General features: G+C 72.0%; 208 protein-coding genes, 8 tRNA genes and 3 pseudogenes (2 of these 219 cut by a window edge). 84 read left to right on the top strand and 135 right to left on the bottom strand.

All coding sequences use genetic code 11. From position 1 onward, the window contains the following. Positions 1-25 carry the 3' end of an elongation factor G-like protein EF-G2 gene (locus ACF08N_RS25230; protein WP_392326951.1) on the top strand. The gene continues 2,186 nt to the left of window position 1, outside the view, so only the last 25 of its 2,211 coding nucleotides appear in the window; the start codon falls outside the window, past its left edge; the stop codon is at positions 23-25. A 156-nt stretch (positions 26-181) separates the two neighbouring features. Next, a complete protein-coding gene (locus tag ACF08N_RS25235) occupies positions 182-1,849 on the top strand; it encodes a hypothetical protein (protein ID WP_392326952.1) in 1,668 nt (555 codons plus the stop codon). 31 nt (positions 1,850-1,880) lie between these two features. Here ACF08N_RS25235 and ACF08N_RS25240 read toward each other — a convergent pair whose 3' ends face one another. The 4 genes from ACF08N_RS25240 to ACF08N_RS25255 all read right to left on the bottom strand — a co-directional run bounded on the left by ACF08N_RS25240 (position 1,881) and on the right by ACF08N_RS25255 (position 6,406). Beyond that, a complete protein-coding gene (locus tag ACF08N_RS25240) occupies positions 1,881-2,438 on the bottom strand; it encodes an HIT family protein (protein ID WP_392326953.1) in 558 nt (185 codons plus the stop codon). A 71-nt stretch (positions 2,439-2,509) separates the two neighbouring features. After that, entirely contained in the window at positions 2,510-4,486 is a 1,977-nt protein-coding gene (gene thrS, locus ACF08N_RS25245; RefSeq protein ID WP_392326954.1) for a threonine--tRNA ligase, read from the bottom strand. Positions 4,487-4,592: 106 nt separating this feature from the next. Next, positions 4,593-5,840, bottom strand: coding sequence for a hypothetical protein (locus ACF08N_RS25250; protein ID WP_392326955.1), 1,248 nt, complete (start codon positions 5,838-5,840; stop codon positions 4,593-4,595). Further along, positions 5,840-6,406: a DUF4365 domain-containing protein gene (locus ACF08N_RS25255; protein WP_392326956.1), complete on the bottom strand. Its 567-nt coding sequence runs from the start codon at positions 6,404-6,406 to the stop codon at positions 5,840-5,842. Before ACF08N_RS25255 ends, ACF08N_RS25250 begins: the two co-directional genes overlap by 1 nt. Before the next feature lie 121 nt (positions 6,407-6,527). Between ACF08N_RS25255 and ACF08N_RS25260 the strand changes: the two genes are divergently transcribed. Further along, a complete protein-coding gene (locus tag ACF08N_RS25260; protein WP_392326957.1) occupies positions 6,528-7,253 on the top strand; it encodes a 3'-5' exonuclease in 726 nt (241 codons plus the stop codon). Positions 7,254-7,315: 62 nt separating this feature from the next. Here ACF08N_RS25260 and ACF08N_RS25265 read toward each other — a convergent pair. Next, positions 7,316-7,387: transfer RNA gene (locus ACF08N_RS25265), tRNA-Val, on the bottom strand. Between the two features lie 39 nt (positions 7,388-7,426). Then, positions 7,427-7,873, bottom strand: coding sequence for an SRPBCC family protein (locus tag ACF08N_RS25270; protein ID WP_392326958.1), 447 nt, complete (start codon positions 7,871-7,873; stop codon positions 7,427-7,429). Positions 7,874-7,976: 103 nt separating this feature from the next. Between ACF08N_RS25270 and ACF08N_RS25275 the strand changes: the two genes are divergently transcribed. After that, the gene (locus ACF08N_RS25275) at positions 7,977-10,478 is read left to right on the top strand and encodes an SCO7613 C-terminal domain-containing membrane protein (RefSeq protein WP_392326959.1); all 2,502 of its coding nucleotides are present in this window, start codon (positions 7,977-7,979) and stop codon (positions 10,476-10,478) included. 48 nt (positions 10,479-10,526) lie between these two features. Here ACF08N_RS25275 and ACF08N_RS25280 read toward each other — a convergent pair. Together ACF08N_RS25280 and ACF08N_RS25285 are read right to left on the bottom strand one after the other, a co-directional pair. Next, positions 10,527-10,598 (bottom strand) — tRNA-Val (locus ACF08N_RS25280). A gap of 54 nt (positions 10,599-10,652) precedes the next feature. Continuing rightward, positions 10,653-11,138 (bottom strand): TIGR02611 family protein, encoded by a 486-nt coding sequence (locus ACF08N_RS25285; protein WP_392326960.1) that lies wholly within the window; start codon positions 11,136-11,138, stop codon positions 10,653-10,655. A 190-nt stretch (positions 11,139-11,328) separates the two neighbouring features. Here ACF08N_RS25285 and ACF08N_RS25290 point away from each other — a divergent pair, with 190 nt between their 5' ends. Continuing rightward, complete coding sequence (locus ACF08N_RS25290; RefSeq protein ID WP_003959770.1) at positions 11,329-11,742, top strand: SsgA family sporulation/cell division regulator; 414 nt, start codon at positions 11,329-11,331, stop codon at positions 11,740-11,742. A gap of 191 nt (positions 11,743-11,933) precedes the next feature. Continuing rightward, the gene (locus ACF08N_RS25295) at positions 11,934-12,491 is read left to right on the top strand and encodes a CGNR zinc finger domain-containing protein (RefSeq protein ID WP_392326961.1); all 558 of its coding nucleotides are present in this window, start codon (positions 11,934-11,936) and stop codon (positions 12,489-12,491) included. 18 nt (positions 12,492-12,509) lie between these two features. Here the strand turns inward: ACF08N_RS25295 and ACF08N_RS25300 are convergent, their stop codons facing one another. Together ACF08N_RS25300 and ACF08N_RS25305 are read right to left on the bottom strand one after the other, a co-directional pair. Continuing rightward, positions 12,510-12,677 (bottom strand): hypothetical protein, encoded by a 168-nt coding sequence (locus ACF08N_RS25300; RefSeq protein WP_392327168.1) that lies wholly within the window; start codon positions 12,675-12,677, stop codon positions 12,510-12,512. Positions 12,678-12,794: 117 nt separating this feature from the next. After that, positions 12,795-13,217 carry a hypothetical protein gene (locus ACF08N_RS25305; RefSeq protein WP_392326962.1) on the bottom strand — a complete coding sequence of 141 codons (423 nt, stop codon included), beginning with the start codon at positions 13,215-13,217 and terminating at the stop codon, positions 12,795-12,797. 165 nt (positions 13,218-13,382) lie between these two features. Between ACF08N_RS25305 and ACF08N_RS25310 the strand changes: the two genes are divergently transcribed. Continuing rightward, positions 13,383-13,907, top strand: coding sequence for a DsbA family protein (locus tag ACF08N_RS25310; protein ID WP_392326963.1), 525 nt, complete (start codon positions 13,383-13,385; stop codon positions 13,905-13,907). A 7-nt stretch (positions 13,908-13,914) separates the two neighbouring features. On the opposite strand, the gene ACF08N_RS25315 is transcribed toward ACF08N_RS25310, so the two are convergent. From ACF08N_RS25315 to ACF08N_RS25325, 3 genes are read right to left on the bottom strand one after another with little or no spacing between them, the layout of a single operon-like run. After that, a complete protein-coding gene (locus ACF08N_RS25315) occupies positions 13,915-14,754 on the bottom strand; it encodes a GNAT family N-acetyltransferase (protein WP_392326964.1) in 840 nt (279 codons plus the stop codon). Positions 14,755-14,813: 59 nt separating this feature from the next. Next, positions 14,814-15,644, bottom strand: coding sequence for an aminotransferase class IV (locus ACF08N_RS25320; protein WP_392326965.1), 831 nt, complete (start codon positions 15,642-15,644; stop codon positions 14,814-14,816). Then, the gene (locus ACF08N_RS25325; protein ID WP_392326966.1) at positions 15,641-16,699 is read right to left on the bottom strand and encodes a chorismate-binding protein; all 1,059 of its coding nucleotides are present in this window, start codon (positions 16,697-16,699) and stop codon (positions 15,641-15,643) included. The genes ACF08N_RS25320 and ACF08N_RS25325 overlap by 4 nt, the downstream gene beginning before the upstream one ends. Before the next feature lie 179 nt (positions 16,700-16,878). On the opposite strand from ACF08N_RS25325, the gene ACF08N_RS25330 reads away from it, so the two are divergent. The 5 genes from ACF08N_RS25330 to ACF08N_RS25350 all read left to right on the top strand — a co-directional run bounded on the left by ACF08N_RS25330 (position 16,879) and on the right by ACF08N_RS25350 (position 17,360). Further along, positions 16,879-16,951: transfer RNA gene (locus ACF08N_RS25330), tRNA-Gly, on the top strand. Between the two features lie 36 nt (positions 16,952-16,987). Further along, positions 16,988-17,061 (top strand) — tRNA-Cys (locus ACF08N_RS25335). Between the two features lies 1 nt (position 17,062). Further along, positions 17,063-17,134: transfer RNA gene (locus ACF08N_RS25340), tRNA-Val, on the top strand. 19 nt (positions 17,135-17,153) lie between these two features. Continuing rightward, positions 17,154-17,225: transfer RNA gene (locus tag ACF08N_RS25345), tRNA-Val, on the top strand. A gap of 60 nt (positions 17,226-17,285) precedes the next feature. Next, positions 17,286-17,360: transfer RNA gene (locus ACF08N_RS25350), tRNA-Val, on the top strand. Between the two features lie 153 nt (positions 17,361-17,513). On the opposite strand, the gene ACF08N_RS25355 is transcribed toward ACF08N_RS25350, so the two are convergent. The 5 genes from ACF08N_RS25355 to ACF08N_RS25375 form a co-directional block, all read right to left on the bottom strand. After that, positions 17,514-18,875, bottom strand: coding sequence for an OFA family MFS transporter (locus ACF08N_RS25355; protein WP_392326967.1), 1,362 nt, complete (start codon positions 18,873-18,875; stop codon positions 17,514-17,516). A gap of 249 nt (positions 18,876-19,124) precedes the next feature. Next, positions 19,125-19,418, bottom strand: coding sequence for a zf-TFIIB domain-containing protein (locus tag ACF08N_RS25360; RefSeq protein ID WP_392326968.1), 294 nt, complete (start codon positions 19,416-19,418; stop codon positions 19,125-19,127). A 64-nt stretch (positions 19,419-19,482) separates the two neighbouring features. Beyond that, the gene (locus ACF08N_RS25365; RefSeq protein ID WP_392326969.1) at positions 19,483-20,493 is read right to left on the bottom strand and encodes a phosphotransferase family protein; all 1,011 of its coding nucleotides are present in this window, start codon (positions 20,491-20,493) and stop codon (positions 19,483-19,485) included. A gap of 422 nt (positions 20,494-20,915) precedes the next feature. Continuing rightward, on the bottom strand, positions 20,916-21,098 hold the full coding sequence (locus ACF08N_RS25370) for a hypothetical protein (protein WP_392326970.1): 183 nt from the start codon (positions 21,096-21,098) through the stop codon (positions 20,916-20,918). A 158-nt stretch (positions 21,099-21,256) separates the two neighbouring features. Then, positions 21,257-21,550, bottom strand: coding sequence for a hypothetical protein (locus ACF08N_RS25375; RefSeq protein ID WP_392326971.1), 294 nt, complete (start codon positions 21,548-21,550; stop codon positions 21,257-21,259). A gap of 230 nt (positions 21,551-21,780) precedes the next feature. Here ACF08N_RS25375 and ACF08N_RS25380 point away from each other — a divergent pair, with 230 nt between their 5' ends. Next, positions 21,781-23,007: a serine/threonine-protein kinase gene (locus ACF08N_RS25380; protein WP_392326972.1), complete on the top strand. Its 1,227-nt coding sequence runs from the start codon at positions 21,781-21,783 to the stop codon at positions 23,005-23,007. Between the two features lies 1 nt (position 23,008). Here ACF08N_RS25380 and ACF08N_RS25385 read toward each other — a convergent pair whose 3' ends face one another. The 9 genes from ACF08N_RS25385 to ACF08N_RS25425 all read right to left on the bottom strand — a co-directional run bounded on the left by ACF08N_RS25385 (position 23,009) and on the right by ACF08N_RS25425 (position 35,721). After that, positions 23,009-23,827 carry a TrmH family RNA methyltransferase gene (locus tag ACF08N_RS25385; protein ID WP_392326973.1) on the bottom strand — a complete coding sequence of 273 codons (819 nt, stop codon included), beginning with the start codon at positions 23,825-23,827 and terminating at the stop codon, positions 23,009-23,011. A 64-nt stretch (positions 23,828-23,891) separates the two neighbouring features. Beyond that, on the bottom strand, positions 23,892-25,121 hold the full coding sequence (gene cobA, locus ACF08N_RS25390; RefSeq protein WP_392326974.1) for a uroporphyrinogen-III C-methyltransferase: 1,230 nt from the start codon (positions 25,119-25,121) through the stop codon (positions 23,892-23,894). A gap of 218 nt (positions 25,122-25,339) precedes the next feature. Further along, positions 25,340-29,275, bottom strand: coding sequence for a nicotinate-nucleotide--dimethylbenzimidazole phosphoribosyltransferase (gene cobT / locus ACF08N_RS25395; protein WP_392326975.1), 3,936 nt, complete (start codon positions 29,273-29,275; stop codon positions 25,340-25,342). 561 nt (positions 29,276-29,836) lie between these two features. Further along, entirely contained in the window at positions 29,837-31,069 is a 1,233-nt protein-coding gene (cbiE, locus tag ACF08N_RS25400) for a precorrin-6y C5,15-methyltransferase (decarboxylating) subunit CbiE (protein ID WP_392326976.1), read from the bottom strand. 145 nt (positions 31,070-31,214) lie between these two features. Then, complete coding sequence (locus ACF08N_RS25405) at positions 31,215-31,844, bottom strand: GNAT family N-acetyltransferase (protein WP_392326977.1); 630 nt, start codon at positions 31,842-31,844, stop codon at positions 31,215-31,217. Between the two features lie 174 nt (positions 31,845-32,018). Further along, the gene (locus ACF08N_RS25410; protein ID WP_392326978.1) at positions 32,019-32,879 is read right to left on the bottom strand and encodes a MetQ/NlpA family ABC transporter substrate-binding protein; all 861 of its coding nucleotides are present in this window, start codon (positions 32,877-32,879) and stop codon (positions 32,019-32,021) included. A gap of 76 nt (positions 32,880-32,955) precedes the next feature. Further along, positions 32,956-33,627: a methionine ABC transporter permease gene (locus tag ACF08N_RS25415; RefSeq protein ID WP_392326979.1), complete on the bottom strand. Its 672-nt coding sequence runs from the start codon at positions 33,625-33,627 to the stop codon at positions 32,956-32,958. Beyond that, the gene (locus ACF08N_RS25420) at positions 33,624-34,685 is read right to left on the bottom strand and encodes a methionine ABC transporter ATP-binding protein (protein WP_392326980.1); all 1,062 of its coding nucleotides are present in this window, start codon (positions 34,683-34,685) and stop codon (positions 33,624-33,626) included. Before ACF08N_RS25420 ends, ACF08N_RS25415 begins: the two co-directional genes overlap by 4 nt. 388 nt (positions 34,686-35,073) lie before the next feature. After that, the gene (locus ACF08N_RS25425; protein WP_392326981.1) at positions 35,074-35,721 is read right to left on the bottom strand and encodes an HAD family hydrolase; all 648 of its coding nucleotides are present in this window, start codon (positions 35,719-35,721) and stop codon (positions 35,074-35,076) included. A gap of 75 nt (positions 35,722-35,796) precedes the next feature. Between ACF08N_RS25425 and ACF08N_RS25430 the strand changes: the two genes are divergently transcribed. Continuing rightward, a complete protein-coding gene (locus tag ACF08N_RS25430) occupies positions 35,797-36,156 on the top strand; it encodes a hypothetical protein (RefSeq protein ID WP_392326982.1) in 360 nt (119 codons plus the stop codon). Positions 36,157-36,158: 2 nt separating this feature from the next. Beyond that, a complete protein-coding gene (locus ACF08N_RS25435) occupies positions 36,159-36,590 on the top strand; it encodes a hypothetical protein (protein ID WP_392326983.1) in 432 nt (143 codons plus the stop codon). Here ACF08N_RS25435 and ACF08N_RS25440 read toward each other — a convergent pair. The 3 genes from ACF08N_RS25440 to ACF08N_RS25450 form a co-directional block, all read right to left on the bottom strand. Next, positions 36,587-37,090 (bottom strand): GNAT family N-acetyltransferase, encoded by a 504-nt coding sequence (locus ACF08N_RS25440; RefSeq protein WP_392326984.1) that lies wholly within the window; start codon positions 37,088-37,090, stop codon positions 36,587-36,589. The two genes, ACF08N_RS25435 and ACF08N_RS25440, sit on opposite strands and share 4 nt — an antisense overlap. A gap of 36 nt (positions 37,091-37,126) precedes the next feature. Further along, positions 37,127-37,672, bottom strand: a complete 546-nt coding sequence (locus ACF08N_RS25445; RefSeq protein ID WP_392326985.1) for a sigma-70 family RNA polymerase sigma factor — start codon at positions 37,670-37,672, stop codon at positions 37,127-37,129. Positions 37,673-37,921: 249 nt separating this feature from the next. Then, on the bottom strand, positions 37,922-39,073 hold the full coding sequence (locus ACF08N_RS25450) for a glycerophosphodiester phosphodiesterase (RefSeq protein ID WP_392326986.1): 1,152 nt from the start codon (positions 39,071-39,073) through the stop codon (positions 37,922-37,924). Between the two features lie 238 nt (positions 39,074-39,311). On the opposite strand from ACF08N_RS25450, the gene ACF08N_RS25455 reads away from it, so the two are divergent. Next, positions 39,312-39,983 (top strand): lysophospholipid acyltransferase family protein, encoded by a 672-nt coding sequence (locus ACF08N_RS25455; RefSeq protein ID WP_392326987.1) that lies wholly within the window; start codon positions 39,312-39,314, stop codon positions 39,981-39,983. A 102-nt stretch (positions 39,984-40,085) separates the two neighbouring features. On the opposite strand, the gene ACF08N_RS25460 is transcribed toward ACF08N_RS25455, so the two are convergent. Genes ACF08N_RS25460 through ACF08N_RS25470 form a run of 3 tightly spaced genes read right to left on the bottom strand, consistent with a single transcriptional unit; the run spans position 40,086 to position 43,554 of the window. Beyond that, complete coding sequence (locus ACF08N_RS25460) at positions 40,086-41,630, bottom strand: MFS transporter (protein WP_392326988.1); 1,545 nt, start codon at positions 41,628-41,630, stop codon at positions 40,086-40,088. Next, complete coding sequence (locus tag ACF08N_RS25465) at positions 41,627-42,178, bottom strand: TetR/AcrR family transcriptional regulator (RefSeq protein WP_392326989.1); 552 nt, start codon at positions 42,176-42,178, stop codon at positions 41,627-41,629. The genes ACF08N_RS25460 and ACF08N_RS25465 overlap by 4 nt, the downstream gene beginning before the upstream one ends. A 38-nt stretch (positions 42,179-42,216) precedes the next feature. Next, complete coding sequence (locus ACF08N_RS25470) at positions 42,217-43,554, bottom strand: BTAD domain-containing putative transcriptional regulator (RefSeq protein ID WP_392326990.1); 1,338 nt, start codon at positions 43,552-43,554, stop codon at positions 42,217-42,219. A gap of 107 nt (positions 43,555-43,661) precedes the next feature. Here ACF08N_RS25470 and ACF08N_RS25475 point away from each other — a divergent pair, with 107 nt between their 5' ends. Then, positions 43,662-44,180, top strand: a complete 519-nt coding sequence (locus tag ACF08N_RS25475) for a hypothetical protein (RefSeq protein WP_392326991.1) — start codon at positions 43,662-43,664, stop codon at positions 44,178-44,180. 165 nt (positions 44,181-44,345) lie between these two features. On the opposite strand, the gene argH is transcribed toward ACF08N_RS25475, so the two are convergent. Beyond that, positions 44,346-45,779 carry an argininosuccinate lyase gene (gene argH, locus ACF08N_RS25480; RefSeq protein ID WP_392326992.1) on the bottom strand — a complete coding sequence of 478 codons (1,434 nt, stop codon included), beginning with the start codon at positions 45,777-45,779 and terminating at the stop codon, positions 44,346-44,348. Positions 45,780-45,869: 90 nt separating this feature from the next. Then, positions 45,870-47,063 (bottom strand): argininosuccinate synthase, encoded by a 1,194-nt coding sequence (locus tag ACF08N_RS25485; protein ID WP_392326993.1) that lies wholly within the window; start codon positions 47,061-47,063, stop codon positions 45,870-45,872. 518 nt (positions 47,064-47,581) lie between these two features. On the opposite strand from ACF08N_RS25485, the gene ACF08N_RS25490 reads away from it, so the two are divergent. Beyond that, positions 47,582-48,169, top strand: a complete 588-nt coding sequence (locus ACF08N_RS25490) for a pyridoxamine 5'-phosphate oxidase family protein (RefSeq protein ID WP_392326994.1) — start codon at positions 47,582-47,584, stop codon at positions 48,167-48,169. 60 nt (positions 48,170-48,229) lie between these two features. On the opposite strand, the gene ACF08N_RS25495 is transcribed toward ACF08N_RS25490, so the two are convergent. From ACF08N_RS25495 to argC, 5 genes are all read right to left on the bottom strand, one after another. Continuing rightward, complete coding sequence (locus tag ACF08N_RS25495; RefSeq protein ID WP_392326995.1) at positions 48,230-48,775, bottom strand: arginine repressor; 546 nt, start codon at positions 48,773-48,775, stop codon at positions 48,230-48,232. Between the two features lie 7 nt (positions 48,776-48,782). Further along, positions 48,783-49,979 (bottom strand): acetylornithine transaminase, encoded by a 1,197-nt coding sequence (locus ACF08N_RS25500; RefSeq protein WP_392326996.1) that lies wholly within the window; start codon positions 49,977-49,979, stop codon positions 48,783-48,785. Between the two features lies 1 nt (position 49,980). Beyond that, positions 49,981-50,880: an acetylglutamate kinase gene (argB, locus tag ACF08N_RS25505; RefSeq protein WP_392326997.1), complete on the bottom strand. Its 900-nt coding sequence runs from the start codon at positions 50,878-50,880 to the stop codon at positions 49,981-49,983. Beyond that, entirely contained in the window at positions 50,877-52,028 is a 1,152-nt protein-coding gene (argJ, locus tag ACF08N_RS25510) for a bifunctional glutamate N-acetyltransferase/amino-acid acetyltransferase ArgJ (RefSeq protein ID WP_392326998.1), read from the bottom strand. Before argJ ends, argB begins: the two co-directional genes overlap by 4 nt. A gap of 210 nt (positions 52,029-52,238) precedes the next feature. Then, positions 52,239-53,267: an N-acetyl-gamma-glutamyl-phosphate reductase gene (argC, locus tag ACF08N_RS25515; RefSeq protein ID WP_392326999.1), complete on the bottom strand. Its 1,029-nt coding sequence runs from the start codon at positions 53,265-53,267 to the stop codon at positions 52,239-52,241. 244 nt (positions 53,268-53,511) lie between these two features. On the opposite strand from argC, the gene ACF08N_RS25520 reads away from it, so the two are divergent. From ACF08N_RS25520 to ACF08N_RS25535, 4 genes are all read left to right on the top strand, one after another. Then, the gene (locus ACF08N_RS25520; protein ID WP_392327000.1) at positions 53,512-54,735 is read left to right on the top strand and encodes a beta-ketoacyl-[acyl-carrier-protein] synthase family protein; all 1,224 of its coding nucleotides are present in this window, start codon (positions 53,512-53,514) and stop codon (positions 54,733-54,735) included. Between the two features lie 142 nt (positions 54,736-54,877). Next, entirely contained in the window at positions 54,878-55,231 is a 354-nt protein-coding gene (locus ACF08N_RS25525; RefSeq protein WP_392327001.1) for a YciI family protein, read from the top strand. Then, positions 55,228-56,475 carry an RNA polymerase sigma factor gene (locus ACF08N_RS25530; RefSeq protein ID WP_392327002.1) on the top strand — a complete coding sequence of 416 codons (1,248 nt, stop codon included), beginning with the start codon at positions 55,228-55,230 and terminating at the stop codon, positions 56,473-56,475. Before ACF08N_RS25525 ends, ACF08N_RS25530 begins: the two co-directional genes overlap by 4 nt. Before the next feature lie 56 nt (positions 56,476-56,531). Further along, positions 56,532-56,939 (top strand): PPOX class F420-dependent oxidoreductase, encoded by a 408-nt coding sequence (locus ACF08N_RS25535; RefSeq protein WP_392327003.1) that lies wholly within the window; start codon positions 56,532-56,534, stop codon positions 56,937-56,939. A 16-nt stretch (positions 56,940-56,955) separates the two neighbouring features. Here the strand turns inward: ACF08N_RS25535 and ACF08N_RS25540 are convergent, their stop codons facing one another. The 4 genes and pseudogenes from ACF08N_RS25540 to ACF08N_RS25555 form a co-directional block, all read right to left on the bottom strand. After that, positions 56,956-57,531 (bottom strand): histidine phosphatase family protein, encoded by a 576-nt coding sequence (locus ACF08N_RS25540; RefSeq protein WP_392327004.1) that lies wholly within the window; start codon positions 57,529-57,531, stop codon positions 56,956-56,958. 40 nt (positions 57,532-57,571) lie between these two features. Further along, a pseudogene (locus ACF08N_RS25545) lies at positions 57,572-57,868 on the bottom strand (GNAT family N-acetyltransferase); the annotation flags it as partial. Positions 57,869-58,033: 165 nt separating this feature from the next. Further along, a pseudogene (locus ACF08N_RS25550) lies at positions 58,034-58,168 on the bottom strand (GNAT family N-acetyltransferase); the annotation flags it as partial. 58 nt (positions 58,169-58,226) lie between these two features. Then, entirely contained in the window at positions 58,227-59,663 is a 1,437-nt protein-coding gene (locus tag ACF08N_RS25555; protein WP_392327005.1) for a PLP-dependent aminotransferase family protein, read from the bottom strand. Between ACF08N_RS25555 and ACF08N_RS25560 the strand changes: the two genes are divergently transcribed. Both ACF08N_RS25560 and ACF08N_RS25565 read left to right on the top strand, forming a co-directional pair. After that, positions 59,662-60,558: a DMT family transporter gene (locus tag ACF08N_RS25560; protein WP_392327006.1), complete on the top strand. Its 897-nt coding sequence runs from the start codon at positions 59,662-59,664 to the stop codon at positions 60,556-60,558. The two genes, ACF08N_RS25555 and ACF08N_RS25560, sit on opposite strands and share 2 nt — an antisense overlap. A 90-nt stretch (positions 60,559-60,648) precedes the next feature. Next, positions 60,649-60,840, top strand: coding sequence for a DUF1918 domain-containing protein (locus ACF08N_RS25565; RefSeq protein WP_392327007.1), 192 nt, complete (start codon positions 60,649-60,651; stop codon positions 60,838-60,840). Positions 60,841-60,874: 34 nt separating this feature from the next. Here ACF08N_RS25565 and ACF08N_RS25570 read toward each other — a convergent pair whose 3' ends face one another. Next, on the bottom strand, positions 60,875-62,164 hold the full coding sequence (locus ACF08N_RS25570; protein ID WP_392327008.1) for a glycoside hydrolase family 10 protein: 1,290 nt from the start codon (positions 62,162-62,164) through the stop codon (positions 60,875-60,877). A 172-nt stretch (positions 62,165-62,336) separates the two neighbouring features. On the opposite strand from ACF08N_RS25570, the gene ACF08N_RS25575 reads away from it, so the two are divergent. Both ACF08N_RS25575 and ACF08N_RS25580 read left to right on the top strand, forming a co-directional pair. Next, positions 62,337-63,197, top strand: a complete 861-nt coding sequence (locus ACF08N_RS25575) for a 3-hydroxybutyryl-CoA dehydrogenase (protein WP_392327009.1) — start codon at positions 62,337-62,339, stop codon at positions 63,195-63,197. A 173-nt stretch (positions 63,198-63,370) separates the two neighbouring features. Beyond that, positions 63,371-63,628 (top strand): hypothetical protein, encoded by a 258-nt coding sequence (locus ACF08N_RS25580; protein WP_392327010.1) that lies wholly within the window; start codon positions 63,371-63,373, stop codon positions 63,626-63,628. A 39-nt stretch (positions 63,629-63,667) separates the two neighbouring features. On the opposite strand, the gene ACF08N_RS25585 is transcribed toward ACF08N_RS25580, so the two are convergent. From ACF08N_RS25585 to infC, 10 genes are all read right to left on the bottom strand, one after another. Further along, complete coding sequence (locus ACF08N_RS25585) at positions 63,668-64,198, bottom strand: NUDIX hydrolase (protein WP_392327011.1); 531 nt, start codon at positions 64,196-64,198, stop codon at positions 63,668-63,670. 51 nt (positions 64,199-64,249) lie between these two features. Continuing rightward, positions 64,250-65,590, bottom strand: a complete 1,341-nt coding sequence (locus tag ACF08N_RS25590; RefSeq protein WP_392327012.1) for a transcriptional regulator — start codon at positions 65,588-65,590, stop codon at positions 64,250-64,252. Between the two features lie 485 nt (positions 65,591-66,075). Beyond that, positions 66,076-67,155, bottom strand: coding sequence for a PP2C family protein-serine/threonine phosphatase (locus tag ACF08N_RS25595; protein ID WP_392327013.1), 1,080 nt, complete (start codon positions 67,153-67,155; stop codon positions 66,076-66,078). Between the two features lie 296 nt (positions 67,156-67,451). Further along, positions 67,452-69,980, bottom strand: coding sequence for a phenylalanine--tRNA ligase subunit beta (gene pheT / locus ACF08N_RS25600; protein ID WP_392327014.1), 2,529 nt, complete (start codon positions 69,978-69,980; stop codon positions 67,452-67,454). Then, positions 69,980-71,101, bottom strand: a complete 1,122-nt coding sequence (pheS, locus tag ACF08N_RS25605; protein WP_392327015.1) for a phenylalanine--tRNA ligase subunit alpha — start codon at positions 71,099-71,101, stop codon at positions 69,980-69,982. Before pheS ends, pheT begins: the two co-directional genes overlap by 1 nt. A gap of 136 nt (positions 71,102-71,237) precedes the next feature. Beyond that, on the bottom strand, positions 71,238-72,371 hold the full coding sequence (locus ACF08N_RS25610; protein WP_392327016.1) for an ATP-binding protein: 1,134 nt from the start codon (positions 72,369-72,371) through the stop codon (positions 71,238-71,240). Positions 72,372-72,467: 96 nt separating this feature from the next. Beyond that, positions 72,468-73,316, bottom strand: coding sequence for a TrmH family RNA methyltransferase (locus ACF08N_RS25615; RefSeq protein ID WP_392327017.1), 849 nt, complete (start codon positions 73,314-73,316; stop codon positions 72,468-72,470). A gap of 134 nt (positions 73,317-73,450) precedes the next feature. Beyond that, the gene (gene rplT, locus ACF08N_RS25620) at positions 73,451-73,834 is read right to left on the bottom strand and encodes a 50S ribosomal protein L20 (RefSeq protein ID WP_019325184.1); all 384 of its coding nucleotides are present in this window, start codon (positions 73,832-73,834) and stop codon (positions 73,451-73,453) included. A 103-nt stretch (positions 73,835-73,937) separates the two neighbouring features. Beyond that, positions 73,938-74,132 carry a 50S ribosomal protein L35 gene (rpmI, locus tag ACF08N_RS25625; protein WP_215182940.1) on the bottom strand — a complete coding sequence of 65 codons (195 nt, stop codon included), beginning with the start codon at positions 74,130-74,132 and terminating at the stop codon, positions 73,938-73,940. 121 nt (positions 74,133-74,253) lie between these two features. Then, complete coding sequence (infC, locus tag ACF08N_RS25630) at positions 74,254-74,901, bottom strand: translation initiation factor IF-3 (RefSeq protein WP_392327018.1); 648 nt, start codon at positions 74,899-74,901, stop codon at positions 74,254-74,256. 352 nt (positions 74,902-75,253) lie between these two features. Here infC and ACF08N_RS25635 point away from each other — a divergent pair, with 352 nt between their 5' ends. Further along, complete coding sequence (locus tag ACF08N_RS25635; RefSeq protein ID WP_392327019.1) at positions 75,254-75,631, top strand: DUF1844 domain-containing protein; 378 nt, start codon at positions 75,254-75,256, stop codon at positions 75,629-75,631. Positions 75,632-75,644: 13 nt separating this feature from the next. Here ACF08N_RS25635 and ACF08N_RS25640 read toward each other — a convergent pair whose 3' ends face one another. From ACF08N_RS25640 to ACF08N_RS25650, 3 genes are all read right to left on the bottom strand, one after another. Continuing rightward, positions 75,645-76,379: an SseB family protein gene (locus tag ACF08N_RS25640; RefSeq protein WP_392327020.1), complete on the bottom strand. Its 735-nt coding sequence runs from the start codon at positions 76,377-76,379 to the stop codon at positions 75,645-75,647. Between the two features lie 128 nt (positions 76,380-76,507). Beyond that, a complete protein-coding gene (gene mycP / locus ACF08N_RS25645; protein WP_392327021.1) occupies positions 76,508-77,725 on the bottom strand; it encodes a type VII secretion-associated serine protease mycosin in 1,218 nt (405 codons plus the stop codon). After that, positions 77,722-78,576, bottom strand: a complete 855-nt coding sequence (locus tag ACF08N_RS25650) for a hypothetical protein (protein WP_392327159.1) — start codon at positions 78,574-78,576, stop codon at positions 77,722-77,724. The genes mycP and ACF08N_RS25650 overlap by 4 nt, the downstream gene beginning before the upstream one ends. Before the next feature lie 879 nt (positions 78,577-79,455). Here ACF08N_RS25650 and ACF08N_RS25655 point away from each other — a divergent pair. Then, complete coding sequence (locus ACF08N_RS25655) at positions 79,456-80,658, top strand: amino acid deaminase/aldolase (protein WP_392327022.1); 1,203 nt, start codon at positions 79,456-79,458, stop codon at positions 80,656-80,658. A gap of 29 nt (positions 80,659-80,687) precedes the next feature. Here ACF08N_RS25655 and ACF08N_RS25660 read toward each other — a convergent pair whose 3' ends face one another. Together ACF08N_RS25660 and ACF08N_RS25665 are read right to left on the bottom strand one after the other, a co-directional pair. After that, positions 80,688-81,323, bottom strand: a complete 636-nt coding sequence (locus tag ACF08N_RS25660) for an NAD(P)-dependent oxidoreductase (protein WP_392327160.1) — start codon at positions 81,321-81,323, stop codon at positions 80,688-80,690. Then, positions 81,320-82,309 (bottom strand): EamA family transporter, encoded by a 990-nt coding sequence (locus ACF08N_RS25665; RefSeq protein ID WP_392327023.1) that lies wholly within the window; start codon positions 82,307-82,309, stop codon positions 81,320-81,322. The genes ACF08N_RS25660 and ACF08N_RS25665 overlap by 4 nt, the downstream gene beginning before the upstream one ends. A 60-nt stretch (positions 82,310-82,369) precedes the next feature. Here ACF08N_RS25665 and ACF08N_RS25670 point away from each other — a divergent pair, with 60 nt between their 5' ends. After that, the gene (locus tag ACF08N_RS25670; protein WP_392327024.1) at positions 82,370-83,164 is read left to right on the top strand and encodes a MarR family transcriptional regulator; all 795 of its coding nucleotides are present in this window, start codon (positions 82,370-82,372) and stop codon (positions 83,162-83,164) included. A gap of 107 nt (positions 83,165-83,271) precedes the next feature. Here the strand turns inward: ACF08N_RS25670 and ACF08N_RS25675 are convergent, their stop codons facing one another. From ACF08N_RS25675 to ACF08N_RS25690, 4 genes are read right to left on the bottom strand one after another with little or no spacing between them, the layout of a single operon-like run. Continuing rightward, positions 83,272-84,342, bottom strand: a complete 1,071-nt coding sequence (locus tag ACF08N_RS25675) for a DUF2510 domain-containing protein (RefSeq protein WP_392327025.1) — start codon at positions 84,340-84,342, stop codon at positions 83,272-83,274. A 31-nt stretch (positions 84,343-84,373) separates the two neighbouring features. Continuing rightward, positions 84,374-85,159, bottom strand: a complete 786-nt coding sequence (locus tag ACF08N_RS25680) for a 3-oxoacyl-ACP reductase (RefSeq protein ID WP_392327026.1) — start codon at positions 85,157-85,159, stop codon at positions 84,374-84,376. 6 nt (positions 85,160-85,165) lie between these two features. Then, entirely contained in the window at positions 85,166-86,530 is a 1,365-nt protein-coding gene (locus ACF08N_RS25685; protein ID WP_392327027.1) for an aldehyde dehydrogenase family protein, read from the bottom strand. An 8-nt stretch (positions 86,531-86,538) separates the two neighbouring features. Then, on the bottom strand, positions 86,539-87,909 hold the full coding sequence (locus ACF08N_RS25690; protein ID WP_392327028.1) for a glutamine synthetase family protein: 1,371 nt from the start codon (positions 87,907-87,909) through the stop codon (positions 86,539-86,541). A gap of 78 nt (positions 87,910-87,987) precedes the next feature. Here ACF08N_RS25690 and ACF08N_RS25695 point away from each other — a divergent pair, with 78 nt between their 5' ends. The 3 genes from ACF08N_RS25695 (at position 87,988) to ACF08N_RS25705 (ending at position 91,034) form a co-directional block, all read left to right on the top strand. After that, positions 87,988-88,728: a FadR/GntR family transcriptional regulator gene (locus ACF08N_RS25695; protein ID WP_392327029.1), complete on the top strand. Its 741-nt coding sequence runs from the start codon at positions 87,988-87,990 to the stop codon at positions 88,726-88,728. A 135-nt stretch (positions 88,729-88,863) separates the two neighbouring features. Then, positions 88,864-90,330 (top strand): ethanolamine permease, encoded by a 1,467-nt coding sequence (eat, locus tag ACF08N_RS25700; RefSeq protein ID WP_392327030.1) that lies wholly within the window; start codon positions 88,864-88,866, stop codon positions 90,328-90,330. 5 nt (positions 90,331-90,335) lie between these two features. Beyond that, positions 90,336-91,034 carry a gamma-glutamyl-gamma-aminobutyrate hydrolase family protein gene (locus tag ACF08N_RS25705; protein ID WP_392327161.1) on the top strand — a complete coding sequence of 233 codons (699 nt, stop codon included), beginning with the start codon at positions 90,336-90,338 and terminating at the stop codon, positions 91,032-91,034. 336 nt (positions 91,035-91,370) lie between these two features. Here the strand turns inward: ACF08N_RS25705 and ACF08N_RS25710 are convergent, their stop codons facing one another. After that, complete coding sequence (locus tag ACF08N_RS25710) at positions 91,371-92,297, bottom strand: LysR family transcriptional regulator (protein WP_392327031.1); 927 nt, start codon at positions 92,295-92,297, stop codon at positions 91,371-91,373. 70 nt (positions 92,298-92,367) lie between these two features. Here ACF08N_RS25710 and ACF08N_RS25715 point away from each other — a divergent pair, with 70 nt between their 5' ends. Beyond that, the gene (locus ACF08N_RS25715; protein ID WP_392327032.1) at positions 92,368-93,498 is read left to right on the top strand and encodes a TDT family transporter; all 1,131 of its coding nucleotides are present in this window, start codon (positions 92,368-92,370) and stop codon (positions 93,496-93,498) included. On the opposite strand, the gene ACF08N_RS25720 is transcribed toward ACF08N_RS25715, so the two are convergent. The 4 genes from ACF08N_RS25720 to ACF08N_RS25735 all read right to left on the bottom strand — a co-directional run bounded on the left by ACF08N_RS25720 (position 93,449) and on the right by ACF08N_RS25735 (position 98,755). Next, positions 93,449-94,183 (bottom strand): helical backbone metal receptor, encoded by a 735-nt coding sequence (locus ACF08N_RS25720; protein WP_392327033.1) that lies wholly within the window; start codon positions 94,181-94,183, stop codon positions 93,449-93,451. The genes ACF08N_RS25715 and ACF08N_RS25720 overlap by 50 nt on opposite strands. A gap of 2 nt (positions 94,184-94,185) precedes the next feature. Continuing rightward, positions 94,186-94,779 (bottom strand): helix-turn-helix domain-containing protein, encoded by a 594-nt coding sequence (locus tag ACF08N_RS25725; RefSeq protein ID WP_392327034.1) that lies wholly within the window; start codon positions 94,777-94,779, stop codon positions 94,186-94,188. Between the two features lie 186 nt (positions 94,780-94,965). Continuing rightward, on the bottom strand, positions 94,966-97,587 hold the full coding sequence (locus tag ACF08N_RS25730) for an ABC transporter permease/substrate binding protein (protein ID WP_392327035.1): 2,622 nt from the start codon (positions 97,585-97,587) through the stop codon (positions 94,966-94,968). Further along, the gene (locus tag ACF08N_RS25735) at positions 97,580-98,755 is read right to left on the bottom strand and encodes a glycine betaine/L-proline ABC transporter ATP-binding protein (RefSeq protein WP_392327036.1); all 1,176 of its coding nucleotides are present in this window, start codon (positions 98,753-98,755) and stop codon (positions 97,580-97,582) included. The genes ACF08N_RS25730 and ACF08N_RS25735 overlap by 8 nt, the downstream gene beginning before the upstream one ends. Before the next feature lie 405 nt (positions 98,756-99,160). Between ACF08N_RS25735 and ACF08N_RS25740 the strand changes: the two genes are divergently transcribed. Both ACF08N_RS25740 and ACF08N_RS25745 read left to right on the top strand, forming a co-directional pair. Further along, positions 99,161-100,066, top strand: coding sequence for a 5'-3' exonuclease H3TH domain-containing protein (locus ACF08N_RS25740; RefSeq protein ID WP_392327162.1), 906 nt, complete (start codon positions 99,161-99,163; stop codon positions 100,064-100,066). Between the two features lie 66 nt (positions 100,067-100,132). Next, entirely contained in the window at positions 100,133-100,975 is an 843-nt protein-coding gene (locus tag ACF08N_RS25745; protein WP_392327037.1) for a siderophore-interacting protein, read from the top strand. Between the two features lie 179 nt (positions 100,976-101,154). On the opposite strand, the gene ACF08N_RS25750 is transcribed toward ACF08N_RS25745, so the two are convergent. Further along, positions 101,155-101,784, bottom strand: coding sequence for a MerR family transcriptional regulator (locus ACF08N_RS25750; RefSeq protein ID WP_392327038.1), 630 nt, complete (start codon positions 101,782-101,784; stop codon positions 101,155-101,157). Between the two features lie 103 nt (positions 101,785-101,887). Here ACF08N_RS25750 and ACF08N_RS25755 point away from each other — a divergent pair, with 103 nt between their 5' ends. Genes ACF08N_RS25755 through ACF08N_RS25770 form a run of 4 tightly spaced genes read left to right on the top strand, consistent with a single transcriptional unit; the run spans position 101,888 to position 104,770 of the window. Further along, a complete protein-coding gene (locus tag ACF08N_RS25755; protein ID WP_392327039.1) occupies positions 101,888-102,868 on the top strand; it encodes a hypothetical protein in 981 nt (326 codons plus the stop codon). After that, a complete protein-coding gene (locus ACF08N_RS25760) occupies positions 102,865-103,326 on the top strand; it encodes an ABA4-like family protein (RefSeq protein WP_392327040.1) in 462 nt (153 codons plus the stop codon). The genes ACF08N_RS25755 and ACF08N_RS25760 overlap by 4 nt, the downstream gene beginning before the upstream one ends. Before the next feature lie 40 nt (positions 103,327-103,366). After that, positions 103,367-104,335: an ADP-ribosylglycohydrolase family protein gene (locus ACF08N_RS25765; protein WP_392327041.1), complete on the top strand. Its 969-nt coding sequence runs from the start codon at positions 103,367-103,369 to the stop codon at positions 104,333-104,335. A gap of 39 nt (positions 104,336-104,374) precedes the next feature. Beyond that, positions 104,375-104,770 (top strand): nuclear transport factor 2 family protein, encoded by a 396-nt coding sequence (locus tag ACF08N_RS25770; RefSeq protein ID WP_392327042.1) that lies wholly within the window; start codon positions 104,375-104,377, stop codon positions 104,768-104,770. A gap of 45 nt (positions 104,771-104,815) precedes the next feature. Here ACF08N_RS25770 and ACF08N_RS25775 read toward each other — a convergent pair whose 3' ends face one another. From ACF08N_RS25775 to ACF08N_RS25825, 11 genes are all read right to left on the bottom strand, one after another. Beyond that, complete coding sequence (locus ACF08N_RS25775; protein ID WP_392327163.1) at positions 104,816-107,647, bottom strand: DEAD/DEAH box helicase; 2,832 nt, start codon at positions 107,645-107,647, stop codon at positions 104,816-104,818. Between the two features lie 161 nt (positions 107,648-107,808). Further along, positions 107,809-108,762: a twin-arginine translocase subunit TatC gene (gene tatC, locus ACF08N_RS25780; RefSeq protein ID WP_392327043.1), complete on the bottom strand. Its 954-nt coding sequence runs from the start codon at positions 108,760-108,762 to the stop codon at positions 107,809-107,811. 48 nt (positions 108,763-108,810) lie between these two features. Then, the gene (gene tatA, locus ACF08N_RS25785; protein WP_392327044.1) at positions 108,811-109,098 is read right to left on the bottom strand and encodes a Sec-independent protein translocase subunit TatA; all 288 of its coding nucleotides are present in this window, start codon (positions 109,096-109,098) and stop codon (positions 108,811-108,813) included. A 240-nt stretch (positions 109,099-109,338) separates the two neighbouring features. Continuing rightward, entirely contained in the window at positions 109,339-109,536 is a 198-nt protein-coding gene (locus ACF08N_RS25790; protein ID WP_392327045.1) for a hypothetical protein, read from the bottom strand. Between the two features lie 20 nt (positions 109,537-109,556). Continuing rightward, a complete protein-coding gene (locus ACF08N_RS25795) occupies positions 109,557-109,811 on the bottom strand; it encodes a hypothetical protein (RefSeq protein WP_392327046.1) in 255 nt (84 codons plus the stop codon). Next, the gene (locus ACF08N_RS25800) at positions 109,808-110,845 is read right to left on the bottom strand and encodes a helix-turn-helix transcriptional regulator (protein ID WP_392327047.1); all 1,038 of its coding nucleotides are present in this window, start codon (positions 110,843-110,845) and stop codon (positions 109,808-109,810) included. Before ACF08N_RS25800 ends, ACF08N_RS25795 begins: the two co-directional genes overlap by 4 nt. A 16-nt stretch (positions 110,846-110,861) precedes the next feature. Then, complete coding sequence (locus tag ACF08N_RS25805) at positions 110,862-111,821, bottom strand: helix-turn-helix transcriptional regulator (RefSeq protein ID WP_392327048.1); 960 nt, start codon at positions 111,819-111,821, stop codon at positions 110,862-110,864. Between the two features lie 135 nt (positions 111,822-111,956). After that, positions 111,957-112,331 (bottom strand): FKBP-type peptidyl-prolyl cis-trans isomerase, encoded by a 375-nt coding sequence (locus tag ACF08N_RS25810; RefSeq protein ID WP_392327049.1) that lies wholly within the window; start codon positions 112,329-112,331, stop codon positions 111,957-111,959. Positions 112,332-112,375: 44 nt separating this feature from the next. Continuing rightward, positions 112,376-113,329: an FKBP-type peptidyl-prolyl cis-trans isomerase gene (locus ACF08N_RS25815; protein ID WP_392327050.1), complete on the bottom strand. Its 954-nt coding sequence runs from the start codon at positions 113,327-113,329 to the stop codon at positions 112,376-112,378. Positions 113,330-113,446: 117 nt separating this feature from the next. Continuing rightward, on the bottom strand, positions 113,447-114,808 hold the full coding sequence (pafA, locus tag ACF08N_RS25820; RefSeq protein WP_307716319.1) for a Pup--protein ligase: 1,362 nt from the start codon (positions 114,806-114,808) through the stop codon (positions 113,447-113,449). A 9-nt stretch (positions 114,809-114,817) separates the two neighbouring features. Continuing rightward, a complete protein-coding gene (locus ACF08N_RS25825; protein ID WP_392327051.1) occupies positions 114,818-116,089 on the bottom strand; it encodes an MFS transporter in 1,272 nt (423 codons plus the stop codon). 144 nt (positions 116,090-116,233) lie between these two features. Here ACF08N_RS25825 and ACF08N_RS25830 point away from each other — a divergent pair, with 144 nt between their 5' ends. Beyond that, the gene (locus ACF08N_RS25830) at positions 116,234-117,331 is read left to right on the top strand and encodes a LacI family DNA-binding transcriptional regulator (RefSeq protein WP_392327052.1); all 1,098 of its coding nucleotides are present in this window, start codon (positions 116,234-116,236) and stop codon (positions 117,329-117,331) included. Between the two features lie 469 nt (positions 117,332-117,800). Here the strand turns inward: ACF08N_RS25830 and prcA are convergent, their stop codons facing one another. The 6 genes and pseudogenes from prcA to arc form a co-directional block, all read right to left on the bottom strand. Beyond that, positions 117,801-118,565, bottom strand: a complete 765-nt coding sequence (prcA, locus tag ACF08N_RS25835) for a proteasome subunit alpha (RefSeq protein WP_392327053.1) — start codon at positions 118,563-118,565, stop codon at positions 117,801-117,803. Positions 118,566-118,604: 39 nt separating this feature from the next. Further along, positions 118,605-119,420 carry a proteasome subunit beta gene (gene prcB, locus ACF08N_RS25840; RefSeq protein WP_392327164.1) on the bottom strand — a complete coding sequence of 272 codons (816 nt, stop codon included), beginning with the start codon at positions 119,418-119,420 and terminating at the stop codon, positions 118,605-118,607. Then, positions 119,402-119,482, bottom strand: a pseudogene (locus ACF08N_RS25845) (recombination endonuclease VII); the annotation flags it as partial. The gene prcB and the pseudogene ACF08N_RS25845, both read right to left, overlap by 19 nt. A gap of 116 nt (positions 119,483-119,598) precedes the next feature. Then, positions 119,599-119,817, bottom strand: coding sequence for a ubiquitin-like protein Pup (locus ACF08N_RS25850; RefSeq protein WP_100106333.1), 219 nt, complete (start codon positions 119,815-119,817; stop codon positions 119,599-119,601). Between the two features lie 149 nt (positions 119,818-119,966). Next, on the bottom strand, positions 119,967-121,478 hold the full coding sequence (gene dop, locus ACF08N_RS25855) for a depupylase/deamidase Dop (protein ID WP_392327054.1): 1,512 nt from the start codon (positions 121,476-121,478) through the stop codon (positions 119,967-119,969). A gap of 256 nt (positions 121,479-121,734) precedes the next feature. Continuing rightward, positions 121,735-123,501: a proteasome ATPase gene (arc, locus tag ACF08N_RS25860; protein ID WP_392327055.1), complete on the bottom strand. Its 1,767-nt coding sequence runs from the start codon at positions 123,499-123,501 to the stop codon at positions 121,735-121,737. A 263-nt stretch (positions 123,502-123,764) separates the two neighbouring features. Between arc and ACF08N_RS25865 the strand changes: the two genes are divergently transcribed. Next, positions 123,765-124,076 carry a ferredoxin gene (locus tag ACF08N_RS25865; RefSeq protein WP_392327056.1) on the top strand — a complete coding sequence of 104 codons (312 nt, stop codon included), beginning with the start codon at positions 123,765-123,767 and terminating at the stop codon, positions 124,074-124,076. A gap of 4 nt (positions 124,077-124,080) precedes the next feature. On the opposite strand, the gene ACF08N_RS25870 is transcribed toward ACF08N_RS25865, so the two are convergent. From ACF08N_RS25870 to ACF08N_RS25880, 3 genes are all read right to left on the bottom strand, one after another. Continuing rightward, positions 124,081-124,656 (bottom strand): hypothetical protein, encoded by a 576-nt coding sequence (locus ACF08N_RS25870; protein WP_392327057.1) that lies wholly within the window; start codon positions 124,654-124,656, stop codon positions 124,081-124,083. A gap of 198 nt (positions 124,657-124,854) precedes the next feature. Beyond that, on the bottom strand, positions 124,855-125,742 hold the full coding sequence (locus ACF08N_RS25875) for a tRNA (adenine-N1)-methyltransferase (protein WP_177151017.1): 888 nt from the start codon (positions 125,740-125,742) through the stop codon (positions 124,855-124,857). A gap of 457 nt (positions 125,743-126,199) precedes the next feature. After that, entirely contained in the window at positions 126,200-127,453 is a 1,254-nt protein-coding gene (locus tag ACF08N_RS25880) for a site-2 protease family protein (RefSeq protein ID WP_392327058.1), read from the bottom strand. 240 nt (positions 127,454-127,693) lie between these two features. On the opposite strand from ACF08N_RS25880, the gene ACF08N_RS25885 reads away from it, so the two are divergent. Both ACF08N_RS25885 and ACF08N_RS25890 read left to right on the top strand, forming a co-directional pair. Then, the gene (locus tag ACF08N_RS25885; protein WP_392327165.1) at positions 127,694-128,542 is read left to right on the top strand and encodes a RecB family exonuclease; all 849 of its coding nucleotides are present in this window, start codon (positions 127,694-127,696) and stop codon (positions 128,540-128,542) included. A 13-nt stretch (positions 128,543-128,555) separates the two neighbouring features. Then, positions 128,556-129,227: a response regulator gene (locus tag ACF08N_RS25890; protein ID WP_392327059.1), complete on the top strand. Its 672-nt coding sequence runs from the start codon at positions 128,556-128,558 to the stop codon at positions 129,225-129,227. 96 nt (positions 129,228-129,323) lie between these two features. On the opposite strand, the gene ACF08N_RS25895 is transcribed toward ACF08N_RS25890, so the two are convergent. The 3 genes from ACF08N_RS25895 to metH form a co-directional block, all read right to left on the bottom strand. Continuing rightward, positions 129,324-130,925, bottom strand: a complete 1,602-nt coding sequence (locus tag ACF08N_RS25895) for an ABC transporter substrate-binding protein (protein WP_392327060.1) — start codon at positions 130,923-130,925, stop codon at positions 129,324-129,326. Between the two features lie 508 nt (positions 130,926-131,433). Beyond that, positions 131,434-132,135 (bottom strand): HAD family hydrolase, encoded by a 702-nt coding sequence (locus tag ACF08N_RS25900; protein ID WP_392327061.1) that lies wholly within the window; start codon positions 132,133-132,135, stop codon positions 131,434-131,436. A 108-nt stretch (positions 132,136-132,243) separates the two neighbouring features. Continuing rightward, positions 132,244-135,756, bottom strand: coding sequence for a methionine synthase (gene metH, locus ACF08N_RS25905; protein WP_392327062.1), 3,513 nt, complete (start codon positions 135,754-135,756; stop codon positions 132,244-132,246). Positions 135,757-135,998: 242 nt separating this feature from the next. Between metH and ACF08N_RS25910 the strand changes: the two genes are divergently transcribed. The 4 genes from ACF08N_RS25910 to ACF08N_RS25925 all read left to right on the top strand — a co-directional run bounded on the left by ACF08N_RS25910 (position 135,999) and on the right by ACF08N_RS25925 (position 141,004). Then, positions 135,999-136,763, top strand: coding sequence for an IclR family transcriptional regulator (locus ACF08N_RS25910; protein WP_392327063.1), 765 nt, complete (start codon positions 135,999-136,001; stop codon positions 136,761-136,763). A 232-nt stretch (positions 136,764-136,995) separates the two neighbouring features. Further along, complete coding sequence (locus tag ACF08N_RS25915; RefSeq protein WP_392327064.1) at positions 136,996-137,787, top strand: MIP/aquaporin family protein; 792 nt, start codon at positions 136,996-136,998, stop codon at positions 137,785-137,787. A gap of 52 nt (positions 137,788-137,839) precedes the next feature. Next, the gene (gene glpK, locus ACF08N_RS25920) at positions 137,840-139,366 is read left to right on the top strand and encodes a glycerol kinase GlpK (protein ID WP_392327065.1); all 1,527 of its coding nucleotides are present in this window, start codon (positions 137,840-137,842) and stop codon (positions 139,364-139,366) included. Between the two features lie 12 nt (positions 139,367-139,378). Beyond that, positions 139,379-141,004 (top strand): FAD-dependent oxidoreductase, encoded by a 1,626-nt coding sequence (locus ACF08N_RS25925; RefSeq protein ID WP_392327066.1) that lies wholly within the window; start codon positions 139,379-139,381, stop codon positions 141,002-141,004. A gap of 50 nt (positions 141,005-141,054) precedes the next feature. Here ACF08N_RS25925 and ACF08N_RS25930 read toward each other — a convergent pair whose 3' ends face one another. Further along, positions 141,055-142,425, bottom strand: a complete 1,371-nt coding sequence (locus ACF08N_RS25930; protein ID WP_392327067.1) for an MFS transporter — start codon at positions 142,423-142,425, stop codon at positions 141,055-141,057. A 162-nt stretch (positions 142,426-142,587) separates the two neighbouring features. On the opposite strand from ACF08N_RS25930, the gene ACF08N_RS25935 reads away from it, so the two are divergent. Beyond that, on the top strand, positions 142,588-143,259 hold the full coding sequence (locus ACF08N_RS25935) for a FadR/GntR family transcriptional regulator (RefSeq protein WP_392327068.1): 672 nt from the start codon (positions 142,588-142,590) through the stop codon (positions 143,257-143,259). A gap of 166 nt (positions 143,260-143,425) precedes the next feature. Here the strand turns inward: ACF08N_RS25935 and ACF08N_RS25940 are convergent, their stop codons facing one another. The 5 genes from ACF08N_RS25940 to ACF08N_RS25960 form a co-directional block, all read right to left on the bottom strand. After that, positions 143,426-144,460: an ABC transporter permease gene (locus tag ACF08N_RS25940; RefSeq protein WP_392327069.1), complete on the bottom strand. Its 1,035-nt coding sequence runs from the start codon at positions 144,458-144,460 to the stop codon at positions 143,426-143,428. Continuing rightward, entirely contained in the window at positions 144,457-145,971 is a 1,515-nt protein-coding gene (locus ACF08N_RS25945) for a sugar ABC transporter ATP-binding protein (RefSeq protein ID WP_392327070.1), read from the bottom strand. Before ACF08N_RS25945 ends, ACF08N_RS25940 begins: the two co-directional genes overlap by 4 nt. Positions 145,972-145,973: 2 nt before the next feature. Further along, entirely contained in the window at positions 145,974-147,005 is a 1,032-nt protein-coding gene (locus tag ACF08N_RS25950; protein ID WP_392327071.1) for a sugar ABC transporter substrate-binding protein, read from the bottom strand. 312 nt (positions 147,006-147,317) lie between these two features. Beyond that, the gene (locus tag ACF08N_RS25955) at positions 147,318-148,109 is read right to left on the bottom strand and encodes an SDR family NAD(P)-dependent oxidoreductase (protein ID WP_392327072.1); all 792 of its coding nucleotides are present in this window, start codon (positions 148,107-148,109) and stop codon (positions 147,318-147,320) included. Beyond that, positions 148,106-149,425, bottom strand: a complete 1,320-nt coding sequence (locus tag ACF08N_RS25960; protein ID WP_392327073.1) for an enolase C-terminal domain-like protein — start codon at positions 149,423-149,425, stop codon at positions 148,106-148,108. The genes ACF08N_RS25955 and ACF08N_RS25960 overlap by 4 nt, the downstream gene beginning before the upstream one ends. 257 nt (positions 149,426-149,682) lie before the next feature. Between ACF08N_RS25960 and ACF08N_RS25965 the strand changes: the two genes are divergently transcribed. Further along, the gene (locus ACF08N_RS25965) at positions 149,683-150,762 is read left to right on the top strand and encodes a PAC2 family protein (protein WP_392327074.1); all 1,080 of its coding nucleotides are present in this window, start codon (positions 149,683-149,685) and stop codon (positions 150,760-150,762) included. A 60-nt stretch (positions 150,763-150,822) separates the two neighbouring features. On the opposite strand, the gene ACF08N_RS25970 is transcribed toward ACF08N_RS25965, so the two are convergent. From ACF08N_RS25970 to ACF08N_RS25995, 6 genes are all read right to left on the bottom strand, one after another. Next, a complete protein-coding gene (locus tag ACF08N_RS25970; RefSeq protein ID WP_392327075.1) occupies positions 150,823-151,797 on the bottom strand; it encodes a superoxide dismutase in 975 nt (324 codons plus the stop codon). Positions 151,798-151,945: 148 nt separating this feature from the next. Continuing rightward, a complete protein-coding gene (gene mshC, locus ACF08N_RS25975; RefSeq protein ID WP_392327076.1) occupies positions 151,946-153,175 on the bottom strand; it encodes a cysteine--1-D-myo-inosityl 2-amino-2-deoxy-alpha-D-glucopyranoside ligase in 1,230 nt (409 codons plus the stop codon). 103 nt (positions 153,176-153,278) lie between these two features. Next, entirely contained in the window at positions 153,279-154,106 is an 828-nt protein-coding gene (locus ACF08N_RS25980) for an SCO1664 family protein (protein ID WP_392327077.1), read from the bottom strand. Then, complete coding sequence (locus tag ACF08N_RS25985) at positions 154,070-154,660, bottom strand: DUF3090 domain-containing protein (protein ID WP_392327078.1); 591 nt, start codon at positions 154,658-154,660, stop codon at positions 154,070-154,072. Before ACF08N_RS25985 ends, ACF08N_RS25980 begins: the two co-directional genes overlap by 37 nt. Positions 154,661-154,728: 68 nt before the next feature. Then, positions 154,729-155,433, bottom strand: a complete 705-nt coding sequence (locus tag ACF08N_RS25990; protein WP_392327079.1) for a histidine phosphatase family protein — start codon at positions 155,431-155,433, stop codon at positions 154,729-154,731. 213 nt (positions 155,434-155,646) lie between these two features. Further along, positions 155,647-156,270 carry a hypothetical protein gene (locus tag ACF08N_RS25995; protein WP_392327080.1) on the bottom strand — a complete coding sequence of 208 codons (624 nt, stop codon included), beginning with the start codon at positions 156,268-156,270 and terminating at the stop codon, positions 155,647-155,649. Between the two features lie 324 nt (positions 156,271-156,594). Between ACF08N_RS25995 and corA the strand changes: the two genes are divergently transcribed. Continuing rightward, positions 156,595-157,578 (top strand): magnesium/cobalt transporter CorA, encoded by a 984-nt coding sequence (gene corA / locus ACF08N_RS26000; protein ID WP_392327081.1) that lies wholly within the window; start codon positions 156,595-156,597, stop codon positions 157,576-157,578. A gap of 20 nt (positions 157,579-157,598) precedes the next feature. On the opposite strand, the gene ACF08N_RS26005 is transcribed toward corA, so the two are convergent. Further along, positions 157,599-158,384, bottom strand: a complete 786-nt coding sequence (locus ACF08N_RS26005; RefSeq protein WP_392327082.1) for a ferritin-like domain-containing protein — start codon at positions 158,382-158,384, stop codon at positions 157,599-157,601. A 233-nt stretch (positions 158,385-158,617) separates the two neighbouring features. Next, on the bottom strand, positions 158,618-159,667 hold the full coding sequence (locus ACF08N_RS26010; protein ID WP_392327083.1) for an LLM class F420-dependent oxidoreductase: 1,050 nt from the start codon (positions 159,665-159,667) through the stop codon (positions 158,618-158,620). Between the two features lie 130 nt (positions 159,668-159,797). On the opposite strand from ACF08N_RS26010, the gene ACF08N_RS26015 reads away from it, so the two are divergent. Both ACF08N_RS26015 and ACF08N_RS26020 read left to right on the top strand, forming a co-directional pair. After that, positions 159,798-160,781, top strand: a complete 984-nt coding sequence (locus tag ACF08N_RS26015; protein WP_392327084.1) for an aldo/keto reductase — start codon at positions 159,798-159,800, stop codon at positions 160,779-160,781. Then, positions 160,778-162,922 carry a helix-hairpin-helix domain-containing protein gene (locus ACF08N_RS26020; RefSeq protein WP_392327085.1) on the top strand — a complete coding sequence of 715 codons (2,145 nt, stop codon included), beginning with the start codon at positions 160,778-160,780 and terminating at the stop codon, positions 162,920-162,922. The genes ACF08N_RS26015 and ACF08N_RS26020 overlap by 4 nt, the downstream gene beginning before the upstream one ends. 148 nt (positions 162,923-163,070) lie before the next feature. Here the strand turns inward: ACF08N_RS26020 and ACF08N_RS26025 are convergent, their stop codons facing one another. Further along, positions 163,071-163,730: a hypothetical protein gene (locus tag ACF08N_RS26025; protein ID WP_392327086.1), complete on the bottom strand. Its 660-nt coding sequence runs from the start codon at positions 163,728-163,730 to the stop codon at positions 163,071-163,073. Between the two features lie 47 nt (positions 163,731-163,777). Between ACF08N_RS26025 and ACF08N_RS26030 the strand changes: the two genes are divergently transcribed. Next, positions 163,778-163,966 carry a DUF5703 family protein gene (locus ACF08N_RS26030; RefSeq protein ID WP_392327087.1) on the top strand — a complete coding sequence of 63 codons (189 nt, stop codon included), beginning with the start codon at positions 163,778-163,780 and terminating at the stop codon, positions 163,964-163,966. Positions 163,967-164,078: 112 nt separating this feature from the next. Here ACF08N_RS26030 and ACF08N_RS26035 read toward each other — a convergent pair whose 3' ends face one another. From ACF08N_RS26035 to ACF08N_RS26045, 3 genes are all read right to left on the bottom strand, one after another. Continuing rightward, positions 164,079-164,903: a chaplin gene (locus ACF08N_RS26035; protein WP_392327088.1), complete on the bottom strand. Its 825-nt coding sequence runs from the start codon at positions 164,901-164,903 to the stop codon at positions 164,079-164,081. A 144-nt stretch (positions 164,904-165,047) separates the two neighbouring features. After that, complete coding sequence (chpH, locus tag ACF08N_RS26040) at positions 165,048-165,281, bottom strand: chaplin ChpH (protein ID WP_392327089.1); 234 nt, start codon at positions 165,279-165,281, stop codon at positions 165,048-165,050. Between the two features lie 178 nt (positions 165,282-165,459). Further along, positions 165,460-166,785 (bottom strand): M20/M25/M40 family metallo-hydrolase, encoded by a 1,326-nt coding sequence (locus tag ACF08N_RS26045; protein ID WP_392327090.1) that lies wholly within the window; start codon positions 166,783-166,785, stop codon positions 165,460-165,462. A 185-nt stretch (positions 166,786-166,970) separates the two neighbouring features. Here ACF08N_RS26045 and ACF08N_RS26050 point away from each other — a divergent pair. From ACF08N_RS26050 to phsA, 3 genes are all read left to right on the top strand, one after another. Continuing rightward, positions 166,971-167,058: transfer RNA gene (locus ACF08N_RS26050), tRNA-Leu, on the top strand. A 106-nt stretch (positions 167,059-167,164) separates the two neighbouring features. Continuing rightward, on the top strand, positions 167,165-168,088 hold the full coding sequence (locus tag ACF08N_RS26055; protein WP_392327091.1) for a pseudouridine synthase: 924 nt from the start codon (positions 167,165-167,167) through the stop codon (positions 168,086-168,088). Positions 168,089-168,289: 201 nt separating this feature from the next. Continuing rightward, positions 168,290-170,170 carry an O-aminophenol oxidase PhsA gene (phsA, locus tag ACF08N_RS26060; RefSeq protein ID WP_392327092.1) on the top strand — a complete coding sequence of 627 codons (1,881 nt, stop codon included), beginning with the start codon at positions 168,290-168,292 and terminating at the stop codon, positions 170,168-170,170. Between the two features lie 66 nt (positions 170,171-170,236). Here the strand turns inward: phsA and ACF08N_RS26065 are convergent, their stop codons facing one another. Next, positions 170,237-171,700, bottom strand: coding sequence for an amino acid permease (locus tag ACF08N_RS26065; RefSeq protein WP_392327093.1), 1,464 nt, complete (start codon positions 171,698-171,700; stop codon positions 170,237-170,239). Positions 171,701-171,913: 213 nt separating this feature from the next. Continuing rightward, on the bottom strand, positions 171,914-172,615 hold the full coding sequence (locus ACF08N_RS26070; RefSeq protein WP_392327094.1) for a FadR/GntR family transcriptional regulator: 702 nt from the start codon (positions 172,613-172,615) through the stop codon (positions 171,914-171,916). A 158-nt stretch (positions 172,616-172,773) separates the two neighbouring features. Here ACF08N_RS26070 and ACF08N_RS26075 point away from each other — a divergent pair, with 158 nt between their 5' ends. Further along, positions 172,774-173,283, top strand: a complete 510-nt coding sequence (locus tag ACF08N_RS26075) for a gluconokinase (RefSeq protein WP_392327095.1) — start codon at positions 172,774-172,776, stop codon at positions 173,281-173,283. Positions 173,284-173,350: 67 nt separating this feature from the next. After that, positions 173,351-174,748: a GntP family permease gene (locus tag ACF08N_RS26080; protein ID WP_392327096.1), complete on the top strand. Its 1,398-nt coding sequence runs from the start codon at positions 173,351-173,353 to the stop codon at positions 174,746-174,748. On the opposite strand, the gene ACF08N_RS26085 is transcribed toward ACF08N_RS26080, so the two are convergent. Both ACF08N_RS26085 and ACF08N_RS26090 read right to left on the bottom strand, forming a co-directional pair. Further along, positions 174,734-175,396 carry a cytochrome b/b6 domain-containing protein gene (locus ACF08N_RS26085; protein ID WP_392327097.1) on the bottom strand — a complete coding sequence of 221 codons (663 nt, stop codon included), beginning with the start codon at positions 175,394-175,396 and terminating at the stop codon, positions 174,734-174,736. The genes ACF08N_RS26080 and ACF08N_RS26085 overlap by 15 nt on opposite strands. Beyond that, on the bottom strand, positions 175,338-176,003 hold the full coding sequence (locus ACF08N_RS26090; RefSeq protein ID WP_392327166.1) for a molybdopterin-dependent oxidoreductase: 666 nt from the start codon (positions 176,001-176,003) through the stop codon (positions 175,338-175,340). The genes ACF08N_RS26085 and ACF08N_RS26090 overlap by 59 nt, the downstream gene beginning before the upstream one ends. Positions 176,004-176,477: 474 nt before the next feature. On the opposite strand from ACF08N_RS26090, the gene ACF08N_RS26095 reads away from it, so the two are divergent. The 8 genes from ACF08N_RS26095 (at position 176,478) to ACF08N_RS26130 (ending at position 186,395) form a co-directional block, all read left to right on the top strand. After that, positions 176,478-178,580, top strand: coding sequence for a M14 family metallopeptidase (locus ACF08N_RS26095; RefSeq protein WP_392327098.1), 2,103 nt, complete (start codon positions 176,478-176,480; stop codon positions 178,578-178,580). Further along, entirely contained in the window at positions 178,580-182,053 is a 3,474-nt protein-coding gene (locus ACF08N_RS26100; RefSeq protein ID WP_392327099.1) for a S8 family serine peptidase, read from the top strand. Before ACF08N_RS26095 ends, ACF08N_RS26100 begins: the two co-directional genes overlap by 1 nt. Positions 182,054-182,114: 61 nt before the next feature. Beyond that, the gene (locus tag ACF08N_RS26105) at positions 182,115-182,645 is read left to right on the top strand and encodes an NUDIX hydrolase (RefSeq protein ID WP_392327100.1); all 531 of its coding nucleotides are present in this window, start codon (positions 182,115-182,117) and stop codon (positions 182,643-182,645) included. Positions 182,646-182,654: 9 nt separating this feature from the next. Next, the gene (locus tag ACF08N_RS26110) at positions 182,655-183,056 is read left to right on the top strand and encodes a YidH family protein (RefSeq protein ID WP_392327101.1); all 402 of its coding nucleotides are present in this window, start codon (positions 182,655-182,657) and stop codon (positions 183,054-183,056) included. Then, positions 183,053-183,349, top strand: a complete 297-nt coding sequence (locus ACF08N_RS26115) for a DUF202 domain-containing protein (protein WP_392327102.1) — start codon at positions 183,053-183,055, stop codon at positions 183,347-183,349. The genes ACF08N_RS26110 and ACF08N_RS26115 overlap by 4 nt, the downstream gene beginning before the upstream one ends. A 137-nt stretch (positions 183,350-183,486) precedes the next feature. Continuing rightward, a complete protein-coding gene (locus ACF08N_RS26120) occupies positions 183,487-183,783 on the top strand; it encodes a hypothetical protein (RefSeq protein WP_392327103.1) in 297 nt (98 codons plus the stop codon). Between the two features lie 370 nt (positions 183,784-184,153). Beyond that, positions 184,154-185,173, top strand: a complete 1,020-nt coding sequence (locus ACF08N_RS26125; protein ID WP_392327104.1) for a phosphotransferase family protein — start codon at positions 184,154-184,156, stop codon at positions 185,171-185,173. Between the two features lie 7 nt (positions 185,174-185,180). Continuing rightward, positions 185,181-186,395 (top strand): acyl-CoA dehydrogenase family protein, encoded by a 1,215-nt coding sequence (locus ACF08N_RS26130; RefSeq protein WP_392327105.1) that lies wholly within the window; start codon positions 185,181-185,183, stop codon positions 186,393-186,395. Between the two features lie 518 nt (positions 186,396-186,913). Here the strand turns inward: ACF08N_RS26130 and ACF08N_RS26135 are convergent. From ACF08N_RS26135 to ACF08N_RS26145, 3 genes are all read right to left on the bottom strand, one after another. Continuing rightward, positions 186,914-187,507 carry a TetR/AcrR family transcriptional regulator gene (locus ACF08N_RS26135; protein WP_392327106.1) on the bottom strand — a complete coding sequence of 198 codons (594 nt, stop codon included), beginning with the start codon at positions 187,505-187,507 and terminating at the stop codon, positions 186,914-186,916. Between the two features lie 73 nt (positions 187,508-187,580). Beyond that, positions 187,581-189,233: an AMP-binding protein gene (locus ACF08N_RS26140; protein WP_392327107.1), complete on the bottom strand. Its 1,653-nt coding sequence runs from the start codon at positions 189,231-189,233 to the stop codon at positions 187,581-187,583. Then, complete coding sequence (locus ACF08N_RS26145; protein ID WP_392327108.1) at positions 189,230-189,994, bottom strand: SDR family oxidoreductase; 765 nt, start codon at positions 189,992-189,994, stop codon at positions 189,230-189,232. Before ACF08N_RS26145 ends, ACF08N_RS26140 begins: the two co-directional genes overlap by 4 nt. A gap of 163 nt (positions 189,995-190,157) precedes the next feature. Here ACF08N_RS26145 and ACF08N_RS26150 point away from each other — a divergent pair, with 163 nt between their 5' ends. The 5 genes from ACF08N_RS26150 (at position 190,158) to ACF08N_RS26170 (ending at position 196,129) form a co-directional block, all read left to right on the top strand. Next, complete coding sequence (locus ACF08N_RS26150; RefSeq protein WP_392327109.1) at positions 190,158-191,399, top strand: exo-beta-N-acetylmuramidase NamZ domain-containing protein; 1,242 nt, start codon at positions 190,158-190,160, stop codon at positions 191,397-191,399. 87 nt (positions 191,400-191,486) lie between these two features. After that, a complete protein-coding gene (locus ACF08N_RS26155; RefSeq protein WP_392327110.1) occupies positions 191,487-192,803 on the top strand; it encodes an erythromycin esterase family protein in 1,317 nt (438 codons plus the stop codon). Positions 192,804-192,876: 73 nt separating this feature from the next. Further along, positions 192,877-194,169, top strand: a complete 1,293-nt coding sequence (locus tag ACF08N_RS26160) for a serine-threonine protein kinase (protein ID WP_392327111.1) — start codon at positions 192,877-192,879, stop codon at positions 194,167-194,169. Positions 194,170-194,283: 114 nt separating this feature from the next. Beyond that, the gene (locus tag ACF08N_RS26165; RefSeq protein ID WP_392327112.1) at positions 194,284-194,895 is read left to right on the top strand and encodes a hypothetical protein; all 612 of its coding nucleotides are present in this window, start codon (positions 194,284-194,286) and stop codon (positions 194,893-194,895) included. 160 nt (positions 194,896-195,055) lie between these two features. Continuing rightward, positions 195,056-196,129 (top strand): RNA ligase (ATP), encoded by a 1,074-nt coding sequence (locus tag ACF08N_RS26170; RefSeq protein ID WP_392327113.1) that lies wholly within the window; start codon positions 195,056-195,058, stop codon positions 196,127-196,129. 144 nt (positions 196,130-196,273) lie between these two features. Here ACF08N_RS26170 and soxR read toward each other — a convergent pair whose 3' ends face one another. Further along, on the bottom strand, positions 196,274-196,753 hold the full coding sequence (gene soxR, locus ACF08N_RS26175) for a redox-sensitive transcriptional activator SoxR (RefSeq protein WP_392327114.1): 480 nt from the start codon (positions 196,751-196,753) through the stop codon (positions 196,274-196,276). A gap of 102 nt (positions 196,754-196,855) precedes the next feature. Between soxR and ACF08N_RS26180 the strand changes: the two genes are divergently transcribed. Next, complete coding sequence (locus ACF08N_RS26180; RefSeq protein WP_392327115.1) at positions 196,856-197,317, top strand: MaoC family dehydratase; 462 nt, start codon at positions 196,856-196,858, stop codon at positions 197,315-197,317. On the opposite strand, the gene ACF08N_RS26185 is transcribed toward ACF08N_RS26180, so the two are convergent. From ACF08N_RS26185 to ACF08N_RS26195, 3 genes are all read right to left on the bottom strand, one after another. Next, positions 197,305-197,931 carry a TetR/AcrR family transcriptional regulator gene (locus tag ACF08N_RS26185; protein ID WP_392327116.1) on the bottom strand — a complete coding sequence of 209 codons (627 nt, stop codon included), beginning with the start codon at positions 197,929-197,931 and terminating at the stop codon, positions 197,305-197,307. The two genes, ACF08N_RS26180 and ACF08N_RS26185, sit on opposite strands and share 13 nt — an antisense overlap. Positions 197,932-197,985: 54 nt before the next feature. Further along, positions 197,986-198,273 (bottom strand): YiaA/YiaB family inner membrane protein, encoded by a 288-nt coding sequence (locus ACF08N_RS26190; protein WP_392327117.1) that lies wholly within the window; start codon positions 198,271-198,273, stop codon positions 197,986-197,988. 82 nt (positions 198,274-198,355) lie between these two features. Beyond that, on the bottom strand, positions 198,356-199,507 hold the full coding sequence (locus tag ACF08N_RS26195) for an acyl-CoA dehydrogenase family protein (protein WP_392327118.1): 1,152 nt from the start codon (positions 199,505-199,507) through the stop codon (positions 198,356-198,358). 64 nt (positions 199,508-199,571) lie between these two features. On the opposite strand from ACF08N_RS26195, the gene ACF08N_RS26200 reads away from it, so the two are divergent. The 3 genes from ACF08N_RS26200 to ACF08N_RS26210 are packed head-to-tail and all read left to right on the top strand — an operon-like array spanning position 199,572 to position 201,963. Further along, a complete protein-coding gene (locus ACF08N_RS26200; RefSeq protein ID WP_392327119.1) occupies positions 199,572-200,246 on the top strand; it encodes a TetR/AcrR family transcriptional regulator in 675 nt (224 codons plus the stop codon). Further along, complete coding sequence (locus tag ACF08N_RS26205; protein ID WP_392327120.1) at positions 200,243-200,941, top strand: ArsR/SmtB family transcription factor; 699 nt, start codon at positions 200,243-200,245, stop codon at positions 200,939-200,941. The genes ACF08N_RS26200 and ACF08N_RS26205 overlap by 4 nt, the downstream gene beginning before the upstream one ends. 32 nt (positions 200,942-200,973) lie before the next feature. Next, on the top strand, positions 200,974-201,963 hold the full coding sequence (locus ACF08N_RS26210; protein WP_392327121.1) for a DMT family transporter: 990 nt from the start codon (positions 200,974-200,976) through the stop codon (positions 201,961-201,963). Here the strand turns inward: ACF08N_RS26210 and ACF08N_RS26215 are convergent. The 9 genes from ACF08N_RS26215 to ACF08N_RS26255 all read right to left on the bottom strand — a co-directional run bounded on the left by ACF08N_RS26215 (position 201,884) and on the right by ACF08N_RS26255 (position 214,220). Next, positions 201,884-203,251, bottom strand: coding sequence for an MFS transporter (locus tag ACF08N_RS26215; protein ID WP_392327122.1), 1,368 nt, complete (start codon positions 203,249-203,251; stop codon positions 201,884-201,886). The two genes, ACF08N_RS26210 and ACF08N_RS26215, sit on opposite strands and share 80 nt — an antisense overlap. 325 nt (positions 203,252-203,576) lie before the next feature. Next, positions 203,577-204,656: a zinc-binding dehydrogenase gene (locus ACF08N_RS26220; RefSeq protein ID WP_392327123.1), complete on the bottom strand. Its 1,080-nt coding sequence runs from the start codon at positions 204,654-204,656 to the stop codon at positions 203,577-203,579. Positions 204,657-204,672: 16 nt separating this feature from the next. Next, on the bottom strand, positions 204,673-206,067 hold the full coding sequence (locus ACF08N_RS26225) for an aldehyde dehydrogenase family protein (protein WP_392327124.1): 1,395 nt from the start codon (positions 206,065-206,067) through the stop codon (positions 204,673-204,675). Positions 206,068-206,250: 183 nt separating this feature from the next. Then, positions 206,251-206,964, bottom strand: coding sequence for a class F sortase (locus ACF08N_RS26230; protein ID WP_392327167.1), 714 nt, complete (start codon positions 206,962-206,964; stop codon positions 206,251-206,253). A 64-nt stretch (positions 206,965-207,028) separates the two neighbouring features. Then, positions 207,029-207,760, bottom strand: coding sequence for a hypothetical protein (locus ACF08N_RS26235; RefSeq protein ID WP_392327125.1), 732 nt, complete (start codon positions 207,758-207,760; stop codon positions 207,029-207,031). Positions 207,761-208,445: 685 nt separating this feature from the next. Beyond that, the gene (locus tag ACF08N_RS26240; RefSeq protein WP_392327126.1) at positions 208,446-209,681 is read right to left on the bottom strand and encodes an MFS transporter; all 1,236 of its coding nucleotides are present in this window, start codon (positions 209,679-209,681) and stop codon (positions 208,446-208,448) included. A gap of 1 nt (position 209,682) precedes the next feature. Next, entirely contained in the window at positions 209,683-211,107 is a 1,425-nt protein-coding gene (locus tag ACF08N_RS26245) for a CitMHS family transporter (RefSeq protein WP_392327127.1), read from the bottom strand. 120 nt (positions 211,108-211,227) lie between these two features. After that, entirely contained in the window at positions 211,228-213,483 is a 2,256-nt protein-coding gene (locus tag ACF08N_RS26250) for a molybdopterin oxidoreductase family protein (protein ID WP_392327128.1), read from the bottom strand. Between the two features lie 95 nt (positions 213,484-213,578). Further along, positions 213,579-214,220 carry a TetR family transcriptional regulator gene (locus ACF08N_RS26255; protein WP_392327129.1) on the bottom strand — a complete coding sequence of 214 codons (642 nt, stop codon included), beginning with the start codon at positions 214,218-214,220 and terminating at the stop codon, positions 213,579-213,581. 98 nt (positions 214,221-214,318) lie between these two features. On the opposite strand from ACF08N_RS26255, the gene hmgA reads away from it, so the two are divergent. From hmgA to ACF08N_RS26280, 5 genes are all read left to right on the top strand, one after another. Further along, complete coding sequence (hmgA, locus tag ACF08N_RS26260; protein ID WP_392327130.1) at positions 214,319-215,671, top strand: homogentisate 1,2-dioxygenase; 1,353 nt, start codon at positions 214,319-214,321, stop codon at positions 215,669-215,671. A gap of 24 nt (positions 215,672-215,695) precedes the next feature. Then, positions 215,696-216,448 carry a GntR family transcriptional regulator gene (locus tag ACF08N_RS26265; protein ID WP_392327131.1) on the top strand — a complete coding sequence of 251 codons (753 nt, stop codon included), beginning with the start codon at positions 215,696-215,698 and terminating at the stop codon, positions 216,446-216,448. Positions 216,449-216,615: 167 nt separating this feature from the next. Further along, on the top strand, positions 216,616-217,179 hold the full coding sequence (locus tag ACF08N_RS26270) for an RNA-guided endonuclease InsQ/TnpB family protein (protein ID WP_392327132.1): 564 nt from the start codon (positions 216,616-216,618) through the stop codon (positions 217,177-217,179). Positions 217,180-217,305: 126 nt separating this feature from the next. Continuing rightward, entirely contained in the window at positions 217,306-218,532 is a 1,227-nt protein-coding gene (locus ACF08N_RS26275; protein WP_392327133.1) for a type ISP restriction/modification enzyme, read from the top strand. A 136-nt stretch (positions 218,533-218,668) separates the two neighbouring features. After that, positions 218,669-219,865, top strand: a complete 1,197-nt coding sequence (locus ACF08N_RS26280; RefSeq protein ID WP_392327134.1) for a CaiB/BaiF CoA transferase family protein — start codon at positions 218,669-218,671, stop codon at positions 219,863-219,865. 36 nt (positions 219,866-219,901) lie between these two features. Here ACF08N_RS26280 and ACF08N_RS26285 read toward each other — a convergent pair whose 3' ends face one another. Beyond that, positions 219,902-220,165: a hypothetical protein gene (locus ACF08N_RS26285; RefSeq protein WP_392327135.1), complete on the bottom strand. Its 264-nt coding sequence runs from the start codon at positions 220,163-220,165 to the stop codon at positions 219,902-219,904. A gap of 293 nt (positions 220,166-220,458) precedes the next feature. On the opposite strand from ACF08N_RS26285, the gene ACF08N_RS26290 reads away from it, so the two are divergent. Continuing rightward, a complete protein-coding gene (locus ACF08N_RS26290) occupies positions 220,459-221,436 on the top strand; it encodes a serine/threonine-protein kinase (RefSeq protein ID WP_392327136.1) in 978 nt (325 codons plus the stop codon). Between the two features lie 169 nt (positions 221,437-221,605). Here the strand turns inward: ACF08N_RS26290 and ACF08N_RS26295 are convergent, their stop codons facing one another. Next, entirely contained in the window at positions 221,606-222,415 is an 810-nt protein-coding gene (locus ACF08N_RS26295; RefSeq protein WP_392327137.1) for an SGNH/GDSL hydrolase family protein, read from the bottom strand. A 166-nt stretch (positions 222,416-222,581) separates the two neighbouring features. Here ACF08N_RS26295 and ACF08N_RS26300 point away from each other — a divergent pair, with 166 nt between their 5' ends. Beyond that, entirely contained in the window at positions 222,582-223,676 is a 1,095-nt protein-coding gene (locus ACF08N_RS26300; RefSeq protein WP_392327138.1) for a DUF5925 domain-containing protein, read from the top strand. Positions 223,677-223,810: 134 nt separating this feature from the next. Here ACF08N_RS26300 and ACF08N_RS26305 read toward each other — a convergent pair whose 3' ends face one another. After that, positions 223,811-224,191: a GntR family transcriptional regulator gene (locus ACF08N_RS26305; protein WP_392327139.1), complete on the bottom strand. Its 381-nt coding sequence runs from the start codon at positions 224,189-224,191 to the stop codon at positions 223,811-223,813. Between the two features lie 71 nt (positions 224,192-224,262). On the opposite strand from ACF08N_RS26305, the gene ACF08N_RS26310 reads away from it, so the two are divergent. Both ACF08N_RS26310 and ACF08N_RS26315 read left to right on the top strand, forming a co-directional pair. Then, a complete protein-coding gene (locus ACF08N_RS26310) occupies positions 224,263-225,192 on the top strand; it encodes a GNAT family N-acetyltransferase (protein ID WP_392327140.1) in 930 nt (309 codons plus the stop codon). Beyond that, positions 225,173-225,655: a DUF402 domain-containing protein gene (locus ACF08N_RS26315; protein ID WP_392327141.1), complete on the top strand. Its 483-nt coding sequence runs from the start codon at positions 225,173-225,175 to the stop codon at positions 225,653-225,655. The genes ACF08N_RS26310 and ACF08N_RS26315 overlap by 20 nt, the downstream gene beginning before the upstream one ends. Here the strand turns inward: ACF08N_RS26315 and ACF08N_RS26320 are convergent. Continuing rightward, positions 225,636-225,855: the 3' end of a methyltransferase domain-containing protein gene (locus ACF08N_RS26320; protein WP_392327142.1), read on the bottom strand. 878 nt of this gene lie beyond the right edge of the window; 220 of the gene's 1,098 nt are visible here — the last part of the coding sequence; its start codon lies beyond the right edge, outside the window; it ends in the stop codon at positions 225,636-225,638. The genes ACF08N_RS26315 and ACF08N_RS26320 overlap by 20 nt on opposite strands.

Below are 225,855 nucleotides of genomic sequence, written 5' to 3' on the forward strand. Positions count from 1 at the left end.
GGAGGCGACGGCGAAGGCCTCCTGAGCAGGTGGCCGTCCGCCGGCGCACACCGCCGGCGGACGGCCCCTTGCGATGTCCACTGCCGCGACCGCCCGCCCCCCGATACGCTGAGGTGCCCAGCTCACCAGGTGTGCGGGGTGCGGTAGTTGGGAACAGGCCGCAGTGCGGACGCTTGCGGCGATGGGGGCGGTAGTGACAGACGGATTCGATTTCACACCCGGGGCCCAGGTCCCGCTCATGGGGTCGGCCGGGCAGACCGCGGCGACCCATGCGCTCGCCTCGGCGGCGTACCGCGACAGCCCGGTCGCCGACCTCCTCAAGGCGAACAGCGAGTGGCACAAGTCCGAGGTGAAGCCGGGCAAGTTCTCGCTCTTCGAGCCGAACCTCGGTGAGGCGTTCTCCCGCGCGGTGCAGGTGCGGATGCTCGGCGGCGCCCGCAAAGCGCTGATCCAGTCCTTCGGCACGGAGCCCCAGACCGTGGTGGAGCACTGCCTGGCCGCCACCCGCATCCGCAAGGAGCGGGACGCCAAGCTCACCGCCGTCATGGCGCTGTGCGGACTACTCTTCCTGCCCGGACTGCTGCTGTGGATGGGCGTGTTCCAGCTGCGCCGCACCCTCGCCGGCGCCGCCAACAAGCGCGCCGGAGCGCTCGGCACCCTCCTGCTCGTGGGCATCGGCGCCCTGGCCGTGATCCTTCTGCTGCGGCTGCCGTTCGCCGGATTCTGGGGCTACTACATCCGCGGCATGATCGTCGCCCCGGTCGTCGGCTGGATGCTCGCGAAAAGGATCTGCGAGGCCACCGCGAAGGACATGCGCGCACGGTGGGACAGCCTCCTCTCAGGAGGCGGCGGCATCGGCGCCAAGGTCCCCGAGGCCGTCCCGGGCAACCCCGACGAGACGGCCCGTGAGCAGCTGCGCCAGGGCCTGCAGAAGCTGACCGCCGAGCAGCACTCCAACGTCGTCTTCTACGCGGGCCCCAAGGGAATACTGGGCATGGGCACCCGCTGGGGCAGCTGGCAGATGGCCGAGGAGCTCGTCTCGAAGGAGCCGGGCAAGGAGATCAACCAGTTCCGCAGCTGGGACGTCATAAGGGCCATCCACGACAAGCTCAAGCTGCTGGAGCGCGGCCCTCTGAACTCCGGCGGCTTCCCGACCCCGTCCGTCCGCCACTGGATCGTCTCCCCGGTCGGCGAGAACGCCGCGGCGGTCGCCCGGCCCGAGGGCCAGGACGTGGAGACCTTCCAGATCAAGGGCCACGAGATACAGCGCATCTGCAACCACCAGCAGTTCGGCGGCGGCAACCGGCACTACCTGGGTGTGCAGTTCACGCTGTGGGACGGCCAGTTGGTCATCACCATGATGATCACGGTCACCGTGCTCCACGAGACCCTGCGCGTGGAGGTCACCGGGCACGCGCTCGGCCCGGTGCACTCCTTGTTCACCACCAAGCCCGAGCCCAAGACGGTCACCGTCAGCAAGACGGTCAAGTTCTGGGAGACGGTCGACCGTGTGCTGCCGCTGGTGGAGGCGCCCGAGGTCGTACGCCTCTCGGTGCGCGCCCCCTTCACCTGGTTCCCGCCGCTGCTCGACTTCCTCGGCGGCAAGCTGGTGCTGCCGGAGCCGTTCGGCCTGCGCCACGCCTGGGCGGAGAAGCCCTGGCGGCACCGGTTCATGGCGGACGACGCGATGCGCGCGGCGACTCCGGTGCTGCGCGTGGCGCACGCCGCCGCGATGAAGGTCCTGGCCGACAACGGCGTCAGCACCGACCGGTTCGACAACCGCTCCATGGTCGTCAGCGGGTTCGTCCAGGACCCGACTCCGCGGAACGCGGACCTCTACGACGCGTGAGGCCCCTGAGGCTCCTGGGACTCCGGGAGCCTCAGAGGGGCCAGGAGGCCGCGAGCATCGTGCGGGTGTCGGCGAGGAGCTGCGGAAGCACCTTGGTCGATCCGATGACGGGCATGAAATTGGTGTCACCGCCCCACCGGGGCACGATGTGCTGGTGCAGATGGGCGGCGATACCGGCACCGGCGGCGCTGCCCTGGTTGAGGCCGATGTTGAAGCCGTGGGCGCCGGAGGCGGCCCGCAGGGCGGTCATGGCCTGCTTGGTCAGCCGCGCGAGCTCGACGGTCTCGGCGTCGTCCAGCTCGGTGTAGTCGGCGACGTGGCGGTAGGGGACGACCATGAGGTGGCCGCCGTTGTACGGGTAGAGGTTGAGCACGGCGTAGACCTTCTCGCCGCGGGCGATGATCAGGCCGTCCTCGTCGGACTTCGACGGGATCGCGCAGAACGGGCAGCCGTCGTCGGCCCCCGGGCCGGTCGGCTTGTTCTCGCCCTGGATGTACGCCATGCGGTGAGGCGTCCACAGGCGCTGGAACGAGTCAGGCGTCCCGACTCCGATCTGCTGCTCCGGCTCAGTCGTCATGCGTGCCAGCATATTCGCCGCTGACGGCGGCATGCGGCGAGGGGCGGCCCCTTCCGGGACCGCCCCTCGGGTGCCTTCGCGGGTCAGACCTGGACCCGTCGTTCCACCACGTCGAGGAGCTTGGCCAGGGCCTCCTCGCGCGGGATGCCGTTCTCCTGGGAGCCGTCGCGGTAGCGGAAGGAGACCGTGCCGGCGTTCATGTCCTCGTCACCGACGATGATCATGAACGGAACCTTCTGCTTCTGCTGGTTGCGGATCTTCTTCTGCATCCGGTCGGAGGACGCGTCGACCTCGACCCGCAGCCCCTTCTTCCTCGCGTCCGCGGCGAACTGCTGCAGGTACTCGACGTGCGCGTCGCCGATCGGGATGCCGACGGCCTGCACGGGGGCCAGCCACGGCGGCATCGCACCCGCGTAGTGCTCCAGCAGCACCGCGAAGAAGCGCTCGATCGAGCCGAACAGGGCACGGTGGATCATGACCGGGCGCTGCTTGGTGCCGTCCGGGCCGGTGTACTCGAGGTCGAAGCGCTCCGGCAGGTTGAAGTCGAGCTGCACGGTCGACATCTGCCAGGTCCGGCCGATCGCGTCCTTGGCCTGGACGGAGATCTTCGGGCCGTAGAAGGCGGCGCCGCCCGGATCCGGGACCAGCGGCAGCCCCTGCTTCTCGGCCACCTGCCGCAGCGTCTCGGTGGCCTCCTCCCAGACCTCGTCGCTGCCGACGAACTTCTCCGGGTCCTTGGTCGACAGCTCCAGGTAGAAGTCGGTCAGACCGTAGTCGCGCAGCAGGTTGAGCACGAAGGTGAGCGTCGAGTCGAGCTCGTCCGCCATCTGCTCCTTGGTGCAGTAGATGTGCGCGTCGTCCTGGGTGAAGCCGCGGGCCCGGGTCAGGCCGTGCACGACGCCGGACTTCTCGTACCGGTACACGGTCCCGAACTCGAAGAGGCGCAGCGGCAGTTCACGGTAGGACCGGCCGCGCGCGTCGAAGATCAGGTTGTGCATCGGGCAGTTCATGGGCTTGAGGTAGTAGTCCACGCCCTCGTCGAGCTGCATGGGCGGGTACATGCCCTCGGCGTACCAGTCGAGGTGGCCCGAGGTCTCGAAGAGCTTCCCCTTGGTGGCGTGCGGGGTGTAGACGAACTCGTAGCCCTCCTCCTCGTGCCGCTTGCGCGAGTAGTCCTCCATGACCCGGCGGATAATGCCGCCCTTGGGGTGGAAGACCGCGAGGCCGGAGCCGATCTGGTCCGGGATGGAGAAGAGGTCCAGCTCGTTGCCCAGCTTGCGGTGGTCGCGCTTCTCGGCCTCGGCGAGGAAGTCGAGGTGCGCCTTCAGCTCGTCCTTGGACGGCCACGCGGTGCCGTAGATGCGCTGGAGCATCGGGTTCTTCTCGCTGCCGCGCCAGTACGCGGCGGCGTTGCGCATCAGCTTGAACGCCGGGATGGTGCGCGTGGTGGGCAGGTGGGGACCGCGGCAGAGGTCCTTCCAGCACAGGTCGCCCGTCTTGGCGTCCAGGTTGTCGTAGATGGTCAGCTCGCCGGCACCCACCTCGACATCCGCGCCGTCGTCGTGCGAGGCGGAGCCCTTGAGGCCGATCAGCTCCAGCTTGTACGGCTCGTCGGCGAGCTCCTCGCGGGCGGCCTCGTCGGTCACCACACGCCGCGAGAAGCGCTGGCCGCGCTTCTGGATCTCCTGCATCTTCTTCTCGATGGCCTTGAGATCCTCGGGGGTGAACGGCTTCTCGACGTCGAAGTCGTAGTAGAAGCCGTCCTTGACCGGCGGGCCGATGCCGAGCTTGGCCTCGGGGAACAGCTCCTGCACGGCCTGGGCCATGACGTGCGCGGTGGAGTGGCGCAGGATGTTCAGGCCGTCCTCGGAGGAGATCTCGACGGGCTCGACCTCCTCGCCGTCCTTGATCTCGTACGCGAGGTCCTTCAGCTCCCCGGCGACGCGGGCGGCGACGACGGTGCGCTCGCCGGCGAAGAGGTCGGCGGCCGTAGTGCCCGTCGTCACCACGCGCTCTTCCCGCTCGGAATCGCGTTGGATGATCACACGGACGTCTGACACCGGTCTCTCCTGACTGAAGGCGGACGCGCGGCCTGGTACAGCACGCGCACCAGGAATCGTACCGAGCCGGAGGGACCACTCGCGAAACGGTTACCGGGGCCCGCCGTCACTCCTCCTCGTCGCCCGGCTCCCCGAAGAAGTCCAGGTTCTCCTGGAGCGACTTCATCAGCCGGTCCCGCTCCGCGTCGTCGACCGGCACCGGGGTCACCCCGGAGGCGTCGGTCAGCCGCCGGAAGCCGCCCCGGCTCTCCAGCCGGCCCGCCACCCGGATCGGCAGCCCGACCAGATGGGCGTGCCCCACCGTGCGGTACGCGTCCTCGTCCAGCGCCACCCGGACATGCGGCACCTCGGCCCCGGCCAGCACCCGCAGCCGTACGGTGCCCGGGCCCCGCGGTCCCGAGCGGCGCATCCGGACGACGGTGCCGGTGATCCGCACGGGCACGGACGGCTCGTCCTGGAGGTAGCGGGCGCCGGCCTCGCGCAGGGCCGGCAGGTCCCCCGCCGAGAACTCCACCGGCTCCATGCGGGCGGCGCACCCCTCGGGCACTCCGGCGGCCGGGGACCAGGCGAGTGCGATGCGGGCCCCCTCCGAGCCGCGTACGAGCGCGACGACAGCCTCGGTCAGCTCGCGGCTGACGCCTGCCTGCACCGCCGCGTCGAACGCTTCCATGCCACCGGCGGCCCGCTGGTAGTCGATCGCCTCGCGGGTCGCCTGGAGCGCGTGGGAGAGCCGCACGGCGACCGTGCGGCCGGTCTGCACGGGCACGAAGGCGGTGAGCGAACGGCCACCGGGCGCGGGGCCGACGAGTACGCCTTCGAGGGATGCGTGCGCCTGCCTGCGGTGGCGGGCGCCGTAGTAACCGGCCCGGCCGCGCACGGCGAGGGCGCCGGCCAGCAGCATCATGCGGGCGGCCGAGCGCAGCTGCTCCTGCGCGGTCCACGAGGCGGTGCCCGACGGCCCCTGCGGTATGTCGCGCCACCAGCGGATCTCGTCGCTGGGGACGGTGAGTCCGACCAGGACGTCACGCGCGGAGGGCGCGGCGCTGCGGGCGAGCGCGGTGAGGGCTTCGCCGAGAAGGTCCTCGCAGTCGGGAAAGGCGCGGCTCTCGGGCACGAGCAGGCTGGTGCCGCCGGCCGCGGGCCCGGGCGGGGTCCAGCGCGCGTAGCGCCCGGCGGCCCCGCCGCGGCGGCGCCAGCCGTGCCGGTCGAGGAGGGCACCGAGGACGGCGGGGTCGATCTGCGCGGGGTCCGGTTCCGCGGGGGCGCCCCAGGGGCCGGGCGGTTCGGCGGGGGGGCGGGGGTGACTGCCGGGCTGCGGGGCTCGGTGGAGGTGCTCGTCGAAGGGCCGGTGCATCAGGGTCTTCCTCCCGCCCCGACGCGCGCCATGATCTCGCAGAGCGCGCGGTCGTCGAAGATCCGCGTGGTGGGGATCCGCACGGTGGTCCGGCGCCTGCCCGTCACCGGGTGGCCGGCCAGATTGGTCCAGTAGCAGCAGTGCCTGAGGTCGAGCCGGTCGTGACTGGCGCGCAGCCATTCGTCCTGGGTGCGGGGGACGAGCATGACGACAAGGATCTTGTGCACCGAGACCGGTGTGCGGGCGAGCTTCACCAGATGGTCGTTGTCGAGGGTGAAGGAGAACGCGGGTCCCGGTGGGTGGGGCGGGATCTGGTAGGTGCATTTGAGCTGGACCTTGATGGTCACCTCGTCGTCGACCGTGTGCCGGGCCGAGCTGTGGCTGACGTGCCAGTCGATGCCGTTGTCCGGGAACGGCTGGGACAGCGAGCAGCCGGCGGCGGCGGCGACCGCGTGCAGATAGCCCACCTGGAGCGTCTCCATGCAGGCGGTGGTGGCGAGCGCTCCGCGCAGCGGAACGGTCCGCTGGGGCAGCAGCCCTCCCGATTCGGGCTGGGCGAGCGCCATGGCAATTTCCTTCCCCGTCACCTGTGTTGTCACCGCGCGGCGTACGGCGCAAACAGCCCGGGTATCACCGAATCGGGCAGGTCCCTTCGCCATCTGCCAAGCACGTGCGAGGAGTTCGGGGATGACGCACTGGTTCGACGGCCCGCTGGCCGCATTTGACACGGAGACAACCGGAGTGGACGTCGAGGCGGACCGGATCGTGTCGGCCGCGGTCGTCGTCCAGGACACGCCCGGCGGACGGCCGCGCATCACACGGTGGTTGGTGAATCCGGGGATTCCGGTGCCGCCCGCCGCCACCGAGGTGCACGGCCTGACGGACGATCACCTCCAGCGGAACGGCCGCTGGCCGGCGCCGGTGATGGAGGAGATAGCGAGGTCGCTTGCCGAGCAGTGCGCGGCCTCCCGTCCGCTGGTGGTGATGAACGCACCGTTCGATCTCACCCTGCTGGACCGGGAGTTGCGCCGTCACCGGGCCTCGTCGCTGGCGCGCTACCTGGAGAACGTACCGCTGTGCGTGCTGGATCCGCGGGTGCTGGACAAGCACCTCGACCGCTACCGCAAGGGCCGGCGGACACTCACCGATCTGTGCGCGCAGTACGACGTGGCGCTGGACGGGGCGCATGACGCCGCCGCCGACGCGCTGGCGGCGATGGAGGTCGTACGGGCGGTGGGGCGGCGTTACGCGTCACGTCTCGAGCGGTTGTCCGCGGCGGAGCTGCACACGTTGCAGGCCGTGTGGCATGCGGCGCAGGCGCGGGGACTCCAGGCGTGGTTCGCGCGCAGCGGCGTCCCGGAGCCGGTCGATCCGGCGTGGCCGCTGCGCCCGGAACTGCCCGCGGCAGCGTGACGGCTCGGCGCGGCACGAACGCGTGAGGCCGGTCCGTCTGCTGACGGACCGGCCTCTCCCGGTGGGCGATACTGGGTTCGAACCAGTGACCTCTTCGGTGTGAACGAAGCGCTCTCCCACTGAGCTAATCGCCCGGGAACGCACTGAACCATACAGGGCGTCGCGCCCTTGGTTCAAACCGCTTCCAGGTAGGCGGCCAGTCCGCGCCGCCCACCGCGCATCATCAGCGCGTGGTTGGCCCTGAAGACCGGGCGGCACGGCACCGCCAGCCGTCTCATCAGCGGCTTGCGTACCTCCACGTCCTGCTCGAACAGGGCCCGTGTGCCGCCGCGGTGCGCCGTCACGGTCCAGCGGGACCAGCCGGCGAGGTCCCCGTCCAGCGCGATCTCCAGCACACCGGTCCCGGGATCGTGGCGGCGCGCGTGCGCGGTGACGCGCAGGTCGTACGGGAGGAAGGAGCGGAAGAGCGCGGTGCCGGTCTCCTCACCGGTGGCGTCGACCGCGCGCACCTGCGGCCACCACCGCGGGTACTCCTCGGCCCGCTCCAGCACCCGGTAGACGGCCTCGGGGGCGGCGGGCAGGTCCCAGACGCTGCGGAAGCGGTAGCGGCACCAGTCCATGGCCCCAGTCTGCTCCCGTGCCGCCCGGACATGTGCGTACTCAGCGCGGATCTGAGTATCCGCGCCCATGGCAAGGCGTGTGGTGCGCACCACACTTCCGGCCATGGAGAACGTTCCGACGCCCGCCGAGGAGCTGGCGATCCTCGACAGCGAGCTGCGCCGACTGGATGCCCGCAGGGCCCAGTTGCTGGCCCGGCGCGCCTGGCTGCTTGCCGCACTGCGGCCGCCCGCAAGCACGTCCGCGACGCCGCCCTTCCCGCCGCAGGGTGCCTGGCCGGCGGGTCCGAAGCCGCACGCCGAGGCGTCGCCGCCGAGCGTGCAGAACGTGTTGCTGACGCTCGGGGGCATCCTGCTGGCCGTCGCGGCGATCGCCTTCACGCTGGTCAGCTGGGGCCACCTCGGCATCGGCGGGCGCAGCGCGGTCCTCGGCGCGGTCACGCTGGCGGCTCTGGGCACACCGGTGGTCCTGCTGCGCCGCGGTCTCGTCTCGACGGCCGAGTCGGTGGGCGTTCTGGGTCTGGTGCTGATGGTGCTGGACGCGTACGCGGTGCACCGCGTGGCCCTGGCGGACACCGACGGACTGGCGTACGCGGCCGGGGTGTCGGCCGTGCTGGCCGGGCTCTGGTGCGCGTACGGCCTGGCCCTGCCGCGGCTGCGCACCCCGCTGCCGACGGCGGTGCTCACGGCGCAGTTGCCGCTGCCGCTGTGGGCGCTGGCCGGCGATGCGGCCGCGCCCCCGATGGAGTGGGCGCTGCTGCTGACCGCGGTGCTTGACGTGGCGGTGGCGCTGTGGACACGACCGGCGGCAGTCCGCGGCTTCGCCTGGGTGACCGCCTCGGTCACGGGCGGCCTGGCGATGCTGACCGGTCTGTGGCTGTCACTGGCCGCCGGTTCGCCGGAGGGTGCGGCCGGTCCGGCGGCGCTGCTGCTCGCGGCGTCGGCGGTGGCGCTGTTCGCGGCGTGGCGCTCGCCGGCCGCCGCGGTGGGCGCGTCGGTGGTCGCGGGTCTGGCGGCGGTCGCGGCGGTCGGCGGTGTGATCCGTACGGCGGTCCCGCAGGGGTGGGCGGTGCTCGGGTACCTGCTGTGCGCGACGGCGCTTCTCGCGGTCGTCCGCACGCCTCTCCCGGGCCGCGTGCGGCAGGGGCTGGCCTGGGCGGCGGGCGCGACGCAGGCGGCGGCCGCGGTGACGACCCTCCCGGCGGTGCTGGTGTCCCTCGCGGGCCCCGCCACGCAGCTGTCGGACATCTGGTCGGGGGCCCCGGCGGGGACACGGGAGGCGCTGGACCTGAACGTCCCGCTGTCCGTCCTCCCGGCGACTCCGCTGGTGCTCGCGGTCCTCGCGGCGACGGCGGCGCTGGTGACGCGCGGTCTTCCGGCCGGTCCGGGCGACGGCACGCAGGCCGCCCCGGACCATGACGAAACCGGTGCCCCTCCGGCGGCCGCCGCCCCCGGCAGCTCGCTGCGCACCTGGGCCCGTCCCGCGGCAGCCTGCGGTTCCCTGGTCCTGGCCTGGGCGGCGCTGCTGGTCCTGCCGGTAGCCCTCGACTCGCCGTACCACCTCGCGGTCGGCTGGCAGCTGATCCTCGCCGTGTCGCCGGCGGTGTTCGGCACCGTGCGGACCGCGCGGGGCGGCCGGCGGTACGCCCCGCTCGCCCGCACCGCCCTGATATGCGGTCTGGCCGCCTCGGCGAGCGTCGCTCTGCTCTCGCTGGCGACGCGTCCGACGACGTTCGTGGTGCTGGGCGTGCTGCCGACGGTGCTTGTGGCGGCGGCGTTCCGGGCGCGCGGCGCGGCGCAGCAGGTGGTCGCCTGCGCGGCGACCGTATTCGCCGCCTGCCTCACCGCTGCCGTCGCGGCCGCCGCCGAACTGCCGCCGCACCACGCGGCCCTCGCGCTGCTGCTCGTCCCCGCCACGGCAGCCCTGGCGGGCGCGCGCCTGGGCCGCCACCCGGTGGCCCTGCCGGTGGAGGCGACCGCGGCCTGCACCGGTCCCGTCGCGGTCCTGCTCGCCACCGGGCACCTGCCCACGCTGGCCCTGGTACTGGCCCTGTGCGGTGTGATCGCCGCGGGCACGGCGGTGCGCGCGGAGCGCCGCCCGGCCGCCGGGTACCTCGCCGCGGTGCTGTTCGTGCTCGCCACCTGGGTACGGCTCTTCGCCTCCGACGTCGCCTCGCCCGAGGCGTACACGCTGCCCGTCACGGTCCCGGCGCTCGTGATCGGCGCGCTGCGCCGCCGGCGGGACCCACAGGCGTCGTCGTGGACGGCGTACGGTCCCGGCCTCGCGGCGACCCTCGCGCCGAGCCTGTTCGCGGCCTGGGGCGACGAGCACTGGCTGCGGCCGCTGCTGCTGGGCGTCGCGGCGCTGGCGGTGACGCTCGCGGGAGCGCGGCTGCGGCTCCAGGCCCTGCTCGTGCTGGGCGGCACGGTGCTGGCGCTGGACGCCCTCCACGAACTGACTCCGTACGTGGTCCAGGTCGTCGGTGCGCTCCCCCGCTGGCTGCCCCCGGCGGTGGCAGGTCTGCTGCTGCTCGCGGTGGGCGCCACCTACGAGCAGCGCCTGAGGGACGCCCGCAGGCTCAGGGAGAGCCTCGGCCGGATGCGCTGAACGCCGAAGGCCCCGGAGACTGAATGTCTCCGGGGCCTTCGGTCCGGGTGGGCGATACTGGGTTCGAACCAGTGACCTCTTCGGTGTGAACGAAGCGCTCTCCCACTGAGCTAATCGCCCGGGCGCACCGCAAACATTACCCCATGTCAGCGGGTGCGCTGGACCGCTTCTGGATCACTCGTCGATGTTCCAGGGCATCGCGAGCCCGAACTTCCAGAGGTAGATGCCGACGAGCACGGCGATGATCACCAGGCCGACCGTGGTGAGGATGATGTTCCGCCGCCGGACCTTGGGGTCGAGTGCGCGCTGGGCGGCTTCGGTGACCTTGCGCTTGGTCCAGCGCAGCACCAGCTGGGCCCAGACGAACTCGGTCGCCCAGATAGCCATACCGCCGAAGATCACGACCCAGCCCGGTCCCGGCAGCACGAGCATCGCCACGCCCGCGCCGACGACCGCGAGGCCGACGATGAAGACGCCGACCTGCCAGCTGATGTGCAGCGTCCTGGACCGCTTGATGAAGTGCGGCGCCCGCGAGCCGAGCTCCCGCTCCTCCTCCGCCTCCTGGCCCGGCTGCGCCGCGCCCGCCGTCACGTCCCCCGTCGCGGAGCCGGAGGCCGCCGCCGCGACCGCCTCGTCCCGCTCGTCACTCTGCGCATTCATGACGCCCAACTTACCCGATCGAACGCCGTCACCGGATTGGCCGTATAACACAAAGTAATGCACGGCCGTACGAGCGACGCGAGGGATCACAAAACGGTCAGAGGGGTTTACAACGGCACCGTAGGTGGCATGTCGATTTCGCCGACGTGCGAATCCCCGAGCGCACACTGAGCGAAAGGCCCTGGCGCTTATGAACACCACGGTCAGCTGCGAGCTGCACCTGCGCCTCGTTGTATCGAGCGAGTCATCACTGCCTGTACCCGCGGGCCTGCGGTATGACACGGCCGATCCTTACGCCGTGCACGCCACCTTCCACACCGGAGCCGAAGAGACGGTCGAGTGGGTCTTCGCCCGCGACCTTCTCGCAGAGGGGCTCCACCGCCCCACCGGGACGGGCGACGTACGGGTCTGGCCGTCGCGCAGCCACGGTCAGGGCGTCGTCTGCATCGCCCTGAGTTCCCCGGAGGGCGAAGCCCTGCTCGAGGCCCCGGCGCGGGCCCTGGAGTCGTTCCTCAAGCGGACGGACGCCGCGGTGCCACCGGGCACCGAGCACCGGCATTTCGACCTCGACACCGAGCTCTCGCACATCCTGGCCGAAAGCTGAGCCAGGCGAAAAGCCGCCCGGCGCCGTCCGTCTCGGGGAGACGGCGCCGCGCGGAAAACCCCTGGAGCCGGCACCGGCGCCGTCGTCACGGAATCCATCGTGGCGACGGCGCCGCTGCGCTCCCGGCACGAACCGCTAGAGTCGGCGCAATTCGGCGGGCACCGGCCCGCTTGCCGGCCAGGGAGCGAATCGTGCTGATCCCCCACGACACCCGTATCGCCCTCGACACCGTCGTCGATCTGGTGAACACCGCACCGGAGGGCGACCAGGAGGACGGACTCGCGGACGTCGCGGCGCTCGACGAGTTCGTCCGGAGCCACCACGTCAGCGACGTGGGCCGGCTGGGGCCCAGGGACCTCAAGGCGATGCAGGACGTGCGGGACCGGTTCGCGGAGATCTTCGCGGCACCGGACAGCCGTACCTCGGCGGAACTGATCAACCAGCTGGTGGCTGCGGCCGGCACGACCCCGCAGCTCACCGATCACGACGGCTACGACTGGCACGTGCACTACTTCGCGCCGGGCGCCTCGGTGGCGGACCATCTCGCGGCCGACTGCGGGATGGCGCTGGCGTTCATCGTGGTCGCGGGCGAGCAGGAGCGGCTGCGGCGCTGCGAGGCGCCGGACTGCGGGCGCGCCTTCGTCGACCTCTCGCGCAACCGCTCACGGCGCTACTGCGACAGCCGCACCTGCGGGAACCGGCTGCATGTCGCGGCCTACCGGGCCCGCCGCAAGGAAGCCGCCGGCTGACGGGGGCGGGCGGCGGTCTCACAGCAGGAACAGATCGTGCACCGCGCCCATCAGCAACAGCACGCCGATCACCCCGAGGAAGATCATCAGGGGCGGCTGGGAGAGCGCGAACAGACAGCCGCGCGGCTCTGGGGTCGGTGCGGGGGCCTGGCCCCGTGAGGTATCGAGCATCTCGGGGCCGATCATGACGCAGCGCGCCCCGGGGTGATCGACCAACACACCCCCAGGGCGGGGTAGTTCATCACATCCCGTGGAGCCGCGCGGCCGGATCCGGCGGTTTCACTCCCGGCGGCGAGACACCCCCTAGATGCCGTGCTTCTTCAGGATCGCCTCGATGTCGCTGAAGTCGTCGGCCGCGGTCGCCTTCGGCTGCGGCCGCTGGGCGCTGCCGACAGCGGGCGCGGACGCGCCGGACTCGGCCGCTGAGCGCTGTGCCGCGGCGGCCGCCTTGCGCTCCCGGCGGGTGCCCGAGGAGCGCCGTTCGACGGCGCGGGTGGTCATGAACAGCAGCCAGGCGACGCCGAGCAGGCCGAAGCCGAGCCAGGCCGACGGGCTGAAGGCCGTGTCCACGACCCACTGCACGGCTCCGGTCAGCACCAGGCCGACGGGGACCAGGGAGTACGCGGCGATACGGGTCGCGGCGAGGAAACGCCTGCGGTACGCCGTGATCGCGGCGATGCCCAGGCCCGCCGCGGACACCGCGGAACAAATGGTCTCGGCAAGCATCCGGTCCTCCAGGCATCGGCGGCACGAGGTGTTACGTCCCTTCCATCCTGCACCGTCCCCCTGACCCCGGGCCATGCCCGGCGGCGACCTCAGGGGGATCTCCGGGGCGGTCTCCTCCTGTGGTCCCGGTTGGGTGCGCCGGGGCCCGGCTGGAAGACTGGCCCCATGAGCGACTCCACCACCGCCCGTCCCGTCGTCCTCGACGTCTGGTGCGAGCTCCAGTGCCCTGACTGCCACGCCGCCCTGGAGGACCTGCGGGCCCTGCGCGCGCGGTTCGGCGACCGGCTGGAACTGCGGCTGCGCCACTTCCCCCTCGACAAGCACCGCCACGCCTTCACCGCCGCGCAGGCCGCGGAGGAGGCGGCCGAGCAGGGCAAGGGCTGGCCCTATGTGGAGGCCGTGCTGGCGCGCACCGAGGACCTGGCGGCGAAGGGCGAGCCCGTGCTGCTGGAGGTGGCGCGCGAACTGGGCCTGGACGCCGAGGAGTTCGACACCGCCCTGATCGACGGCCGGCACATCCTGATCGTCGACGCGGACCAGGCCGAGGGCAAGGCGATCGGGGTGACGGGCACGCCGACGTATGTCATCGGGGGCGAGCGCCTCGACGGCGGGAAGAGCCAGGAGGGGCTGCGCGCCCGGATCGAGGAGATCGCCGAGCGGCTGCTCGCCGAGCGGACGGACACTCCGTAGCCCGTGGCTAGAGGAGCTGCTTGACGAAGGTGTGGTGGGTGGTCCGGTAGCCGAGCGATGTGTAGAGGCTCAGCGCCGTGGTGTTGCCGGCGAAGACGTGCAGACCGATCAGCGTGTCACCGGCGGCGTGGGCGATGCGTTCGGCGAGCAGCATCAGGGCGCGGCCGTACCCCCTGCCGCGGTGCCCCTCGGCCACCTCGACGTCGAAGACGTACGCACCCTGCTCCCCCGGGCGCACCTCGCGCTGCGCGACCCACACGTGTCCCACCGTCGTGTCCCCGGCGACCAGGCACCACAACGCGGCGCCGGGCGTCGCGAGGCCCTCGGGCAGGAGGATGCGATGGAGGGTCCGGGAGCGGGTGAGGGCCTCGTCGCGCGGCACGCCCCTGCTGATCCAGTCCTCGGCGAAGTGCGCGATCGCCCCGGAGAGCCACGCGTCGAACTCGGCCTCGCGCATGGGCCGCCCCTCGACCGGACCGGGCAGCGCGGGCGGGCTGTCCGGCAGCTCCTTGAGCATGGTGCGGCCGCGCTCGGTGTAGCCGAGTGCGGTGGCGAGGCGCAGCGCGGCGGTGGCGTCGGCCGGGACGGAGGTGCGGACCTCGGTGCAGCCCCAGCCGCGCAGCACCTCCTCGGCGGCGAGCGCGGCGACCGTGCCGCGGCCGCGCCGGCGGTCCGCTTCGTCGATGGTCAGGGAGCGTACGTAGCCGACCGAGGGGCCGGCTCCGGGGTCCGTCGCCAGCAGGACGGAACCGACGGGCCGGCCGTTCACACAGACGTCGTACGCCCGCGAGGCGGCGCCGGACCCGTCGCGCTGAATCGGCCCGGTGGGCCGCAGGGTTGTGGTCATCGGGGACTTTCTACCTGCCCCGCGGCCGTCCGACACCAAGTTTTCCGACGGGCCTGCTCCTACAGGGACTTGGGGTCCGGGTCGGCCGCCGCGCGCTCCTCGAAGACGCGCATGGCCTTCGTCGTCACGGGGCCCGGGCCCCGGCCGATCTCCCGGCCGTCGATGCGGACGACGGCCTGCACGTCGCGCAGGGTGGAGGTGAGGAAGGCCTCCTCGGCCCGGTCGAGCACGTCGAGCGGGAGGTCGGTCTCCTTGGCCCCCGTCCACTCCACGGTCAGGGCGCGTGTGATGCCCGCGAGGCAGCCGGAGGAGACGGGCGGGGTGTGCAGTTCGCCGTCGAGGACGACGAAGACGTTGGAGCCGGTGCCCTCGCACAGCTGACCGACCGTGTTGGCGAACAGCGCCTCGGAGGCGCCCTGCTGGTGCGCCCTCGCCAGCGCGACGACGTTCTCGGCGTACGACGTGGTCTTCAGTCCCGTCAGGGCGCCGCGCTCGTTGCGCGTCCACGGGACGGTGATCACGGCGGTGGTGTCGGGCCTGCGGCTGGTCTCGCCGAGGGCGACGACCAGGGTGGGGCCGGCGTCGCCGCGGTCGGAGCCGAGCGGTGAGAGCCCGCCGGTGTAGGTGATGCGCAGGCGTCCGAGCGGCATCGGGTTGGCGTCGAGCACGGCGGCGCAGGCGCGGCGCACCTCGTCGTGGTCGGGCTCGGGCAGGCCGAGGCCCCGGGCCGAGCGCGTGAGCCGTTCCAGATGGCGGGTGAGGGCGAAGGGCTGCCCGTGGACGGCCTTCACGGTCTCGAAGATGCCGTCGCCCACGGTCATGCCGTGGTCGAGGACCGACACCCGGGCGTCCTCGGCGTCCTTGAGCTCGCCGTTGACCCAGAGCTTCATCCAGCTGTCCTTCCGCTTGCCTCGTACGCACCCGACGCTACCGCGAGCAGCCGGGACGCCTTCAGTTCGGTCTCGGCCCACTCGCGGTCGGGGTCGGAGCCCCAGGTGATCCCGGCGCCGGTGCCGAAGCACAGCGCGGGACCGCCCGGTGCCCGGCGGTCGATCCAGAACGTGCGTATGCCGACGGCGAGCTCGCCGGTGCCGCGGTCGGCGTCGACCCAGCCGATGCCTCCGCAGTACGGGCCGCGGGGCGACGTCTCCAGCGCCTCGATGATCTTCAGCGCGCTGGATTTGGGGGCGCCGGTGACCGAGCCGGGCGGGAAGGTGGCCGCCAGCAGCTCGCTCCAGCCCGCCGCCGCGGCGAGCTCGCCGCGCACGGTGGAGACGAGGTGGACCAGCCCGGGGTGCGGCTCGATGGCGCACAGTGCGGGGACGCTCACACTGCCGGTGGCGCAGACGCGGCCGAGATCGTTGCGGACGAGGTCCACGATCATCACGTTCTCCGCGTGGTCCTTCTCCAGCAGGTCCTCGGCGGTCCGGCCGGTGCCCTTGATCGGTCCCGACTCGACGGTGCGGCCGGCACGGCGCAGATAGAGCTCGGGCGACGCGGTGGCGATCTCCACCCCGTGCGCGGGGAGCCGGATCGTTCCTGCATACGGCGCGGGGTTGCCGCGGGCCAGCAGGGCGGTGAGCTCGTCGACATCGGCGGCGTCCGGGGCGGGCAGCGGCGCGGACATCACCCGGCACAGGTTCGCCTGGTACACGTCGCCGGCCGCGATGTGCTCGCGGATGCGCCGTACGCCCGCGGTGTAGGTGGCGCGGTCCAGGGACGAGGTCCAGTCCTCGGCGGCCGGGCCCCGCCACCGTCCGGGCACGGGCTCGGGCACCGGCTCGCGGCGGACATCGCCGAAGCGGGCGCAGGTCAGCCGCCCCTCGAAGTCGGCGGCGACGGCCCAGAAGCCGGAGGAGTCCAGCGCCGCGGGGTCGCTGGTGACGTCCCTGAGGTCGGTGGCGACGAGAGGGCCGAAGCGGGCCAGAGGAGCGAGGTCGTGCACGCCTGTGAGTGTATGACCGGCGGGGATCGAGCGGGGACGAGCGGGCCGGTCCGCCCCCGATGAGCTGCCGCGACGCGCACACACCTCAGCACGCTGCACAAACGCGTTTTTGTACTGGCCCAGGAATCCGCTAGAGTTCAACACGTCGCCGGGACGCGCAAGCGGAACGGAAACGACAGGCGGACGTGGCTCAGTTGGTAGAGCATCACCTTGCCAAGGTGAGGGTCGCGAGTTCGAATCTCGTCGTCCGCTCGAGAATGGGGGATCTTCCCGACCCCCCGCACTCCGGGTGGAGTGGCCGAGAGGCGAGGCAACGGCCTGCAAAGCCGTCTACACGGGTTCAAATCCCGTCTCCACCTCCATGGACGATTAGCTCAGCGGGAGAGCGCTTCCCTGACACGGAAGAGGTCACTGGTTCAATCCGAGTATCGTCCACTGATCCGCAAGGATCCCCGCGCGATTAGCTCAGCGGGAGAGCGCTTCCCTGACACGGAAGAGGTCACTGGTTCAATCCCAGTATCGCGCACGCAGAAGGCCGCGGCCGTGTGCCGCGGTTTGCAGTGTCTCGCAGCAGTGCGGGTGACCTGCGCGATTAGCTCAGCGGGAGAGCGCTTCCCTGACACGGAAGAGGTCACTGGTTCAATCCCAGTATCGCGCACCAGCCGAAGCCCCCGGCCGTCTCGACGGCCGGGGGCTTCGTCGTGCGCCCTGTGGTCGTCAGCCGGTGAAGAGCTGGGTGGCCTTGCGGATGAGTTCGTAGAGGCCGTACCCGAACGGCACGGCCACCCACAGCCAGGCCGCGGCCGCGAGTGCCCTACGACGGCTGCTGTTCACGGGCGTTCTCCTTCGCCGGATGCGGTGCGGGCTCGTGGAAGCGGGGGTGCACAGGCCGTACGAGTTCGTTGGCGACGAAGCCCACGGCCAGCAGTCCGATCATGATGCCGAGCGAGGCGGTGTAGAGGCCGGGCCCGGTGCGGCCGGCCGACTCCTGGGCGTCCGCCACCCAGTTGACGATGAGCGGGCCGAGGACACCCGCCGTCGACCAGGCCGTCAGCAGCCGGCCGTGGATCGCCCCGACCTCGTAGGTGCCGAACAGGTCCTTGAGATAGGCCGGGACGGTGGCGAAGCCGCCGCCGTAGAACGACAGGATCACCAGCGCGCAGACGACGAACAGCGGTGTGGAGTCATTGCCCAGCAGGACGATCGCGAGATACATCAGGGCACCGACGCCGAGGTAGACGCGGTAGACGTTCTTCCGGCCGATCAGGTCCGACGTGGAGGACCACAGGATCCGGCCGGTCATGTTCGCGAGCGACAGCAGGGCGACGAACCCGGCCGCCGCGGGGGCCGACACGGCCGCTCCCGTGTCCGCGAAGAAGTCCCTGATCATCGGGGCGGCCTTCTCCAGGATGCCGATCCCGGCGGTGACGTTCATGCACAGCACCACCCACAGGCACCAGAACTGCGGCGTGCGCAGGGCGTTCCGGGCGGACACCTGGGCGTTGGTCACCAGGGCCCGGGGCTGGGCGGGCGGCGGGTGGCCGGCGGGCTGCCCGCTCTCGGGAGGCACGCGGATCAGCAGGACACCGAGCGACATGAAAACGGCGTAGACGATTCCGTGCGCGAGGAAGGCGGTGGCGAGGCCGGACCGGTCGGTGCCGAACGACTCCAGCATCTGCGTGGACCACGGCGAGGCGATCAGCGCGCCGCCGCCGAAGCCCATGATGGCGATGCCGGTCGCCATGCCGGGCCGGTCCGGAAACCACTTGATCAGGGTGGAGACCGGCGAGATGTAGCCGATGCCCAGTCCGATGCCGCCGATGAAGCCGTAGCCGACGACGACCAGCCAGTAGTGGCCCGACGCGGCGCCGAGGGCGGAGACCAGGAAACCGGACGAGAAGCAGACCAGGGAGACCGCCATGGCCCAGCGGGGGCCGTTGCGTTCGACGAGGGTGCCGCCGAAGGCGGCGGAGAGGCCGAGCATCACGATGGCGAGCTGGAACGGCAGGGCGCTGGCCGTGCCGGAGAGGCCCATCGAGGACTCGAGCGCGGGTTTGAAGACGCTCCAGGCGTAGGCCTGGCCGATGGAGAGATGGATGGAGAGCGCGGCGGGCGGGACGAGCCAGCGGCTCCAGCCCGGCGGTGCGACGGTACGGGACCTGTCGAGGAAGGTCATGGGCCGCAGCGTAGGGACCGGTCATGGGCATGCCTAGGCGGCGGACGATATTCGGTCGACCGTATGCAATGGCCCTGGTCCGTCCGGCCGCGGGCCCGGGTCATGGCGTGCCGGGCCCGCGGGCGGGCTGGTGTCAGCCGTTCCGGAGGGGTCGTACGGAGAGGGTCGTGCGGAGGGGCTCGTTCCGGGGGCGCGCTCGGAAGGGGCTGCCGGGAGGGAACCGCCCGGGCCGCCGCCCGGAGCGGCCGTTCAGGACGAGAAGAGCATCCGGCCGAAGCTGCGCTGGCGGTGGTGACCGCCGTGGTGACCGCCGTGGTGCGGGGCTCCCCAGGCCGGCGCGGCGGGCGCCGGAGCGGCGGGGTACGCCTGCGGGGCCGGCGGCGGGGGCGGGGCCTGCTGCATCCACTGCGACTCCAGCCGCGTCAGCGACTCCAGCTCGCCGTAGTCCAGGAATATCCCCCGGCAGCCGCTGCACTGTTCGATCTGGACCCCGTTGCGGTCGTACGTGTGCATCGCTGCATGGCACTTGGGACACTGCATCATCTGCTCTGCCTCTCGCCGTTCGGTCGTCGTCGCCGGATGCATGCCCGGAGACGAGGACTTCACCCTACGACGAGGGTTCGCACGCCAACTCGGGCGGGAGTGTGGCGATTCGGGTACAAGTATCGATCACCGCGCTTTCGACATCGTCCGGTTGGCGGTGCTCGGCGGCGGACTTCGCGAGAGCCAGCGCGGCCGTCTGGACGGTGAGCGCCCGGGCGGGTACGTCGAGTTGGGGCCAGGGGTCGTCGCGGGACGGGACCGCGGGGCCCTGCGCCGCCGTGTAGGCGCCGAGGAAGCGCTGCCAGATCTCCGGGGGCAGCAGGCCGGCCGCGTACCAGGCGGCGGGGCGGGCCAGGTCCCAGGCGGGGTCGCCGAGACCGAGGTCGTCGACGTCGATGAGCAGCCAGGGGCCGTCGGGGGCCGGGTGGCGTACGAGCTGACCCAGATGCAGGTCGCCGTGGCAGAGGGCGCGGGGGCGGTGGTGCGGGCTCGACGCCTCTCCCCTGGCCCAGGCGGGGAGGCGCTCCCAGGCGCGCCGGACGCCGGGCGCGGCGGGGTGGTCGGCCGCGGCGTCCTCCATGCGCGCCATGGCTGCGGCGGCCTTGGCGGGGCCGCGCATGGGTGGCAACGGGCCCGGGAGGCCGGCGGTCTCGACGCGATGCAGCCGGGCGAGCAGGACGCCCGCATCCTCCCAGGGAGCGGCGTCGGGGTCGGCGGGGTCGACGGGAGCGCCGTAGGGCCAGGCGGTGACGGGACGGGTGAGCCCGGCCGGGCCCGTGCCCGGAAGGGGCAGCGGCGGCAGGAGTATCCCGGCCAGGGCGGGGTGCGCGGCGAGGGCGAGGCGGGTGCGGTGGCCGTGCGGGTCCGTGTCGGAAGCGTGAGCCTTGGCGACGGCGGGTCCGTGGCGCACGACGGTGCCGTCGGGACGGTCGGCGAGGGTCTCGCCGTCGGTGGCGGTGGCGGTGGGGACGCGGATCCGGCCGGGTTCGCAGGCGGGGCACGTGCCGTCGGGGACGGACAGGTGGGCGGCGGTGCGGGCGACGTGGGCGAGGGTACGGATGAGGGGGCTGAACACGGGAGGGAGGGTAGCGCTGGTGCTTCCCCCACCCCGCCCCTTCCCGAATCGGGGGCTCCGCCCCGGACCCGCACCCCCAGGCGGCGCCCCACGCCGGGGGCGGGCCGGGCTCGGCGCTCATCGCGCCGGGAGCTGACCGCGACCGCGGCGCGGCGCGGCACAGGCGGGCACCGGGTTCGCCGCCGCGGAGGCGGATAGGCGTGGCCCGCTGCTGCGGCAAGGTCGCCCTGATGCCGTGGGCAACAGCCCCTGGGCCCCGCCGCAAGGACGGAGTCGTACGCGGCCGGGGCCGGAAATGCGCGATGGCCGGTCAGCTCCCCAGCTGACCGGCCAAACGCTGCCGTCCGCCGCACCCCCGTCCCCACGGGGTTGTTGGCCGGATGTCCCCGACCCGGACCGCTCTTCCGGGCCCGGGGCGCTCTTCAGCGCCCCAGCATCACGCCCACGGACGACGCCTGTGTGACCACTGCGTCCCAGCCGCCGAAGACGACGACGAGCAGTGCCGCGAGGGGAAGGACCATGGCCGTCGCCACCAGCGGGTGGCGCGTGCCGGAGGCGCGGACGCCGAGCCCGGCGTATGCCTTGCGCGATGCCGTGTCCGCCATGGTCCCTCTCCTGTCGTGGTTGGCAGCGGCGGGTGTCTGACCTCGGGGGACGAGTGCTGCACCCGCCGCTTGACCTCAACATTAGGGAAACGGCAGCGCCCGGACGTCATGCCCGCGTACCGATTGCCGGGCCTCCCGGAGGATGAGCCGCCACCCGGTCATGTACTCCCCTGGGTGGAGACGCGGCCCCGGGACTTGGGGTCTTCCCGGAGGGGACGCACTGGCTCGGCGTCGTCGTCGCGCGGCACCGGCTGCTCGACCAGCGCCAAGACGCGGTTGGCCATGAAGCGTGCCGTCCGCACGACCGTGCCCGACCTGGTGACTTCGCTCACTTCCACCACGCCTCTGCGCACCGCCGTCTCCACCCGGCGGCCCGCCCGGCTTGCCACCACTTCGTACGTACGCGTCGTGTCTCCCGCGTCCACGACGATTTCCACCCGGTCACCCTTCATCGATCCAATCCCCCTTCTGCGACTGAGCGTTGAGATCACGCACGGCCTCGGGGAGACGGATCCGATCCCCCCTGACCACTCCTCAAGTTTCCCACCCGGCACTGACAATCGATCCGGGCGCGAGGGCGCGGCCTATGAGCACACCGGCGCGGCGATACGTAAGCTGTGGCACGTCAAACGGACGACCGGGCAGCGGGGTGGGGCCTCCCACCGTAGGTAGGGGACGGACAATGGCGATGATGCGGCTCCGGCGCGAGGACCCGCGTGTCGTCGGCTCGTTCAGGCTTCACCGGCGGCTCGGCGCGGGCGGCATGGGTGTCGTCTATCTGGGGTCCGACCGCCGCGGCCAGCGGGTCGCGCTGAAGGTGATCCGGCCGGATCTGGCGGAGGACCAGGAGTTCCGGTCGCGGTTCGCCCGGGAGGTCTCGGCGGCGCGACGCATCCGGGGCGGCTGTACGGCCCGGCTGGTGGCCGCCGACCTGGAGGCGGACCGCCCCTGGTTCGCCACGCAGTACGTCCCCGGGCCGTCCCTGCACGACAAGGTGGCCGAGGAGGGCCCGCTGCGGGCCGCCGACGTCGCCGCCGTCGGTGCGGCGCTCTCGGAGGGACTGGTCGCGGTCCACGAGGCCGGCGTGGTCCACCGTGACCTGAAGCCGTCGAACATCCTGCTGTCGCCCAAGGGCCCCCGGATCATCGACTTCGGTATCGCCTGGGCCACCGGCGCGAGCACGCTCACGCATGTCGGCACGGCGGTGGGCTCCCCCGGCTTCCTCGCTCCCGAGCAGGTGCGCGGCGCCGTGGTCACCCCTGCCACGGACGTGTTCGCGCTCGGGGCGACGCTGGCGTACGCGGCGATGGGTGACTCGCCCTTCGGGCACGGCAGTTCCGAGGTGATGCTGTACCGCGTGGTGCACGAGGAGCCGCAGCTGCACGGAGTGCCGGACGCCCTGGCGCCGTTGGTCGCCGCCTGTCTGGAGAAGGACCCCGAGGAGCGGCCGAGCACGCTGCAGCTGTCCATGCGGCTCAAGGAGATCGCGGCCAGGGAGGCGCAGGGCCTGCACGACGCGCGCCCGCCCGTGCAGCGGGAGCGGGTGGAGATCGACCGGCCGACCTCGCGCTACACGGAGCGCCACGACCGGATCGAGCGGATCGAGCGGACGGAGCGGACCGAGCGCCTGGAACGGCGTACGGGCGGCTCGTCGGCGCCTCGGCCGCACGCGCCGTCCCGCACGGGCGGCGGCTCACGGCCGCCGCAGGGCCGCACCTCGGGACGCGGCACGGGGCGCAGGAACGACGGGATGACGAACGGCCGGCGGACCGGCACGCGACCGGGCGTGCGCACGACGTCGGCGGGCCGGCGGCCCGCCAATCCGCGGCTGCTGCGGCAGCGGATCGTCGTCTTCTTCGTGGTGACGCTGATCGTGGCGCTGGGCATCGCCGCCGCGCAGCAGCTGTAGGTCAGGCTCCGGGGCGCCCGGTCGCCACCGCGTAGAACGCCACCGCGGCCGCCGCGCCCACGTTGAGCGAGTCGACGCCGTGCGCCATGGGGATGCGTACCCACTCGTCGGCGGCCCGCAGCGCCTTGGCGGACAGGCCCTCGCCCTCCGCCCCCAGCATGAGGGCGACCCGCTCCAGCCGGTGCGGGGCGGCGTCGTCGATGGGCGACGCCTTCTCGTCAGGGGTGAGGGCTAGCAGCTTGAACCCGGCCTCGCGGACCGCTTCGAGGCCCTTCGGCCAGGTGTCGAGGCGGGCGTAGGGGACCGAGAAGACCGCACCCATCGACACCTTCACGGACCGCCGGTAGAGCGGGTCCGCGCAGTCCGGGGAGAGGAGCACGGCGTCCATGCCGAGGGCGGCGGCGCTGCGGAATATCGCGCCGATGTTGGTGTGGTCGTTGACCGACTCCATGACGGCCACCCTGCGGGCCGTGCCCAGGAGGTCCTGGGCCGTCGGCAGGGGCTTGCGCTGCATGGAGGCGAGCGCCCCGCGGTGCACGTGGTAGCCGGTGACACGTTCGGCGAGGGCGGGGTCGACGGCGTAGACGGGCGCGGGGACCTCGTCGATGACGTCGCGCATGACGTCGACCCACTTGGCGGACAGCAGCATCGACCGCATCGCGTACCCGGCCTGCCGGGCTCTGCGGATGACCTTCTCGCCCTCGGCGATGAACAGCCCCTCGGCGGGCTCGCGCCTGCGCCGCAGTTCGACGTCGGTCAGGCCGGTGTAGTCGGCAAGGCGCGGGTCGTCGGGGTCGTCGACGGTGATGAGATCAGCCACGGGGTGATACTGCCTTCTCGGTGGTGCGGTGCCAACGGCTCGCGCGAACTTCTGTTACCGCTGGTTACTTGATCGGGGGCACACCGACGCCGACGACATCGCCGATGACGATGACGGCGGGCGGGCGCACCTCGTTCGCCCGCACGGCTTCGCCGACCGTGGCGAGGGTCGCGTCGACGCGGCGCTGGGCGGCGGTGGTGCCCTCCTGTACCAGGGCGACCGGGGTCTCGGGCGCCTTGCCGTGCGCGACGAGCGCCTCGGCGATGGCGCCGATCTTGTCGACGCCCATGAGGATCACGAGGGTGCCGGTCAGCTTGGCCAGGGACTGCCAGTCGACCAGCGACCGCGGGTCGTCGGGGGCGACATGGCCGCTGACGACGGTGAACTCGTGGGCGACGCCCCGGTGGGTGACCGGGATGCCCGCCGCCGACGGCACCGAGATGGAGCTGGAGATGCCGGGCACGACCGTGCAGGGGATGCCGGCCGCGGCGAGCGCCTGTGCTTCCTCCATGCCGCGGCCGAAGACGAACGGGTCGCCGCCCTTGAGCCGTACGACGGCCTTGCCGGCCTTCGCGTGCTCGATGAGCGCGTTGTTGATGGCCTCCTGGGCCATGAAGCGCCCGTAGGGGATCTTGGCCGCGTCGATCACCTCGACGTGCGGCGGGAGTTCGTCGAGCAGGTCACGCGGTCCGAGGCGGTCGGCGATGACGACGTCGGCGTCGGCGAGCAGGCGCCGGCCGCGCACGGTGATCAGGTCCGGGTCGCCCGGTCCGCCGCCGACGAGGGCGACGAACGGAGCCCGGGTACGGCGGTGGGGCGCGGCGATGCTGCCGTCGCGCAGGCCCTCGACGATGGCGTCCCGCACGGCTGCCGAGCGCCGCGGGTCGCGGCCGGTGAGCACGGCCACCGTGACGCCCTCGCTGCGGCCGGTGGCCGGGGTCCAGGCGGTGGCGGCCTCGGCGTCGTCGCTGCGTACGCACCAGGTCTTGGTGCGCTCGGCCTCGGCGGAGGCGCGGGCGTTGGCGTCGGGGTCGCTGGTGGCGACGAGGGCGTACCAGGCGTCGGCGATGTCCCCCTCCTCGTACCGCCGCCGCGTCCAGGTGATCTCGCCGGACTCGGCCATCGCCTCGACGGACGGGGTCGCGGAGGGCGAGATCAGGGTGACGTCGGCACCGGCCGCCACGAGGGCCGGAAGGCGGCGCTGGGCGACCTGGCCGCCGCCGATGACGACGACACGCCGCCCGGTCAGGCGGAGTCCGACGGGGTAGGCGGGGTGCTCGGCGGGCTCGGGCATGGCGGTGCGGCTCCTCGTGCGGGTGGTGCGTTTGCGGGGGCCGCTGCGGCGGTGAAGCGGCTGGTGGGGGCGCTGCTGGCACCAGGGTACGGTTCCGTGGCCCGGCACCGTACCCGGCCCCGGGCCGCGCGCCGGGCCCACGAGAGGCCCGTTCCGGCGTGCCCGGGGGCCCGGGGCCGTCCCGCGCCGATCCGCGGACCAGCACCCGGGCGGGTGCGCTACTTCTCCGTGACGCCGGCCGAGTCGAAGGTGGCGACCTCGTGCATGGCGCGTGCCGCGCTCTGGACGACGGGGAGCGCCAGCAGCGCGCCCGTGCCCTCGCCGAGGCGGAGGTCCAGGTCGATCAGCGGGCGCAGGCCCAGCTTGTTGAGCGCGGCCACGTGGCCGGGCTCGGCGCTGCGGTGTCCGGCGATGCACGCGGCCAGCGCCTCGGGGGCGACGGCCCGGGCGACCAGGGCCGCCGCGCCGGTGCTGACGCCGTCGAGAACGACCGGCGTGCGCAGCGACGCACCGCCGAGGATGAGGCCGACGAGTGCGCAGTGCTCCAGGCCGCCGACGGCCGACAGCACGCCGATGGGGTCGGCCGGGTCGGGCTGGTGGAGTTCCAGGGCGCGGCGTACGACGTCGACCTTGCGGGCGTGCATCTCGTCGTTGATGCCGGTGCCGCGGCCGGTGATCTCCGCCGGGTCCGCGCCCGTGTAGACGGCGATGAGGGCCGCGGACGCCGTGGTGTTGGCGATGCCCATCTCGCCGGTCAGCAGCGCCTTGTTCCCGGCGGCCACCAGGTCGCGGGCCGTCTCGACGCCGACCTCGATCGCGGCGAGCACCTCTTCGCGGCTCAGCGCGGGGCCGGTGGTGAAGTCGGCCGTCCCGGGCCGGACCTTGCGCGGGAGCAGGCCGGGGGTGGCGGGCAGGTCGGAGGCGACGCCCACGTCGATCACGCAGACCTCGGCGCCGACCTGGGCGGCGAAGGCGTTGCAGACCGCTCCCCCGCCGAGGAAGTTCGCGACCATCTGGCCCGTGACCTCCTGCGGCCAGGCCGTGACGCCCTGGGCGTGCACACCGTGGTCGCCCGCGAAGATCGCGACCGCGGCCGGCTCCGGGATCGGGGGCGGGCACATCCGGGACAGGCCGCTCAGCTGCGCGGAGATGATCTCCAGCATGCCGAGCGCGCCGGCCGGCTTGGTCATCCGCTTCTGGCGTTCCCATGCCTCGCCGAGCGCCTTGGCGTCGAGCGGGCGGATGTTGGTGACGGTCTCCTGGAGCAGATCGTGCGGCTCCTCCCCGGGCAGCGCACGACGGCCGTACGTCTCCTCGTGGACGACCCAGGACAGCGGGCGGCGCTTGGACCAGCCCGCCTGCATCAGCTCGGGCTCCTCGGGGAATTCGTCGACGTAGCCCACGCAGAGGTACGCGACGACTTCGAGGTGATCGGGCAGGCCGAGCGTGCGGACCATCTCGCGCTCGTCGAAGAAGGAGACCCAGCCGACGCCGAGGCCCTCGGCGCGGGCGGCGAGCCACAGGTTCTCGACGGCGAGGGCCGAGGAGTAGGGCGCCATCTGCGGCTGCGTGTGGCGGCCCAGGGTGTGGCGGCCCCCGCGGGTGGGGTCGGCGGTGACGACGATGTTCACCGGGGTGTCGAGGATGGCCTCGATCTTCAGTTCCTTGAACTGCTTGGCCCGCCCCTTGGGCAGCGACTTGGCGTACGCCTCGCGCTGGCGCTGGGCGAGTTCGTGCATCGTGCGGCGGGTCTCGGCCGAGCGGATGACCACGAAGTCCCAGGGCTGGGAGTGGCCGACGCTGGGCGCGGTGTGCGCGGCTTCGAGGACGCGGAGGAGGACCTCGTGCGGAATGGGGTCGCCGCGGAAGCCGTTGCGGATGTCGCGGCGTTCGCGCATGACCCGCAGGACGGCCTCGCGCTCGGCGTCGTCGTAGCCGGGGGCGGGGGCGGTCGCGGGAGCGGCGGGTTCGCCTTCGGGGGCGTTGTCGGTGGTGTCGGACGCGGTGTCGGCTTCGGCCACGACGACGACGGGCTCGGGCTCGACGGGCTCAGCAGCCACGGCGGGTTCGGGCTCGGCGGCGGGCTCGGGCTCGACGGCCTCAGCGGGCTCGTCGGCGGTGGGCTCAGCGGCCACGGCGGGCTCGTGGGCGACGGGCTCGGGCTCGGGCTCGGGCTGGGGCTCGGGCTCGGTCTCGACGGCCTCGGCGGGCTCGACGGCCTGGGCCACGGCGGGCTCGACGACCTCGGGCTCGGCAGCCACCGCGGGCTCGGCGTTCTCCGCAACGGGGACGTCCTCGGGCGCGGGCGCCTGCTCGGCCGCCTGCTCCGGCGTCGCCTCGACTGCGGCGGCCTCGGGGGCCGCTTCCGGGGCCGTTTCGGCCGACTCGGCCACCGGTTCGGGGGACGCCTCGGGCTCGTGTGCGGCCACCGGCTCGGGGTCGGCCGCAGCGGGCTCGGCAGCGACAGCCGGCTCCGGCCCGACGGGTTCGGCGGCCTGCGCCGCCGGCTCCTCCGCGACGGCCTCCGCCACCGGGTCGGTGCCCTCCGCCGCCACGGTGTTCCCGGCGGGCTCCTCGACGGCCTGCACGGCGTCCACCGCGGCCACGGCCTCCACGGCCTCCACGTTCTGATCGGCCTCCACGGCCTCCACGTTCTGATCGGCCTGCTCGGCCTGCTGCGGCTCCGAACCGCCGTCGCGCGGGGCGGGCACGGTGGCTTCCTGCGCGGTCGCGTTCACGGCCTCAGCGGTGGCCGCGGGCTCCTCGCCACCGGTGGCTTCCTCCGCGGGCACCGCCTCGGGGACGACCGTTTCTGCGGGCGCCGCGGGGGCGGTCTGCGCCTGGTCCTGCGGCGGCTGCGGGTCCCACGGGGCGCCGGCCTGCGGCGGGATGTCACCGAGCTGCGGCTCTGGAAGCCCTGCAGCGGGCTCCTCGCGCGGAACGTCGAGGTACTCCACTCCCGTCGCCGCGGGCTGCGCCGGGGCGGGCCGTACGACCATGGGGTGCGGCGGGGTCCCGGCGGGTCCCCGGTCGGCGAGCGAGCGCACCACGCCACTGTTGGGCTCGGGAACCGGCGGGCCCATGTGGAGGGGGCGGCGCGCGGGCGGCGGGGTCGGCGTGGCGGAGGTGGCGGCCGCGTGCATGCGTACGGCTCCGAGGTCGACGGAGCCGGAGTCCCGGCCCCCCGCCTCGTGGGCGCCCCTCTCGTGGACCGCGTGCCGCGCAGCGGCTGCCTGCTCCTGCACGGCCGCGGGCTCCTGGGGAGCGGCGGCTTCCTCGGCCGGGGCGTCGACCATGACGGCGACGGCCGACTCGGCGCCGAGCTGAGCAGCGTGGGCGGCGTGAGCTGCGGGGGCTGCGTGGGCTGCGTGGGCTGCGGGGGCTGCGGGGGCTGCGTGGGCGCCCTCGTGGGCCATCGGCGCCGGATCGGCCGGTGCCACGCCGGGCACGACGGACATGGTGCCCTGGACCTGCGCCAACGGCTCCTGCGGCTGGGCCTCCTGGGGCGCCTGCAGGGCCGGGGCGGCGTGCATGGGCGCGCCCTGAGCGTGGACCTGGTGGGCGTGGGCGTCCTGTGCGGGAACGCCCGCGGGCTGCTGGGACCCCGCCTCCTGGAACGCGGGGGCCTGCGGCATCTGCGCCTGGGAGTCGTGCGGCTGCGCCTCCTGCGCGTACACGGCGGCGTCGGCCACCGGCGCGGGGGTCACCTCGACGAACTCCGGTGCGGGCACCGTCTCCGGCGCCGGTCCCTGCCCGACGGGCTGCGGGACGCCGTGCTCGTCACCGGGCGCGGCCGGGGCGGCCGGGTACTCGTGCGTGCCGTACGCCACCGCCTGGTAGTCCACCTGGTACTCGCCGCTTCCGTGGTGCGGAGCGGCCTCCTCGGGGGCCATCGGCTGAACGGAGACGGGCGCCGCCGCGTACTGGTCGGCGGCGGGTGCTCCCTGCATCTGCGGCGCCTGCGCCGCCGGCACCTGCTGCGGGTCGCTCCAGGCTCCCTGCGCTCCCGGCATCAGCAGGAGGTCGTCCTCTTCGGAGGTGTGCTCGGAGGGTTCGAGGTAGGTGTACGCGCCGGGGGCGGGGACGCCCGGCTGCTCCACCATGCCTGCGTTCTCCGGCAGCCCCTCGCCCGGGATCTGGCCGGTGTCAGTCATGCGTTCCCCTCGCCCATCGGTTTTGCTCCTTCGCCCATCGCCCGGGACGTCCGACCGGCACACCTGACGCCCGTGAACAACAACGAGCGTGGGCGCCGCGCGGCACGATCGACCCCGGACCCCAAGCATTGTCGCCGTCGTTCGCCACCGCGGCAGCAAGATCCGCCGCGGTCCGCTGTGGGCTGCGCCACGTCGCGCGACCCCCCGGGTACCGACGTACCACAAACGGGAGCCAAAGTGACTCCCTTTTCCGGACATTGACGAACCAATGGACGAACGCCCGGCTGCGGTACAACGATCGGCCAGCCTACCCCGCACCCTCCGGGGGAGAGGGCCTGGCCCTTGGTTCGCGGAGAGCGAGCGGCCCCAGGTCCTGTCCGGTCGGTCAGGCCGGATCAGTGAGTGGGGGTCCCCCCACGCCCGCAGGGCGTAGGGGGAGGGTCTGGTGCGTGCAATCGCAAGGCGGAGGATTGAGTCGACGCGGAGCGTCGGCGAATGACGACAACGCAGCGGGCTCGCGTGCCAGGGCACGCGAGCCCGGCAAGATCGGCCGGACAGGGCCTAGGCGCGGGGCTCCTGGTGCCGGCCGCAGAGCAGGAAGACGACGGTGCGTTCGCGCTCCGTCCAGTCGGCGGTGTCCAGTTCGACGGCCTGGAGCAGCGCACATTCGACGTCGTAGCCTCCGGCCGCCAGCGCCGCACCGATCGCCTCCGCCTCGTCGCGGGTGGAGGCGTGGGTGACGATGCGCTGGGGCCTGCGGTCGGCGACCGCGGTGACGACGGGCACTCCCCCGCCCCCGATGCGGACGACGTCCGGTTCGGGCAGCCGCTCCAGCACGTGCGGGGCGCGGCCCTGGACGACCTGGAGCTGGACGCCGAGCCGCCGCGCCTCGGTCACGCTGCGGCGGCAGGCGTCCGGGTCGGCGTCGACCGCGATGACCGCGGCGCCGAAACGGGCGGCCTCGGCCGCGAGCGCGCCGCCGCCGGAGCCGATGTCCCAGACGAGGTCGCCGACGCGGGGGCCGAGGCGGGCCAGCTGGGCGGCGCGCAGTCCCGCGTACTCGCCCTCGCCGGCCTGCGGCGCCCGCGGGTCGGCGGGCGGCAGGGCCCAGCCGCGCAGCTCGGGCGGATAGCCCGGTTCGTGTCCGGCGATCCAGCCGGATCCGGTGCCGGAGGCGGCGGTGAGGCTGCCCCCGCCGCCGATGACGATGACGACGTTGGGGTCGCGCCACACGTGGTCGGCGACCTTGTCGGAGGTGAGGACGGTGACCTGTTCGCGGCTGGTGCCCAGTTCCTCGCAGATGACGAAGGTGCGGTGCACTCCGTCGAGGAGCAGGGCGAGTTCGGCGGGGCCCGCGCCCGGGGAGGTGAGGACGGCGACCTTGGTGTGGGCCCGGCACACGTTGACCGCACGGCGCAGTGTGCGGCGGTGGGCGACGACGATCTGTGCGTCGTCCCAGGGCATGCCGGCCCGGGCGAAGGCGGTGGCGACGGACGAGACGGCGGGGACGACCTCGACCTCCAGGCCGTGCTCCGGCGCGCGCAGGGTGCGCACGACGCCGAAGAACCCGGGGTCGCCGTCGGCGAGGACGACCGCGCTGCCGCGGTGGCTCGCGATACGCCGGGCGGCGAGGTCGACGCTGCCGAGGCGGATGCGTTCGGCGCGGGGAGGGACTTCGGGCAGGGCCAGGTGGTGGGCGGCGCCGGCGACCAGGGTTGCGGCCGACAGCGCGGACCTGGCCGCCTGGGTGAGCGGCGAACCGTCCCAGCCGATCACCGTGACCCGGTCGGCCATCTCGTCAGTCTCCTGGAGTTGTTGCAGGTCGGGAGTGCTTCCGCGGTGGTGCGACGCCTCATGGGGTCGCCTCGTGAGGGTACCCGGAGCGCCTCGGAGGGCGGTGAGGGTGTGCCCCGTCCGCGCCGGAGGCCGGTGCGCGGGGTCAGTTCCAGTCCGTGTAGGAGGCGTAGCCGGCTTCCGCCAGGCGGTCGGCCTCCATGTCCTCGGGGAGCAGGCTCCACACGATCAGGTCGGTGCGGATGTCGGTCCAGCCGCCGTCCTCCGTCTGGCTGCGCACTATCCAGGCGTTGCGCAGGACGCCCTCGCTGATGCAGCCGATCTTCTGGGCGACCTGCTGGGAGGCGGCGTTGTCGGCGGCCGTGCGCAGCTCCATGCGCTCGAACTTCTGGTTGCGGAAGAGCCACTGGGCGACGGCGAGGACGGATTCGGTGGCGTAGCCCTCGCCGCGCGCCCAGGGCGCGGTGACGTAGGCGACCTCGGTGGCGAGCGTGCGCCAGTTGGTGTTCTGCAGGTGGACGATGCCGACGAGCCGCTGGGTGAGGAACTCGGTGACGGCGAGCACGATGCCCCGGCCCGTGGTGCGCTCAGCAGGAGCGATCCTGCGCACCCAGTCCTCGGCGTCCCGCGTGGTGTAGGGGTGCGGCACCGACGTCCAGGCCGTGGTCAGCTCGTCGTTCATCATCTCGGTGAAAGCCGGGATGTCGGCGTCCTCGAAGGGGCGCAGCACCAACCGCTCCGTGCTGATGGACACGTCCGGGAAGGTGTGAGTCATGCACTGCTCCATGCCGGGACCGTCAAAAGGGTCGTTGCCGTGTGGGCGTCGTAGCCGTAAAGGCACAGCATGCAACATCGGCTGCCGGCTGTGCAGGGCCGGGTGCAGGTACGACGCGGCCCCGCGCACCTTGGTCGGTGCCCGGGGCCGGCGTCAAGTCGCTTCGTGTCGCCCTTACTTGGCCGCGCCGGAGGCCGCGACGACGGAGCCCTTGTACGTGTCCTCGATGTACTTCTTCACCTCGGGCGAGTTCAGGAGCTTCGCAAGCTTCTGCACGCGCGGGTCGTCCTGGTTGCCGTCCTTGACGGCGAGGAAGTTGGCGTACGGGTTGCCCTCGGCCTTCTCCAGCACCAGGGAGTCCGAGGCGGGCTCGAGGTCGGCCTCGATGGCGTAGTTGCCGTTGATCACGGCGGCGTCGACGTCGTTCAGGGCGCGGGGCAGCGTGGCCGCCTCCAGCTCCTTGAACTTCAGGCCCTTGGCGTCCTCGATGTCGGAGAGCTTGGCGTCGGTGCCGGCGCCGTCCTTGAGGGTGATCAGGCCGTTGTCGGCGAGCAGCTTGAGCGCGCGGCCCTCGTTGGTGGTGTCGTTGGGGACGGCGACAGTCTGGCCGGCCTTGATGTCCTTGATGTCCTTGACCTTCTTGGAGTAGAGGCCGAGGGGCTCGAGGTGGACGTCGACGACGGGGACGATGGTCGTCTTGTTCTTCTTGTTGAAGTCGTCCAGGTACGGCTTGTGCTGGAAGTAGTTGGCGTCGACCTGGCCCTGCTGGGTGGCGGTGTTCGGCAGGACGTAGTCCGTGAACTCCTTGACCTCCAGTGTGAGGCCCGCCTCGGCCGCGAGGTTGTCCTTGACGAAGGTCAGGATGTCGGCGTGCGGCGTCGGGGACGCGGCGACGACGAGCGCCTTGGACGCGTCGGCGGCGGCGCCGGCGTCGTTCTTGGCGCCCGGGTCGGAGGCCGTGCCGCAGGCGGTCAGGCCGAGGGCGAGGGCAGCGGTGGCGGCGGCAGCCGCGGTGAGCTTGATGTTCTTACGCACGAAAAGTGCCTCTTTCTGAGGGGTGGAACAACGCCCGGACAAGGAGTGCGGGCTGTTTTTGGGGAACGTCCGCGGGTCAGCTCGCGGCGTGTCCGCGGCGGGCCAGCAGCCGTACGACTCCGTCGCCGACGAGCTGCACGACGGTCACGATCGCGATCAGGATCACGACGGTGACGAGCATGAACTGCGTCTCGAAGCGCTGGAACCCGTAGGTGACGGCCTTGGAGCCGAGACCTTCGCCGCCGACCGCGCCGGCCATCGCCGAGTAGCCGACGAGGACGATCACGGTGGTGGTGACGGCCGCGACCAGCGAGGGCAGCGCCTGCGGGAGCAGCACCTTGCGGACGATGGTGGGGATCGAGCCGCCCATGGACTGGACGGCCTCGACGAGCCCGTGGTCGACCTCCCTGATCGCCGTCTCGACGAGCCGGGCGAAGAAGGGGATGGCGCCGACGGCGAGCGGCACGATCATCGCGGTGGGGCCGATGAAGGTGCCGACGACCAGGGTGGTGAAGGGGATCAGCGCGATCAGCAGGATGATGAACGGCAGCGAGCGGCCGATGTTCACGATCACGCCGACGATCTTGTTCACCGGGGTGTTCTGGAGCAGTCCGCCCTTGTCGGTGAGGACGAGCAGCACGCCGAGCGGGAGTCCGCCGGCGACGGTGACGAGGGTGGACCACAGCACCATGTAGAGCGTGTCGAGCGTGCCCTGGGTGAGCAGGGGCTGCATCTCGGACCAGGTCACTTCGCGACCTCCTCGACAAGTGCGGGGGCCTGGGCCGGGACGGCGGCGGCGGTGTCCAGGTCGACGACGTCGACCTGGAGGCCCTGCTCGCGCAGGAAGCCGACCGGGACGACGTTCTCCTCGTAGCGGCCGGGGAGTTCGATGCGCATCCGGCCGATCTGCTTGCCGCCGACGGTGTCCATCGCGGCGCCGAGGATCGAGATGTCGATGTTGTACGTGCGCGACAGCTGGGAGATCACCGGCTGGGTCGCGGCCTCGCCGTGGAAGGTGACGTCGACGACGGTGCGGTCGGGGCCGGAGGCGTCGCCGCTGACCGGGAACAGTTCCTGGGCCAGCTCGGAGCCGGGGGTCGCGAGCAGTTCGCTCACCGTGCCGGATTCGATGATCTTCCCCTTCTTCATCAGGGCGGCGGAGTCGCAGATGGTCTTGACGACGTCCATCTCGTGCGTGATGAGCAGCACCGTCAGTCCGAGCTGCTGGTTGAGGTCGCGCAGCAGCTGGAGGATGGACCGGGTGGTCTCGGGGTCCAGCGCGCTGGTCGCCTCGTCGGACAGCAGCACCTTGGGGTCGCCGGCGAGGGCGCGGGCGATGCCGACGCGCTGCTTCTGTCCGCCGGAGAGCTGGCCGGGGTACGCCTTGGCCTTGTCGGCGAGGCCGACGAGGTCGAGGAGTTCGAGCGCCTTGCGGGAGCGGTCGGCACCGGAGATGCCGAGGATCTCCAGGGGCAGTTCGACGTTGTCCTTGACGGTGCGCGAGGACAGCAGGTTGAAGTGCTGGAAGACCATGCCGATGCGGCTGCGGGCCTCGCGCAGCTCCTTCGACGCGCGCCGGCCCCGGCCGGCGAGTGCGGTGAGGTCCTGGCCGGCGACGGTCACGGTGCCGGAGGTGGGGCGTTCGAGGAGGTTGACGCAGCGGATGAGCGAGGACTTTCCGGCGCCGCTGCGGCCGATGACGCCGAAGACCTCGCCCTCGCGGACATGCAGGTCGACGCCGTCCAGAGCGGTGACTTCGCGGCCTCGCGATGAGTAGACCTTGGTCAGGCCCGTAGTGGTGATCACAGGGTTTCCGTCACTGTCGAGTGCGCGGCGCGGAGTCCGCCGGGCACGGGGCATTCGGTTCAGACAGTCCTCTGCGGCACGGCCTCCTCGGCTGGTGGCCGGGGGCAAGGCGTGCGCGGGGGCGGGCTCGGTCCGGGGGCGTTCTCCGTGGCTGCGGGGACGATCGGACGCGGCGCGGCTGTCGGTCTCGCTTCGGGGCGCGAGGCGCGGGCAGGGACCCTCAGAAGGCGCACATTCGACACATACAACGAGCACCGGGCGTCGTGATCGCCTCGGTCGCAAGGGTGCGGCTGCTCGTCGTGGTCATGGGGGCAAGTAAAACAGACGGTCCCGCGGACAAATCCGCGGTGTCCGCTATACGGACACCTCTGACGCGCCCCGTGGACGCTCAGGCGCCCGCGGTGATCGTCACCCCGTCCGCCGTCACCTGCACGGACACGGCCGACAGGTCGGTGACGACCACGTCGGCGTCCAGCTCGTCGGCGCGGTGTGTTGTGGTCAAGGCCACGGTGCGCATCCCCGCGGCACGGCCGGAGGCCAGTCCGGCCGGGGCGTCCTCGAAGACGACGCACCGCGCCGGGTCCGCGCCGAGCTGCCGGGCCGCGAGCAGGTACGGCTCGGGGTCGGGCTTGCCGCGGGTGATGTCGTCGGCGGCGACGGTCGTCTTGGGCCTGATGCCCACCTCGTCGAGCCGTGCCTCGGCGAGCCGCCGGGTGGCCGAGGTGACGACGGCCCACCGCTCGGGCGGCAGTTGTGCGAGGAGGGCGAGCGTGCCGGGCAGCGCGACCACCGATCCGGCGACGTCCTCGACCTCCAGGGCCTCGATGCGGGCGACCGCCTCCGGTACCAGGCCGGCGGGCAGCAGGTCGGCGGCTATCTCGGCGGCGGGGCGGCCGTGCAGCTCGACGCGGGCGAAGTCCTCCGCCGTGATTCCGTACTCGTGCGCCCACTTCGTCCAGCAGCGGTCGACCGACTCCAGGGAGGAGACGAGGGTTCCGTCGTTGTCGAACAGCAGGGCTTCGGCGTGGATCTCCATGGCCTCGACCCTAGGGGGTGTCTCGGGCCGGGGTCGCGCGCGGAGTGACCTCCGCGCCGTAATACGCTCGAGTCCATGCTCGACGCCCTGACGGTCGTGGTCGCCGTGACCGCGCTCGCCCTTGCCTCATGGTGCGGCTTCGCCGCGTACCGCGATCAGCCGACGAAGGACTGGCACTTCATCGGCATGGCCGTGGTGTCCGTCCTGGCGCTCGCCCAGCTGGTCGTCGGGATCGTGCAGCTGGCGCGGGGCGAGAAGGCCGACGAGGGCACGGCCATCTTCCTCGCGTATCTGATCGGCTCCGCGCTCGCGGTGCCCGCCGCCGGGTTCCTGTCGCTGGCGGAGCGCACCCGCTGGGGTTCGGCGACCGTGGCGGCGGGCGCCGTCGTGCTCGCCGTCCTCGAAGTACGGCTCCACGACATCTGGGGAGGCTGACGATGGCCGGGCCGACGACCCAGACGACGCGGACCAGGCTGGTGCAGGGTCCGGGGCTGCTGCTGGTGTGGCTGTACGGGGTGATGTCCGTCGGCGCCGTGTCGCGCTCCGTCTACCAGATCCTGACCGACTTCGGCAGTGCGCCGCTGGCGCATGTGCTGTCCGCCGTCGCCGCCGTGGTGTACGCGTTCATCACCTACACCCTGGTGCGCGGTGGCGAGACGGCTCGCAGGGCGGCGCTGGTGTGCTGCGCCGCCGAGCTCGCGGGCGTGCTGATCGTGGGGACCTGGACGCTGGTGGAGCCGTCGGCGTTCCCTGACTCGACGGTGTGGTCCGAGTACGGGATGGGCTACCTCTTCATCCCCGTACTGCTGCCGGTGACGGGGATGCTCTGGCTGCGCCGCGCGCGCAGTCAGAGCATCCCCGGCTCCTAGGCGCTCGCGGCGTACGCGCCCGGCGTCGGTTCCTTCTCCAGGGTGACCAGCGTCAGGCTCGGGCCGACCTGCTCGCTGGAGACGGGTACGTAGCCGCGGCTGCGGTAGAGGCGCAGGTTGCTCTCGCTGCGATGGCCGGTGAAGAGCTGGAACCGCTTGATGTCCGGGTCGCCGGCGAAGCGGGCCTCGATCGCGTCGAGCAGCCGGCCGCCGAGTCCGTGGCGCTGCATCCGCGGGTGCACGATGAGCTTCGCGATCCTGGCCGTGCCGCTCTCGTCGAGCCGGCCGCGCACGGAGGCGATCACCTCGTCGCCGAGCCTGGCCACCAGCGCGTGCCCCTGGGAGATCTCGTCCCGGAGGTCGGCGAGGGTCTGGGTCAAAGGCTCGATCCCGTAGTCGCCGTAGAGCTCGGCCTCGGTCTGGTAGCACAGGTACTGGAGCTTGAGGATGTGCTCCGCATCGTGCTCAGCCGCCGCTGAGATGGTCACGCTCATGCCCATGTGCGCATGCCTCCCGCTCACCTGTCCGCCGGTTGTCTACCGCTCCTTTCCCCGATGTTCAGGAGCTGCAACCTCTGCCGCGAGCATTCTGCGCAAACATCCCAGGCAACGGGAACGCATCGGCCCCAGACTCCCCTGTGAGATTCCCAACGTCCCTGCGATTTCCCGGTAGGTGGGGTCTTTCGGCGACAACATCGCAGTCAGCAGGCGGGGGCAGTTGCCGGGGGTCCGGGCGACGGCGGCGCGCAGTGCGCGACGGCGCTCGGACCGCAGGGCGGCACGCTCGGGCCCGCCGGACAGGTCGGCCGCGGGGCCGTCGGAGGGGTCGTGACGGTACGGCAGTTCCCGGGCGGCCGTACGGCGGGCGCGGCGGGCCTCGGCCCGGACCGCCGCCTTGACCCAGCGGGCGGCGTCCGGCGGAGGACCGTCGTCGTCCAATCGCTCCAGCAGCCGCACCCAGACGGCCTGTTCGAGATCACCGGCCTCCAGGGCGGTGCCGGGCGCCTCCGCGGTGGCCTCGGCACTGACCAGCGGGCCGAGGACGCTGACGACATGGGCGGGGGTTTCGTCGAGAACGGTCATGCCCGGCCTGACGTCCGCCCGCGTGCCTGCGGTTTCGGCGGGCGGGCGGCATCACCCGTACGGGGCGGTCAGGTGCGGACGCGTCCGCCGGGCACCGGGATCGGCCGTCAACCCCGCCGGCGTGAGGCGGGCGGGTGACCGACCGGGTACGACGGGAAGGACCCGGCGGCCCGTGACGGGCGGCCGGGTCCGCGGGGTCCGGGGCGTGGCGTGCCCCGGGACCCCGCCGGCGTGGGGGCCGACGGCGTGTCAGGCGTGGAAGTCCGCCACCGCGAGCAGGCCCGTGTCCGGGTTGTCGGTGAAGATGCCGTCGATCCCGGTCGCCAGGTACGCCTTGTACGCGCCGAAGACGTCCCCGTAGGCGTTGGGGTCGGTGCCGCGGCGGAAGTCGGCGGGCAGGAAGGTGTTCTCGTTGCGCATCGTGTACGGGTGCACGACCAGGCCCTCGGCGTGCGCGTCGCGCACGAGCGTGGTGGCCTCGGTCAGACGTCCGTTCGCGTCCTTCGGGATGACGAGGTCGAGCAACGGGCCGATGCCCTGGGCGAATCCGGCGATCCAGGCGAGCCCCTCGGGCGTGACCAGGTCGGCGACGGTGCGCGGGTCGCCCGACTCGCGGAAGTCCCACGGGCGGTCGTCCGGGGTCCACAGCAGCACGACGCGCTGCGTGCCGACGAGGCGCGCCATGCGCTCCATGCTGGTCGGCTCGAAGGACTGCAGGAACGTCGGCGAGTTCGCGCGGTGGCGCCCGTAGCGCCGCAGCAGCTTCGCGAGGCGCTCCTCCAGGCCGAGCCCGATGCCCCGGAAGTAGGTGGGGTGCTTGGTCTCCACGTGCAGCCACACGGGGCGGCCGCGGCGGCGGCCCTCGTCCTCGGCCCAGCGCAGCACCTCCTCGAACGTGGGCACGGTCCAGCGGCCGTCGTAGAGGGTGTTCTCCTGGCGGGTGCCGGGGATGCGCTCCTTGGCGCGGAGCGTCTTCAGCTCGGCGAGCGTGAAGTCCTCGGTGAACCAGCCGGTGATGCTGACGCCGTCGACGGACTTGGTGGTCTTGCGCGCGGCGAACTCGGGGTGCTGGGCGACATCCGTGGTGCCGGTGATGTCGTTCTCGTGACGGCATACGAGATGGCCGTCCTTGGTGGGCACCAGGTCCTGTTCGATGACGTGCGCGCCCATGTCGAGGGCGAACTGGTACGCGCCGATGGTGTGCTCGGGCCGGTAGCCGCTGGCACCGCGGTGCGCGATGACGGCCGGCACGGGCAGCCCACCGGATGCCGGGACGCCCCCGTCGCGCTCACCGGCCCGGGCCGCGCCGGCACCCGCGGCGACGCCGAGTGCGGCCGTACCCAGAACGGCGGCTCCCAGCACGGTCCGGCGTGCCGGACTGCTGCTCGTACCCTGTGTCATGAAACGTTCCTCCATGTGATGTCCCGCACCTGTCGAGCGTCGCCCGATCGTAGGCAACGGCCTCTTGCCTGCGGCAGACCCTGGGCGAACGCCGTGAAAACACGCGTCAACACTGCGTATCACCTTCGTGAACCCGATGTGCGATCGGGCAGGACCGCGAGTATGGTCCTCACCTGCACAGACTCACGCACCTACTGCGCCGGCCATCACCGTCCCGTCCCATGACACGGAGGACCCGTTGTCCCGCTTGACGCTCATCAAGGCAGTGCTCGGGCCGATCCTGCGCCTGATGTTCCGCCCCCGTGTCGAAGGCGCCGAGAACATTCCCGGGACCGGGCCGGTGATTCTCGCCGGGAACCACCTCACGTTCATCGACTCGATGGTGCTGCCCCTCGTGACCGACCGCCCGGTGTTCTTCATCGGCAAGGACGAGTACGTCACGGGCAAGGGCCTCAAGGGCCGCGCGATGGCGTGGTTCTTCACCGGCGTCGGCATGATCCCGGTCGACCGCGACGGCGCCAACGGCGGCGTGGCCGCGCTGATGACGGGCCGCCGGGTGCTGGAGGAGGGCAAGGTCTTCGGCATCTACCCCGAGGGCACCCGATCCCCCGACGGCCGCCTGTACCGGGGCCGTACGGGCATCGCCCGCCTGACGCTGATGACGGGCGCGCCGGTGGTCCCCTTCGCGATGATCGGCACGGACAAGCTCCAGCCGGGCGGCGCGGGCCTGCCGCGCCCGGGCCGGGTGACGGTCCGCTTCGGCGAGCCGATGGAGTTCTCGCGTTACGAGGGCATGGACCGCGACCGCTATGTGCTGCGGGCGGTCACGGACTCGGTGATGACGGAGGTCATGCGGCTGTCGGGCCAGGAGTACGTGGACATGTACGCCACGAAGGCGAAGGCGGCGTAACCCCGACGGGGCACTGCCCCCGCACTTTCGCACCTCGAACGACGGCGGGGCTGGATCTCTCCAGCCCCGCCGTCGTTCGTGGGACACCGCCCGCCGGCGCGGTCAGTGCTCGACGCCATCCGCCAGCTTCTGGCCCCGCAGCAGGAACCACGCCGCGACCGCCGTCGCCAGCAGCACCGCCGCGCCCACGCCCGCCGCCGTCCGCAGGCCGTCGACGAACGCCTCCTGCGCCGCGCCGAGCAGCGCCGCCGCCTCGCCGTGGGGCAGGCCCGCCGCCGCCTCCACCGCGCCGCCCAGTGACTCGTGCGCCGCCGACGCGGTCGCCGCCGGCACTCCCGCCGGGGTGGCGAAGCCGCTGTAGACGCCGGTCAGGACGGAGCCGAGCAGGGCGATGCCGAGCGCCGCGCCGAGTTCGTAGGCCGTCTCGGAGACCGCGGAGGCCGCGCCCGCCTGCTCCTTGGGAACGCTGGAGAGAATCACGTCCGCGGTGACGGTGAACGAGAAGCCCGCACCGGCGCCGACGACCAGCAGCGCCGCGCCCAGCAGCGGATAGCCCGTGGACTGGCCGAGGAACGTCAGCGCGGCCAGCGCCAGGCCGACGGCGGCGAGACCGCCGGCGACCACGGCCCGTACCGAGAAACGCCGGGCCACGGTGCCCGCGACGAGTCCGGTGGCCACCGCGCCGAGCGCGGCGGGCAGCTCCGCGAGGCCGGCCTCGAACGGCTGCCTGCCCTGGACCAGTTGCAGGAACTGGGACAGGAAGAACACCAGACCGGACAGGCCGAGAATGGTCAGCAGGTCCGCGAGGACCGCGCCGGAGAAGCCGCGGTGCCGGAACAGCCGCATGTCGAGCAGCGGTGCGGGCAGCGTCAGCTGCCGGCGTACGAAGCCGTACAGCGCGGCGGCACCGGTCACGGCGGCGGCACCCGCGCCCATGCTCGGACCGTGGCTCGCCACCTCCTTGATCGCGTACACGACGCCGACCATGCCGACGAGCGACAGGACGACACTGGCCAGGTCCCAGGGACCGGCCACCGCGTTCCTGGACTCGGGCAGCAGCTTGACGCCGACGAGCACGAGGACCGCCATCACGGGCAGGTTGATCAGGAAGACGGAGCCCCACCAGAAGTGCTCCAGCAGGAAACCGCCGACCACGGGTCCGACGGCGGCACCGGCGGAGGCCATGGCGCCCCAGATGCCGATGGCGAGACTGCGCTCCTTCGGGTCGTGGAAGATGTTGCGGATCAGGGCCAGCGTGGACGGCATCAGCGTGGCTCCGGCGACACCGAGCAGCGCCCGGGCCGCGATCATCATCTCGGGGCTGGTGGCGTACGCGTTGAGCACCGACACCGCGCCGAACGCGACGGCGCCGCCGAGCAGGAGCTTCTTGCGCCCGATGCGGTCGCCGAGGCTGCCCATGGAGACGAGCAGTCCGGCGATGACGAACGAGTAGACGTCGCCTATCCACAGCAGCTGGTTGCCGGTCGGTTCGAGGTCCTCGCTGAGGAACGGGGTCGCGAGGCCGAGGACGGTCGCGTCGACCGCCACCAGCAGGACGGCCAGCACCAGGACGGAGAGCGCCAGCCACCGCCCGGGGCGGTACACGGTCTCGTCCGCCCTGGTCGTGGGCCGGTAGGTGCTGCTCATGTCGTCACACTCCGTCGGGCTCCGCCGAGCAGCAGCTCGGCGGTCATGTACTGGAAGTCCTTCTTGGCGACGCGGCCGTCCATGACGGCCCACGCGCAGGAACCGATCAGCGCGTACAGCGCCTCGGTCAGCCATGCGGGCGTGAGGTCGATGCGGAACTCGCCCCGCTCCTGGCCGCGCCGGAAGAGCGCCGAGACCCGGGCGTCGAGCCGGGACCAGCCCTCGTTGACCTGGTCGCCCTCGAACAGCTGGTTCTCCGTGACCAGGAAGGCCAGCAGGTCGGCGGCCGGCTCCATCTCTGCGATCAGCCGCCGCAGCCCCTCGCTCGCGTCGCCCTCGTCGAGCCGGGCCCGGTCGAGCGCGGCCTCGAACTCCTGGATACCGAACGCCTCGAGCGCCCTGACGAGCGCGTCGCGGCCCGCGAAGTGGCGGTGCAGCGTGGCACGGCCGATGCCCGCGGCCCGGGCGACCTCGTCCATGGTGGCGGTCGACTTCCGGGAGAGCAGGGCGGCGGCGGTACGGAGTACCTGTTCACGATCCATGGCCATGAGACAAGCATAGCCTAGATGAGACATAGATGTCTCATTCAATGCATGGACGTCCCACTACCGCAGGTCTGCAGGCTGCACCACCGCCGTCGGCCGCTCTCGTCGAGGAACAGCCAGCCGCATCCGGCTGCCGGGCACGCACGGACGACGAACCGCGCCGGATCGCAGAGCAGCTCGCCCGCGCCGTGGGCCGCCGCGAGCAGCGGCAGACGCAGCCCGGCGGACGGCGAGACCCGCCACCGGCCGAGCCGGTCCTCGCCCCGCACCAGGACCGACGCGGCGGCGGCCTCCTCCACGACGGAGGCCACCGCCTTGAAGGCACGGACGTCGTCGGAATCCGTCAGACAGGCGTACAGCCGCGCCCGGAACTCACGGGCCTCCCCCAGCGCGGCCTCCGCGCCCGCGGGGTCCTCGGCCGCGCGGCGGAGCAGCCCTTTGACGACCCACTCGTCCGCCAGATCGTGGTGTCCGGCCCAGACGGCGAGGGACGTGTAGTCCCGCAGCCACTCGGAGCCGGGAAGGGGCGGGCCGCCCCAGCCCGCGTAGGTGTTGCAGAACTCCAGCGCCGGGTGCCCGCTGGTGCTCCACGGCAGCCACACACCGCCGACGCGCACCGCGTGGACGGGCACCTGGGGCCGGTCCAGGCGCGGGTCGCCGCCCAGGACGCGGTCGTGCAGCGTCCGCAGGCCGGCGCCCGGCTCGATGCCGTGCTCGTCCACGAGCACACGGCGCGCGGTGCGGTACAGCTCCAGGGCCTCCGCCCGGCGGCCGCCGCGGTACAGGGCGGTCATCTGCGCCGCGACGAGCCGCTCCCGTCCCGCGTGGAGCGCCACCAGCGGGGTCAGGTCGGCGACGACCCGGTCGTGCCGGCCGAGCGCGAGGTGCGCTTCGGCGCGGTGCTCGATCGCGGTGAGCCGCAGCTCGACAAGCCGTCCGCCCAGCCGTTCGCGCAGGAGGTCGTCGGCAACGTCGGCGAGCAGCGGGCCGCGCCACAGGGCGAGGGCCCGGTCGTAGAGCCGGATCCGGTCGGCGGGTTCGACCGCCTCGGCGGCCCGGCCGACGAGCCCCGTGAACGCGTGGACGTCGACGGTATGGGCACCGGGGTCGGCGCGATAACCGTCGCGGACGGTCTCGACCCGGATCCCGTACGGCGCGAGGGCGGCACGCAGGCGGCCGACGTAGGTATGGACCGTGCCCCGCGCGGAGGCGGGCGGCTGCCCGTGCCACAGCAGGTCGATCAGGCGGGCGGTGCTCACCGCACGGCCCGCGTCGAGCAGCAGGATCGCCAGCAGGCAGCGTTCCTGCCGGCGGGTGCCCAGCGGTATCCGCGTTCCGTCGTGGCGTGCCTCGAAGGGGCCGAGCAGCTGGAATTCCATGGCACCGGCGAGCCTAGGCGGCGGTGCGCTGGCATGGTGAGCCGGTGGTGAGCGGACCGGGCGATCCTCGTGGCCGACGGCATCGGCCACCGCATCGAGGAGTCATCATGCGACGAACGATCCTTGCCCTGACCGCACTTGCGACGGTGTCGGTGGGCGCTCCGCCGGCCTCGGCGGCTTCCGTGTCCACCGACCGGGCGGCCTGGGAGCCCGCGCCCTCCGCCCCCTGGGACGTCGCCGCCGGCGTGCGGTGCGACGTCGCCGTGCAAGGCGAGCCGATCGTGGACGAGGTGGTACGGCGCGTGACGGCCCGCCATCCGGACGGCTCGCCGAAGCAGGTCGCCTACAAGGGCGATCTCGTCGTCCGGGTCACGAACACCGTGAGCGGCGCGTTCTACGACGCCGATGTGAGCGGCTCGGCCCTGGTGGACCACCGCACGGACGGTTCCCAGTTCTGGACCGTGCGCGGTCCCGTACTGGTGGGCGTCGGCGAAGGCCGCGGCAATCTGCCACGCGGCCTGTACGTCGTGGACGGCGTGTACACCATGGACATCAGCGCGGACGGGTACAAGTCGGTGAACCTGGCGCATGGTTCGCTCACCGACATCTGCGACCGGATCGACTGAGACGGCGGTCCGATCGCAGCCGACTCCGGGCACGCCCGCGGCACCCGGCGTACGAACGACAGCGCCGCCGCCCTGTCGCGGCGCGTCGACGAGCGGTTCGGGCGGACCCGGCCGGACGTCGACGCGCTCACCGTCCGGGCGGCGGCGCTGTGGTGCTGCGGACTGTCAGTGCTTGTCCTTGGCGGAGGCCCAGGCATGCTGTATCACCAGATCGGCCTTGACCTCGTTGAGCTGGACGGCGACCGCCGAGGGGGCCGTGCCGCCGCGGCCGCTGCGGGACGCCAGTGCACCGGGCACATTCAGGACGGTGCGGACCTCGGGGGTGAGGTGGGCGGAGATCTTCGCGAACTGCTCGTCGGTCAGTCCGTCCAGCTCGATGCCGTCGGCCTCGGCGACCTTCACGCACTCTCCGGCGACCTCGTGCGCCACCCGGAACGGCACGCCCTGCTTGACGAGCCACTCGGCGATGTCCGTGGCGAGCGAGAAACCGGCCGGAGCGAGCTCCTCCATGCGCTCCCGGTTGACCGTGAGCGTCGCCATCATCCCGGTGAACGCCGGGAGCAGGACCTCGAGCTGGTCGCAGGAGTCGAAGACGGGCTCCTTGTCCTCCTGGAGGTCCCGGTTGTACGCGAGCGGCAGCGCCTTCAGGGTGGCGAGCAGGCCCGTGAGGTTGCCGATGAGGCGGCCGGACTTGCCGCGGGCGAGCTCCGCGATGTCGGGGTTCTTCTTCTGCGGCATGATCGACGACCCGGTCGAGAAGGCGTCGTGCAGGGTCACGAAGGAGAACTCCTTCGTGTTCCAGATGATGACCTCCTCCGCGATCCGGGAGAGGTTCACCCCGATCATCGCGGTGATGAAGGCGAACTCGGCGACGAAGTCCCGCGAGGCCGTGCCGTCGATCGAGTTGCCCGCGGAACCGCGCTCGAAGCCGAGGTCCTTGGCCACGGCCTCCGGGTCCAGCCCGAGGGACGAGCCGGCCAGCGCGCCGGAGCCGTACGGGGACACGGCGGTACGGGTGTCCCACTGGCGCAGCCGCTCCGCGTCCCGGGACAGGGACTGCACATGTGCGAGCACGTGGTGCGCGAAGAGGACGGGCTGGGCGTGCTGGAGGTGCGTACGGCCCGGCATGGCGACGTCCGGGTGCGCCTCGGCGAGGCCGACGAGGGCGTCCTGGAGGTCGGCGATCAGGCCGCCGATGATCCGGGCGTGGTCGCGCAGGTACATCCGGAAGAGGGTGGCGACCTGGTCGTTGCGGGACCGGCCGGCGCGGAGCTTGCCGCCGAGGTCCGGGCCGAGCCGCTCCAGGAGGCCCCGCTCGAGTGCGGTGTGCACGTCCTCGTCGGCGATGGTGCCGGTGAACTCGCCGGAGGCGACGTCCGCCTCCAGCCGGTCGAGGCCGGCGAGCATGCGCGTCAGCTCGTCCTCGGTGAGCAGGCCCGCCTTGTGCAGCACGCGTGCGTGGGCGCGGGAGCCGGCGATGTCGTACGGCGCCAGACGCCAGTCGAAGTGGACCGACGCCGACAGCTTCGCCAGCGCCTCGGCGGGGCCGTCGGCGAAGCGGCCGCCCCAGAGCCGGACGTCACCGTTGTTGCTGCTCACTGCTCAAGCTCCTTGAGAGATTCGGATGTGCCGCCGCCTCCTCCTTCCCTGCCGGAGGTCCGGGGAGGCGGTCTGTACAACGCGTGCGGGTTACGCGAGGTCCCGCCGCGCCGCGATCTTCTGCGACAGGCCGAAGATCTCGATGAAGCCCTGCGCCTTGGACTGGTCGAACGTGTCGCCCGAGTCGTAGGTGGCGAGGTTGAAGTCGTAGAGCGACGCGTCGGACCTGCGGCCGGTGACGACGGCCCGGCCGCCGTGCAGCGTCATCCGGATGTCGCCGCTGACGTGCTGGTTGGCCTCGTCGATGAAGCCGTCCAGGGCCCGCTTGAGCGGGGAGAACCACAGGCCGTCGTAGACCAGCTCGCCCCAGCGCTGCTCGACCTGCCGCTTGTACCGGGCGAGCTCGCGCTCGACGGTGACGTTCTCCAGCTCCTGGTGGGCGGTGATCAGCGCGATCGCGCCGGGGGCCTCGTAGACCTCGCGGGACTTGATGCCGACGAGCCGGTCCTCGACCATGTCGATCCGGCCGATGCCCTGGGCGCCGGCCCGCTCGTTGAGCTGCTGGACGGCCTGAAGGACGGTGACGGGCTTGCCGTCGATGGCGACCGGGGCGCCTTCCTTGAAGGTGATGACGACCTCGTCGGCGTCCCGCGGCTCCGCCGGGTTCGAGGTGTACTCGTAGATGTCCTCGATCGGCGCGTTCCAGATGTCCTCCAGGAAGCCGGTCTCGACGGCCCGCCCGAAGACGTTCTGGTCGATGGAGTACGGCGACTTCTTGGTGGTGGCGATCGGCAGCTGCTTCTCCTCGCAGAAGGCGATCGCCTTGTCCCGAGTCATGGCGTAGTCACGGACCGGGGCGATGCACTTGAGCTCGGGCGCGAGGGCGACGATGCCGGCCTCGAACCGCACCTGGTCGTTGCCCTTGCCGGTGCAGCCGTGGGCGACGGTGGTGGCACCGTGCTTCTTGGCGGCGGCGACGAGGTGCTTGACGATCGCCGGCCGGGAGAGCGCGGAGACCAGCGGGTAGCGGTCCATGTAGAGGGCGTTGGCCTTGATCGCGGGGAGGCAGTACTCCTCGGCGAACTCGTCCTTGGCGTCGGCGACCTCGGCCTCCACGGCCCCGCAGGCGAGCGCGCGCTTGCGGATGACGTCCAGGTCCTCGCCACCCTGGCCGACGTCCACGGCAACGGCGATGACCTCGGCGCCCGTCTCCTCGGCGATCCAGCCGATGGCGACGGAGGTGTCCAGGCCGCCCGAATAGGCGAGTACGACGCGCTCGGTCACGGGTTTCTCCTTACGGGGCCATTCACTGATGGGCATAACTATGCAGTGCTCCGTATGTTTTGTCAATCGCCCCAAGGAACGTGCTGGTGAGCGGGGTGCCCGGCCCCTGGAGTCCGCCATGCGCGACCTGCCGCTCGATTACCTCGCCCCCGCAGAACGCCTGCCGCGCGGTGTGCCGCTGCGCACGGCGGTCGGCACCGGCGCTTCACCGCGGGCGTGGGCCGGCCTGGACCGGCACGTGTCCGGCACACAGGTCCGTACCGGATCACGGGGAGCCGGCGTATCTGCGGCCGCTGGATACCGCTGGCGTCGGCCTGCCGCGGCCGATGACGCGGCATCAGGTGGAACGGGTGCGGACCGAGGCCGTCTCGGCGCTGCGGATGCCGAACGGCGCGTCGCGCACGCACAGCTGATGCCCCGTCGCGCGGAGAGCGCCGCGCGTCTCCTGCGGTGCCACCCTGGGTCTCAGGGTCTGACCCGCCCGGCGGGGGCGGACACCGCGCGTCGATAATTCGCCCATGGGAAAGACGCATGAGCACATAGACGGAAGGCTCCGTGCCTTCATCGAGGCCCAGCCGGTGTTCTTCACCGCGACCGCGCCGCTCGCGGGGGACGGCACGGTCAATCTCTCGCCCAAGGGCCTGAAGGGGTCGTTCGCCGTCATCGACGAACGGACCGTCGCCTACCTCGACTTCGCCGGCAGCAATGCCGAGACGATCGCCCACCTCCGGGAGAACGGCCGCATCACACTCATGTGGTGCGCCTTCGAGGGGCCGCCGAACATCGTCCGTGTGCACGGGCGCGGCGAGCCCGTCTTCCGGGACGACGAGCGCTGGGCCGGGCTGCTCGCGCACTTCCCCGGGATCGACCCGTCGCCGCACGGGCTGCGCGCCGTCATCGTCGTGACGGCCGAACTCGTCCGGGACACCTGCGGCTACGCCGTGCCGTTCATGACGTACGACGAGGACCGCGACCTGCACGGGAAGCGGTTCGCGCGGGAGGACGACGCCTCGCTGGACGCGTACTTCGCCAAGAAGGAGCACATCGCGGCCAGCATCGACGGACTGCCCGGACTCCCGCTGCCGCTGCCGCCGCTGCCCCGGTGACCAGGCACTGACCGACGCAACGGCGCGGCACCCGCCGGGCGGGTGCCGCGCCGTGTCGGTTCAGCGCTCCTTCTGCGCGAGCCGCAGCAGATGGTCCGCGAGGGCCTGGCCGCCCGCCGGGTCGCGGCTGATCAGCATCAGCGTGTCGTCCCCCGCGATCGTGCCGAGGATGTCGTGCAGCTCGGCCTGGTCGATGGCCGAGGCCAGGAACTGGGCCGCGCCCGGCGGCGTCCGCAGCACCACGAGGTTCGCCGACGCCTCCGCGGAGATCAGCAGCTCGGCGGAGAGGCGCCGCATGCGCTCCTCCTTCGCGGACTCGCCCAGCGGGGCCTGCGGGGTGCGGAAACCGCCCTCGCTGGGCACCGCGTAGATCAGCTCGCCGCCCGTGTTGCGGATTTTCACCGCGCCCAGCTCGTCCAGGTCGCGGGAGAGCGTCGCCTGCGTGACGCTCAGCCCGTTGTCCGCGAGGAGCTTGGCCAGTTGGCTCTGGGAGCGCACCGGCTGGCGGTTGAGGATGTCCACGATCCGGCGGTGGCGGGCCGTGCGGGTCTGCGGCACGGCGGGACCGCCGTGCTCGCCGTTCTCCGGGTACCGGGCCTCAGTCATCGTCGTCTCATTCTCCGGCTCGTCCTTCCCCGTTGCTCGCGTCGAGGATGCCGGGCAGCGCCTGGAGGAACGCGTCCACCTCGGCGTCGCCGATGATCAGGGGCGGCATGAGCCGTACGACATCGGGCGCGGGAGCGTTCACCAGGAAACCGGCATCCTGGGCCGCCTGCTGCACCTTCGGTGCGAGCGGCCCGGTGAGCACGATACCCAGCAGGAGGCCGCTGCCACGGACATGGGAGACGGCGGGATGCCCCAGACCCTCGATTCCGTCACGCAGCTTCTCGCCGAGCCGCTTGACGGAGTCGAGGACTCCGTCGGCCGCGAGGGTGTCGAGGACGGCGAGTCCGGCGGCGCAGGCGACGGGGTTGCCGCCGAACGTCGTGCCGTGCTGACCGGGCTTCAGGAGTTCCGCCGCCTCGCCGAAGACGACGGTCGCGCCGATGGGCAGTCCGCCGCCGAGGCCCTTGGCCAGCGTGACGATGTCGGGCTCGACGCCCTGGTGCGCCTGGTGCTCGAACCAGTGGCCGGTCCGCCCGATGCCGGTCTGGACCTCGTCGAGGACGAGGAGGGTGCCGGTGGCCCGGGTGATCTCCCGCGCCGCCTCGAGGTATCCCTTGGGCGGGACGACCACCCCGTTCTCGCCCTGGATCGGCTCGATGATCACCAGGGCGGTGTCCTCGGTGACGGCCGCGCGCAGCGCCTCGGCGTCGCCGAAGGGGACGTGGGTGACGTCCGAGGGCAGCGGCAGGAACGGCTGCTGCTTGGCGGGCTGTCCGGTGAGCGCGAGGGCGCCCATGGTCCGGCCGTGGAAGCCGCCGGTGGTGGCGACCATGTGCCCGCGCCCGGTCAGCCGCCCGATCTTGAAGGCGGCCTCGTTGGCCTCGGCGCCGGAGTTGGAGAAGTAGACCCGTCCCGGGCGGCCGAAGAGCTGGATCAGCCGTTCGGCGAGCGCGACGGGCGGCTCGGCGACGAAGAGGTTGGAAACGTGGCCGAGGGAGGCGATCTGGCGGGAGACGGCCTCGACGATCGCCGGGTGGGCGTGGCCCAGCGCGTTGACCGCGATGCCGCCGACGAAGTCGGTGTACGCGGTGCCGTCGGCGTCCCACACCGTGGCGCCCTCGCCGCGGACCAGAGACAGCTTCGGCGTGCCGTAGTTGTCCGTCATCACGCCCTGCCACCGGTGCGTGAGCTCCTGGTTGCTCATGTCAGTCCCCCTGTCCGTCCGGCACGACCATCGTGCCGATGCCCTCGTCGGTGAAGATCTCCAGCAGGATCGAGTGCTGGACCCGGCCGTCGATCACGCGGGCCGTGTTGACCCCGTTGCGCACGGCGTGCAGGCAGCCCTCCATCTTGGGGACCATGCCGCTGGAGAGGTCGGGCAGCAGCTTCTCCAGCTGGGTGGCGGTCAGCCGGCTGATGACCTCGTCGCTGTTCGGCCAGTCCTCGTACAGGCCCTCGACGTCGGTGAGGACCATCAGCGTCTCGGCGCCCAGCGCCGCGGCGAGTGCCGCGGCCGCCGTGTCGGCATTGACGTTGTAGACGTGTCCGTCGTCCTCGGAACGGGCGATCGAGGAGATCACCGGGATGCGCCCGTCGGCGAGCAGCGCCTCGATGGCGCCGGTGTCGATCGCGGTGATCTCGCCGACCCGGCCGATGTCGACGAGTTCCCCGTCGATGGTCGGCTGATGCTTGGTGGCGGTGATGGTGTGGGCGTCCTCGCCGGTGAGGCCGACGGCGAGCGGCCCGTGCTGGTTGAGCAGTCCGACCAGCTCGCGCTGCACCTGGCCGGCCAGAACCATCCGTACGACGTCCATGGCCTCGGGCGTGGTGACCCGCAGGCCGGCCTTGAACTCGCTGACCAGTCCGTGTCGGTCGAGCGCGGCGGAGATCTGCGGGCCGCCGCCGTGCACCACGACGGGCTTGAGCCCGGCGTGCCGCAGGAAGACGACGTCCTGGGCGAAGGCGGCCTTGAGCTCGTCGTCGATCATGGCGTTGCCGCCGAACTTGATGACGACGGTCTTGCCGTTGTGGCGGGTCAGCCAGGGCAGCGCCTCGATGAGGATCTGTGCCTTGGGCAGGGCGGTGTGCTTCCTCGTGGTGCTCATGAGCTGTACGCGCTGTTCTCGTGGACGTAGTCGGCGGTGAGGTCGTTGGCCCAGATGACCGCGGACTCGGTGCCGGCGGCGAGGTCCGCGGTGATGCGCACCTCCCGGTAGCGCATGTCGACCAGGTCGCGGTCCTCGCCGACGGAGCCGTTCTTGCAGACCCAGACGCCGTTGATGGCGACGTTCAGCTGGTCGGGCTCGAAGGCTGCCTTGGTGGTGCCGATGGCGGAGAGCACCCGGCCCCAGTTGGGGTCCTCGCCGTGGATGGCGCACTTGAGGAGGTTGTTCCGGGCGATGGAGCGGCCGACCTCGACGGCGTCGTCCTCGGTGGCCGCGTTGATCACCTCGATGCGGATGTCCTTGGAGGCGCCCTCGGCGTCGCCGATCAGCTGCCGGGCGAGGTCGTCGCAGACCGTGCGCACGGCGTCGGCGAACTCCTCGTACGCGGGCTGCACCCCGGACGCGCCGGAGGCGAGCAGCAGCACGGTGTCGTTGGTGGACATGCAGCCGTCGGAGTCGACCCGGTCGAACGTCTGCCGGGTCGCGTCCCGCAGCGCCCTGTCCAGGACGGCGGCGTCCAGGTCGGCGTCGGTGGTGAGAACGACGAGCATGGTGGCGAGGCCGGGGGCGAGCATGCCCGCGCCCTTGGCCATGCCGCCGACGGACCAGCCGTCCTTGGTGACGACGGCCGTCTTGTGGACGGTGTCGGTGGTCTTGATGGCGATGGCGGCCTTCTCGCCGCCGTGCTCGCTGAGCTGGGCGGCGGCCTGCTCGATGCCGGGCAGGAGCTTGTCCATGGGGAGCAGGACGCCGATGAGTCCGGTGGACGCGACGGCGACCTCGCCCGCGCCGATGCCGAGGACGTCGGCCGCCTTCTCGGCGGTGGTGTGGGTGTCCTGGAAGCCCTTGGGGCCGGTGCAGGCGTTGGCGCCGCCGGAGTTGAGGACCACGGCGGTGACCTCGCCGCCCTTGAGGACCTGCTCGGACCACAGCACCGGCGCGGCCTTGACGCGGTTGGAGGTGAAGACACCCGCGGCGGCGCGGCGCGGCCCGTTGTTCACCACGAGGGCGAGGTCCGGGTTGCCGTTGCCCTTGATCCCGGCGGCGATGCCCGCCGCCGTGAATCCCTTCGCTGCGGTCACGCTCACTGTGTTTCTCCGTTCGCTTCTCCGCCCGCGCAGCGCAGAGGCGCGGGCATCGTCGTCATCCGCGGACCGGCGGCTGCGCGCGCGTCGCTCACTGTGTTTCTCCGTTCTCCCCCAGGGCTGACGCCTGGGAGGTGCCCCCATCTCCGCCCGCGCAGCGCAGAGGCGCGGGCATCGTCGTCATCCGCGGACCGGCGGCTGCGCGCGCGTCGCTCACGGCGCAACTCCAATCGTGGAAAGACCAGTGCTCTCGGCAAACCCGAGCGCGATGTTCATGCTCTGCACCGCGCCGCCCGCGGTGCCCTTGGTGAGATTGTCGATGGCGCTGATGGCGATGATGCGTCCGGCCGCCTCGTCGTACGCGACCTGGATCTGGGCCGCGTTCGATCCGTAGACGGAGGCGGTGGCGGGCCACTGTCCCTCGGGCAGCAGGTGGACGAACGCCTCGTCCGCGAGCGCCTTCTCGTACGCGGCGCGGACGTCGGCCGCGCTCGTGCCGGGCCGCGCCTTCGCCGAGCAGGTGGCGAGGATGCCGCGGGCCATGGGGGCGAGCGTCGGGGTGAAGGAGACGGTGACCCGCTCCCCCGCGACCGCGCTCAGGTTCTGGATCATCTCGGGGGTGTGCCGGTGGCCGCCGCCGACGCCGTACGGGCTCATCGAGCCCATCACCTCTGAGCCCAGCAGGTGCGGCTTGAGGGCCTTGCCGGCGCCGGAGGTGCCGGTCGCGGCGGTGATCACGGCCTCGGGCTCGGCGAGTCCGGCGGCGTACGCCGGGAAGAGCGCGAGCGAGACGGCCGTGGGGTAGCAACCGGGCACCGCGATGCGCTTGGACCCCTCCAGCGCGGCGCGGGCGCCCGGCAGTTCGGGGAGGCCGTACGGCCAGGTCCCGGCGTGCTCGGAGCCGTAGAACGTCTCCCAGTCGGCGGAGTCCGCCAGCCGGAAGTCGGCGCCCATGTCGACGACGAGGACGTCGTCCCCGAGCTGCTCGGCGACAGCGGCGGACTGGCCGTGCGGGAGGGCGAGGAACACGACGTCGTGACCGGCGAGAACGTCGGCGGTCGTCGGCTGGAGCACCCGGCCGGCGAGCGGCAGCAGGTGCGGTTGCAGTGCGCCGAGCGGCTGTCCCGCGTTGGTGTTGCCGGTGAGGGCGCCGATCTCGACCTCGGGGTGCGCCAGCAGCAGCCGGAGCAACTCTCCGCCCGCGTACCCGCTCGCCCCTGCCACTGCTGCTCGAACCGTCATCGAACTCCTCCTCATCGATGGCATGACTATACGCAGCGATGCAGAAGTATGCAATGACTTCTCGGTCCAATAGATGTACCCCCCATCAAGCAAGTGTCGGAATCCTACAGAGCCAAGATCACCAACTCGGTCGGTCACAGCACTCCGGTCTGCCCGATGTGCTTGGCAGAGTGAACGGCACCTCGGATCCCACCCGGAGAAAGAACACACCGGGTGTTGTCACTCCACCACAAAGGAGGTTCCCATGCACCAGGGCATGAATCACGTCGCGGTCACCGGGCTGGGCGCGACCACTCCGCTCGGCGGGGACGTCGCCTCGACCTGGTCCGCGCTGCTCGCCGGCGAGTCCGGGATCAGCGCGCTCGACGACGAGTGGGCGGCCGGGCTGCCCGTACGGATCGCGGGGCGGCTCAAGGTCGAACCGGCCGAGGTCATGGAGCGCGTGCAGGCCCGCCGACTGGACCGCTGCGAGCAGATCGCCCTGATCGCGGCCCGCGAGGCATGGGCGGACGCCGGGCGCCCCGACGTCGATCCGGAACGGCTCGCGGTGGTGATCGGCACCGGCACCGGCGGGGCGCTGACCATGCTCGGGCAGGACGATGTCCTGGAGTCGTCCGGCGTACGGCGCGTGTCGCCGCACACCGTGCCGATGCTGATGGCGAACGGCCCCGCCGCCTGGGTCAGCATCGAACTGGGCGCCCGCGGCGGCGCCCACACCCCGGTCAGCGCGTGTGCCTCCGGCGCCGAGGCGATCGCCATGGGCCTGGACCTGATCCGCCTCGGCCGTGCCGATGTCGTCGTGGCCGGCGGCACGGAGGCATGCGTCCACCCGTTGCCGCTGGCCGGCTTCGCCCAGGCCAGGGCACACTCCACGCGCAACGACGAACCGGACCGCGCCTCGCGGCCCTTCGACGCCGACCGCGACGGATTCGTCATCGGCGAGGGTGCGGTCGTGGTCGTCCTGGAGCGGGCCGGATTCGCCGCCGCCAGGGCCGCCCGTACCCATGCCTCGCTCGCCGGTGCGGGCGTCACCTCCGATGCCCACCACATCACGGCCGGGCATCCGGAGGGGCAGGTCCGCGCGATGCGCAGGGCGTTGGAGTCGGCCGGAGTACCGCCCCGGGCCCTCGGTCTCGTGCACGCGCACGCCACATCGACGCCCGTGGGCGATCTGGTGGAGGCGAGGTCCGTCGAGGAGGCGGTCGGAACCCATGCGGCCGTCACCGCGACCAAATCGATGACGGGCCACCTCTTCGGCGCCGCCGGGGCGATGGGCGCGCTGGCGACGATCCTCGCGGTGCGGGACGGGATCGTCCCGCCGACGCGGAACCTGGACCGGCCGGACCCGGAGGTGAAGCTCGACGTGGTCACGGGCGGGCCTCGGCGCGTCGGCCTGGAGGCGGCGCTGACCAACGCGTTCGGATTCGGCGGCCACAACGCGTCGCTGGTGTTCACACCCGCCCCGTGAGTGCGCCGGCGAAAGGGTCCGCCCGTGCCTGCCGGGCGGCATCCGCCGAGAATTTTCCGCGAGGCATGTCGATCCTGGGCCGGCCCGTTCGTGTAGAGGGTGAGAACGCGGCAGACGCCGCGACCGCACCGAGGAGGCCACCATGCAGCAGTACCTGCTCAGCATCTACCAGCCCGACGGGAACCCGCCGCCGCCCGAGGTCCTGGACCCGATCATGCGGGACGTCGAGGCCGTGAACAGCGAGCTGAGGGAGGCCGGTGCCTGGGTGTTCTCGGGCGGGCTGCACCCGCCGGGCACGGCCACCGTCCTCAGGCTCAAGGGCGACGAGGTGCTCACCACCGACGGTCCCTACGTCGAGGGCAAGGAACACCTCGGCGGATTCACCGTCATCCAGGCGCCCGACCTCGACGCGGCGCTCGCGTGGGGCCGCAAGCTGGCCCGCGCGACCACGCTGCCGATCGAGGTGAGGCCGCTCGCGTACAGCAGCCTCGGATGACGTCCGGTCCGGCGGGGACGGGCGGCGAAGCGGCAGCCGTCGAGCGGGTCTTCCGCGAGGAGTACGGACGTGCCGTCGCCGTCCTCGTCCGGGTCTTCGGCGACATCGACATCGCCGAGGAGGCGGTCCAGGACGCGTTCACCACGGCGCTGGAGCGGTGGCCCGCCGACGGGCTGCCGCCCAGCCCGGCCGGCTGGATCATCACCACCGGCCGCAACCGGGCGATCGACCGCCTGCGGCGGGAGGCGTCCCGGGCGGACCGGCACGCCCAGGCCGCGCTGCTGCAGGCCCGCGACAGCCCGATCGAGGAGGGTCCCGTGGAGGACGACCGGCTGCGGCTGATCTTCACCTGCTGCCATCCCGCGCTCGCCCCCGCCGCCCGCGTCGCCCTGACCCTGCGGCTGGTCGGCGGGCTCACCACGGCGGAGATCGCCCGCGCGTTCCTGGTGGCCGAGCCGGCCATGGCGCAGCGCCTGGTCCGCGCGAAGGGCAAGATCCGCGACGCCCGCATCCCGTACCGCGTCCCGGACCAGGCCGAGCTCCCCGACCGCCTGCCGGCCGTGCTGTCGGTCGTCTATCTCGTCTTCAACGAGGGCTACAGCGCGGGCTCGGGCGACCGGCTGGTGCGCGAGGACCTGTGCGCGGAGGCGCTGCGCCTGGGCCGACTGCTGGCCCGTCTGATGCCGGACGAGCCCGAGGTCCTGGGCTTGCTGGCACTCATGCTGCTGACGGAGTCCCGGCGCCCCGCGCGCACCGGGCCGGACGGCGCACTGGTGGTGCTCGCCGAGCAGGACCGCGGCCTGTGGGACCGGGACCTGATCGCCGAGGGCCAGGAGCTGGTGCGGCGGTGCCTGCGCCGCGGCAGGCCGGGGCCGTACCAGATCCAGGCGGCGATCAGCGCGGTGCACAGCGACGCGCCGGACGCGGCCGCGACGGACTGGGGGCAGATCCTGCGCCTGTACGACCAGTTGACGGCGATCGCGCCGACTCCGGTGGTGGCGCTCAACCGGGCGGTCGCCGTGGCCGAGGTGCACGGCCCCGGCCCGGCGCTCGACCTGGTGGACGCGCTCGTCCCCGAACTGGGCGGATTCCACGTACTGCACGCCGTGCGCGCGGATCTGCTGCGGCGGCTCGGACGCCGGGCCGAGGCGGCGTCCGCCTACGAAACGGCGATCGCGAGCGCCGGGAACGCGGCCGAGGCCGCCTTTCTGGAGCGCCGGCTCCGTGAGCTCGGGGCGGGGTGAGGAACAGGGCCGTACGTCCCAACGGCCCTGACCCGGTTCGGCGTTAGTCTCTGCCCATGCCGATATCTCTGAGCGAGTCCGCCCGCCTGCTGTTCGACGAGCCGAATCCGGCGGTGCTCGCCACCGTCCTGCCCGACGGCAGCCCGCAGACGTCGGTCGTGTGGGTGGGCCGCGAGGGCGACGAGCTGGTCATCTCCTCGCAGGCCGGCCGGCGCAAGGACCGCAACATCGCCCGCGAGCCGCGCGTTTCGCTGACCGTGTACGACCGCACGGACCCGCTGCGCTATGTGGAGGTGCGCGGGACCGCGACCGTCGCGGAGGACGAGGGACGCAAGGTCGCCGTACGGCTGGCGGAGGAGTACGAGGGTCCGGGCGCGGGCCAGGAGTACCTGGACCTGCCGCCGGAGACCGTACGCGTCGTCATCCGTGTCACGCCGGAGCGGGTGGTGGGGACGGCGAAGTAGCGGTGGGGCGGCCGCTTCAGGCGGCCGCCTCCAGGCACAGGTGCCAGCGGCCCCGCTGTCCGGTGAGGGTGATCGTCGACAGCGGCCGGACGTCGACGTTCCAGTACATCGAGGGATGGGCGCGCAGCGCGTACACGAAGGCTGCCCGCACCACGGCGGGTTCGGCCACGGCCACGATCGAACGGCAGTCGTCCGCGGGACGGGTGTCGAGCCAGCCGCCTATCCGCGAGATGAACGCGAGCAGCGGTTCGCCGCCGTGGGGCGCGCTGCGCGGGTCGGTGAGCCAGGCGTCGACCGCGGCGGGCTCGCGCGCGGTCACCTCGGCGAGCGTGCAGCCGCGCCAGCGGCCCATGTCGCAGTCGCGCAGGGCCGGCTGGGCGAGCGGCGCGAAGCCGAGCGCCTCACCGGTCGCGCGGCTGCGGGTGGTGGGCGAGCAGTAGCGCAGCTCGGCCGCGCTCAGCGGTACGAGCGCGTGCGCGGCGAGCTGCACCTCGTGCCAGCCGGCCTGGTCGAGCGGCCGGTCGTCGTCGAACCGCTCCGTGAGCAGCGAGGAGCTGCGCGCCGCGGCGACCAGGGTGACCCGGACAGTCATGGCGTGATGGTGATGGGGAACGCCTCGCAGGTCAAGGGGGTCACTCGAACATCAGGTTGAGCCAGTTGCCGGGGACGTCGAGCTCCTTGAAGCCGGCCTTCTCGTAGAGGCCGTGGGCGTCGTCGGTGGTGAGCAGGATGCGGCGCAGCCCCAGGGGCGCGAAGTGGTCGCGGACGGCCGCGACCAGAGCGGTGCCCAGCCCCGCGCCGCGGGCGGACCGGTCGACGTAGACGTCGCAGAGCCAGGCGAAGGTGGCGTGGTCGGTGACCACCCGCGCGAAACCGGCCATCTCCCCCGTTGTCGTCTCGTAGGCACCGAAGTTGACCGATCCGGCTAGGGGCTGTCCGGCGGATCAGGGCCGGATAGGACGCGGCGTCTGGTGCGGTACATCGCAAGGCGCCGGAGTGCCCTGATAGCGGAGCTATCCGGGCATTTCGGCAACGCGGCGAGGTGCCGTGCCAGACGTCGTGGCTCCGGCCAAGATCCGCCGGACAGCCCCTAGGGCCCGGTCCTGCTTCTCCCGGCTGCGGCCGAGCGCCCAGTACGCCTCGGTGGAGAGCCATTGGTGGATCCGGTCCTCGTCCAGCCGGGCCGGGTCGGTGGAGATCGTGTACGCGCCATGGATCGTCTCGTGCATCACGGGAGAGTCGCACAGCGGTGCGACGGCTGTCACAGGAGTATCGCGGCGCTCCCCGTCACCTCGTCAGATGCTCGTAGGCGGCCCGCAGGCGGCGCACCCCCTCGGTGATCTCGGCGGTGCCGGCGACGCCCGCGAAGCTCAGGCGGATGTGGCCGGCCGGCGGTTCGGCGCAGAAGTACGGGCGGCCGGGTGCCACGGCGACGTCGGCCCGCAGCGCCGCGGCGACGAGTGCGCTCTCGTCGGCGGTGTCGGGCAGGCGCAGCCAGAGGCTGTAGCCGCCGGAGGGGATGTACGGCAGGGCGAGCTGGGGGAGGTGGAGCCGCAGCGCGGCCGTCATGGTGTCGCGGCGGGCCTTCAGCTCGGTCGCCACGGCACGCAGGTGGCGGGCCCAGGCGGGGGCGCCGACGAGTTCGAGCGCGGCTTCCTGGAGGGGGCGGGGGACGAAGAAGGTGTCGACGACGTGGATGGCACGGAGCCGTTCGAGCACCGGTCCGCGGGCGGCGAGCATGCCGACGCGCAGGCTGGGCGAGGTCGCCTTGGTGAGGGAGCTGACGTGGACGACGACGCCGTCGTGGTCGTCGGCCGCGAGCGGTCTCGGCAGCGGGCCGGCGTCGTCGTGGACGAGGCGCCGGGCGAAATCGTCCTCGACGACGAACGCGCCCGCCTCGCGGGCGATGCGCAGCACCTCGGGGCGGCGGTCGGGGGCGAGGACCGCGCCGGTCGGGTTCTGGAAGAGCGGCTGGCAGACGAAGACGCGTGCTCCCGTGGCGCGGAAGGCGGCGGCGAGGAGGTCGGGCCGCACGCCGTCGGCGTCGGCCGGGACCGGAACCGGCCGCAGGCCGGCGGCGCGTGCGATGGCCAGCATGCCCGGATAGGTGGGCGATTCGACGAGGACGGGCGAGCCGGGCGCGGCGAGTGCGCGCAGGGCGGTGGTGAGCGCGGACTGGCCGCCCGCCGTGACCAGGACGTCCGCCGGGCCGACCGTCTCGCCGATGGAGCGGGCGAACCATTCGCGCAGCTCGGGCAGGCCGTCGGTGGGCGGTCTGCTCCAGGCGCCGGGCCGGCGGCCCGCGCGGGCGAGGGCCGCGGCCATGGCCCGCTCGGGCTGGAGCGAGGCGTGCAGGTAGCCGCTGTTGAACTCGACGACCCCGGGCGGCGGCGCGGCCAGGGTGACGAGCACACCCGAGGCGTCGACGGTGCGCGGAACGGTCTCGGCGGCGGCATCGGCGCTGAGCGTGACCTCCTGCCAGGAGGTGTCACCGGCCGGCGGGGTGTCGGCGCGCGGGCGGGCCCGGAAGGCCCCGGCGCCGGGCCGGGTGACGACGAGCCCCTCGCCGACGAGCTGGGCGAGGGCGCGGGAGACGGTCACCGGCGAGACGCGGTAGCGCTCGACGAGCGCCCTGCTCGACGGCAGCTTCCCACCGGGTGAGTAGCGGTCGAGCTCCCGCTTCAGAGAGTTCGCCAGTTCAGCCACACTGCTACGCTCTTGCATGACAGCACAGGATAGCGCTACTCCCACCACGTCGATAGCGGTCAGCAGCGGCACGGTCCTCGCCGCGCTGGGCGTCGTCTCCTTCTCGCTCACCTTCCCGTCCACCGTCTGGGGCCTGGACAGCTTCGGCCCCTGGTCCCTGGTCGCCGTGCGCAGTGTCCTCGCGGCGCTCGTAGCGGGCGGGTTCCTGCTGGTGCTGCGCGTCCCCGTCCCGGCGCGCCGCCACTGGGCAGGGCTCGCGGTGGTCGGTGGCGGAGTCGTCGTGGGCTTCCCTCTGCTGACGACCCTGGCTCTGCAGACGTCCACCACCTCGCACGCGGCGGTCGTCGTGGGTCTGCTCCCGTTGACCACGGCGGCCTTCGCGGCCCTGCGCACCGGGCGGCGCCCCTCGCGCACGTTCTGGGCCGCCGCGGTCGCCGGGGCCGCCGTGGTGATCGCCTTCACCGTGCAGCAGAGCGGCGGGGCCCTGCACTCCGGCGACCTGTACCTCTTCGGCGCCCTGCTGGTCTGCGCCGCCGGCTACACCGAGGGCGGCAGGCTCGCCGCGGTGATGCCCGGCTGGCACGTCATCGGCTGGGCCCTGATCCTGTGCCTGCCCCTCAGCCTGGCCGGTTCCTTCGTGGCGCTCTCCTTCGAGCCGGTGCACCTCACCGCCCGGGGCATCACCGGGCTGCTGTGGGTCGCGGCCGGATCGACCTTCTTCGGGCTGTACGTCTGGTACCGCGGCATGGCCGAGATCGGCATCGCCCGGGCCAGCCAGCTCCAGCTCGCGCAGCCGCTGCTCACCCTGGTCTGGTCGGTGACCCTGCTCGGTGAGCACCTCTCCCCCGCGGCCCCGGTCGCCGCCGTGGCCGTCCTCGTGTGCATCGCGGTCACACAGCGGACCCGCACCTGAGTCGCGCCGGCCGGGGATGCGCGGCGCACCCCCGGCCGTAGACTCGAAACGACCCACAAAACGGACCGGCTGCCGAGGAGGACACTCCCGATGCAAGCAAACGAGGGCGACACGCTGTTGGTGCACGGCAGGACCGTGGGGCAGCACGACAAGCACGCAAAAGTCCTCGAGGTACTGGGGCCCGACGGCACGCCTCCGTTCCGTGTCCGTTTCGACGACGGGCACGAAGCGGTGCTGTCACCCGGACCCGACTGCGTGGTCCAGCACCACGAGAAGACCTGACCACACCGTCCCCGTCCGGGGCGCGGCCGTCGGCTCAGTCCGCCGTCCGCACCCGGGTCGGGTAGTGGTCGTTCACCACCCTTGTCATCGCGCCCAGCGGATCGGCCCCCACCTCCAGCGCCGAGAAGAAGCAGTGACCGCCCACCTGCGGGTACTGCGAGGCGTACGTGAGGTGGCGGGACAGTTCCGCCTGGTCGTGCCACGGCGCGGGCTGGCTGGGGATGCCGACCTTGTACAGCGCCTCGCCGATGTACAGGTCCACTCCGGTGCCGTCGGCGACGGCGGACCACCAGGGCACGAGGGTCGCGTAGTCGGCGGCGGCGAACCCCATGTGCCAGTAGACCTGCGGCACGACGTAGTCGATCCAGCCCTGCCGGACCCAGGTACGGGTGTCGGCGTGGAGGTCGTCGTACGTCTGCACGCCCGCCGTGGTGCGGGACCCCGCCGGGTCCGTCGAGGCGTTGCGCCACACGCCGAAGGGGCTGATCCCGAAGCGCACGTGCTTCTTCTCGCTCGTGATCCGCTCGCTCATCTCCCGCACCAGGAGGTTGACGTTCGCCCGGCGCCAGGCCGCCCGGTTCGGGTATCCCGTGCCGTAGCAGGTCCAGGCCGCGTCGTCGTCGAAGTACTGGCCGGCGACGGGGTACGGGTAGAAGTAGTCGTCGAAGTGGACGGCGTCGATGTCGTAGCGGCGGACGGCGTCCAGTATGGCGTCCTCGACGAAGGCCCGGACCGCGGGGATGCCCGGGTTGTAGTACAGCTTCCCGCCGTACGCGACGATCCAGTCCGGGTGCTGCCTGGCCGGGTGCCCGGGTACCAGCCGGCAGGGGTCGGCGTGGGCCGCCACCCGGTACGGGTTGAACCAGGCGTGCAGCTCAAGACCGCGCCGGTGGGCCTCCTTCACCGCGGTGCCGAGCGGGTCCCAGCCCGGATCCCGCCCCTGGACACCCGTGAGGTACTGGCTCCACGGCTCGTACGGTGACGGCCACAGGGCGTCGGCCGTCGGCCGCACCTGGAACATCACCGCGTTGAGCCGGCGCTCCACCGCGGTGTCGAGATGCGCCAGCAGCTCGGCGCGCTGCTCGGCCGCGGTCAGGCCCGGCACGGAGGGCCAGTCGCGGTTGCCGACGGTCGCCAGCCACATCCCGCGGAACTCCCGCGTGGCCCGTTTTCCCCGTGCGGCCTTCCCCATCGGCTCCCCTTCCCCCGCCGTCCCGGACCCCTCCGAGGCCCGGGCGGAGGCCGCCGCTTCCCCGGTCGTCGCGAGCGCGGCCAGTGCTCCGGCCGCCGTGACCACGAACCCTCTTCTCCCCATAAACCCCATATGCCCGCCCTTGTCGCTGTCGGTAGCGATTGCCGTGTCCCGCAGAGCATGCCCGCCCCGGCGGCCCGGCCACCCACGCATCCGGAGTAACGTCGGGGGGTCGGCGGGCGCCGGAACCGTACGGGGGACCTGCCGACCGAAGACCAGCGAAAGGCATGAGGTGACGGACTCAATGGCCGACATTGCACGCGTCGGAGTGGTGGGCTGCGGCCAGATGGGCGCGGGCATCGCGGAGGTGTGCGCCCGCAGCGGCCTCGAGGTGAAGGTGGCCGAGACCACGGGCGAGGCTCTGGAGATCGGCCGCACCCGGCTGTACAACTCCCTGACCAAGGCGGCCGAGCGCGGCAAGATCACCGAGGAGGAGCGCGACGCCACCCTGGAGCGCCTCTCCTTCACGACCGACCTCGGGGAGTTCGCCGACCGCGATCTCGTCATCGAGGCCGTGGTGGAGAACGAGCAGGTCAAGACCGAGATCTTCCAGGTACTCGATCAGGTGGTGACCCGGCAGGACGCGATCCTCGCCTCCAACACCTCCTCGATCCCGCTGGTGAAGCTGGCCGTCGCGACCTCGCGGCCGGACCAGGTCATCGGCATCCACTTCTTCAACCCCGCCCCGGTGCAGAAGCTCGTCGAGCTGATTCCGGCGCTCACCACCTCCGAGGAGACGATCAAGCGCTCCGAGGCCGTGGTGCAGCAGGTGCTGGACAAGCACCCGATCCGGGCGCAGGACCGCTCCGGCTTCGTGGTGAACGCCCTGCTCATCCCGTACCTGCTCTCCGCGATCCGGATGTTCGAGTCGGGCATCGCGAGCCGCGAGGACATCGACAACGGCATGGAGATGGGCTGCGCCCACCCGATGGGTCCGCTGAAGCTCGCGGACCTGATCGGCCTGGACACGGTCGCTTCCGTCGCGGACTCGATGTACGCGGAGTACAAGGAGCCGCTGTACGCCGCTCCCCCGCTGCTCCAGCGGATGGTCGACGCGGGCCGGCTCGGCCGGAAGACGGGCTCCGGCTTCTACACCTACTCCTGACCGCAGGCCGGGCTCACGGCCGGCAGGAGAATTCGAACAAGAATTCACACGGGGCGCGCGGGGCGCGCGCGCATATGCCATGCGCGCACGCTCCCGCCCTCCGACCAGGGCGAGTTGACTCGGTACCGCTCAGCAAGGGTCCGCGTACGACTACCCGAACAGGAGAGGCATCCGTGTCCACCGACCCCGATCACTTAACGGCCGTCGAGGAATTCGCCGAACTGCGCCGCAGCATCGACGTGGGACTGGCCCGCATCGACGGCCATCTGGCACTGCTCGCCCAGCGAGGCGACCAGATCGACCGGGAACTGGCCGATCTGACCGCTCGCGTCGGGGCGCTCGAACACGCGCGATGGCCCCTGCCCGCCGTCGCGGCGCTCACCGCACTGGGGGCGCTCGCGGTCGCTGTGTGGCAGGCGGTGAGCCCCTAGGCCGCGTCCGAGAGCCTTGCCGCCGTCGGTGAAGTGCCGCTAGCCCAGGCGCAGGTGATGGAGCATCAGCAGTCCGGCCGCCATGTTGGCGGCCGGCACCTCACCGCGGGCGATCATGTCGGGCACCAGCTTGAGCGGTACCCACTCGCGGCGTGAGGACTCGAAGTCGTCCTCGGGATGGCCGATGTAGGTGGCGTCCTCGGCCCAGTAGAGATGGTGCCGGGCATCGGTGAGGCCGTTGGACGGTTCGACGGTGAGCAGATGGCGGAGGGGGCCGGGACGCCAGCCGGTCTCCTCCTCCATCTCGCGCGCCGCCGCGTCGGCGACGTTCTCCCCGTCCTCGACGACCCCCGCCGCGAGCTCCCAGCCCCAGCTGTCGGTGATGAAGCGGTGCCGCCAGAGCATCAGCACCTCGTTGGCCTCGTTGACCGCGGTCGCGACGGCGACCGGGCGGAGCCGTATCAGGAAGTGGTCCAGGTGGCGGCCGTCGGGGAGCGCGACATCCGCCAGATTGACCCTGAACCAACGGTTCTCATACACGGTCTGTTCGCTTAAGTTCGTCCACTGCACGCTTCTGCCACCTTCCGACAAGTCGATGGCAATATGGCAGCAGGACCCGGCTCAGAGGGGAACGCGCAGCGCCCCGTCGATGAGGCGGGCCGCCTCGGCGGCATCGGCGCAGCCACTCGTCACCAGATGCTCGCGCACGGCCCGCAGCCGGTCCCGCAGCCGCTGCGACTCCATGCCCCGGGCCCGCTCCACCATGTGCGCCGCGGTCCGCGCCGCACGGTCCGCATCGCCCTGGCGCAGCTCGATCTGGCTGAGCATCGCGAGCCGGTGCACCCGGCCGCGGTCGTGCGAGGGCGTGTCCACCGCAGCCGCAGCGTGCTCGTGGGCCGCTGCCAGGTCCCCGAGGCTCAACAGCGCCTCCGCCACCTGGACGTTGACCAGTCCCGGCTGTACGTAGCCGGTCTCGTCCGGCTCGTGCCCCGGGCGGATCCGCGCCGCCTCCGACTCGGCCCGGCGGATGCACCGCAGGGCGCTCGTGGCATCGCCGAGGTGGGCGTAGGCCTTGGCCTGCATCGCGTACAGGTCGGCCGCGAGCGCGGGGGTGATCTGGCGCCCGGCGGCACGCAGCGCGGCCTCCGCGAAGGCCACGGCCTGCCGGTGCTCGGCCATGAACAGCGACTGGTTGACCAGCAGCGCGATCACGTACGCGCCCAGTCCCCTGTCTCCGCTGGCCTTCGCCAGGCGCAGCGCCTGGTGGAAGTAGCGCTGGGCGAGGCCGTGGGCGTCGGAGTCGTACGCGCAGATCCCGGCGACGGCGACGAGTCCGCCGGTGGCACGGTGCAGATGACGGCCCAGGGTGTCGCTGTACGAGCCGCGCAGCAGCGGGGCGGTCTCCGCGTTGAGGAAGCCGACGACGCGGGAGCGGGTCGCGATCCCGCCGGCCTTGCGGTACATCAGTTCGTAGTGCGCACGGGCCGCCCTGAGCATCTCTATGTCGGCCATGCTCACGCGCGTCTGGCCGGCGCGGGAGACATCCGCGTCCTCGGGAGGGTTCTCCCACTCCCAGACGGGCATCACGGCCGGTGTGCCGGTGACCGCGGGCGCCTCGACGATGTGCGGACGCTGCTGCTCGTCGCAGCGCCACAGGGCCGTGGCGCGCTCCACGAATCCCGACAGCGACGACCCCTGCGGCGGCGCGGGCTCGCCCGGTACGCCGAGGCCGATGTCGTCGAGCGTGACGACCCGGCGCAGCCGTGCGGCGAAGACCTCGCAGATCAGGTCGGGCACCTGCCCGCGCGGGCGCTGGCCCTTCAACCAGCGGGCCACCGCGGTGTGTTCGTACCGCAGCGACAGTCCTCTGGCCCGGCCGGCCTGATTGACACGCGCAGCGAGACCGGCGTGGGAGATGCCCGCTTCGTCGAGCAGGGCGTCGAGCAGAGTGTTGGGCTGCATGGGCCCCTCCGGTGACTCGGTCCGGCTCAGCCTAGTGGAGCGCGATTCGCACGGGGTGTGAAACAAGTGCCCCTTTCCGCGCCGTGCGTGCTCTCCCGCCGCGCACCGGGGGCCGGTTGACTGAACTGCCTCTCACAGAGGCGGCCGGGCCGCCGGCTCCCCCTCGTACAGTGCGGCGGCCCCCCTCGCGTCGTCTGCCCTGCTGATCTGCCCGACACTCCGCGGCAGGGCGGACGGCGCCGGCCGCACCGGCAGTCCCCCACCCCTGCCGGATGCTGCGAGGCAGCACAGAACCCAGGCCCTGTCCGGCCGATCTTGCCGGGCTCGCGTGCCCTGGCACGCTCCCCCGCAGCCTCCGGCGCGGGAGGTACCCGCACACTGCGTTGTCGTCATTCGCCGACGCTCCGCGTCGACTCAATCCTCCGCCTTGCGATCGCACGCACCAGACCCCGCTCACTGATCCGGCCTGATCGACCGGACAGGACCTAGCGATGGGAGGGTTCCGGCCGGGTACGGCGCAGGGCTTCCGAGGCCTGCGCCGGTACCCGCGCGCGGTCGTTGCGCAGGACGAGAAGCGCGATGTCGTCGGCGGCACGGCCGCCGGTGTGCCGCAGCAACTCCCCGTGGACACGGGCGATCACGGCGGCGGGCGCGAGGGGCGCGGCACGGGCCGCGCGGGCGAGCGCCTCCTCCAGCGCGAAGAACCGGCCACGCGCGTCACGTGCGTCGGACGCGCCGTCGGTGTGGAGGAACAGTGCCTCGCCGGGCCGGAGCGGGTCGCAGCACCGGACGGGCAGTTCGTCGGGGAGGGGAAAGGCGCCGAGGGGCGGCAGGGGCGCCGCCGCCGTCAGCGGCTCGGCGGTGCCGCAGAGCCGATACGGCCAGGGGTGGCCGCAGTTGAGGGCGCGTACGCCGCCGTCGGCCGCGATCTCGACCAGCAGGACGGTGACGAACTCCTCCGCGGCCGGGCTCTCGGGCTCGCCCGCGCCCGACGAGGGGTGCTCGTCGCGCGCCCGGTCCCGCAGGTACCGCTGCACGGCCCGCTCCAGACGGCGCAGGACGCCGCCGATTTCGGGCTCGTCGTGGGCGGCTTCCCGGAAGCTGCCCAGCACGGCCGCCACCGCGCCGATCGCGGGCAGCCCGTGGCCGCGTACGTCTCCGATGACGACGCGGACACCGAACGGCGTGGCCAGCGCCTCGTACAGGTCGCCGCCGACCGTGGCGTGACGGCTGGCGGAGATCTGGCGGGCGGCGACGGTGAGCCCGTCGAGGCGGGGCGGGGGCGGGTGCAGCAGCACGTGCTGGGCGGCGTCGGCGACCTCGCGGACGCGGCGCAGTTCGCGGCGGTGGGAGCGGCGGATGCCGAGCAGGAGCCCGGCGCCCACGGTGAAGAAGACGATGCCGGTGACGATCCGCCGCTCGAGACTCAGGGGCCCGTCGGGCGCCCACCCGATTCGCCAGGCGAGCGCGGCGACACCCCACGCGGCGGCGGGCACCCACGGAAGCACGGGCCGCGCCCGCGCGACGACCGCCGACCGGAGACCCCCAGACCTGATTCGGATCATGCGGATGGTCCCCTCATAGACCCTGTCCGACGCACAGGCCCGCCTGAGGCGGCCGGGACGATTCTGTCGGCGGGGAGGGGGTGGGAGGGGCGGGGTGGCGCTTTCTCACCCGCACGGGTGAGGTCGGGTTTGGGGGTCGCCGGCCCCGCAGGCGATTGAGGCGCGGGGGTCCGGGGGCGGACCCCCCGGTTCGGGAAGGGCGGGTGAGGGGAAAGAACCCCGCCCAGCGCCCCCGCACACACGTGGGGCGTGTCCCCGCCCGGGCCGGGCGGGGGCACGCCCCAGTGGTCAGCGCGTCACGCGCCCCGCAGCACCGCTCCCGTGCGCTCCGCCGCCAGCGCCACCGCCGCGTCGCGCGCGGCCGACGCCTCGTCGACGGTCAGCGTGCGGTCCGGCGCGCGGAACCGCAGCGCGTACGCGAGCGACTTGCGGCCCTCGCCGATCTGCTCACCGGTGAACACATCGAACAGCCGGACCGCTTCCAGCAGTTCGCCCGCGCCCTCCCGCAGCGCCGCCTCCACGTCCGCCGCCGGCACGTCATCCGCGACGACGAGCGCCACGTCCTGCGTGGCCACCGGGAAGGTGGAGATGCTCGGGGCCCGGACGACACCCGCGGCCGCGCCCTCGAGCCGGTCCAGGTCCAGCTCCATCGCGCAGGTGCGCTCCGGCAGGCCCAGGGACTTCAGCACGCGCGGGTGCAGCTCGCCGGCGAAGCCGGCCGTGTGCTCCTCGCCGTCCACCGTGACCGACAGGACGGCGCAGCGCCCCGGGTGCCAGGGCCCGTACTGGCCCTTGCGGACGATGAGTTCGACCCCTGCCTCGCCCGCCACGGTCCGGGCGGCCTCGACCGCGTCCGCCCAGCCCGCCGGGCGGCCCTTGCCCCACCAGCCGGCCTGCTCGCGGGCGCCGGAGAGCACGACCGCCGCGTGACGCGGCTGATGCGGCAGCGCCGCGTTCAGCTCGGCGATCTGCTCGTCGGTCGGACGGCGGTCGACGGGCAGCTGGACCGCCCGCAGCTCCTGGCCGGTCGGCCGGAAGACCAGTCCGGTCTCGAAGAGCGCCAGGTCGTGGCTGCCCCTGCCGTCGTTGCGGCGCAGCGCGGCGAGCAGACCCGGCAGCAGCGTGGTGCGCAGCGCGGGCTCCTCGTCGGACAACGGGTTGACGAGCGTGACGACGCTGCGGCACGGGTCGTCCGCCTCGAGGCCGAGCTGGTCGAAGATCTGCTCGGAGACGAACGGGTAGTTCGGCGCCTCGACGTAGCCGGCGCCGGCCAGCGCGCGGCCGACCCGGCGGTGCAGCCGCTGCCGGGCGGTGAGGCCTCGGCCGGACGGCGGCGTGGGCAGCGTGGAGGGCAGGTTCTCGTAGCCCTCCAGCCGGATGACCTCCTCGGCGAGGTCGTTCGGGTGGGCGAGGTCGGGGCGCCACGACGGGACGGTGACGACGAGCTCGTCCTGCCCGAGGACGTCGCAGCCGACCTCCTGGAGGCGGCGCACCACGGTCTCGCGCCCGTACGCGACGCCCGCCACCCGGTCGGGGTGGTCGGCCGGCATCGTGACGGTGCGCGGCGCGGCGGCCGCGGTGATCTGCGTGACGCCCGCCTCGGCGGTGCCGCCCGCGAGCAGCACCAGCAGGTCGACGGTCCGCTGCGCGGCGGCGGCCGCGGCCTGCGGGTCGACGCCGCGCTCGAAGCGCTTGGACGCCTCGGAGGACAGCTTGTGGCGGCGCGCCGTGCGGGCGACGGCGATCGGGTCGAAGTGGGCGGCCTCGATCACGACCTCGGTCGTGCCGGTGATCCGGCCGGTCTCCGGGTCGGGCTGGGCGTCCGCGATCTCGGTGTTGGCCCCGCCCATGACGCCCGCGAGGCCGATGGGTCCGCGGTTGTCGGTGATGACGAGGTCCTCGGCGTCGAGGACGCGCTTGGCGCCGTCGAGGGTGGTGAGCTTCTCGCCGGGCTGGGCGCGGCGCACCCCGATCGGCCCGTCGACACGGGAGCGGTCGTAGGCGTGCAGCGGCTGGCCGAGCTCGAGCATCACATAGTTGGTGATGTCGACGGCGAGGGAGATCGGGCGCATCCCGGCCTTCTGCAGCCGGCGCTGCAGCCAGATCGGGGAGCGGGCCTCGGGCTCCAGGCCGACGACGGTGCGCGCGGTGAAGCGGTCGCAGCCGACGGGGTCGGAGACCTGGACCTCGTAGCCGTAGGAGTTGGGCCCGGGCACGTCGAGCAGCGCCGGGTCGCGCAGCGGCAGCCCGTAGGCGATGGCTGCCTCGCGGGCGACACCGCGCATCGACAGGCAATAGCCGCGGTCCGGGGTGACGGCGATGTCGAGAACCTCGTCGACGAGCTCGAGGAGCTCGATCGCGTCGGTGCCCACCTCGTGCTCGGGCGGGAGCACGATGATGCCGCCGCTGCCGTCGTCGCCCATGCCCAGCTCGTCGCCCGAGCAGATCATGCCGTGGGACGTCCTGCCGTACGTCTTGCGCGCGGCGATCGCGAAGTCGCCGGGCAGCACGGCGCCCGGCAGGACCACGACGACCTTGTCGCCGACGGAGAAGTTGCGGGCGCCGCAGACGATCTCCTGCGGCTCACCCGTGCCGTTGGCCCGGCCGACGTCGACGGTGCAGAAGCGGATCGGCTTCTTGAAGCCGTCGAGCTCCTCGATGGTCAGCACCTGGCCGACGACGAGAGGGCCCTTGAGCCCGGCGCCGAGCTGCTCGACGGTCTCGACCTCGAGGCCGGCGGCGATGAGCTTGGCCTGGACGTCACGGCCGGTCTCCGTCGCCGGCAGGTCGACGTACTCCCGCAGCCAAGAAAGCGGGACCCGCATCAGATCTCCATCCCGAACGGCCGGGTGAACCGGACGTCACCCTCGACCATGTCTCGCATGTCTTCGACGTTGTGGCGGAACATCAGCATCCGCTCGATGCCGAACCCGAAGGCGAATCCGCTGTACTTCTGGGGATCGACACCGCAGGCGATGAGCACCTTCGGGTTGACCATGCCGCAGCCGCCGAGCTCGATCCAGCCCTCGCTGGAGCAGGTGCGGCAGGGCCGGTCCGGGTTGCCCACGGACTCGCCGCGGCACACGTAGCAGACCATGTCCATCTCGGCTGACGGCTCGGTGAACGGGAAGAAGTTCGGCCGCAGCCGGGTCTTCATGCCCTCGCCGAACAGCGCCTGGACCATGTGGTCGAGGGTGCCCTTGAGGTCGGCCATGGTCAGACCCTCGTCGACGGCGAGCAGCTCGACCTGGTGGAACACCGGGGTGTGCGTGGCGTCCAGCTCATCGGTGCGGTAGACGCGGCCGGGGCAGATCACGTAGACCGGCGGCTCGCGGTCCAGCATCGACCGGACCTGGACGGGCGAGGTGTGCGTGCGCAGCACGACACCGGAGTCCGACGTGCCGTCGGCGTCGGCGACGAAGAAGGTGTCGTGCTCTCCGCGGGCGGGATGGTCCGCGGCGATGTTGAGCGCGTCGAAATTGAGCCACTCGGTCTCGACCTCGGGACCTTCGGCCACCTCGTAGCCCATGGCCACGAAGACGTCCTCGATGCGCTCGGAGAGCGTGGTGAGCGGGTGGCGGGCACCGGCGGGGACGCGGTCGTAGGGCAGCGTGACGTCGACGGACTCCTCGACGAGCACCCGGGCGTCGCGCTCGGCCTCCAGCTCGGCCTGGCGCGCTGCCAGCGCCTTGCTGACGGCGCCTCGCGCCTGGCCCACGCGCTTGCCGGCCTCGGCCTTGGCCTGCGGCGGCAGCGCGCCGATCTCGCGGTTGGCGAGGGAGAGCGGCGAGGTGCCACCGGCGTGCGCGGTCTTCGCGTGAGCGAGCGCTTCGAGGTCTGCGGCGGCGGCGAAGGCGGCGAGCGCCTCGTCCCGCATGCGCTCGATCTCTTCCGGTTTCAGTGCCTCGACCTCAACAGGGTCGTACGACTTATTGGGTGCGGACATCTCTTCCCGTACTTCCGAATGGGCTGGCTGGGGACCCCGCACGTCGACCAGGGACGACCGAGGACGCAAAGGTGCCAAAGGTCGAGTCTAACGGGGTGCGGGGAGGCGGATGAGCCCGTGGGCTGCCCGGCGGCCTCTACAGGAGGTGGGCCGGAGTGCCGACGGGCAGGATAAATCGGAACTCGGCGCCGCCGCGGGGGCCGCGGCCGACGGTGATGGTTCCGCCGTGCGCCTCGACGATGCCCTTGACGATGTAGAGGCCGAGTCCGGTGCCACCGCGCTTGCTCCCCCGCCAGAAACGGGTGAAGACACGGCCCATCGACTCCTCGGGGATGCCGGGGCCTTCGTCGCTCACGGTGACTGCCGTGCCCTTCTCGTCGTCCTTCGCCGCTGCCGGCGCCACCTCGATGGTGACGGTTCCCTCACCGTGGCGCACCGCATTTTCCAGCAGGTTGCCGAGGACCTGGTCGATCTTGTCGGGGTCGGCCCACAGGTCCGGCAGCCCCGGCCGGATGCGGACGAGGAACCGGTCGGGCGCCTGGCCGGCCGCGGTGTGGGCCTGGACGTGGCGGGTGACGGCGGCGGCTATGTCGACGGGCTGGCGGCGGACCTCGAGCCGGCCGGAGTCGATGCGGGAGATGTCGAGGAGCTCGGCGATGAGCCGGGTGACCCGGCCCGCGTCGGCGTCGACGGTCTCCAGCATCAGCCGCTTCTGGTCGTCGGTGAACCTCTCCCACTTGGCGAGCAGGGTCGCCGTGAAACCTTTGACGGAGGTCAGCGGGGAGCGCAGCTCATGGGCGACGGTGGCGATCAGTTCGGCGTGGCTGCGTTCGGTACGGCGCCGGGCCTCGGTGCCGCGGAGGCTGACGACGAGCCTGCGCAGCGGTCCGGTGGGCACGTCGCGCACGTAGCGGGCGGACACGAGGACCTCACGCCCGCCGGGAAGCAGCAGATTGCGCTCGGGCTGCCCGACCCGGGTGGCGAGTCCGCCGTACGGATCGGTGAGCGTCCACCAGCGGCGGCCCTTGAGGTCCTCCAGCGGCAGGGCGCGCTCCAGCGGGGCACCGATGGCGTCGGCCTTGGACACGGCGGTGATGCGTACGGCTGCCTCGTTGAAACAGACGACGCGGCCGGTCTCGTCGGCGACGACCAGCCCGTCGGGCAGGTCGTCGGGGTCGATGGCGGACACGGCCCCGGACGTCTCGGGACCGCCGGTGCAGCACAGGAAGGCCTCCGGCGTCCGGTCCGGCCTGCTGGTCCCGACGGTCATGTCCCCGTACCCCACCTCTCCGCTGCCGAGTGGGCCCCCGAGCCCGTCACCCTACTAGCTGAATGTGACGTGGCGGACCCCCTGAGCGAGTGTCCCTCAGCGGGCGGCGTCCCGGGCCCCGGCCCGCTGGGCGCGCGCCGAGGCGTACAGACATACGGCCGCGGCGGTGGCCAGGTTCAGACTCTCCGCCTTGCCGTGGATCGGGACGCGCACAACGGCGTCGGCGAGCGCGCGGGTCTCCTCCGGCAGGCCCCACGCCTCGTTGCCGAAGATCCAGGCGGTGGGGCCGCCCATGGTCCCGGCGTCGAGCTCGTCGTCGAGGTCGTCGTCGCCCGCGCCGTCGGCGGCGAGCACGCGCACGCCGGCCTCCTTCAGGCCCCGGACGGCCTGCTCGACGGGGACGCCCACGGCGACCGGCAGGTGGAAGTGCGAACCGACCGAGGCGCGCACGGACTTGGGGTTGTACAGGTCGACGGACGCGTCGGTGAGGACGACGGCGTCGGCGCCCGCGGCGTCGGCGCAGCGCAGCACGGTGCCCGCGTTGCCGGGATCGCGGACGTGGGCGAGGACGGCGACGAGCTTGGGACGTGCGGCGAGGATGTCCTCGAACGGCGAGTCCAGGAACCGGCAGACCCCGACCAGCCCCTGCGGGGTGACGGTCTGGGAGACCTCGGCGAGCACGGTGTCGGCGGCGTGGTGCACCCGGGCGCCCGCGGCGCGGGCGGCGTCGACGATGTCGGCGTACCGCTCGGCGGCCTCGACGGTGGTGAACAGCTCGACGAGGGTGGGTTCGCCGCCGGGGCCCCGGTGTGCGACGGCCTCACGGACGGCCTGCGGCCCCTCGGCGATGAACAGCCGGTCCTTCCCCCGGAAGTTCCGCTTGGCGAGCCGCCGGGCGGCGGCGACCCGCGGGGAACGCGGGGAGATCAGCTCGGGGGTGGGCATGTGCGCCTGTGGCTCTCTTCCTCGGTCGGCTGGGGTTCGGTCGGGCTGCGGGTCTGCCCGGCTGCGGGAGTCGGTCAAACACACCGGACCCGCAGGCCCAAGGGGCCTGCGGGTCCGGTCGGCAGATGCAGCCGTCAGGCAGCCTTGGGCGCGTTGACGTCGCTCGGCAGCGCCTTCTGAGCAACCTCGACGAGCGCGGCGAACGCGCCGGCGTCGTTGACCGCGAGCTCGGCCAGGATCTTGCGGTCCACCTCGATGTTGGCGGCCTTCAGACCCTGGATGAAGCGGTTGTAGGTGATGCCGTTGGCGCGGGCAGCGGCGTTGATGCGCTGGATCCACAGCTGACGGAAGTCGCCCTTGCGCTTCTTGCGGTCGTTGTAGTTGTAGACCAGAGAGTGGGTGACCTGCTCCTTGGCCTTGCGGTACAGGCGCGAACGCTGGCCGCGGTAACCGCTGGCCTGCTCGAGGATCGCCCGGCGCTTCTTGTGGGCGTTGACTGCCCGCTTGACGCGTGCCACTTGTTAACTCCTTGTAGCGGGGCCGTGGTCGGTGATCACACGGCCCGGAAACGAATAGGTCCCGGTCCCGGCGTCCCGTCCCCTGCGTCGGGGACGGCGGACGTCACTTGCCGAGAAGCTTCTTGATCTTCGCGGCGTCGCCCGGGGCCATCTCGGCGTTGCCGGTGAGGCGGCGCGTCAGACGGGACGACTTGTGCTCGAGCAGGTGGCGCTTGCCGGCGCGCTCGCGGAGCACCTTGCCGGAGCCGGTGATCTTGAAGCGCTTCTTGGAACCGCTGTGCGTCTTGTTCTTCGGCATCGCGCCGTATCTCCTCATCAGTGGCGCTCCCCCGGTGCGGGCACCGGACTGCGGGAGCGTCAGATCTTCGTTGTGGGTTCCGTGCGGGACCGGGGGCCGCCTGTCCGGCAGGCCCCGCGGGTCACCCCTCGGAGGATGTGTCGGCCGAGACGTCGGAGTCCTGGTCGTGCGAGCCCTGGCGCTCCGCCTTGCGTGCGGCCTGGGCCTCACGCGCCTCGGCCATGGCCTCGGTCTTCTTCTTGTGCGGGCCAAGAACCATGATCATGTTCCGGCCGTCCTGCTTCGGGTTCGACTCGATGAAGCCGAGGTCCTCGACGTCCGCCGCGAGACGCTGCAGAAGACGGAAGCCAAGTTCGGGGCGGGACTGCTCACGACCACGGAACATGATCGTGATCTTGACCTTGTCGCCCTGCTTGAGGAACCGGACGACGTGACCCTTCTTGGTGTCGTAGTCGTGCGGGTCGATCTTCGGCCGGAGCTTCATCTCCTTGATGACCGTGTGCGCCTGGTTCTTGCGCGCCTCACGGGCCTTCATGGCCGACTCGTACTTGAACTTCCCGTAGTCCATGAGCTTGCACACGGGCGGACGGGCGTTCGCCGCGACCTCGACCAGGTCGAGGTCGTACTCCTGCGCAAGCTCCAGGGCCTTGGCAAGCGGAACAATCCCGACCTGCTCGCCGCTGGGACCGACAAGTCGCACCTCGGGAACGCGAATCCGGTCGTTGATGCGGGGCTCGGCGCTGATGGATCCTCCTAAGTAGCACCACACGACCGCCTGGCAGACAGCCGCGTAACGTCTGTTTCGTCAGACCAACCGCGCCGGAACACGAAAAATGCCCCGGACGGGACACAGGCGGCTGCTCCAATGAATACCGGAACACCGCCGCGGTGACCGCGGGGCGTACATCGGGCGACCTCCATCGTCCGTACGGAACGATGGGCGCCGCCTGACCGGTGACCCGCCGCCCTGAGGGCGGCCAGGTGGGAGATCGGAGCCTCCACTTGTGGGCTGGGCACATAGATGTCCAGCCGGTCGTCACACAAGGCTAGCAGCTCCCAGGGGATGCGGCTAACCGGTGGCCGCGGCGGTGACCTGGGCGGCGGGGCATATCGTGTGCGTCATGAGTGACGCGACCTCCCCCCAAGAGCCCTCCCCCGCGGAGGCCCCCGACTTCGACGCCATGACCCGCGACATCGCCGAGGTCCCTGCCGTCGAGGTGATCGTCACGGTCGCCGTCAACCTGATGAGCGCCGCCGCCGTGAAGCTCGGCCTGACCGAGGACGGCGACGCCCACAAGGATCTCGACGAGGCCCGCAAGCTGGTGCACGCGCTCGCCGGTCTGCTCGACGCGAGCACGACCGAGATCAGCTCCTTCCACGCGGCTCCGCTGCGCGACGGACTGAAGTCGCTCCAGCTGGCGTTCCGCGAGGCGTCGCTGGTGCCGGACGAGCCGGGCCAGGGTCCGGGCGAGAAGTACACCGGCCCGGTCTACGGCTGACCTGTTCGGCGGCTCACTCCCTGACGTAGAAGGGCCCGCCCGGCGGGGTGGCCCCGGCCGGCAGCAGTGCCAGGTCGAGGCCCCGCACCAGGCGGGCCCTCAGTACGTCGTCGGCCGCCAGCGCCTCGGCCACCCGGCGCGCCGCCTCTGCCGGCACGGCGTCGGGCGCCAGGACGAGCGCGAGCGTGCCGTCCGCGTCCCGGCCGGGACCCAGGTGCGCCCGCAGGACGGCGGGCTGGGCGGCGAGCCTGTCGCGTACGGCGGCGGTGACGGCCGGGTCGGCGAGGGGATCGGTGCTGGTGCGGCCCTCGGCGAGCGCCAGCAGGGCGTGTCCGGTCAGCTGGTACGGGACGGGGCCGGCCAGGTCGATGACGAGCGTGTCCGCCTTCTCGTGCGCCGCGGCCTGGAGCGCCTGGTGCAGCGGGACGGCGACCGGGCGGGCCTCGGGGTTCCAGCGGGCGAGTGAGGCGATCGAGGTGAACGCGGGCAGGGCACGGCGGTCGCCGGCCGTCAGGGTCGGCACGGCCATGTCGCTGGTCTTCTCGCGGCGCAGCCCGTTCTCGTCCTCCTCGACCTCGCCGAGAACGGCGACGACGGGGACCAGGAGCCTGGCGCCCTTGAGCGCCTCCAGCACGGGCCGTTCGGCGGTGGGGTCCTCGGCCCAGCCGGCGAGCGCCGCCTCCAGGGCGGGGTCGGCGGTGCCGTCGTCGTCGGAGAAACTGGGGTCCGGGATGTTCTTGAGCGCCACGCGTCGAGCCTAACGTCCTGTTCATGGCCGCCGGCGCGCGCCTCTGGCGTCAGGACGCGGCAGATACGGCAGCGGCCTCGGCTCGGGAGCGGACCTCGCCCTGGGCCGCGTCGGCTCCGCGGCTCCTGTCAGAAGGAGCCGCCCTGGCCGCGCCGGCCGCCGCTCCACAGCACGACGGCCGCGGCCAGCGTCAGCACGCCGAGGCCGCCGGCCACAGGGGCGAGCCAGCTCGCCGGTGCGACGCCCTCCTCCTCCGGGTCGGGGCCCCGGCCGAAGTACCGCTTGTCGTAGCCGGACGCGGCCGCCTTCAGGTCGGCGGGCCGCAGCCGCGCACCTTCGCTGATCGCCGCCGCCGGGTCGACGAAGCCATAGCCTCGGGAGTCGTCGCGGCCCCCCTTGGGCGAGTTGCGGGCCGTGTCGCGCAGGAGCTTCTTGATCTGGGCAGGCGTGAGGGCCGGGTGGGCGGCGCGGACGAGTGCTACGGCGCCGGAGACGAAGGCCGCGGCGGCGCTGGTCCCCCAGCCCTGGTAGTACTTCCGGTCCGGGTCGGCGAGCACGACGTCGACGCCGGGGGCGCTGACGGTGGCGTACCAGCGGCGGGTGGAGAAGGCGGCGTGCGTCCCGAAGCGGTCGACGGCGGTCACCGCGATCACGCCCGGGTAGGCGGCGGGGTAGGAGATGTGGTCGCCCTTCTCCCCGCCGTTGCCCGCCGAGGCGACGACGACGGACCCCTTGGACAGCGCGTACTGGACGGCGGCGTCCTCGCCCGCCTCGGGGTGGGCGGACTTGCTGTCGTCGCCGAGGGAGAGGTTGATGACGTCGGCGCCCTGGTCGGCCGCCCAGCGGATGCCCTGGGCGAGGGCCGTGCCGCGGGACTTGCGGGCCCGGTCACGCGCCTTGTCGCTGCCTTCGAGGATGACGCGGACGGGCAGGATCTTCGCCTCCGGGGCGATGCCCAGCACGCCGGACTCCCGGCCGAGGCCGTGTCCGTGGGCGGCGATGATCCCGGCCATCGCGGTCCCGTGCCGGGCCCACGCGCGGTCGCCGCGCTGAGCGCCGAAGCCGATGAAGTCCTTGCCGGGCAGCACGGAACCGGCGAGGTCCGGGTGCTGGTCGTCGACACCCGTGTCGAGGACCGCGACCGTGATCCCCTCGCCCTTGGTCGTCCGCCAGGCCTGCTCGGTGTGCAGGGCGTCCAGGCCCCACTGCTGGGCGCGGATCGCGTCGGCGTGCGCGGGCGTCGCGGCGGGCAGCACGGCGACAGCGGCGGCGACGAGTGCCGCGGTGAGGCGGCGGTGGCGCAGGTGGGGGCGGCGCGGGCGGAGGCGGCGCAGGTGGAGGCTCATTCCGTCTTCTCCGTGGCGCGGCCGACGGCGATCCGCAGGCCCCGTTCGATGCGGTCGGCGATGCCGGCGGCGTCGTGGCCGAGCCCGGACTGCGCCGGGGCGGTCGTCGCGCCGTCGACCTTGGCCTCGTCGGCGGGCTGCGGGTCGGGCACGGGCCGGCCGTCGGCGAAGCCGGACACGGCGTAGACGACGACGGGCGCCTCGGTCACCACGTCGACCGTCCAGCTGGCCCGCTGCTCGTCGCCGAAACCGGCCGCGACGGTGCCCGCGGCGGGGAGAGTGCGGGGCATCAGGTCCGTGCGCTCGCCGAGCCCTTCGGTGGTGAACCGGTTGTGCAGCGCGAGCATGCCGTCGCGCTCGGCCTCGGTGAAGACCAGGCCGACCGTGGTGACGCTGCTCGCGGTCGCGTCGGTGTACGTGGCGCGCAGGACGCGGGCGCAGCCGACCGGCTCCAGGGTCTTGACGAGCAACGGGTCGAGCGCCGGTCCGCAGGCGCTGTCCGGCGCGACGGCGATCCGCGTCCAGACCCGGTCGGCGCCGCCGGGGCCGGCGTCGTCACCCTTGATGGTGCGCGGGAACAGCGTGTCCACGGGAACGCTGTGCCACATCGTGCGCACCTTGGCGTACGTGTCGTGCTCGGCGGTGTCGGCGCTGGAGTCGCCGGTGAGCCACAGGCCGGTCACGGCGCCGCCGATGAGTCCGAGTCCGAGGACGACGCAGGCGATGGCGCCGACGGTCCGCGCGGGGTGCCGGGTGCGCACGGGCCGCAGCCGCGTGGTCATCTCGGTGGGCGTCTCGGGCGGGGCCCAGTGGTTGACGGGCGGCCGGGGCGCGCCGGGCCGCGGCGTCATGTCGACGTGCCCGACGGGCCGCCGCCGCGGCGCGGGCGGCACGGGCGCCGACGACGGGGGCGTGGGCGGCACGGGCGTGCGCTGCGGGGGCGTCCGCTGCGGGGGCGTCGGTTGCGCGGTGGGGGCAGGCGCGGGCCCGCCGATGGACGCGGGGCCGGGTGGGGCCGCGGGTCCGGCGGCAGATGCGGGGCGGCTGGGTGCGGGCGCAGGCCCGCCAGCGGACGCTGGGCCCGGCCGCGTGGGCCGCAGGCGGGTGGTGGTCTCGACGTCCGGGATGCTCCCGTCCCCGGGCCGGGCCACCGGGGCCTTGTGCGCGGCGGGCGGCGTGGTCCGCTGGGGGGTCACGGTGGGGCCGGACGCGCCGGGATCGGGCGTACCGGCCACGGACGTGACGGCATCGCGCACGACGGGCGGCGTCGTCCGCTGGGGGGCCACGGTGGGGCGCGGCGGGGTCCCCGGAGCGGGCGTACCCGTCGGGGGCGCGACGGCATCGCGCGCGGCAGGCGGCGTCGTCCGCTGAGGAGCCACGGTGGGGCCGGACGCGCCGGGCCGGTCCGGGACGGGCGTGCCGGGCGCGGGGGCCGCGGCCCCGGGCTCGGACGGCTCGGGAGGGAGGATCGCGTCGGCGATACGGGAGCGGTGCGGGGGCTGGGCGCCGGAAGGGCGTTGCGCCTCCGTGCTCATTCCGCCCCCCGTTGCTCGACACGTGCCACGGACGGATCACCGTCCGGGGCAGGCCTGTTCGCCACCTCGTGCAGGCCACTGTGCCTGTCACTCTAACGGGCTGCGCTGTGCCGGACCGCCATGCGTCCGGGGCTCCGGGGGATCTGCCCAGAACATCCCCTACCCCGGGGTAATCGAGTCTGGCAAGCTCGGGCCATGACTCCCCGTGCCGCAGACCGGGCCCGCTACGACAAGGCCACCGCGCATCTGGACGCCCCTGTCGCGATCGTCGATCTCGAGGCTTTCGACGCCAACGCCGACGACCTCGTCCGCCGGGCCGGGGGCAAGCCGATCCGGGTGGCGAGCAAATCGGTCCGGTGCCGCGCCCTGTTGGAGCGCGTCCTGGCGCGCGACGGGTTCGCCGGGATCATGTCGTTCACCCTGGACGAGTCCCTGTGGCTCGCGCGGGCCGGGTTCGACGACGTGCTCCTCGCGTATCCGTCCGCCGACCGGTCGGGTTTCGCGGAGCTCGCGGGGGATCCCAAGCTCGCCGGGGCCGTGACGGTGATGGTCGACGACCTCGCCCAGCTGGAACTCATCGACCGCTCCCGGGGCGGCGGCAAGGAGGAGATCCGGGTCTGCCTGGAGCTGGACACGGCCCTGCACCTGCTCGGCGGCCGGCTGCGGATCGGCGCCCGCCGCTCACCGCTCCGCGAGCCGGCCCAACTGGCCGAGATCGCCCGGTCCATAGCGCGACGGCCCGGCTTCCGGCTGGTGGGACTGATGGCGTACGAGGGGCACATCGCCGGAGTGGGTGACGCGGTCGCCGGTTCACCGCTGCGGTCGCGGGCCGTACGGCTCATGCAGCGCGCCGCGCGCGCGGAGCTGGCAGCACGGCGGGCGGCCGTGGTGCGGGCGGTACGCGCGGTGGAACCCGACCTGGAGTTCGTCAACGGCGGCGGGACAGGGAGCGTCCAGCACACCGCGGCCGAGGACGCGGTCACGGAGATCGCGGCCGGCTCGGGACTCTATGTGCCACGGCTGTTCGACAACTACACCTCCTTCACAGGGCGTCCGGCCGCGCTGTTCGCGCAGCCCGTGGTCCGCAGGCCGGGGGTCGGAGTCGTGACGGTGCTCGGCGGGGGCTACCCCGCGTCGGGCGCGGCGGGCCCCGACCGGCTGCCGGTCCCCCACCTCCCGGAGGGCCTGCGCTACGACCCGCGGGAGGGGGCGGGCGAGGTGCAGACGCCGCTGATCGGGCACGCCGCCGATGACCTGCTGATCGGCGACAAGGTGTGGTTCCGCCACGCGAAGGCCGGAGAGCTGTGCGAGCGCTTCGACACCTTGCACCTGGTCGATGGGGACCGGGTGACGGCCACCGCGCCGACCTACCGAGGCGAGGGCCGCACCTTCCTGTAGCGGGCCTTCGACAGGCGGCATCCCGGCGATCAGTACGCCACGGTGAACCGGGTCCGCCGGTGGCGGGGGCGCTCGGCCTCCTCCAGCAGGGCCACCGCGAAGTCCTCCATGGATATGAAGGACCGGCCCTCGCCGTCGACAAGCAGCTCGTCGCCGCCCAGCCGGTAACCGCCGGTGCGTACGCCCGGCTCGAGGAGGGCCGGCGGGCTCAGATACGTCCAGTCCGCCCCGGCTCCCGCCGCCCGGCAGACATCGAGCTGCGCGGTACAGGCGGCAGCGATCGCCCCCAACTCGACCGGGAAGTCCGGGCCTTCGGCCAGGGTGAGCGCCCCCTTGCCGGGGAGCGTGAGCGACGCGGCGCCGCCGACGAGCAGGAGCCGTACACCGGTGCGGGCGACTCCGGCGAGCAACGCCTCGGTGGTCGCCACCAGCTCCCTTTCACGGCCGGGCGCCGGTCTCGTCGCGCCGATGACCAGGTCCTGCCCGGCACTCGCGCGGGCGACGGCGTCCGGGTCGGCGGCGTCGGCCACATGAGGGCGGGCCCGGCGGGGCAGTTCGGCGAAGCGGGCCGGGTCCCTGACGACGGCCGTGACCTCATGGCCCCGGGAGAGGGCCTCGGTGACGGTCCTGCGTCCGACGTTCCCGGCGGCTCCGAAGACCGTCATGCGCACGGGTGGACTCCTTGCTGTCGTGATCCGTGACCGGTGGCGGTCGGGGCGGTGCCGGGGTCGGTGGCCCGGGCGGAACGCGGGGCGGGCGGCGGCGACGCTGCGCCGGGGACAGCTGCCAGGGGTGGGGTCTTCTTGTGCGTCTGCGCGGCTATGAGGGCGGCGATGACCACGACCCCGCCGAGGGCCTGGAGTCCGTTGAGCCGCTCACCGGCGACGAGGAGTCCGAGCACGGTCGCTACGAGCGGACTGAGGAGGCCGAGGAAGGAGACCGCGGTCGGTGGCAGCGCGCGGATCCCCCGGAACCAGAGCGCGTACGCCACGGCCGCGCCCACGAACGACAGGTAGGCGTAACCCAGCAGGTTCTGCGCGGTCAGATCGGCAGGCGGCGGGCCTTCGACGAGCAGGGCGACCGGGAGGAGCAGGAGGCCGCCTCCGACCAGCTGCCATCCGGTCGTGGCGAGCAGCGGTGCGGGAGAGGTCCACCGCTTGGCGAGCACCACGCCGGTGGCCATGACCAGCGCACCGCCGAGTGCGGCGCCGACGCCGAGCGCGTCCAGCCGGGCGTCGGCCCGCAGGACGAGCAGGCTCACGCCGGCGATGCCCGCGACGCCCGCGAGGGCGGTGCGCCGGGTGAGCCGGTCCCCGAGGAGGGCGGCCGACAGTCCTGCGGCGAGCAGGGGCTGGACGGCGCCGACGGTGGCGGCGACCCCGCCTGGCAGCCGGTAGGCGGCGACGAAGAGGAGCGCGAGGAACACGCCTATGTTCAGCGCGCCGAGGACGAGCGCCCGCCACCACCAGATGCCCTGCGGAAGCCGCCGGGTGACGGCAAGGAGCAGCAGGCCCGCGGGCAGGGCACGGAGCAGCGCGGCGAGCAGCGGACCGCCCGGCGGCAGCAGCTCGGTCGTGACGAGATAAGTGGTGCCCCAGATGGCAGGTGCCAGCGCGGTCAGCACCACGATCCCGAGCCGGCTGCTTCTCAATTGGTTGCTTAGCACTAAGCCAAAGTAACTCATCACTAAGAGATTTGCTAGAGTCTTCTCATGGCAGACCACGTGGATCTCGTAGTGAGGCAGTGGGGAGCCCAGCGCCCCGACCTCGATGTGTCGCCCATGGCGGTGATCGGGCGCCTGGGGCGTGTCTCCCGGCTGATCGCGTCGGAGCTCGCGGAGACCTTCGCCGCGCACGGCCTCGACCGGGCCTCCTTCGACGTGCTCGCCACGCTGCGGCGCAGCGGGCCGGAGCACCGCCTCACCCCGGCGGCCCTGATGCGGTCGGCCATGGTCACCTCAGGGGCCATCAGCCAGCGGCTCGACCGCCTGCAGGCGCGCGGCCTGGTGACCCGCACCCCGAGCGCCTCGGACGGGCGCGTCGTGCACGTGTCGCTCACCGACGAGGGCCTGGCGCTCGTGGACCGGGTGCTCCCCGACCACCTGGCCACCGAGAACCGCGTGCTGGGGGCGCTGGACGAGACCCGTCGCGCCACCCTCGCCGGCCTGCTCCGCGACCTGCTGGAGTCCCTGGGCGACACCGTCCCCGAGGACGCCCTCGGGTACACGGATACTCTTGGTTATGAGAAAGAGTTCTGCGAAAACCCGTCGCAGGACTTCGGTGGTGGACCTCTCCGGATCGAGTACGCGGGCCACGGGGGCGAGCAGCCGCGACGCGGCGGCGGGCGCCCGAAGGTGATCGACGACGAGATGCTGGCCACGGCCCGCGCGCTGCGCGACCAGGGTGTGCCGGTCTCCGAGATCGCCGGACGGCTCACCATCCGGACGGGGAAGAACGCCGGCCGCCACCCCTCCGTCGCCTCGCTCTACCGCGCGCTCGCCGAGTGACAGCCATGCGCGCTCGCCGACGGACCGCCCCACGGGGACGCCGACTGACCGTCCCGCGGGAGCGCCGCTTGGCCGTCACGCTGGGCCCGGTGCGCCGGTGAGACGCGTCAGCCGGGTCCGATGGTGCTGCCGACCCCGCCGCTCGTGGCGTCGCCGATGGGACGGATGCTCGACGTGATGCTGTCCATCTGGGCGAGCGAGGGCCCGTCCGGTCCCGCGTCGAAGGCGAAGCGCACGACGACCAGCGCCTCCGTTCCCGTGGGGGACGAGAAGACGAGCGACTGCACATAACCGCCGGGGCCGGCTCCGGTGACGACCCGCCAGCGCACGAGGTATCCCGAGCGCCCGGCGACGGCGACGTTCTGCGATTTCACGACGGTGTGCGACGTGATGCCGCCGTGGATGCGGTTGCCGAGCGCGTCCTCGTCGTACGCCTCCTCGGCCGCCTTCTCGATGTCCTGCTCGGCCGCGGCCTTCGGTGTGGTGGCACCGCCGGTCTGGGTGGCCGTCATGGAGGTCACCCGGCCGTGACGGCAGAGCGAGGAGCCGCCGCCGGGACAGTCGTAGGTCTCGTCGGTGTACATCGTCGTGCCGGTGCCGATACCGCTGGTGGACTTCTCCCAGCCGTCGGGGATGGGCAGGGTGATGCCGTTGAGCTGGTCGACGAGTTCCGTGGCGTCCTCGTCGGCGGTGGCGGTGGGCGACGCGCTCTGCTCGGGGCCGGACGTCGCCGAGGCGGAAGCGGCCGTGGTGGTCGGCGCGGCCTCGGGCGTGCCGGGGTCGTCGTCGTTGCCGAGGAGCACGGCTCCGGTCGCGACCGCGGCGACGAGCACGACACCGGCGGCGGCCAGCGCCACGACGCGGCGCCTGCCCCCGCCCGGGCCACCGGCCGCGGCGTGCTGCATGGGCACGGTGTGCGGCCCGAATCCGGCGACGGGCCCCTGGGCCGCGCCGCCCGCGCCGCCGCCGTACACAGGCTGTCCGGGACCGGGACCGTACGCCGGCTGCCCGGGACCGGGACCCTGCGCCGGCTGCCCGGCGCCGTACGCCTGCGCCCCGGAGTCCGACGGTGCCTGGGCCGCGCGCGCGTGCGCGGTCCAGGCCGAGCCGTCCCACCAGCGGTCGGTGCCGGGCGCCTGAGGGTCCGGATACCAGCCGGGAGGGGTCGTCATGCTCATCCGGACACCCTATGCGGGGCCACCAACAGGGCTACACAGGGGTGACGTACGCCCCCGCGATACCGCCGTCGACCAGGAAGTCGGTGGCGTTGACGAACGAGGCGTCGTCGCTCGCGAGGAAGGCGACGGCGGCGGCGATCTCCTCCGCTTCCGCGAACCGTCCGACCGGGATGTGCACGAGGCGCCGGGCCGCCCGCTCCGGGTCCTTGGCGAACAGCTCCTGGAGCAAGGGGGTGTTGACGGGCCCGGGACACAGGGCGTTGACGCGGATGCCTTCGCGGGCGAACTGCACGCCGAGCTCGCGCGACATCGCGAGCACGCCGCCCTTGGACGCGGTGTACGAGATCTGCGAGGTCGCGGCCCCCATCCGGGCCACGAACGACGCGGTGTTGATGATCGAGCCCTTCCCCTGCTGCCGCATGTACGGGATGGCGGCCTTGCAGCACAGGTAGACCGAGGTCAGGTTGACCTCCTGGACGCGCTTCCACGCCTCCAGACCGGTCTCCAGGATCGAGTCGTCGTCGGGAGGCGAGATGCCCGCGTTGTTGAACGCGATGTCGACGCTGCCGTAGGTGTCGTACGCCGTCTTGAACAGCGCCTCGACCTGCTCCGCGTCCGTGACGTCGACGCGTACGAACAGCCCGCCGACCTCGTCGGCCGCCGCCTTCCCGGCGGTCTCGTCGATGTCGCCGCAGACGACGTTCGCACCCTCGGAGGCGAGCCTGCGCGCAGCCGCGAGGCCGATGCCGCTGCCGGCTCCGGTGACGACGGCGGTACGGCCCACGAGGCGGCGGCAGATGGGGGTGTCAACGGTCATGGGTGCTCAGGCCTCCGTGCTGATGAAGACGTTCTTGGTCTCGGTGAAAGCGGTGAGGGCGTCCGGGCCCAGTTCCCGGCCGAGGCCGGACTGCTTGTACCCCCCGAACGGCGTCCAGTAGCGCACGCTGGAGTGGGAGTTGACGGACAGGTTGCCCGCCCGGACCGCTCGTGAGACACGCAGCGCGCGCCCCACATCGCGGGTCCAGATGGAGCCGGACAGTCCGTACTCGGTGGCGTTGGCGAGCCGCACGGCGTCGGCCTCGTCCTCGAAGGGGAGGACGACGGCGACCGGGCCGAAGACCTCCTCGCAGGCGGCGGGCGCGTCGGGCGCGAGGTCGGTGAGGACCGTCGGCGGGAACCAGAAGCCGGGGCCCTCGGGCGCCGTGCCGCGGATCGCCTTCGCGTCGTCGGGGACGTAGGACCGCACCCGGTCCCGCTGGATCCGGGAGATCAGGGGCCCCATCCGGGTCTTCTCGTCCGACGGGTCGCCGACGACGACGGACTCGATCGCGGGCGCCAGCAGATCGAGGAAGCGGTCGTACACGGAGCGCTGGACGAGGATGCGGGTACGGGCGCAGCAGTCCTGGCCGGAGTTGTCGAGGAACGACATCGGGGTGGCGGCCACGGCGGCGTCGAGGTCGCTGTCGGCGAAGACGATGTTGGGGCTCTTGCCGCCGAGTTCGAGGGTCACGCGCTTCACGCGGTCCGCGCACGTGGCCATGATCTGCTTGCCGACCCGGGTCGATCCGGTGAACACGATCTTGGCGACGCCGGGGTGCTCGACCAGCGCGTTGCCCGCGACGTCACCTGCTCCCGGCAGGACCTGGAACAGGTGCTCGGGAAGGCCCGCCTCCAGGGCCAGTTCCGCCAGGCGCAGGGCGGTGAGCGGGGTCGTCTCGGCGGGCTTGAGCAGCACGGCGTTGCCGGCGGCGAGCGCGGGGGCGGTGCCCCAGGCGGCGATCGGCATGGGGAAGTTCCACGGCGCGATGACGCCGACGACACCGAGGGGTTCGAGGACGGTGATGTCCAGGCCGCCGGTCACGGGAATCTGACGGCCGTTCAGGCGCTCCACTCCCCCCGCCGCGTAGTCGAGCAGGTCGCGGACGTTGCCCGCTTCCCAGCGCGCGTTGCCGATGGTGTGGCCGGCTTCGAGGACCTCGAGGCGGGCCAGCTCCTCGATGTGGTCGTCGACGACCGCGGCGAAGCGGCGCAGCAGCCGGGCCCGGTCGCCGGGGGCGACGGCCGCCCAGCCCTGCTGGGCCTTCACCGCGCGGGCGACGGCGGCGTCGACCTCGGCTGCCGTGGTGGCCGGGACGGTGCGGACGAGCTCTTCGGTGGCGGGATTCAGTACGTGGTGCTCGACGGTCAAGGAGGGCCTCACATGCGTTCGAAGGAGCGGCGGAGCTCCCAGTCGGTGACCGCTGCGTCGAAGGCTTCGAGTTCGACGCGCGCCATGTTCCGGTAGTGGGCGACGACCTCGTCGCCGAAGGCGGCCTTGGCGATGGGGCTGTTCTCCCACAGCTCCGCGGCCTCGCGCAGCGTGGTCGGGACGTGCGCGTAGTCGGCGCTGTAGGCGTTGCCCGCACAGGGGTCGGGCAGTTCGAGCCGCTGCTCGATGCCGTGGAGGCCCGCGGCGACGAGACCGGCGACGGCGAGGTGCGGATTCACGTCGCCGCCGGGCAGCCGGTTCTCGAAGCGCATCGAGCGGCCGTGACCGACGACGCGGAGCGCGCAGGTGCGGTTGTCGTATCCCCAGGCGACCGCTGTCGGGGCGAAGGAGCCGGGCTGGAAGCGCTTGTAGGAGTTGATGTTCGGCGCGTAGAGCAGGGAGAAGTCGCGCAGGGCGGCGAGCTGGCCGGCGAGGAAGTGGCGCATCACGGGTGACATGCCGCCCGGGCCGTCGCCGGCCATGACGTTGGTGCCGGCCTCGTCGATGGACTGCAGCGACATGTGGATGTGGCAGGAGTTGCCCTCGCGCTCGTTGTACTTGGCCATGAAGGTGAGGGAGACGCCCTCCTGCGCGGCGATCTCCTTGGCGCCCGTCTTGTAGACGGCGTGCTGGTCGCAGGTGACCAGGGCCTCGTCGTACTTGAAGGCGATCTCGTGCTGGCCGGGGTTGCACTCCCCCTTGGCGGACTCGACGGTCAGTCCGGCCGCCGCCATCTCGTTGCGGATCCGGCGCAGCAGGGGCTCGATGCGGCCGGTGCCGAGGACGGAGTAGTCGATGTTGTACTGGTTGGCCGGGGTGAGGCCGCGGTAGTCGCGGTCCCAGGCCTGTTCGTAGGTGTCCTTGAAGACGATGAACTCCAGCTCCGTGCCCACGTGCGCGGTGAATCCGTGCTCGGCCAGGCGCTCCAGCTGGCGGCGCAGGATCTGGCGGGGCGCGGCCACGACGGGCGATCCGTCGTTCCAGGCCAGGTCGGCGACGAGCAGTGCGGTGCCCTCGTTCCACGGGACGCGGCGGAGCGTGGTGAGATCGGGGTGCATGGCGAAGTCGCCGTACCCCCGCTCCCAGGAGGACATCTCGTAGCCGTCGACGGTGTTCATCTCCGTGTCGACGGCGAGGAGGTAGTTGCAGCCCTCCGTGCCGTGTTCGACGACCTCGTCGAGGAAGAAGGGTGCGGCGAACCGCTTGCCCTGGAGCCGTCCCTGCATATCGGGGAAGGCCAGGACGACTGTGTCGATCTCGCCGCTCGCGACGAGGACGCGCAGCTCCTCGAGGGTGAGCGGTGGTGTGCGGTCTGCCACGGGGTTACTCCTCCTTTGGCCAGCCGGGAGTCATAAGGTATTGCTGAGGACCTTTGCTTGGGAAGGGGAAACGGCGAGGTGGCGAAGACAAGCGGGACGACGGACGGGCCGACCGACCGGCTGACCCCCGTGCTGCGCCCCGTGCGCGCGGGCAACGGCTTCGAGGAGGCCCTGGAGCAGATCCTCCAGCTGCTGCGACTGGGGCTGGTCTCGGGCGGGGAGCGGCTGCCGGCGGAGCGGGAGCTGGCCGAGCGCATGGGGATCAGCCGGGTCACGCTGCGCGAGGTGCTCAAGGTGCTGACCGATCAGGGCCTGGTGGAGAGCAGGCGCGGCCGCTACGGCGGAACGTTCGTGCTGCACCGGCCGGACAGTCACGGCGAGGACGAGCTGCGCCGGCGGCTCGCGGGCGTGGACGTGGACGACACACTGCGCTTCCGCGAGGTGCTGGAGGTGGGCGCGGCCGGGCTGTGCGCGGCGCACGGACTGACCGACGAGGGCGCCGAACGGCTGCGCACGGCGCTGGCGGCGACGAACGACGCGCCGCTGGCCGACTACCGCAGGCAGGACACGCTGCTGCATCTGACGCTGGCCGAGCTGTCGGGCTCTCCGACGCTGACCGCCCAGTACGCCGCGGTGCGGGCCACGCTGAACGATCTGCTCGACTGCATCCCGCTGCTCGTGCGGAACCTGGAGCACTCCCAGCACCAGCACGCCGCGCTCGTCGAGGCGGTCCTGGACGGGGACGCGGACGCGGCGCGGGAGGTCATGCGGGAGCACTGCGAGGGTACGGCGGCGCTGCTGCGCGGCTTCCTGTCCTGAGGGGACGGCCGCACAGGGCGGCGGACGGCCGATCCGTAACCCCGGCTTTACGCAGAGGGCTTGCGCTGCCGCCGGAGTGCCGCAAAGGTGTCGGGACAAACCTTTGACCTGAGCGACCTGAGCCAGGAGCGACCCATGGCTGAAGGCACCACCTCGCGCACCCCCTCCCCCGCGCCCTCCTCGGCCGAGTCCGCGGGGGACGCCTATCTGAACCGCCGTACGCTGCGCAGAGGCAGCGCCGGCTGGCTGCTCCTGACCGGTCTCGGCGTCGCGTACGTCGTCTCCGGTGACTTCTCCGGCTGGAACATCGGTCTGTCCAAGGGCGGCTTCGGCGGGCTGGCCGTCGCCACCCTGCTGATGGGCGCGATGTACGCCTGCCTCGTCTTCGCCCTCGCCGAGCTGTCGGCGATCCTGCCCACGGCGGGCGGCGGTTACGGATTCGCCCGCCGCGCGCTGGGCACATGGGGCGGTTTCCTCACCGGCACGGCGATCCTCATCGAGTACATCCTCGCGCCCGCCGCGATCTCGATCTTCATCGGCGACTACGTCGAATCCCTCGGCCTGTTCGGCCTGGAGTCCGGCTGGCCCGTCCATCTCGCCTGCTTCGCCATCTTCATCGGCATCCACCTGTGGGGGGTTGGGGAGGCCCTGCGCTTCAGCCTCGTGGTGACCGCCATCGCCGTCGCCGCCCTGCTGATCTTCGCCGTCGGCGCGTTCACCGACTTCCACGCGGGCGGCCTGGACGACATCCCCGTCGACACGGACGCCTTCGGCGCGAACTCGTGGCTGCCGTTCGGTCTGCTGGGCATCTGGGCCGCGTTCCCGTTCGGGATGTGGTTCTTCCTCGGCGTCGAAGGGGTGCCGCTCGCGGCGGAGGAGGCCAAGGACCCGGTGCGCTCGATGCCGCGGGCGCTGGCGATCTCCATGGGCATCCTGGTCCTGCTCGCGGTGCTGACCTTCTTCGCCTCCACCGGGGCGCGCGGCTCCGCCGCCATCCAGGAAGCGGGCAACCCGCTGGTCGTGGCGCTCCAGGGGGACGGCGACCCGACACCGCTCAGCCGCTTCGTCAACTACGCCGGTCTCGCCGGCCTCGTCGCCTCCTTCTTCTCGCTGATCTACGCCGGCTCCCGGCAGCTCTTCGCCCTGTCCCGGGCCGGGTACCTGCCGCGCTTCCTGTCGCTGACCAGCCGGCGCAAGTCCCCCTACCTCGGGCTGCTCATCCCCGGCGCGATCGGCTTCGCGCTGGCGGCGGGTACCGGGAACGGCGCGCGGATGCTGAACATCGCGGTCTTCGGCGCCACGATCAGCTACGCGCTGATGGCCCTCTCCCACATCGTGCTGCGCCGCCGCGAGCCCGAGCTCCCCCGCCCCTACCGGACCCCCGGCGGTGTCGTCACCTCGTCCGTCGCGTTCGTGCTGGCGCTGTCCGCGCTGGTGGCGACGTTCCTGGTGGACAAGGACGCCGCCTTCACGGCGCTCGCCGTCTACGCCGTGGCCCTCGCCTACTTCGCGTTCTACAGTCGGCACCGGCTGGTGGCGCAGGCGCCCGAGGAGGAGTTCGCCGCGCTGGCGGCGGCCGAGGCGGAACTCGAACGGAAGTGAACGACGTGCACGTGTCCAAGCCGCTCATCGGCATCAGCACCTACCTGGAGACGTCCGCGCGGTGGGGCGTGTGGGACCTTCCCGCCGCGCTGCTGCCGGCCGCCTACCCCCGGCTGGTCCAGGCGGCCGGGGGCCTGGCCGCGATGCTGCCGCCCGACGACCCGGCGGCCGCGGAGTCGGTGGTCGCACGCCTCGACGGCCTGGTCGTGGCCGGCGGCCCCGACGTCGATCCGGAGCGCTACGGCGCCGCCCGCTCGCCCCGCACGGGACCGCCGGCCCGCGAGCGCGATGCCTGGGAGCTGGCCCTGATCCGGGCCGCGCTCGCGACCGGGACACCGCTGCTGGGCATCTGCCGCGGCATGCAGCTGCTGAACGTGGCGCTCGGCGGGACACTGGTCCAGCACCTGGACGGCCACACCGGTCCGGACGGAGCGGCGGGCGTGTTCGGCGAGCACGCGGTGAAGCCCGTGCCTGGGTCGCTGTACGCCGAGATCGTCCCGGAGGAGTCACCGGTGCCGACGTACCACCACCAGTCGCTGGACCGCCTGGGTGAGGGCCTCGTCCCGTGCGCGTACGCGGAGGACGGGACGGTGGAGGCGGTGGAGAGGCCGGGTGACGCCTGGGTGCTGGGGGTCCAGTGGCATCCGGAGATGGGGACGGACGTCCGGGTGATGTCGGCGCTGGTGGGAGCGGCGAGGGGGTAGCGCGGCGCTTTCCGTAACCGGGGGCTCCGCCCCCGCACCCCCGCGCCTCAAACACCGGCGGGCTGGGTATGCGCGGTGCGCTCGTGGGGCTCCGCCCCCAACCCCACGCCTCAAACGCCGGCGGGCCTGAGTGTGCGCCGCGCCGCTGATTTCGCGGAGCGAAATCCAGCCCGTCTGGGGGCACTCCCCCTACGCCTGGCGGCGTGGAGGTACCCCCACCCACGGCCGCCAGGCCGTAGGGGGAGTTTGAGGACACCCCGCGAAGCGCGGTACCAGGGGCCTGGGGCGGAGCCCCAGTTACGGGATGGGGCGGGGTGGGGAAACACCCCCGCACCCCTACCGTGGCCCCCGCGTCAAGGAGAGCAGGTCGCGGGCCGGGCCGGCCGGGCGTTGGCCGTGGGGCCAGACCGCTCGCAGGTCGCGGTCCAGGCGGACGCCCTCCACCGGGATCCGGACCAGGCGGTGCGACGCCAGTTCCTCCGTCACCGCCAGCTCGCTCAGTACCGCCGGCCCCGCCCCGCTCACCGCCGCCGCCTTCACCGCGGTCGTCGAGGCGAGCTCCAGGAGCGGGTCGGCCAGCCCGCCGTGACGGGACAGCGCGGAGTCGAGCACCTGCCGCGTACCGGAGCCGCGTTCGCGCAGGACGAGCGGGGAAGCGGCCAGTTCCTCGGGGGTGAGGGCGGCGCGCCGCCGCCGCGCCCAGGCGTGGGCGGGCGCGGCGACCACGAACAGGCGGTCGTGGCCGATGACCGCCCCGTCCAGCCCCTCCGGGACGGCCAGGCCCTCGACGAAGCCCAGATCCGCCTCCCCCGCGAGCAGCCGCTCGGCGACCGCCGCGGAGTTCCCGGCGAGCAGCGACACGGCCGTCCCGGGGCGCTCGTTGCGCAGCGCGATCAGCCAGCCGGGCAGCAGGTACTCGGCGATCGTCATGCTCGCGGCGACCCGCAGCCGGGAATCGCGACGCCCTCGCAGCGCCTGGGCCCCCGCGTCGAACGCCTCGGCGGCCTCGACGATCCGCCGCGCCCAGTCGGTGACGAGCGCCCCGGCCTCGGTGAGCCTGGAGCCGCGTGGCGAGCGGTCGACGAGGGCGACGCCGAGCTGGCGTTCCATGGAGCGGATGCGGCTGCTGGCCGCGGGCTGGGTGATGCCCATCTCGCGGGCGGCGCGCCCCAGGCTGCCGTGCCGGGCGACGGCGAGCAGCAGTTCGAGCGCCCCCAGGTCGGGGACGCGATGGGCGAGCGGCACACGCTCCTCGTCACTCATAAGACCAGTTTATGAGGTGATAGAGGAATGCTCCCTGGCCGAGGGAGGCGGAGGGCATCAAGGTGACGTCATGGTCACCGTCGCCCAGCCCCGCAGCCGCCTCGCCGACTCCTCCCGCCGCCCGCTCGCGGTCAGGCTGCCGTCCGTGAGAGAGCTCGGGCCGAACTGGTACGCCGCGGTCATGGGGACCGCGATCGTCGGCACGGCCGGCGACGCGTTCCCGGCGCGCGTACCGGGGCTGCACACCGTGTGCGCCGCCGTCTGGGCCCTGTCCGCGGTGCTGCTGACGGTCCTGCTGACGGCCCGTGCCGCGCACTGGGCCCGCCATCGCGACCAGGCCCGCGCGCATCTGCTGGACCCGGCCGTCGCGCCGTTCTACGGCTGTCTGTCAATGGCGCTGCTGGCGGTCGGCGCGGGCACGCTGACGGCCGGCCGTGACCTGGTCGGCGGCGACAGAGCGGTGACGGTCGCCGCGCTGCTCTTCGCCGCGGGCACGGCCGTGGGCCTGGTGGTGGCCGTGGCGGTGCCGTATCTGATGGTCGTACGCCACAAGGTGACGCCGGGCAGCGCCTCGCCCGTGTGGCTGCTGCCGGTCGTCGCCCCGATGGTCTCCGCGTCCTTCGGTCCCCTGCTGGTGCCGCATCTGCCCGCCGGCCAGTGGCGCGAGGCGCTGCTGCTGGCGAGCTACGCGATGTTCGGGATCAGCCTGCTGGCGACTCTGCTGATCCTGCCGGTCGTCTTCGCACGGCTGGTGCACCACGGCCCGCTGCCCCTGGCGCTGACGCCTGCCCTGTTCCTGGTCCTCGGTCCGCTCGGCCAGTCCACGACGGCGGTGAACAAGCTGGCCGACGTGGCCCCGGGCGCCGTCGAGGCGTCGTACGCGCACGGCCTCGGGGCGCTCGCCGTCGTCTACGGCGTGCCGGTGATGGGCTTCGCGCTGCTGTGGCTGGCGCTCGCCGGTGCGATGGTGGTGCGCGCCGCCCGTGCGGGTCTGCCGTTCACGATGAGCTGGTGGGCGTTCACCTTCCCGGTCGGCACGTGCGTGACGGGCGCGCAGACGCTGGCGCGCCATACGGGACTGGTGGCGTACGAGTGGCTCGCGGTGGCCCTGTACGTCTTCCTCGCCGTGGCCTGGGCCGTGGCGGGCGTCCTCACCGTGCGGGGTGTCCTGCGCGGAGAGCTGCTCGCAGCGCGGCACTGAGCACGTCGGCGGCCTCGACGAGGGAGGGCCCGTACCAGGTCAGGGACCGTCCGTCGACGAGGGCCGCGGGCAGGGCGGGAAAGGCCTCGGGGCCGTCGTCGGGGCCGAAGGCGTACGGCTCGTCGGGCAGGACGACCAGGTCCGCGCCGCTCCCGCGCAGCTCGTCGAGCGGGATCCGCGGATAGCGGTCGGCGTGGCCGGCGTAGACGTTCTCGACACCCAGCCGGGCGAGCAGGTCCCCGGCGAAGGTGTCCCGGCCGAGCACCATCCAGGGCCTGCGCCAGATCGGCACGACCGCCCTCATGCCCTCCATGGGCACAACGGACGACCAGACCCTCCGGGCCTCGTCGAGCCAGGCCGGCCGCGCCAGGCCGCAGCCGTCGACGAGGACCCGCTCCAGCTCGCTCAGTGCCGCCTCCAGGCCGCGCACCTCGGTGACCATGACCTCGATCCCGGCCCCACGCAGCGCCGCGAGATCGGGCTCCCGGTTCTCCTCCTCGTTGGCGATCACGAGGTCGGGCCGCAGCGCCACGACCGCCGCCACGTCGGGGTTCTTGGTGCCGCCCACGCGGACGACGTCCAGGCCGGCGGGCCGGGTGCACCAGTCGGTGGCGCCGACCAGCAGGCCGGGCGCGGTCGCGGCGACGGCCTCGGTCAGCGAGGGCACCAGGGAGACGACGCGCACGGTCAGCCCCGCGGGTCGTTGTTCGCCGCGATGTGGTCGGCGACGGCGACGACGAGGATGCGGGTGTCGGCGGTGGTGGCCCGCCAGCGGTGGCGTACGCCGCCGGACAGGAAGAGCGAGTCGCCGCGGCCGAGCCGGTGGGCGCGGCCCTCGGCCTCCACCTCGACGGCCCCCTCGGCCACGTACATCAGCTCGTCGTTGCGGTGCTGGAACTCTCCCTGGGTCTCCCGCTCGCCGCTGTACTCCGTGGCATGCAGTTGGTGGCGGCCGCGCACCAGGGAGCGCACTCCCGGCGGCGGGGAGCCCGGGTGCGCGCTGTCACCGGCGCGCATGAGGCCGATGGTGCGGGCCGAGTCGGAGGCGGCGAGCAGTGCCTCGGCCGTGGTGTCGAGGGCGTCGGCGACCCGCTGGAGGGAGCCGATGCTGGGGCGGGCGCGCTCGTTCTCGATCTGGCTGAGGAAGGGCACGGACAGGCCGCTGCGGCCTGCGACGGCGGCCAGGGTGAGACGCAGTGCGCGGCGCCGTTTGCGCACGGCCGCGCCCACCCGGAGAGGCTCTTCCCTCTCCTTGGCGTCCTTCGCGTCCTTCGCGTTCATCGGCCGGGCTCCCCTCCCCTGGGTCCTGTATCACCATACGCAGCATCGGCCCATCCGTACTCATCAAGCGCGGGAGTAGCGCGATCACAGCGGTCGCGGCCGAAAGGGGTGGGTCCCCCCGGGCCGACGGTGCAGGCTCGGCGGGGACCCACCCCTTTGCGCGGGCGAGGCGCGGGTGCGGCGCGGTTACCTCGGGGCGATCCGGTCGGCGATGCCCGGGTTCTCGTCCATCCAGGCCTTCACCGCTTCCTCCTCGTGCCCGGTGCCGTGCTTCTGGATCTCGTTCTCCAGGCCGGCGAGCTGCTTCTCGTCGAGCCGGAAGTTCTTGAACCACTCGGTCAGCTGCGGGTACTGCGAGGGGAAGTCCTTCGAGGCGACGGTGTGGATCTCGTCGCCCTCGCCGAAGGACTTCTTCGGGTCGGCGAGCTTGGTGAGGTCGTACTCGTTGTAGGCCCAGTGCGGGGTCCAGAGCATGACCGCGATGGGCTCCTTCTTGGCGTACGCGCGCTTCAGCTCGGCGAGCATGCCGGGCGTGGAGCTGTCGACGACCTCGAACTCCCCGTCGATGCCGTAGTCCGGCAGCACCTTGTTCTTGAGGATGTTCATCGTCTCGGTGCCGGGCTCGATGCCGACGATGCGGCCCTTGAACTCGTCACCACGGCCCTTGAGGTCGTCGAGGGAGTCCACTCCTTCGACGTACGAGGGCACGGCGAGCTCCAGCGACGTCGGCCCGTACCAGGAGCCGAGGTCGGTGAGCTTGTCGCCGTACTTGTCCCAGTACTTCTTCTGCGTGCTCGGCAGCCAGCCGTCGAACTGGACGTCGATCTGGCCGCGGGAGAGCGCGGTGTACATGGGCCCGACCTCGAACTGCTTGAGGTTCATCGTGTAGCCGCGCTCCTCCAGGACCGCCTTCCACAAGTAGGTGGCGGCGATGTCCTCCTCCCAGGGGAACCAGGCCACGTTCAGGGCGCGGTCGCGCTCGTCCTTGCCATCCTTGGTCTTGCCCGCCTTGCCGACGGGGGTCCACTTGTCGGCGAGGCCGGGGTTGTCCTTCAGCCAGGCGCGGACGGCCTCCTGCTCGTTGCCCTTGCCGGTCTCCTGGATCTTCGCCTCCAGGTCCGTGAGCTGCTTCTCGGTCATCTCGAAGTTCTTCAGCCACTCGCCGACCTGCGGGTTGTCGGCGCTGAAGCCCTTGCGCGCGAGCGTGTGCACACCGTCGCCCTTGCCCCAGGAGCCCTTGGGGTCCTTGAGCTTCTTCAGGTCGTAGGTGCTGTACGCCCAATGCGGCGACCACAGGGTGGTGACGACGGGCTCCTTCTTGTCGTACGCCCGCTTCAGCTCGGCGAGCATGCCGGGCGTGGAGCCGTCGACGACCTCGTACTCGCCCTCGAGGCCGTAGTCCCCCAGGACCTTGTCCTTGAGGATGCCCATCATTCCGGCGCTGGGCTCGATGCCGATGATGCGGCCCTTGAACTGGCCCGACTTGCCCTTGAGGTCGTCCAGGGAGTCGATGCCCTTCATGTACGCGGGGACGGACAGCTCCAGCGACGTGGGGCCGTACCAGGAGCCCATGTCCTCCAGCTTGTCCTGGTACTTCTCCCAGTACGAGGCGTGAGTGACCGGGAGCCAGGCGTCGGTCTGGAAGTCGATCTGGCCGCCGGCGAGGCCGGTGTAGAGCGAACCGGCCTCCAGCTGCTTGGTGTCGACCTCGAAGCCGCGCTGCTCCAGCAGCTCCTTCCACAGGAACGTGGAGGCGATGCCCTCGTCCCAGGGGATGTAGCCCATGGAGATCTTCTTGCCCTGGCCGACGTTCGCCGCGTCCGTGGTGTTCTGCGTCTTCGCGCCGCCGAACATGCCCATGCCGCCGGCGACGAGCGCCAGGACGACGATCCCGACGACGGCCACGGCGGGCTGGGGGCGGTAGTTCCAGATCCTGGCGCCGCCGGCCACGGCACGCGCCTTGGCGAGCGCGCGGCGGCCGAGCGGGGAGACCTGGCGGCCCAGCGCACCCGTGATCCGGTCCAGGTACATGGCGAGGATGACGATGGAGATGCCGGCCTCGAAGCCGAGACCGATGTCGACGTTGCCGATGGCGCGGTAGACCGCGCCGCCGAGCCCGCCGCCGCCGACCATGCCGGCGATGACCACCATCGACAGGCCCAGCATGATGACCTGGTTGATGCCGGCCATGATCGTCGGCAGGGCGAGCGGCAGCTGGACGCGCAGCAGCGTGTTGCGCCGCGTCGTGCCGAACGCCTCGGCCGCCTCGACGAGTTCGCCGTCGACCTGCCGGATGCCGAGCTCGGTCATGCGGACGCCGGGCGGCAGGGCGAAGACGATGGTGGCGATGATGCCGGGGACGACGCCGACGCCGAAGAAGATGATGCCGGGGATGAGGTAGACCATCGCCGGCATGGTCTGCATGAAGTCCAGTACCGGCCGGGTGACGGCGCTGACGGCCTTGGAACGCGAGGCCCAGATGCCGAGCGGTACGGAGATCACCAGGGTCACGATGGTCGCGACGAGCACCAGCGAGAGGGTCGACATCGCGTCGTTCCACAGCTCGATGGAGTCGATCAGCGCGAAGCCCGCGAAGGCGAGCACACCGGCGAGCAGACCGCGCAGCCACCAGGCGGCGACGGCGAGGACACCGGCGAAGAGCAGCGGCTCGGGCGCCGACAGGGCCGCGTCGATGCCGTCGTACATCCCGGTGACGAGCGAGCTGATCGCGTCGAACAGCCAGGACAGATGGCGCTGGAGCCAGTCGACACCGCTGTCGACCCAGTCGCCGAGGTGGAGCCTAGGCACTGGCCACCGCCTTGTCCGCCGCGGCGGCCCGGTCCGTGGGGGCGGCGGGCTTCACGGTGGCGGGCGTGGCCTGCACGGGCACGTCGAGGGGCGTGCCCGGGTTCATGGGCTCGCCGAGGACGGCGAGCAGGCGGGCCCTCGGTACGACCCCGATGAGTGCGCCCTCGTCGTCCGTGACGGCGACAGCGACGCCGCTGGTGGAGCAGGGGGTGAACAGCTCGATGATCGGGGTGTCGGCGCCGACCGTGGCGGGGGCCGCGGCCAGCACGTCCTTCGCGTCCCGTATCTCCTCGCCGCCGTCCGTCAGCGTGCCGTACACGGTGTCCGCGTCGGCCATGATCGCGCCGGCGGTGAGCACGCGGGAGCGGTCGACGTCCTGGGTGAAGGAGGCCACGTAGTCGTTGGCGGGCGTGACGAGGATGTCCTCGGCGGTGCCGAGCTGGACGATCCGGCCGTCGCGCATCACCGCGATCGAGTCGCCGAGGCGCATGGCCTCGTTGAGGTCGTGGGTGATGAAGACGATGGTCTTCTTCAGTCGCTTCTGGAGTTCCAGCAGCTGGTCCTGCATGTCGCGGCGGATCAGCGGGTCGAGCGCGCTGAAGGACTCGTCCATGAGCAGCAGGTCGGCGTCGGTGGCCAGCGCGCGGGCGAGGCCCACCCGCTGCTGCATGCCGCCGGAGAGCTCGTCGGGCCAGGAGTCCTCCCAGCCGGCGAGGCCGACCAGCTCCAGCGCCTCGGCGGCCCGCTCGGCGCGCTCGGCGCGGGGGACGCCCTGCACCTCGAGACCGTAGGCGGCGTTCTCCAGCACGCTGCGGTGCGGGAAGAGCGCGAAGTGCTGGAACACCATGCTGATCTTGGTGGAGCGCACGGTGCGCAGCTCGCGGGGGCTGAGGGCGGTCAGGTCCTGACCGTCGAAGAGCACACGTCCGGCGGTGGGTTCCAGCAGTCCGTTGAGCATGCGCAGCAGCGTGGACTTGCCGGATCCCGACAGACCCATGACGACGAAGATCTGACCGGGCTCGACGGTGAACGAGGCGTCGATGACCGCCGCGGTCGTTCCGTCGGCGCGCAGCTCGCCTCGGTCGGCGCCGCCCTGGAGCCGGGTCACCGCTTCGTCGGGTCGTCTGCCGAACACTTTGTACAAGTGCTCGGCCTGCAGCCTGGACACATACACCTCACGCGTAGAACCGAGAACGGCCTGCCACCCCCGCGAGCAGGCCGTGGAGCGCGGCGGGGTCCGCCCGCTTGACCGGTGCAATGGTTGAAATTGCGACAGGCTTCGCTCCGGTCCCGCGCCTGCCCCCGGCCGCACCGGACAAACGCCCAGGTGACCCATGTCACGGCACTGGCGCCTTGCGGGGTGCGACGGTCCGTGAGTGGCCCGGCCGGGGGCGTCGGTTGGTTGCCGCCCGTGGTGGGTTCCTGGGTGGCGACCGGGTGCGACGGGTCCGTGAGTGGCCCGGCCGGGGGCGTCGGTTGGTTGCCGCCCGTGGTGGGTTCCTGAGTGGCGACCGGGTGCGGCGGATCGCTGTCAGTGGGGTACGGCATCATCGTCGGTGTGACGCGACGCCTGATGCTCCTCGACACGGCTTCCCTGTACTTCCGCGCCTATTACGGGGTTCCCGACTCCGTCCGGGCCCCCGACGGCACCCCGGTCAACGCGGTGCGCGGGCTGCTGGACTTCATCGCACGGCTGGTGCAGGACCACCGCCCCGACGACCTGGTCGCCTGCTGGGACAACGACTGGCGGCCGCAGTGGCGGGTGGACCTCATCCCCTCGTACAAGGCGCACCGGGTGGCCGAGGAGCACGAGCTCGGCCCGGACGTCGAGGAGACGCCGGACACGCTCGACCCGCAGGTCCCGGTGATCGAGGAGGTGCTGGCGGCGGTCGGCATCGCCCGCGTCGGCGCCGACGGATACGAGGCGGACGACGTGATCGGCACCCTGACGGCCCAGGCCGAGGGGCCGGTCGACATCGTCACCGGTGACCGGGACTTGTTCCAGCTGGTCGACGACGCCCGCGAGCGGCGGGTGCTCTATCCGCTCAAGGGCGTCGGGACGCTTCAGGTGACGGACGAGGCGTGGCTGCGCGAGAAGTACGGGGTGGACGGGCCCGGCTATGTCGACCTCGCGCTGCTGCGCGGGGATCCGAGCGACGGGCTGCCTGGCGTGCCGGGCATCGGCGAGAAGACGGCGGCGAAGCTGCTCGCCACGTACGGCGACCTGGCCGGGATCATGGCGGCGGTCGACGACCGCACTTCGAAGCTGACGCCCTCGCAGCGCAAGCGGCTGGACGAGGCACGGGCATACGTCGCCGTGGCGCCGAAGGTCGTCCGGGTCGCCTCAGACGTGCCGCTGCCCGCCTTCGACGCCTCCTTGCCGAGCGCGCCGCGCGACCCGGGCGCGCTGAAGGAGCTGGCGGAGCGGTGGGGCCTGGGCGGGGCGGTGGTGCGGCTGCTGTCGGCACTGGAGCGCTGAGGTGCCCGGCCCGCGGAAGTGTTAACTTAGGCAAGCCTAAGCACGTACACGTCCAGGGAGAGCACCGTGGCAGAGCGACCGGCCCGCAAGGCACCGAAGGTCCACGAGGCGAAGGTCCTGCGCACCGAGCGGCTGACGCCGCACATGGTGCGGGTGGTGCTGGGGCTCGACGCGTCGTCCTCGTTCGGGATCGGCGAGTACACCGACCACTACGTGAAGCTCGTCTTCGCGGCGCCGGGCGTCCGTTACCCCGAGCCGTTCGACATGGAGCGGATCCGCGAGGAGTTCCCGCGCGAACAGTGGCCGACGACGCGTACGTACACGGTGCGCCACTGGGACGCCGCGCACCGCGAGCTGACGATCGACTTCGTGGTGCACGGCGACGAGGGCCTGGCCGGACCGTGGGCGGCACGCGCCCAGGCCGGCGAGACGGTGCGCTTCCTGGGCCCGGGCGGCGCCTACGCCCCCGCACCCACGGCCGACTGGTACCTGCTCGTGGGCGACGAGAGCGCGCTCCCGGCTATCGCCGCGGCGCTCGAGCAGATGCCGGCGGGCGCGGTGGTGCACGCCCTCGTGGAGGTGGCCGGCCCGGAGGACGAGCAGAAGATCGTCACGCCCGACGGCGTGGAGGTCACCTGGCTGCACCGCGGCGACCGCCCGGCGGGCGAGGCGCTGGTGGCCGCGGTGGCGGCGCTGGACTTCCCGGAGGGCGAGGTCAGCGCGTTCGTGCACGGCGAGGCGGGCTGCGTGAAGGAACTGCGCCGCCAGCTGCGCGTCGAACGCGCGGTCCCGCGCGAGCACTTGTCGATCTCGGGCTACTGGCGCCTGGGCAAGTCGGACGAGGCGTGGCGCGCGATCAAGCGCGAGTGGAACGAGCAGGTGGAGCGCGAGCAGGAGCCCGCCGCGTAGGCACGCACGTCCCGCGCGGGGGCGGTGACCGGGGGGCGGTGACCGGGGGCCGGGCCCGGAGGACCGGCGCATCCGCAGCCCGGCGCACGCCCCGGCCAGAATCCGCCGGACACCCCGGGTCGGTGACCGGGGGCCGGGCACGAGGGACGGCCCGGCGCATCCGCCGGACCGGACACCCCCTAGCCCTCGTACATCGTCGACGAGCGGTGCGTCTGGGCCAGGCGGCGCAGCGACGCCAGCATCGCGTCGCCCAGGACCGTCCCGATCACCACCCCCTCGACCAGATCGTCGAGGCCCGCCTTGCGGGCCACGTACGCCAGGTCCGCGTCGGCCACCCGGTCGGCCGCGTCGGCGTAGTCGTCCAGAACCTCCGCGAACTCCCCGTGGCCCACGCGGTCCAGTGCCGCCAGCGTCTCGGACAGGGCCGTGGCCGCCGGGTTGCAGGCGTCGACCTGCCAGCCGCGCCGGGCAATCAACTGCCGGACCTGGTCGCGCGCGCTCGCGAGTGACGCGTCGTCACCACCCTCCGCGTAACGCGGAGTCATCCGGCGCGCCGCCTCCCCCAGCACCTTGTGCACCGACCTGTCCGGGTCGTCGACCGCCGCGAGCACCTCCCGGATCGCCGCCACTGACAGCCCTCCGATGTCGAGAAGCGCCCGGATCAGGCGCAGTCTGCGCTCGTGCCGGTCGCCGTAACTCGCCTGGTTCGGACTGCTCAACTCCCCCGACGGCAGTAGCCCTTCCCGCACGTAGTACTTGATCGTCGGGACCGACACCCCGGTCCTGCGGCTCAACTCACCGATACGCACCGCGCGTTCACCTTTCCGCCCTTGCCATCACCGCACCCATCATAGATAGTCTCCCTATCGGATAGCAGACAGCGCCGCTATCCATATTCAACGGGGGTGTCCCATGTCCACATGGAAGTCATGGCACAGGCCGCTGCTCGCGTTCGCCGCGTCGATGGCCGTTGTCGCCGTCGTCTCGGCCGTGGGCCTGGCCGTCGACGACCGGGTCGTCGCCGGCGCGCCGGCCTGGTTCAAGCCGTTCAAGTTCTCTGTGTCGTTCGTCGCCTACGCGCTGTCCCTCGCCTGGATGCTGTCCCTGCTGCCCCGCTTCCGACGGGCCGGCTGGTGGGGCGGCACCCTCGTCGCGGTGACGAGCGCGATCGAGATGATCCTGATCACCGGCCAGGCGGCCCGCGGCAGGCGCAGCCACTTCAACAACGAAACTCCTTTCGACGAGGCTGTGTTCGGCGCGATGGCGGTGACGGTCGTCGTCCTGTGGGCCGCCACGCTGCTCATCGCCGCCCTGTTGTTCCGCGCGAGGCTCGCGGACCGCGCGTCCGCCTGGGCGATGCGGTGCGGCGCGGTCCTCGCGCTGACCGGCGCCGCCCTCGGCTTCGTGATGGCCCAGCCCACCCCGGAGCAGCGGATCCGCGCCGAGCAGGGCACCGCCGACGTCGTCGGCGCCCACGGCGTCGGCGTCACGGACGGCGGCCCCTCGATGCCGCTGACGGGCTGGGAGACGACGGGCGGCGATCTTCGCGTCCCGCACTTCGTGGGGCTGCACGCTCTCCAGGGGCTGCCGTTCGTGCTGTTCCTGCTCGTCGTCCTCGCCCCGCGCTTCACCCGCCTCGCCGACGAACGCGTCCGCCTCCGCCTCGTTCTCGTCGCCTCCGCGACCTATGCCGGCGTGTTCGCCCTGGTGACCTGGCAGGCGCTGCGCGGTCAGGCCCTGATCCACCCGGACGGGGCGACACTCGGCGCGGCCGCCGCGATCCTCGCCGCCGCCGTCGTCGGCACCTGGGCCGCTCTGCGCACCCCGCCCTCGGCGGCCGCCCGTCCCGGACAGCACGATTCCGCGCACGACGGCAAGGAGCTCGTCGCATGACCGGCTTCCTCTTCGAGCTCTCCTTCTGGCTGGCGAGCCCGGTGTGGCTGCTGATGATCCTCGCTCCCGGGCTGCGGCTCACCGAACGGGTCGCCGCATCGCCGCTCACTGTCGTTCCGGTCCTGCTGGTGTACCTCGCCCTGGCGGTCCCCGTCCTCCCCGAACTGTGGTCGGCGGTACGCAGCCCCGACATCGACACCTTCCGCGACCTCGTCGCCCTGGCGAACGGTGCGGGCGCGATCTGGGCCCAGGTCATCGCCTGGGACCTGCTGCTCGGCCAGTGGATGTACCGGGAGGGCCGACGGCTGGGCATCCACCCGCTGGCGATGAGCCCCCTGCTGGTGCTCACCGTCCTGCTGTCCCCGGTCGGTCTGCTCGCCTTCCTGGCCCTGCGCGCGACCCGCCCGGCGCCCGGTGCGCACAGCCGCACCGACAGCCCGGCCACCGCCACGCCCTGACCACGGCATCGCCCTCCACAGCGCCTCCTATGCTGGCGCGGTGGAGCAGCCCATCGCCATATCGCGCCTGGACCGTGCCGTCGGCGCCGTCGTCGGTTCGGCCGTCGGCGACGCCCTGGGCGCGCCCTTCGAGTTCGGTGAACCGGGCGTGTACCGCGCCCACTTCGGGGACGGCCCGGGCGAGATGTGCGGGGGCGGCGGATGGGATCCGGGCGAGGCGACGGACGACACGCAGATGGCCGTGCTCGTCGGCGAGTCGCTGCTCGGGCACGGCGGGATCGACGGAGCGGACGTCTTCGCACGGTTCCAGCGGTGGGCCGCGGGCCATCCCAAGGACATCGGGCTCCAGACGGAGCAGGTCCTCACCGGCGGGGACCCGTGGGACACGGCGGCGGCCCTGCATTTCCGGATGACGGGCCGCGCCGCCGGCAACGGCTGCCTGATGCGCGCCTCGACCTCGGCGGTCTTCTTCGCCGGGGCGGGCCGCGCGGCGACGATGGCCGCGGCACGCGAGCTCGCGGCGCTCACGCACGGCGACCGCGCCGCCTGGGAGGGCACGGCCGTGCTGCACGAGCTGATCCGGGTCGCCCTTGAGGGCGCGGACCCGCTGGCCGCTGTGCCCGACGCCCTTGCGCGGGTGCACCCGGACCACCGCGCCCGCTGGGCCGCGGTCCTCGCCCCCGACTGGCACCCGGACCGGGCCACGGAGTTCAACGGCGCGGTGTGGCCCTGTCTCGGCTCTGCGGTGTGGGCGCTGCGTACGACGTCGTCGTTCGAGGCGTCGCTGGCCGCCGCGATCGATCTGGGCGGCGACACCGACACGGTCGCGGCGGTGACCGGCGCGCTCGCCGGCGCGGCCCACGGGATCGGCACCGTACCGGCGCGCTGGACGCGGGCCCTGCACGTGCCGCTTCCGGGCTTCGGAGACCGGGTTCTGCGGCTGGCCGAGCTCACCGAACTGGCCGTTTCCCTGGCCGTGGACAGCCCTTCAGGCCCGGCGGATGATTGAACCAACAGGACGAAAGAGGCATGAAAGGTGTGATTCGCCATGTCCGAGCACCCCGACTGCGCCCTGGTCCGCAAGGGTTACGTAGCGTTCAGCGAAGGCGACATGGAGACGCTGACCTCCCTGATGACGGCCGATGCGGTCTACCACATCCCCGGCAACCACATCCTCTCCGGGCACCACAAGGGACGCGACACCATCCTCGACGTCTTCCGCCGCCTGGGCGAGGAGACCAACGGAACCATGCAGGTCCAGCTGGACGCGGTGCTCACCGACGGGCGCGGACATGTCATGTCCTTCCACACGTCCCGTGCCGATCGCGGCGACCACGGCCTCGAGATCCGCCAGGGGCTGTTCTTCACGATCGTCGGCGGCAAGGTCACCGACATCGACGAGTGCACCGAGGACATCGACGAGGAGAACCGGTTCTGGGCCTGAGGGCGTGACCGGGCCCGACCGTACGGTCGGGCCCGGTCCGCGGTCTCAGCCGACCGAACTGTAGGCCACGACGCCCCGCAGCAGCGCGTCGACCGCCTTGCGGGCGTTCTTCGCAACGGTGCTGTTCTCCCGGGGCGCGGCCGCCGCGATCTGGCCGAGCACGTCGATGACCTGCTTGCACCAGCGCACGAAGTCTCCCGCGGGCATCTCCGCCTCGCGCAGCACCTCGTCGAGCCCCCTGTCCGACGCCCACTGGTGCGCGGCCCACGCGAAGCCGAGGTCCGGCTCGCGCTGCCCGACCCCCTCCGCCTGGTTGATCTTGAACTCCTCCTCCAGGGCGTCCAGCCGGCCCCAGATGCGGACCATCTCGGCCAGCGCGGTCTTCGCACGGCCCGTCGGCACCTTGGGCGCCACCGCGTCGTCCGCCTGCCGCGCCTCGTAGACCAACGCCGAGACGCACGCGGCCAGTTCGGCGGGGTTGAGCCCTTCCCAGACCCGGTCGCGCAGGCATTCGCTCGCCAGCAGGTCCAGTTCGCCGTACAGCCGGGCGAGCCGCTTGCCGTGCTCCGTGACCTCGTTGCCCCGCAGGTAGTCCATCTCGGTCAGCAGGGCGACGATCCGGTCGAAGGTCCGCGCGATCGTGTTCGTACGTCCCTCGATCCGGCGCTCCAACTGGCGGGTGTCGCGCTGGAGGCGGTGGTAGCGCTCGGCCCAGCGGGCATGGTCCTCGCGCTCGTCGCAGCCGTGGCAGGGGTGCGCGCGCAACTCGGCGCGCAGGCGCGTGATCTCGCGGTCGTCCGCCGCGGCCGACCGCTGCTTGCGGTGCCGGTCGGGCACGATGTGACCGGCCTTGGTGCGCAGGGCGGAGGCCAGATCGCGCCGGGACTGCGGGGAGCGGGCGTTGAACGACCGCGGGATGCGCATCCGCTCCAACGCCTCGACGGGCACCGGGAAATCCATGGAGGCCAGCCGCTTGACCTGGCGCTCGGCGGTGAGCACGAGCGGGCGCGGGCCGTCGTTGTACTCGAACCCGCCGCGGTGTCCGTTGGTCCGGCCCGCGGGCAGCCCCGGGTCCAGCACCAGCGCCAGACCGGCGAACTTGCCGGTCGGGACGTGGATGACGTCTCCGGGCTTGAGCTTCTCCAGCGACGCGGCGGCAGCCGCCCTGCGCTGTGCGGCGCCCTGCTTGGCCAGCTCCGTCTCGCGGTCCTTGAGGTCGCGGCGCAGCCGCGCGTACTCCTCGAAGTCGCCGAGGTGGCAGGTCATGCCCTCCCGGTAGCCCTGGAGTCCCTCCTCGTTCCGCTGGACCTGGCGGGAGATGCCGACGACCGACTTGTCGGCCTGGAACTGCGCGAACGACGTCTCCAGCAGCTCGCGCGAGCGGTGCCGGCCGAACTGCTGCACCAGGTTGACCGCCATGTTGTACGACGGCTTGAAGCTGGAACGCAGCGGATACGTACGGGTGCCGGCGAGTCCGGCGAGCGCCTCCGGGTCCATGGCGCGCTGCCACAGGACGACGGCGTGCCCCTCGACGTCGATGCCGCGCCGCCCGGCCCGACCCGTCAACTGGGTGTACTCGCCGGGGGTGATGTCCGCGTGCTGCTCGCCGTTCCACTTGACGAGCTTCTCCAACACCACCGACCGTGCGGGCATGTTGATGCCGAGCGCCAGCGTCTCGGTGGCGAACACCGCCTTCACCAGGCCCCGTACGAACAGCTCCTCCACGACCTCCTTGAAGGTCGGCAGCATGCCCGCGTGGTGGGCGGCGATGCCGCGCTCGAGTCCTTCGAGCCACTCGTAGTAGCCGAGGACGTGCAGATCCTCGGTGGGGATGGCGGCGGTGCGCTGCTCGACGATCTCGCGCACCTTGGCGCGTGCCTCGTCGTCGTTGAGCCTCAGGCCCGCGTAGAGGCACTGCTGCACGGCGGCCTCGCAGGCCGCGCGGCTGAAGATGAACGTGATGGCCGGCAGCAGCCCTTCGGCGTCCAGCCGGTCGATGACCTCGGGCCTGCCCGGGGTCCAGATGCGGCTGCGCTGACGCCGCTCGCGCTCGCGGTCGGCCTCGCGCACCATCTTTCCGCGGCGCCGGTCGCCGGGGTTGTACGTGCGCTGGTTCTCCATGCGGGCCAGGCGGACCAGGTCGGGATTGACCTCGCGGCGGCCGCGGCCGCGGCCGCCGTGGTCGGTGCCCTCCTCGAAGAGGTCGTACATCCGGCGGCCTGCCATGACGTGCTGCCACAGCGGGACGGGCCGCTCCTCGGAGACGATCACCTCGGTGTCGCCGCGCACGGTGTCCAGCCAGTCGCCGAACTCCTCCGCGTTGGACACGGTCGCGGACAGTGACACCAGCGTCACGGATTCGGGGAGGTGGATGATCACTTCCTCCCAGACGGCACCGCGGAAGCGGTCGGAGAGGTAGTGGACCTCGTCCATGACCACGTAGCCGAGGCCGATGAGCGACTGGGATCCCGCGTACAGCATGTTCCTGAGGACCTCGGTGGTCATGACGACCACGGGCGCCTCGGAGTTGACGCTGTTGTCCCCGGTGAGGAGGCCGACCTTCGCCGCGCCGTAGCGCCTGACGAGATCCGCGTACTTCTGGTTGGATAGTGCCTTGATCGGCGTGGTGTAGAAGCATTTGCGGCCCTGGGCGAGGGCCAGGTGGACGGCGAACTCGCCGACGATGGTCTTGCCGGAGCCGGTGGGCGCGGCGACGAGCACGCCCTTGCCCGCCTCCAGGGCCTGGCATGCCTCGATCTGGAACGGGTCGAGGTCGAAGTCGTACAACGCGCGGAAGGGGGCCAGTGCGGTGGCCTCCTCAGCAGCGCGGACGCGTGCGGCGGCATAGCGCTCAGCGGGAGAGAGATCCTCGGTCATCTTGCTCACGAGCCTACCCGCCCCCTCTGACAGTGAGCGGATCTTTATATGACAGGCGCACCCACCTCATGTGGGTACCCGCGCCTGGGACCGCTTGCACACGAAGAGGGGCCGGAGATTCCTCTCCGGCCCCTCACTGGCTGTGCGTCGGCGACTACGGATCAGGTGATGTCGTCGTACCCGTTGAGCCGGTTCGCGCGTCCGTCGTCGGCGTCACCGGTGGCCTGCTCGGGCAACGCGCGGGAGGCGGAGACCGTCTCGACCTCGCCGATCGGCGCGGGCGTCAGATCGAGGTCGGACGCCTCGTCGTCGTCGAGCCCGGCGTCGGGGTCGTTGCGTCGCCTGCGGCGGTCGTTGAGGAGCGAGAAGCCGACGGCGAGGAAGTAGAGGAAGATGATCGGCCCGGACAGCGCCACCATGCCCAGCGGGTCGGTGGAGGGGGTGGCGATCGCGCCGAAGACGAAGATGCCCATGACGGCGCCCCGCCACCAGCCGAGCATCCGTCGTCCGGTCACCATGCCCGTCAGGTTCAGCATGATCAGAAGGAGCGGCAGCTCGAAGGAGAAGCCGAAGATCAGCACCATCCGGACGGTGAAGTCCAGGATCTTGTCGACGCTCAGCAGGTTCTCCGCCGGCGACGGGGTGATGGAGAGCAGGACCTTCATGCTCACCGGCATGATCAGGTAGGCGAAGTACACGCCCGCGGCGAACAGCGGGGCCGCCGCGGCGGCGAAGTAGTAGCTGTACTTCTTCTCGCTCTTGTGCAGACCCGGGGCGACGAAGGCCCACAGCTGGTAGAGCCAGATCGGGCACGAGGCGACGATGCCCGCCATCAGCACCACCTTGACCGTCGTCGTGAACGGCGACAGCAGGTCGGTGTAGACGATGGTGGCGCACACCCCGCCCCTCGTCGGACCGTCCTTCACACACTCCGGCACGGGCGAGGTGAGGAAATCCATCAGCTCCTGGCTGTAGGCCACCGCGACGACCGAGGCGATGACGATCGCCAGCATGGCCTTCGCGAGCCTGTTGCGGAGCTCACGCAGATGGTCCGCGAGCGGCATCCGCCCCTCGGGGTCCTTCTCCTTCTTGTTCGAGCGGGCAGACTTGAGCAACCCACGTCCTCATCTCGTGCGGCAGGCCACGATCGGTGTGGCCTTCGATCAGCGCTGGGGGGTGTCGGTGGGCTCGGTCACAGGGCGAGCGCTGGAGACATCGCCGGGCGCGGCCTGGATCGTGCGGGGCGCGGACTGTCCCTGGGCCGGGTCCTTCGGCTCGGCAGGCGTCGCCGCCGGCTGGCCCTCGGACTTCATCGCCTTGGCCTCGCTCTTGAGGATGCGGGCGGACTTGCCCAGCGAACGCGCCATGTCGGGGAGCTTCTTGGCCCCGAACAGAAGGAGGATGAGGAGCGCGATGATGATGATCTCGGTGGGGCCGATCTGTCGGAACATAACTGTGTCTACCTTCTCACCGAGGCGGCTTGGGGCTCGTGGCTTCGGGGCCTGCGGACTGACGTCCGAAGACGACCTGGCAGCGATCGTAACTCGGGCGGGTAAACGCAGGGCAATCCCCGTGCATACACCCGTCAGCGGTCGGCGCCTCATCTCCGGTGCCGCCACCAGCAGCGTACCGCCCGCATCAGCGCCGCAGCAGGGTGCGTCAGTGATCTCTGCGGCCCGTCCGGAGGCCGGTCAGCGCAGGGTCCTGCCGGTCTCGGCCAGGGACGTCGCCGCGCGCTCCAGGTCCTCGGCCGCCCGGTCGATGCGCTGGGCGGTGCGGGCGACCTCGCGCCCCAGCCGCCGGGCCTCGACGAAGACCTTGATACCGAGCACCCCGAGGACGGCGACGCCGAGGAATCCGAGGGCGATGGCGAGCATGGGCCAGAACATGCGACGAGCCTAGACCGTCCTCAGCCGGTGGTGTGCAGGCGCAGGGTGCGCACGCCGCCGCCGGTCAGCAGCTCGACGATGCGCTCGCCGGCCGGCTTGCGGACGGCGGAGCCGCACTCGGGGCAGGTGAACGAGTAGAAGGTGGTACGGCGGCTGCCGCCGATCGCCAGCCGCAGCGCGCCCGCGGACAGCTCGAAGCGGGCGCGGCAGTCGGGGCAGGCCGCCTTGAAGAGAACCGGCCCGACGGTGGCGGGGATCTGGGGGATCACAGTCATGGGCGCCGCACTCCTTCGTCCCGTCCTTCGCCCCGTCCTTCGCCCCGTCCTTCGTCCCGTCCGCCGTCGCGGCGGTCGTCGTACGCGGCGAGCGCCTCCTGGGCCGCCGTCTGCGCGCTGGCCGCGAGCTCCGGCGGCGAGACGATCCGACCGTCGCGTCCCAGCCGCAGCGCGAGCCTGCGCAAAGAGGCGGGCGCCGGTGTACGCAGCGTGATGCGCAGCCCCCCGTCGGCGAGCTCCTCGGCGCTGTCGTGCGGGTAGTACTCGGCGACCCAGCGTCCGCCGGGGCCGACCTCGACGACCACCTCGGGATCGTCGGCGGACGGCTGCACCAGTCCTTCGGAGAGGTCGCGCAGCTCGATCTCGGGCGGTGCGGCCGGGGCGTCGAGCAGCCGGATCTCGGCGACCCGGTCCAGCCGGAAGGTCCGGCGCGCCTCGGAGAGGCGGCACCAGGCCTCCATGTAGGTGTGGCCGACGGCGAAGAGCCGGATGGGGTCGACCTCGCGCTCGGTGAGCTCGTCGCGCGCGGGCGAGTAGTAGCGCAGCCACAGGCGGCGGCGCTCGGAGATGGCCCGGTCGACGTCGGCGAAGACGCCGCCCTCGGATTCGAAGGTCACCGAGAGCCGGGAGCTGGCTCCGGCGGCCTCGCCCGCGGCGGCCTCCAGCTTGGCCGTGGCCCGCAGCAGGGCCTCCCGGTCGCCCTCGCGCAGGCCGGGCAGGGTCGCCACGGCCCGGGCGGCCACCAGCAGCGCGGTCGCCTCGTCGGCGGCCAGACGCAGCGGCTCGGCGGTGGACTCGCCGGAGGCGTCCGGGTTGCGCCACCAGATGCGCTCGCCGTCGGTGTCGATGTCCAGCAGGTCGCCGCCCCGGAAGCTCGTCCCGCACATGGGCAGGACGTCGAGGTCGGAGATCAGCTCGTCCTCGCTGATGCCGAAGGCGCGGGCGACGTCGGCGATGCGCGCGCCGGGGCGCTCCCGCAGATATGTCACCAGCGACAGCATCCGCCGGGTCTGGTCGATGGCGTTCGCGGCCATGGTCCTCGAGTCCCCCTCAGCCCTTGGCCACGGCACGCAGCCGGTCCACCACGTCGGCCCGCAGGTCCGCGGGCTCCAGCACGACGACGTCCGGGCCGAACTCGACGAGCCAGGCGTCCAGTCCGTGTCCGTACGGAATCTCCAACTCGTCCCAGCCGTCGCCCAGTTCCCGTACGGCCGTGGCCCGGGAGCGCAGCGGGTAGCCGCAGCCGGCCCGCAGGCGGATCAGCGCGGAGCGGGTCGCCGTCTCCCCCGCCCAGCTCTCGACGGTCTCCCGTACGGTGACGACGTCGGGCACGGGCACGGTGAACGCCCCGGAGCGCGAGGAGCGGACCCTGCCGGTGATCCGGGAGAGCCGGAAGACCCGCTCGGCCCCGCGCCCGCGGTCGTATCCGGCCAGGTACCAGTGGCCGCGCCAGCATTCGAGGGCCCAGGGCTCGACGTGTCGCTGCTCGGGCTGTGCCGCGTTGGCCTTGCGGTAGTCGAAGAGGACGGGGCGGCGGTCGCGGCAGGCGAGCATCAGCGGCTCGAACGCGGACTCGTGGACGGGGATGCGGGGTTCGAGGGCGCTGTGGTGCGCCTCGTAGGCGTCCTCGGTCTCGGGCATGCCGGCCGCGCGCAGCTTCTGCAGGGCGCCGCTCGCGGCACCCGCGAGGCGGGCCTGCTGCCACACCTTGGCGGCCAGGCCCAGGGCGGCGGCCTCCTCGGCGTCCAGGGTGATCGGGGGCAGACGGTTGCTGTCGCGGCGGGCGAGGTAGCCGATGTCGCCGTCGAGCGACTCCACCGTCTCGATGACCAGGCCGAGTTCGCGCAGATCGTCCTTGTCGCGCTCGAACATCCGGTTGAACGAGTCGTCGGAGCCGGCCTCCAGGTACGCCTCGATGGACCCGCGCAGCTCGCGCTTGCTGAGCGGGCGCCGGGTCCCGAGCAGACACAGCGCGAGATTCATCAGCCGCTCGGCCTTGGCAATGGCCATCGACGCCCTTCACCTCATCTGATGGAGTCCCTTACGCCCGTCGACCGTACCGCCCCGGGGTGTCCGGACAAAAGCGAGGGCCCGTGCCGGCGGCACGGGCCCTCGTCACGCTGTGCGGCGCTGCGACACGCTCCGTCAGGCGGAGACCAGGTCGCAGACGAAGATCAGCGTCTCGCCGGGGGCGATACGGCCGCCGCCGGCGCCGCGGTCGCCGTAGGCCAGGTGCGCGGGGATGGTCAGCTGGCGACGGCCGCCGACCTTCATGCCCTGCACGCCCTGGTCCCAGCCCGGGATGACCTGGCCGGCGCCGAGCTGGAACTGCAGCGGGGTGCCGCGGTTCCACGAGGCGTCGAACTCCTCGCCGGTGGAGAAGGCCACGCCCACGTAGTGGACGGAGACGGTGTCGCCCGCCTTGGCCTCCTTGCCGTCGCCCTCCCAGATGTCCTTGATCTCCAGGTCGGCCGGCGGCTCGCCGCCCGGGAAGTCGATCTCGGGCTTATCGGTGCTCACGGATGTCGCTCCTTGCGTCTTCGTGCGAGTCAACCGGGACAGTCTTACAGAACTGCCAGGATGTCGACGGCGAAGACCAGCGTGGACTTGGCGGGGATGCCCTGCTGCTCCTGGTCCCCGTAGGCCATGTCCGGCGGCACGACCAGCAGGACGCGGCTGCCGGCCTTCTTGCCCTCCAGGCCCTTCTGCCAGCCCGGAATGACCTGCGCCAGCGGGAAGTTCACCGGCGCGCCGCCCCTGGCGTAGCTGCTGTCGAACTCCTTGCCGCCCTTCCACAGGACGCCCTTGTACTGCACGGCCAGCGTGTCGCTCGCCTTCACCGCGGGTCCGGTGCCCTCGATGATGTAGTTCGACACGAGCTTGGTCGGCGCGGCCTTCTTGGGCACGGTGATGGACGGCGCCTTGCCGTCGGTGTTGGTGCCGACCTTGGGCAGGTCGATGTTGTCCTGGGCGACCTCGCTGCCCTTGGCCGCGGCCGGCAGGGTGGTGCCCTTGACGATGTCCATCACGAAGACCAGCGTCGCGTTGGCCGGGATCTCGCCCTGGCCCTGGTCCCCGTAGCCGAGCTCCGGCGGGATGGAGACCTCGATACGGCTGCCGACCTTCTGGCCGTCCAGCGCCTTCTGCCAGCCCTCGATGACACCGCCGCCACCGATGGTGACCGCGAACGGCTCACCGCGGTCGAAGCTGTTGTCGAAGGGCTTGTCGCCGTCCCACAGCTGGCCGAGGTAGTCGACGCTGGCGAGGTCGCCCTTCTTGAGGGCCGGGCCGTCGCCCTCGCTGATGACATTGACCTTCAGGTCCGCCGGCGGCTTGCCCTCGCCCTTGGCAAGGGTCGGCTTCTCGCCGAACCTCTTGCCGGCGGTGATCGTGGGCAGCCCGTTCGTCATCGAGACGGCAGAGGTGGAAGCGGAATCGGAGTCCTTGTCCTCGCTGCCGCAGGCCGCTGTCGACAACAGCAGCAGGGGGACGACGAGAAGGCCGGCAAGTCGGCGCACGTGTTCCTCAGATCTCTCACGGCTCAGTAGTTGCGGACACTCTAGGGCGTGCCACGGGCCCCGTACGAGAAACGTACGGGGCCCGGGTGACGTTCCGACCGTCAGTGCTGACGCGTCCTACATGCCGGCGATGAGCTTCTCCACGCGGTCGTCCACCGAACGGAACGGGTCCTTGCACAGGACGGTGCGCTGCGCCTGGTCGTTGAGCTTGAGGTGCACCCAGTCGACCGTGAAGTCCCGCCGCTGCTCCTGCGCGCGGCGGATGAAGTCGCCGCGCAGCCGTGCCCGGGTGGTCTGCGGGGGCACCGACTTGCCCTCGAAGATCTTCAGGTCGTTGCAGATGCGGGCGGCCTGTCCCTTCTTCTCCAGCAGGTAGTAGAGCCCGCGCCGACGGTGGATGTCGTGGTACGCGAGGTCTATCTGGGCGACCCGGGGGTGCGACATGGTCATGTTGTGCTTGGCCCGGTAGCGCTCCAGGAGCTTGTACTTCATGACCCAGTCGATCTCCGTGCCGATGCGGTCGAGGTCCTCGGTCTCGATCGCGTCGAGCGTGCGGCCCCAGAGCTCGAGCACCTGGGCGACTGTGCCGGTGCGGATGCCCCGGCGGTCGACGAAGTCGACGGCCTTCTCGTAGTACTCCCGCTGGACCTCCAGGGCGGAGGCCTCACGGCCGGAGGCGAGGCGCACCTTGCGCTGGCCGGTGATGTCGTGGCTGACCTCGCGGATGGCCCGGATCGGGTTCTCCAGGGTGAGGTCGCGCATGACCGTGCCGGCCTCGATCATGCGCAGCACGAGGTCGGTGGCGCCGACCTTGAGGAGCATGGTCGTCTCGGACATGTTCGAGTCGCCCACGATGACGTGGAGGCGGCGGTAGCGCTCGGCGTCCGCGTGCGGTTCGTCGCGGGTGTTGATGATCGGCCGGGAGCGGGTCGTGGCGGAGCTGACGCCCTCCCAGATGTGCTCGGCGCGCTGGCTGACGCAGTAGACCGCGCCGCGCGGCGTCTGCAGCACCTTGCCCGCGCCGCACAGCAGCTGCCTGGTGACGAGGAAGGGAATGAGGATGTCGGCCAGCCGGGAGAACTCGCCGTGCCGGGCGACGAGGTAGTTCTCGTGGCAGCCGTAGGAGTTTCCCGCCGAGTCGGTGTTGTTCTTGAAGAGATAGACGTCGCCCGCGATTCCCTCCTCGTGCAGGCGGCGTTCGGCGTCGACGAGCAGGCCTTCCAGAATGCGCTCGCCGGCCTTGTCGTGCGTGACCAGTTCGGTCACGTTGTCGCATTCCGGCGTTGCGTATTCCGGATGCGAGCCCACGTCGAGGTACAGGCGGGCGCCGTTCCGCAGAAAGACATTGCTGCTGCGGCCCCATGACACGACACGGCGGAAGAGGTAGCGCGCCACTTCGTCAGGTGACAGTCGGCGCTGTCCCCTGAACGTGCACGTGACGCCGTACTCGTTCTCCAGCCCGAAAATGCGGCGGTCCATGTCTGAACATTACGCCTCGCGGCCTGAACTGAAACCGGGTTGGACGGCCCCGTTTCGATCATTTTCCGATGAGTGGGCTTCCGAGCCCGCAATGCCCTCGGTACGGCCCGCGACGGCGAGCACGCGCTGAGTGGCCGTCAGAACGAGCAGGGCGGCGAATCCCGCGGCGCCGGCGACCGCGAAGCTCCATGCGGTGCCGCCGATCTCGACGGCGGGGCCCGCGACGGCCGTGCCCACGGCCGCGCCGACACCGAAGGTGGTCACCAGCCACGAGAACGCCTCGGTGACCGTGCCGCGCGGGGCGTGCCGGTCCACGACGATGAATGCGCAGGCGATCGCGGGCGCGAGGAAGACGCCCGCGAGCGCGGACAGTGCGGTCATGGCGACGACACCCGGAGTGAGCACGAGCGGCAGGTAGCCGAGGGCGAGCAGAGCGACGATGGCGCGCAGCCTGGTCTCGGGCGCTCCTGCCCACTGCCGTGCGCCGTACACGGTGCCGCCGACGAGCGCGCCGAGGCCGAGTGCGGCCATCAGCCAGCCGTAGACGGCCTCGCGGCCGTGGTCGTCGGCGTAGGCGACGCCGGCGACGGTGATGGAGCCGAGCGCGAGTCCGACGAAGAAGAACGCGCCGAGCAGGGCGAGCAGCCCGGGAGAGCGCAGCGCGCCGAGCCAGTGGGCCTCTCGGGGTGCCGACCGCCAGGCGCGGGAGGGCTGGGACATCACGACGGACAGGGCGCCGACGACGCCTATCGCGTTGATGACCAGGAGCGCGGCAGCGGGTGACCAGACGGACACGAGCACCGTGACCAGCAGGGGACCGACGGTGAACATGATCTCTTGCGCGACCGCGTCCATGGCGTAGGCGCGGTGGACGCGGTCCTCCTGCCCGAGCACGCTCGGCCACAGGGCGCGCAGCCCGCCTTCCAGGGGCGGCGTGAACAGGCCCGCGACGGTCACCGCGGCGTACGCGAGGGGCAGCGAGCCCGTGCCGGCGACGGCGAGCAACAGCATGCCGAGCGCCGAGACGACCGCGGAGGGGAACTGGACCCTCGGCTGCCCGTACAGGTCGACCGCACGGCCGAGCAGTGGCTGTCCCACCGCGGTGGCCAGTCCGTACACGGCGGCGAGGGCTCCGGCGAGGGTGTAGCTGCCGCCTTCCGCGCGGGTGAACAGGACGATGGCGATGTGCGCGGTGGCGTTGGGCAGCCGGCCCACGAGGGTGCCCGTCAGCAGCCGTGCCGCGTGCGGCGCCCTGAGGATGTCTGCGTATCCGGCGGCCATCCGGGAACCCCTCTCCCCCGGACCCTGCCGAGGTTTTACGTATAACTTGGTCCTCCATACGTACCATGTCGGCAGTCCGCGGGTCCACCGAGCCGCCACCCCGGACGCTCGCGAAACAAGCAGTGCGGCCGAGGACGGCACCGCATGGCACACCCGAACCCCGAGGGCCGTCCCGTCCCGGCGGAAGGCGGGACCACCCGCCCCACCAGCAAGGACGTGGCCCGTGTTGCCGGGGTCTCGCAGGCCACGGTCTCCCTCGTCCTGGGCGACAAGTGGCGCGGCCGCGTCTCCGAGCGCACGGCGGCGCTGGTGCGCGACGCGGCGCAGGAGATCGGCTACCGGCCCAACCTCGCCGCACGCAATCTGCGCCTCGGGCGCACCCGGACGGCGCTGCTCGTGGTGCCGGCCCTCACGAACGAGTTCTTCGCCCGCGTCTACACCGGCGCGGCGACCGTCGCCGCCCGCCACGGCTTCGGCGTCGTCCTGTACCCGTCCCCCGAGGGCATCGGTCCCGCGAAGGACCCGTTCGCCTCAGCCCGCGCCGCTCTCGACGGCGTCATCGCCTCCTCCATGGCCTCCGGGACGCTCGCCGCGATCCGCGGCAGCGACCTGCCGCTCGTGATGCTGGACAGCGACCCGGCGGACACCGGTGTCGCCGCCCACGTCAATCTCGACATCGCCGACGGCATGCGGCAGGTGACGGACCATCTGCTCGGGCTGGGACACCGCCGGTTCGTCCACCTCGCATCCGCCGTCGCCTCCTGGACCTTCGACGTCCGCGCGCGGGCGCTGCACTCGGCGCTCGCGGGCGTCCCGGACGCGGAACTGACCACGGTTCCCGCCCCGCTCGACGTGGCGTCCGGCCGTGCGGCGGCCGAGCGGGCCCTCACCGCGCCCGGCCCGCGGCCCACCGCGCTGGTCTGCGACGACGACATCCTGGCCGCGGGCGCCTGCAAGGCGGTGCGCCGGCTCGGGCTGCGCGTCCCCGAGGACGTCTCGGTCACCGGATTCGACGACCTCGCGCTGGCCACCGCCGTGGAACCGGAACTCACCACGGTCCGCCTCCCCGCCGAGCGGATCGGCGAACGGGGCATGTCGGCGCTGCTCGCGGTGCTGGACAACCGGCCGCCGGAACAGGACGTCCTCCCCGTCGAACTGGCCGTACGCGGCTCCTCGGCACCCGTGCCGGACGGGGCGCCGGCGCCCCGGCACACGGCCGGAAAACGACGCCCGCCCGCCTGACCGATTCGCTCCGGCCGTCCCTGAGGCGCCGCGACCAGTGCGGCGCGCCGGATCGACGCGAGGCTGCTCGTACGAGCCCCGGGCTCGGTGCAGCCCGGGCCCGGAGGACGGCTCGGCGTCCGGTGCGAGGACCGACTGGAGCCGCACGACCGAACGGCGTTCCTCGCAGGCGCCCGTCCTTGCGGCCCAGGCCGGCGGCACGGTCGTCGTGGCCGAAACGCGCGGATCCGAGCAGCCGGCGCCGACGGCCGCACCCGCTGGGTCCTCCCCCACCCCGGCAGCCACCTGGTGCCGCGGTCGTCAGCCCCGAGGGACGTCTGGTGTGCGCCGTGGTGCCGATGCTCCGACCGGACGGCCGGCAGGCCGCTCATGACCCACAGAACGGCGACGCAGCGACCCCTGGGCGCAGCAGTGCCCCGGACCGCACGGGCGGTCCGGGGCACTGCCGGCAGGTGGTGTCCTGGGCGGGCTACGCCTCGCCCTCCTCCGTGTCCTCGATGTCCGACGGGGCGTCCGTGGGAGCCGTGGCGGCCTCCTCGGCCTCCAGCAGCCGCGACAGCTGCCGCCCGACGATCCGCTTGAACTTCCGCGCCTGCGGCCTCGTACGGTCCAGGACGGCGACCTCCAGGCGCTCTGCGGGGATCTCCCGGTCCGTTCCGTTGGCCTGGCTGGAAAGAGCCTGCACCGCGAGCTTCAGCGCCTCGGCCAGCGACATCCCGTCCCGGTGCCGCTGATCCAGGAAGCTGCTGATCTGCTCCGCGTTGCCACCGACCGCGACCGAGCCGTGCTCGTCCACGATCGAACCGTCGTGCGGGAGGCGGTAGATCTGGTCGCCCTCGGGGGACGCGCCCACCTCGGCGACGACCAGCTCCACCTCGTACGGCTTCTCACCGGCGCTGGAGAAGATGGTGCCGAGCGTCTGCGCGTACACGTTGGCGAGGCCGCGGGCCGTGACGTCGTCACGGTCGTAGGTGTATCCCCGCAGGTCCGCGTAGCGCACGCCGCCGATGCGCAGGTTCTCGTACTCGTTGTACTTGCCGGCCGCGGCGAAGGCGATCCGGTCGTAGATCTCGCTGAACTTGTGGAGGGCGCGGGACGGGTTCTCGCCGACGAAGACGATGCCGTCGGCATACTGCAGGACGACGAGGCTGCGACCACGGGCGATGCCCTTGCGGGCGTATTCCGCCCGGTCCGCCATGGCCTGCTGAGGTGAGACATAGAACGGCGTCGACACCGGCTATCCGTCCCTTTCTGTCAAGAGCGAGTACATGGGTCAGAGCAGCGCGGCGCGCGGGCCGTCGGGGTGGGCGAGGCGGCCCTCGAGGATCGACCGGGCGATCTCGGAGGTCTCGGCCTCGGTGAGCCTGCGGAAGCCCTCGTCCGTGATGACCGTGACGATGGGGTAGATCCGCCGGGCCACGTCCGGGCCACCCGTCGCCGAGTCGTCGTCGGCGGCGTCGTAGAGCGCCTGGACGACCAGCGTGGTGGCCTGCTGCTCGGTCTGGTCCTCGCGGTAGAGCTTCTTCATGGCACCGCGCGCGAAGATCGAGCCGGAGCCGGTGGCCGCGTAGCCCTGTTCCTCGGAGCGGCCGCCCGTGACGTCGTACGAGAAGATGCGGCCCTTGTCCCGGTCGATGTCGTAACCGGCGAACAGCGGCACCACGGCCAGTCCCTGCATGGCCATGCCGAGGTTGCTGCGGATCATCGTGGAGAGGCGGTTGGCCTTGCCCTCCAGGGAGAGCTGCACGCCCTCCACCTTCTCGAAGTGCTCCAGCTCCAGCTGGAACAGCTTCACCATCTCCACGGCCAGACCGGCGGTGCCGGCGATGCCCACGGCCGAGTACTCGTCGGCGGGGAAGACCTTCTGCATGTCGCGCTGGGCGATCATGTTGCCCATGGTGGCGCGACGGTCACCGGCGAGGACCACACCGCCGGCGAACGTCGTCGCGACGATGGTCGTGCCGTGCGGGGCCTCGAAGGCTCCCTGGACGGGCGGCAGGGTGCGGTTGCCGGGGAGCAGCTCCGGTGAGTGCTCGCCGAGGAAGTCCATGAAGGACGAGGAGCCCGGCGTCAGGAAGGCTGCCGGCAGACGCCCGGTGCTACGAGGGTTGGCTTCCACGCGTTTCCTTCCGGATAGGCGGCGGCCCGCCTTCGTCGCGCGCGGGCCGATCTTTCGAACTGTGCACGGACCTTACCCGCGCCGTGGCCGGTCATCCGTCCCGGTCCCCCCGGCTTTCGCCGGCGGGAGCCGGGACGGACAACGGCCGCTACTGACCGCCCTTTTGGACGAAGGACCTCACGAAGTCCTCCGCGTTCTCCTCGAGGACGTCGTCGATCTCGTCCAGTACGGAGTCGACGTCGTCCGACAGCTTCTCCTGGCGCTCCTTGAGGTCTTCGGCCGCCTGCGCTTCCTGCGCCTGCTCCTCGACCTCCTCCGTGGAACGCGTGGCCTTCTGCTGACCGCCGCCGGTGTCCTTGGTCGCCATGTCCCTCACCCCGCTCGGTTTGCCCTGACGTGAGTTCGTTCGGTCAAGATCAGACCCTACAAGCCGGGTCCGACATCGGCCCCGTACTTTCGCTCAACGTCCGGGGACCACCTCCATGATTCCCGGACGGGAGGACTTTCAGCCCCGGATCAGCCGCCGGACAGCACGCGGACCAGCTCTTCGGCCGTGCGGCAGCGGTCCAGGAGTTCCTTGACATGGTTACGTGTACCACGCAGCGGTTCAAGCGTGGGCACTCGTTGCAGAGAGTCACGGCCGGGCAGGTCGAAGATGACCGAGTCCCAGGAGGCCGCCGCCACGTCGTCCGCGTACTGCTCCAGGCAGCGGCCGCGGAAATAGGCCCTCGTGTCCTCTGGAGGGCTGGCCTGGGCCCGCTCGACCGCCTGGTCGTCCAACAGGCGCTTCATCTTCCCCCGGGCCGCCAGGCGGTTGTACAGGCCCTTGTCGGGCCGGACGTCCGCGTACTGCAGGTCCACGAGGTGCAGCCGGGCCGCGTCCCAGTCCAGGCTGTCGCGCCGCCGGTAGCCCTCCATGAGCTCGCGCTTGGCCACCCAGTCCAGCTCGCCGGACAGGCTCATGGGGTCGTTCTCGAGGCGGTTGAGCGTGTCCTCCCAGCGCGTGAGGACGTCCTTGGTCTGCACGTCGGCGTCGGCTCCGAAGCGCTCCTCGACGTACTTGCGCGCGAGCTCGAAGTACTCCATCTGCAATTGGACGGCGGTCAGTGTCCGACCGCTACGGAGGGTGACGAGATGCTGAAGGCCCGGGTCGTGCGAGACCTGGTGCAGCGTGCGCACCGGCTGCTCGACGGCGAGGTCCACCGCGATGAATCCGTCCTCGATCATCGAGAGGACCAGGGCCGTGGTGCCCAGCTTGAGGTAGGTGGAGATCTCCGACAGGTTCGCGTCGCCGATGATCACATGCAGCCGGCGGTACTTCTCGGCGTCCGAGTGCGGTTCGTCGCGGGTGTTGATGATCGGGCGCTTGAGGGTGGTCTCGAGGCCGACCTCGACCTCGAAATAATCCGCGCGCTGGCTGATCTGGAAGCCGTGCTCGTGGCCGTCCTGGCCGATTCCCACCCGTCCCGCGCCCGTGATGACCTGCCTGGAGACGAAGAAGGGTGTCAGATGGCGCACGATGTCCGAGAAGGGGGTCTCCCGCTTCATCAGGTAGTTCTCGTGCGTGCCATAGGACGCGCCCTTGTTGTCGGTGTTGTTCTTGTACAGGTGGATGGGCTGTGCGCCGGGCAGCTGGGCCGCGCGCTCGGCGGCCTCCGCCATGATCCGTTCGCCGGCCTTGTCCCAGAGCACGGCGTCGCGCGGGTTGGTCACCTCGGGCGAGCTGTACTCGGGGTGGGCATGGTCGACGTAGAGCCGTGCGCCGTTGGTGAGGATCACATTGGCCAGGCCGATGTCCTCGTCGGTGAGCTGACTGGAGTCGGCGGCCTCGCGGGCGAGGTCGAAGCCGCGGGCGTCCCGCAGCGGATTCTCCTCCTCGAAGTCCCAGCGGGCGCGGCGCGCCCTGTGCATCGCCGCCGCGTAGGCATTGACGATCTGGGACGAGGTGAGCATGGCATTGGCGTTCGGGTGGCCGGGGACGGAGATGCCGTACTCCGTCTCGATGCCCATTACTCGCCGTACGGTCATGCGGCCCTCCTTGCCCGGCGGCGCTCCCCGCTGGGAGCGGCGCTCAGATACCGCTGGCTCTCCGGTGCGCGTGCGGTGCCCGTCCCCGCACTCCGCGACTCGGCGGTACCGAAGAAGCCTAGAACGCCGCCGCGCGGGTGGGGAGATCAATTCCGTCATTGCTGGGGTGTGGTCTCACCTGTCCGGAAAGCATCCGGCTGCGGATGCCCGCCCCCGCCGTCGCGGGGACCGCGGCATCCGCAGCCGGTACGCCTGCTTACAGGTACTGACCGGTGTTCGCCACCGTGTCGATGGACCGGCCGGTGTCGGCGCCCTGCTTTCCGGTGACCAGGGTGCGGATGAAGACGATCCGCTCGCCCTTCTTTCCGGAGATCCGGGCCCAGTCGTCCGGGTTGGTGGTGTTGGGCAGGTCCTCGTTCTCCTTGAACTCGTCCACGCATGCCTGGAGGAGGTGGGAGACGCGGATGCCCTTCTGGTTGTGCTCGAGGAAGGCCTTGATGGCCATCTTCTTGGCCCGGTCGACGATGTTCTGGATCATCGCGCCGGAGTTGAAGTCCTTGAAGTAGAGGACTTCCTTGTCACCGTTGGCGTACGTGACCTCGAGGAAGCGGTTCTCCTCGGACTCCGCGTACATCTGCTCCACGACCGACTGGATCATGGCGTGTGCCGCGGCTGCCTTCGATCCGCTGTGCTCGCCGAGGTCGTCGGCGTGCAGCGGGAGCGAGGGGGTCAGGTACTTGGCGAAGATGTCCTTCGCCGCCTCCGCGTCCGGACGCTCGATCTTGATCTTGACGTCGAGCCGGCCGGGCCGCAGGATCGCGGGGTCGATCATGTCCTCGCGGTTGGAGGCGCCGATGACGATGACGTTCTCCAGGCCCTCGACGCCGTCGATCTCGGCGAGCAGCTGCGGGACGATGGTGTTCTCCACGTCCGAGCTGACGCCTGATCCACGCGTGCGGAAGAGGGACTCCATCTCGTCGAAGAAGACGATGACGGGAGTGCCCTCGCCCGCCTTCTCCCGGGCACGCTGGAAGACCAGGCGGATGTGCCGCTCGGTCTCGCCGACGTACTTGTTGAGGAGCTCGGGGCCCTTGATGTTGAGGAAGTAGCTCTTCCCCGCGGGCTGCCCGGTCACCTCGGCGACCTTCTTGGCAAGGGAGTTGGCGACGGCCTTGGCGATGAGCGTCTTGCCGCAGCCGGGCGGGCCGTAGAGCAGGATGCCCTTCGGCGGCCGCAGTTCGTGCTCCTTGAAGAGGTCGGGGTAGAGGTACGGCAGCTCGACCGCGTCGCGGATCATCTCGATCTGGCCGCCGAGGCCGCCGATCTTGTCGTAGTCGACGTCCGGGACCTCTTCGAGGACGAGCTCCTCGACCTCGCTCTTCGGGATCACCTCGTACACGTAGCCGGAGCGCGGCTCGAGCAGCAGCGCGTCACCGGGGCGGACATTGATGTCCAGGAGCGGCTCGGCGAGCCGCACCACCCGCTCCTCGTCGGTGTGCCCGATCACCAGGGCGCGCTCGCCGTCCTCGAGGATCTCCTTGAGGGTGACGATGTCCCCGGCGCGCTCGAATTCCATGGCGTCGACCACATTGAGCGCCTCGTTGAGCATGACCTCCTGGCCGCGCCGGAGCTCGTCGAGCTCGACGCTGGGGCTCACGTTCACCCGGAGCTTGCGGCCCCCGGTGAAGATGTCGCACGTGCCGTCCTCGTTCGCCTGCAGGAAGACACCGAAGCCGGCCGGCGGCTGCGCGAGCCGGTCGACCTCCTCCTTGAGGGCCACGATCTGGTCGCGGGCCTCACGGAGCGTGTTGGCGAGCCGCTCGTTCTGTGCGGACACGCCGGCCAGGTTGGTCTGCAGCTCGACGATCCGCTCTTCGAGAATCCTCGTATGACGCGGAGAGTCGGCGAGCTTGCGGCGCAGGACGGCGATTTCCTGCTCGAGATAGGCAACCTGGCCGGCTGGGTCTTCAGACCCCCGCCCCGGCCGGATGCCGCGGTTGATGTCGTCGTCGTGGGCTGCCACGGTCCTCACCTCCTCCAAGGGGAGCTGGACGCTTCCTGACCCTACCTGTGTGGGTGGTGATTGAAACCCCTAGATCACAAAGACGGAAGGGGTGTGTCCGATCTTCACCCTTGCGCTCTCCCTCGTGCCAGGGGAATACCCAGCAGATACCCACCCGGCAACATCGGAAAGCGGTCGGTTGTATCGTCGAAGCGTTCAACACCCGTCAGGGCTGGCGCGACTTGTATCACTTGCTGCGCCCGACGAAGGAAACGGCAGGAGATATGACCGTGCAGCACGAGGTTCCCACCGAAGGTGCCGCCGAAGCGCTCGAGGTCTGGATCGACCAGGACCTCTGCACCGGTGACGGAATCTGTGCGCAGTACGCCCCGGAGGTCTTCGAGCTCGACATCGACGGACTCGCCTATGTGAAGTCCGTGGACGACGAACTGCTCCAGGACCCGGGCGCCACAACGCCCGTTCCGCTGCCGCTGCTGAACGACGTGGTGGATTCGGCCAAGGAGTGCCCGGGTGACTGCATTCACGTACGTCGGGTTTCGGACAGGGTAGAGGTCTACGGCCCCGACGCGGAGTGAGCGGTCACATACTGCGCGCTGCCGGCTGGGCGGAGCGCACGAACTTGCCGCCCTGCCACCGCCATTCGACGCTTTCCCGCTTGTCCGGGCAGCAGCTCGGCACGTCCGGCGACGAGTAGCCGAGCAGGGTTGCCGTGATCGCTCCGTCACGTACGGCGAGCGAGCCGACGCTGAGTTTCTCTGCGGGCTGAACCAGGGTCGCCACGACGCGTGCCGCGGTGTCGCGGCCGGCCGCGAGGACGTACACGCCGCTGGGCGGTGTGCCCGACCCGGCGTCGCACCGGGCGGCCACCACCGTCTCCGGGCTGCCGTCGCCGTCGAGGTCGCCGGTGGCCCGCCGGGTGACGACGCTCTCGACGGCCCCGCACTCCAGGGGCAGCTCGACGCCCGCCGGGTCGGGGGCGGGTGCGGGCGCTGTCACGGTGCGTGATTCCGAGCCCTGCTGGGACGCCGTTGCGGCGTCGGGCTGTACGAAGCCGGCGGCGGCCACGACCGCGGCCATCGCCGTCGCGGTCGCCAGCCAGTGCACCGGGCGGGCGTGGGTGTGCGCGAGGTCCGGGACGGCTGCGGAGTTCTGCACGCGGGGAGTCTCCTGAGAGGCCAGGGCTGGTGGGGGTGGCCAGCATCGTGCCATACGTCACACGGGACCGGAACAGCGGGGTCCGTAAGCCTCGGGTAAAGAGCGCGCCCGCCGACGCGAGGTCAATACGACGGCGCCGCCGCCGAGTTCCGCGTGGGGCACGGGAACTCGGTGGCGGCGCCGTCGTGTTGTACGGGGTCAGCCCTTGTTGGGGCCCTCGTAGTCCTCGCCGTACGCGCCCTTGGCGGGACGGCGGCGGCGCATCGGGGGCTCCACGCCGTCGGCGAGACGGCGGGCGGTGACCAGGAAGCCGGTGTGGCCGATCATCCGATGGTCGGGGCGCACGGCCAGTCCCTCGACGTGCCAGTTGCGGATCATCGACTCCCAGGGCTGCGGCTCGGCGAAGCAGCCGATCTCCCGGATCGACTCGACGGTGCGCGCGAGCTGGGTGGTCGTCGCGACGTAGCAGCACAGGATGCCGCCGGGCACGAGCGCCTTGGAGACGGCCTCCAGGCACTCCCAGGGCGCGAGCATGTCCAGGATGACGCGGTCGACGTCGGAGTCGGTCAGGTTGTCCTGGAGGTCGCCGACGGTGAGCTGCCAGGCGGGGTGGGGGCCGCCGAAGTAGCGCTCCACGTTCTGCTGGGCAATCTCGGCGAAGTCCGCGCGGCGCTCGTAGGAGTGGAGCATGCCGTGGTCGCCGATGGCGCGCAGGAGGAAGCTGCTCAGCGAGCCCGATCCCACGCCGGCCTCCACGACGCGTGCGCCGGGGAAGATGTCGGCGAAGGCCAGGATCTGCCCCGCGTCCTTGGGGTAGACCACGGCGGCGCCGCGGGGCATGGACAGGACGTAGTCGGGGAGCAGGGGGCGCAGCGCGAGGTAGGCGACGTTTCCCGTGGTACGGACAACACTGCCCTCGGGAGCGCCGATCAGCTCGTCGTGCGGGAAGGAACCCTTGTGGGTGTGAAAGTTCTTCCCGGCCTCGAGCGTGAACGTGTAGTGGCGTCCCTTGGGGTCGGTGAGCTGGACCTGGTCCCCGACCTTGAAGGGCCCGCGACGGCGGGCGGCACCGGTCGGTTCGGACATGTGACCAGCCTACCGGGCCCCGGCCCCACCCCCGACCACGCCCGTCCGGGCGGGGCGGCGGCGCGGTGGGGGCGGGGGCGCCGTCCGACCCGTCGGCCCGCCCCGACCGCGCTCCTGCCGGGGAGGCGCGAGCGGGTCGTGCCGACGGCGGCGCGGCGGGCGGGGGCCGGCCTCGAAACGAGCACGTCCCGGAAGGGCGACGGGGTGGCCGGCAGGGCTGCGGCTTCGCGACCGGGCCCGGACAGAGAGCGGCTACGGACCGCCGACCGGGCCGCGCACGTGGCGAGTGAGCCGAAGGGGCGCGCGGGTGTCGAAAGGGAGTGGGGGCACCTCCCGCCGCAGGCAGGGGGAGCGCGGAGGTCCCGAGGAACGAGGGACCGAGCACGATCGACCGTCGACACACGCTTAAAGCGCCCCGTGGGGGTCCCCCCGGCGAAGCCAGGGGGAGAACCGAGCCCTAAGAAGAAGACGCAGGCCGGGCCATTGCCGCGACGAAGGCGCGTTCGACGTCCGCCGTGGACAGGACGCCGTAGATCTCGCCGGTCTCCTCCACCACCAGGTACTCGGTCGCCGGTGCGGCGCGGAGTCTGTCGAGCAGGGCCTCGCCCGCGAGCTCGGCCGGGACCTTCATTTCTTCGGTGAGCTCCTGTGCCAGGCCGCTGACGGCGACCCACGGGCGGCGGTGCTCGGGGACTCCGGCGATGGCGGCCTCGCGCACCAGGGCCATGGGGTCGCCGTGGCCGTCGACGACGACGAGGGCGCGGGCTCCTGCCTCGTTGGCGCGGCGCAGCGCCTCGGAGAGCGGGGTGTGCGCCTCGACCGGGACGGCGCGGCGGGTGAGTGCGCGGGCCGCGAGCTCGGGCAGGTGCTCGCGAAGGCGGGCCATGCGCAGGCTGTTGCCGGCGCCGGTCCAGATGATGGCCGCGAGGATGGCCGCGAGCAGCGCGTCGGTGACGGTCTCCATGCCGCCGATGTCCTCGGTCGCGTTGCCGAGGGCGCCGGTGTGGGTGAGCAGCGGGAGGCCGATGAGGACGGCCACGGCGAGCGCGCGGCCGACCCAGGCGGCAGCGATGGTACCCGTCATGGGTTTGCCGCTGATCTTCCAGACGATGGCGCGCAGCATCCGGCCGCCGTCGAGGGGCAGTCCGGGCAACAGGTTGAACGCGGCGACGATCAGGTTGGAGACCATCAGTCCGGCGAGCAGCACTCCGGGCACGGTGCCGGGCTCGACGGCCGTCATGCCGAGGTAGAACAGCCCGGCCAGGACGAGGGAGAGGAGGGGGCCGACGAAGGCGAGGACGAACTCGCGGCCGGGAGTCTCGGTCTCCTTCTCGATCTCGGAGACCCCGCCGAAGAACTGGAGCTGGATGCGGCGTACCGGCAGTTTGAAGCGGAGCGCGGCGACGGTGTGGGCGAGTTCGTGGACGAGGACGGAGGCGTAGAAGGCGACGGCGAAGAACAGCGACACCAGATAGCGGGCGCCGCCGAGTTCGGGCAGGACGCGGTCGAGCTGGCCGCCGAAGACCCAGGTGATCAGGGCGGCGACGACGAACCAGCTGGGGGCGACGTATACGGGCACACCGAAGGGGCGGCCCATGAGAATGCCGCCGCCCGGTCCGCCCGAGCCGCGCTTCCCGCCGCCGTCCGGCCCTGCCTTGCCCGCATCGGACCGCGGCCGTTCACGCTTGCCGCTCGTGTCGTCCTCGTTCACGGGGTCCCTTCGTCGCCAAGGCTCTCAGCAGAGGTGTGGCTCGCTCGATCATGCATGGGCGAGGTCCTGTCGTCGATGGTATGCCGCTCGCTGTCAGTGGCGGGCCGTAGGGTCTGAGCCATGAGTACGAGCCAGCAGCCCGTCGTGCCTGTCGTCGGGGCGCCCGCCGCTGCCCCGGAGTCCGTGTCCTCCTCGGAGGCGGACACTGCGCCGACCGCTGCCCCGGAGCCGAGGCCGGCCATGGAGCCGATGTCCCTGTCTCCTTCCCGGGCCAGTGACTTCATGCAGTGCCCCCTGCTGTACCGGTTCCGGGTGATCGACCGGCTGCCGGAGAAGCCGAGCGAGGCGGCGACCCGCGGGACGCTGGTGCATGCGGTGCTGGAGCGCCTCTTCGACGATCCGGCCCTCCAGCGCACGGCTCCGCGGGCGAAGGCGATGATTCCCGGCCAGTGGAGCAGGCTGCTGGAGACGAAGCCGGAGCTGGGCGAGCTGTTCGCCGAGGACACCGGAGGCGAGCGGCTGGCGCGCTGGCTCAGTGAGGCGGAGCAGCTGGTGGAGCGCTGGTTCTCGCTGGAGGACCCGACCCGGCTGGAGCCCGCCGAGCGGGAGATGTTCGTCGAGACGGAGCTGGAGTCGGGGCTGCGGCTGCGCGGCGTGATCGACCGGGTGGACATCGCGCCGACGGGCGAGGTGCGGATCGTCGACTACAAGACGGGCAAGGCCCCCCGCCCGGAGTACAGCGAGGGCGCGCTGTTCCAGATGAAGTTCTACGCGCTGGTGATCTGGCGCCTGAAGGGGGTGCTCCCCCGCCGGCTCCAGCTGGTGTATCTGGGCAGCGGCGACGTGTTGACGTACGACCCGGTGATGGACGACCTGGCGCGGATGGAGCGCAAGCTGCTGGCCCTGTGGGACGCGATCCGGCAGGCGACGCGGTCCGGTGACTGGCGGCCGCGGCCGACGAAGCTCTGCGGCTGGTGCGACCACCAGGCGTTCTGTCCGGAGTTCGGCGGCACTCCCCCGGTTTATCCGCTGAGCGTTTCCCCGGGCGCCTCGGCCCAGGATGGTCAGGGCACAATGGGCCCGGTCTAAAGAAGGAGTACCCGTGGCGATCCGCGTCCTACTGGTCGACGACCAGCCGCTGCTGCGCACCGGCTTCCGGATGATCCTCGAGGCGGAGCAGGACATCGCGGTGGTGGGCGAGGCCGGGGACGGCCTCCAGGCCCTCGATCAGGTGCGGGCGCTGCAGCCCGATGTGGTGCTGATGGACATCCGGATGCCCCGGATGGACGGTGTCGAGGCGACCCGGCAGATCACGGGCCCCGGCCGGGACGGTCCGGCGAAGGTGCTGGTGCTGACGACGTTCGACCTCGACGAGTACGTGGTGGAGGCGCTGCGCGCCGGGGCCAGCGGCTTCCTGCTGAAGGACGCGCCGGCCAATGAGCTGGTGCAGGCGATCCGCGTGGTCGCGGCGGGCGAGGCGATGCTGGCTCCGAGCATCACCCGGCGGCTTCTCGACAAGTACGCCGACCATCTGCCCTCGGGCGAGGAGCCCCTTCCGGACGCCTTGCACACGCTGACCGACCGTGAGGTCGAGGTGCTGAAGCTGGTCGCGCGGGGCCTGTCGAACGCGGAGATCGCCGCGGATCTGTTCGTGAGCGAGACGACCGTGAAGACCCATGTCGGCCATGTGCTCACCAAGCTCGGCCTGCGTGACCGTGTCCAGGCCGCGGTGTACGCGTACGAGAGCGGTCTGGTGCGCCCCGGCGCGCAGTGAGCGCGGCGGCCGCCACGACGGGGACGGCCGGTGTCCGGCGGCGGCTTTCGCCACTGCCGGACACCGGCCGTCTGTGTCTGTGCGGGGGGCGCCGGATCAGGCGTCGTTGCCCCGGGCCAGCTCCCACAGCTGAAGGTCGGAGCTGGCGTTGAGCGCCCATTCGACGCCCGTGACGTCGTCGCGGGCGGCGACGTACTGCTTGCCCTGCCACAGCGGCAGCACCGGCACGTCGTCGGCGACGATCTCCTGGATCCGCTTGAAGGCCGGGGAGGCCGCGGTGCGGTCCGCCTCACGGCGGGACTGCGGGATGAGGCCCCGCGCCTCTTCGTTCACGTAGGGCGAGTTGAGGAAGTTGCCCTTGTCGAGGAACGGGGCGACGTAGTTGTCCGGGTCCGGGAAGTCGGGGAACCAGCCGAGGCCGTAGACCGCGTAGTCGCCGCGCTTCTGGGCGGGGCGGAACTTGGCCCATTCGGTGCCCTTGACGGTGACGTCGAAGAGCTGGGTGGCGTTCAGCTGGTCGCGGATCGCCTCGAACTCCTTGGCCGTGCCGTCACCGTACTTGTCGGTGGTGTAGTTCAACTCCAGCTTGACGGGAGTGTCGATGCCCGCGTCGCTCAGGATGGCCGCGGCCTTCTTGCGGCTCGGCTCGCCGTACTTGTTGTAGAACGAGTTGGTGTGCGCGGCGATGCTCGTCGGGATGAGCGAGTAGAGCGGCTCGGCGGTGGAGCCGTACACCTGGCCGGCGATCTGGCCGCGGTCGATGACGGCCGCCATCGCCTGACGCACCGCCTTGTTCTTCACCGACGGGTCGTTGGTGTTGAAGGCGAGGTAGCGGATCTCGAGGCCGGGGACCTCGGTGAGCTTGATGCCCTGCTTGGGGGCGGTGGAGAGCTTCACGATCTGCTCGGGGGACATCGTGCGGGTCATCATGTCGATGTCACCGGACTCGAGCGCCTTGCCCATGGCCTCGGCGTCGGCGAACGACCGCAGTTCGACCCGGTCGTTGCGGAGCTTGATGTCCCCCTTGTAGTGGGGGTTCTTGGTGAAGACGACCTTGGAGACGCGGTCCCCGTCCATCTCGGTCTTCATGGTGTACGGGCCGCTGCCGTCGGCCTGGACGCCCTCGCGGAGCTTCTTCCCGTCGTACTGCTCACGGCTGACGATCGCGGCGACCGGCGTCGAGAGCTTGTACGGGAAGGTGGCGTCGGGGGTGGCGAGGTGGAAGATGACCTCGTCGTCGCCCTTGGTCTCGATGGTGTCGATGTTCGCGAGGAGGGCGGCGGTGCCGTTGTCCGCGTCGATGTCGAGGACGCGCTCGATGGAGAACTTGACGTCCTCGGCGGTCACCGGGGTGCCGTCGGCGAACTGCAGTCCGCTGCGCAGCTTGCAGCGGTAGCTCTCGCTCGCGGTGTCCGTGAAGACGCAGGACTCGGCGGCGTCCGGGACGGGCTCGCCGCCGCCGCGCGGTGTGTGCATCAGCGTCTGGACGGTCTGGCGCAGGATGTTCCACGCGCCGGTGTCGTAGGCGTAGGCCGGGTCGAGCGGCGCGGGAGCGTCGGCGTTGGCGACGAACTGGTCCGTGGTGCCCACGACTATGGCGTCACCGCCGTCCGACCCGCCGTCCGTGCTGCCGCACGCGACCAGCACGGGCGCGAGCAGGCCGATCATGGCCAGCGGCACCAAAGTCTTACGGTTCATCCTGGACGTACTCCCTTATCCATCCGGCACTGGGATACAGCGTGGTGTGCAGGTCACTCCGCCGCTTCCACCCGGTCGGGGCGGCGCGATCGGGCCGGGGATACAGAGCGATCGGTCCTGTGTTTCCGACGGCATGGTGGCCGGCGGGACACGACGGTGAGGCGGCGAAGTTTCTCGCGATGAGATTAGTCGGCGGCGCCAGGAAAGCGTGAACGGGCCCGAGTTGGGGCGTAATCGCTGAGTGATCACGAACGTCCGCAGGGAGGCGGCCTGGAGGTGGAGGATTCATGCGCTCCCGAGGCAAACCGGACAGGACACGGCGTCCGATCCCCCCCGAAGGGGACATCGGGCGCCGGCCGACTCAGCGGAAGGCAGCACTCACAGTGACGAACGTCACGCTTGGGAACGCATTGTCGATTACTGACCGGTAAACCCAAAGGTCACCGAAAAGGCACGAGCGACTGCTCTGAGTCCCCGCCTATTTCGAGAAACACGGATCGTACATGTATCAGTGCGGCGACCTGATGAGTGTGCGCAGGAAAAGCAGGTCGACTTCTTCGAGGGACTGAACGACGATTCGGCCCGCCGCGGCCGCGATCGGCGCCACCGACGGCACCGCGACGACCCGGCAGCCGGCCGCCTCGGCGGCGGCCACCCCGGTCGCAGTGTCCTCGACGACCGCGCATCTCATGGGGTCGGCGCCGAGCCCCCGGGCGGCCAGCAGGTACGGGTCCGGGTGCGGCTTGGTGCGCGGCACCTCGTCCCCCGCGACCGACAGGGCGAAGTACTGGGGCCCGAGGGAGGCGAGGACGCGGTCGATGATGCGCCGGTGGGACGCAGAGACCAGTGCGGTGGGCACATTGTGCGCGGCGAGCTCGGCGAGCAGCCGCTCCGCCCCCGGCATCAGCGGCACACCGCGTCCGATCCGGTCCTCGAACTTGTCGTTGAGCAGCACGGTCAGCTCGGCGAGGGTGATGTCCGCGCCGGTGGCCTCGATCAGGTAGCCGGCGCTGCGGGTCATGGGTCCGCCGACCACGACGTCCCGCCATGCCTCGTCCAGCTGGTGTCCGAGGTCCGCGAAGACCTCCACCTCGGCGTCCCACCAGAATCCCTCGGTGTCGACCAGAGTGCCGTCCATGTCGAGGAAGACGGCTTGGAGCGCCGCCCCGTCGGCCGAACGGGTCAGGGACGCGGGGACCGTGCTGGTCATAGGCACACCTCCGGAAGGGACGAGAAGGCCGGCCACCTCACCCTGCGGCTTTCCCGCAAGATCTGGTGACCGGCCTGCACTGGACCGACCAGTGTACGACTCGTCCGATCAGCGTGCGTTGAAATACTTTGCCTCGGGGTGGTGAATCACGATCGCGTCCGTGGACTGCTCCGGATGGAGCTGGAACTCCTCGGACAGCTTCACGCCGATCCGCTCGGGCCGCAGCAGCTCCGCGATCTTGGCGCGGTCCTCCAGATCGGGGCACGCGCCGTAGCCCAGCGAGAACCGGGCGCCGCGGTACTTGAGCGCGAACATGTCCTCGACGTCCGCCGGGTCCTCACCGCCGAAGCCCAGCTCGGCGCGGACGCGCGCGTGCCAGTACTCGGCGAGGGCCTCCGCCAACTGGACGGACAGCCCGTGCAGTTCGAGGTAGTCCCGGTAGGAGTCGGCCTCGAAGAGCTTGGCGGTCTCCTCACCGATCCTGGACCCGACGGTGACGACCTGGAGGCCGACGACATCGGTCTCGCCGGACTCCTCGGGGCGGAAGAAGTCCGCCAGGCACAGCCTGCGGCCACGGCGCTGGCGCGGGAAGGAGAAGCGGGTGCGCTCGGAGCCGTCCTCGTTCAGGAGGATCAGGTCGTCGCCCTTGGACACGCAGGGGAAGTAGCCGTAGACGACGGCCGCCTCCAGCATGTTCTGCGTGTGCAGCTGGTCCAGCCAGCCGCGCAGTCGCGGCCGGCCCTCGGTCTCCACCAGCTCCTCGTACGAGGGCCCGTCGCCGGTACGGGCCTGCTTGAGTCCCCACTGACCCTTGAAGAGGGCGCCCTCGTCGAGCCAGGAGGCGTACTCCTTGAGCGGGATGCCCTTGACGACGCGGGTGCCCCAGAACGGCGGCTCCGGCACCCGGTTGTCCGTGGCGACGTCGGAGCGGACCGCGCCCTCGGCGGGAGCCTCCTCCACGACCGCGGCCGTCGTGGCGCGCACCCGGCGCTGCTTGAGCTCGGGCAGGGCGGCACCGGGCACGCCGCGCTTGACGGCGATGAGGGCGTCCATCAGGCGCAGGCCCTCGAAGGCGTCGCGGGCGTAGCGGACCTCGCCCTCGTAGATCTCGTGGAGGTCCTGCTCCACGTAGGCGCGGGTGAGGGCCGCGCCACCGAGGATGACGGGGTAGTCCGCGGCCATCTTGCGCTGGTTGAGCTCCTCCAGGTTCTCCTTCATGATCACCGTGGACTTGACGAGGAGGCCGGACATGCCGATGACGTCGGCCCTGTGCTCCTGCGCCGCGTCCAGGATCGCGGAGACGGGCTGCTTGATGCCCAGGTTGACGACGTTGTAGCCGTTGTTGGACAGGATGATGTCGACGAGGTTCTTGCCGATGTCGTGCACGTCGCCGCGGACGGTGGCCAGGACGATGGTGCCCTTGCCCTCGTCGTCCGTCTTCTCCATGTGCGGTTCCAGGTAGGCGACCGCCGTCTTCATCACCTCGGCCGACTGGAGCACGAACGGCAGCTGCATCTGGCCCGAGCCGAACAGCTCGCCGACGACCTTCATGCCGTCGAGCAGGGTCTCGTTGACGATGTCGAGGGCGGGCCGGTCCCGCAGCGCCTCGTCCAGGTCCGCCTCGAGGCCGTTCTTCTCACCGTCGATGATGCGGCGCTTGAGGCGCTCGTCCAGCGGCAGGGCGAGCAGCTCCTCCGCCTTGCCGGCCTTCATCGACTTGGTGTTGACGCCCTCGAACAACGCCATCAGCTTCTGCAGCGGGTCGTAGCCCTCGGCGCGCCGGTCGTAGATCAGGTCGAGCGCCGTGGTGACCTGCTCCTCGTCGAAGCGGGCGATCGGCAGGATCTTGGAGGCGTGCACGATCGCGGAGTCCAGGCCCGCCTTCACGCACTCGTCGAGGAAGACGGAGTTGAGCAGGATGCGGGCGGCGGGGTTGAGGCCGAAGGAGATGTTCGACAGACCGAGGGTGGTCTGTACCTCGGGGTGCCGCTTCTTCAGCTCGCGGATCGCCTCGATGGTGTTGACGCCGTCCTTGCGGGACTCCTCCTGGCCCGTGCAGATGGTGAACGTCAGCGTGTCGATGAGGATGTCGCACTCGCGGATGCCCCAGTTGCCGGTCAGGTCGGCGATGATCCGCTCCGCGACCGCCACCTTGTGCTCGACGCTGCGGGCCTGGCCCTCCTCGTCGATCGTCAGCGCGATCAGCGCGGCACCGTGCTCCTGGGCCAGGCGGGTGACCTTGGCGAAACGGGACTCGGGACCGTCGCCGTCCTCGTAGTTCACCGAGTTGATGACGGCGCGGCCGCCGAGCTTCTCCAGCCCGGCCCGGATGACGTCGACCTCGGTCGAGTCCAGCACGATCGGCAGCGTCGACGCGGTGGCGAACCGGCCGGCCAGCTCCTCCATGTCCGCCACTCCGTCGCGGCCGACGTAGTCGACGCACAGGTCGAGCATGTGGGCGCCCTCGCGGATCTGGTCGCGGGCCATCTCCACACAGTCGTCCCAGCGGCCCTCCAGCATGGCCTCGCGGAACTTCTTCGAGCCGTTCGCGTTCGTCCGCTCGCCGATCGCCATGTAGGCGGTGTCCTGCCGGAACGGCACCGACTGGTACAGCGACGCGGCGCCCGGCTCGGGGCGCGGCTCGCGGACCGTCGGCTCCATGCCGCGCACGCGCTCCACGACCTGGCGCAGGTGCTCCGGCGTCGTACCGCAGCAGCCGCCGACGAGGGAGAGGCCGTACTCGCGCACGAACGTCTCCTGCGCGTCGGCGAGCTCGGGCGCGGTCAGCGGGTAGTGGGCACCGTTCTTGCCGAGGACCGGCAGGCCCGCGTTCGGCATGCAGGACAGCGGGACGCGGGAGTGGCGGGCCAGGTAGCGCAGGTGCTCGCTCATCTCGGCCGGGCCGGTCGCGCAGTTCAGACCGATCATGTCGATGCCCAGCGGCTCCAGCGCGGTCAGGGCCGCGCCGATCTCCGAGCCGAGCAGCATCGTGCCGGTCGTCTCGACCGTCACTGAGCAGATGATCGGCAGCCTGGTGCCGGAGGCGTCCAGCGCGCGGTGGGCTCCGAGGATGGCGGCCTTCGTCTGGAGCAGGTCCTGGGTGGTCTCGACGAGCAGCGCGTCGGCGCCGCCGGCGATCATGCCCTCGGCGTTCTGCTGGTAGGCGTCGCGCAGGGCCGTGTAGGGGGCGTGGCCCAGCGTCGGCAGCTTGGTGCCCGGTCCCATGGAGCCCAGCACCCAGCGCTGCTGCCCCGTGGAGGCCGTGAACGCGTCGGCGACCTCGCGGGCGATGCGCGCGCCCGCCTCGGACAGCTCGAAGACGCGCTCGGCGATGTCGTACTCGCCGAGCGCCGCGAGGTTCGCGCCGAAGGTATTGGTCTCGACGCAGTCGACGCCGACCTCGAAGTAGGCCTCGTGGACCGTACGGACGATGTCGGGGCGCGTGACGTTGAGGATCTCGTTGCAACCCTCGAGGTTCTCGAAGTCCTCCAGGCTCGGATCCTGGGCCTGGAGCATCGTGCCCATGGCACCGTCGGCCACCACCACCCGGGTGGCGAGGGCTTCGCGCAGTGCGTCGATTCGGGTCCGGCTGTCAGCGGAGGGGGTCGGCAGCGAGGCCATGGAATGTGCTCCCTGGGATGCGACGGCTGTCGGCTTTGCGTCTTCCGGTGGAAGGCGCACGCAGCCAGAGTAGCCGGGCGGGCCGTCGGGGGGCGGAGGCGTCCCACGGGGCGGACGTCCGCATACTGAGCGGCTTTTTCGACGGGCCCTCCGCGCGAGATACTCGCTCCGTCGTGACCGAGGTCGGCATCGACCGATAGTGTTCAGCATTGTCGAACCGTGTGTGGAGAAGGGCCGATCCGATGGCTAAGAACATCCAGTCACTTGAGCGGGCGGCGGCGATGCTGCGGTTGCTCGCGGGCGGGGAGCGCCGGCTGGGCCTGTCGGACATTGCGTCCTCACTGGATCTGGCCAAGGGTACGGCCCACGGCATCCTGCGCACCCTTCAGTCCGAGGGATTCGTCGAACAGGACAGCGTCTCCGGCCGCTACCAGCTGGGTGCGGAGCTGCTCCGGCTCGGCAACAGCTATCTGGACGTGCACGAGCTGCGTGCCCGCGCCCTGGTGTGGACGGACGACCTGGCCCGTTCGAGCGGCGAGAGCGTGCACCTCGGTGTGCTGCACCAGCACGGCGTACTGATCGTGCACCACGTCTTCCGGCCCGACGACAGCCGGCAGGTCCTGGAGGTGGGGGCCATGCAGCCGCTGCACTCCACGGCTCTCGGCAAGGTCCTCTCCGCCTACGACCCGGTCGCCCACAGCGAGGTGCTGGAGGTCGACCGCAAGGCGTTCACGCCGAGGACGGTGACGGATCTCGAGGAGTTCGAGGCGGTGCTCGACCACACCAGGGCGCGCGGCTGGGCGGCCGATGTGGAGGAGACGTGGGAGGGCGTGGCCGCGGTGGCGGCGCCGATCCACGACCGGCGCCGGATGCCGGTGGGGGCGGTGGCCATCACGGGCGCCGTGGAGCGGGTGTGCGACGCAGGCGAGCTGCGCTCCGAGCTGGTGGCGGCGGTGCGGGACTGCGCCCGCGCCGTGTCGAGGGACCTCGGCGCCGGGCGGTTCTGATCGCACTGGCGCATCATCGGTAACGATCCGGTTTTCGGCCGGCACAACCCTTGACGTCATGTTTAACGGGGGCAAAACTGCCGTTCACCGGTCGGCATTGTCGAACACCAAACGGCACTACACGCTAGAGTGTGACAACGCCAGGCCGGAAAACGCCCTCAGCTGAGGGCGCGGACCACCGGAGGGACCCGGGGTTCGCCTTCCCCCTGGACGAAGGACAAAGGAGTCGCGGGTGTCCAACTCCGACATCTTCATCGGCGAGGTCATCGGTACCGCCGTACTCATCCTGCTCGGTGGCGGCGTGGTCGCCGCCGTCGTGCTCAAGCGCTCGAAGGCGCAGAACGCCGGCTGGCTGGCCATCACCTTCGGGTGGGGCTTCGCGGTCCTGACCGCGGTCTACATGACGGGGGCCCTGTCCGGCGCCCATCTCAACCCGGCCGTCACCTTCGGCATCGCGATCAAGGACAACGACTGGGGCAGCGTCCCGGTCTACCTCGCCGGCCAGCTGCTCGGCGCCATGATCGGTGCCGCCCTGGTCTGGATCGCCTACTACGGCCAGTTCCGGGCGCACCTGACCGACCCCGAGATCGTGGGCGACCCCGAGGAGAAGGCCATCGAGGGCCCGCACGACGGAAGCGCCGCCAACGCCGGCCCGGTCCTCGGCGTCTTCTCCACCGGCCCCGAGATCCGCAACGTCTGGCAGAACCTCGCGACCGAGATCATCGGCACGGCCGTGCTGGTCCTGGCCGTGCTCACCCAGGGCCTCAACGACAGCGGCAAGGGCCTCGGCCCGCTCGGCGGACTCATGGTCGCGCTCGTCGTCGTCGGCATCGGTCTCTCCCTCGGCGGCCCCACCGGCTACGCCATCAACCCGGCCCGTGACCTCGGCCCGCGCATCGTGCACGCCCTGCTCCCGCTGCCGAACAAGGGCGGCTCCGACTGGGGCTACGCCTGGATCCCCGTCGCCGGTCCCCTGATCGGTGCGGCCGTCGCCGCGGGTATCTACAACATCGCGTTCGCCTGAGCCGTATCAGCACCTCGAGCCGTATCTCCAGAGACCTGAGCAGGAGCACACCGTGACCGACGCACACACCACCGGGCCGTTCATCGCGGCCATCGACCAGGGCACCACCTCCAGCCGCTGCATCGTCTTCGACAAGGACGGCCGGATCGTCTCCGTCGACCAGAAGGAGCACGAGCAGATCTTCCCCAGGCCGGGCTGGGTGGAGCACAACGCCGCCGAGATCTGGGCCAACGTCCAGGAGGTCGTGGCCGGAGCCATCGACAAGGCCGGCATCACCGCGGCCGACGTCAAGGCCATCGGCATCACCAACCAGCGCGAGACGACGCTGCTGTGGGACAAGAACACCGGCGAGCCCGTCCACAACGCCATCGTCTGGCAGGACACCCGTACCGACGCCCTGTGCAAGGAACTCGGCCGCAATGTGGGCCAGGACCGCTTCCGCCGCGAGACGGGCCTGCCGCTCGCCTCGTACTTCGCCGGGCCCAAGGCCCGCTGGCTGCTCGACAACGTCGAGGGCCTGCGTGAGCGCGCCGAGCGCGGCGACATCCTCTTCGGCACCATGGACTCCTGGGTCATCTGGAACCTGACGGGCGGAGTCGACGGCGGTGTGCACGTCACCGACGTCACCAACGCCTCCCGCACGATGCTGATGAACCTGCACACCATGGAGTGGGACGACAAGATCCTGCAGTCCATGGAGGTCCCGGCCGCGATCCTCCCCGAGATCCGGTCCTCCGCCGAGGTGTACGGCCTCGCCAAGGGCGGTGCCCTCGACGGCATCCCGGTCGCCTCCGCGCTGGGCGACCAGCAGGCGGCCCTGTTCGGCCAGACCTGTTTCGCCAAGGGCGAGGCCAAGTCCACGTACGGCACCGGCACCTTCATGCTGATGAACACCGGTGACGAGCCCGTCAACTCCTACAACGGCCTGCTGACCACCGTCGGCTACCGCATCGGCGACCAGAAGGCGGTCTACGCCCTGGAGGGCTCGATCGCCGTCACCGGCTCGCTGGTGCAGTGGATGCGCGACCAGATGGGCCTGATCAACTCTGCCGCCGAGATCGAGACCCTCGCGCTCTCGGTCGAGGACAACGGCGGCGCGTACTTCGTGCCGGCCTTCTCCGGCCTGTTCGCCCCGTACTGGCGCTCCGACGCCCGCGGAGTGATCGCCGGCCTGACCCGGTACGTCACCAAGGCGCACATCGCGCGCGCCGTTCTCGAGGCCACCGCCTGGCAGACCCGCGAGATCACCGACGCCATGACGAAGGACTCCGGCGTCGAGCTGACCGCGCTCAAGGTCGACGGCGGCATGACCTCCAACAACCTGCTGATGCAGACGCTCTCGGACTTCCTGGACGCGCCGGTCGTGCGTCCGATGGTCGCCGAGACCACCTGCCTCGGCGCCGCCTACGCCGCCGGTCTGGCCGTCGGCTTCTGGCCGGACACCGACGCGCTGCGCGCCAACTGGCGCCGGGCCGCCGAGTGGACCCCCCGCATGGACGCTGACAAGCGTGATGCCGAGTACAAGAACTGGCTCAAGGCCGTGGAGCGGACCATGGGCTGGCTCGACGAGGAAAACTGACGAGGAGCAATGATGACCACCCTGCAGAGCGTCCCGGACCACGGGACGCGCCCGGCCGCCGGCTCGACTGTGTCCTCCTTCAAGGCAGCGAGCCGCGCCGAGACTCGGGAGCAGCTCTCCACGGCGACATACGACCTCCTGGTGATCGGCGGCGGCATCCTGGGCATCTCCACCGCCTGGCATGCGGCGCAGTCCGGGCTGCGGGTGGCGCTGGTGGACGCCGGTGACTTCGCCGGCGCCACCTCCTCCGCCTCCTCCAAGCTCCTCCACGGCGGTCTGCGCTACCTGCAGACCGGCGCGGTGAAGCTGGTCGCGGAGAACCACTTCGAGCGGCGTGCCGTCTCCCGCCAGGTGGCGCCGCACCTGGCGAACCCGCTCACCTTCTACCTGCCGGTCTACAAGGGCGGCCCGCACGGTGCCGCCAAGCTCGGCGCGGGCGTCTTCGCCTACTCCGCCCTCTCCGCCTTCGGCGACGGGGTCGGCCACCTGCTCAGCCCGGCGAAGGCCGCTGCCGACGTGCCCGAGCTGCGCACCGACAACCTGAAGGCCGTCGCGGTCTACGGCGACGACCAGATGAACGACGCGCGCATGGCGCTGATGACGGTGCGCGCGGCCGTCGAGGCCGGTGCGACCGTCCTCAACCACGCCGAGGTCACGGGGCTGCGCTTCACCCGCGGCCGGGTCACCGGCGCCGAGCTCAAGGACCGCACCGACGGCACCGAGTTCGGGGTCGACGCCCGCCTGGTGCTCAACGCCACCGGTCCGTGGGTCGACCACCTGCGCCGGATGGAGGACCCGGACGCGGCTCCCTCCATCCGCCTGTCGAAGGGCGCGCACCTCGTCCTCAAGCGCACATCCCCGTGGAAGGCCGCGCTCGCGACGCCGATCGACAAGTACCGCATCACGTTCGCCCTGCCCTGGGAGGACATGCTGCTGCTCGGTACGACGGACGAGGAGTTCGAGGGCGACCCGGCGGACGTCGCGGTCACGGAGAAGGACACCACGCAGATCCTGGACGAGGCCGCGTTCTCGATCCGCGACCAGCAGCTGTCGCGCGATCTGATCACGTACTCCTTCGCCGGTCTGCGCGTCCTGCCCGGTGGTCCGGGCGACACGTCCAAGGCCAAGCGGGAGACGGTCGTCACCGAGGGCCGCGGCGGCATGCTGTCGGTGGCCGGCGGAAAGTGGACGACCTTCCGCCACATCGGCCGCACGGTGATGAACAAGCTGGCCGCGCTGCCGGGCCGGCCGCTCGCGGAGGACATGGAGCCGATCGCACGGCTGCCGAAGAAGCTGCCGCTGCCGGGCATCGCCAACCCGAACGCGGTCGCGCACCGCCTCCTCGTCGACGGCGGCACGCCCGGCCCGCGCATGGCGGCCGACACCGCCCGCCACCTCGCCACGCACTACGGCTCGCTGTCGTTCGACATAGCCCGCCTGGCGAGCGAGGACCCGGCGCTGGCCCAGCGCATCCACCCGGACGCGCCGGAGATCTGGGCGCAGGTCGTGTACGCGCGCGACCACGAGTGGGCCGAGACGGCGGACGACGTGCTGCGCCGCCGTACGACGCTGACGATCCGCGGTCTCGCGACGGACGAGATCCGCGGCAAGGTCGAGGACATGCTCGGCGGCAAGTAGGCACCGGCACAGGGCGAGGGGGCGGCACACATCGGTGTGCCGCCCCCTCGTCATGCGTTGAGCTCCTCCAGCGTCCTGCCCTTCGTCTCGACGGCGAACAGGGCGACGACGGCGCCCACCGCCGCCACCGCGGCGAACTGCGCGAAGACCACGGCCAGGCTGCCGCCCGCGCCGAGGATCGCGCCCAGGGTGACCGGCCCGAGGATGACCCCGAGCCGGTTGCACAGGCCGCCGAACGCGGCGCCCTTGGCACGGTTGCGGGTCGGGTAGAGCTCGGGCGAGTACAGGTAGAGCCCGGCGTTGACCGTGTAGAGGAAGAAGGTCGTGCAGGAGGCGAAGACCGCGACCTGGAGGCCGGAGGTCGCACCGGCCAGAGCCAGCATGCCGAGGGTGACCGTGGTGCCGCCGAGAGCGGCGACGAGGGCCGGTCTGCGGCCCACCCGGTCGATCACCAGCGCGACGACGAAGGTGCCGAGCAGTCCGGTGACGTTGCCGAGCAGGGTGTAGCCGAGCGCGGTGCTCAGATCGAGGCCGAAGTTCTTGGTGTAGAGCGACGGCAGCCAGGTGGAGATGCCGTGGTTGACGTAGTAGGCGACGAACCAGAGCGCGGAGACGATCGCCGTACGGCGCAGGTAGCGGCCCGAGAACAGCTCCCGCAGCCGCCCCTGCGACGAGTCCTCCTCGGACCGCACGGACGGCACCGGGTCGGGCAGCGGCGTGCGCGTGGCCTCGGCGACCTCGGCCTCGATCCGCGCGATGACCTGCTCGGCCTCCTGGGTGCGGCCGCGGGCCAGCAGCCAGCGCGGGGACTCCGCCACGTGGCGCGGCAGCAGGGCGGCGAACAGGACGGGCACGGCGCCGATGACGAACATCGCGCGCCAGCCGAGGTGGGGGACCACCCACACGGCCGTGAGACTGGCCGCCGCCATGCCGGCCGGGAAGATCATCTCGTAGAGGAGTACCAGGCGGCCGCGGTTGTCCGAGCGGGCGATCTCGTTGATGTACGTGGCGGCCACGGGGACGACGCCGCCGATGCCGATGCCCTGGACGAATCGGAGCAGCGCGAAGGTCTCGATGCCGTTCGAGAGGGCGACGGCGAGCGAGGCGAGACCCGTCACGGCGACACCGAGCGCGACCGTGCGCACCCGGCCGATCCGGTCGCCGAGCCAGCCGGCCGCGAGAGCCCCCAGGAGCATGCCGATCGACGCCGACGTCAGGGCGAGAGTCGCCCCGGCCGTCGTCAGGTTCCACTCCTTGCGCAGGACGGGCAGCGCGGAGGCGGCCAGCAGCTGGTCGAACGCCTCGAAGAAGGTGACGGCACCGATCAGGAAACGGACCTTGACGTGCCAGCGGGAGTGGGGAAGCCGCTCGAGGCGCGCGGCTATCGAGTAATGGACAGGCGGTTTGGCCACAGTCGTCATGGGGGTTCCTCGCGCAGACAGAGATCCGCGGAAACAGGGAGACAGCAGACTGCGTCAACTTACGCCAGGATGCCGGGGAGCCGGCGGGCGGACGGAAGGCCGTGACCATGGACGGTCGCAGGCGGCATAATCATCGATACATCGGATGTATGGAGGTCGCCCGTGGCTGTCACCGACGAGGCCATCGAGAAGATCAAGGGAATGATCGTCTCCGGCGCGCTGCGCCCGGGCGACCGGCTCCCCAAGGAAAGCGAACTGGCCGCGGAGCTGGGCCTGTCGCGGAACTCGCTGCGCGAGGCGGTACGGGCCCTGTCCCTGATCCGCATCCTCGATGTGCGGCAGGGCGACGGCACGTATGTGACCAGCCTGGACCCGCAGTTGCTCCTGGAGGCGCTGAGCTTCGTCGTCGACTTCCACCGGGACGACACGGTGCTGGAGTTCCTGGCGGTGCGGCGGATTCTGGAGCCGGCGGCCACGGCGATGGCGGCGATGCGGATCAGCGATGCCGAACTGGATTCGCTCGGGGAGCAGTTGGACGCGCTGGGGGCGCAGCCGTCGGTGGAGGAACTGGTCGCGGCCGACCTGGAGTTCCACCGCGGCATTGTGCAGTCGTCGGGGAACTCGGTGCTCTGCTCCCTCATCGACGGCCTGTCCGGCCCGACGACCCGGGCCCGCATCTGGCGCGGCCTGACCCAGGAGGACGCGGTGAGCCGCACGCTCCACGAACACCGCGCGATCCTGTCGGCGCTACGGGACCGCGACGCGGAGGCGGCGCGGTCGTGGGCGACGGTGCATGTGGCGAGCGTGGAGCAGTGGCTGCGGTCGACGCTGTGACGGGTGCTTGTTCCCCTACCCTCAAACGCCGGAGGGGCTGGAAAATCCAGCCCCGCCGACGATTGAGGCGCTGGGGGTCCCCCCACGCCCGCAGGGCGTAGGGGGCGGGGTCCGGGGGCCGAGCCCCCGGTTCGGGAAGGGGCGGGGTGGGGAAACGGCCCCTGCCTCAGTCCTGGCGCTCCCCGCTCGCGAAGCGCGAGATCACCAGCGCCACGATGATGATCGCTCCGTTCAGGAACTGGTTCCACAGCGCCGGCACCCCGCCCAGCGTCATCACGTTCACCACCAGCTGCAGCGTCAGCACACCCGTCAGCGCCCCGAACAGCGTGCCCCGCCCGCCCTTCAGGCTGATGCCGCCGATCACCGCCGCCGCAAAGACCTGGAAGATCCAGCCGTTGCCCTGCGTCGCCGCCACCGAGCCGTAGTGGCCCGTGTACAGCACACCGGCGAACGCCGCCAGCAGGCCGCCGACGGCCAGCACGATCCAGGTGATGCGGTCCACGCGGATGCCCGCCGCCCTGGCCGCCTCCGGGTTGCCGCCGATCGCGTACAGTGCGCGTCCGTGGCGCAGGTACGCCAGCGCCGCCCCGCCCGCCGCGAAGAGCGCGAGGCAGATCCACACCGCGGCCGGCGCTCCGAGCCAGTCCGTCTTGCCGAGGTAACGGAAGGACTCCGGCACGTCCGTGATGGACTTGCCCTCGGTGATGCCGATGTGCAGGCCGCGCAGCATCGTCAGCATCCCGAGCGTCGCGATGAAGCCGTTGACGCGCAGCTTCAGCATCAGGAAGCCGTTGGCCACGCCGATCACCGTGCCGGCCAGCAGGCAGAGGGGGACGGCCGTCCACACGGGCAGCAGCTCCAGACCCGCGAACCGGCCCCCCTCCACCGGCAGGACGAGCCACATCGCGACGACGGGCGCGATCCCGATCGTCGACTCCAGCGACAGGTCCATCCGTCCGCAGATGAGGATGAGCGCCTGGCCCAGCACCAGCAGGCTCAGCTCGGAGGACTGCTGGACCACGCTGATGAGATTGCCGGCGGTGAGGAACACCGGCGACACGATGAAGCCGATCACCATCAGCACCAGGATCACCGGCACGAGCGAGAAGTCGCTCCAGCGGATCAGCCGCAGTGTGCCGCGCGCGCCGCCGCCGACGGTGACCGGCTCGTCGCCGGTCAGCGGCCGTATCGTCCCTGTCATCGCTGCTCTCCCACGCCTTCCATCGCCGCCACCAGCTCCCGGTCCGTCCACCCGCTGCCGAACGTCGCCACGACCCGCCCGTGGAACAGTGCGAGCACCCGGTCGCACACCCGCAGGTCGTCCAGCTCGTCCGAGATGATCACGGCCGCGCGCCCTTCGTCGGCCACCTTCCGTACGACGCCGAGAAGCGCGTCCTTGGACTTCACGTCGACGCCCGCGGTGGGGCGCACCGCCACGAGGGCGCCGGGGTCGCGGGCCAGCGCACGGGCCACGACGACCTTCTGCTGGTTGCCGCCGGACAGCCCGGACACCGGCTGCGACGGCCCCTGCGTCTTGATGTCCAGCGCGCTGATCATGGACGTGGCGAATGCCCGGGTCCGCGAGGGCAGGACGGTTCCGCAGGGACCGAGCTGGTCCGTGACCGTCAGCGTGGCGTTCTCGGCGACACTGCGCCCGGGCACCAGGCCCTGGATGTGCCGGTCCTCGGGGATGTAGCCGATTCCGGCGTCCAGGGCGTGCGGCACGCTGCCGGATCTCACCGGCCTGCCGCGTACGGTGAGGCGGCCCGTGCTCGCCTTGCGCAGCCCGGCCAGTGTCTCCCCGAGCGCGGTGCTGCCGCTCGCAGCGGCCCCCGCGATACCGAGCACCTCACCCGCCCTCACCTCGATGTCGAGCGGTTCGAACCGGCCCTCCAGCCCGAGCCCTTCCGCACGCAGCACCGTCTCGGCCTCGCCCAGCGCGCCGACGGGCGCGTGCCAGGCGGAGGCGCTGCTCGTGGCATCGCCCGTCATCGCGGCGACCAGGTCCTCCTTGGGCAGACCCGCGACGGGTGCCGTGAGGACATGGCGGGCGTCACGGTAGACGGTGACCGTGGCGCACAGCTCGTACACCTCCTGGAGGTGGTGCGAGATGAACAGGAAGGCGACGCCCTGGTCCTGCAGTTCCCGCAGCTTGCCGAACAGGCACTGGATGCCCCGGGCGTCGAGCTGCGCGGTGGGCTCGTCGAGGATGACCAGCCGGGCGCCGAAGGAGAGGGCGCGGGCGATCTCGACGAACTGGCGCTGTTCGACGCCGATGTCCTTGGCCCGCGCGCCGGGGTCGACGTCCACGCCGTACGCGCCGAGCAGTTCGGCCGCGCGCTGCCGCAGCCGCCGCCAGCCGATGAAGCGGCTGCCTTCCTCGAACCGGTTCAGGAAGAGGTTCTCGGCCACGGTCAGGTCCGGGACGACCATCGACTTCTGGTAGACGCAGGCGACCTTGGACTGCCAGGCAGCCGTGTCGCCGAAGGCGGGCGCGGGTGCACCGTCGAAGGTCACCGTGCCCGCGTCCGGCCGGTGCAGGCCGGTCAGGACGCTGACGAGCGTGGATTTGCCCGCGCCGTTGCGCCCGACGAGTGCGTGGGACTCGCCGGGGGCCACGGTGAGGCGGACACCGTCGAGCGCGAGGGTGGGACCGAAGCGTTTGACGATGCCTTCGGCGTGAACCGCCGCTGCTGCGGGAGCCGTTCGCATGGTCACTTCTCCAGCTGGTTGGCCCACAGCTCGGGGTCGTCCACGTTCTGCCGGGTCACCAGCGGAGCGGGGAGCTGGTCCTCCAAGCCGTTCGGGAGCTTGACAATCACTGAGCCGTGGTCGGTCGGCCCTTCTTTGAACGTCTTGCCTTCCAGCGCCGCCCTGGCGTAGTACAGCGCGTACTTGGCGTACAGGTCGGCGGGCTGGGAGACCGTCGCGTCGATCTTCCCGGCGCGGATGGCGTCCAGTTCCTCGGGGATGCCGTCGTTGGAGATGATCGTGATGTGACCCGGCTGCCCCGGCGCCTTGAGGAGCTTCTTCTGCTCCAGGAGGGCGAGGGTGGGCTGCAGGAAGACACCGCCGGCCTGCATGTAGATGCCGTTGATGTCGGGGTGCGCGGCGAGGGTGGACTGGAGCTTGGCGGAGGCGACGTCGCCCTTCCACTCGGTGGCGAGCTCGAAGACCCGGATGCCTGGATAGTTCTTGTCCATGCACGACTTGAACGCCTCGGAGCGGTCCCGGCCGTTGATGGAGGACAGGTCACCCTGGAACTCGACGACCTTGCCCTTCCCCTTCAGCTGCTCGCCGAGGTACTTGCAGGCCTTCTCGCCGTACGCGCGGTTGTCGGCGCGCACCACCATGTAGACGTTGCCCTTGTCCGGCCGGGTGTCGACACTGACGACCGGGATCTTCTTCTCCTCCAGCGTGCCGAGGGTCTCGGCTATCGCGCCGGTGTCCTGCGGGGCCATGACGACGGCCTTGGCGCCCTGGTCGGTGAAGACCTGCACGTTGGAGACGAGCTTGCCGATGTCGTTCTGGGAGTTGGTCAGGGACAGCGCGTCGACCTCTCCGCCCTTGACGCCCTTCTCGATGTAGCTCTGGTAGGAGTTCCAGAAGTCGCTGTCGCTGCGCGGCAGGTCGATGCCCACCTTGCCGGCGCCGGAGGCGCTGTCGGTGCCCCGGTTGCAGCCGGCCAGGGCCGTGACGGCCAGAAGCACGGCGCAGGCCGCGGCACTTGTCGTACGCACTCTCATGGTCCCGTCCTTCGTTGGGTGTCGGCGGCGATGGGGTGTCCGGCGGATCAGGGCCGGACAGGACGCGGCGTCTGGTGCATGGGGTCTCCTCAGGTACGCACTGCCGAGGGTTTCCCAGGCCCGCAGGGCCGAGGGGGTGGGGTCTCCCCAGGCCCCAGGGGCCGAGGGGAAGCATCGCAAGGCGCCGGAGTGCCCTGGTAGCGGAGCCGTTCGGGCATTTCGGCAACGCGGCGAGGTGCCATTGCCTGGGGTGCCACCAGGCGACGCCCTGGGGGAGCGTCCTGGCCCCGGCCGAGATCCACCGGACGCCCCCTAGGTGGCGGGCCGCAGGCGCAGTCCCTGCATTCCGCCGTCGACCGCGAGTGCCGTACCGGTGACGGCCGCCGCGGCGGGGCTTGCGAGATAGGCGACGGCCGCGGCGACCTCGCCGGCCGCGACCAGCCGGCCCGTGGGCTGGCGGGCCTCCAGCGCGGCGCGTTCGGCGTCGGGGTCGTCGGCCCGGTCGAGCAGCCGGCCGATCCACGGGGTGTCGGCGGTGCCCGGATTGACGCAGTTGACGCGGATGCCCTCGCGGACGTGGTCCGCGGCCATGGCGAGGGTCAGTGACAGGACGGCGCCCTTGCTCGCGCTGTAGAGGGCGCGCTGCGGCAGTCCGGCGGTGGCGGCGATGGAACAGGTGTGGGTGACGGAGACGCAGCCGGGACGCGCGGCGGCCGAGGCACGCAGGTGGGGAAGGGCGTGCCGGGCGACGCGGACCATGCCCAGCACATTGATGTCCAGGACGTGGCGCCATTCGTCGTCGGAGTTGTCCGCGACGGTGCCGACGGCGCCGATGCCCGCGTTGGACACGATCGTGTGCAGGGCTGCGAACTCGGCGGCCGCCGCGTCGACGGCCGTGCGCACGGCGTCGTCGTCGGTGACGTCGGCCTTCAGTGCGAGGACCCCGTCCGGCGCTCCGGACGTGTCGCGGTCCAGGACGGCGACGCGTGCGCCCCGGTCCCGCAGGAGCGTGGCGACCGCCGCTCCGATGCCGGACGCTCCCCCGGTCACCAGGGCACCCAGCCCTTCGAAGTCCCGTGCGCAGTCCCGTCCTGCGGTGTTCATCGGCTGACCTCCGGTGCGGTACGGCGGGCCTGCCAGACGGGCCCGTGCGGATAGCTGTGGGCGGCGATCGACGCGGGCAGCATGCGTGCGGAGAACCCGGGCGCGCGCGGCGCGGTGTACCGGCCGCCGACGACCACGGCCGGGTCGGTGAAGTGCTCGTGGAGGTGGTCGACGTATTCGATGACGCGGTCCTCCCAGCTGCCGGAGACGGCGACGTAGTCGAACATGGCGAGGTGCTGGACGAGTTCGCACAGGCCGACCCCGCCCGCGTGCGGGCAGACGGGGACGCCGTACTTGGCGGCGAGCAGCAGGATGGCGACGTTCTCGTTGACGCCCGCCACGCGGGCCGCGTCGATCTGCACGAAGTCGACGGCCCCGGCCTGGAGGAGCTGCTTGAACACGACGCGGTTGGCGACGTGTTCACCGGTGGCGACCTTGACGGGCTGGCCCGCGCGGACGGCGGCGTGGCCGAGCACGTCGTCGGGGCTGGTCGGCTCCTCGATCCAGTGCGGCTCGTACGGTGCGAGGGCGGTCATCCAGCGGACGGCGTCGTCGACGTCCCAGCGCTGGTTGGCGTCGACGGCGATGCGTACGGAGGGGCCGACGGCGGCGCGGGCCAGCTTCATGCGCCGGACGTCGTCGTCGATGTCGCCGCCGACCTTCAGCTTGATCTGGCCGAATCCGTCGGCGACGGCCTCCTTGGCGAGCCGGACGAGCTTCTCGTCGGGGTAGCCGAGCCAGCCGGGCGACGTGGTGTAGGCGGGGTAGCCGCGCTCGCGCAGCCGCGCGGCGCGCTCGGCTCTGCCCGGCTCGGCGGCGCGCAGGATGGCGAGTGCCTCGTCGCGGGTGAGGACGTCGGTCAGGTAGCGGAAGTCGACGAGCCCGACCAGCTCCTCGGGCGTCATGGCCGCCAGGAACTCCCATACGGGCAGCCCGGCGCGGGTGGCGGCGAGGTCCCAGGCGGCGTTGACGACCGCGCCGGCCGCCATGTGCATCACCCCCTTTTCCGGGCCCAGCCAGCGCAGTTGGGAGTCGTGGGTGAGGTCGGTGTGCAGGGTGGCGAGTCCGGCGGCGGTGAGGGGGGCGGGGCGGCCGATGACGTAGGGCCGCAGCGCCTCCATGGCGGCGGCGACGACTTCGTTGCCGCGTCCGATGGTGAAGCAGAAGCCATGGCCTTCGCTTCCGTCGTCGAGGCGCAGGACGAGATAGGCCGCGGAGTAGTCGGGGTCCGGGTTCATGGCGTCGGAGCCGTCGAGCTGTTCCGAGGTGGGGAAGCGGATGTCGTGGACCTCGAACTCCGTGACGGTCTGACTCATGCACGCACCCCCGGTGACCGGAACATCGGACCTCTGTCGTGGACATCCGATGTATAGCGCCGCCAGAACGCGGCAGTCCAGGGCCGGGACAAAAATTTCCCCCTACAGCTCGGATGAATGAGCCGATCGCTGCTTCCGTCTCTCGACGTATGCCCGAGGCCGGGAAGTTCACCCGGGCGTGCAAGGGGGCTGCGGCGGGGCACCCGGTAAGCCGTAAGGTTGGGACGTACTAAAGGGAACTTCGGAAGGAGGCCTGGGTGATCGAGCTCGAGGGGGTACCCGAGCTGATCGACCCGGTCATGGTGGCCGCGTTCGAGGGCTGGAACGACGCCGGCGACGCCGCCTCCACCGCGGTCGCTCACCTGGACCGGGAATGGAAGGGCGAAGTGTTCGCGGCGCTCGACGCCGAGGACTACTACGACTTCCAGGTCAACCGGCCCACGGTGTGGCTGGACGGCGGTGTACGGAAGATCACCTGGCCCACCACCCGGCTCTCCGTGGTCCGCGTCGGCGGCGACAAGCCGCGCGACCTCGTCCTGGTCCGTGGCATCGAGCCGTCGATGCGCTGGCGTTCGTTCTGCAACGAGATCCTCGGCTTCGCCCACGAGCTGGGCGTCGAGATGGTCGTGATTCTGGGAGCGCTGCTCGGCGACACCCCGCACACGCGGCCGGTGCCGGTCAGCGGCATCACCTCCGACCCGGATCTCGCGCGGACGATGGACTTGGAGGAGACGCGGTACGAGGGACCGACCGGCATCGTCGGCATCCTCCAGGAGGCGTGCACCCACGCCGGGGTGCCCGCCGTGAGCCTGTGGGCCGCGGTCCCGCACTACGTGTCCCAGCCGCCCAACCCCAAGGCCACGCTGGCGCTGCTGAACCGCCTCGAGGATCTGATCGACCTGCGCATCCCGCTCGGCGAACTCCCCGAGGACGCCCGGGCCTGGCAGCTGGGCGTAGACCAACTGGCCGCCGAGGACAGCGAAGTGGCGGAGTACGTGCAGACGCTGGAGGAGGCGCGGGACACCGCCGAGCTGCCCGAGGCGTCCGGCGAGGCGATCGCCCGCGAGTTCGAGCGCTACCTGCGGCGCCGCGACGGCGGGCACGGCGGCCACGCGACCGACGGCGGCGAGGGCAGCTCGTACCTGCGCGACACCTCCAGCGGGCGCACGCGCCCGCCGACGCCGCCCCGGCCGGAGCCGGGCGCGACGGAGCCGGGCGCAACGGAGCCGGGCGCAACGGAGCCGGGCGCGACGGAGCCGGGTGGCGAACCAGGCGCCGAGCGGGAGCCGGGCCGCGAAGACGACGACGGCGAGGCGACCGGGTCGTCCGAGGCCTGAGGGACACGACGAGCGGGGTGGTGCCGGAGGCCGGCACCACCCCGCCGCGCGTACGACCGCTCACACCCGGTCGACGGCGACCACGTCGTAGTCGGTGTCGGGCTTCGGCTCCACGTCGAAGCGCGCGTTGGGCAGATAGATCCGCCGGCCCCACGCGGCGGCTGTGGTGGGGATACGGAAACGCGGATCGGTGATCCGCGCGATCGGTGCGCCCTCGGTGCCCGCGTCGTTCAGCCGGACCACTTCGACCCGGTTGAGCTGCTGCTGGACGATGTACAGATCGCGGCCGAGCAGCAGGAGTCCATCCCCGTGCGGGATCTTGAGGTCGCCCAGTCCGACTCTCCGCGCCACGCCCGTGCGCGGGTCGACGCGCATCAGGGAGCCGCCCTCCACGACGGAGTTCACCACGAGCAGCGCACGCCCGTCCGGCGTCCGCGTGATGCCGTTGGCGGTGAAGTCTCTGCCCTGCTCCCACTCCCCGCCGAGCGCGATAGTGGCCACCTCGCGCCCCGGCTCGCCGTCCCGGCCGACGGGGAGCCGGTAGAGCTGGGGACGGAAGGAGTCCGTGAACCAGGCCGCCCCGGGCGTGAGGATCACGTCGTTCACCATCGAGCCGGAGCCGCCGACGGAGAAGTTGCGGACGATCTCCCTCGAGCGAATGTCGGCGACCCTGATCTCCCGGCTGAATCCGCCGCTGAGGTAGAGCCGCCGCTCGGGCCGGTCGATCTTGAGGCCGACGACGGAGCGGTCCCGCCCCAGCCCCTCGATCACGACGCGGCCGCGGCCGGTGGCCAGCTCGGCCCGGTACACGTCGCCGTCGGCGAGGGACCCGAACCAGGCGAACGGTGTGCGGCCGATGGTGATGCCCTCCGGCTGGAAGCCGTTCGGAAGGGCGAAGCGGGTGGGCCAGGCCTGCTCGGGGGCGGCGGCCGGTACGGCCGCCCGTGCGGGCCCCGTCAGGGGGCCGAACAGCGTGGCTCCGCCCAGTGCGGCGGCGGAGCCGAGCAGTGTTCTGCGACTGAAGGAACGTTCCACGATGCGTCCTTCCGGCAACTGGTCGACGACATGCCTCTCAGGGCCTCTCGTGCCAGCTCACCACACGCCGGTCGCTCACGCCGCGCGAAAGCGCAAGCACAGGCAGGCCGGGCGGGTGATCGCCCGCCCGGCACCACCGGATCCGTCCCTAGAGCGCCACGCCCAGCAGCGCGTCGACCGCGCGGGACACCAGCCCCGGAGCGCCCTCGTCCGTGCCGCCCTCGGACTGCTGCAGCGCCGCCCAGCGGTCCACCGCTGCGAGCGCCGCGGGCGCGTCGAGGTCGTTGGCGAGGGCCTCGCGGATCTCCTCAACCAGCGCGTCGGCGGACGGGCCGTCGGGGCGGGAGACGGCCGCGCGCCAGCGCCCGAGCCGCTCAACGGCGTCGCGCAGCACCGTGTCCGTCCACTCCCAGTCGGCCCGGTAGTGGTGCGAGAGCAGGGAGAGCCGGATCGCGGCGGGGTCCACGCCGTCACGGCGCAGTTTGGAGACGAAGACGAGGTTGCCCTTGGACTTGGACATCTTCGCGCCGTCGAGAGCGACCATGCCCGCGTGGACGTACGCCTTGGCGAAGGGGTGCTCGCCGGTGAGCACCTGGGCGTGCGAGGCACCCATCTCGTGGTGCGGGAAGGCGAGGTCGGAGCCTCCGCCCTGCACGTCGAAGCCCATGCCGAGGTGGTCGAGGGCGATGGCCACGCACTCGATGTGCCAGCCGGGCCGGCCGCGGCCGAGGGTGCCGCCGTCCCAGCTGGGCTCGCCCTCACGGGCGGCCATCCACAGCATCGGGTCGAGGGGGTTCTTCTTGCCCGGGCGCTCGGGGTCGCCGCCGCGCTCCGCGGACAGCAGCCGCATCGCCTCGGCGTCGAGGCGGGAGACCTCGCCGAAGTGCGGGTCCGTCTCCACGGAGAAGTAGATGTCGCCCTCGAGCTCGTAGGCGGCGCCCGCGTCCCGGAGCCGTTCCACGAGCGGAACGATGCCCGGTATCGCCTCGACGGCGCCGATGTAGTGCTGCGGGGGAAGCATCCGCAGGGCGGTCATGTCCTCGCGGAACAGGGCCGTTTCGCGCTCGGCGAGCTCGGTCCAGTCATGCCCGTCGCGGATCGCGCGCTCGAGCAGCGGATCGTCCACGTCCGTCACGTTCTGGACGTAGTGAACCTGCCGCTTGGTGTCGAGCCACACGCGCTGCACGAGGTCGAACGCGTTGTAGGTCGCCGCGTGACCCATGTGGGTCGCGTCGTACGGTGTGATGCCGCAGACGTAGATACGGGCGACGGGACCGGGGTCGAGGGTCACCAGACCGTCGGTCGCGGTGTCGTGGATCCGGAGGTCGCGGCCCTTGCCGGGCAGGGCGGGGACCTCAGAAGCGGGCCAGGCATGCATGCCTTGAGCCTAACCGGACGCATGTTCCGCATACGAACCGGATCACTGCTCTTGGCCGGTTGGGCACTCTTGCGGCCGGCCGCGAGATGTGCCTGACCAGCTGCTACACGGGTGGCCAGGGAATTGCAGGCCACTCGCCGGACGGGACGGGATGGGTCCCCGAGGCCAGCAGCGCCGTGACACGGTCCCGTACGGCGGCGACCTCGGCCGGGGTGAGCAATTCGGCCAGACGGGCGGCGAGCGGTGCCCCCTCCGCGAGCGCGGCGGCCACGGACGCGAGCGTCTCGGTCGCCTCCGCGGGCAGCGGCTCCCCCGCCCAGCCCCACAGCAGGGTGCGCAGCTTGTCGTCGGTGTTGAACGTGACCCCGTGATCGATGGCGTACAGGGCGCCGTCGGCCGTGGGCAGCAGATGGCCGCCCTTGCGGTCGCCGTTGTTGATCACCGCGTCGAGCACGGCCAGGCGGCGCAGCCGCTCGTCGTCGGCGTGGACCAGCAGGGCCGTGCGGCCCTCGCCGACATCGGCGAAGCCGACCGCCTTCCAGCCCTCGTCCGGCTCCTCGTCCTCGACGAGCGCGAGCAGCGCGGCCTCCGGATCGGCCTCGATCCACAGCTGGACCATGCCCTGGCCGAAGGGTCCGTCCCGCAGCACGGTGGGCGGCACGAGCCCCCAGCCGGTGGCTTCGGAGAGCTCGTACGCCGCCACCTCGCGCTGGGCGAGCGTGCCGTCCGGGAAGTCCCACAGCGGACGCTCGCCGGCGATCGGCTTGTAGACGCACATCGCCTCGTCGCCCTCGTACGCCACCGAGCAGTAGAGCACCGCGTTGGACGCCTCGCGGAGCCGCCCGCGCACGGTCAGTTCGCCCTTCGCCAGCAGCGTGAGCACGTCGACCGTGCTCACGCGCCCCGTCGGTATCCGTTCTGGCGCGGGCATACGTGTCCTTCCGGATCGAGCGGCAGGCTGCACAGCGGGCACGGCGGCCGGCCGGCGTTCACCACGTCCAGCGCGCGCTTGGCGAACGCCCTGGCCTGGGCGCCGGTGAGCCGGACGCGCAGCATCGGTGGGCCGTTCTCCTCGTCCTGCAGCAACCGCTCCTCGGCCTCCGCGAGATCCTCCTCGGAGTCCGCCTCGAGCTCGACGAGCGCCTGCGCCTCGACGATCATGCGCTGTTCCTCGCCGTCCCACGCCAGGGCCATCGTGCCGACGCGGAACTCCTCCTCGACCGGAATGTCGAGCGGCGCGGTGTCGGCGACGTCCGCGGGGGCCACGGCCGGCACGGGCGCGTTGCCCCCGGTGCGGCGCACCACCTCGTCCAGGAGCTCGTCGATCCGCTCGGCGAGCGCGGCGACCTGGGTCTTCTCCAGAGCGACGCTGGTGACGCGCCCTGCGGCGGAAGCCTGCAGGAAGAACGTACGGCGTCCAGGCAGCCCGACCGTGCCGGCCACGAAACGGTCCGGCGGGTCGTAGAGGAACACCTGACGGGACACGTCCTGTCTCCCTTGGGATCGGTCTTCGGATCGGTCTTACGGCCCGTCCACCCTACTGCGCGACGCGATCACGGTGCGCCCGCGCCGCCCCCGACAACCGCGCGCCCGCTCTCCTCGGTCCGCTCCTCCTCGTCGCTCGCACGCGGCACGAGCGAGCCGAAGTCCCCTGTGTCACCGAGGCGCAGGAGGAAGGGGCGGGTGCGGGTGTAGCGGATCGCGGTGACCGAGCACGGCTCGACGTGGATGCGCTGGAACAGATCGAGGTGCATGCCGAGGGCGTCGGCGACCAGAGCCTTGATGATGTCCCCGTGCGAGCACATCGCGTAGACGGCGCTGTCGCCGTGCTCCTGCTCGACGCGCGCATTCCAGTCGCGGACGGCGTCGACGGCGCGGGCCTGCATGGCGCGCATGGACTCGCCTGCGGGGAAGGCGGCGGCGGAGGGATGCTGCTGGACGACCTCCATCAGCGGCTCGTCGGTGAGTTCGCCGAGTTTGCGGCCCGACCAGTCGCCGTAGTCGCACTCGCCGATCCGGCCGTCGGTGTCCAGGGTCAGTCCGGGTCGCGCGTCGAGCAGCGGCTGCAGCGTCTCGCGGCAGCGCTCCAGCGGGCTGGAGACGACGGCGGCGAGCGGGACGCCTGCGAGGCGGGCGGGCAGCTGTGCGGCCTGCGCGGCCCCGCGTTCGTCGAGGTGGACGCCAGGCGTCCGGCCGGCGAGCACACCGGCGGTGTTGGCGGTGGAACGTCCGTGGCGTACGAGGATGAGCGTGGCCATGACGGCAAGCCTACGGCCGACCGCCGGCCTGCCGGGTGTCTGCCGGGTGTCTGCCGGGCGGCGCGGGCAGACAAAGACGAAGCCCCCTGCCGACGGAGGTGTCGGCAAGGGGCTTCTGCGCTCCTGCCGCATCAGCGGCTGGGGGCGGATGACAGGTATCCGCAGCGCGGAATGGTGGGCGTCGGTCCGGGACAGCCGCTCGCAGCGGCTCGCTCAGCCGTTCTCGGGGGCGGAGTCGTCGCCGGAGGCAGCGGCGGCAGCCGATGCAGCCGCGGCGGCGGAACCGTCACCGGAAGCAGCGGCGGCAGCCGCGGCGGCAGCCGCGGAACCGTCGCCGGAGGCAGCGGCCGCGGCGGCCGCAGCCGCGGCCGAGCTGCCGTTGGGCTCCTCGACGGGCTGAGTGCCCTCGTCGCCCTGCGGGACGGGAGCCTCGTCGTCCTGGGGGGCGGCGGGCGCGGTGTCCTTGTCGTCCTTGTCGGCCGGCGCGGTGTCCTTGTCGTCCTTGGCAGCGGGCGCGGTGTCCTTGTCGTCCTTGGATGCCGGCGCCGAGTCCTTGTCGTCCAGGGCCGCGGGGCCCGAAGTGCCCTGGTCGTCCCTCGTGTTGGGGGCCGCAGGCTTCGCCTCCCCGTTCGAGACGGTCACGGCACCTTCGCTGCCGGAGTTGCTGACGGCAGAGCAGCCGTTCTTGTGCAGGAGGATAACGTCACCCTGAGCGAAGGTGCAGTTGCTGCCGGTGACGACGACATCGCCGTCGTCGGCCGCCGCAACCGAAGCCGAGACTCCGACGAGGGCGGCCGCGGCGAGCGTCACGGCGGCGAGCCTGGGTATCTTGCGCATGCTTTTCTCCATTTCCTGTTCCCGCTCCACAGCGAGGAACGACGGTCGGGTCGCCACCGAGTCTTTGCGCGAGACCCGTGATGCGCCCGTGGAGAGATCCATTCGGATGACCACGTACCGTGTGCCGCGGAGCAGTTCTCCGGGCGCCCGATCACGCTGCCGGAGCGACTGCCGGCCGGGTTCGTGTCAGCCGCGGTGCCGTGGGTATGCGGCTACCGCCGGTTCGACGACGGGCCGGCGGACATGATCGTCCCCGGAGAAGTGGGACGGTGACCCGATGTCGGCCTTCTTCGGTGCGGCCAGCGACGTGGAGAAAATGCTCGGATGATCGTAGATTGCGCCATCTACCGCGACGGACGCCGCACCGAGGGTCCGGCGGACTTCTCCGACGCCCTGGACGAGGCGCGGGCCACGGGGGACGCCTTCTTGTGGATCGGCCTGCACGAGCCGACGGAGGACGAGTTCGACCACGTCTCCGAGGAGTTCGGGCTGCACCCACTGGCGGTGGAGGACGCGCTCAAGGCGCATCAGCGGCCCAAGCTGGAGGTGTACGACGACTCGCTGTTCGTGGTGCTGAAGCCGGTGGTCTACGAGCCGAGGAGCGATGCCGTCAGCACCGGCGAGCTCATGGTCTTCATAGGGGACTCGTTCGTGGTGACGGTCCGCCACGGCGAGGGCGCCCCGCTGCGCGCCGTACGCGAACGGCTGGAGGCCGAGCCCGCGGTGCTGCGGCACGGTCCGACGGCGGTGCTCTACGCGATCAGCGACGCGGTCGTCGACCACTACATCGAGGTGGCCGCCGAGTTGCAGGTGGACCTGGAGGAGATGGAGACCGAGGTCTTCGCCCCGGGCGGCAAGGACGCCAAGAACACGGCGGCGCGGATCTACACCTTCAAGCGGCAGGTGCTGGAGTTCCGCCGGGCGGCCGGGCCGCTGGCGACGCCGATGGAACGGCTCACAGGGGCCGGTGTGCCGTTCGTGCACGAGCAGTCGCAGCCCTTCTTCCGGGACGTCAGCGACCACCTGACCCGGGCGAACGAGCAGGTGGAGGGCTTGGACCGGCTGCTGTCGGACATCCTGTCCGCGCACCTCGCGCAGATGGGCGTGCGGCAGAACGACGACATGCGCAAGATCTCGGCCTGGGCCGCGATGGCCGCCGTCCCGACGATGGTCGCCGGAATCTACGGGATGAACTTCGACCACATGCCGGAGCTGCACTGGACGTGGGGGTATCCGGCTGTCGTGCTGCTGATGGCGGGCGCGGTCCTCGGGCTGCACCGGCTGTTCAAGCACCGGGGCTGGCTGTAGGACCCCCTGTCGCGGCCGGTTCAGACGGCGGGCGCGGGCGCGGGGGGTCCGTCGAGCGCTCCGCGGCGCTCCGGCATCGTGAGGGAGACCATGCGCCGCCAGCCGCCGAGCCGCTCGTACGCGTACATCCCGTGGATGCCCGCGGCGAGCGCCGCCGACTTGGCCTTCGGCCACCGCAGCAGCCGGCCCATGTGGCCCATCACGGCCAGGCTGACATCGCGGTAGACGGCGATCTCGTTCAGCGAGCTCTCGCGCAGCACCCGCTGGATCGTGCGGCCGTGTCCGGCTGCGGCGAGGCGGAGCAACTCCTCGTGGCAGTAGGCCAGGTGGTTGTCCTCGTCCGCGGAGATCATCCTGATGGCATTGCCCACCTCGGGGTGGTCGCCGAAGTACCTGACGAGCATGACCATCTGGTCGACGGCCCGCTGCTCGGTGACGCGGCTGTGCGCGAGGTAGACGACGATGTCCTCCTCGGTGAGGCGCTCGTCGCGGCGCAGCTTGTCGTGGGCGAGTCCGATGCCCCGCTTCTCCAGCAGCATCGTGTAGTCGGTCTCGGGCGGGACGGGGACGGGGTCCAGCTGCCGCTTCTTGAGCAGCGCGTTGAAGATGCGGCCGTGCTTGTCCTCGTCCGCGCCGTGCCGGGTGATCCTGGGGACCAGGTCGCGCATGCTCTCGGGGACCAGGGCCGCGATGCGCGCGTTCTCCCAGCCGCCCTGGTTCTCGCCGCTCGCCGCGATGGAGCAGAACAACTGGTAGGTGTCGTCGCTGTCGATGATTTCCTGGAAAATGCTTCGGGCCGAGAGCATGTGTGCCACCTCCGTGAAGGCATCCGCAAAGAACGAGTCAAATGCGGGGCTTCGAGGGTGGCAACAGGTGGAGCGGCCCACTCGTCCGAACGGATGAGGGAGGGCGGCACAGCGGCAGTAACCGCCGCGCCGGTCGCGCGTTGTACCGCGTGACGGCCGTGGCGGGGAAGACCCCCGAGCCCCCACCACGGCCGCAGACCTCCGCGATCTCCTCGGCCTCCTGCGCCTACTCGTCAGGCGAGGCCGGCGAGTTCCAGGGCCCCGGTGCCGGCACGCAGCGCGGCGATGCGCTCGTCGAGCGTGAAACCGGCCGGGGAGAGGGTCAGCGTGGTGACCCCGGCCGCGGCGTACGCCGTCATCCTGTCGGCGATCCGCTCCACGGGCCCGAGCAGCGCCGTCTGGTCGATCAGCTCGTGCGGCACCGCCGCGGCAGCGCCCGCCTTGTCGCCGGACAGGTACTTGTCCTGGATCTCGGCGGCCTCCTTCTCGTATCCCATGCGCTGGGCGAGCTGGTTGTAGAAGTTCTGCTTCCGGCTGCCCATGCCGCCGACGTAGAGCGCGGTGTACGGGCGGAACATGTCGGCGAGACCGGTGACGTCGTCGCCGACGGCCAACGGCAGTGTCGGGCAGACGTCGAAGCCGTCCATCGTCAGGCCCGCCTTCTCCCGGCCCGCGCGCAGGTGCTTGAGGGCGGTCTCCTCCAGGTGGTCGGCGGAGGGGAAGATCAGGAGGGCGCCGTCGGCGATCTCGCCGGTCTGCTCCAGGTTCTTCGGGCCGATCGCCGCGATGTACAGCGGGATGTGCTCGCGCTGCGGGTGGACGGTGAGCTTGATCGGCTTGCCCGGCCCGTCGGGGAGCGGGAGCGTCCAGTGCTCGCCCTCGTACGTCAGACGCTCGCGGCTCATCGCCTTGCGGACGATCTCGACGTACTCGCGGGTGCGGGCGAGCGGCTTGTCGAACCTGACGCCGTACCAGCCCTCCGACACCTGCGGCCCGGACACTCCGAGACCGAGGCGGAAGCGGCCGCCGGAGAGCGAGTCGAGCGTGGCGGCGGTCATCGCCGTCATGGCGGGCTGGCGGGCCGGGATCTGCAGGATCGCGGAACCGACGTCGATGCGCTCGGTCTGGGCGGCGACCCAGCTGAGCACGGTGGGAGCGTCGGAGCCGTACGCCTCCGCCGCCCAGCAGACGTCGTAGCCGAGCCTGTCGGCCTCCTGCGCGACGGCGAGGTTGTCGCCGTCCATCCCCGCGCCCCAGTAACCGAGGTTGATGCCGAGCCGCATAACCGCTCCCTCTTACTGATCAGTAACGTCCCTGTTCCGGGGACTCTAGCGCGGGCGCCCCTGATCCGGCAGGGGGACGTTGTCCACAGGCTCTCTCAGCGTGGGCCCCTGGCCAGTAATCTCAGCGCCCATGGAGCAGAGGCATCTCGGCCGCACCGGCCTGCGCGTGTCCCGTATCGGACTCGGCACCCTGACATGGGGCCGGGACACCGACGAGCACGATGCCGCCGGCATGTTGAAGGTCTTCTGGGAGGCGGGCGGGACGCTCGTGGACACGGCTGATGTCTACGGCGGCGGGGATGCGGAGTACGTGCTGGGCCGGCTGGTGGAGCGGCTCGTGCCGCGCCAGGACCTGGTCATAGCGACGAAGGCGGGCAGCGTGCCCGATCCGGACCGGCGCTTCGACGGCTCGCGCGGACATCTGCTCGCGGCGCTCGACGCGTCGCTGGAGCGGCTCGGGACGGATTACGTGGACCTGTGGCAGCTCCACGCCTTCGACCCCGGCACGCCGCTGGACGAGACGCTCCAGGCGCTCGACATCGCCGTTGCGAGCGGGCGGGCGCGGTACGCGGGCGTCTCCAACTTCTGCGGCTGGCAGCTGGCGAAGGCGGCGACCTGGCAGCTGTCGGCCCCAGGGGTGCGGACCCGGCTCGCGAGCACGCAGATGGAGTACTCGCTGCTGCAGCGCGGAGTGGAGCGCGAGGTGCTGCCCGCGGCGCTGGACCTCGGTGTGGGGCTGCTGCCGTCGTCGCCCCTGGGCCGCGGCGTCCTCACCGGCAAGTACCGGGCGGCCACGCCCACCGACTCCCGTGGGGCGTCGGAGCACATGGCGCCGTTCGTGGAGCCGTACCTCGACGAGGCGGCGAGCCGCATCGTGGACGCGGTGGCGACGGCGGCGGACGGTCTGGCGGCGACGCCGCTGGAGGTTGCGCTGGCGTGGGTACGGGACCGGCCGGGCGTGGTGGCCCCGATCGTGGGCGCGCGCACCGCGCAGCAGCTCACGGCGGCGTTGTCGGTGGAGGCGCTTAGTCTTCCTGACGAGATCTGCCAGGCGCTGGACGATGTTTCGGCGCCCGTGCACCGCTATCCCGACCAGGACTGGAGCACGCTGTGACCGCGCCCACCCCCGACCCCACCCCCGCCGACGCCGCCGACGGCGGCGAGCGACGGGAGTCCCCTGTGGCGGACGGCAGCGCCGGCCTCGCAGGCGCCGAGTCGGGGGTGCAGGCCCCTGACCCGTCGGACGACGCCCCGGCGGCGGGCGACGCAGCCGCCGAAGGCGACGCGGGCGCGGCGGCAGCCGCCGAAGGCGAGGGCGGCGGGGCGCAAGACGCCGGACCGGCGGGCGGCAGTGAGGTCGAAGCCGAGATCGCCGCGCAGCGGGAGCTGCGGGCGCGGATCGAGCAGCGGAAGGCCGAGCGGGGCGGCACCATCGAGAGCGGGGCCAAGCTCAGCGGGAAGGCCGCCGACCTGCTCGCCGCTGTACGGGCCGTGGAGAGCGGCGACGCCGCGGGCTCGGAGTTCTTCGACGCGGCGCCGCCCGTTCCCCGGCGACCTGCGCCGGCGCCCGCACCCACGCCCCCCGCGCCCGTCCGCGCGCCGGAGCGCGCGCCGGAGGCGTCACCCGAGACCGTGGCCGCCGTGCGGGCCGTGCTCGTCAGGGGCGGCGCGCCCGAGGCGCTCGCCCTCCAGGTCGCCGAGACCCTCGGCGAATCCGCCGCGGATCTGCTGGCCGACGACCCCTGGCAGCTGCTGTCCGTGCCGGGCGTCCGGCCCGAGCAGGCGGACGGTTTCGCGCGGGCGCTGCTCGGTGACGCGTGCGGCCCCGGTGACGAGCGGCGCGCCGCGGCCCTCGTGACCTGGCTGCTGGAGCGCGCGGCGCTCCAGGGGCACACCGCGCAGGACGCCTCCGCCGTGCGCGCCGCGCTCGCCGAGCGCAAGGTGCCCGATCCCGACGAGGCCGTCCAGCAGGCCGTCGCCTACGGTGCCGTCCTGGTCTTCCAGGAGGGCGTGGAGGACGAGCAGCCGGTGACCGTCCTTCTGGGACTCGACCGCTACGCCATGGCCGAGGAGAGCCTGGCCGACAGGCTCGCCCGGCTCGTCAGGACCGCCACCTCCCAGGACTGGGAGGGCCCCGAGCTGGTCCGGGCCACCGGTGCGCACGGACTCGTGGTGCACACCGGCGGCGAGGCGGCCCGCGCCGAGGCGGTCGCACTCGCGGTGCGGGCCCGGGAGACCGGCCTGCGGGCCGTCGTGGCCACGCACGGGGAGCAGGGCAGCCGCAGGCTGGGGGCCGAGGCCGGTGCCGTCACGGTCCCGGCGCTGCTCTCGGGTGCGGCCGGGCCCGGCCGGGACGAGGACGGTGCGCTGGCCCTCGACGTCCTGGTCGTCCTCGACGCACCCCAGCTGGACGTGGAGACCGCCGCGATGCTCGTCGAGTCGATGCCCGACGGCAGCCGCCTGGTGCTCAGCGGCGACCCCGGCGTGCTGGGGTCGGCCGGGGCGGGCCACGTGTTCGGCGACGTGATCGCCGCCCGGGTGTGCCCGCAGATCGCGTCGCGCACGCCCGACCCGGGTCCGCTCGGCGAGCTGGTGTCCGGCATCGGCATCGGTGAGCTGAACCAGGTGCCGGCGCCCGGCAAGGAGATCGTGATCGTCCCGGTGCGGGACGCCGGGGAGGCCGTTCACCGTACGGTGCAGCTCGTCGCCGACTCGGTGCCGCGGGCGATCGGCGTACCGGCCGAGCAGACGCAGGTGATCACGGTCGGTCACGGCGGCTCGGCGGGCACCCGCGCGCTCAACGCGGCGCTCAAGCAGCGGCTGAACCCGGGCCCCGGCCGGTTCGGCGGCTTCGACCCGGGTGACCGCGTCGCGTACACCCCGGCTCCCGGCCGGACCCTGACCGGCACCGTCGTATCGGCGGACGCGGAGGGCCTGCGTCTGGACTGCGAGGGGACCGGCACGGTCGTCCCCAGGGAGCGGGTCGAGTCGGCGGTCCGCCATGGCTGGGCGCTGACGGCGCACCAGGCCGCGGGCATGCGCTGGCCGGCCGTCGTCGTGGTCCTGCCGGGCGACGCCGCCCAGATGCTGAGCCGGCCGTGGGTGTACACGGCGTTCGGCCGCGCCGAGCGTCACCTGTCCGTCGTGCACGGCGTCGACCAGGCGCTGGCCCGTGCGGTGGCCGAGGTGCCGGGCGCGGAGCGCACCACCCGGCTGCGCCCGCTGCTGGAAGCTCTGCTGGCACCCGCGCCCTAGGCCCGGGCACGGCCGCGGCCCGTGACGACGGCATCGCGTCGTCACGGGCCGCGGCAGCGAGCCGGAGCAGCGTCACGGGGTGGGGCGGCCGCCGGACAGCGTCATGGAGCCGTGGCGGCAGCACGAGGCCCGGCCGTCGCGGCCGCCCTCACTCCTCCTGGTCGAGATCCTCCAGGTCCTCCGCCAGATCCTCCTCGTCGAAGACCGAGCTGACGTCGAAGCGGCAGACGACCCGCTCGGGGTCTGCCTGGTCGAAGGGGACGCTGAGCCACTCCCCCGGTTCGGGCAGCTCGTCCACGGCGGACACCCAGAGCGTGGAGTCCCCCTCCTCGAGACCGAACTCCTTGTGCCGCGAGGCGATTTCGTCCGGTTCGTACTCCCCGAAGAGCACACCGAGCGCCGCGTGCACGCTCGCGCCGACGACCGGCGCGTTCGCGGGCCGGTCCGCCGCGTCCGGATCGAGGTCGGCGATGCGCTGTGCCTGGGCGAGCAGCCGCTGCGGTTCCACCACCGCGTAGTCGCGGCGGATCAGCACGGTGAGAGCGTTCGGCTCCTCGGGACCCGCGTACGGCGGCAGCGAGTCGTCGGCACCCGGGATCTCGAAAGGTGTCACCTCGTCGTACCGGTCGTAGAGCCTCTCGTCGTACGCCTCCGCCGCCGCGGCGAGCGCGTTGAAGGCGTCGTAGACGGCCGGGTCGTCCTCACCCGTGCGGTTCTCGACCGCCTCGAGGTGGCGGTCCAGTGCGGCTTTGACCGCCTCGGCGGCGGCACGTACCTCGGCAGCGGTGGGCTGCGCAGCATCAGACATAGTGCAGACGCTATCCGTACCTGGCCGCTGCCCGCACAATAGATGCGATGCCGGAATACGAATTTGTCGACGTGTACGTCCCGCGCGGGGTCTCCCGCGGGGAGGCGACCCGTCTGCTGACCGACCATGCCGAGTACGGACACTGGGAGTTGGACCGACTGACCCTGCACCGGGACGGCAGCCGCCGCGTGCGGCTGCGCCGGCGCATCATCCGACAGGTACGCGCCACCTGGTGAGCGCACCGGCGGCTGTCCGGCCCGGATCCACGGGCGCAGACGCTCGCCGGGCGCAGACGTAAGGAGCGGGCCGGCGGGCCCGCTCCTTCGTTACTGCTTCAGCGGGGCCCGGTCACGCGGACGCGCGGGCCCGCCGGTAGAGCACTGCGCCCGCGAGCAGCAGGCCGACGCCAGCCGGGGCGAGCACGTCGAGCGCGTCCACACCGGTCTCTGCCAGCTGGTCGCCGCCGCCCTTGGGCTGGGTGACGGTCTGCGCACCCGGGATGTTCCGCTCGTTCGGATTCGACGGCGTGTGGGGGGTGGTGGGCGTCGTGGGCGTTGTGGGGGTGCCCGGGGTGCCCGGCTGCTCCGGCTCCTGCGGGTTGCCCGGCTTCCCGGGCGGCGTCGAGCCGTCGGAGTCGTTCTCGCAGTCGTTGCCGAACGCGGGGTTGAGGGCACCGATGATCGTGACGCTGTTTCCGCAGGCATTGACGGGCACGTCGACCGGCGCCTGTACCTGATTGCCCGAGCCGACGCCCGGTGAGTCGCTCGCTCCGCCGTCGGCGTGGGAGCCGCCGCCCGTGTGGGAGCCGCCGCCCGTGTGGGAACCGCCGCCCGTCTGCGAGCCGCCGCCCGTGTGGGAACCGCCGCCCGTGTGGGAACCGCCGCCCGTGTGGGAGCCGCCGCCGTTGCTGCCCGGACCGGATGTACCGTCCGACTCGTTGGCGCACTTGTTTCCCATGGCGGGATTCAGAAGTCCGATGACGTTCACGGTGTTCCCGCAGACGTTCACCGGCACGTGCACCGGCACCTGGACCGAATTCCCGGACCCCACGCCCGGCGAATTCGACGCTCCGCCGCCCGCCCCCGAATCCGCCTGTGCGTAACCCCCGCCGAGCGCGAGTACGCCACCCGCGGCCGCCACGGAGATCAGACCTTTGCGCGTGACCTGTCGCATGTCTTGTTGCCTGCCTTCCAGCTGTCAGGATGCCCCCGGTGTGCTTCCCGAGGACCGAAGAACCGGGCGGCTCCGGAGTGCATGGCACGCACTCCGGAGCCGCCCGGAATCAGACCCGGACCCCTGCGGGTCGAGTCACAACGCTCAGACGTTGGCGCATTCGTTGCCGAAGGTGGGGTTCAGCGCACCGATGACGCTGACCGTGTTGCCGCACACGTTCACCGGCACGTGGACGGGCACCTGGACAAGGTTGCCCGAGAGCACGCCGGGGGACTTCACGGCGGCACCGTAGGCGCCGGAGTCGGCCATGGCCACGCCCGCGCCCGCGAGCACCAGACCACCGGTGGCAGCCGCAGCAGCGACGACCTTCTTGATCATTGTTCCTCCTTGTTGGCAATACGGCCCCAGCCGCGGACCGCATCACCTGTAACGAGGAGGGCGCATGCGAGCTACGAGGCCAAACCCCCATTCACTCGTTTCGGTCAAGGATGGACATGCGGACGAATACGGGAGCGCCGGTTCGTCACTCCGGTGCCCTTCGGCAGGCAGCGGCAGGTCAGCAGTGGTCGAGGAATCGGTCGAGCACGCGGACGCCGAACTTCAGGCCGTCGACCGGGACCCGCTCGTCGACACCGTGGAACATGCCCGCGAAGTCCAGCTCCGGGGGCAGCTTCAGCGGCGCGAAGCCGAAGCAGCGGATACCGAGGTCGTCGAAGGACTTGGCGTCGGTGCCGCCGGAGAGCATGTACGGCACGGCACGGGCGATCGGGTCCTCCGCCTTGAGCGCCACCTGCATCGCGTCCACGAGAGCACCGTCGAAGCTGGTCTCCAGCGCCTTGTCGCCGTGCACGTCCTCGCGCCGGACCCGGGGACCGAGCAGCCGGTCCAGGTCCGCGAGGAACTCCTCCTCGTAGCCGGGCAGGAAGCGGCCGTCGACGTGTGCCGTCGCCTGGCCGGGGATCACGTTCACCTTGTAGCCGGCGCCGAGCATGGTGGGGGCGGCCGAGTTGCGCAGGGTGGCGCCGACCATCTTGGCGATGCCGCCGAGCTTGGCGAGCGTGGCGTCCATGTCCTCGGGGTCGAGCGGGGTGCCGAGCGCGTCGGAGAGCTCGTCGAGGAAGGAGCGGACGGTCTTGGTCACCCTCACCGGCCACTGGTGACGGCCGAGGCGGCCGACGGCCTCGCACAGCTCGGTGATGGCGTTGTCGTTGTTGGTCATGGAGCCGTGGCCGGCCGTGCCCTCGACGGTCAGGCGCATCCAGTGCATGCCCTTCTGCGCTGTCTCGACCAGGTAGAGGCGCAGATTCTCGTTCACGGTGAAGGAGAAGCCGCCGACCTCGCCGATCGCCTCGGTGACGCCCTCGAACAGGTCGGGGTGGTTGTCGACCAGGTGGCGGGCGCCGTACGTGCCGCCGGCCTCCTCGTCGGCGAGGAACGCCAGCACGACGTCGCGCGGCGGCTTGCGACCGCTGCGCAGCCTGTCGCGTACGACCGCCAGCGTCATGGCGTCCATGTCCTTCATGTCGACCGCGCCCCGGCCCCAGACGCAGCCGTCCGCGATCTCGCCCGAGAACGGGTGGTGCGTCCAGTCGGCGGCGTTCGCCGGGACCACGTCGGTGTGGCCGTGGATGAGCAGCGCGGGCCGGGACGGGTCCTCGCCCTCGATGCGGGCCACGGTGGAGGCCCTGCCCTTGTGCGACTCGAAGATCTGCGGCTCCAGCCCCACCTCGGCGAGCTTCTCGGCGACGTACTCGGCCGCGGCGCGCTCGCCGGGGCCGGTGTGGTCGCCGTAGTTGCTGGTGTCGATCCGGATCAGCTCACGACAGAGGTCGACGACCTCGTCCTCACCCGATGCGGTCCGGGTCGTGTTCGACTCGCTCACGCTGATTCCTCCCACTGTCGCTGCTGGTGGCCAGCCCTCATCCTCCCGCCATGGCGGCCGTTGCCCAAGGGCGGCCTCCGGACGTCACGGGGCGTTCACGGAACCGGGGGTGTGATCGAGCGGGGCCGAATGTTTGCTATGGTTTTCCACGTCGGAACGGCCCAGGGCCGCGAGACAGACACCTTGTCCGGGTGGCGGAATGGCAGACGCGCTAGCTTGAGGTGCTAGTGCCCTTTATCGGGCGTGGGGGTTCAAGTCCCCCCTCGGACACCAGTGAGATCCCCACGGTACTGCCGTGGGGATCTTCGTTTTTCCGGCGCCTCGGAGCGCGGCCGGTGGGACCGTGTCGCGGGCGAGGGGTGGGCATACAGTCTCGTCGGTGAGACGCAGACAAAGGGCTCCCCGGTCGCCGCTCCCCCAGCGCGACGGCATCGACCCGGTGCGGTTGCGGCTGCCCGCCGATCCGGACGGGCTGTGGGCGACCGTACGGGACCATCTCGTGGAGCGGTACGCGAACGCCATCGGTGCCGAGCAGGTCGACGCCATGCTCGACGAGGGCCGTATCGTCTCGGCGGACGGGCCGGTCACGGCCGACGAGCCGTACGAGGCCGGGCGGTACCTGTTCTTCCACCGGGACTTCGCCGCCGAGGAGCGGGTGCCCTTCGAGGTGGGCGTCGTGCACCGCGACGAACGCCTCGTGATCGCCGACAAGCCGCATTTCCTCGCCACCGTCCCGCGCGGCAGCCACATCACCGAGACGGCGCTGGCCCGGCTGCGCCGCGATCTGGGCCTGCCGGAGCTCCAGCCCGCACACCGGCTGGACCGGCTCACGGCGGGGCTGGTGCTGTTCGTCGTACGGCCCGCGGACCGGGGCGCCTACCAGACGCTGTTCCGGGACCGGCGGGTGCGCAAAGAGTACGAGGCGATCGCACCGTACGACCCGGGGGTCGACCTGCCCCGTACCGTACGCAGCCGGATCGAGAAGGAGCGCGGGGTGATCGCCGCCCGGGAGGTGCCGGGTGAGCCGAACAGCGAGAGCCGGATCGAGCTGGTGGAGGCGCGCGGCGCGTTGGGCCGCTACCGGCTGCTGCCGGCCACCGGCCGAACGCATCAGCTGCGGGTGCACATGAACTCCCTGGGGCTGCCGATCCTGAACGACCCGGTCTATCCGGTGGTACGGGAACCCGGCCCCGAGGACTACGGACGGCCCCTGCAACTGCTCGCGCGCTCGCTGGAGTTCACCGATCCGGTGACGGATGGGGCGTGCCGTTTCGAGAGCCGGCTGCGGCTCGGGGCGTGGTGATCCTCGGCGCACTGCCCGCGGCGACGCGGCGGCTGTCACGGCGGCGCGCCGCGATGGCTCGAACGGTGGGGCGATCATGCCGTTCAGGAGGGGCATTTCGGCCAGAGGACACGGACAGGGCAACTGCCGAGGACGGGACCGAGTCCTCACGGGTGCAGGAGAGGTTCCGGGCAGGAAGAGCTGTACGGGGGAGAGAGAACCTTGACCGAGATCATCGACCGCACACCTGTGGAGAGCGCGGAGACCGCGGAGACGGCCGCGCGCCGCCCGGGGCGACCCGGCGGACTGACGCCGTACGCCGATCCGCTGACGATCCCGCCGGTGCTCCGGCCGGACGTGGCCGACGTCCGCCAGGAGATCGAGATCGCGCTGCGGCCCACCTGGGTGCGGATGCACTCGCAGCTGCCGCCGACGCTGATGTGGGGGTACGACGGCAGCGTCCCGGGCCCGACCGTCGAGGTGCGGCGCGGGCAGCGGATCCGGGTCGCCTGGACCAACCGCATTCCGCCGGGCAGCGAGTACCCGGTCACCGCGGTGGAGGTCGGGCCGGTGCCGGCCGGGCAGCCGCTGCCGCACAACCGGCCGGGGCGCGAGGGCGTGAAGCCGGACGAGAACGTCGCGGCGCTGCCGGCCTGGTCGGTCACGCACCTGCACGGCGCGCAGACCGGCGGCGGGAACGACGGCTGGGCGGACAACGCGGTCGCCTACGGGGACGCGCAACTGTCCGAGTACCCGAACGACCACCATGCGGTGCAGTGGTGGTACCACGACCACGCCATGAACATCACCCGGTGGAACGTGTACGCGGGTCTGGTGGGCACGTATCTCGTCCGTGACGACGAGGAGGACGCGCTGGGGCTTCCGTCGGGGGCGCGTGAGGTGCCGCTGATCCTCGCCGACCGCAATCTCGACACGGACGAGGACGGGCGGCTGAACGGCCGGCTGCTGCACAAGACGTCCGTGCTGATCCCGAGCCATCCGGAGACGGGCAAGCCGGTGTCGCTGCCGTTCTTCGGGCCGTACTCCACGGTCAACGGGACGATCTGGCCGCACTTCGACGTGGACGACGCCTGGTACCGCTTCCGGCTGGTGAACGCGTCCAACGCCCGGATCTACAACCTGGTCCTGGTGGACGAGGACGACCGTCCGGTTCCCGGTGTGGTGCGGCAGATCGGCAGCGACGGCGGGCTGCTGCCGCGTCCGGTGCCGGTGGACTTCACGGACGGGCTGCCGCTGACCGTCGCCCCGGCCGAGCGGTTCGACCTGCTGATCGACTTCCGTGCGCTGGCCGGGCGCCGGGTGCGGCTGGTGAACAAGGGGCGCAACGCGCCGGCGGGCGTGCCGGACCTGGCCGACAGCGTGCCCTATCCGCAGGTGATGGAGTTCCGGGTGCGTGAGACGTGCGAGCCGGACCCGTTCGTACTGCCGCCGGTGCTGTCCGGGTCGTTCCGCGCGTACAACCACGACCTGGTCGACCACGGCCACCGGCTGATCGTGCTGACACCGCCGCAGACGGTGGGCGGGGGCGGTCATCCGGAGATCTGGGAGATGACCGAGGTGAAGGATGACGCCGGCGTCCAGGCGCCGGCGGAGGGCGTGATCCGGCTCCAGGGCCACGACGGCCGGATGCGGACCTACCGGCGAACGTCCCGCACCTTCAACGACGGGCTCGGTTTCACGATCGGCGAGGGCTCGTACGAGCAGTGGTCGTTCCTCAACCTGGGGGCGCCGGCGCATCCGATGCACATCCATCTCGCGGACTTCCAGGTGATGAGCCGGGAGGCGTACCGGGTGGACGGCTTCGACCCGAAGCTCGGCGGGACGCGCGCGCCGGTCGTGCCCGACCCCGACCGCAAGCTGTCGGTGCCGGCGAACGAGCGGGGCTGGAAGGACGTCTTCCTGGTCACACAGGCCGAGCTGGTGAAGGTGATGGGCCGCTTCGACGGTGCGCACGGGCGGTTCATGTACCACTGCCACCTGTTGGAGCACGAGGACATGGGGATGATGCGGCCGTTCGTGGTCATGCCCAGGGAAGTGCTGAAGTTCGACCACGGCGGGGGGCACGGCGGCCACCACGGCTGAGGCAGGCCGGACACGGCGAAGGCCGGGCTCCGCGGGATGTCCCGCGAGGCCCGGCCTTCACTGCGATCAGGCGCGGACGTCCTGGCGCTCGGCCTCGATGCGACCGACCCGCTTGCGGACGACGTACCAGCCGCCGACCAGCGCGGCCGCGATGAGCGGCAGGCAGTTGACGGTGGTGCGGCCGATTCCGCCGTCCATCCACATCAGGACGAGGACGGAGGCGAGGAAGAACAGCGTGACGAGCTGGGTGTAGGGGGCCCAGGGCAGCTGGTACCCGGGGCGGGTGACCCGGCCGTCCTTGGAGCGGTGCCAGAACAGCAGCGAACAGACCATGATCATGGCCCAGGTGCCGATGATGCCGATGGAGGCGAAGTTCAGCACGAGCTCGAATGCCTCGCCCGGCATGACGTAGTTCAGGAAGACGCCGAGCACGCCGAAGGCGGCGGTGAGCAGGATGCCGCCGTAGGGCACGCCGCCCCTGTTCATCACCCCGGTGAACTTGGGCGCGGAGCCGGACATCGACATGGAGCGCAGGATGCGGCCGGTCGAGTAGAGGCCGGAGTTCAGGCTGGACAGGGCCGCGGTGAGAACGACGAGGTTCATGACGCCGGCCGCGCCGGGGATGCCGAGCTTGTCGAAGACGGTGACGAAGGGGCTCTGGTCGCCGGAGTAGGCGGTGTACGGCAGCAGCAGGGCGAGCAGCACGACCGAGCCGACGTAGAAGAGGCCGACGCGCCACATGATCGAGTTGATCGCCTTCGGCATGATCTTCTCGGGGTTCTCGGTCTCGCCCGCGGCGACGCCGCACAGCTCGACGGAGGCGTAGGCGAAGACGACGCCCTGGATCAGCAGCAGCATGGGCATGACGCCGCTCGGGAAGATGCCGCCGTTGTCGGTGATGGTCGAGAGGCCCGGGGTGTGGCCGCCGATGTCGTGCGAGGTCACGACGAGGAAGATGCCGACAAGCATGAACAGGACGAGCGCGGCGACCTTGATGATCGCGAACCAGAACTCCATCTCGCCGAAGTACTTCACCGAGATGAGGTTGGCGGTCAGGACGACGGCCAGGGCGATCAGCGCGAGGACCCACTGCGGGATGTCGCTGAACATGGCCCAGAAGTGGGCGTAGGTCGCGGCGGCGGTGATGTCGGCGATCGCGGTGGTCGACCAGTTGAGGAAGTACAGCCAGCCGGCCGTGTAGGCGCCCTTCTCGCCCATGAACTCACGGGCGTAGGAGACGAAGGCACCGGAGGAGGGGCGGTAGAGCACCAGCTCGCCGAGCGCACGGACAACGAAGAAGGCGAAGACACCGCAGACGGCGTACGCGATGAACAGGGACGGCCCCGCGTTGGCCATCCGGCCACCGGCGCCGAGGAAGAGCCCCGTACCGATGGCGCCGCCGATGGCGATCATGTTGATGTGACGTGACTTGAGGTCCTTGCGGTACCCGGCGTCACCGGCGTCTGTGTGGGGGGCGCCCGTCGCGGCGGCGACAGGCGTATCGGCCGCAGCCATGGTGCGGTCACTCATTGAGGTGTTCGCCTTCGTGAGGGGGTGTGCGGTACCCGGCCTTGTGCGCCGGCGGCTCTGTGCGGTGTGCCGCGGCACGGCATGGGTGCCCAGAGAGCCTCACGGCTCATACTCAGGGCAACCCTGGGATTTTGGCAGTGGCCAACCTCACTCAGAAATAGATCTGAGGTATTTCAGAGGTTTCGCCAATGTGAAGCAAGGATGCCATGCATCTCAGGGTGCGAGGACATCCAGCTCTTCCAGGGCCCCGGCAGCGATCTCCCGGGTGAGCCTCTCCGCGCGGGCGCCGTCGCCTTCGCGAACGGCTTCGGCGAGCTGCACATGGAGCGTCACGGCCGCCGGATCGGGGTCGTCGAACATCACGTGGTGGTGTGTCCGGCCGGCGAGGACCTCGGCGACGACATCGCCGAGCCGGGCGAACATCTCGTTGCCCGAGGCATTGAGCACGATCCGGTGGAAAGCGATGTCGTGCTCCAGGTAGCCCTCCAGCTGCTGGCCCCGGGAGGTGGCGACCATGCCGATGGCCTCCCGGGTGAGGGCGGCGCACTGCTCCGGGGTGGCGTTCACCGCGGCGAGGGAGGCCGCGACCGGCTCGATCGCGGAGCGCAGCACGGTCAGGGAGCGCAGCTGGCGCGGACGGTCGGAGCCCGCGAGGCGCCAGCGGATGACCCGCGGGTCGTAGACGTTCCACTCCTCGGTGGGCCGGACGGTCACGCCGACACGGCGCCGTGACTCCACGAGGTGCATGGACTCCAGGACCCGGACCACTTCGCGGACGACGGTGCGGGAGACGTCGAAGCGCTGGGCGACCTCGTCGGTGCGCAGGACGCTGCCCGCGGGGTAGTCGCCCGCGGTGATCGCCAGGCCGAGGGTGTCGAGCACATGCGTGTGAAGCCCTCGGCCTTCTGTGGTCATGGGCAAAGCCTACGGTCCCGGCCTGGGCGGGCGTCGGGTGGATCCGGGAACAAAAAGTATGACGTTTATGTCTCAGCCTCTTGAATACGTCGTACCTAATGGGTTTCAGTAGCGCGACGGACCGATGTCGGATGTCGACGAAGACAGCGAGGCACGTAATGAGCACCCCTCACGTCGTTGTGGTGATGGGCGTGGCAGGCACAGGGAAGACCACGATCGGTCCCCTGCTCGCCGCCACCCTGGGCGTCCCGTACGCCGAGGGCGACGACTTCCATCCCCCGGCCAACATCGCCAAGATGTCGGCCGGCATCCCGCTGGACGACGACGACCGCCGGCCGTGGCTGGACGCCATCGGCGCCTGGGCCCATGACCGGGCGGGCCACGGCGGGGTGGTCTCCAGCTCGGCGCTCAAGCGCATGTACCGCGACCGGCTGCGGGCCGCGGCGCCCGGGATCGTCTTCCTCCATCTGACCGGCGACCGCGCGCTCATCGAGCGGCGCATGACGGAGCGCAAGGGGCACTTCATGCCGACCGCGCTGCTCGACTCGCAGTTCGCCACCCTGCAGCCGCTGGGCGACGACGAGGCGGGGGTCGCCGTCGACGTGTCCGGAAGCCCCGAGGAGATCACCGAGCGGGCCGTCGCCGCGCTGCGCCGGCTCGGTTCCTGACCCACCCCTGTCCCCCGCGTTTCCCCCTACCCCCGTCCCCCTTCCCTTTCCGTGACAAGGAATCACCGTGACCAGTCTCAGCGTCGAGATGCTGGCAGCGGACACCGTCGAGCCGATCACCTCGGCGGGTAACGCTCAGCTGGGTATCGCCGTTCTGGCGGGTATCGCCGTCATCGTCCTGCTCATCACCAGGTTCAAGCTGCATGCGTTCCTGGCCCTGACCATCGGTTCGCTCGCGCTCGGCGCGTTCGCCGGGGCACCGCTCGAGGCGGCCATCGCCTCCTTCAGCACCGGCCTCGGCAACACCGTCGCCGGCGTCGGCGTCCTCATCGCACTGGGCGCGATCCTCGGCAAACTGCTCGCCGACTCGGGCGGCGCCGACCAGATCGTCGACACGATCCTGGCCAAGGCGGGCGGGCGCGCGATGCCCTGGGCGATGGTGCTGATCGCCTCGATCATCGGGCTCCCGCTGTTCTTCGAGGTCGGCATCGTCCTGCTGATCCCGGTCGTGCTGATGGTGGCCAAGCGCGGCAACTACTCGCTGATGCGGATCGGTATCCCGGCCCTCGCCGGTCTGTCCGTCATGCATGGCCTGATCCCGCCGCACCCCGGCCCGCTGGTCGCGATCGACGCCATCGGTGCGAACCTGGGCGTCACCCTCGCCCTCGGCCTGGTCGTCGCCGTACCGACGGTGATCGTCGCGGGTCCGGTGTTCTCGAAGGTCGCGGCCCGCTGGGTGGACATCCCCGCGCCCGAGAAGATGATTCCTCAGCGCGCGTCCGACGACCTGGACAAGCGGCCCAGCTTCGCCGCCACCGTCTCCACCGTGCTACTGCCGGTCGTCCTGATGATGGCCAAGGCGCTCGTCGACATCATCGTGGACGACCCCGAGAACGGCCTCCAGCGCGTCACGGATGTCATCGGCTCGCCGCTGATCGCCCTGCTCGCCGCGGTACTGGTCGGCATCTTCACCCTGGGCCGGGCCGCCGGGTTCACCAAGGAGCGGATCGGCTCGACCGTCGAGAAGTCGCTCGCCCCGATCGCGGGCGTCCTGCTGATCGTCGGCGCGGGCGGCGGCTTCAAGCAGACGCTGATCGACATCGGCGTCGGCCAGATGATCCTGGACTTCTCGAAGGACTGGGCCATACCGACCCTGCTGCTCGCCTGGCTGATCGCGGTGGCGATCCGGCTGGCGACCGGTTCGGCGACGGTGGCGACCATCTCGGCGGCCGGGCTGGTCGCGCCGCTCGCGGCCGACATGTCGACGTCGCACGCGGCGCTGCTGGTCCTGGCGATCGGTGCCGGTTCGCTGTTCTTCAGCCACGTCAACGACGCCGGTTTCTGGCTCGTGAAGGAGTACTTCGGCATGAACGTCGGCCAGACAATCAAGACCTGGTCGGTGATGGAGACCATCATCTCGGTCGTCGGCATCGTCTTCGTGCTGCTGCTGTCACTCGTCCTGTAGCCACTCTGAGTGGTGGTCACGGGCCCACTGGCGCTCGACCGACCCGGTGCGCATGCCACGGCGTGCCTCCGGGTCGGCGAGCGCCATTCCGATGTGTCCGGCCAGCACGATCCCGACGGCCAGTGACAGCCAGTCGTGCACGAACGTCGCGCTGGTGCGCCACACCAGCGGGGTGAGGTCCGTGAACCACATCAGCAGGCCGGTGCCGAGCATGACCAGGGCCGCGCCCGCGATCCAGGCTGCGTAGATCTTCTGCCCGGCGTTGAACTTCCCTGCCGGGCGGGACGGGAGCCGGTGGTCGCGGCGGCGTACGGCGCGCAGCCAGGTGCGGTCGTGCGGGGCGAAGCGGTTGAGCCGGCGCAGGTCCGCGCGGAAGGCGCGGGAGGCGAGGCCGAGCAGGAACGGCAGCGGCAGCAGGACGCCCGACCACTGGTGAACGGTGACCACGAGGTGGCGGCGGCCGACGAGTTCGGCGATCTGCGGTACGTACAGGGCGGCGGCGGTCGCGACACAGGTGAGCATCAGCGCGGCGGTGGTGCGGTGCACCCAGCGCTCGGGCCGGCTGAACCGGCGTACGCGGGCGGGCGGTTCAGCCGGTGGGGGTGTCGCTGCGGCCGTTGGACCGGCCGACCCAGGCGTCGACGTCATAGCCGCGCTCCTCCCAGTAGCCGGGCCGTACACGGGAGGTGACGGTGATCCCGGAGAGCCATTTCGCCGACTTGTAGAAGTACATCGGGGCGACGTACAGCCGGGCCGGGCCGCCGTGGGCGTGGCTGAGCGGCTTGTCCTGCATGCGCAGGGCGACCAGGACGTCGTCACGGCGGGCCTGCCGGAGCGTGAGACTCTCGCTGTACGTGCCGTCGAAGCAGGTGAACCGGACGGCCCTGCCCTCGGGGCGCACCCCGGCCGCGTCCAGCAGCAGCGAGAGCGGTACGCCTTCGAACGGGGTGTCCGGCACGCGCCAGCCGGTCACGCACTGCACGTCGCGCACGATGCGGGTCTGCGGGAGGGCACGCAGGGCGGCGAGGGTGTAGGTGCCGGGGCGGTCGACGAGGCCGTCGACGGTGAGGCGGTAGTCGGTCGCGTTGCGGTGCGGGACGGAGGAGGCGACGGAGTAGTAGCGGAAGCCGCCGCCGTTGGGCAGCAGCCCGGTGAGGCCGGTCGGGTCCTTGTCGGCGGCGGAGCCGAGGAACGCTTCGAGCCCGCGCTGGAGTTGGGGAGCGGCGGCGACCGTCGCGGCTCCGACGCCGAGCATGCCGAGGACCAGGCGCCGGCCGAGGGGCGTGCCGGCCGTCCCGTCGTCGCGCTCGGGGGGCCCGGTGTACTCGGCGGGCCCGGTGCGCTCGGCGGGCCCGGTGCGCTCGGCGGGCTCGGTGCGCTCGGCGGGCCCGGTGCGCTCGGTGCGCTCGGTGCCCTCCGGGCCACCGTCGTGTGTGCTCACTCTTCGATTCGAGCACGTGACCGGCGGCGGGGCCAGGGAGCCGGGTGGTACGTCAGATTTCCGTCACACTTCCCCGGCGGACGGAGCGTGGGGTCGTCGCCTGCCGGAGCCGCCCGGAGCAGCAACTTCCGTTTCCCCTCTCCGACCTCTCGTGTACATGCCACCGCCTCTGCTACGTTCCGGTCTGCCTCCCCCCACCACGGATCGGGCAATGCCCTGGCGAGACCGCGCGCCCCACCCGGGCAAGCCCGGCTCACCGGGGCAGAGCTCCTCTCGACAGGAGTTCGCGTGGACGTTTCCCTTCCACGGTCCCGCAGGCGCACTGTGATCGCCTGCGCACTGGTCGCCGCTGCGGCGGGCGGGCTGCTGCCCCTCGCCACAGCCCCTTCCGCCGGAGCTGCGGAAGAATTCCGGCCCCAGCTCGTGACGGTGGACACCCCCACCAGAGCGGCCAGAAACGAACTGGCCGCCCTCGGCCTCGATCTGACCGAGCACGCGGGGCACGGCTACACCGAGGTCGTCCTGCACAACCTGGGCGACGCCCTCGCGCTCACAGGGGCCGGCTTCACCTGGAAGGTCCGCATACCGGACCTCGTCCAGCGGGAGTCGGAGATCAACGCGGCCAACCGCGCCTACGCGGCAGCGACCGCCACCTCGCCCCTGCCCTCGGGCCGCGACAGCTACCGCAGCCTGAGCGACTACAACGCCGATCTCGACCGGCTCGCCGCCGCACGCCCGGACCTCGTCAAGAAGGTCACGCTCCCGCACAGGAGCCTGGAGGGCAAACCCGTGCACGGCGTGGAGATCTCGGAGGACGTCCATGCCGCGCAGGACGGCCGGCCGGTCTTCCTGATGATGGGCCTGCACCACGCCCGTGAGTGGCCCTCGGGCGAGCACACCGTCGAGTTCGCCCACGACCTCGTCAAGAACCACGGCAGCGACCCGCGCATCACCGCGCTGCTGAAGAAGGCCCGCGTGCTGATCGTGCCCGTCGTCAACGTCGACGGCTTCGAGAAGTCCTTCAACGACGGGCAGTTGATCGATCTGCGCCCCGTCGACGAGGGCGGCACCGGATCGATCCTCGCCACACCGGGGAACGCGTACAAGCGCAAGAACTGCCGGATCGTCGACGGCCTCACCCCGCTGGCCGGCGAGTGCGGCCTCGCGAGCAGCCCCGGCGGCTTCGGCGCGGGGGTCGACCTCAACCGCAACTACGGCGGGTTCTGGGGCGGTCCGGGCGCGGCGGCCGAGCCCGTCCAGGCCACCTACCGGGGCGCGGCGCCGTTCTCGGAGCCCGAGACGCAGAACATCCGGGAGCTGATCAGCACCCGGCAGGTGACCGGCCTGATCACCAACCACACATTCTCGAACCTGGTGCTGAGCCCCGGCGGGGTGGCGCCCGACACCCTCCGTCCGGACGGGCAGCCCGTCGGGAACCCGCCCGACGACGCCGCGCTGACGGAACTCGGCGACCGGATGGCGGCCCAGAACGGCTACACGAGCCAGCACAGCTGGGAGCTGTACGACACCACGGGCACCACGGAGGACTGGTCGTACTACGCGACCGGCGGCTACGGCTACACCTTCGAGATCGGCCCCGACGAGTTCCATCCGCCGTTCCCGGAGGTCATCGACGAGTACCTGGGCGCCGGCGAATTCGCCGGAAAGGGCAACCGCGAGGCGTACCTCCTCGCGCTGGAGAGCGCGGTCGACCCCGAGACGCACTCCGTGATCAGCGGCAGGGCCCCCGCGGGCGCGACCCTGCGGCTGAAGAAGACCTTCCCCACGCCGACGTGGTCGGGCAGCATCCAGGACACCCTGGACACCACCATGACCGTCGGCCGGGGCGGCGCCTACACCTGGCACGTGAACCCCTCCACCAGGCCGGTCGTCAAGGCACGCCAGATCGAGGTGATCTCCTCCGAGCCGCTGAAGCGGCAGACCTACACCGGCACGACGGCACCGGCGCAGCGGACGGAACAGGAGTTCACCGTCGACCGGGCCGCCGACGTCCTGGAGGTGACGCTCGACTGGCCCACGCCGGACGATCTCGACCTGTACGTCCTGCGCAGGAACGCCGACGGCAGCCTCACCCAGGTCGGCAGCTCCGCCGGGTCGGTGGGCGAGAAGGAACGCGTCCTGCTCCAGGACCCGCAGCAGGGCACCTATGTGCTGCGGGTGGAGAACTGGGCCTCCGTGACGCCGTCGTGGACCCTGACGGCCTCCCTCTACGACGCCACCGAGCAGCAGACGGGGGGCCTGATCGAGAACTGGACCCTGACCTGCGAGAAGAACGGGCAGGTCCTGGAACGGGTGCCCGTCGTCGTCGACCGGGGCCGGCAGGTCAAGGCCGACCTGAAGACCTGCGCGCAGAAGTGGGGCAAGGGCTGATGCCGCGCAGCTTCCACAGGTCCCGGCTGCTCCGCCGCACGGCCGTCGCCGCCGTGCTCGCGACGGCCGCCGCCCTGCTCCCAGCCACCGCCGCCACCGCGGCGGACGGCTCCGACGTGACGGTCACCTCGGTCGACGGCCGGCAGGTCGTCGACGGAGCCGTGCGCGGCGCCCTCAGCGGCACGGTCGGTGTGGCGGGTACGGCACGCACGGGTGCGCCCGGCACGCCCGCTCCCGCTCCGCTGCACGCCGACGCGGGCGACAGCTCCTTCGTCGCCGCCGGCGAGAAGGCCGTGGTGCTCGGCAGCGCCTACGGCGGCACCGCGCCGTACACCTGGGCCTGGTCCGCCGAGCACGGCACCGTTTCCGGGGCGGACTCGGCGAGCGCGGCCTACGACACCGCCGGGCTCGCCCCGGGCACGTACGAGCTGCGGCTCACCGTCACGGACGCGGCCGGTGCCAGGACGGACGACACGGTCAGGGTCGTCGTGGTCGAGGAGACCGCGGCCACCCTCCTCGACGAGACGAAGTCCGACCCGACGCCCGGCGCGTTCCCCGCCGGCCAGACCGTGGAGTTCCCCTTCGACGTCCCGCCCGGCGTGAGCTCCCTGGACGTCACGCTGTCGTGGGGGACGACGGCCCAGGACTACGACCTGCGCGTCACCGATCCGTCCGGCGAAGTCGTGGCCAGGTCGGAGTCGGGCGAGCACCCGGAGAGGACGTCGGTGGCCGCCCCTGCCGCCGGCACCTGGAAGATCGTCGCCGTCAAGTGGGCCACCGTCACCGACGACGTGACGGCGCGGGTCGTCGCCCACCAGCGCCCCGCCGACCCGCGGCCCAGGGTCGCGGCCGGCGGCCCGTACGCCTTCGAGACCGGCGCGGAGCAGCGGCTCAGCGGCACGGTCACCGGCGGCACGGCTCCCGTCGCCACCGCCTGGGACCTCGATGCGGACGGGCGGTTCGACGACGGGACGGACACCTCCGTCACCCCGGTCCTGCCCGAGGGGCGCCACCTGGTCACCCTGAAGGCGACCGACGCCAGCGGCCTGGAGCGGCGCGAGACGACGTCCGTGCTGGTCGGCAGCGCCGACCGGCTCGCCGCGGGGCCGCCGGTCACGGTGATCGGCATCGCCGACACCGGGATCAATCCGTACCACCTGGAGTTCTCCGCCCGCACCTATCCGGACCCCGATGTCCTCGCGCTGACGAAGGACTTCACCCGGCATCCGTCGGAGTACATCCCGGGCTACCCGGCATCCGCCCCGGCCATCCCCGTGACCCTCGGCAAGGGCTATCTCCCCGAGGAGGACAGGCAGTTGTGGACGGGTGAGCGGGTGCCCGGCGGCACACTGCACTGGATCCCCGGCACGAAGATCATCGGGGCCTACTCGTCCAGCGTGGACGGCGCCCACCCGGTCCTCGACGACCACGGGCACGGCACCGGCTCCGCCTCGGTGTCGGCCGGCAACCGCTACGGCTACTGCCCGACCTGCCTGCTCGTCATGGTGGAGGGCCTCGACGAGACGGTCGCCACGACGTATCCGTGGGTCGACATCACCTCGCACTCCTTCGGCTACATCGGCGGCGCCCCCGTCGGGCCCGTGCTCAGCGGTGAGGAGGTCACCAAGGAGGCGGCCGAACGCGGCCAGACCGTACTGTTCGCCGCCGGCAACGGCGTCGGCAACGCCTTCGACGTGCCCGTCAGCACCTGGCACTCCGACCAGACGGGACCCGACTGGAACATCACCGTCGGCGCACTGCGCCGTGACAACCAGCGGGCCGTCGTCGGCGACGGCATCCCCGTGCACCTGTCGTCGTGGGGCATCGGCAGCCTGCCGTCGGCCTGCCACACCGGGGTGCACTGCCAGGACCAGTTCAGCGGCACCTCGGCGGCCACCCCGTACACGGCGGGCGTCTTCGGCACCACCCTCCAGCGGGTGCGGGACGCCGTCGGCGACCCGCACTCCGGGCAGAAGCGCGGGCAGGTGGTGGCCGAGGGCACCGCCGTCCCCGAGAGCGTGTACCTCCACGACGGCCGGCTCACGCGCGCCGAACTGCGCGAGGCCGTGCTGAAGAACGCCTTCCCGCTCGGGGAGGACGACCTGCCGTCCGCGGGCTGGCCGCTCGCCTCGCCGCACACCGCCGGCAACGTCCTCTTCGAGGGCTACGGCGCCGCGACGCCGGAGACCGCGCGCCGCGCCGCCGACGTGCTGCTCGGCCGGTCCCTGCTGCCCGAGCGCCCGGTCGAGGACGACTTCTTCGCCGCCGACCGGGCCGTCCGGGACAGCATCTGGGGCGGCTACGACCGGGACGGGGACGGCACCGCCGACCCCGCGGCGATGCCCACGGGCCTGACCGCCGGCCTCGACGACGTGGCCACGCTCGACGGCGCGCTCGGCGTGCTGCGCCGCACGCTCGACGCCCGGCACGAGGACCCGGAGCCCCAAGGCGCCTATTCGGCACAGGCGTTCAGCTACTACCTCCACCAGGGTCCGGACTGCTCCGGCGAGCGCACCATGGACCGCACCGACCGCGGCGACGACGCGGACGGCTGCCCGGTGGGCGACACCCTGTCGTCCGCGGCGCCGTACCTGCCGACCGCCGCCCATCCCGCGACCGACACCCTCGGCGAACCGCTCGCCGCCGGATCGCGGGTGCGGGCGGAGCTGTATGTGCGGACCCGTGCGCCGGCCGCCCTGGTCGCCCCGACTGTCGTGCTCCTCGCGACCGACCGGGAGATCGGCCGCGGCACGGCGTCGAGCCGGCCGGTCACCGGCGGCTGGACGCAGTTCACGATCGAGTGGGAGACGGCGCGGCACGCCTTCACGGGCGAGCAGCTGACCGTGCAGCTGCTGTCCGACACGACCGCGCTCGCCGAGGTGGGGTACGAGGACGGCCATGCCTCGAAGGTGACGCTCGACCCCGCCCCGCTGCCGCCCTCGGGACTCGACTTCGGCGCCACGATCCTGTCCCCCGAGGACGGCTCCGAGGCCACCGAGGGGACGACCGTCGTCGCGGGCGGCCGGTACGTGTTCCCGGACCTCGGCTCCGACCCGGAGGGCGTCGGCGGCAGGCCGGAGACGCGGCGGGTCCAGCTCTCGGTCGACGACGAGACCTTCGCCTCGCCCGTCTCCGCGGAGCTCGACGAGGCCACGGGCAGCTGGCGGGCGGAACTCGGCCGGCTCGGCGCCGGCGGGCATGTGCTGTACGCCCGCGCGGTGCGTGACGGCACGCCGTCGCAGGTGGCCGCCTCGGCGTTCCGGGTGGTGCCGGACGCGCGGGTCGAGTGGCAGGTCGTGCCGCGCAACGCGCCCGTGGACCCGGCTGCCTGGCGGCCGGCCGAGGGACGGACCGACTGGTCGTTCCCGCTCGCCACCGCCTCGTACGGCAGCGGTCACCGGACGATCGTGGTCCGCCTCGTCGAGCACGGTACGCAGACCGCCCGGGACACGGTGCGGGCCACCTTCCGCTGACGTCCCCGCGAGGCCGCACCGGGGCACCGGTGCGGCCTCGCGCAGTGCTTGTATGGCTGCCATGACTCCGGCAGACCGTCCCGCAGAAGAGATCCTCGACATCGTCGACGAACAGGACCGCGTCATCGGACAGGCCCCGCGCGGGGAGGCGTACGCGCGGGGCCTGCGGCACCGGTGCGTGTTCGTCCTCGCACGGGACGCGGAAGGGCGCGTCTTCGTGCACCGGCGCACGGCGACCAAGCTCGTCTTCCCCTCGCTGTACGACATGTTCGTCGGCGGTGTCGTCGGCGCGGGCGAGTCGTACGACGACGCCGCGCTGCGCGAGGCCGAGGAGGAGCTCGGGGTGAGCGGACTGCCGCGCCCCGTACCGCTGTTCACGTTCCTGTACGAGGGTGCGGGCGACCCCGCGCAGACCTGGTGGTCGTCCGTCTACGAGGTGCGCTGCACGCTCCCGGTGAATCCGCAGGTCGAGGAGGTCGCCTGGTACGGCTTCCTCACGGACGCCGAGCTGGAGGAGCGGCTTCGCGAGTGGGAGTGGGTGCCGGACGGCCTCGCCGCGTACGAGCGGCTCAGGGCCCACCGGGCGGTGTGAGGCGCGGGTATGGTGCCCGGCGTGAGCGACTTCGTACAGAGCCTGCGGCTGTGGTTCGCGCCCCGGCGGATCCGGGAGGAGGGCGAGACCCCCGACTACCGTTTCTCGCTCGCCAACGAGCGGACGTTCCTGGCGTGGATCCGCACGGCGCTCGCGCTCATCGGCGGCGGCTTCGCCGTCGACCAGTTCCTGCCGGACCTGCGCTGGGGCGTGCGGGCGGGGCTCGCGCTCGCGCTGATCGGGGCGGGCGCGCTGTGCGCCGTGCGCGCCGTGAACCACTGGGTGCGGTGCGAGCGGGCGATGCGCCTGGGCGAGGACCTGCCGGTGTCCCGTTTCCCGGCGCTGCTGGCGCTTGTGGTCGCGATCGTGTCCCTCGCCATGGTGGTGGTCGTGACCTGGGGCGACCTGTGACGGCCCCCGAGCGGGATCCGGGGCTCCAGCCCGAGCGCACCCGCCTGGCGTGGCGGCGGACCACCCTGGCCTGCACCGTGGTGGCGGTGCTCGCCGCCCGGCAGGCCACGGGGGACGCATGGCAGGCGGCCGGGCTGTGCCTGGCCGCGTGGCTGGGCTTCCTGGCGGTGGCGCACCGCCGCATCGCGGCGATGGAGGCGGCCCGGCCGCCGGCGCTGTCGCTGGGTGGCGCCGTCGCGGCGGTGGCGTGCGTTCTGGCGCTGGCGGCGTTCGCCGTGGCGATCGTGACCTGAGGTTCCGCGCGCAGTGGCGGCGGCGCTCGCCCGGGCTGCGTTTCGGGGCGGCACGGCCCGGTACCGGGACCGGGTGCGGAGCGGCCACTAGCCTGGAACGCACAGACCACCGCAAACCGGACTTCAAGGGGAGTGTCATGACTGTCCTCCACCAGGAGCACACCGCCCACGAGCACACACACGGACCGTCCTGCGGACACACCGAGGTCCCGCACGGCGACCACGTCGACTACGCGCACGACGGGCACCTCCACCGCGAGCACTCCGGACACTGGGACGAATGCGAGCCCGGCGAGCACGTCTCGCACAGCGGCCACACCCATGAACACGGCACCGGATGCGGGCATCCCGCCGTGGTGCACGGCGACCACGTCGACTACATCCACGACGGACACCGCCACGCCCAGCACGACGGCCACTGGGACGACCACTGACCGACGCCGCACTGTTCCCCCGGACGGGAGCCGACTGGCAGGCTCGGAGCGTCACTTCGACCTGACCAGCCCGACCGGGGGGGAGCAGCGTGCCTGGCATGCACTGCTCGCGACCGGCTCACGATCCACGTCGGGGACGTCGAGGTACGACTGATCCACTCCGACGGCACCCGTTCATCCCGAGGGGGTCGCCGAGCGGCACCTCTTGCGCGCTCGATGCACTGCGCCCCCTCGGTGCCGCGGCCGACTTGCGTGTGTGATCCACACATCGGTTTCGTAAGCGCACTGGACGACATACCGACTGGTCGGTCATCATGAACGCGTTCGCCAGGACGACGACGACCAGGACCGCCTCCGGAGGTGCGCACCCATGAGCCCAGCCCCACAGGGCCTCGATCCCGAGCAGCTGCGCGGACATCTCGACCGCGAGCGGCCGGGACTGGTGAGCGGACCGCTCAGCGCGCGGCTGATCCAGGGCGGCCGGTCCAACCTCACGTACGCGGTCACCGACGGCACGAACCGGTGGGTCGTCCGCAGGCCCCCGCTCGGCCACGTCCTGGCGACCGCCCACGACATGAAGCGCGAACACCGGGTGATCAGCGCGCTCGCACCCACCGAAGTGCCGGTCCCCCGGCCGGTGCTGCTGTGCGAGGACGAGTCGGTGATCGGATCGCCGTTCTACGTCATGGAGTTCGTCGACGGCACGCCCTACCGCACCGCCGAACAGCTCGCCGCCCTCGGTCCCGCACGGACCCGTGACGCGGTGCTCTCCCTCGTCGACACGCTCGTCGACCTGCACGCCGTGGACCCCGAGTCGGTCGGACTCGGCGACTTCGGACGCCCCGAGGGCTTCCTCGACCGGCAGCTGCGCCGCTGGGGCAAGCAGCTGGACGCCTCGCGCAACCGGGAACTGCCCGGCGTCGACGAGCTGCACGCCGCGCTCGGGCGCGCGCTGCCCGCCTCTGCCGCGCCGACCGTCGTCCACGGCGACTACCGCCTCGACAACGTCCTGATCGGCGAGGACGACCGGATCACGGCCGTACTGGACTGGGAGATGTCCACACTCGGCGATCCACTGACCGACCTCGGACTGCTGGTGATGTACAGCCGCAGGCTGGAACTGCCCGGCTCCCCCATCAGCACCACCGCCGGCGCCCCCGGCCACCCCTCCCCCGAGGAGCTGATCGAGCGGTACGCCGGGCGCTCCGGCCGGGACACCTCGGCGATCTCCTGGTACACGGCGTTCGCCTGGTTCAAGCTCGCCGTGATCCTCGAGGGCATCCACTACCGCTACACCCTCGGCCAGACCGTCGGCGCCGGCTTCGACCGCATCGGCGACCTCGTCCCCGTCTTCATCGAGCACGGCCTCACCACCCTCCAGGAAGGCTGAGAACCTGATGGACTTCGCATTCGACGCCCGCACGGAAGAACTCCGCGCCAAGCTGCTCGCGTTCATGGACGAGCACGTCTACCCGGCCGAGCGGATAGAGCACGAGCAGCGCGCACGGCTGGCGTCACCGTGGGACACCCCGGCGATCGTCGAGGAGTTGAAGGCCGAGGCACGCAAGCAGGGCCTGTGGAACCTCTTCCTGCCCGACGCGGAGTACGGCGCGGGCCTGACGAACCTCCAGTACGCGCCGCTCGCCGAGATCACCGGCCGCAGCCCGCACCTGGCACCGACGGCACTGAACTGCGCGGCCCCGGACACGGGGAACATGGAGGTCCTCGCGCAGTTCGGCAACGACGAGCAGAAGAAGCAGTGGCTGGAGCCGCTGCTCGCCGGTGAGATCCGCTCGGCGTTCGCCATGACCGAGCCCGAGGTCGCCTCGTCGGACGCGACGAACATCCGGACCCGGATCGACCGCGACGGCGACGACTATGTCGTCAACGGCCGCAAGTGGTACATCTCGGGTGCGATGAACCCGAACTGCCGGATCTTCATCGTGATGGGCAAGACCGACCCGGACGGCGACGACATCCGCCGCCAGCAGTCGATGATCCTCGTCCCGCGCGACACCCCGGGCGTCGAGGTCCGGCGCGCCATGCAGGTCTACGGCTACGAGGACCACTCGCACGGCGGCCACGCCGAGGTCGTCTTCACCGACGTCCGAGTGCCCGCGTCGCACCTGATCGACGGGGTGGGCAGCGGCTTCGCCATCGCCCAGGCGCGGCTCGGGCCGGGCCGCATCCACCACTGCATGCGGCTGATCGGCATGGCCGAGCGCGCGATCGAGCTGATGTGCCGCCGGGCGGTGTCCCGCGAGGCGTTCGGCAAGGCGATCGCCCAGCAGGGCGTCGTGCAGAACTGGATCGCGGACGCGCGGGTGACGGTGGAGCAGCTGCGGCTGCTGGTGCTGAAGACGGCGTGGCTGATGGACACGGTCGGCAACCGGGGCGCGCACACCGAGATCCAGGCGATCAAGATCGCGACGCCGCGGGCGGTGGTGGACATCCTGGACAAGGCGGTGCAGGTGCACGGCGCGGGCGGCGTGAGCCAGGACTTCCCGCTGGCGGAACTGTGGGCGGCGGCGCGCACGCTGAAACTGGCGGACGGCCCGGACGAGGTGCATCAGCGGTCGCTGGCGAGGCGGGAGCTGAAGCGGTACGTGTGAGTCGGGCGTGGGGTGGGTTTTCCCCACCCCGCCCCTTCCCGTAACTGGGGGCTCCGCCCCCAGCCCCCGTCTCCCCTACGGCCTGGCGGCCGTGGGCAACACCCGCCCCGCCCCCGCCGTGGCGCCCGGCTCCGCCGGCGCCTGAGGGACAGGGAGCACAAGCAGCCCCGCCACCACTTCAGGCCCGGGGGCACAACGAGCCCCGCCGGCGCCCAGGCCCGGGGGCATAACCAGCCCCGGCGATTGAGGCGCGGGGTTCGGGGCGGAGCCCCGACGGGTGCGTCCGGCACACGCAGCCCCGCCGGCGGGGCACAACCAGCCCCGCCACCGCTCCAGGCACGGGGCCACAACCAGCCCCGCCGGCGATTGAGGCGCGGGGCTCGGGGCGGAGCCCCGACAGGAGCCTCCGGCCCCGCCACCGCTCCAGGCCCGGGGGCATAGCCAGCCCCGCCGGCGATTGAGGCGCGGGGGTCGGGGCGGAGCCGACAGGAGCCTCCGGTGCAAGAAGCCCCCGGCTCCTACGGGCGCAGCGCCCGCAGGAGCAGGTCCGCCAAGTGGTCCGCGACCTGCTGCTTCGTCAGGGGGCCGTCGGGGCGGTACCACGTCGACAGGTGGTGGACCGACCCGAAGTGGTAGTCCACCACCAGGTCCGCCGGCGTCGCCGACGAGAAGACGCCGCTCTCCTGCCCCTCCTCCACCAGCGCCCGGAACCGCTCGTGGTAGCGGCGCCGCTCGGCGCGCACCTGCTTGAGCTTCTCCGGGCTGAGGTGGTGCATGGAGCGGAAGAAGATCGCCGCGTCGTCCAGGTTGTCGATGGTCGTCACGACGACGTCCGCCGCGGCCCCGCGCAGCCGGTCCTCCACGGGCTCGTCCGCGTCCGCGAAGGCGTCGAGCCGCTCCTGCTGGACGCGCAGCATCCGGGCGTAGATCTCGTGAAGGAGGTCCTCCTTCGACCCGAAGTAGTGGTAGAGCGCCCCCTTGGTGACGCCCGCCGCCTCCACGATCTCCTGGACCGAGGTCCGGTCGTAACCCTGCTCGGCGAACAGGCGGGTGGCGGCGGCCAGCAGCCTGTGCGGTACGGGGGTCGCCTCCCCGTCCGTCGTCCTGGCCATCGCCGCCACCTGCCTTTCCTGCCGAAGCATCCGAAGCATCCGAAATATCCGAGACGTCCGAGACGTCCGTGTCCTACACCCGGGAACGCAGTTCCCGTCTGAGGATCTTCCCACTTGTGGTCTTCGGGAGCTCCGGCAGGATCACTACTTCCCGGGGGTATTTGTACGCGGCCAGCCGCTGCTCGCAGTACGCGGACAGCTCGTCGTGCCCGACGGCCGTCCCCGGGCGGAGGCTGACGTACGCCTTGACCGTCTCGCCGCGGTAGGAGTCCGGTACGCCGACGACCGCCGCCTCGCGGACCGCCGGGTGCGTGTAGAGGACGTCCTCGACCTCGCGGGGCCAGACCTTGAACCCGGAGGCGTTGATCATGTCCTTCTTGCGGTCGACGACGTACAGCCAGCCGTCGGTGTCCATGAAGCCGATGTCGCCGGTGCGAAGCTCGCCCTCCGGGAACGTCTCCGCGGTGGCCTGCGGAAGGTGCCAGTAGCCCGGCACGACCTGGGGGCCGCGTACGGCGATCTCGCCCTGTTCGCCGAGCGGCACCTCGTCGCCGTGGTCGTCGAGGATCCGTACGACGGTGTCGGGGCCGGGCACGCCCACGGAGAGGGTGCCGGAGGCCGGGTCGACCGGTGCCTCCTTCTCCGGCGGCACGGACGCGCAGGGCGCGGTGCACTCGGTGAGGCCGTAGCCGTTGCGTATGTACGGGCCGAACCCCGCGCGGAAGGCCTCCACCAGCGCCGGCGGCAGGGGCGCTCCGCCCGAGGAGATCACCCCGAAGGAGTCGAAGTGCTCGCGGGTGGCCGAGGGGTGGGCGGCCAGGGCCATGAACGCGGTCGAGGGACCGACCGTGTACGCCGGCCGGTGCTCGGCGAAGGCGTCGAGGACGACACCCGCCTCGAAGCGGTAGGCGAGCGCGAGCGTCCCCGCGTTGGCGATGCAGGCGGCGAGCTGGCAGACCATGCCGGTGATGTGGAAGAGCGGCGCGAGGGCGAAGTAGCAGGCGCCTTCGGGGACGGGGTGGCCGGTGCGCTGGCGTTCGGCGTTGTAGGTGATGCCGCCGTGGAGGTTCATGGCCCCCTTGGGAGTGCCGCTGGTGCCCGAGGTGTAGCTGATCAACGCGACGTCGGCGGCGCCGGGTTCGCGTCCCTCGGGGGCCGCGAGGCCGCGGCGGGCGACGGCGAGCAGGTCGTCGGCGTCCTCGGCCCGCGGCGCCCGCTCGAAGGAGAGGACCCGTTCGTCGTGCCGCGTCTGGAGGTCGAGTTCGCAGGCGGTGAGGGCGACGTGCACGGACGAGGCGGCGGCGCAGTCGCGCAGATACGCCTCCCATGCACGGTCGGAGCAGATCAGCGCGGTGGCCCCGGAGTCGGCGAGGACGTGGGAGACCTCGCCCGCCTTGTACATCGGGTTGAGCGGGACGACGGTCGCGCCGGCCTTCCAGGCGCCGAGCAGCGCGATGACGAAGTGCGGGCTGTTCTGGAGCATGAGGGCGACGCGGTCCCCGCGGGCGACACCGCGGTCCGCGAGGTGCGCGGCGACGGAGTCGGAGAGCCGGTCGGTCTCCCGGTAGCTCAGCCGGCCGTCGAAGTAGGCGAGCGCGGGGTGCTCGGGGGCGCGGGCCGCGGCCGCGCGGAAGGAGTGCACGACGGTCGCGGGCGGGGCGACGGGGGCCCGCTGGGCGTCGGTCAGCTGCCCGAGCCATGGCTGTGCGGCGTACACGGAGCTCATCGGCCCGTCTCCTCCCACTTCTGCTGGAGGTGGTTCATGCCGGTGAGCCAGCGGTCGGGCTCGGTGGCGCGTGCCGCGTAGTAGCCGGCGACCTCGGGGTGCGGGAGCACGAGGAAGCGGTCCTCGTCCATCGCGTCGAAGAGGGCGTCGGCGACGTCCTCGGGCTCGATCGCGGTCGGCTTGAGGACGATGTCGCCGGCCGATCCGGTGGCGGCGAGCATGTCGGTCCGTACGCCCTGCGGGCAGATGGCGTGGACCTTGAGGCCGCGGTGGCGGTAGGTGAGGGAGAGCCACTCGGCATAGGCGAGCGCTCCGTGCTTGGTGACGCTGTAGGGAGCGGCGCCGATCATGGTGAGCAGTCCGGCGGCGGAGACGGTGGAGACGAAGCGGCCGCTGCCGCGCTCCAGCCAGTCGGGCAGCAGGGTGCGGCTCGCGCGGACGTGCGCCATGACGTTGACGTCCCAGGCCGCGGCCCATACGTCCTCGTCCGCGAAGGCGTCGCCGCCCGAGCCGAGGCCGGCGTTGGCGCAGTAGACGTCGACGACGCCGTCGAGCGCGTCCCGCGCCTCGTCGACGACGGCCGAGGCGTCCCCGGGCACGGCGGTGCCGCCGATCTCATCGGCGACGGCCTTGGCCTTGTCGGCGTCGATGTCGTTGACCACGACCCGGGCGCCCTCCGCGGCGAACCGGCGGGCCAGCGCGGCACCGATTCCGCCGCCCGCGCCCGTGACAACAACTCCCGCGCCCTGCACCGTACTCATCACATCCGCCTTTCGCAGCGTCCCGGCCGTCCCGGCAGACTAACCGGTCGGTATGTCCTCGGGGAAGGGGCGGCTCGACGGCCCGTGCCCGGGTCGTTCCCCCACGGCGTCAGGAGCGCTAGCGTGCGTGGCCATGACAGACAGCGATCACGGAGGTAGCTCGATGAGCCTTTCCAGACGGGGTTTGCTGGCCGCAGGCGGTGCGGTGGGGGCACTGGCCGCGACATCCGCGACGCCCGCCGCCGCCCATGCGGGCCGTGGCCGGGTGCGCACCGGCTTCGAGCGGCTGGCCGCCGACGGGTACGCGCTCCTGGCCGGCGAGCGGGTCGGTGTGGTCACCAACCCGACCGGCATCACGCGCGACGTCCGGCACATCGTGGACGTCATGCACGCCGACGACCGCGTGAACCTGGTCGCGGTCTTCGGACCCGAGCACGGCTTCCGCGGCACGGCGCAGGCGGGCGGCTCCGAGGGGCGCTACGACGACCCGGCGACCGGGCTGCCGGTCTACGACACGTACCTCAAGAGCGGCCGGCCGCTCGCCGACATCTTCACCGCGTCCGGCGTGGACACGGTCGTCTTCGACATCCAGGACGCCGGGGCCCGCTTCTACACCTACATCTGGACCCTCTTCGACTGCATGCAGGCCGCCGAACTCGCGGGCAAGCGGTTCGTGGTGCTGGACCGGCCGAATCCGGTGACGGGCCGGGCGGCTCTGGGGCCGGTGCTCGACAAGGCGTTCGCGACCTTCGTGGGCCGCGAGCCGATCTCCCAGGCGCACGGCATGACCGTCGCCGAGCTGGCGCTGCTCTTCAACGGGGAGTTCCTCGCGCGACCGGTCGAGCTGGAGACCGTGACGATGACGGGGTGGCACCGCTCCGACTTCTACGACGCGACGGGGCTGCCGTGGGTCCCGCCGAGCCCGAACATGCCCACTCCGGACACCGCCCTCGTCTACTCCGGCACGTGCCTGTTCGAGGGCACGAACCTGTCCGAGGGCCGGGGCACGACCCGCCCCTTCGAACTGCTGGGCGCGGAGGGCGTCGACCGCCGCTGGGCCGAGGCCGCGAACGCACAGGGCCTGCCGGGCGTCCGCTTCCGGGAGGCGTACTTCGCGCCGACGTTCTCCAAGTTCCAGGGAAAGACGATCGGCGGCGTCCAACTCCACGTCCACGACCGGGAGTCCTACGACCCCGTCCGCACCGGCATCGCCCTGCTGGTGACGGCGAAGCGCAGTTGGAGCGGCTTCGCGTGGCGCACCGACCGCTGGATCGACAAGCTGACGGGCTCCACCAAGGTGCGCACGCTCATCGACGCGGGCGCGGACACCGACGAGGTGGTGGGCGCGTGGCGGGACGAACTGGCCGCATTCCGCGCGGTACGCCGCCGGTATCTGCGCTACTGACCGCACCCCCGAGGGTGGGGACCGCCCCACCGGGAAGCGGGGGCCGGCCGGCTGGCCGTGCCCCCCGCGCCCGGACAGGCTCGGTCCATGACTGTGATCCGACGCCTTCCCTTACGCCATGTGCTGCTGCTCGCCCTGGCGCTCACCGCCATCGCGGTCAGCGCGCCCGCGCGGGCCGAGCAGCGCACCGACGACCCGGTCCGTGCGCTGGCACGGGCCGCCGAACCGCTCACGGATCTGCGCCCGCTGGAGCGGATGGTGGGCTCCGCGACCATCGTCGGCGCGGGCGAGGCCACCCACGGCTCCTCGGAGTTCTTCACCACCAAGCACCGGATGTTCCGCCACCTCGTCGAGCACAAGGGCTTCACCACCTACGCACTGGAGGCCAACTGGAGCACCGGCCTGCGGCTCAACGACTATGTCCTGCACGGCAAGGGCGACCCGCGGACGATCATGCGGGAGGAGTTCCAGGAGTCGTACCTGATCTGGCACACCCGCGAGTATCTGGATCTGATCCGCTGGATGCGGCAGTACAACGTCCGTCATCCGCACCGCCCCGTCCAGTTCATGGGCAACGACCTCGCCTACGCGGGGCCCCGGCTCTTCGACGAGGTGACCGGCTACGTCGGCGAGCACTACCCGCGGCTGCTGCCGGAGTTCGAGCGGCTGTACCGGGCGTCCCGCCCCACCGGCAGCGTCCACGAGGCCATCAGGAGGTATCTGTTCCGGCCGCTGCCCGAGCGCAGGGCCATGGCCGAAGACGTACGGCGTGCGCTGGCGCTCCTGGAACAGCAGCGGCCCGGTCCCGACCGCGAGCGGCACGCCTGGGTGGTGCAGCACGCCCGGGCGATCGCCCAGACCGGCACCGAGTTCTCCTACGACCTGTTCGACCCGGCGCAGGTCGGTGCGGCCATGCGCTACCGGGACCAGGTCATGGCGGAGAACACCGTGTGGTGGCAGCGGCACACGGGGCACCGGATGCTGGTGTCGGCCCACAACGGGCACGTCCGGCTCGTGACGACCAGCCCGGAGCAGTACCCGAAGGTCCAGGGCACGTTCCTGCGGGAGATGGTCGGCGACGCCTACGTCAGCGTCGGCTTCACCTTCGGCCGGGGGGCGTTCAACGCGCTCGACACCACCGACCCCGCCGAGCCACTGCGCACCTTCTCGGTCGGCGCGCCGAAGCCGGGGAGCAACGAGGACACACTGCGGCGCGTGGCGCGGGAGGACTACTACCTGGACATGCGCACCGCGCCACGGGCTGCCCGGGAGTGGCTGGGAGTGACCCGTCCGACGCGCGACATCGGCAACGCCTGGCCTGCGGAGCCCGAGCCCGTGCGGCTGGTCACGTCGTACGACGTGCTGATCCATCTGCACCGGGTCGGGGCGGCCGACCGGCTCTGATCGCTTCCGGGGTATGGCCGTTTCTCCCCTTGCGCAGGATCCTGTGGTGAGGGGCCAAGGGGAGGGGCGGGCCATGTCGGGGACAGGTGTGCGGCCGTACCGGGAGATCACTTTCGACGCGGACGGCGATGTGGTGGGGCCGTACGGCGCGCTCATGGACGAGGACGTCACCGACCTGGTGATGTTCGCCCACGGGTGGAACAACTCTCCGGTGACGGCCCGGCGGCTCTACGCGTCGTTCTTCGCGCCGTTCCCCAAGCTGGTGGCGCAGACCCCGCAGGCACGGCTGGGGTACGCGGGCGTCGTCTGGCCCTCGATGCGGTTCTCCGACGAGCCGATCCCCGACGTCGAGCCGCCCGCCGCCGGGGCCCAGCCGTCGGGACCGGGCCTGGACGGGGCGACGCGCGCGGTGCTCGCCGAGCTGTTCCCCGGGCATCGCGACACCGTGGAGCGGCTCGCCCTGCTGCTGGACGAGCAGCCGGAGTCACGCGCCGCGTTCGCCGAGTTCGGCATGCTGGCACGGCAGTTGGCGGCCGTGCCGCCGGGCGGTCTGGAGGCGGGCTTCGCCGAGGACCTGCCGCACGACGAGCAGAGCCCGCCCGCGGTGCTGTACGAGGACACGCTCACCCTGTGCCGCAGGCTGGCCGCGGCCCTGGACGCGGAGAACGGATCGCTGTACGGCGCGATGCCGTTCGGCGGAGGGCTGCGCTCCGCGTGGCGGGGCGCGAAGGAGTTGCTGCGGCAGACGACGTACTACGCGATGAAGCGCCGCGCGGGCACGGTCGGCGAGCTGGGGCTCGGGCCGCTGCTCGGCCGGCTGGCCCGCTCGGCGCCCCGGCTGCGGGTGCACCTCGTCGGGCACAGCCAGGGCGCGCGGCTGGTGGCGTTCGCGCTGCGGGGGCTGCCGGAGGGCGCGGACAACGTGAAGTCCGTGACGCTGCTCCAAGGCGGGCTGTCGCACTACGCGTTCGCGTGCGGCCTGCCGCACGCGCCGCACAGCGCGGGCGCGCTCGCCGCCGTGCAGGAGCGCATCGACGGGCCGGTGGTCGCCTGCTACTCGCGGCACGACAGCGCGCTCGGCGTGTTCTACCCGCTGGCCTCGGCCCTGGCCGGGGACTCGGCGTCGGCGGCCGGCGGCGACCGGCGCTGGTGGGCGATGGGCCACGACGGCATCCAGGCCGTCCCCGGCACGGCGCGGCTGACGCTGGAGGAGGCGCTGCGCGACGGCCTGCCCAAGTCGGGATGCGTCAGCGTGGACGCGGCGCAGGTGGTGCGCAGGGGCGGCCCGCCGGCGGGCGCGCACAGCGACATCTGCCACGAGGAGCTGGCCCGGGTGGTGCTGTCCGCGGGGCGTGTCGGCCGCTGAAACGGGGGCGTGATCCGGTCGACATGACGCGTCCCGATTTTCGATGGAGCCGAAACGGGCACTCCTACGTCCATTCTTCAACGCCGATGTACCAGCGACGGAGGTGTCGACGCGATGGCCGGTTTCCGGAGTCTTGCGAGACAGGTGCGTGACGTGCGGTGTGACCTGGCGCTGCGGCGCTACTCACTGCGCAAGTGCCTGGAGAGGTTCGCCCCTTATGGGCACCGGGCCACCTGGGATCATCTGTGCGCGAGGCACAGCATCGAACCCGAGGACAGGGCCCCTGATCCGGCGCGGCTGGTGGCCGCGCTCGAGGAGTTGGAGCAGGCGCGGGCGGTGTGGCTCGCCTACGAGGAGAACTTCGCGGACCGCCGCAAACGGGAGAAGCACGAGGGGCTGCGGCGGCCCGGTCACATCGACGACTGGCACCGCAGGACGTGGGGCGGGAACGGGGTCGCGCGCTGCGACAGCCCCCGGACGCATCCGTCGGAGCCGCTGGACGAGGTGCTGCGCAGGCTGATCGGCGCGCTGGAGACGGAGCCCGGGGCGGCCTGCCCGGTGTGCAGGGGAACGCACATCGTGTGGCGCCAGGACCTGGAGCACGAGCCGTGGTTCGGCCCGGTCTGCACCGGCTGCGGGATCGTGGTGCCGCAGCCCGTCCTGACGCCGGAGGCGGTGGCCGCGGCGAAGCGCGCGGGGTGCCGGGAGCTCGCCTCGGTCGCGTGAGGGACACGGGTCCCGGGTCGGGGGCCCGGGACCCTCGTCGCGAACACGGCGAGGGGCTCTGCGCTCGAAGGTCGCGACGCTACCAGAGGCGAAATCCCCTGGCCCAGCGGGATTTCCGGGCCGAGAGTGGGGCGTCGAGAACCACGACCGAGGAGCCCCGATGTCGACGCTGCGCGTCACCGCCGAAGTTCTGACCGTGCACGAGCACCCGAACGCCGACGCACTGGAACTGGCCCAGGTGGGCCTGTACCGCGCCGTCGTCGCCAAGGGCGCCTACCGCACGGGTGACGCCGCGGTCTACATCCCCGAGCAGGCGGTGCTCCCGGCCGGACTGATCGACGAACTCGGTCTGACCGGACGGCTCGCGGGCGGCGAGGCCAACCGGGTCAAGGCGGTCCGGCTGCGCGGCGAGCTGTCGCAGGGCATCGTGTGCCGGCCGCGCGCGCTCGCGGACCTCGACCTGGCCCAGGCGGCCGCGGCCGGCACGGACTTCGCGGAGCGGCTCGGGATCACCAAGTGGGCGCCGCCGATCCCGCCCCGGATGAACGGCGACGTGGAGGCGGCACCGGATCTGCTGCCGTGGGTGGACATCGAGAACCTGCAGCGCTACCCCGGCATCTTCGAGCCCGGCGAGCCGGTCGTCCTGACCGAGAAGCTGCACGGCTCCGCCTGCCTGCTGACGTACACCGCGGCGGACGGCGGCCGGGTGCAGGTCTCGTCCAAGGGCTTCGGCGCGAAGGGGCTCGCCATCAAGCGGGACGAGAGGAACCTGTACTGGCGGGCCGTCCTGGCCCACGACGTCCCGTCGGCCGCGGCGCGGCTGGCGGAGAAGCTGGGCGCGAGCCGGGTCGGCGTCTTCGGCGAGGTGTACGGGGCGGGGGTGCAGGACCTGGCGTACGGGGCGAACGCCCGCGCGGAGGACGACCTCGGCTACGCCGTGTTCGACGTGTCGGCGGAGATCGACGGCCAGGTCCGCTGGCTGGACGCGGCGGCGCTGCTGGCGGGTGAACTGCCGCTGGTGCCCTGCCTGTACGAGGGCCCGTACGACCCGGACGAGGTACTGCGTCTGGCGACGGGCCACGAGACGGTCTCCGGCCGCCGACTCCACCTGCGCGAGGGCGTGGTGGTCCGCCCGGCGACGGAACGCTACAGCCCGGTGACCGCCGGCCGCGCGATCGCCAAGGCGGTGAGCCCGGCGTACTTGACCCGCAAGGGCGGCACGGAGTTCGAGTAACAGGCCGCCCCGGTCCCGCCCGGGTACAGCCCGCCGCCGAGGGCAACGGGCACGGGCCCGCGCGCCGTTCGGCTGGGGCGGTCAGCCCCGGCCGCCGCCAGGCGGACGCGCCCAGCCGGGCGCCCCCGCGGGCTGGCGGTCGCTTCAGGTGCCGTGGGGCTTCGGGCGGCGGCGTTCCGGGAGGAGGCGGGAGCCTGTCAGGCGGTCGCCGAAGACGTCGTCCGGGTTCGAGAGCACGCAGGTCTCCAACGAGAGGCAGCCGCAGCCGATGCAGTCGGTCAGGTGGTCCCTGAGGCGGCCCAACTGGCTGATTCTCTCGTCGAGTTCACTGCGCCACGCCGCCGACAGGCGGGCCCAGTCCTCTCGGTCCGGCGTGCGCTCCTCGGGCAGTTCGGCGAGCGCGTCGCGGATCGTGGCGAGCGGGATGCCCACCCGCTGCGCCGCCCGCACGAAGGCGACGCGGCGCAGCGCGTCCCTGCTGTAGCGGCGCTGGTTGCCCGCGGTGCGGCGGCTGGTGATGAGGCCCTTGGACTCGTAGAAGTGCAGGGCGGACACGGCCGCGCCGCTGCGCGCGGAGAGCTGGCCGACCGTGAGCTCGTGGATCTTCTCGGGAATCTGTGGCACCCCTCGAAGCCTAATGGCCGTCCGTTGACAAGCCCGCCACTCCCCCACCATGCTGAGCAAGCGCTTAGACATGGGCGTTCGACGGACGTGAGAGGCAGGGACATGGCAGAGCCGAGGATCTTCACCTCCCCCGAGGAGCTGCGCGCCGGGGTCGGCGAGCAGCTCGGACACAGCGACTGGCTGGAGATCGACCAGAAGCGGATCGACCTCTTCGCCGACGCCACCGGCGACCACCAGTGGATTCACGTCGACGCCGAGCGCGCGGCGAACGGCCCCTTCGGCACGACGATCGCCCACGGCTATCTGACGCTGTCGCTGCTGCCGGCCCTGGTGCCGCAGGTGCTGCGGGTCGAGGGCATGAAGATGGGCATCAACTACGGCACCAACAAGGTGCGCTTCCCCGCCCCCGTCCCGGTCGGCTCGCGCCTGCGCGCCACGGCCGTGCTGCAGAACGTCGAGGACGCGGGCGGCGGCGTGCAGGTGACCGCCCTCGTCACGATCGAGCGCGAGGGCGGCGACAAGCCGGTGTGCGTGGCGGAGTCCGTGTCACGCTACTTCTTCTGAGCGCCCACCATGCGCAGGACGAGGTCTGCGTAGAACACGCCGACCTCGTCCGGCGTCCGCCGCCCCTGGGTGTTGAACCAGCGGGCCACGTCGATGCAGAGCGACAGTACGGCGACGGCGGTACCGGGCACGTCCGGCACGTCGAACTCGCCCGCAGCCACGCCCTCTTCGAGGAGGCGGCGCACCACCGCGTCGGTCTCGCGGCGCAGTTCGATGATCTCCGCGCGATGGGCGTCGCCGAGCGCGTCCAGCTCGTACTGCACGACCCGCGCCGTGGTGTGCCGGCCGGCGTGCCAGCGGACGAAGGACCGTACGGCGTCGGCGAGGCGCTCGGAGGGCGTGCCCTCGCCCGCGTACGCCGCCGAGAGGATCTCCAGGGCCTTGTCGTGGCCGATCCGGCTGATCCGGTGGAGCAGCTCTTCCTTGGTCTTGTAGTGGATGTAGAGGGCGGCCGGGCTCATGCCGGCGCGGCCCGCGATGTCACGCGTCGTGGTCGCGTGGTAGCCGCGCTCCGCGAACGCCTCGACCGCGGCGACCAGCAACTTCCGGGCCGCCTCCGGGGTGACCTCGTCCCACGGCTTCTCCTCGTCGGCCGTCTGGTCCGCCGCACTCATCGCTCGCCCCTTCCCTGGTCAGGCGAACACCATACCGTGACGGTGAGCGGGCGCTTAGAGCTTCTGGAACGGGTCGTGCTCGGCGAGCAGCTTCTCCAGCCTGGCCTGGTCGACCCGGCTGACGATCTGCCCGGCCTCCTGCCGGTCCCTGACCACCTTGGCGAGCGTGAATGCGGAGGTGGTCAGGTACAGGACGGCGACGCCGAGGAAGGCGCGCACCCAGGCGTCCGCCTCCAGATTGACGATACCGACGGCGACCGCTCCGAGCGCGACGGCGAAGGAGGCGACGGCCTGGCCGTAGTACGCCGCGGTGTTCTGCTGCTTGACCGGTGTCTCACTCATGGGCACAGCGTCGCGCCCGCGCGACCCGGCCGCATGGGCGCTCGTACTCAGCTTGCGTACTCACCACCCTCCGCGGCCCGGCTCAGAACGCGGAGACCCCGGTGAGCGCGCGGCCGATGATCAGCTTCTGGATCTGGCTGGTGCCCTCGTAGAGGGTCATCACCCGGGCGTCCCGCAGCAGCTTCCCGACCGGATACTCGTCGATGTAGCCGTATCCGCCGAAGACCTGGAGAGCGTTGCTGGCGGCCCGCACGGCGGCCTCGGAGGCGAAGAGCTTGGCCTTGGACGCGGCGGTGGCGAAGTCCTCGCCGCGGTCGACGAGACCGGCGACCCGCCAGGTCAGCAGCCGGGCGGCGTCCACGTCGACGGCGATGTCGCTGATCAGCTCCTGGACCAGCTGGTGACGGGCGATGGGCTTGCCGAACTGCTCGCGCTCGCCCGCGTACCCGACTGCCGCGTCCAGCGCGGCCTGCGCGATGCCGACGCAGCCCGCGGCGACCGACATCCGGCCCTTGGCGAGCGCGGACATGGCGAGGGAGAAGCCCTTGCCCTCGCGCCCGAGCAGGGCGTCGGCCGGCACCCGCACGTCCTCGAGGGCCAGCTCGGCGGTGGCCTGGCCGCGCAGCCCGAGCTTTCCGTGGATCGTGCGGCGGGTCAGTCCGGGCGTGTCCGTGGGGACCAGGAAGGCGGACACGCCCCGGTGGCCGGGGGCGTCGCCGGTGCGGGCGAAGAGCAGCACCACGTCGGCCCAGGTGCCGTTGGTGATGAACATCTTGGCGCCGTTGATCACGTAGTCGCCGCCGTCGCGTACGGCCCTGGTGGTCAGGCTCCCGGCGTCGGAGCCGGTGCCGGGCTCGGTGAGACCGAAGCAGCCGACGGCCTCGCCCGAGGTCAGACCGGGCAGCCACCGGCGCTTCTGCTCCTCGGTGCCGTAGGCGGCGACGGACTTGGCGACCAGTCCGAGCGAGACCGAGACGATGCCGCGCACCGAGGAGTCACCACGGCCCAGTTCCTCGGTGACCAGGCAGTACGCGAGGTGGTCGCCGCCGGAGCCGCCGTACTCCTCGTCGATCGTGAGCCCGAGGAAGCCGAGCGCGCCGAGCTTCTTCACGATGCCCCGGTCGACGCTCTCGGCCCGGTCCCAGGCGACGACGTGCGGGGTGATCTCGCGGGCGACGAAGTCCCTGGCGAGCTGCCGTACGGCCGTCCGGTCCTCGTCGAGCTCCAGGTTCATGTGCGGCCACCCCACTTTAACTATCACTGCTAGTTTCTTTTCGGCAGGCCCTACTATGTGCCGCATGGCCCGACCGCGCAAGCCCCTCCTCAGCAGAGAACGCATCGTCGAGACGGCGAGCGCGCTCGTGGACGCCGAGGGACTCGACGCGGTCTCCACCCGGCGCCTCGCCGCCGAACTCGGCGTCAGCGGCCCGTCGCTCTACAACCACTTCCGCAACAAGGACGAGATCCTCGACGCCGTCGCCGACGCGGTCAGCGCCCAGGTCGACCTGTCGATGTTCCGCGAGGACGACCCCCGCGACTGGCGCACCGCCCTGCACGACTACGCGGTCTCCTACCGGGCCGCGCTGACCGCCCACCCCAACACCGTGCCCGTGCTGGCCCACGGCCCCGGCCGCCGCCCGGCGGGCCTGAAGGTGGCCGACGCGGTCTTCGGCGCGATGGTCCGCGCGGGCTGGCCCCCGGCCCAGGCCACCCACATCGGCGCCCTGATGCGCTACTTCATCACCGGCTCGGCGCTGGGCTCCTTCGCCCGCGGCTTCGTCGACGACGCGACGGCGTACGACCCGGCCGACTACCCGCACCTGGGCCAGGCCCACCTGCTGGCCGACCGCCAGGAGAAGGTCGACGAGGGGGCGTTCGAGACGGGGCTGCGGGCGCTGCTCGACGGCCTCACGATCCAGTACGAGACACTTCGGCCTCCGCCGAACGGTGACGGCCGCATCCTGGAGGCATGACCTCCTCCCGGGACCTCGCCGCCTTCGCCGCACTGCTCGCCGACGAGACCCGCGCCTGTTTCGCGCTCGCCCTGCTCGACGGGCGTGCGTGGACGGCCGGGGAGCTCGCGCGCCATGCGGGGGTGGCGGCGTCGACCGCCAGCGAGCACCTGGGCAAGCTGGTCGCGGGCGGGGTGCTGGCACAGGAGCGGCAGGGCAGGCACCGGTACGTACGGCTCGCCGACGACCGTGTGGCGCATCTCGTCGAGGAGCTCGCCGCGTACGCGGCGCCCGGCGCCGCCCCCGCCCCGCGCACCCTGCGCGAGTCGACCGTCGCCGCCGCCATGGCGCGCGGCCGCACCTGCTACGACCACCTCGCCGGGAGGCTCGGCATCACGATCACGCAGGCGATGACCACGCGGGGACTGCTCGGCCAGGACACCGGGTTCGCGCTCACCGAGCGGGGCGCGCGGTGGTTCGACGACCTCGGCATCGATCTCGCGGCCAGGGGCCGCCGGCCGCTCGTGCGCGGCTGCCTCGACTGGACCGAACGCCGGCCGCATCTCGCGGGCGTCGCCGGGGCACGGCTGTGCTCGCACGCCCTGGAGGCGGGGTGGTGTGTACGCATCGGCTCGGAGCGGGCCGTGAAGGTCACGGACGCCGGGGAACGGGCGCTGCACGCCCTGCTCGGCATCGAGCCCGGGATATTGCGGTGAGCGCCGAAGGGTCCGGGCCGTACGGTCGGCCCATGACGAACCCCGCCCGCCCTGCCCAGTGGCCCGCCCTGACCGCCGCCGCCGTGACTGTCGTGCTGTGGGCCTCCGCCTTCGTGTCCATCCGCAGCGCCGGCGAGGCGTACTCCCCCGGCGCCCTCGCCCTCGGCCGGCTGCTGGCCGGGGCCCTCGCGCTGGGCTGCGTCCTGCTGGTCCGCCGCGAGGGGCTGCCGCCACGGGCCGCCTGGCCCGGCATCGCGGTGTCCGGACTGCTCTGGTTCGGCGTCTACATGGTGGTGCTGAACTGGGGCGAGCAGCAGGTCGACGCGGGCACGGCCGCGATGGTGGTGAACATCGGTCCGATTCTCATCGCGCTGCTCGGGGCGCGCCTGCTCGGCGAGGGCCTGCCGCCGCGGCTGGTGGCAGGCATGGCGGTCTCGTTCGCGGGCGCGGTCGTCGTCGGGCTGTCGATGTCGGGCGAGGGCGGATCGTCCACCCTGGGCGTGCTGTTGTGTCTGCTGGCCGCGGTGGGGTACGCCGGCGGGGTGGTGGCGCAGAAACCGGCGCTCGCGCACGCGAGCGCGTTGCAGGTGACGACGTTCGGCTGCCTGGTGGGTGCGGTGGCGTGCCTGCCGTTCGCGGGGCAGCTGGTGTCGGAGGCGTCGCGGGCCCCGGTCCCGGCGACGCTGAACATGGTGTACCTGGGCGTGTTCCCGACGGCGCTGGCGTTCACGACGTGGGCGTACGCCCTGGCCCGTACGACGGCCGGCCGCATGGGCGCGACCACGTACGCCGTCCCGGCCCTTGTGGTGCTGATGTCCTGGCTGGCGCTGGACGAGGTGCCGGCGCTGCTGACGCTGGCGGGCGGTGCGCTGTGCCTGGCGGGGGTGGCGGTGTCGCGGTCCCGGCCGCGGAAGGGGTCCGCGGCCGGGACCGGGGCCCCTGTCACTCCGCAGCAGCCGGCTGCTTCACCTCCGGCGACGGAGGGCCAGCCGCCGTTGCGGCCCGGGAGGCGAGAATCCTGATCGAGATCAGGGCGATCACGGCGAGACCGATGATGTAGGCCGAGACGGCCATCGACGTGCCGGTGGCCTCCAGCAGCAGCACCATCATGAACGGCGCCAGGCCGCCGCCGAACACCGCGGCGATCTGGTAGCCGAGCGAGGCACCGGTGTAGCGCATCTCGGCGGTGAACAGCTCGGCGAACAGGGCGGCCTGGGGCCCGTACATGATGCTGAGGAAGCAGCTCGTGACGAACGTGCCGACGCCGAGCCACAGCAGCGAGGCCGTGTCGATGAGCAGGAACATCGGCACCGCCCACAGCAGCAGGCCCACCGCGCCGGCCGCGTAGATGCGCAGCCGTCCGATGCGGTCGGACAGCGACGCCGCCGCGGGTATCAGCACGAGCTGGGTGAGGCTGACGCACAGGGAGACGGCGAGCACCGCGCTGCGCTTCATCTCGAGCTCGCGGGTCGCGTAGTCGAGCACGCCGGTGATGATGATGTAGAACGTCGCGGTGTTGACGGCGAAGGAGCCGCCGGCCAGGAAGACGGTGCCGAGGTGGCTGCGCAGGATGGTGCGCAGCGGCGAGCGCCGTTCGGTCTTCTCCTGTGCGGCGAGGGCCCGTTCGGCCTCGCGGAACTCGGGCGTCTCCTCGACCCGGGTGTGGATGTACCAGGCGAGGCCGAGGACGAGGAAGCCGACGAAGAACGGGACGCGCCAGCCCCAGGAGGCGAACGCGGACTCACTGGTGAGCGAACCGGCCACGAGGAACACGGTGTTGGCGGTGACGACGCCGATGGGCACGCCGAGCTGGACGAGACTGCCGTACAGACCGCGCTTGCCCTCGGGGGCGTACTCGGTCGCCATCAGCATGGCGCCGCCCCACTGCGCGCCGACGGCGATGCCCTGGACGACGCGGAGCAGCACCAGGACGACGGGGGCGGCGATGCCGATGGTCTCGTACGTGGGGAGCAGCCCGATTCCCGCCGTGGCGACGCCCATCAGGGTCAGCGCGAGGACCAGCATGGGCTTGCGGCCGTGCTTGTCGCCGAGCTGCCCGGCGATGATGCCGCCGACGGGGCGCGCGAGGAAGCCCACCGCGAAGGTGGCGAAGGCGGCGAGGACGCCGGCGGAGGAGCTGCCCGCGGGGAAGTACAGGTCGCCGAGTACGAGGGCGGCGGCGATGCCGAAGACGAAGTAGTCGTACCACTCGACGGCGGAGGCGAGCGCCGCGGCGGTGGCGACGCGCCGGCGGTTCGGGGAGGAGCCGGGGGTGACGGGGCCGGAGGGGGACGGGGGTGCGGTGTCCATGTGTGCACTCCATGGGTGCGGGGACGAGGAGTGCGGGGAACGTACCGACCGGTGGGTATGGAGTCAACGGGTTGCGCAGACGTGGATTTCCCGTGGGTGGGGGCGGTGCGAGGCGGGAGCGGGCAGCGCGAAGCGCCCGGGGGCGCGGTGGCCCTCCGGGCGGCTGCTCCCACTCCGCCCTCCCCCTACGACCCAGCGGCCGTGGGAGGGACCCCCATCCCGAACCGGGGGCTCCGTCCCCGGGCCCCGTACCGCGCTTCGCGCGGTGTCCTCAACTGCCGGACGGGCTGGATTTCGCTCCGCGAAATGGCGGGGAGGGGGAAGGTCAGAACACCACCAGCGCCCGCCCGCCCCGGCCCTCGCGCATCGCGGCGAACGCCGACGGGATGTCCTCCAGGCCGATGCGGTCCGTCACCAGCGCCTCCAGGTCGAGCCCGCCGTCGCGGATGCGGTCCGCGAGGACCGGCAGGTCCCGCTCCGGGTCGGAGTTGCCGTAGACGCAGCCCGACAGCGTGCGGCCCCAGTGGAAGATCTCCAGGGCGTTGAACGTGACCTGCTGGTCCTTGCCGCCGATGCCGACGACCGTGGTGCGCCCGCCGCGGCGGGTCGAGTCCCAGGCGGCCCGGATGGTGGCCGCACGGCCGACGCACTCGATCGCGACGTCCGCGCCCCGCCCGCCGGTCAGCCGACGGACCTCCTTCGCCGTGGTGTCGGACGCGACGACGTACTCGGTGGCGCCGGCCCGGCGGGCCAGTTCCTCCTTCTCGGGGGAGACGTCGACCGCGACGATCGTGCCCGCGCCCGCGATCCGGGCGGACTGGAGCGTGGCGAGGCCGACGCCGCCGACGCCGTAGACGACGACGGATTCGCCCTCGCGTACGCGGGCGGAGTGGTGGACCGCCCCGTACCCGGTGAGCACCGCGCATCCGAGGAGTGCCGCGTCGGTCAGGGACACGCCGTCGGGCGCGGGGAGCACGCAGTTCGCGGGGACGACGGTCTCCTCGGCGAACGCGGCCACGTTCAGCCCGGGATGCAGTGCGGTGCCGTCCGAGGTGACGGCGTGGACACGCCCCGCGCCGGTCAGGGCGTCGGCGCAGAGCCAGACCTCCCCGATCGCGCAGGCGTGACAGCTCCCGCAGGACGGCGCCCAGTTGAGGACGACGCCGTCGCCGGGGGCGATGTGGGTGACGTCCTCGGCGACGGAGACGACGGTGCCGGCGCCCTCGTGGCCGAGGACGGCCGGGACCGGCACGCGCATGGTGCCGTTGGACAGGGACAGGTCGGAGTGGCACACCCCGGCGGCGGCGAGGCGGACCCGGACCTGGCCGGGGCCGGGCTCGGGCAGCGAGATCTCGGCGACCTCCAGGGGAGAGCCGACGGCGGGCAGGACTGCGGCGCGGACCACGATGGTGTCTCCCGGCTCAGAACTGGAGGGACTTGGTCTGGAGGTACTCGGCGAGGCCGTGCGGACCGAGCTCGCGGCCGACGCCCGACTGCTTGTAACCGCCGAACGGGGCCAGCGGGTTGAACCGGCCGCCGTTGATGTCGACCTGCCCGGTGTCCATGCGGCGGGCGAAGGCGACCGCCTGGGCCTCGTCCCCCGCCCAGACGGCGCCGGCCAGACCGTAGACGGTGCCGTTGGCGAGGGCGAGCGCGTCGTCCTCGTCCTCGTACTTCATCAGGCAGACGACCGGGCCGAAGATCTCCTCCTGGGCGATGGTCATGCCGGGCGTCACGTCGGCGAAGACGGTGGGGCTGACGTAGTAGCCGGTCTCCAGGGGCGCGTCGGGGCCGCCGGCGACGAGGCGGGCGCCCTCGGCGATGCCCTTCTCGATGTAGCCGCGGACCCGCCGCCGCTGCTCGGCGTTGACGAGCGGACCGACCCGGTCGCCGGGCACGTACTTGGCGACCGCGGCGACGGCCAGCGCGACGGCCTCGTCGTAGTGGTCCTTGTGGACGAGCATCCGGGTCCATGCGCTGCATGTCTGGCCGGAGTTGGACATCACGTTGGCGATGCCGACGTTCACGGCCTTCGCCAGGTCGGCGCCGGGCAGGACGACGTTGGCGGACTTGCCGCCGAGCTCCAGGGCGACGCGCTTGATCGCGGCGCCGGCGGTCGCGCCGATCCGCTTGCCCACGGCGGTGGAGCCGGTGAAGGACACGAGGTCGACGTCCTCGTGGGCGGCGAGCGCCTGGCCCGCGACCGGTCCCAATCCGGTGACCAGGTTGAACACACCGGCGGGCACGCCCGCGTCGTGGACGGCCTCGGCGAAGAGCTGTGCGGTCAGCGGGGTGTCCTCGGCGGGCTTGAGGACGACGGTGCACCCGGCGGCGAGCGCGGGGGCGACCTTGGCGACGACCTGGTGCAGCGGATAGTTCCAGGGCGTGATCGCGGCGACGACGCCGACGGGCTCCATGAGGACGGTGGAGTTGCCGATGCTCTCCTCGAAGGCGTAGTCGGCGGCGAGTTCGGCGTACGAGCCGGCGACCAGCAGCGGCATGCCGGTGTGCACGGCCCGCGCGAGAGCGGGCGGGGCGCCGAGTTCGGCGGTGACGGTCTCGGCGATCAGGTCCTGGCGGCGTGCCAGCTCGTCGCGCAGGGCCGTGAGCCGGGCGGCGCGCTCGGCGGGCGGAGTGGCCGCCCAGGCGGGGAACGCGGCGCGGGCCGCCCGTACGGCGGCGTCGACGTCCTCGGCGGTGCCGGCCGGCACATGGGCGATGACCTGCTCGTCCGCGGGGTTCACCACCGCGATGGTGTCGGTCGTGGCGGCGGGCCGCCACTGGCCGCCTATGTACATGCCGTCGTGGGCCTTCATCGCTCTCCTCCAGGCTCGCGGTCGGGTCCCGGCCTAAACTAGCGCTGTTAGTTTTTGCGCGCCAGGGCCCTTCCGGCACCGTAGCCGGTGGGGGTGTCGAGGAGATCGGGGCCGAGCGTCATGACCGCGACGAACGGGGACGCGCCGGACGCGGGGCCGGCCGTCTGCCGGTCCCCGCGGCGGTCACACCTTCCGGATGTCCGTGAGATGGGCGAAGACGACCACGTTCGCGGAGTAGCCCTTCTTGTGGTCGAAGCTCCCTCCACAGGTCAGCAGCCGCAGTTCCGGGCGGCCGGTCTCGCCGTACACCTCGGCGTCCGGGAAGGCTTCCTTCTTGTAGGTACGCACCTTGTCCACGGTGAACACCGCGGTCCGGCGGTCCTTCCGTACGACGTTGACCTTGTCGCCGGGACGCAGTGCGTTCAGATTGACGAAGACGGCGGGCCCCGTCCTGGTGTCCCGGTGTCCGACGGCCACCGCCGTGCCCTTCTCGCCCGGCGCGGGGCCGTCGCTGTACCAGCCGACCAGCTTCGGGTTGTCCACCGGCGGGACGGCCAGCCGTCCGTGCTTGTCGAGACCGAGCCCCATGACGGGCGACTCGACGGTGAGGCTGGGAATCGCCAGCCGTACGGCGGCCGAAGGCGGCAGGGACGCGGGCGAGACCCCGCGCGCCTTGCCGTCCTTCGACACCGCCTGCGCCGGCTTCGGCGTCTCGGGTGTCCGTGCGGCAGGCCGCACGGTCGGCTGCGGAGGGCTCTCGGTACGCGTGGTCAGCGGGGGCAGATCGATCGTGGCCGGTGCGCCGGCCGCCATGGTGACTGTCGACTCGCCCGGGGGCAGGAACTGACACCCCCGGACGATGCCGGTCACCAGGGTCACCGTCACGGTGAGCGTGATGGTCAGGCGGCAGGCGCGGCTCGGTCCACGTCGTCGGTAGCGACGGCAGCGGCGGCAGGGGGCGTTACGCTGCGCCATGGGCGCGGCGGCGGGCCCGTCGGACGAGCATCAGTCCGGCGATACCGGCGGCCCCGGCGGCCAGCACCGGAGTCGTGCCGATCGAGGAGCCGTCGCCCTCGTCGCCCTCGCCACCCCCGGTGCCGGTGCCGGACGCGCCTCCGCCACCGGCGTGCACGTAGCCCGACGGCCTGTCCTTCTTGTCGCCGTGATCCTCCTTGTCGGCGTAACCCTCCTCGTCACTCTTGTCGCCGTGCTCCTGGTCGCCCTTCTCGCCGTAGCCCTGGTCGTCGCCCTTGGAGTCGTGCTCTTCGCGTTCCTTCGAGCAGTCCACCTTGAAGACCTTCTGCTTGCCGACACCGCCCGTGAAGTTCCAGGTGAGCAGGTATTCGCCGTCGGGAAGCGCGTACTCGGACGTGTGGCCGCGGCCGGCGATCAGCGTGAGTTGGCCGGAGAGGGTCGGCCCGGCGGGGTTGGGCGGCTGGGCAGCGATGTTCCACGTGAGCAGCGGCACCGTCTCGAAGTTGAAGGCGGAGAGGCTGAACTTGCAGACCTTGAGGTCGTCCCGGGTGTCCCAGTGCGGGACCCCTGCCCGGTGGATCTTCAGGTCTCCGCTGTCACCGGGAGCGGCGACGGCCGCCGGTGCACCCGCCAGGGACACACCGGCGACGGCGAGCGCCGCGAGGGCGGCGGCGGCTGGACGGACGCGGAGGGAGCGGAACGTTGCGGTCGAGGTCATGCGAGGCTCCTTCAAGCCGATGCGATTGTCATACTGATCACGCGATCGCCTGACTAAATGTCACAAAAGGGGCCGCGCATAGCGTCGAATCGCTGAGCAAGCGTCAGATATGCCCTGTCTGGCGGACACGGGGTGTATGCCGACCGTGTACCGAGGCCCGCCCGCACCCTCGCCGGAGGCCCACCGCGTGCGCCTGCAACGGGCAGCGTGTGCTCCACCGCGACACGCCCCCAACGCCGGCGCTTGGTCCGTGCGGAGCAGCCCCCGGTGCGGCACCACGTGGCTGACCGGACGATCTGACTGACGGCTGGATCACGATCAGCCGGGCGCCGCCCGGCGGCTCCGGCCGTCAGGTTCTTGGGTGCCTGGATACGGGCCCGTTCAGGAGACGCAATTGACACCGATCCCGTCATGAAACGCCCCGCCCCGGATCGGCGCGGCCGTCAGAAGGTCGCGGCGAGACCGCAGCCCGAGAAGCGTATGGCCGCTGACTGCCATGGCTGCGCTGAGCACCGCGCTGCTGCCTGCCCTCTCGCTGCACCCCGGCCCAGACGCCCGAGCGCGCCCCAAGGTCGGCCGCACCACGCCGGTTTCCGACGCCGGACGACACCGCCGTCCCTACGAGCGGTGCCGTACCCCGGCCCTGCCCGTGCGGAGAGGCCGGGGCGGCACCGTCGGCCGGCCGCTACGCGCCCCGGTCGCCGCCCTCGGCCGGGGCCCGGTCCGGGGTCCGGCGGGGCGAGCGCGCAGGGGGCTGGGGCGGGGACGGGTGGGGGCGGCGGATCGCCGCCGCGGAGGACAGGACCAGTAGCGCCCCGGTCAGGACGAACGGCGTCGCGGCGCCCGCGAGCCCCGCGACCAGGCCCGCGCCCGCCGGCGCGGCCACCTGGCCGAGGCGGTTGCCGGTCAGGCGCAGGGCGAGCGCGGTCGACCGCGCCTCCGCCGGCGCCGCCTGCACCACCGTCGTCATCGACAGCGGCTGCCCGACGCCGAGGCAGAAGCCCAGCAGGACCAGCATCGAGGCGAGCGCCCACAGCGGAACGGGCAGCGCGATGGCGCCGCACAGCAGCCCGCCGAGGAGGCAGGTCGTGGTGAGCAGGGCGGTACGGCCCATGAGCCGGATCATCGGGCTCATCACCAGCCGGCAGGCGATGGTGGCCGCGGCCCGCAGGCTGAGCAGCACACCGACGACGGCGGGCGCGATGCCCCGGTGTTCGCCGATCACGGGCAGGTACGCGGTGAGGATGTCGGTCGCGGAGAGCACCGCGAGGCTGATGAAGATCCCGGCGGGTACGCCGCGGGTGCGCAGGATGCTCCGTACCGGCACCGTCGTGCGCTCCGACGCGCGTGCCGGGCGCGGCGCGCGGTGCTCGATGCGCCACAACGAGGTGAGGGACGCGGCGGCCACGGCCGCCGCGGCCAGCAGCGCGTAGCCGCTCGTACGGGCCAGGTCCGCGCCGATCACGGCACCCGCGGCGACCGGTCCGACGAGCTGGCCCAGCGACGCGCCGATCGTGAAGTGGCCGAAGTTGCGGTCCTGTTCGGCCGGCGCGGACTGCCGGGCGACGATCGACTGTGCGCCGATGACGAAGCAGAGGTGGCCGAGCCCCATCACGCCGCTCCATGCGGCCATCGCCGTGAGGGAGTCCGCCGTACCGCTGAGGGCGCATCCGCCGGAGATGAGAACGACGCCGACGGGCAGCAGGGGTGCGCACCGCCCGTGGTCCGTCCTGCGCCCCAGCGGTACGGCGGCGAACAGGGGCAGCAGCGCGTACACACCGGCGATGACGCCGATGGCGCGCTCGTCCGCGCCCAGGGACAGGGCGCGGTAGGAGACCGCGGGCCGCGCCATCGACACCGCGCCCTGGGCGAAGGAGAACGCGATGACGAGGCGCAGCAGCCAGCTCCGGGATTCCGTCACGTCAGATGATCCCGAAGAGGATCCCCGCGCCGAGGACCACCAGGGAGGTGAGCGCGGCCCACTTGACGGTGAAGCGGGTGTGGTCGCCGAACTCGACCTTGGCCATGCCGACCAGGACGTACACCGCGGGCACCAGCGGGCTGGACATGTGCAGGGCCTGGCCGACGAGCGAGGCACGCGCGATCTCCAGCGGGGAGACGCCGTGGGCGGCGCCGGCCTCGGCGAGGACGGGCAGGACGCCGAAGTAGAAGCCGTCGTTGGACATGAAGTACGTGAGCGGGAGGCTCAGCAGTCCGGTGACGAGGGCCATGTGCGGGCCCATGCCCTCGGGGATCGCGCTGACGAGCCAGTCGGCCATGTGCTCGACCATGCCGGTGCCGGTGAGGACGCCGGTGAAGACGGCGGCAGCGAAGACCATGCCGGCGACGTTGAGGACGTTGTCGGCGTGGGCGGCGATCCGGGCCTTCTGGTCGGTCATCTTGGGGAAGTTGACGGTGAGGGCGAGGGCCGCACCGAGCAGGAAGAGGACCGGGATGGGCAGCAGCTCCATGATCATGGAGGCGAGCAGGGCGACGGTGAGCCCGGCGTTGAACCAGTAGAGCTTGGGGCGCAGGGTGGCGCGGTGCGGGTCGAGCCCCTGAAAGCCCTCGTCGTCGTCCCCGGCGGCGTCCTTGCCGGCGGGAGAGTCGCCCCCCGCGTCCACGGCACCGGCTCCGGAGCCGGTGCCCGCGGCCGCCTTCGTACCGTCGCCGCCGCCCGTCTTCACGAGCACGGTCTCGGTCTGCGGCTCCAGGACCTCGTCGAGGGAGAGGTAGCCGAGGCGCTTGCGCTCGCGCCGGCCCAGGACGTAGGCGAGGACCATCACGAACAGGAGGCCGACGCCGAGCGCCGGGATCATCGGGACGAAGATGTCGCCCGCGTCCAGTTTGAGCGCGGTCGCCGCGCGGGCAGTGGGGCCGCCCCAGGGCAGCGTGTTCATGACGCCGTTGGCGGTGGCCGCGATGCCGGTCAAGACGACCAGGCTCATCTTGAGGCGCTTGTAGAGCGGATACATCGCCGAGACCGTGATCATGAAGGTCGTCGAGCCGTCACCGTCCAGCGAGACGATGGCGGCCAGGAGCGCCGTACCGATCACGATGCGCAGCGGGTCCGCCTTGCAGAAGCGCAGGATGCCCCGGACGATCGGGTCGAACAGGCCGACGTCGATCATGACGCCGAAGTAGACGATCGCGAACATCAGCATCGCGGCCGTGGGCGCGAGATTGCCGACGCCTTCGAGGACGTAGTCCCCGAGGTGCGCACCCTTTCCCACGATGACGCAGAAGAGTGCGGGGATGAGGACCAGCGCCGCTATCGGCGACATCTTCTTCATCATGATCAGGACCAGGAAGGTCGCGATCATGGCGAAGCCGAGGATTGTCAGCATGGGGGACACCTAACGTTCATCCTTGAACTCCACCAGGGGCGGCGGTGCGGATGACGTTAGGTGTCGTCAAATGCCGTTAACAAGGTGTTGACACGTGAGCAATACGCGCAAAAGCCCAGGTCAGTCGATGGGCGCCACGGCGACGGGGAAACCGTTGAGCACCGCCGTGCCCGACAGGGGGTCCAGCCGGGAGCCGTCGAGCAGCTGGTTGACGTTGACGCCGGGCCGTGCGGAGGCCACCGAGAGCCGGGTGCCCGGCCGGTCGTGACCCCAGCCGTGCGGCAGGCTCACGACACCCGGGCGAATGTCGTCGGTGATCTCCACGGGCGCCTCCACACGGCCGCCGTGCGCGGTGATCGCGACCGTCGCGCCGTCCCTCAGACCCAGGCGGGCCGCGTCGTCGGGGTGGACGTGGAGGGTGCAGCGGTTGGACCCGCCGCCCAGTGCCGGCACGTTGTGCAGCCAGCTGTTGTTGGAGCGCAGATGGCGGCGGCCGACGAGGACCAGAGCGTCGGGGCGCCGACCGAGGGCGCTGCGGAGCCTCGGCAGATCGGTGGCGATCGGCTCGGGCAGCAGCTCGATGCGCCCGCTGCGGGTCCTGAGCACCTGCGGGACGCGCGGCTGGAGAGGGCCGAGGTCGATGCCGTGCGGGTTCTCCAGGAGCTTGGCGAGGGTCAGCTCGTACGGGCCGAGGCGCAGCATCAGGTCGAGGCGGCGCTCGGCCCCGCTGCTGCCGGTGAGTTCCGCGGCGAGCTCGGCCGCGTCCTGGCCGTGGACGGGTGAGTGCGGGTCGGCGACGGCCTTGGCGAGGGACTGCTGGACGACCATGTCGTCGACGGCAGACGGATCGGCGCCGTGCATGCCGCCGACCGCGAGGACGAGCCGGGCGTGGATCTCGCACTCGTCCATCAGCCCGTCCTCCAGGGGGACGGCGGCGGGCGTGTAGCGGACCTGGTTGCGTACGGCGAGGGCGTTGAAGGCGAAGTCGAAATGGGCGCTCTGCGACGGGGGCGGCGGGGGCAGCACCACGTCGGCGTGGCGTGACGTCTCGTTCAGGTACGGGTCGACGCTGACCATGAAATCGAGGCCGCTCAGCGCCCGGTCGAGGCGGTCGCCGTCGGGGGCGGAGAGGACCGGGTTGGCGGCGACGGCGATGACGGCGCGGATCCGCCCGTCGCCGGGCGTCTCGATCTCCTCGGCGAGTGCGGCGATGGGGAGTTCGCCCTTGGCCTCGGGGTGTTTGCCGACGCGGCTCGACCAGCGGCCGAGGGCGAAGCCCTTGCCGGGGCCGGCCGGGCGCGGGGCTTTGTCGGTGGCGGCGAGGGGGAAGAGGGCGCCGCCGGGCCGGTCGAGGTTGCCGGTGAGGATGTTGAGGACATCGACGAGCCAGCTGGCGAGGGTGCCGTGTGCCACGGTGCAGCTGCCGATGCGTCCGTAGACGGCGGCGGACGGGGCGGCGGCGAGTTCGCGGGCGATCGTACGGATCTCCTCGGCGTCCATGTCGCAGGCGGCGGCCACGGCTTCGGGGGCGAAGTCCCGTACCTCCGCCTCGACTTCGGCGACGTGTTCCACATGCCCGGCGAGGGCGCCGAGGTCGGTCAGCTTCTCCTCGAACAGGACGTGGACGAGGGCGGCGAGCAGCAGGGCGTCGGTGCCGGGTCGGATCGCGACGTGCCGGTCGGCGAGCCGGGCGGTGCGGGTGCGGCGCGGGTCGACGACGGTGAGCGTGCCGCCGCGGCGGCGCAGCGCCTTGAGCTTGCCGGGGAAGTCGGGGGCGGTGCACAGGCTGCCGTTGGACTCCAGCGGGTTGGCACCGAGGAGGAGCAGATGGGCGGTGCGGTCCAGGTCGGGGACGGGAATGGCGACGGCGTTGCCGTAGAGCAGTCCGCTGGAGACATGCTTGGGCATCTGGTCGAGGGTGGAGGCGGTGAAGACGTTGCGGGTGCGCAGGGTGGACAGCAGGACCGGCGGGTAGAGGCCGCCGGCCATGGTGTGCACGTTGGGGTTGCCGAGGACGACACCGACGGCGTCGGGTCCGTGCTGCTCGATCACCGCTCGCATGCGGGCGGCGACAAGGTCGAACGCCTCCCCCCAACTCACCTCCCGCAGACGGCCGTTCTCGCGTACGAGCGGGGTGCGCAGCCGGTCGGGGTCGGCGTCGAGCTCCCCGAACGAGGCACCCTTGGGGCAGATGAAGCCCTCACTGAAGATGTCGTCGCGGTCACCACGCGCACCGGTGACCCGGGTGCCCTCGATGGTGAGGGTGAGACCGCAGGTGGCCTCGCACAGGGGGCAGATGCGCGGCGCGGTGCGGGCGCCTCGGGTGTCGGGCGGCGAGGTCGTCGTCGTACGGGCGGCGGGTGCGGTGCGGGACACGGGTCCTCCCCCGGAGGCGGGCGGCAGCGGAGACGGGCTGTCGGCACCGAGCATACCGACCGGTATGCATGTGCGGGAGGGTGTTTCCCCGCCGTTCACGCACTCGCCTGCGGCGCCCGGGGCGGGTCCAGCACGTCCGCGAGGTACGCCCGCAGCAGGCGCCGGGTCTCCGCCACGATCCCCTCGTCGCCCGACTCCCGCACCCGGAAGGCCAGTTGCAGCAGCGCGTCCGCCGCCTCGACCGCGACGAGGACCGCGCGCCGCAGCTCCGCGTCCGGCTCGCGGCCCTGATGGGCGGCGAACAGACGGGCGAGCCGGTCCGCGACCTCGTCGTTGGGACCGGTGGCGGGCGCGCCGACCGGGACCTGCGCACCGAAGTCGATCAGCGCGAAACCGGGGACCGTGCGCTTCATCGCCAGGTACTCGTCGAGCATCACGTCGACGACGCCCCGCCAGTCCCCCGCCGGCAGCGGCACGAGCCGGCCGGTGACCCGCTCGGCGTAGCGGTCGAGGTTGCGGTGCCCGAGCGCATCCACGAGCGCCCGTTTGTTGCCGAAGAAGCGGTAGACGGAGCCGATCGGCACCCCCGCCCTGACCGCCACCGCCCGCGTGGACAACTCCTCGTACCCGCAGGTGTCGAGGAGTTCGGCGCAGGCGTCCAGGATGCGCGCGAGCCGGTCGGCGCTGCGCTGCTGCACGGGTGTACGGCGCAGAGGAGGCTGGGGCACGCGGTCCATGATGCCGTCCCGTTGCCGTTGACGGGACGGTCCTGCAATCCTACGGTTGTCCATAGGAATGGATACGGGAACGGAATCCGACGGCACCAGGAGCGGCGATGAGCGGTAGCGACCAGAGGCGCAAACTCGTGGAGGCACTCGGCGACGAGTCCTTCCTGTCCGGCTTCGGCAACGAGCACAGCTCGGAGGCGGTCGCCGGCGCCCTTCCGCACGGGCGGAACTCACCGCAGCGCGCCCCGCTCGGCCTCTACGCGGAGCAGCTCAGCGGCACCGCCTTCACCGAGCCCCGCGCCCACAACCGCCGCTCCTGGCTGTACCGCATCCGCCCCTCGGCCGCGCACCCGGCGTTCGTCCGCGCGGACAACGGCCGCATCCGCACCGCCCCGTTCACCGAGACGGTCCCCGACCCCAACCGCCTGCGGTGGAACCCGCTGCCGGACCCGGCGCCCGGCACGGACTGGCTGGCGGGCCTGTGGACCCTGGGCGGCAACGGCGACGTGACCCAGCGCACCGGCATGGCCGTGCACCTGTACCACGCCGACGCCTCCATGGAGCGGGTGTTCAGCAATGCGGACGGCGAGCTGCTCATCGTCCCCGAGCGCGGCGGTCTGCTGCTGGTGACGGAGTTCGGCCTGCTGCCCGCGCGGCCCGGCGAGGTCGCGCTGATTCCCCGCGGCGTCCGCTTCCGCGTGGAGCTGCTCGACGCCGCGTCCGATGGCGGGCAGAGCCCGACCGCCCGCGGCTACGTCTGCGAGAACTACGGGCAGCCGTTCCAGCTGCCCGACCTCGGCCCGATCGGCGCCAACGGCCTCGCGAACGCCCGCGACTTCCTGGCGCCGGCCGCCGCCTACGAGGACGTCGAGGGCCCGGTCGAGGTGGTCAACAAGTTCTGCGGGAACCTGTGGACCGCGACGTACGACCACTCGCCGCTCGACGTGGTCGCCTGGCACGGCAACCACGTCCCGTACGTCTACGACCTGCGCCGCTTCAACGTCATCGGCTCCATCTCGTACGACCACCCCGACCCGTCCCTCTTCACGGTGCTGACCTCGCCGTCCGACACCCCCGGTCTCGCCGGCGTCGACTTCGTGGTCTTCGCGCCGCGCTGGCTGGTCGGCGAGGACACGTTCCGCCCGCCGTACTTCCACCGCAATGTGATGAGCGAGTACATGGGCCTGATCGAGGGCGCGTACGACGCGAAAGCCGAAGGCTTTGTCCCCGGCGGCGGCTCGCTGCACAACATGATGTCGGCGCACGGCCCCGACCGGGAGACCTTCGACCGGGCGAGCTCGGCCGAGCTGAAGCCGCAGAAGGTCGACAACGGCCTGGCCTTCATGTTCGAGACCCGCTGGCCGGTGATCGCGACCGGGCAGGCGGCGAACGCGGACCACCTGCAGAAGGGCTACGACACCGTGTGGCAGGGTCTTGAGCGCCACTTCGGGCCCCAGTAAAGAGATGCCGTGTACGGAGATGCCGTGACCTCCTTCGCCCCGGACTCGCTCGTCCTGAACCGCAAGCTGCCGCTGTGGTACCAGGTCTCGCAGTCGCTGCGCGCCTCGATACTGGGCCGTGCGCCCGAGGCGTCGCTGCGGCTGCCGACCGAGGAACAGCTCGCGCAGCACTACGGCGTGAGTGTGCTCACCATGCGCCAGGCGCTGAAGGAGCTGGAGGAGGAGGGGCTGATCACCCGCCACCGGCGGCGCGGCACCTTCATCGAACCGGGGGCGCGCAGGAGCGCGCCGCGGCGGCTGCTGGGCTCGATCGACGCGATCGTCGCCCAGCAGTCGGGCGAGCGCACCACCGTCCTCGGCCACGGCCCGCAGCCGGTGCCGGGCGAGCTGGCCGAGTTCTTCCCGGACGAGGACGAGGTCGTGGTCTTCCGGCGGCTGCGCTGCGACGGCGACAGCGGTGAGCCCACCAACTGGGCGGAGAACGCCCTGCGCCCGGATCTCGCGGCGCGGGTGGAGTGCGCGGATCTGGAGCGCTGGCCGATGACCAAGGTACTGCGGGACGCCCTGGGCATCCGGATCAGCAGGATCACGGACACGGTGGAGGCGCGGCTCGCCGATCCGCCGACGGCGGAGCTGCTGCGGGTGCCGCTGCTCAGCCCGATCCTGCACTACACGGGAGTGACGTACGACGAGGACGGCCGGGTCGTCGACGTGGCTCGTATCCGCTACCGCGGGGACCGGTTCTCCTTCTCGGTGACCGTGGATGCCGCGGACTGAGCGGCTTCACCTGATTCTGCCGACGATGCCACCTCTGGTCGCCACGCGGAGCGTCGCCGCATCCGCTGTCTGCCGGACGCGGAGCGCCCCCGCATCGCTGCCCAGACGGCCAGGGAAGGCGAACAACTGCCCTACGGGTCACCGGTTGTGGTGATCACCATGGGATCGTGAACCTAGCCACCACCTCCGACGGCACCAACCACCAGGGACGGAGGCTCTCGCGCTACCGGCGCTGGCAGGCCCGCAAACGTGCCGAACTACAGGCCAGGCACACTCGCTCGGCCACCCGCCGTCTGGCCCGCCGGGCGAAGAAGGAAAAACGCCATGCCACACAGGTGAACCACCGGATCAGCAAGGAGATCGTGTCCGTCGCGCGACGCACCGGACGCGGTATCGCCGTCGAGGAACTCGGCGGCATCCGCGAGCGGGTACAGCTACGCCGCGACCAGCGGGGCACCCTCTCCTCCTGGTCCTTCCACCAGCTAGGGCAGCACTTGGCGTACAAGGCCAAGCGGGCTGGGGTGCCGTTCGTGGAGGTGGACGCGCACCATACCTCGCAGCGCTGTCCGCGCTGCGGGCACACTGAGCGGGCCAACCGGCCCGAGCGGGACCATTTCCGCTGTCGTCGGTGCGGGCTCGCTGGTCCGGCTGATGTCGTCGCCGGGGTCAACGTGCGTGATCGCGCACGCTCGGCGTGGGTGTTCGTCACCGCACCCGCACCCTCCCCCTGAACCAACACGGGCTGTGGTGGATGCGACCCGTGACCGTCCTGTCGTAGGGGGCAGTCGGGAGCGCGACGAGGTGTGAACGACCGAGAGCACAAGCTCAAGCCGTTCACGACCGAGAAGGTGACTAGCATGCGGACGGTGACTGCTCTCACCGAGGACGTGACCGAGGACGCGCCGCTGCTCGACGACCTCATGCCCTGGTCCGTGGCACCGCTGCGGCTGGGCCGGGGCTGGGTGATGGCGCCGGACGCGGCGTCCCTGCGGGCCCGCTGGGACGCTCTCGTACGGGCGGAGGGTGCCGAGCGGGACGCCCTGTTCGGGTCCACCCGGGCGCGCACACCGCACAGCGCCGTCGCACAGCTGCCGGGGCAGGCCACCGGGACCGGGCGGATCGCCCGCGAGCAGGGCCGCTGCCCGGAGCCGGTGCGCGTGCTGCACGGCGCGTTCGACGAGCAGTGGCTGCTCCCTGACCACCGGCTGATCGACGCGGCCCGGCCGGAGCTGTGGCGGGTGCGGGACGAGCGGCAGCTCTTCGTCGTCGAACAGGGCCATGTGCCGAAGGCGGCGGGTCCCGCGCTGGTCGTGTCGGCGCTGCTGCCGGACGGGCGTTCACCGGCGGGCCGACCCGGCCGGATCCGGCCCCTGTACCGCAGGCCGGGCGCGCTGGAGCCGAACGTCGCGCCGGGGCTGCTGGACCTGCTCGCGGGCCGGTACGGGCACGCGGTGGCTGCGGAGGACCTCGTCTGCTGGGCCCTGGCGTCGGCCGTCGCCGGCCCGGCGGGGTGCGCGGTCCCGCTGACGGGCGACGCCGCGGTGTGGGCGGCGGGAGTCGAGCTGGGCCGGCGGGCGCTGCGCGTCCAGGTGCGCGGGGCGCACGGCGGGGAGCGCCCCCGACTGCCGGGCGGACGGCGCCCCTATGTACGTGCGGCGCTGCCCGCGCGGCCGGACTCGGTCGCGTACGACGCCGATGAGGAGACGCTGACCATCGGTGACGCCGGCCGTGTCGCGCCGGTGCCGCGGGGGGCCTGGGAGTTCGAGGCGGGCGGCGGGCGGGTGCTGGAGCTGTGGTTCGCCCGGCGTACGGATGGTGCCGAGCCGGGCTCCCTGGAGGCGGTGCGGCCGGCGTCCTGGCCGCAGGAGTGGACGTCGGAGCTGCTGGAGCTGATCACGGTGCTGGCGCTGCTGGCGGAACTGGAGCCGGAGCGGGAGCGGCTGCGCTCGGGCGCCGAGGCGTGGATCGGGGCGGCGGAGCTGCGGGCGGCGGGTGTGCTGCCGCCGCCGGGAGCGGCACGTCGGCCGGCGTCGGTGCTGGACCACGCGGAGGAGGGTCCGGATGGCCAGTTCGCCCTGCTGTGACCGTCCCGCGCCGGGGCGGCGCGTCCGGGAATCGAGCCCCCTCGGCGCGTCAAGGGGACGCGATGGCCAAGTCGCCGGACCGTTTTCATGATCCTCGGGGGTGACAAGGATGGTGGCTACACATTAGACACGGCCTATGAGCCAACAGCCACTGCCCCTGGACGGCATCACGGTCGTCGCCGTCGAGCAGGCCGTCTCGGCGCCCTTCGCCACGCGCCAGCTCGCCGACCTCGGCGCCCGCGTGATCAAGGTCGAGCGCCCGGACGGCGGTGATTTCGCACGCGGCTACGACACCGCGGCCCGCGGGCTCGCCTCTCACTTCGTCTGGTGCAACCGCGGCAAGGAGTCCATCGCTGTCGACCTCAAGGACCCGCGCGGGCTCGACATCGTCCACCGGCTCGTCGCGGACGCCGACGTGTTCGTGCAGAACCTCGCGCAGGGCGCGGCGGCCCGGCTCGGGCTTGACGCCGCGGCCCTGTGCGCGCGGCACCCGCGACTGGTCGCCGTCGACATCTCCGGATACGGCTCGGGCGGCCCGTATGCGCACAAGCGCGCGTACGACATGCTCGTGCAGTGCGAGGCCGGTCTGGTCTCGGTGACGGGGACGGCGACCGAGCCGGTGAAGGCGGGCGTCCCCGCGGCCGACATCGCCGCGGCGATGTACGCCTTCTCGGGCGTCCTGGCAGCGCTGCTGCGGCGCGGCACGACGGGCCGCGGCGGCCCGGTCGAGATCTCGATGCTGGAGTCGCTGGCCGAGTGGATGGGCCACCCGCTCCACCACGGGATGCACGGAGGCGAAGCACCGGCGCGCACGGGCGTCGCGCACGCCGTCATCTCCCCTTACGACGCGTACGACACCGCCGACGGCGGCCAGGTGCTCCTGTCGGTGCAGAACGACCGCGAGTGGCGCCGGCTCGCCGAACAGGTGCTGGAGCGGCCGGAGTTGGCCGACCACCCGGACTTCGCGACGAACACCGCGCGCACCGCCAACCGGGCCCGGACGGACGCGGCGGTGGCCAAGGCCCTGGTGGGGCTGACGACGCGGGACGCGATCGACCGGCTGGAGGCCGCGGGCATCGCCTGCGCGCGCCTGAACACCGTGACGGACGTGGCCGGGCATCCGCAGCTCGCCGCCCGTGACCGCTGGCGCGAGGTCGACTCGCCGGCCGGGCCGCTGAGGGCGATGCTGCCCCCGATCACGCTGCCGGGCGGGGCACCGGCACGAATGGGGGCGATTCCCTCGCTCGGCGAGCACACCGACGCGCTGCTGCGGGCCCTGGGGATGACGGAAGAGGCCGCAGCGGCGCTACGCCGGGACGGTGTGGTCGCCTGAGCGCGGTCACGCAAGGGTGGGGACGGGCGGGATGGGTCAGCCGCGGCTGCCGAACAGGGAGCGCCGCAGCCTCCGCAGGGGGGCGAACAGCGAGACGCGTGCGCTCTTGCTCCCGCGGCTGTGCCGGGCGTCACGAGAGGTCAGCTCGCGCATCAGCAGGGTCGCTTCGGCGGCCTCCCGCTGCGGGACGGCGGGGCCGCCGAGCACCGAGAGGTGGCGGTCGAGCCGCGAACTGGTCGCGACGCTTCCGCAGGTGATGGCAGGCACACGGGGCCTGCTGCGAACTGTTATCTGATCCATGTCACTCCCCACCCGTACGAGACACCCGGCCCGGGCACATTAACCCTATCTCCCCTACGGGACACCCGTGTATCCCGCCTGCATGATTCACCGCACTCGTACGGGGGTTGACGGTTACTCTCCGAATACACCTGATTCCAGGGCGAGTTGGACGACGATTGGGGCGCCTTCCGTCGGGCATTCAACTGATGGCTGGTCAAGCAGTGTCATATGCCGGTGAGTTGAGTTAGATTCAGCTGGATTCAAGGGGTTGTCACCGTGTTGGAACTCTGGTTGCGGGCAGGGGGCACGGCATGAGCGCACCACCGGGAACCGGCCGGCTGATTGCGGAGCGCTACCGCCTGATCGGACCGCTCGGCGAGGGCCGTACGGGCGTGGCGTGGCTCGCGCACGACGAACTGCTGAGCCGCGACGTCGCGGTCAAGGAGATCCGCGCCCCGGCCGGGCTGGACGTCACAGCGGCCCGCGAGCTGTACGGACGACTGGAGCGGGCCGCACGGACCGCGGGTCGCGTCTCGCACCGCAACGTGGTCGCCGTGCACGACGTGGCCACCGACGACGGGCGCCCCTGGATCGTGATGGAGCTGGTGCGCGGCCTCGCCCTGTCGGACGTACTGGAGGCGGAGGGGCCGCTGCCGCCCGCGCGTGCCGCGCACATCGGGGCCGAGGCGGTCGCCGCCCTGCGCGCGGCGCACGCGGCGGGCGTGGCACACCACGACGTGAGGGCGGCCAATGTCCTCATCGCCAACGACGGCCGGGTGATGCTCACGGGCTTCGGGATGGCCTCGGCGGCCGACTCCGGGGCCCGTGCCCCGGAGTCGGCGCCGGACGTCGAGCCGGGTGCCGACGCGGATCTCTGGTCGCTCGGCGCCCTGCTGTACACGGCGGTCGAGGGCCGCTCCCCCGGCGCGGGCGAGGACGTGCGGCCCTCGGAGCGGGCGGGCGCGCTGGCGCCGGTCATCTCGGGGCTGCTGCGGCGGGACGCGGCGGAGCGGATGCCGGCGTCGGAGGCCGAGCACAGGCTGCGGCTGGCGAGCGCGGGCGGGGCCCCGCGCGCCACGGCTCCGCCGCCGTCGCGGCCCCCGGCGGGCCCGGCCGATGCCGACCGGGACGCGCCCGCCGGTGGCACGGGCAGCCCGTCGCCGTCGACCGCCGGCGCGTCCGCGCGGCCGCCCGACGAGCCGCGACGCGCGGCGACGGTGCTGGTCGCGGGGGTGGTACTGCTCCTCCTGGCGGTCGCCGCTCTGGTCTGGGCGGTACTGGGCGGTTGACGGCGCGGGCTGCCCAGGCCCCGTGGACGCGCGAGCCCTGCCGGGCCGGTGAGCAACGGGTCCGGCCGTGAAAGGAGGCCCTGCCGGGACGGCCGGGCAGGGCCTCGATGCGCGCACGGTGGGGGTCGGAGACCGTCCGGCAGCCGTGGGACGCCGGGCGGCTCCCGGATCAGGCGTGGGAGGTGAGGACGGGCAGATAGCCGCCGGACTGTCCGGACGCCGTCGGGTGGTACGACTCGCTCATGTTGAACCAGTTGACGCTGTGCAGCCAGGCCGCGCCCGAGCAGATCTCGTGCCCGGTGAACGTACCGACGACGCTCCCGAAGGTGTATCCGTGGTCGGCCGCACGCTTGGCGGTCGCCGTGTTGAGGTAGTCGGCCGCCCCGTTGATGGCCGACCGCTTGGTCTCGCTCATACCGGCCGTGCAGCTGCCGTTGAGCTTGTAGAAGCGCGGGTAGCCGAGGACGACGACCCGGGCGACGGGCGCCTTGGCCCTGATCGCCGAGTACACCTGGTCGAGCTTGCCGGGCAGGGTCGTGTCGACGTAGCGCTTGGCCTCCTCGATCCTGGCCAGGCATTCGGCGTCGGAGCTGATGACGCAGGTGGTCATCACATCGGCGAAGCCCGCGTCGTTGCCGCCGACCGAGATGGAGACGAGGTCGGTCGCCGAGCTGAGCGGCCCGAGCTGACCGGCGGTCACATCACCGGTACGGGCGCCCGAGCAGGCGGTGAAGGAGAACGAGGAGGGCGCGTTGGCGGCGGCCCAGAGCCTCGGATAGGCGCGGGTGCTGCGCTTGCAGTTGCCGCTGGAGCTGTCGTAACTGCCCGCTCCCACACCGGAGGAGTAGGAGTCGCCGAGTGCCACGTAGTCCACGCCCTGGACGGTGGAATCGGCCTGCGCCGGGCCCGCTCCGGTGAGAGCGAGAACAGCGCCGAGGAGGAGTGAGGATGAGAATGCCGCGACTCGGGACAGTTTCATGGAACCTCCCTTGAGCAGGATCTCTGCCCCAACTTTCGTAGCAGCGGACCCAGTTGACGGGAAGTGTCCATGCCAAAGATGTTACTGACGGGTCATTGGAGGTCGCCTTGCGCCGCACCGGGCAAAACACGGTGCGGTGCCCCTAGCCGTGCCGGATCATGGGCGCATGTCTGCCAACCCGTATGACGCCCTGCCGATCCGGCTCAACGTCGACGACAGCGATTCGCCGTCGGACATCGTCGACGCGCTGTTCCTCGGCCGCTTCGCGGCGGGTGCGCAGCCGTACTCGCACAGTTCGACGATCGACCGCGTCAAGCCCGGCGCGACGCTGCTGCCGTCCACGGCGTCGGTGCTGCGCTCGGCCCGTGACGACGACCGCAGCGCCACGCTCGCCGAGGGCGAGGGGTGGACGCTGCTCATCTCGCGCTGGAACCGGGGCGCGGACGTCACGGTGACCGCCGTCAGTTCCGAGCTGGCCGAGAAGGTGCTGGACGAGGCGACGGAGGGCGCGGCCGACGAGCCCGAACCGCAGCCGGAGAACGTGACCATGGGCTTCTGGTACGTCTCACCCCGGCGCGGTCCGCACCGCACGACGCGCCAGATCTCCGCCGGCACCTGGGAGGAGATCCGGCCCAACTACACGGCACCGGTGGCCGACGCGATGGACCGGCTGATGAAGGTCACCCCGGACGACATCGCGGGCCGTCTGCTCCTGCTGCACGGCCCGCCCGGCACGGGCAAGACGTCGGCTCTGCGCACGCTGGCCCGGTCGTGGCGCGACTGGTGCCAGGTGGACTGCGTGCTGGATCCGGAGCGGCTGTTCAACGACGTCGGCTACCTGATGGACATCGCCATCGGCGAGGACGAGGGCACGGCGAAGGGCCGCTGGCGGCTGCTCCTGCTGGAGGACTGCGACGAGCTGATCCGCGGGGAGGCCCGGCACACGGCGGGCCAGGCGCTGTCCCGTCTGCTCAACCTGACGGACGGTCTGCTCGGCCAGGGCCGCAACGTCCTGGTCGGCGTCACGACCAACGAGGACCTGCAGCGCCTCCACCCGGCCGTGGTCCGCCCCGGCCGCTGCCTGGCCCGCATCGAGGTGGGCCCGCTGACGCACGGCGAGGCGCTGGCGTGGCTCGGCACGGACGAGGGTGTCGGTCGCGAGGGCGCGACGCTGGCTGAGCTGTTCGCCCTGCGCCGCGGGACGTCGCCGACGGCGGTCCCGTCCCAGTCGACGGGCACGGACGCGGGGCTGTACCTGTAGCGACTGCGGAGTGTCGGCTACGGACCCCGTACCGCGCTGCGCGCGGTGCCCTCAAAGGCCGGACGGGCTGCATACGCGGCCCCGCCGGCGTTTGAGGCGCGGGGGCCCGGGGGCGGAGCCCCGGCCTCTCGACGTCACTCCGCCCCGTCGTACACCGCGCGCAACCCCTCGCGCGCCGCCTCCAGTGCCGCCGCGTGCGAGAGCCCGAGGCGGCGCACCTCCGTGGCGTACGTCGCCGCGGCCGCCGCGGCCTGGCGGGCCGCCGCGTCGCCCGCCGCCGCGACGAACGTGCCGTTGCGGCCGCGGGTCTCGATCACGCCGTCGCCCTCGAGCGCCCGGTACGCCTTGGCCACGGTGTTGGCCGCGAGGCCCAGCTGCTCGGCCAGGCCGCGGACGGTGGGCAGCCGGTAGCCCACCGGCAGCTCGCCCGAGCGGGCCTGCTCGGAGATCTGGGCGCGGACCTGCTCGTACGGCGCGTCCGCGCCTGCCGTGTCGATGGTGATGTTCAAGGTCACGGCCCGATTCTCCCCCACCGGCTCGATATTGGGAGGCGCGGCGGGCGCGGCGCGACGTAGCGTTCGGACCCATGACTGTGTTCGTCCGTGATCTCCGTGCCGGCAGTCGCGAGGACGCGGAGGCCGTGACCCGGATCCGGCGTGCGGCCCTGCCGTTCGACGTGGGCACCCCCGAGTCGGTTCTCTTCGGCGTGCGCACCGCCAACCCGGCCAAGAAGTACCGGCTGCTGGTGGCCGAGAAGGACGGCGACGTCATCGGCATGTCGCATGTCGGCATCGCCTACGACGCCGCCGAGCCGGGGCTCTCCTTCGCGAACCCGGTCGTTCACCCCGACCACCGCGGGCAGGGCGCGGGAGGGCTGCTGCTGCGCACGGCCGAGGAGCATCTCGCCTCCCAGGGGGCCGTCTCCCTGTTCTCCTGGGTCGAGGACACCCCCGCGTGCCGGTCGTTCGCCGAACATCGCGGTTTCCGTCCCAGCCGCGCGGCGCACTTCCAGCGCCTCGACCTGGCGGCCGGGACGCTGCCGGAGCTGCCGCCCCTGCCGGCCGGCGTCGAGCTGCGGACGGCCGCGGACTACGAGGACGACCCGCGCCCGATGTTCGACGCGGACGCCGAGGCGACCTCCGACGAGCCGAGCGACGTCGGTGCCGACTTCACCGACTACGCGGACTGGATCCGCCACACCTGGGAGAACCCGCTGCTCGACCGCGCCTTGTCCACGGTCGTCGTCGTGGATGGCGAGATCGCGGCCTTCACCGCCGCCATGACCGACCGCGGGACGCGCTACCTGAGCGGCATGACGGGGACGATGCGCGCCCACCGGGGCAAGGGCTTCGCGAAGCTCGCCAAGACGGATTCACTGCGCCGGGCCAGGGAGGCCGGTTTCACGGACGCGTTCACCAGCAATGACGCGGACAACGGTCCGATGCTCGCGGTCAACCGGTGGTTCGGGTACGAGGTCTGCGCCTCGGAGGTCCGGCATGTCCGTGCGCTCGGCTGAGGTCCGTCTGGTCAAGGCCGGGGCGACGAAGATCCGTTACCCGGCGGAGCTGCTCCTGGACGACGGCACGCATGTGGTGGTGCGGGCTCCCTGGGCCGCGCCGGGGGTCCGCGACTTCGGCTTCGTGCGGTTCGAGCCGGGCGATGTGTTCACCGAGCACTACTGGCGCGACCGCTGGTACGCGGTGAAGGAGGTCCGCACGGGCTCGGGTGTGCTCAAGGGCTGGTACTGCGACATCGCCCGGCCCGCCGTGGTCGACGGTGGCGAGGTGGTCGTCGAGGACCTGGACCTGGATCTGTGGGTGTCGGCGGACGGGCGGACGGTCCTGCGGCTCGACGAGGACGAGTTCGCCGAGAGCGGTCTCGCCGACCGGGACCCGCGGGCGGCGGACGCGGCCGTGCGCGCTCTCGACGAGCTCGAACTCCTCGCGCGCCGCGGCTCTTTCAGCGACCTCCTCGGCTGAGCGGCAGCACCACGGCCCGGTCCTGCCCGTCCGCGTCGTACGCGACGGAGTCGCCGTCCTCGTGCCAGTGGACGACGAACCGCTCGCCCGCGCGGTAGGCCTCCAGCCCTGCCCGGCAGTAGGCGACCATGTCGTCGGGCAGGGCGTCCAGCCGGTGCCAGGCGATCTCGGAGCACTTGTCCGGCTCGCGGTTGTACGGC

Origin of the sequence: Streptomyces sp. NPDC015127, assembly GCF_043080095.1 — a bacterium.
GTDB lineage: Bacteria > Actinomycetota > Actinomycetes > Streptomycetales > Streptomycetaceae > Streptomyces.

Coding starts and splice junctions, on each gene's coding strand:
- corA (WP_392327081.1), top strand. CDS start 156,595: ATGATCGTAGATTGCGCCATCTACCGCGACGGACGCCGCACCGAGGGT.
- ACF08N_RS26130 (WP_392327105.1), top strand. CDS start 185,181: ATGGACTTCGCATTCGACGCCCGCACGGAAGAACTCCGCGCCAAGCTG.
- ACF08N_RS25925 (WP_392327066.1), top strand. CDS start 139,379: ATGACCACCCTGCAGAGCGTCCCGGACCACGGGACGCGCCCGGCCGCC.
- ACF08N_RS26215 (WP_392327122.1), bottom strand. CDS start 203,251: ATGGACACCGCACCCCCGTCCCCCTCCGGCCCCGTCACCCCCGGCTCC.
- hmgA (WP_392327130.1), top strand. CDS start 214,319: ATGAGCGGTAGCGACCAGAGGCGCAAACTCGTGGAGGCACTCGGCGAC.
- ACF08N_RS26010 (WP_392327083.1), bottom strand. CDS start 159,667: ATGCGGCTCGGCATCAACCTCGGTTACTGGGGCGCGGGGATGGACGGC.
- ACF08N_RS25755 (WP_392327039.1), top strand. CDS start 101,888: ATGTCCACATGGAAGTCATGGCACAGGCCGCTGCTCGCGTTCGCCGCG.
- ACF08N_RS26280 (WP_392327134.1), top strand. CDS start 218,669: ATGAGCCAACAGCCACTGCCCCTGGACGGCATCACGGTCGTCGCCGTC.
- ACF08N_RS26075 (WP_392327095.1), top strand. CDS start 172,774: ATGAGCACCCCTCACGTCGTTGTGGTGATGGGCGTGGCAGGCACAGGG.
- ACF08N_RS25435 (WP_392326983.1), top strand. CDS start 36,159: ATGGCCGGGCCGACGACCCAGACGACGCGGACCAGGCTGGTGCAGGGT.
- ACF08N_RS26190 (WP_392327117.1), bottom strand. CDS start 198,273: ATGAGTGAGACACCGGTCAAGCAGCAGAACACCGCGGCGTACTACGGC.
- ACF08N_RS25500 (WP_392326996.1), bottom strand. CDS start 49,979: ATGAGCAACCAGGAGCTCACGCACCGGTGGCAGGGCGTGATGACGGAC.
- ACF08N_RS26315 (WP_392327141.1), top strand. CDS start 225,173: ATGTCCGTGCGCTCGGCTGAGGTCCGTCTGGTCAAGGCCGGGGCGACG.
- ACF08N_RS25555 (WP_392327005.1), bottom strand. CDS start 59,663: ATGCAAGAGCGTAGCAGTGTGGCTGAACTGGCGAACTCTCTGAAGCGG.
- ACF08N_RS26030 (WP_392327087.1), top strand. CDS start 163,778: ATGCCGGAATACGAATTTGTCGACGTGTACGTCCCGCGCGGGGTCTCC.
- ACF08N_RS25260 (WP_392326957.1), top strand. CDS start 6,528: ATGACGCACTGGTTCGACGGCCCGCTGGCCGCATTTGACACGGAGACA.
- ACF08N_RS25520 (WP_392327000.1), top strand. CDS start 53,512: ATGCACCAGGGCATGAATCACGTCGCGGTCACCGGGCTGGGCGCGACC.
- ACF08N_RS26090 (WP_392327166.1), bottom strand. CDS start 176,003: ATGCTCGGCGTCGGAGCCGCGACGGTCGCCGCCGCTCCCCAACTCCAG.
- ACF08N_RS26165 (WP_392327112.1), top strand. CDS start 194,284: ATGGCCGGTTTCCGGAGTCTTGCGAGACAGGTGCGTGACGTGCGGTGT.
- ACF08N_RS25425 (WP_392326981.1), bottom strand. CDS start 35,721: ATGGAGATCCACGCCGAAGCCCTGCTGTTCGACAACGACGGAACCCTC.
- ACF08N_RS25575 (WP_392327009.1), top strand. CDS start 62,337: ATGGCCGACATTGCACGCGTCGGAGTGGTGGGCTGCGGCCAGATGGGC.
- ACF08N_RS25805 (WP_392327048.1), bottom strand. CDS start 111,821: ATGGCCATTGCCAAGGCCGAGCGGCTGATGAATCTCGCGCTGTGTCTG.
- ACF08N_RS25270 (WP_392326958.1), bottom strand. CDS start 7,873: ATGGACTGGTGCCGCTACCGCTTCCGCAGCGTCTGGGACCTGCCCGCC.
- ACF08N_RS25885 (WP_392327165.1), top strand. CDS start 127,694: ATGGAGCCGATGTCCCTGTCTCCTTCCCGGGCCAGTGACTTCATGCAG.
- ACF08N_RS26125 (WP_392327104.1), top strand. CDS start 184,154: ATGAGCCCAGCCCCACAGGGCCTCGATCCCGAGCAGCTGCGCGGACAT.
- cobT (WP_392326975.1), bottom strand. CDS start 29,275: ATGACTGACACCGGCCAGATCCCGGGCGAGGGGCTGCCGGAGAACGCA.
- ACF08N_RS25655 (WP_392327022.1), top strand. CDS start 79,456: ATGACTCCCCGTGCCGCAGACCGGGCCCGCTACGACAAGGCCACCGCG.
- ACF08N_RS25710 (WP_392327031.1), bottom strand. CDS start 92,297: ATGAGTGACGAGGAGCGTGTGCCGCTCGCCCATCGCGTCCCCGACCTG.
- ACF08N_RS25355 (WP_392326967.1), bottom strand. CDS start 18,875: ATGACCTTCCTCGACAGGTCCCGTACCGTCGCACCGCCGGGCTGGAGC.
- ACF08N_RS25825 (WP_392327051.1), bottom strand. CDS start 116,089: ATGGCCGCCGGATACGCAGACATCCTCAGGGCGCCGCACGCGGCACGG.
- ACF08N_RS25490 (WP_392326994.1), top strand. CDS start 47,582: ATGGGAAAGACGCATGAGCACATAGACGGAAGGCTCCGTGCCTTCATC.
- ACF08N_RS26005 (WP_392327082.1), bottom strand. CDS start 158,384: ATGCTCTCGGCCCGAAGCATTTTCCAGGAAATCATCGACAGCGACGAC.
- ACF08N_RS25285 (WP_392326960.1), bottom strand. CDS start 11,138: ATGAATGCGCAGAGTGACGAGCGGGACGAGGCGGTCGCGGCGGCGGCC.
- ACF08N_RS25670 (WP_392327024.1), top strand. CDS start 82,370: ATGGCAGACCACGTGGATCTCGTAGTGAGGCAGTGGGGAGCCCAGCGC.
- ACF08N_RS26035 (WP_392327088.1), bottom strand. CDS start 164,903: ATGCGACAGGTCACGCGCAAAGGTCTGATCTCCGTGGCGGCCGCGGGT.
- ACF08N_RS25255 (WP_392326956.1), bottom strand. CDS start 6,406: ATGGCGCTCGCCCAGCCCGAATCGGGAGGGCTGCTGCCCCAGCGGACC.
- ACF08N_RS25470 (WP_392326990.1), bottom strand. CDS start 43,554: ATGGAATTCCAGCTGCTCGGCCCCTTCGAGGCACGCCACGACGGAACG.
- ACF08N_RS25290 (WP_003959770.1), top strand. CDS start 11,329: ATGAACACCACGGTCAGCTGCGAGCTGCACCTGCGCCTCGTTGTATCG.
- ACF08N_RS26155 (WP_392327110.1), top strand. CDS start 191,487: ATGACTGTGATCCGACGCCTTCCCTTACGCCATGTGCTGCTGCTCGCC.
- ACF08N_RS25450 (WP_392326986.1), bottom strand. CDS start 39,073: ATGACACAGGGTACGAGCAGCAGTCCGGCACGCCGGACCGTGCTGGGA.
- ACF08N_RS26245 (WP_392327127.1), bottom strand. CDS start 211,107: ATGCTGACAATCCTCGGCTTCGCCATGATCGCGACCTTCCTGGTCCTG.
- ACF08N_RS25375 (WP_392326971.1), bottom strand. CDS start 21,550: ATGAAGGGTGACCGGGTGGAAATCGTCGTGGACGCGGGAGACACGACG.
- ACF08N_RS25660 (WP_392327160.1), bottom strand. CDS start 81,323: ATGACGGTCTTCGGAGCCGCCGGGAACGTCGGACGCAGGACCGTCACC.
- pheT (WP_392327014.1), bottom strand. CDS start 69,980: ATGCGGGTCCCGCTTTCTTGGCTGCGGGAGTACGTCGACCTGCCGGCG.
- ACF08N_RS25830 (WP_392327052.1), top strand. CDS start 116,234: ATGGCACACCCGAACCCCGAGGGCCGTCCCGTCCCGGCGGAAGGCGGG.
- ACF08N_RS26085 (WP_392327097.1), bottom strand. CDS start 175,396: ATGACGTCGACGCCTGGGTCGGCCGGTCCAACGGCCGCAGCGACACCC.
- ACF08N_RS25995 (WP_392327080.1), bottom strand. CDS start 156,270: ATGCGCAAGATACCCAGGCTCGCCGCCGTGACGCTCGCCGCGGCCGCC.
- ACF08N_RS25775 (WP_392327163.1), bottom strand. CDS start 107,647: ATGACCGAGGATCTCTCTCCCGCTGAGCGCTATGCCGCCGCACGCGTC.
- ACF08N_RS26160 (WP_392327111.1), top strand. CDS start 192,877: ATGTCGGGGACAGGTGTGCGGCCGTACCGGGAGATCACTTTCGACGCG.
- metH (WP_392327062.1), bottom strand. CDS start 135,756: ATGGCCTCGCTGCCGACCCCCTCCGCTGACAGCCGGACCCGAATCGAC.
- dop (WP_392327054.1), bottom strand. CDS start 121,478: ATGACCGTACGGCGAGTAATGGGCATCGAGACGGAGTACGGCATCTCC.
- ACF08N_RS25440 (WP_392326984.1), bottom strand. CDS start 37,090: ATGGGCATGAGCGTGACCATCTCAGCGGCGGCTGAGCACGATGCGGAG.
- ACF08N_RS25940 (WP_392327069.1), bottom strand. CDS start 144,460: ATGACAGGGACGATACGGCCGCTGACCGGCGACGAGCCGGTCACCGTC.
- ACF08N_RS25680 (WP_392327026.1), bottom strand. CDS start 85,159: ATGACCGTTGACACCCCCATCTGCCGCCGCCTCGTGGGCCGTACCGCC.
- ACF08N_RS25430 (WP_392326982.1), top strand. CDS start 35,797: ATGCTCGACGCCCTGACGGTCGTGGTCGCCGTGACCGCGCTCGCCCTT.
- ACF08N_RS25740 (WP_392327162.1), top strand. CDS start 99,161: ATGCTCCTCGACACGGCTTCCCTGTACTTCCGCGCCTATTACGGGGTT.
- ACF08N_RS25370 (WP_392326970.1), bottom strand. CDS start 21,098: ATGGCGGACACGGCATCGCGCAAGGCATACGCCGGGCTCGGCGTCCGC.
- ACF08N_RS25980 (WP_392327077.1), bottom strand. CDS start 154,106: ATGCCCGCGCCAGAACGGATACCGACGGGGCGCGTGAGCACGGTCGAC.
- ACF08N_RS25800 (WP_392327047.1), bottom strand. CDS start 110,845: ATGGCCGCGAACGCCATCGACCAGACCCGGCGGATGCTGTCGCTGGTG.
- ACF08N_RS25895 (WP_392327060.1), bottom strand. CDS start 130,925: ATGAACCGTAAGACTTTGGTGCCGCTGGCCATGATCGGCCTGCTCGCG.
- ACF08N_RS25950 (WP_392327071.1), bottom strand. CDS start 147,005: ATGAGAGTGCGTACGACAAGTGCCGCGGCCTGCGCCGTGCTTCTGGCC.
- ACF08N_RS26285 (WP_392327135.1), bottom strand. CDS start 220,165: ATGGATCAGATAACAGTTCGCAGCAGGCCCCGTGTGCCTGCCATCACC.
- argB (WP_392326997.1), bottom strand. CDS start 50,880: ATGAGCACCACGAGGAAGCACACCGCCCTGCCCAAGGCACAGATCCTC.
- ACF08N_RS25760 (WP_392327040.1), top strand. CDS start 102,865: ATGACCGGCTTCCTCTTCGAGCTCTCCTTCTGGCTGGCGAGCCCGGTG.
- ACF08N_RS26225 (WP_392327124.1), bottom strand. CDS start 206,067: ATGAAGGCCCACGACGGCATGTACATAGGCGGCCAGTGGCGGCCCGCC.
- ACF08N_RS25495 (WP_392326995.1), bottom strand. CDS start 48,775: ATGACTGAGGCCCGGTACCCGGAGAACGGCGAGCACGGCGGTCCCGCC.
- ACF08N_RS26185 (WP_392327116.1), bottom strand. CDS start 197,931: ATGAGTGCGGCGGACCAGACGGCCGACGAGGAGAAGCCGTGGGACGAG.
- ACF08N_RS25770 (WP_392327042.1), top strand. CDS start 104,375: ATGTCCGAGCACCCCGACTGCGCCCTGGTCCGCAAGGGTTACGTAGCG.
- ACF08N_RS25320 (WP_392326965.1), bottom strand. CDS start 15,644: ATGAAGCTCTGGGTCAACGGCGAGCTCAAGGACGCCGAGGACGCCCGG.
- ACF08N_RS26025 (WP_392327086.1), bottom strand. CDS start 163,730: ATGTCTGATGCTGCGCAGCCCACCGCTGCCGAGGTACGTGCCGCCGCC.
- ACF08N_RS25540 (WP_392327004.1), bottom strand. CDS start 57,531: ATGACTGTCCGGGTCACCCTGGTCGCCGCGGCGCGCAGCTCCTCGCTG.
- ACF08N_RS25315 (WP_392326964.1), bottom strand. CDS start 14,754: ATGACCACAACCCTGCGGCCCACCGGGCCGATTCAGCGCGACGGGTCC.
- ACF08N_RS25715 (WP_392327032.1), top strand. CDS start 92,368: ATGGTCACCGTCGCCCAGCCCCGCAGCCGCCTCGCCGACTCCTCCCGC.
- ACF08N_RS25360 (WP_392326968.1), bottom strand. CDS start 19,418: ATGATGCAGTGTCCCAAGTGCCATGCAGCGATGCACACGTACGACCGC.
- ACF08N_RS25850 (WP_100106333.1), bottom strand. CDS start 119,817: ATGGCGACCAAGGACACCGGCGGCGGTCAGCAGAAGGCCACGCGTTCC.
- ACF08N_RS25565 (WP_392327007.1), top strand. CDS start 60,649: ATGCAAGCAAACGAGGGCGACACGCTGTTGGTGCACGGCAGGACCGTG.
- tatA (WP_392327044.1), bottom strand. CDS start 109,098: ATGTTCCGACAGATCGGCCCCACCGAGATCATCATCATCGCGCTCCTC.
- ACF08N_RS26235 (WP_392327125.1), bottom strand. CDS start 207,760: ATGACCTCGACCGCAACGTTCCGCTCCCTCCGCGTCCGTCCAGCCGCC.
- ACF08N_RS25570 (WP_392327008.1), bottom strand. CDS start 62,164: ATGGGGTTTATGGGGAGAAGAGGGTTCGTGGTCACGGCGGCCGGAGCA.
- ACF08N_RS25635 (WP_392327019.1), top strand. CDS start 75,254: ATGAGTGACGCGACCTCCCCCCAAGAGCCCTCCCCCGCGGAGGCCCCC.
- ACF08N_RS26275 (WP_392327133.1), top strand. CDS start 217,306: ATGCGGACGGTGACTGCTCTCACCGAGGACGTGACCGAGGACGCGCCG.
- ACF08N_RS26210 (WP_392327121.1), top strand. CDS start 200,974: ATGACGAACCCCGCCCGCCCTGCCCAGTGGCCCGCCCTGACCGCCGCC.
- ACF08N_RS25235 (WP_392326952.1), top strand. CDS start 182: ATGGGGGCGGTAGTGACAGACGGATTCGATTTCACACCCGGGGCCCAG.
- ACF08N_RS25560 (WP_392327006.1), top strand. CDS start 59,662: ATGACAGCACAGGATAGCGCTACTCCCACCACGTCGATAGCGGTCAGC.
- mshC (WP_392327076.1), bottom strand. CDS start 153,175: ATGCATGCCTGGCCCGCTTCTGAGGTCCCCGCCCTGCCCGGCAAGGGC.
- ACF08N_RS25530 (WP_392327002.1), top strand. CDS start 55,228: ATGACGTCCGGTCCGGCGGGGACGGGCGGCGAAGCGGCAGCCGTCGAG.
- ACF08N_RS25790 (WP_392327045.1), bottom strand. CDS start 109,536: ATGTTCTGGCCCATGCTCGCCATCGCCCTCGGATTCCTCGGCGTCGCC.
- ACF08N_RS25795 (WP_392327046.1), bottom strand. CDS start 109,811: ATGACTGTGATCCCCCAGATCCCCGCCACCGTCGGGCCGGTTCTCTTC.
- ACF08N_RS25875 (WP_177151017.1), bottom strand. CDS start 125,742: ATGTCCGAACCGACCGGTGCCGCCCGCCGTCGCGGGCCCTTCAAGGTC.
- ACF08N_RS25240 (WP_392326953.1), bottom strand. CDS start 2,438: ATGCTGGCACGCATGACGACTGAGCCGGAGCAGCAGATCGGAGTCGGG.
- ACF08N_RS25475 (WP_392326991.1), top strand. CDS start 43,662: ATGCGACGAACGATCCTTGCCCTGACCGCACTTGCGACGGTGTCGGTG.
- ACF08N_RS26205 (WP_392327120.1), top strand. CDS start 200,243: ATGACCTCCTCCCGGGACCTCGCCGCCTTCGCCGCACTGCTCGCCGAC.
- ACF08N_RS25535 (WP_392327003.1), top strand. CDS start 56,532: ATGCCGATATCTCTGAGCGAGTCCGCCCGCCTGCTGTTCGACGAGCCG.
- ACF08N_RS25960 (WP_392327073.1), bottom strand. CDS start 149,425: ATGAGTCAGACCGTCACGGAGTTCGAGGTCCACGACATCCGCTTCCCC.
- ACF08N_RS25465 (WP_392326989.1), bottom strand. CDS start 42,178: ATGGCCATGGATCGTGAACAGGTACTCCGTACCGCCGCCGCCCTGCTC.
- pheS (WP_392327015.1), bottom strand. CDS start 71,101: ATGTCCGCACCCAATAAGTCGTACGACCCTGTTGAGGTCGAGGCACTG.
- chpH (WP_392327089.1), bottom strand. CDS start 165,281: ATGATCAAGAAGGTCGTCGCTGCTGCGGCTGCCACCGGTGGTCTGGTG.
- ACF08N_RS26100 (WP_392327099.1), top strand. CDS start 178,580: ATGCCGCGCAGCTTCCACAGGTCCCGGCTGCTCCGCCGCACGGCCGTC.
- ACF08N_RS26255 (WP_392327129.1), bottom strand. CDS start 214,220: ATGGACCGCGTGCCCCAGCCTCCTCTGCGCCGTACACCCGTGCAGCAG.
- ACF08N_RS26110 (WP_392327101.1), top strand. CDS start 182,655: ATGGTGCCCGGCGTGAGCGACTTCGTACAGAGCCTGCGGCTGTGGTTC.
- ACF08N_RS25990 (WP_392327079.1), bottom strand. CDS start 155,433: ATGGCCACGCTCATCCTCGTACGCCACGGACGTTCCACCGCCAACACC.
- argC (WP_392326999.1), bottom strand. CDS start 53,267: ATGACGGTTCGAGCAGCAGTGGCAGGGGCGAGCGGGTACGCGGGCGGA.
- ACF08N_RS25865 (WP_392327056.1), top strand. CDS start 123,765: ATGACCGTGCAGCACGAGGTTCCCACCGAAGGTGCCGCCGAAGCGCTC.
- ACF08N_RS25405 (WP_392326977.1), bottom strand. CDS start 31,844: ATGACTCACACCTTCCCGGACGTGTCCATCAGCACGGAGCGGTTGGTG.
- ACF08N_RS25725 (WP_392327034.1), bottom strand. CDS start 94,779: ATGAACGCGAAGGACGCGAAGGACGCCAAGGAGAGGGAAGAGCCTCTC.
- ACF08N_RS26300 (WP_392327138.1), top strand. CDS start 222,582: ATGTCTGCCAACCCGTATGACGCCCTGCCGATCCGGCTCAACGTCGAC.
- ACF08N_RS25595 (WP_392327013.1), bottom strand. CDS start 67,155: ATGATCCGAATCAGGTCTGGGGGTCTCCGGTCGGCGGTCGTCGCGCGG.
- ACF08N_RS26295 (WP_392327137.1), bottom strand. CDS start 222,415: ATGAAACTGTCCCGAGTCGCGGCATTCTCATCCTCACTCCTCCTCGGC.
- ACF08N_RS25955 (WP_392327072.1), bottom strand. CDS start 148,109: ATGAACACCGCAGGACGGGACTGCGCACGGGACTTCGAAGGGCTGGGT.
- ACF08N_RS26135 (WP_392327106.1), bottom strand. CDS start 187,507: ATGGCCAGGACGACGGACGGGGAGGCGACCCCCGTACCGCACAGGCTG.
- ACF08N_RS25945 (WP_392327070.1), bottom strand. CDS start 145,971: ATGCGAACGGCTCCCGCAGCAGCGGCGGTTCACGCCGAAGGCATCGTC.
- ACF08N_RS26150 (WP_392327109.1), top strand. CDS start 190,158: ATGAGCCTTTCCAGACGGGGTTTGCTGGCCGCAGGCGGTGCGGTGGGG.
- ACF08N_RS25525 (WP_392327001.1), top strand. CDS start 54,878: ATGCAGCAGTACCTGCTCAGCATCTACCAGCCCGACGGGAACCCGCCG.
- ACF08N_RS26015 (WP_392327084.1), top strand. CDS start 159,798: ATGGAGCAGAGGCATCTCGGCCGCACCGGCCTGCGCGTGTCCCGTATC.
- ACF08N_RS26065 (WP_392327093.1), bottom strand. CDS start 171,700: ATGAGTGACCGCACCATGGCTGCGGCCGATACGCCTGTCGCCGCCGCG.
- ACF08N_RS25380 (WP_392326972.1), top strand. CDS start 21,781: ATGGCGATGATGCGGCTCCGGCGCGAGGACCCGCGTGTCGTCGGCTCG.
- cobA (WP_392326974.1), bottom strand. CDS start 25,121: ATGCCCGAGCCCGCCGAGCACCCCGCCTACCCCGTCGGACTCCGCCTG.
- cbiE (WP_392326976.1), bottom strand. CDS start 31,069: ATGGCCGACCGGGTCACGGTGATCGGCTGGGACGGTTCGCCGCTCACC.
- ACF08N_RS25590 (WP_392327012.1), bottom strand. CDS start 65,590: ATGCAGCCCAACACTCTGCTCGACGCCCTGCTCGACGAAGCGGGCATC.
- ACF08N_RS25900 (WP_392327061.1), bottom strand. CDS start 132,135: ATGACCAGCACGGTCCCCGCGTCCCTGACCCGTTCGGCCGACGGGGCG.
- ACF08N_RS25275 (WP_392326959.1), top strand. CDS start 7,977: ATGGAGAACGTTCCGACGCCCGCCGAGGAGCTGGCGATCCTCGACAGC.
- mycP (WP_392327021.1), bottom strand. CDS start 77,725: ATGAGCCTCCACCTGCGCCGCCTCCGCCCGCGCCGCCCCCACCTGCGC.
- ACF08N_RS26140 (WP_392327107.1), bottom strand. CDS start 189,233: ATGAGCTCCGTGTACGCCGCACAGCCATGGCTCGGGCAGCTGACCGAC.
- rpmI (WP_215182940.1), bottom strand. CDS start 74,132: ATGCCGAAGAACAAGACGCACAGCGGTTCCAAGAAGCGCTTCAAGATC.
- ACF08N_RS25910 (WP_392327063.1), top strand. CDS start 135,999: ATGGCTAAGAACATCCAGTCACTTGAGCGGGCGGCGGCGATGCTGCGG.
- ACF08N_RS25930 (WP_392327067.1), bottom strand. CDS start 142,425: ATGACGACTGTGGCCAAACCGCCTGTCCATTACTCGATAGCCGCGCGC.
- eat (WP_392327030.1), top strand. CDS start 88,864: ATGGCTGAAGGCACCACCTCGCGCACCCCCTCCCCCGCGCCCTCCTCG.
- ACF08N_RS26070 (WP_392327094.1), bottom strand. CDS start 172,615: ATGACCACAGAAGGCCGAGGGCTTCACACGCATGTGCTCGACACCCTC.
- ACF08N_RS25305 (WP_392326962.1), bottom strand. CDS start 13,217: ATGCTTGCCGAGACCATTTGTTCCGCGGTGTCCGCGGCGGGCCTGGGC.
- ACF08N_RS26120 (WP_392327103.1), top strand. CDS start 183,487: ATGACTGTCCTCCACCAGGAGCACACCGCCCACGAGCACACACACGGA.
- ACF08N_RS25650 (WP_392327159.1), bottom strand. CDS start 78,576: ATGACGCCGCGGCCCGGCGCGCCCCGGCCGCCCGTCAACCACTGGGCC.
- ACF08N_RS25675 (WP_392327025.1), bottom strand. CDS start 84,342: ATGAGCATGACGACCCCTCCCGGCTGGTATCCGGACCCTCAGGCGCCC.
- ACF08N_RS25445 (WP_392326985.1), bottom strand. CDS start 37,672: ATGACCGTTCTCGACGAAACCCCCGCCCATGTCGTCAGCGTCCTCGGC.
- ACF08N_RS26170 (WP_392327113.1), top strand. CDS start 195,056: ATGTCGACGCTGCGCGTCACCGCCGAAGTTCTGACCGTGCACGAGCAC.
- ACF08N_RS25300 (WP_392327168.1), bottom strand. CDS start 12,677: ATGATCGGCCCCGAGATGCTCGATACCTCACGGGGCCAGGCCCCCGCA.
- ACF08N_RS25610 (WP_392327016.1), bottom strand. CDS start 72,371: ATGACCGTCGGGACCAGCAGGCCGGACCGGACGCCGGAGGCCTTCCTG.
- ACF08N_RS25250 (WP_392326955.1), bottom strand. CDS start 5,840: ATGCACCGGCCCTTCGACGAGCACCTCCACCGAGCCCCGCAGCCCGGC.
- ACF08N_RS26200 (WP_392327119.1), top strand. CDS start 199,572: ATGGCCCGACCGCGCAAGCCCCTCCTCAGCAGAGAACGCATCGTCGAG.
- ACF08N_RS25460 (WP_392326988.1), bottom strand. CDS start 41,630: ATGAGCAGCACCTACCGGCCCACGACCAGGGCGGACGAGACCGTGTAC.
- ACF08N_RS26310 (WP_392327140.1), top strand. CDS start 224,263: ATGACTGTGTTCGTCCGTGATCTCCGTGCCGGCAGTCGCGAGGACGCG.
- ACF08N_RS26105 (WP_392327100.1), top strand. CDS start 182,115: ATGACTCCGGCAGACCGTCCCGCAGAAGAGATCCTCGACATCGTCGAC.
- ACF08N_RS26145 (WP_392327108.1), bottom strand. CDS start 189,994: ATGAGTACGGTGCAGGGCGCGGGAGTTGTTGTCACGGGCGCGGGCGGC.
- ACF08N_RS26290 (WP_392327136.1), top strand. CDS start 220,459: ATGAGCGCACCACCGGGAACCGGCCGGCTGATTGCGGAGCGCTACCGC.
- ACF08N_RS25615 (WP_392327017.1), bottom strand. CDS start 73,316: ATGCCCACCCCCGAGCTGATCTCCCCGCGTTCCCCGCGGGTCGCCGCC.
- ACF08N_RS26180 (WP_392327115.1), top strand. CDS start 196,856: ATGGCAGAGCCGAGGATCTTCACCTCCCCCGAGGAGCTGCGCGCCGGG.
- pafA (WP_307716319.1), bottom strand. CDS start 114,808: ATGGACCGCCGCATTTTCGGGCTGGAGAACGAGTACGGCGTCACGTGC.
- ACF08N_RS25310 (WP_392326963.1), top strand. CDS start 13,383: ATGAGCGACTCCACCACCGCCCGTCCCGTCGTCCTCGACGTCTGGTGC.
- ACF08N_RS26195 (WP_392327118.1), bottom strand. CDS start 199,507: ATGAACCTGGAGCTCGACGAGGACCGGACGGCCGTACGGCAGCTCGCC.